The 228800-nt window shown below is 71.7% G+C and carries 209 protein-coding genes and 2 tRNA genes (1 of these 211 only partly in view); 87 read left to right on the forward strand and 124 right to left on the reverse strand.

Annotation, left to right across the window (positions count from 1 at the left end; genetic code table 11):
* Positions 1 to 15: 15 nt before the first annotated feature.
* Positions 16 to 1365, reverse strand: coding sequence for a carotenoid oxygenase family protein (locus tag ABD331_RS12035; RefSeq protein WP_344473720.1), 1350 nt, complete (start codon positions 1363 to 1365; stop codon positions 16 to 18).
* A complete protein-coding gene (locus ABD331_RS12040) occupies positions 1362 to 1991 on the reverse strand; it encodes a TetR/AcrR family transcriptional regulator (RefSeq protein WP_344473722.1) in 630 nt (209 codons plus the stop codon). The genes ABD331_RS12035 and ABD331_RS12040 overlap by 4 nt, the downstream gene beginning before the upstream one ends.
* A 117-nt stretch (positions 1992 to 2108) precedes the next feature.
* Between ABD331_RS12040 and ABD331_RS12045 the strand changes: the two genes are divergently transcribed.
* From ABD331_RS12045 to ABD331_RS12055, 3 genes are read left to right on the forward strand one after another with little or no spacing between them, the layout of a single operon-like run.
* Positions 2109 to 2957, forward strand: coding sequence for a glycosyltransferase family 2 protein (locus ABD331_RS12045; protein WP_344473723.1), 849 nt, complete (start codon positions 2109 to 2111; stop codon positions 2955 to 2957).
* Positions 2950 to 3846, forward strand: coding sequence for a glycosyltransferase family 2 protein (locus ABD331_RS12050; protein WP_344473724.1), 897 nt, complete (start codon positions 2950 to 2952; stop codon positions 3844 to 3846). The genes ABD331_RS12045 and ABD331_RS12050 overlap by 8 nt, the downstream gene beginning before the upstream one ends.
* A 20-nt stretch (positions 3847 to 3866) precedes the next feature.
* Positions 3867 to 4061, forward strand: coding sequence for a DUF2795 domain-containing protein (locus tag ABD331_RS12055; RefSeq protein ID WP_344473727.1), 195 nt, complete (start codon positions 3867 to 3869; stop codon positions 4059 to 4061).
* A 56-nt stretch (positions 4062 to 4117) separates the two neighbouring features.
* Here the strand turns inward: ABD331_RS12055 and ABD331_RS12060 are convergent, their stop codons facing one another.
* From ABD331_RS12060 to pyrG, 10 genes are all read right to left on the reverse strand, one after another.
* Positions 4118 to 5275, reverse strand: a complete 1158-nt coding sequence (locus ABD331_RS12060) for an NAD(P)/FAD-dependent oxidoreductase (protein ID WP_344473730.1) — start codon at positions 5273 to 5275, stop codon at positions 4118 to 4120.
* Between the two features lie 75 nt (positions 5276 to 5350).
* A complete protein-coding gene (locus ABD331_RS12065; RefSeq protein WP_344473733.1) occupies positions 5351 to 6481 on the reverse strand; it encodes a prephenate dehydrogenase in 1131 nt (376 codons plus the stop codon).
* An 88-nt stretch (positions 6482 to 6569) separates the two neighbouring features.
* Entirely contained in the window at positions 6570 to 6929 is a 360-nt protein-coding gene (aroH, locus tag ABD331_RS12070; RefSeq protein WP_344473736.1) for a chorismate mutase, read from the reverse strand.
* 71 nt (positions 6930 to 7000) lie between these two features.
* Positions 7001 to 9004 (reverse strand): pseudouridine synthase, encoded by a 2004-nt coding sequence (locus ABD331_RS12075; protein WP_344473738.1) that lies wholly within the window; start codon positions 9002 to 9004, stop codon positions 7001 to 7003.
* Positions 9001 to 9600 carry an SMC-Scp complex subunit ScpB gene (scpB, locus tag ABD331_RS12080; protein WP_425565993.1) on the reverse strand — a complete coding sequence of 200 codons (600 nt, stop codon included), beginning with the start codon at positions 9598 to 9600 and terminating at the stop codon, positions 9001 to 9003. The genes ABD331_RS12075 and scpB overlap by 4 nt, the downstream gene beginning before the upstream one ends.
* 460 nt (positions 9601 to 10060) lie before the next feature.
* Positions 10061 to 10882, reverse strand: a complete 822-nt coding sequence (locus tag ABD331_RS12085; RefSeq protein WP_344473740.1) for a segregation and condensation protein A — start codon at positions 10880 to 10882, stop codon at positions 10061 to 10063.
* The gene (locus ABD331_RS12090) at positions 10879 to 11814 is read right to left on the reverse strand and encodes a ParA family protein (RefSeq protein ID WP_425565994.1); all 936 of its coding nucleotides are present in this window, start codon (positions 11812 to 11814) and stop codon (positions 10879 to 10881) included. The genes ABD331_RS12085 and ABD331_RS12090 overlap by 4 nt, the downstream gene beginning before the upstream one ends.
* A gap of 124 nt (positions 11815 to 11938) precedes the next feature.
* A complete protein-coding gene (locus ABD331_RS12095) occupies positions 11939 to 12844 on the reverse strand; it encodes a site-specific tyrosine recombinase XerD (RefSeq protein WP_344473744.1) in 906 nt (301 codons plus the stop codon).
* A gap of 15 nt (positions 12845 to 12859) precedes the next feature.
* The gene (locus ABD331_RS12100) at positions 12860 to 13471 is read right to left on the reverse strand and encodes an NUDIX domain-containing protein (protein ID WP_344473746.1); all 612 of its coding nucleotides are present in this window, start codon (positions 13469 to 13471) and stop codon (positions 12860 to 12862) included.
* Positions 13468 to 15132: a CTP synthase gene (gene pyrG, locus ABD331_RS12105; RefSeq protein ID WP_344473748.1), complete on the reverse strand. Its 1665-nt coding sequence runs from the start codon at positions 15130 to 15132 to the stop codon at positions 13468 to 13470. The genes ABD331_RS12100 and pyrG overlap by 4 nt, the downstream gene beginning before the upstream one ends.
* A 110-nt stretch (positions 15133 to 15242) precedes the next feature.
* Here pyrG and ABD331_RS12110 point away from each other — a divergent pair, with 110 nt between their 5' ends.
* Genes ABD331_RS12110 through ABD331_RS12120 form a run of 3 tightly spaced genes read left to right on the forward strand, consistent with a single transcriptional unit; the run spans position 15243 to position 17877 of the window.
* The gene (locus tag ABD331_RS12110) at positions 15243 to 15887 is read left to right on the forward strand and encodes an acyltransferase (protein ID WP_344473750.1); all 645 of its coding nucleotides are present in this window, start codon (positions 15243 to 15245) and stop codon (positions 15885 to 15887) included.
* Positions 15888 to 15933: 46 nt separating this feature from the next.
* The gene (locus tag ABD331_RS12115) at positions 15934 to 17061 is read left to right on the forward strand and encodes an NAD(P)H-dependent flavin oxidoreductase (RefSeq protein WP_344473752.1); all 1128 of its coding nucleotides are present in this window, start codon (positions 15934 to 15936) and stop codon (positions 17059 to 17061) included.
* Between the two features lie 45 nt (positions 17062 to 17106).
* Positions 17107 to 17877, forward strand: coding sequence for a GntR family transcriptional regulator (locus ABD331_RS12120; protein WP_344473754.1), 771 nt, complete (start codon positions 17107 to 17109; stop codon positions 17875 to 17877).
* Here the strand turns inward: ABD331_RS12120 and ABD331_RS12125 are convergent.
* On the reverse strand, positions 17855 to 20215 hold the full coding sequence (locus tag ABD331_RS12125) for a GcvT family protein (protein ID WP_344473756.1): 2361 nt from the start codon (positions 20213 to 20215) through the stop codon (positions 17855 to 17857). The two genes, ABD331_RS12120 and ABD331_RS12125, sit on opposite strands and share 23 nt — an antisense overlap.
* 68 nt (positions 20216 to 20283) lie before the next feature.
* Here ABD331_RS12125 and ABD331_RS12130 point away from each other — a divergent pair, with 68 nt between their 5' ends.
* A complete protein-coding gene (locus tag ABD331_RS12130) occupies positions 20284 to 21192 on the forward strand; it encodes a choline kinase family protein (protein ID WP_344473758.1) in 909 nt (302 codons plus the stop codon).
* Between the two features lie 4 nt (positions 21193 to 21196).
* The gene (locus ABD331_RS12135) at positions 21197 to 21805 is read left to right on the forward strand and encodes a DUF4126 domain-containing protein (protein WP_344473760.1); all 609 of its coding nucleotides are present in this window, start codon (positions 21197 to 21199) and stop codon (positions 21803 to 21805) included.
* Positions 21806 to 22001: 196 nt separating this feature from the next.
* Here ABD331_RS12135 and ABD331_RS12140 read toward each other — a convergent pair whose 3' ends face one another.
* Positions 22002 to 22796: an alpha/beta fold hydrolase gene (locus ABD331_RS12140; RefSeq protein ID WP_344473762.1), complete on the reverse strand. Its 795-nt coding sequence runs from the start codon at positions 22794 to 22796 to the stop codon at positions 22002 to 22004.
* On the reverse strand, positions 22797 to 23624 hold the full coding sequence (locus ABD331_RS12145) for a glucose 1-dehydrogenase (protein WP_344473764.1): 828 nt from the start codon (positions 23622 to 23624) through the stop codon (positions 22797 to 22799).
* A gap of 104 nt (positions 23625 to 23728) precedes the next feature.
* Between ABD331_RS12145 and ABD331_RS12150 the strand changes: the two genes are divergently transcribed.
* The 3 genes from ABD331_RS12150 to ABD331_RS12160 all read left to right on the forward strand — a co-directional run bounded on the left by ABD331_RS12150 (position 23729) and on the right by ABD331_RS12160 (position 25996).
* Positions 23729 to 24334 (forward strand): hypothetical protein, encoded by a 606-nt coding sequence (locus tag ABD331_RS12150; RefSeq protein ID WP_344473766.1) that lies wholly within the window; start codon positions 23729 to 23731, stop codon positions 24332 to 24334.
* Positions 24335 to 24410: 76 nt separating this feature from the next.
* Entirely contained in the window at positions 24411 to 24923 is a 513-nt protein-coding gene (locus ABD331_RS12155) for a Uma2 family endonuclease (protein ID WP_344473768.1), read from the forward strand.
* Between the two features lie 197 nt (positions 24924 to 25120).
* Positions 25121 to 25996, forward strand: a complete 876-nt coding sequence (locus ABD331_RS12160; protein ID WP_344473769.1) for a serine protein kinase RIO — start codon at positions 25121 to 25123, stop codon at positions 25994 to 25996.
* A 198-nt stretch (positions 25997 to 26194) separates the two neighbouring features.
* Here the strand turns inward: ABD331_RS12160 and ABD331_RS12165 are convergent, their stop codons facing one another.
* Positions 26195 to 26728, reverse strand: coding sequence for a PadR family transcriptional regulator (locus ABD331_RS12165; protein WP_344473771.1), 534 nt, complete (start codon positions 26726 to 26728; stop codon positions 26195 to 26197).
* Between the two features lie 59 nt (positions 26729 to 26787).
* On the opposite strand from ABD331_RS12165, the gene ABD331_RS12170 reads away from it, so the two are divergent.
* Complete coding sequence (locus tag ABD331_RS12170; protein ID WP_344473774.1) at positions 26788 to 27549, forward strand: alpha/beta fold hydrolase; 762 nt, start codon at positions 26788 to 26790, stop codon at positions 27547 to 27549.
* Positions 27550 to 27824: 275 nt separating this feature from the next.
* Here the strand turns inward: ABD331_RS12170 and ABD331_RS12175 are convergent, their stop codons facing one another.
* From ABD331_RS12175 to ABD331_RS12195, 5 genes are read right to left on the reverse strand one after another with little or no spacing between them, the layout of a single operon-like run.
* Positions 27825 to 28406 (reverse strand): PepSY domain-containing protein, encoded by a 582-nt coding sequence (locus ABD331_RS12175; protein WP_344473776.1) that lies wholly within the window; start codon positions 28404 to 28406, stop codon positions 27825 to 27827.
* A gap of 58 nt (positions 28407 to 28464) precedes the next feature.
* Positions 28465 to 30573: an excinuclease ABC subunit UvrB gene (gene uvrB / locus ABD331_RS12180; protein WP_148441576.1), complete on the reverse strand. Its 2109-nt coding sequence runs from the start codon at positions 30571 to 30573 to the stop codon at positions 28465 to 28467.
* A gap of 35 nt (positions 30574 to 30608) precedes the next feature.
* On the reverse strand, positions 30609 to 30842 hold the full coding sequence (locus tag ABD331_RS12185) for a helix-turn-helix transcriptional regulator (protein ID WP_148441575.1): 234 nt from the start codon (positions 30840 to 30842) through the stop codon (positions 30609 to 30611).
* Between the two features lie 13 nt (positions 30843 to 30855).
* Positions 30856 to 31710, reverse strand: a complete 855-nt coding sequence (locus ABD331_RS12190) for an ABC transporter permease (protein ID WP_344473779.1) — start codon at positions 31708 to 31710, stop codon at positions 30856 to 30858.
* Positions 31707 to 32621 (reverse strand): ABC transporter ATP-binding protein, encoded by a 915-nt coding sequence (locus ABD331_RS12195; protein ID WP_344473781.1) that lies wholly within the window; start codon positions 32619 to 32621, stop codon positions 31707 to 31709. Before ABD331_RS12195 ends, ABD331_RS12190 begins: the two co-directional genes overlap by 4 nt.
* A gap of 140 nt (positions 32622 to 32761) precedes the next feature.
* On the opposite strand from ABD331_RS12195, the gene ABD331_RS12200 reads away from it, so the two are divergent.
* From ABD331_RS12200 to ABD331_RS12230, 7 genes are all read left to right on the forward strand, one after another.
* Positions 32762 to 34378 carry an SPFH domain-containing protein gene (locus tag ABD331_RS12200; protein WP_344473783.1) on the forward strand — a complete coding sequence of 539 codons (1617 nt, stop codon included), beginning with the start codon at positions 32762 to 32764 and terminating at the stop codon, positions 34376 to 34378.
* 1 nt (position 34379) lies between these two features.
* Positions 34380 to 35615 carry an SPFH domain-containing protein gene (locus tag ABD331_RS12205; RefSeq protein WP_344473785.1) on the forward strand — a complete coding sequence of 412 codons (1236 nt, stop codon included), beginning with the start codon at positions 34380 to 34382 and terminating at the stop codon, positions 35613 to 35615.
* Between the two features lie 9 nt (positions 35616 to 35624).
* Positions 35625 to 36398 (forward strand): sporulation protein, encoded by a 774-nt coding sequence (locus ABD331_RS12210; protein WP_344473786.1) that lies wholly within the window; start codon positions 35625 to 35627, stop codon positions 36396 to 36398.
* Positions 36399 to 36585: 187 nt separating this feature from the next.
* Positions 36586 to 37611, forward strand: a complete 1026-nt coding sequence (locus tag ABD331_RS12215) for a hypothetical protein (protein WP_344473788.1) — start codon at positions 36586 to 36588, stop codon at positions 37609 to 37611.
* The gene (locus ABD331_RS12220) at positions 37608 to 38225 is read left to right on the forward strand and encodes a hypothetical protein (protein WP_344473789.1); all 618 of its coding nucleotides are present in this window, start codon (positions 37608 to 37610) and stop codon (positions 38223 to 38225) included. The genes ABD331_RS12215 and ABD331_RS12220 overlap by 4 nt, the downstream gene beginning before the upstream one ends.
* 10 nt (positions 38226 to 38235) lie before the next feature.
* Positions 38236 to 39036, forward strand: coding sequence for an inositol monophosphatase family protein (locus tag ABD331_RS12225; protein WP_344473791.1), 801 nt, complete (start codon positions 38236 to 38238; stop codon positions 39034 to 39036).
* Positions 39037 to 39142: 106 nt separating this feature from the next.
* On the forward strand, positions 39143 to 39385 hold the full coding sequence (locus ABD331_RS12230) for a hypothetical protein (RefSeq protein WP_344473793.1): 243 nt from the start codon (positions 39143 to 39145) through the stop codon (positions 39383 to 39385).
* A gap of 4 nt (positions 39386 to 39389) precedes the next feature.
* On the opposite strand, the gene ABD331_RS12235 is transcribed toward ABD331_RS12230, so the two are convergent.
* The gene (locus ABD331_RS12235) at positions 39390 to 40562 is read right to left on the reverse strand and encodes an ArsB/NhaD family transporter (protein ID WP_344473795.1); all 1173 of its coding nucleotides are present in this window, start codon (positions 40560 to 40562) and stop codon (positions 39390 to 39392) included.
* A 46-nt stretch (positions 40563 to 40608) separates the two neighbouring features.
* Between ABD331_RS12235 and ABD331_RS12240 the strand changes: the two genes are divergently transcribed.
* Together ABD331_RS12240 and ABD331_RS12245 are read left to right on the forward strand one after the other, a co-directional pair.
* Positions 40609 to 46164 (forward strand): WD40 domain-containing protein, encoded by a 5556-nt coding sequence (locus tag ABD331_RS12240; protein WP_344473797.1) that lies wholly within the window; start codon positions 40609 to 40611, stop codon positions 46162 to 46164.
* A gap of 74 nt (positions 46165 to 46238) precedes the next feature.
* Complete coding sequence (locus tag ABD331_RS12245; protein WP_344473799.1) at positions 46239 to 47645, forward strand: hypothetical protein; 1407 nt, start codon at positions 46239 to 46241, stop codon at positions 47643 to 47645.
* Here ABD331_RS12245 and ABD331_RS12250 read toward each other — a convergent pair.
* The 8 genes from ABD331_RS12250 to polA all read right to left on the reverse strand — a co-directional run bounded on the left by ABD331_RS12250 (position 47642) and on the right by polA (position 60024).
* Positions 47642 to 49033 (reverse strand): glycoside hydrolase family 43 protein, encoded by a 1392-nt coding sequence (locus tag ABD331_RS12250; RefSeq protein WP_344473801.1) that lies wholly within the window; start codon positions 49031 to 49033, stop codon positions 47642 to 47644. The genes ABD331_RS12245 and ABD331_RS12250 overlap by 4 nt on opposite strands.
* A gap of 263 nt (positions 49034 to 49296) precedes the next feature.
* Positions 49297 to 49899, reverse strand: a complete 603-nt coding sequence (gene coaE, locus ABD331_RS12255) for a dephospho-CoA kinase (RefSeq protein WP_344473803.1) — start codon at positions 49897 to 49899, stop codon at positions 49297 to 49299.
* Between the two features lie 611 nt (positions 49900 to 50510).
* Complete coding sequence (locus tag ABD331_RS12265) at positions 50511 to 50981, reverse strand: GNAT family N-acetyltransferase (protein WP_344474247.1); 471 nt, start codon at positions 50979 to 50981, stop codon at positions 50511 to 50513.
* A 13-nt stretch (positions 50982 to 50994) separates the two neighbouring features.
* Entirely contained in the window at positions 50995 to 53013 is a 2019-nt protein-coding gene (locus ABD331_RS12270; RefSeq protein WP_344473804.1) for an alpha/beta hydrolase, read from the reverse strand.
* A 75-nt stretch (positions 53014 to 53088) separates the two neighbouring features.
* A complete protein-coding gene (locus tag ABD331_RS12275; protein WP_344473805.1) occupies positions 53089 to 54264 on the reverse strand; it encodes an epoxide hydrolase family protein in 1176 nt (391 codons plus the stop codon).
* Between the two features lie 188 nt (positions 54265 to 54452).
* A complete protein-coding gene (gene rpsA, locus ABD331_RS12280) occupies positions 54453 to 55937 on the reverse strand; it encodes a 30S ribosomal protein S1 (RefSeq protein WP_148441558.1) in 1485 nt (494 codons plus the stop codon).
* Between the two features lie 192 nt (positions 55938 to 56129).
* Entirely contained in the window at positions 56130 to 57257 is a 1128-nt protein-coding gene (locus ABD331_RS12285) for a polysaccharide deacetylase family protein (protein ID WP_344473808.1), read from the reverse strand.
* 76 nt (positions 57258 to 57333) lie between these two features.
* A complete protein-coding gene (polA, locus tag ABD331_RS12290; RefSeq protein ID WP_344473810.1) occupies positions 57334 to 60024 on the reverse strand; it encodes a DNA polymerase I in 2691 nt (896 codons plus the stop codon).
* Positions 60025 to 60086: 62 nt separating this feature from the next.
* Between polA and ABD331_RS12295 the strand changes: the two genes are divergently transcribed.
* The 6 genes from ABD331_RS12295 (at position 60087) to ABD331_RS12320 (ending at position 65531) form a co-directional block, all read left to right on the forward strand.
* Positions 60087 to 60500, forward strand: coding sequence for a PaaI family thioesterase (locus ABD331_RS12295; protein WP_425565989.1), 414 nt, complete (start codon positions 60087 to 60089; stop codon positions 60498 to 60500).
* 593 nt (positions 60501 to 61093) lie between these two features.
* The gene (locus tag ABD331_RS12300) at positions 61094 to 62233 is read left to right on the forward strand and encodes a branched-chain amino acid ABC transporter permease (protein WP_344473812.1); all 1140 of its coding nucleotides are present in this window, start codon (positions 61094 to 61096) and stop codon (positions 62231 to 62233) included.
* 16 nt (positions 62234 to 62249) lie between these two features.
* A complete protein-coding gene (locus tag ABD331_RS12305; protein WP_344473814.1) occupies positions 62250 to 63251 on the forward strand; it encodes a branched-chain amino acid ABC transporter permease in 1002 nt (333 codons plus the stop codon).
* Complete coding sequence (locus ABD331_RS12310) at positions 63238 to 64251, forward strand: ABC transporter ATP-binding protein (protein WP_344473817.1); 1014 nt, start codon at positions 63238 to 63240, stop codon at positions 64249 to 64251. Before ABD331_RS12305 ends, ABD331_RS12310 begins: the two co-directional genes overlap by 14 nt.
* The gene (locus ABD331_RS12315; RefSeq protein WP_425565990.1) at positions 64248 to 65069 is read left to right on the forward strand and encodes an ABC transporter ATP-binding protein; all 822 of its coding nucleotides are present in this window, start codon (positions 64248 to 64250) and stop codon (positions 65067 to 65069) included. The genes ABD331_RS12310 and ABD331_RS12315 overlap by 4 nt, the downstream gene beginning before the upstream one ends.
* A 69-nt stretch (positions 65070 to 65138) precedes the next feature.
* A complete protein-coding gene (locus ABD331_RS12320; protein ID WP_344473819.1) occupies positions 65139 to 65531 on the forward strand; it encodes a hypothetical protein in 393 nt (130 codons plus the stop codon).
* 75 nt (positions 65532 to 65606) lie between these two features.
* Here ABD331_RS12320 and ABD331_RS12325 read toward each other — a convergent pair whose 3' ends face one another.
* On the reverse strand, positions 65607 to 66902 hold the full coding sequence (locus ABD331_RS12325) for an ABC transporter substrate-binding protein (protein ID WP_344473821.1): 1296 nt from the start codon (positions 66900 to 66902) through the stop codon (positions 65607 to 65609).
* A 341-nt stretch (positions 66903 to 67243) separates the two neighbouring features.
* Between ABD331_RS12325 and ABD331_RS12330 the strand changes: the two genes are divergently transcribed.
* Positions 67244 to 67945 (forward strand): hypothetical protein, encoded by a 702-nt coding sequence (locus tag ABD331_RS12330; RefSeq protein ID WP_344473823.1) that lies wholly within the window; start codon positions 67244 to 67246, stop codon positions 67943 to 67945.
* A 54-nt stretch (positions 67946 to 67999) separates the two neighbouring features.
* Here ABD331_RS12330 and ABD331_RS12335 read toward each other — a convergent pair whose 3' ends face one another.
* The 3 genes from ABD331_RS12335 to ABD331_RS12345 form a co-directional block, all read right to left on the reverse strand.
* Positions 68000 to 69313 (reverse strand): ABC transporter substrate-binding protein, encoded by a 1314-nt coding sequence (locus ABD331_RS12335; protein WP_344473825.1) that lies wholly within the window; start codon positions 69311 to 69313, stop codon positions 68000 to 68002.
* 222 nt (positions 69314 to 69535) lie between these two features.
* Entirely contained in the window at positions 69536 to 70822 is a 1287-nt protein-coding gene (locus ABD331_RS12340) for an ABC transporter substrate-binding protein (protein WP_344473827.1), read from the reverse strand.
* Between the two features lie 152 nt (positions 70823 to 70974).
* Complete coding sequence (locus ABD331_RS12345) at positions 70975 to 71559, reverse strand: ANTAR domain-containing response regulator (RefSeq protein WP_344473829.1); 585 nt, start codon at positions 71557 to 71559, stop codon at positions 70975 to 70977.
* Between the two features lie 90 nt (positions 71560 to 71649).
* Here ABD331_RS12345 and ABD331_RS12350 point away from each other — a divergent pair.
* A tRNA-Leu gene (locus ABD331_RS12350) sits at positions 71650 to 71726 on the forward strand.
* 114 nt (positions 71727 to 71840) lie between these two features.
* Here ABD331_RS12350 and ABD331_RS12355 read toward each other — a convergent pair.
* Positions 71841 to 72785: an SDR family NAD(P)-dependent oxidoreductase gene (locus ABD331_RS12355; RefSeq protein WP_344473831.1), complete on the reverse strand. Its 945-nt coding sequence runs from the start codon at positions 72783 to 72785 to the stop codon at positions 71841 to 71843.
* A gap of 71 nt (positions 72786 to 72856) precedes the next feature.
* Here ABD331_RS12355 and ABD331_RS12360 point away from each other — a divergent pair, with 71 nt between their 5' ends.
* From ABD331_RS12360 to dapD, 3 genes are all read left to right on the forward strand, one after another.
* On the forward strand, positions 72857 to 73969 hold the full coding sequence (locus ABD331_RS12360) for a LysR family transcriptional regulator (RefSeq protein WP_344473833.1): 1113 nt from the start codon (positions 72857 to 72859) through the stop codon (positions 73967 to 73969).
* 36 nt (positions 73970 to 74005) lie between these two features.
* The gene (locus ABD331_RS12365; protein ID WP_344473835.1) at positions 74006 to 74428 is read left to right on the forward strand and encodes a pyridoxamine 5'-phosphate oxidase family protein; all 423 of its coding nucleotides are present in this window, start codon (positions 74006 to 74008) and stop codon (positions 74426 to 74428) included.
* A gap of 271 nt (positions 74429 to 74699) precedes the next feature.
* On the forward strand, positions 74700 to 75665 hold the full coding sequence (gene dapD, locus ABD331_RS12370) for a 2,3,4,5-tetrahydropyridine-2,6-dicarboxylate N-succinyltransferase (RefSeq protein WP_344473837.1): 966 nt from the start codon (positions 74700 to 74702) through the stop codon (positions 75663 to 75665).
* Positions 75666 to 76023: 358 nt separating this feature from the next.
* Here dapD and pyk read toward each other — a convergent pair whose 3' ends face one another.
* The 4 genes from pyk to ABD331_RS12390 form a co-directional block, all read right to left on the reverse strand.
* Positions 76024 to 77454, reverse strand: coding sequence for a pyruvate kinase (gene pyk, locus ABD331_RS12375; protein WP_344473840.1), 1431 nt, complete (start codon positions 77452 to 77454; stop codon positions 76024 to 76026).
* 35 nt (positions 77455 to 77489) lie between these two features.
* Positions 77490 to 77840, reverse strand: coding sequence for a DUF2784 domain-containing protein (locus tag ABD331_RS12380; protein WP_344473842.1), 351 nt, complete (start codon positions 77838 to 77840; stop codon positions 77490 to 77492).
* Positions 77837 to 79483, reverse strand: a complete 1647-nt coding sequence (locus ABD331_RS12385; RefSeq protein WP_344473844.1) for a S8 family peptidase — start codon at positions 79481 to 79483, stop codon at positions 77837 to 77839. The genes ABD331_RS12380 and ABD331_RS12385 overlap by 4 nt, the downstream gene beginning before the upstream one ends.
* 159 nt (positions 79484 to 79642) lie before the next feature.
* Positions 79643 to 80704, reverse strand: a complete 1062-nt coding sequence (locus ABD331_RS12390) for an aldo/keto reductase (protein WP_344473846.1) — start codon at positions 80702 to 80704, stop codon at positions 79643 to 79645.
* Between the two features lie 86 nt (positions 80705 to 80790).
* On the opposite strand from ABD331_RS12390, the gene ABD331_RS12395 reads away from it, so the two are divergent.
* The gene (locus tag ABD331_RS12395; RefSeq protein WP_344473848.1) at positions 80791 to 81636 is read left to right on the forward strand and encodes a helix-turn-helix domain-containing protein; all 846 of its coding nucleotides are present in this window, start codon (positions 80791 to 80793) and stop codon (positions 81634 to 81636) included.
* Positions 81637 to 81808: 172 nt separating this feature from the next.
* On the opposite strand, the gene ABD331_RS12400 is transcribed toward ABD331_RS12395, so the two are convergent.
* Both ABD331_RS12400 and gltB read right to left on the reverse strand, forming a co-directional pair.
* Positions 81809 to 83287: a glutamate synthase subunit beta gene (locus tag ABD331_RS12400; protein WP_344473850.1), complete on the reverse strand. Its 1479-nt coding sequence runs from the start codon at positions 83285 to 83287 to the stop codon at positions 81809 to 81811.
* Between the two features lie 14 nt (positions 83288 to 83301).
* Positions 83302 to 87807: a glutamate synthase large subunit gene (gene gltB / locus ABD331_RS12405; RefSeq protein ID WP_344473852.1), complete on the reverse strand. Its 4506-nt coding sequence runs from the start codon at positions 87805 to 87807 to the stop codon at positions 83302 to 83304.
* 258 nt (positions 87808 to 88065) lie between these two features.
* Here gltB and ABD331_RS12410 point away from each other — a divergent pair, with 258 nt between their 5' ends.
* A complete protein-coding gene (locus tag ABD331_RS12410) occupies positions 88066 to 89850 on the forward strand; it encodes a bis-aminopropyl spermidine synthase family protein (RefSeq protein WP_344473854.1) in 1785 nt (594 codons plus the stop codon).
* Positions 89851 to 89876: 26 nt separating this feature from the next.
* On the opposite strand, the gene ABD331_RS12415 is transcribed toward ABD331_RS12410, so the two are convergent.
* The 3 genes from ABD331_RS12415 to ABD331_RS12425 form a co-directional block, all read right to left on the reverse strand.
* Positions 89877 to 90446, reverse strand: coding sequence for a hypothetical protein (locus tag ABD331_RS12415; RefSeq protein ID WP_344473856.1), 570 nt, complete (start codon positions 90444 to 90446; stop codon positions 89877 to 89879).
* Positions 90447 to 90716: 270 nt separating this feature from the next.
* A complete protein-coding gene (locus tag ABD331_RS12420) occupies positions 90717 to 91427 on the reverse strand; it encodes a hypothetical protein (RefSeq protein WP_344473859.1) in 711 nt (236 codons plus the stop codon).
* Entirely contained in the window at positions 91427 to 91789 is a 363-nt protein-coding gene (locus ABD331_RS12425) for a hypothetical protein (RefSeq protein WP_344473860.1), read from the reverse strand. The genes ABD331_RS12420 and ABD331_RS12425 overlap by 1 nt, the downstream gene beginning before the upstream one ends.
* Before the next feature lie 511 nt (positions 91790 to 92300).
* Here ABD331_RS12425 and ABD331_RS12430 point away from each other — a divergent pair.
* Complete coding sequence (locus ABD331_RS12430; RefSeq protein ID WP_344473861.1) at positions 92301 to 93023, forward strand: hypothetical protein; 723 nt, start codon at positions 92301 to 92303, stop codon at positions 93021 to 93023.
* A gap of 53 nt (positions 93024 to 93076) precedes the next feature.
* On the opposite strand, the gene ABD331_RS12435 is transcribed toward ABD331_RS12430, so the two are convergent.
* The 14 genes from ABD331_RS12435 to ABD331_RS12500 form a co-directional block, all read right to left on the reverse strand.
* A complete protein-coding gene (locus ABD331_RS12435; protein WP_344473862.1) occupies positions 93077 to 93220 on the reverse strand; it encodes a hypothetical protein in 144 nt (47 codons plus the stop codon).
* Positions 93217 to 94323 (reverse strand): prolipoprotein diacylglyceryl transferase, encoded by a 1107-nt coding sequence (lgt, locus tag ABD331_RS12440; RefSeq protein WP_344473864.1) that lies wholly within the window; start codon positions 94321 to 94323, stop codon positions 93217 to 93219. Before lgt ends, ABD331_RS12435 begins: the two co-directional genes overlap by 4 nt.
* Before the next feature lie 26 nt (positions 94324 to 94349).
* Positions 94350 to 95114, reverse strand: coding sequence for a DsbA family protein (locus ABD331_RS12445; RefSeq protein ID WP_344473866.1), 765 nt, complete (start codon positions 95112 to 95114; stop codon positions 94350 to 94352).
* Positions 95114 to 95590: a MauE/DoxX family redox-associated membrane protein gene (locus tag ABD331_RS12450; RefSeq protein WP_344473868.1), complete on the reverse strand. Its 477-nt coding sequence runs from the start codon at positions 95588 to 95590 to the stop codon at positions 95114 to 95116. Before ABD331_RS12450 ends, ABD331_RS12445 begins: the two co-directional genes overlap by 1 nt.
* Before the next feature lie 274 nt (positions 95591 to 95864).
* Positions 95865 to 99716: an endo-alpha-N-acetylgalactosaminidase family protein gene (locus tag ABD331_RS12455; RefSeq protein WP_344473870.1), complete on the reverse strand. Its 3852-nt coding sequence runs from the start codon at positions 99714 to 99716 to the stop codon at positions 95865 to 95867.
* Between the two features lie 87 nt (positions 99717 to 99803).
* Positions 99804 to 100598, reverse strand: a complete 795-nt coding sequence (gene trpA / locus ABD331_RS12460; protein WP_344473872.1) for a tryptophan synthase subunit alpha — start codon at positions 100596 to 100598, stop codon at positions 99804 to 99806.
* Between the two features lie 107 nt (positions 100599 to 100705).
* A complete protein-coding gene (gene trpB, locus ABD331_RS12465) occupies positions 100706 to 101926 on the reverse strand; it encodes a tryptophan synthase subunit beta (protein ID WP_425565995.1) in 1221 nt (406 codons plus the stop codon).
* A gap of 23 nt (positions 101927 to 101949) precedes the next feature.
* Entirely contained in the window at positions 101950 to 102789 is an 840-nt protein-coding gene (trpC, locus tag ABD331_RS12470) for an indole-3-glycerol phosphate synthase TrpC (protein ID WP_148434894.1), read from the reverse strand.
* Between the two features lie 130 nt (positions 102790 to 102919).
* A complete protein-coding gene (locus tag ABD331_RS12475) occupies positions 102920 to 103351 on the reverse strand; it encodes a DUF2752 domain-containing protein (RefSeq protein WP_344473876.1) in 432 nt (143 codons plus the stop codon).
* A gap of 44 nt (positions 103352 to 103395) precedes the next feature.
* Positions 103396 to 103953 carry a CD225/dispanin family protein gene (locus tag ABD331_RS12480; protein ID WP_344473878.1) on the reverse strand — a complete coding sequence of 186 codons (558 nt, stop codon included), beginning with the start codon at positions 103951 to 103953 and terminating at the stop codon, positions 103396 to 103398.
* 163 nt (positions 103954 to 104116) lie between these two features.
* Positions 104117 to 104722 (reverse strand): DUF4190 domain-containing protein, encoded by a 606-nt coding sequence (locus tag ABD331_RS12485; RefSeq protein ID WP_344473880.1) that lies wholly within the window; start codon positions 104720 to 104722, stop codon positions 104117 to 104119.
* Between the two features lie 108 nt (positions 104723 to 104830).
* Positions 104831 to 105409 carry a Trp biosynthesis-associated membrane protein gene (locus ABD331_RS12490; RefSeq protein ID WP_344473882.1) on the reverse strand — a complete coding sequence of 193 codons (579 nt, stop codon included), beginning with the start codon at positions 105407 to 105409 and terminating at the stop codon, positions 104831 to 104833.
* A gap of 7 nt (positions 105410 to 105416) precedes the next feature.
* On the reverse strand, positions 105417 to 105764 hold the full coding sequence (hisI, locus tag ABD331_RS12495; protein WP_344473884.1) for a phosphoribosyl-AMP cyclohydrolase: 348 nt from the start codon (positions 105762 to 105764) through the stop codon (positions 105417 to 105419).
* Between the two features lie 68 nt (positions 105765 to 105832).
* Positions 105833 to 106168: an STAS domain-containing protein gene (locus ABD331_RS12500; protein WP_344473886.1), complete on the reverse strand. Its 336-nt coding sequence runs from the start codon at positions 106166 to 106168 to the stop codon at positions 105833 to 105835.
* 153 nt (positions 106169 to 106321) lie between these two features.
* Here ABD331_RS12500 and ABD331_RS12505 point away from each other — a divergent pair, with 153 nt between their 5' ends.
* Positions 106322 to 107158, forward strand: a complete 837-nt coding sequence (locus tag ABD331_RS12505; protein ID WP_344473888.1) for an MEDS domain-containing protein — start codon at positions 106322 to 106324, stop codon at positions 107156 to 107158.
* Between the two features lie 4 nt (positions 107159 to 107162).
* Positions 107163 to 107543: an ATP-binding protein gene (locus ABD331_RS12510; protein WP_344473890.1), complete on the forward strand. Its 381-nt coding sequence runs from the start codon at positions 107163 to 107165 to the stop codon at positions 107541 to 107543.
* 3 nt (positions 107544 to 107546) lie between these two features.
* On the opposite strand, the gene ABD331_RS12515 is transcribed toward ABD331_RS12510, so the two are convergent.
* Together ABD331_RS12515 and ABD331_RS12520 are read right to left on the reverse strand one after the other, a co-directional pair.
* A complete protein-coding gene (locus tag ABD331_RS12515; RefSeq protein WP_344473891.1) occupies positions 107547 to 109328 on the reverse strand; it encodes an ABC transporter ATP-binding protein in 1782 nt (593 codons plus the stop codon).
* Entirely contained in the window at positions 109325 to 111133 is a 1809-nt protein-coding gene (locus tag ABD331_RS12520) for an ABC transporter ATP-binding protein (protein ID WP_344474254.1), read from the reverse strand. The genes ABD331_RS12515 and ABD331_RS12520 overlap by 4 nt, the downstream gene beginning before the upstream one ends.
* 126 nt (positions 111134 to 111259) lie before the next feature.
* Here ABD331_RS12520 and ABD331_RS12525 point away from each other — a divergent pair, with 126 nt between their 5' ends.
* The 3 genes from ABD331_RS12525 to ABD331_RS12535 all read left to right on the forward strand — a co-directional run bounded on the left by ABD331_RS12525 (position 111260) and on the right by ABD331_RS12535 (position 113664).
* Positions 111260 to 111889, forward strand: coding sequence for a TIGR03085 family metal-binding protein (locus tag ABD331_RS12525; RefSeq protein WP_344473893.1), 630 nt, complete (start codon positions 111260 to 111262; stop codon positions 111887 to 111889).
* 217 nt (positions 111890 to 112106) lie between these two features.
* Positions 112107 to 112241 carry a hypothetical protein gene (locus ABD331_RS12530; RefSeq protein WP_344473895.1) on the forward strand — a complete coding sequence of 45 codons (135 nt, stop codon included), beginning with the start codon at positions 112107 to 112109 and terminating at the stop codon, positions 112239 to 112241.
* A 61-nt stretch (positions 112242 to 112302) separates the two neighbouring features.
* Positions 112303 to 113664: a glutamine synthetase family protein gene (locus tag ABD331_RS12535; RefSeq protein WP_344473897.1), complete on the forward strand. Its 1362-nt coding sequence runs from the start codon at positions 112303 to 112305 to the stop codon at positions 113662 to 113664.
* Positions 113665 to 113703: 39 nt separating this feature from the next.
* Here ABD331_RS12535 and hisF read toward each other — a convergent pair whose 3' ends face one another.
* The 9 genes from hisF to hisD are packed head-to-tail and all read right to left on the reverse strand — an operon-like array spanning position 113704 to position 119737.
* Entirely contained in the window at positions 113704 to 114465 is a 762-nt protein-coding gene (hisF, locus tag ABD331_RS12540; protein WP_344473899.1) for an imidazole glycerol phosphate synthase subunit HisF, read from the reverse strand.
* Entirely contained in the window at positions 114462 to 114872 is a 411-nt protein-coding gene (locus ABD331_RS12545) for a Rid family hydrolase (protein ID WP_344473901.1), read from the reverse strand. Before ABD331_RS12545 ends, hisF begins: the two co-directional genes overlap by 4 nt.
* A gap of 21 nt (positions 114873 to 114893) precedes the next feature.
* On the reverse strand, positions 114894 to 115616 hold the full coding sequence (priA, locus tag ABD331_RS12550; RefSeq protein ID WP_344473904.1) for a bifunctional 1-(5-phosphoribosyl)-5-((5-phosphoribosylamino)methylideneamino)imidazole-4-carboxamide isomerase/phosphoribosylanthranilate isomerase PriA: 723 nt from the start codon (positions 115614 to 115616) through the stop codon (positions 114894 to 114896).
* Positions 115617 to 115946 (reverse strand): hypothetical protein, encoded by a 330-nt coding sequence (locus tag ABD331_RS12555; protein WP_148434878.1) that lies wholly within the window; start codon positions 115944 to 115946, stop codon positions 115617 to 115619.
* A 42-nt stretch (positions 115947 to 115988) separates the two neighbouring features.
* Entirely contained in the window at positions 115989 to 116627 is a 639-nt protein-coding gene (gene hisH, locus ABD331_RS12560) for an imidazole glycerol phosphate synthase subunit HisH (RefSeq protein ID WP_344473907.1), read from the reverse strand.
* Positions 116621 to 116776 (reverse strand): hypothetical protein, encoded by a 156-nt coding sequence (locus tag ABD331_RS12565; protein ID WP_187414363.1) that lies wholly within the window; start codon positions 116774 to 116776, stop codon positions 116621 to 116623. The genes hisH and ABD331_RS12565 overlap by 7 nt, the downstream gene beginning before the upstream one ends.
* Positions 116773 to 117366 (reverse strand): imidazoleglycerol-phosphate dehydratase HisB, encoded by a 594-nt coding sequence (gene hisB, locus ABD331_RS12570; RefSeq protein ID WP_185106673.1) that lies wholly within the window; start codon positions 117364 to 117366, stop codon positions 116773 to 116775. The genes ABD331_RS12565 and hisB overlap by 4 nt, the downstream gene beginning before the upstream one ends.
* Positions 117363 to 118433: a histidinol-phosphate transaminase gene (locus ABD331_RS12575; protein ID WP_344473912.1), complete on the reverse strand. Its 1071-nt coding sequence runs from the start codon at positions 118431 to 118433 to the stop codon at positions 117363 to 117365. Before ABD331_RS12575 ends, hisB begins: the two co-directional genes overlap by 4 nt.
* Positions 118430 to 119737, reverse strand: coding sequence for a histidinol dehydrogenase (gene hisD / locus ABD331_RS12580; RefSeq protein ID WP_344473914.1), 1308 nt, complete (start codon positions 119735 to 119737; stop codon positions 118430 to 118432). Before hisD ends, ABD331_RS12575 begins: the two co-directional genes overlap by 4 nt.
* A 327-nt stretch (positions 119738 to 120064) precedes the next feature.
* On the opposite strand from hisD, the gene ABD331_RS12585 reads away from it, so the two are divergent.
* The 4 genes from ABD331_RS12585 (at position 120065) to ABD331_RS12600 (ending at position 124240) form a co-directional block, all read left to right on the forward strand.
* Positions 120065 to 120988 carry a hypothetical protein gene (locus ABD331_RS12585; protein ID WP_344473916.1) on the forward strand — a complete coding sequence of 308 codons (924 nt, stop codon included), beginning with the start codon at positions 120065 to 120067 and terminating at the stop codon, positions 120986 to 120988.
* 51 nt (positions 120989 to 121039) lie between these two features.
* Entirely contained in the window at positions 121040 to 121234 is a 195-nt protein-coding gene (locus ABD331_RS12590; protein ID WP_344473918.1) for a hypothetical protein, read from the forward strand.
* A 48-nt stretch (positions 121235 to 121282) separates the two neighbouring features.
* Entirely contained in the window at positions 121283 to 122287 is a 1005-nt protein-coding gene (gene ligD / locus ABD331_RS12595) for a non-homologous end-joining DNA ligase (protein ID WP_344473920.1), read from the forward strand.
* A 90-nt stretch (positions 122288 to 122377) separates the two neighbouring features.
* A complete protein-coding gene (locus ABD331_RS12600; protein WP_344473921.1) occupies positions 122378 to 124240 on the forward strand; it encodes a hypothetical protein in 1863 nt (620 codons plus the stop codon).
* 70 nt (positions 124241 to 124310) lie between these two features.
* On the opposite strand, the gene ABD331_RS12605 is transcribed toward ABD331_RS12600, so the two are convergent.
* Positions 124311 to 125432 carry an MFS transporter gene (locus ABD331_RS12605; RefSeq protein ID WP_344473923.1) on the reverse strand — a complete coding sequence of 374 codons (1122 nt, stop codon included), beginning with the start codon at positions 125430 to 125432 and terminating at the stop codon, positions 124311 to 124313.
* A 54-nt stretch (positions 125433 to 125486) separates the two neighbouring features.
* Between ABD331_RS12605 and ABD331_RS12610 the strand changes: the two genes are divergently transcribed.
* Both ABD331_RS12610 and ybaK read left to right on the forward strand, forming a co-directional pair.
* Positions 125487 to 126278: an AraC family transcriptional regulator gene (locus ABD331_RS12610; protein ID WP_344473925.1), complete on the forward strand. Its 792-nt coding sequence runs from the start codon at positions 125487 to 125489 to the stop codon at positions 126276 to 126278.
* A gap of 297 nt (positions 126279 to 126575) precedes the next feature.
* Positions 126576 to 127031 carry a Cys-tRNA(Pro) deacylase gene (ybaK, locus tag ABD331_RS12615; protein WP_344474256.1) on the forward strand — a complete coding sequence of 152 codons (456 nt, stop codon included), beginning with the start codon at positions 126576 to 126578 and terminating at the stop codon, positions 127029 to 127031.
* 85 nt (positions 127032 to 127116) lie between these two features.
* On the opposite strand, the gene ABD331_RS12620 is transcribed toward ybaK, so the two are convergent.
* Positions 127117 to 129459, reverse strand: a complete 2343-nt coding sequence (locus tag ABD331_RS12620) for a transglycosylase domain-containing protein (RefSeq protein WP_344473926.1) — start codon at positions 129457 to 129459, stop codon at positions 127117 to 127119.
* Between the two features lie 53 nt (positions 129460 to 129512).
* Positions 129513 to 130823: a UDP-N-acetylglucosamine 1-carboxyvinyltransferase gene (gene murA, locus ABD331_RS12625; RefSeq protein WP_344473928.1), complete on the reverse strand. Its 1311-nt coding sequence runs from the start codon at positions 130821 to 130823 to the stop codon at positions 129513 to 129515.
* A 185-nt stretch (positions 130824 to 131008) separates the two neighbouring features.
* Between murA and ABD331_RS12630 the strand changes: the two genes are divergently transcribed.
* Entirely contained in the window at positions 131009 to 131530 is a 522-nt protein-coding gene (locus ABD331_RS12630; RefSeq protein WP_344473930.1) for a hypothetical protein, read from the forward strand.
* Positions 131531 to 131583: 53 nt separating this feature from the next.
* Here ABD331_RS12630 and ABD331_RS12635 read toward each other — a convergent pair whose 3' ends face one another.
* The 3 genes from ABD331_RS12635 to dnaE all read right to left on the reverse strand — a co-directional run bounded on the left by ABD331_RS12635 (position 131584) and on the right by dnaE (position 139370).
* Positions 131584 to 134064, reverse strand: a complete 2481-nt coding sequence (locus ABD331_RS12635) for an alpha/beta-hydrolase family protein (RefSeq protein WP_344473932.1) — start codon at positions 134062 to 134064, stop codon at positions 131584 to 131586.
* A gap of 254 nt (positions 134065 to 134318) precedes the next feature.
* Positions 134319 to 135701, reverse strand: a complete 1383-nt coding sequence (locus ABD331_RS12640; protein WP_344473935.1) for an amidase — start codon at positions 135699 to 135701, stop codon at positions 134319 to 134321.
* Between the two features lie 141 nt (positions 135702 to 135842).
* Complete coding sequence (dnaE, locus tag ABD331_RS12645; protein WP_344473937.1) at positions 135843 to 139370, reverse strand: DNA polymerase III subunit alpha; 3528 nt, start codon at positions 139368 to 139370, stop codon at positions 135843 to 135845.
* A 166-nt stretch (positions 139371 to 139536) separates the two neighbouring features.
* On the opposite strand from dnaE, the gene ABD331_RS12650 reads away from it, so the two are divergent.
* Complete coding sequence (locus tag ABD331_RS12650) at positions 139537 to 140874, forward strand: amino acid permease (protein ID WP_344473939.1); 1338 nt, start codon at positions 139537 to 139539, stop codon at positions 140872 to 140874.
* Positions 140875 to 140930: 56 nt separating this feature from the next.
* Entirely contained in the window at positions 140931 to 142373 is a 1443-nt protein-coding gene (locus ABD331_RS12655) for an SGNH/GDSL hydrolase family protein (protein ID WP_344473941.1), read from the forward strand.
* On the opposite strand, the gene ABD331_RS12660 is transcribed toward ABD331_RS12655, so the two are convergent.
* On the reverse strand, positions 142327 to 143454 hold the full coding sequence (locus ABD331_RS12660) for a chorismate mutase (RefSeq protein ID WP_344473943.1): 1128 nt from the start codon (positions 143452 to 143454) through the stop codon (positions 142327 to 142329). The genes ABD331_RS12655 and ABD331_RS12660 overlap by 47 nt on opposite strands.
* A 285-nt stretch (positions 143455 to 143739) precedes the next feature.
* Here ABD331_RS12660 and ABD331_RS12665 point away from each other — a divergent pair, with 285 nt between their 5' ends.
* The 6 genes from ABD331_RS12665 to ABD331_RS12690 are packed head-to-tail and all read left to right on the forward strand — an operon-like array spanning position 143740 to position 150530.
* Positions 143740 to 145641 carry a serine/threonine-protein kinase gene (locus tag ABD331_RS12665; protein ID WP_344473945.1) on the forward strand — a complete coding sequence of 634 codons (1902 nt, stop codon included), beginning with the start codon at positions 143740 to 143742 and terminating at the stop codon, positions 145639 to 145641.
* 14 nt (positions 145642 to 145655) lie between these two features.
* Positions 145656 to 147371 (forward strand): protein kinase domain-containing protein, encoded by a 1716-nt coding sequence (locus ABD331_RS12670; protein WP_344473946.1) that lies wholly within the window; start codon positions 145656 to 145658, stop codon positions 147369 to 147371.
* Positions 147368 to 148210 (forward strand): AraC family transcriptional regulator, encoded by an 843-nt coding sequence (locus ABD331_RS12675; protein WP_344473948.1) that lies wholly within the window; start codon positions 147368 to 147370, stop codon positions 148208 to 148210. The genes ABD331_RS12670 and ABD331_RS12675 overlap by 4 nt, the downstream gene beginning before the upstream one ends.
* An 11-nt stretch (positions 148211 to 148221) precedes the next feature.
* Complete coding sequence (locus tag ABD331_RS12680; RefSeq protein ID WP_344473950.1) at positions 148222 to 148884, forward strand: AzlC family ABC transporter permease; 663 nt, start codon at positions 148222 to 148224, stop codon at positions 148882 to 148884.
* The gene (locus tag ABD331_RS12685; RefSeq protein WP_148434860.1) at positions 148881 to 149192 is read left to right on the forward strand and encodes an AzlD domain-containing protein; all 312 of its coding nucleotides are present in this window, start codon (positions 148881 to 148883) and stop codon (positions 149190 to 149192) included. The genes ABD331_RS12680 and ABD331_RS12685 overlap by 4 nt, the downstream gene beginning before the upstream one ends.
* Before the next feature lie 9 nt (positions 149193 to 149201).
* The gene (locus ABD331_RS12690; RefSeq protein ID WP_344473952.1) at positions 149202 to 150530 is read left to right on the forward strand and encodes a serine/threonine-protein kinase; all 1329 of its coding nucleotides are present in this window, start codon (positions 149202 to 149204) and stop codon (positions 150528 to 150530) included.
* A gap of 6 nt (positions 150531 to 150536) precedes the next feature.
* Here the strand turns inward: ABD331_RS12690 and ABD331_RS12695 are convergent, their stop codons facing one another.
* The 3 genes from ABD331_RS12695 to ABD331_RS12705 all read right to left on the reverse strand — a co-directional run bounded on the left by ABD331_RS12695 (position 150537) and on the right by ABD331_RS12705 (position 152426).
* Complete coding sequence (locus ABD331_RS12695) at positions 150537 to 151466, reverse strand: RluA family pseudouridine synthase (RefSeq protein WP_344473954.1); 930 nt, start codon at positions 151464 to 151466, stop codon at positions 150537 to 150539.
* The gene (lspA, locus tag ABD331_RS12700) at positions 151459 to 151971 is read right to left on the reverse strand and encodes a signal peptidase II (protein ID WP_344473956.1); all 513 of its coding nucleotides are present in this window, start codon (positions 151969 to 151971) and stop codon (positions 151459 to 151461) included. Before lspA ends, ABD331_RS12695 begins: the two co-directional genes overlap by 8 nt.
* A gap of 65 nt (positions 151972 to 152036) precedes the next feature.
* The gene (locus ABD331_RS12705; protein ID WP_344473958.1) at positions 152037 to 152426 is read right to left on the reverse strand and encodes a TraR/DksA family transcriptional regulator; all 390 of its coding nucleotides are present in this window, start codon (positions 152424 to 152426) and stop codon (positions 152037 to 152039) included.
* 455 nt (positions 152427 to 152881) lie between these two features.
* Here ABD331_RS12705 and ileS point away from each other — a divergent pair, with 455 nt between their 5' ends.
* Positions 152882 to 156028, forward strand: coding sequence for an isoleucine--tRNA ligase (gene ileS, locus ABD331_RS12710; protein ID WP_344473960.1), 3147 nt, complete (start codon positions 152882 to 152884; stop codon positions 156026 to 156028).
* A gap of 35 nt (positions 156029 to 156063) precedes the next feature.
* On the opposite strand, the gene ABD331_RS12715 is transcribed toward ileS, so the two are convergent.
* Both ABD331_RS12715 and ABD331_RS12720 read right to left on the reverse strand, forming a co-directional pair.
* Positions 156064 to 157287, reverse strand: a complete 1224-nt coding sequence (locus ABD331_RS12715) for an MFS transporter (protein ID WP_344473962.1) — start codon at positions 157285 to 157287, stop codon at positions 156064 to 156066.
* Between the two features lie 202 nt (positions 157288 to 157489).
* Positions 157490 to 158236: an alpha/beta fold hydrolase gene (locus ABD331_RS12720; RefSeq protein ID WP_344473964.1), complete on the reverse strand. Its 747-nt coding sequence runs from the start codon at positions 158234 to 158236 to the stop codon at positions 157490 to 157492.
* A 337-nt stretch (positions 158237 to 158573) separates the two neighbouring features.
* Between ABD331_RS12720 and ABD331_RS12725 the strand changes: the two genes are divergently transcribed.
* From ABD331_RS12725 to ABD331_RS12740, 4 genes are all read left to right on the forward strand, one after another.
* Positions 158574 to 159431 carry an alpha/beta fold hydrolase gene (locus tag ABD331_RS12725; protein WP_344473966.1) on the forward strand — a complete coding sequence of 286 codons (858 nt, stop codon included), beginning with the start codon at positions 158574 to 158576 and terminating at the stop codon, positions 159429 to 159431.
* 11 nt (positions 159432 to 159442) lie between these two features.
* A complete protein-coding gene (locus tag ABD331_RS12730; protein WP_344473968.1) occupies positions 159443 to 160237 on the forward strand; it encodes an alpha/beta hydrolase in 795 nt (264 codons plus the stop codon).
* Positions 160238 to 160596: 359 nt separating this feature from the next.
* A complete protein-coding gene (locus ABD331_RS12735; protein ID WP_344473970.1) occupies positions 160597 to 160848 on the forward strand; it encodes a hexameric tyrosine-coordinated heme protein in 252 nt (83 codons plus the stop codon).
* Between the two features lie 4 nt (positions 160849 to 160852).
* Positions 160853 to 161644 (forward strand): MBL fold metallo-hydrolase, encoded by a 792-nt coding sequence (locus ABD331_RS12740; protein ID WP_344473971.1) that lies wholly within the window; start codon positions 160853 to 160855, stop codon positions 161642 to 161644.
* Between the two features lie 220 nt (positions 161645 to 161864).
* Here ABD331_RS12740 and ABD331_RS12745 read toward each other — a convergent pair whose 3' ends face one another.
* From ABD331_RS12745 to mraZ, 18 genes are all read right to left on the reverse strand, one after another.
* The gene (locus ABD331_RS12745; protein WP_344473972.1) at positions 161865 to 163862 is read right to left on the reverse strand and encodes a hypothetical protein; all 1998 of its coding nucleotides are present in this window, start codon (positions 163860 to 163862) and stop codon (positions 161865 to 161867) included.
* 77 nt (positions 163863 to 163939) lie between these two features.
* A complete protein-coding gene (locus tag ABD331_RS12750) occupies positions 163940 to 164818 on the reverse strand; it encodes a DivIVA domain-containing protein (protein ID WP_148434854.1) in 879 nt (292 codons plus the stop codon).
* Between the two features lie 104 nt (positions 164819 to 164922).
* Positions 164923 to 165216, reverse strand: coding sequence for a YggT family protein (locus ABD331_RS12755; protein WP_148434853.1), 294 nt, complete (start codon positions 165214 to 165216; stop codon positions 164923 to 164925).
* Positions 165217 to 165296: 80 nt separating this feature from the next.
* Positions 165297 to 165797: a cell division protein SepF gene (locus ABD331_RS12760; protein WP_344473976.1), complete on the reverse strand. Its 501-nt coding sequence runs from the start codon at positions 165795 to 165797 to the stop codon at positions 165297 to 165299.
* A 138-nt stretch (positions 165798 to 165935) separates the two neighbouring features.
* Positions 165936 to 166628 (reverse strand): YggS family pyridoxal phosphate-dependent enzyme, encoded by a 693-nt coding sequence (locus tag ABD331_RS12765; RefSeq protein ID WP_344473977.1) that lies wholly within the window; start codon positions 166626 to 166628, stop codon positions 165936 to 165938.
* A gap of 143 nt (positions 166629 to 166771) precedes the next feature.
* Positions 166772 to 168223: a cell division protein FtsZ gene (ftsZ, locus tag ABD331_RS12770; RefSeq protein WP_344473979.1), complete on the reverse strand. Its 1452-nt coding sequence runs from the start codon at positions 168221 to 168223 to the stop codon at positions 166772 to 166774.
* Positions 168224 to 168559: 336 nt separating this feature from the next.
* Positions 168560 to 169228: a cell division protein FtsQ/DivIB gene (locus ABD331_RS12775; RefSeq protein ID WP_344473980.1), complete on the reverse strand. Its 669-nt coding sequence runs from the start codon at positions 169226 to 169228 to the stop codon at positions 168560 to 168562.
* Positions 169229 to 169602: 374 nt separating this feature from the next.
* Positions 169603 to 171000 carry a UDP-N-acetylmuramate--L-alanine ligase gene (gene murC / locus ABD331_RS12780; RefSeq protein ID WP_344473981.1) on the reverse strand — a complete coding sequence of 466 codons (1398 nt, stop codon included), beginning with the start codon at positions 170998 to 171000 and terminating at the stop codon, positions 169603 to 169605.
* The gene (gene murG / locus ABD331_RS12785; protein WP_344473982.1) at positions 170997 to 172073 is read right to left on the reverse strand and encodes an undecaprenyldiphospho-muramoylpentapeptide beta-N-acetylglucosaminyltransferase; all 1077 of its coding nucleotides are present in this window, start codon (positions 172071 to 172073) and stop codon (positions 170997 to 170999) included. The genes murC and murG overlap by 4 nt, the downstream gene beginning before the upstream one ends.
* 12 nt (positions 172074 to 172085) lie before the next feature.
* On the reverse strand, positions 172086 to 173375 hold the full coding sequence (ftsW, locus tag ABD331_RS12790) for a putative lipid II flippase FtsW (protein WP_344473983.1): 1290 nt from the start codon (positions 173373 to 173375) through the stop codon (positions 172086 to 172088).
* On the reverse strand, positions 173359 to 174735 hold the full coding sequence (gene murD / locus ABD331_RS12795) for a UDP-N-acetylmuramoyl-L-alanine--D-glutamate ligase (protein WP_344473986.1): 1377 nt from the start codon (positions 174733 to 174735) through the stop codon (positions 173359 to 173361). Before murD ends, ftsW begins: the two co-directional genes overlap by 17 nt.
* Entirely contained in the window at positions 174735 to 175790 is a 1056-nt protein-coding gene (gene mraY, locus ABD331_RS12800; protein WP_148434844.1) for a phospho-N-acetylmuramoyl-pentapeptide-transferase, read from the reverse strand. The genes murD and mraY overlap by 1 nt, the downstream gene beginning before the upstream one ends.
* The gene (gene murF / locus ABD331_RS12805) at positions 175787 to 177583 is read right to left on the reverse strand and encodes a UDP-N-acetylmuramoyl-tripeptide--D-alanyl-D-alanine ligase (protein WP_344473988.1); all 1797 of its coding nucleotides are present in this window, start codon (positions 177581 to 177583) and stop codon (positions 175787 to 175789) included. Before murF ends, mraY begins: the two co-directional genes overlap by 4 nt.
* Positions 177583 to 179112 carry a UDP-N-acetylmuramoyl-L-alanyl-D-glutamate--2,6-diaminopimelate ligase gene (locus ABD331_RS12810; protein ID WP_344473990.1) on the reverse strand — a complete coding sequence of 510 codons (1530 nt, stop codon included), beginning with the start codon at positions 179110 to 179112 and terminating at the stop codon, positions 177583 to 177585. Before ABD331_RS12810 ends, murF begins: the two co-directional genes overlap by 1 nt.
* A 40-nt stretch (positions 179113 to 179152) precedes the next feature.
* On the reverse strand, positions 179153 to 180883 hold the full coding sequence (locus ABD331_RS12815) for a peptidoglycan D,D-transpeptidase FtsI family protein (RefSeq protein WP_486348506.1): 1731 nt from the start codon (positions 180881 to 180883) through the stop codon (positions 179153 to 179155).
* Between the two features lie 890 nt (positions 180884 to 181773).
* Positions 181774 to 182247, reverse strand: coding sequence for a hypothetical protein (locus ABD331_RS12820; protein ID WP_344473994.1), 474 nt, complete (start codon positions 182245 to 182247; stop codon positions 181774 to 181776).
* Positions 182248 to 182836: 589 nt separating this feature from the next.
* Positions 182837 to 183802, reverse strand: a complete 966-nt coding sequence (gene rsmH / locus ABD331_RS12825; protein WP_344473996.1) for a 16S rRNA (cytosine(1402)-N(4))-methyltransferase RsmH — start codon at positions 183800 to 183802, stop codon at positions 182837 to 182839.
* Positions 183803 to 184024: 222 nt separating this feature from the next.
* The gene (gene mraZ, locus ABD331_RS12830; protein WP_344473998.1) at positions 184025 to 184456 is read right to left on the reverse strand and encodes a division/cell wall cluster transcriptional repressor MraZ; all 432 of its coding nucleotides are present in this window, start codon (positions 184454 to 184456) and stop codon (positions 184025 to 184027) included.
* 416 nt (positions 184457 to 184872) lie between these two features.
* Here mraZ and ABD331_RS12835 point away from each other — a divergent pair, with 416 nt between their 5' ends.
* The 3 genes from ABD331_RS12835 to ABD331_RS12845 are packed head-to-tail and all read left to right on the forward strand — an operon-like array spanning position 184873 to position 189595.
* Complete coding sequence (locus tag ABD331_RS12835) at positions 184873 to 185904, forward strand: AAA family ATPase (RefSeq protein WP_411268357.1); 1032 nt, start codon at positions 184873 to 184875, stop codon at positions 185902 to 185904.
* Entirely contained in the window at positions 185901 to 187163 is a 1263-nt protein-coding gene (locus ABD331_RS12840) for a DUF58 domain-containing protein (protein ID WP_344473999.1), read from the forward strand. Before ABD331_RS12835 ends, ABD331_RS12840 begins: the two co-directional genes overlap by 4 nt.
* Positions 187160 to 189595, forward strand: a complete 2436-nt coding sequence (locus ABD331_RS12845) for a transglutaminase TgpA family protein (protein ID WP_344474001.1) — start codon at positions 187160 to 187162, stop codon at positions 189593 to 189595. Before ABD331_RS12840 ends, ABD331_RS12845 begins: the two co-directional genes overlap by 4 nt.
* A gap of 278 nt (positions 189596 to 189873) precedes the next feature.
* Here ABD331_RS12845 and ABD331_RS12850 read toward each other — a convergent pair whose 3' ends face one another.
* The 7 genes from ABD331_RS12850 to ABD331_RS12880 form a co-directional block, all read right to left on the reverse strand.
* Positions 189874 to 190272 carry a DUF3040 domain-containing protein gene (locus ABD331_RS12850; protein ID WP_148434836.1) on the reverse strand — a complete coding sequence of 133 codons (399 nt, stop codon included), beginning with the start codon at positions 190270 to 190272 and terminating at the stop codon, positions 189874 to 189876.
* Positions 190273 to 190502: 230 nt separating this feature from the next.
* Positions 190503 to 191744, reverse strand: coding sequence for a DNA polymerase IV (locus tag ABD331_RS12855; protein WP_344474003.1), 1242 nt, complete (start codon positions 191742 to 191744; stop codon positions 190503 to 190505).
* Positions 191745 to 191804: 60 nt separating this feature from the next.
* Entirely contained in the window at positions 191805 to 192524 is a 720-nt protein-coding gene (locus ABD331_RS12860; protein WP_344474005.1) for a methyltransferase domain-containing protein, read from the reverse strand.
* A 433-nt stretch (positions 192525 to 192957) separates the two neighbouring features.
* The gene (nusB, locus tag ABD331_RS12865) at positions 192958 to 193368 is read right to left on the reverse strand and encodes a transcription antitermination factor NusB (RefSeq protein WP_344474007.1); all 411 of its coding nucleotides are present in this window, start codon (positions 193366 to 193368) and stop codon (positions 192958 to 192960) included.
* A gap of 1 nt (position 193369) precedes the next feature.
* Complete coding sequence (gene efp, locus ABD331_RS12870; RefSeq protein WP_344474008.1) at positions 193370 to 193930, reverse strand: elongation factor P; 561 nt, start codon at positions 193928 to 193930, stop codon at positions 193370 to 193372.
* A gap of 26 nt (positions 193931 to 193956) precedes the next feature.
* A complete protein-coding gene (locus ABD331_RS12875; protein ID WP_344474010.1) occupies positions 193957 to 194994 on the reverse strand; it encodes a M24 family metallopeptidase in 1038 nt (345 codons plus the stop codon).
* 59 nt (positions 194995 to 195053) lie between these two features.
* Positions 195054 to 196721, reverse strand: a complete 1668-nt coding sequence (locus ABD331_RS12880; protein ID WP_344474012.1) for a serine/threonine-protein kinase — start codon at positions 196719 to 196721, stop codon at positions 195054 to 195056.
* Positions 196722 to 196877: 156 nt separating this feature from the next.
* On the opposite strand from ABD331_RS12880, the gene ABD331_RS12885 reads away from it, so the two are divergent.
* Entirely contained in the window at positions 196878 to 197450 is a 573-nt protein-coding gene (locus ABD331_RS12885; RefSeq protein ID WP_344474014.1) for a DUF2975 domain-containing protein, read from the forward strand.
* Positions 197450 to 197659, forward strand: a complete 210-nt coding sequence (locus ABD331_RS12890) for a helix-turn-helix domain-containing protein (protein WP_080041076.1) — start codon at positions 197450 to 197452, stop codon at positions 197657 to 197659. Before ABD331_RS12885 ends, ABD331_RS12890 begins: the two co-directional genes overlap by 1 nt.
* Before the next feature lie 41 nt (positions 197660 to 197700).
* Here ABD331_RS12890 and ABD331_RS12895 read toward each other — a convergent pair whose 3' ends face one another.
* The gene (locus ABD331_RS12895) at positions 197701 to 198981 is read right to left on the reverse strand and encodes a dicarboxylate/amino acid:cation symporter (RefSeq protein WP_344474018.1); all 1281 of its coding nucleotides are present in this window, start codon (positions 198979 to 198981) and stop codon (positions 197701 to 197703) included.
* 221 nt (positions 198982 to 199202) lie between these two features.
* Positions 199203 to 200243 carry an LLM class F420-dependent oxidoreductase gene (locus tag ABD331_RS12900; RefSeq protein WP_344474020.1) on the reverse strand — a complete coding sequence of 347 codons (1041 nt, stop codon included), beginning with the start codon at positions 200241 to 200243 and terminating at the stop codon, positions 199203 to 199205.
* Positions 200244 to 200336: 93 nt separating this feature from the next.
* Here ABD331_RS12900 and ABD331_RS12905 point away from each other — a divergent pair, with 93 nt between their 5' ends.
* Positions 200337 to 201224 (forward strand): endonuclease/exonuclease/phosphatase family protein, encoded by an 888-nt coding sequence (locus ABD331_RS12905; protein ID WP_344474023.1) that lies wholly within the window; start codon positions 200337 to 200339, stop codon positions 201222 to 201224.
* 36 nt (positions 201225 to 201260) lie between these two features.
* On the opposite strand, the gene ABD331_RS12910 is transcribed toward ABD331_RS12905, so the two are convergent.
* Genes ABD331_RS12910 through ABD331_RS12925 form a run of 4 tightly spaced genes read right to left on the reverse strand, consistent with a single transcriptional unit; the run spans position 201261 to position 204891 of the window.
* Complete coding sequence (locus tag ABD331_RS12910) at positions 201261 to 201860, reverse strand: nucleotidyltransferase family protein (protein WP_344474025.1); 600 nt, start codon at positions 201858 to 201860, stop codon at positions 201261 to 201263.
* A complete protein-coding gene (locus tag ABD331_RS12915; RefSeq protein ID WP_344474027.1) occupies positions 201857 to 202960 on the reverse strand; it encodes an XdhC family protein in 1104 nt (367 codons plus the stop codon). The genes ABD331_RS12910 and ABD331_RS12915 overlap by 4 nt, the downstream gene beginning before the upstream one ends.
* The gene (locus ABD331_RS12920; protein WP_344474029.1) at positions 202953 to 204032 is read right to left on the reverse strand and encodes a vWA domain-containing protein; all 1080 of its coding nucleotides are present in this window, start codon (positions 204030 to 204032) and stop codon (positions 202953 to 202955) included. Before ABD331_RS12920 ends, ABD331_RS12915 begins: the two co-directional genes overlap by 8 nt.
* Positions 204025 to 204891, reverse strand: a complete 867-nt coding sequence (locus tag ABD331_RS12925) for an AAA family ATPase (protein WP_344474031.1) — start codon at positions 204889 to 204891, stop codon at positions 204025 to 204027. The genes ABD331_RS12920 and ABD331_RS12925 overlap by 8 nt, the downstream gene beginning before the upstream one ends.
* 122 nt (positions 204892 to 205013) lie before the next feature.
* Here ABD331_RS12925 and ABD331_RS12930 point away from each other — a divergent pair, with 122 nt between their 5' ends.
* The 9 genes from ABD331_RS12930 (at position 205014) to ABD331_RS12970 (ending at position 209384) form a co-directional block, all read left to right on the forward strand.
* The gene (locus ABD331_RS12930) at positions 205014 to 205262 is read left to right on the forward strand and encodes a hypothetical protein (protein WP_148434822.1); all 249 of its coding nucleotides are present in this window, start codon (positions 205014 to 205016) and stop codon (positions 205260 to 205262) included.
* A gap of 71 nt (positions 205263 to 205333) precedes the next feature.
* Entirely contained in the window at positions 205334 to 205519 is a 186-nt protein-coding gene (locus ABD331_RS12935; protein WP_344474033.1) for a hypothetical protein, read from the forward strand.
* 290 nt (positions 205520 to 205809) lie between these two features.
* On the forward strand, positions 205810 to 206589 hold the full coding sequence (locus tag ABD331_RS12940) for a hypothetical protein (protein WP_344474035.1): 780 nt from the start codon (positions 205810 to 205812) through the stop codon (positions 206587 to 206589).
* Positions 206590 to 206593: 4 nt separating this feature from the next.
* On the forward strand, positions 206594 to 207100 hold the full coding sequence (locus ABD331_RS12945; protein WP_344474037.1) for a hypothetical protein: 507 nt from the start codon (positions 206594 to 206596) through the stop codon (positions 207098 to 207100).
* Positions 207097 to 207591 (forward strand): hypothetical protein, encoded by a 495-nt coding sequence (locus ABD331_RS12950; protein WP_344474039.1) that lies wholly within the window; start codon positions 207097 to 207099, stop codon positions 207589 to 207591. The genes ABD331_RS12945 and ABD331_RS12950 overlap by 4 nt, the downstream gene beginning before the upstream one ends.
* Before the next feature lie 6 nt (positions 207592 to 207597).
* Positions 207598 to 207756 carry a hypothetical protein gene (locus ABD331_RS12955; RefSeq protein WP_344474041.1) on the forward strand — a complete coding sequence of 53 codons (159 nt, stop codon included), beginning with the start codon at positions 207598 to 207600 and terminating at the stop codon, positions 207754 to 207756.
* 54 nt (positions 207757 to 207810) lie between these two features.
* On the forward strand, positions 207811 to 208311 hold the full coding sequence (locus tag ABD331_RS12960; RefSeq protein WP_344474043.1) for a hypothetical protein: 501 nt from the start codon (positions 207811 to 207813) through the stop codon (positions 208309 to 208311).
* 6 nt (positions 208312 to 208317) lie between these two features.
* Positions 208318 to 208845, forward strand: a complete 528-nt coding sequence (locus ABD331_RS12965; RefSeq protein ID WP_344474044.1) for a MauE/DoxX family redox-associated membrane protein — start codon at positions 208318 to 208320, stop codon at positions 208843 to 208845.
* 32 nt (positions 208846 to 208877) lie between these two features.
* Positions 208878 to 209384, forward strand: a complete 507-nt coding sequence (locus tag ABD331_RS12970) for a hypothetical protein (protein ID WP_344474046.1) — start codon at positions 208878 to 208880, stop codon at positions 209382 to 209384.
* Here the strand turns inward: ABD331_RS12970 and ABD331_RS12975 are convergent.
* The 6 genes from ABD331_RS12975 to ABD331_RS13000 form a co-directional block, all read right to left on the reverse strand.
* Positions 209381 to 209902 carry a hypothetical protein gene (locus ABD331_RS12975; protein WP_344474048.1) on the reverse strand — a complete coding sequence of 174 codons (522 nt, stop codon included), beginning with the start codon at positions 209900 to 209902 and terminating at the stop codon, positions 209381 to 209383. The genes ABD331_RS12970 and ABD331_RS12975 overlap by 4 nt on opposite strands.
* The gene (locus tag ABD331_RS12980; protein WP_344474050.1) at positions 209899 to 210468 is read right to left on the reverse strand and encodes a hypothetical protein; all 570 of its coding nucleotides are present in this window, start codon (positions 210466 to 210468) and stop codon (positions 209899 to 209901) included. Before ABD331_RS12980 ends, ABD331_RS12975 begins: the two co-directional genes overlap by 4 nt.
* A gap of 77 nt (positions 210469 to 210545) precedes the next feature.
* Entirely contained in the window at positions 210546 to 210950 is a 405-nt protein-coding gene (locus tag ABD331_RS12985; RefSeq protein ID WP_225273214.1) for a hypothetical protein, read from the reverse strand.
* The gene (locus ABD331_RS12990; protein ID WP_344474058.1) at positions 210934 to 211512 is read right to left on the reverse strand and encodes a TlpA family protein disulfide reductase; all 579 of its coding nucleotides are present in this window, start codon (positions 211510 to 211512) and stop codon (positions 210934 to 210936) included. The genes ABD331_RS12985 and ABD331_RS12990 overlap by 17 nt, the downstream gene beginning before the upstream one ends.
* Positions 211513 to 211528: 16 nt before the next feature.
* Positions 211529 to 212116, reverse strand: coding sequence for a hypothetical protein (locus ABD331_RS12995; RefSeq protein ID WP_344474060.1), 588 nt, complete (start codon positions 212114 to 212116; stop codon positions 211529 to 211531).
* A gap of 2 nt (positions 212117 to 212118) precedes the next feature.
* Positions 212119 to 212598: a hypothetical protein gene (locus ABD331_RS13000; RefSeq protein ID WP_344474062.1), complete on the reverse strand. Its 480-nt coding sequence runs from the start codon at positions 212596 to 212598 to the stop codon at positions 212119 to 212121.
* Positions 212599 to 212899: 301 nt separating this feature from the next.
* Here ABD331_RS13000 and ABD331_RS13005 point away from each other — a divergent pair, with 301 nt between their 5' ends.
* The 3 genes from ABD331_RS13005 to ABD331_RS13015 are packed head-to-tail and all read left to right on the forward strand — an operon-like array spanning position 212900 to position 214627.
* Positions 212900 to 213607, forward strand: a complete 708-nt coding sequence (locus ABD331_RS13005) for a hypothetical protein (protein WP_344474063.1) — start codon at positions 212900 to 212902, stop codon at positions 213605 to 213607.
* Positions 213604 to 214089, forward strand: coding sequence for a hypothetical protein (locus tag ABD331_RS13010; protein WP_344474064.1), 486 nt, complete (start codon positions 213604 to 213606; stop codon positions 214087 to 214089). The genes ABD331_RS13005 and ABD331_RS13010 overlap by 4 nt, the downstream gene beginning before the upstream one ends.
* Before the next feature lie 19 nt (positions 214090 to 214108).
* A complete protein-coding gene (locus ABD331_RS13015) occupies positions 214109 to 214627 on the forward strand; it encodes a hypothetical protein (protein WP_344474066.1) in 519 nt (172 codons plus the stop codon).
* Position 214628: 1 nt separating this feature from the next.
* Here ABD331_RS13015 and ABD331_RS13020 read toward each other — a convergent pair whose 3' ends face one another.
* The gene (locus ABD331_RS13020) at positions 214629 to 215420 is read right to left on the reverse strand and encodes a hypothetical protein (RefSeq protein ID WP_344474068.1); all 792 of its coding nucleotides are present in this window, start codon (positions 215418 to 215420) and stop codon (positions 214629 to 214631) included.
* Positions 215413 to 215925: a SigE family RNA polymerase sigma factor gene (locus ABD331_RS13025; RefSeq protein WP_344474070.1), complete on the reverse strand. Its 513-nt coding sequence runs from the start codon at positions 215923 to 215925 to the stop codon at positions 215413 to 215415. The genes ABD331_RS13020 and ABD331_RS13025 overlap by 8 nt, the downstream gene beginning before the upstream one ends.
* A 109-nt stretch (positions 215926 to 216034) precedes the next feature.
* On the opposite strand from ABD331_RS13025, the gene ABD331_RS13030 reads away from it, so the two are divergent.
* The 3 genes from ABD331_RS13030 (at position 216035) to ABD331_RS13040 (ending at position 218550) form a co-directional block, all read left to right on the forward strand.
* On the forward strand, positions 216035 to 216223 hold the full coding sequence (locus ABD331_RS13030; protein ID WP_344474072.1) for a hypothetical protein: 189 nt from the start codon (positions 216035 to 216037) through the stop codon (positions 216221 to 216223).
* A gap of 126 nt (positions 216224 to 216349) precedes the next feature.
* Positions 216350 to 216796 carry a hypothetical protein gene (locus tag ABD331_RS13035; protein WP_344474074.1) on the forward strand — a complete coding sequence of 149 codons (447 nt, stop codon included), beginning with the start codon at positions 216350 to 216352 and terminating at the stop codon, positions 216794 to 216796.
* Between the two features lie 11 nt (positions 216797 to 216807).
* Positions 216808 to 218550, forward strand: a complete 1743-nt coding sequence (locus ABD331_RS13040) for an AfsR/SARP family transcriptional regulator (RefSeq protein WP_344474076.1) — start codon at positions 216808 to 216810, stop codon at positions 218548 to 218550.
* A gap of 70 nt (positions 218551 to 218620) precedes the next feature.
* Here ABD331_RS13040 and ABD331_RS13045 read toward each other — a convergent pair whose 3' ends face one another.
* From ABD331_RS13045 to selD, 4 genes are all read right to left on the reverse strand, one after another.
* Positions 218621 to 219064 carry a rhodanese-like domain-containing protein gene (locus tag ABD331_RS13045; protein ID WP_344474078.1) on the reverse strand — a complete coding sequence of 148 codons (444 nt, stop codon included), beginning with the start codon at positions 219062 to 219064 and terminating at the stop codon, positions 218621 to 218623.
* Positions 219027 to 220880 (reverse strand): selenocysteine-specific translation elongation factor, encoded by a 1854-nt coding sequence (gene selB, locus ABD331_RS13050; RefSeq protein ID WP_344474080.1) that lies wholly within the window; start codon positions 220878 to 220880, stop codon positions 219027 to 219029. The genes ABD331_RS13045 and selB overlap by 38 nt, the downstream gene beginning before the upstream one ends.
* A gap of 32 nt (positions 220881 to 220912) precedes the next feature.
* Positions 220913 to 221006 (reverse strand) — tRNA-Sec (locus ABD331_RS13055).
* Between the two features lie 36 nt (positions 221007 to 221042).
* Positions 221043 to 222035, reverse strand: coding sequence for a selenide, water dikinase SelD (gene selD, locus ABD331_RS13060; RefSeq protein WP_344474082.1), 993 nt, complete (start codon positions 222033 to 222035; stop codon positions 221043 to 221045).
* Positions 222036 to 222064: 29 nt separating this feature from the next.
* Between selD and ABD331_RS13065 the strand changes: the two genes are divergently transcribed.
* The 6 genes from ABD331_RS13065 to ABD331_RS13090 all read left to right on the forward strand — a co-directional run.
* Complete coding sequence (locus ABD331_RS13065) at positions 222065 to 223255, forward strand: cysteine desulfurase family protein (RefSeq protein WP_344474084.1); 1191 nt, start codon at positions 222065 to 222067, stop codon at positions 223253 to 223255.
* A 1-nt stretch (position 223256) separates the two neighbouring features.
* The gene (gene selA, locus ABD331_RS13070) at positions 223257 to 224567 is read left to right on the forward strand and encodes an L-seryl-tRNA(Sec) selenium transferase (RefSeq protein ID WP_344474085.1); all 1311 of its coding nucleotides are present in this window, start codon (positions 223257 to 223259) and stop codon (positions 224565 to 224567) included.
* A 275-nt stretch (positions 224568 to 224842) separates the two neighbouring features.
* On the forward strand, positions 224843 to 225850 hold the full coding sequence (locus tag ABD331_RS13075) for a PQQ-dependent sugar dehydrogenase (protein WP_344474086.1): 1008 nt from the start codon (positions 224843 to 224845) through the stop codon (positions 225848 to 225850).
* A complete protein-coding gene (locus ABD331_RS13080) occupies positions 225847 to 226965 on the forward strand; it encodes an acyl-CoA dehydrogenase family protein (RefSeq protein ID WP_344474088.1) in 1119 nt (372 codons plus the stop codon). Before ABD331_RS13075 ends, ABD331_RS13080 begins: the two co-directional genes overlap by 4 nt.
* Positions 226962 to 227801 (forward strand): phosphate/phosphite/phosphonate ABC transporter substrate-binding protein, encoded by an 840-nt coding sequence (locus tag ABD331_RS13085; protein WP_344474090.1) that lies wholly within the window; start codon positions 226962 to 226964, stop codon positions 227799 to 227801. Before ABD331_RS13080 ends, ABD331_RS13085 begins: the two co-directional genes overlap by 4 nt.
* Positions 227798 to 228800, forward strand: partial view of a ferritin-like domain-containing protein gene (locus ABD331_RS13090; RefSeq protein WP_344474092.1) — the 5' portion only. Its footprint extends 197 nt past the window's final position; only the first 1003 of its 1200 coding nucleotides appear in the window; its start codon is at positions 227798 to 227800; the stop codon falls past the right edge of the window. The genes ABD331_RS13085 and ABD331_RS13090 overlap by 4 nt, the downstream gene beginning before the upstream one ends.

Consider the following 228800-nt stretch of genomic DNA (forward strand, 5'->3'; position numbering starts at 1 on the left):
TGGTCGCGGGTGCCGTCAGTCGGCGAGCCAGCTCCCGTGGAAGCCGAGCGGCACCCGCGCGGGCAGGTGCACGGTGGCGACCGGCTCGCCGGTGAAGTCCTGCGCGGACAGGATGACCAGGTCGGCGGCTCCCCTGGCCGGGTTGTTGACGAACGTCATCACGTAACCGTCGTCCTCGGCCTCGCCCGCGCCGACGAAGACGGGCTCGCCCACGTACGCGCCGCGCCCGAGCTGCCGCGCCTCCTGGGTGCCGCGCCGCAGGTCGTGCTTGATGAGCGTGTTGTCGAACGCGCCGTCCGGCAGGTCCTCCAGCTCGCCGCCCACCACGTCGATCAGCTCGCGGGTGGCGGAGGTGTAGCCGTAGCGGTAGGGACGGCCGGTGCGCCGCTCGTCCATGCGCGGGAACTCCTGGGCGCGGTCGTCCAGCCGCGCCTGCCCGACCCGGCCGGTGGCGAGGTTGATCCGCCACCGGTCCAGCGCGGGCCGGCCGCCCAGGTCGAGCCGCGCGTCCACGAACCCCTTGGGATAGGTGACCACGTCCACGACCACCTCGTCGCCGTCGTCGTAGGCGTTGAGCGTGTGGAAGACCCAGCACGGCGGCGCGTCCACCCACCGCAGGTCGCCGGTCTCGCGCGACATGAGCCCGATGCGCGCGGGGTGGTCGTCGTTCCACGCGTACGGCAGGCGGTCGCCCCGCTCGGCGTGGGCCATGCTGAACGTGACCGGCAGGTCGTAGATCACCACGAACCGTTCGGTGATCGCGAAGTCGTGCACCATCGGCTTGTCGGCGACCGGGATGTCCGTGACGCGCTGGACGACGCCCTTGGGGTCGAGCACGAGGTGCTGGTGGTGGTCCCAGCCGAAGAAGTACGCCAGCGCGTGCAGCTCGCCGGTGACCGGGTCGAGGTGGGTGTGTGCGGCGAACCCGCCCGGCAGGCCGCCGTCGAAGTCGCACGCGCCGATGGTGTCGAGCTCGTACCCCAGCTCGTACGGCAGCGCCCCCGCCTCCACGGTGGCGAACGTGCGCCCGCCCAGCCCGATGACGTGGGTGTTGGCCGCGAAGTCGAGCCCGGCGTGCACGGGCCCCGGCCTGGCCTCCTCGCCGAGCCGCTCGGCGAGGCGGGCGTTGCGCACCCACCGGTTGCGGTACCACTCGGCGCGGCCGTCGCGCAGCCGCACGCCGTGCACCATGCCCTCGCCGAAGAACAGGTGGCCCGCGCTGGGGTCGTCGAGACTGAGCGGGTTGGGGCCGTTGCGCAGGTAGCGGCCGTTGAGCTCGGCCGGGATGCGGCCGGTGACGTCGAGGTCGAAGGCGGTGATCTCCTCGTTGACCGGGGCGAAACCATCCTTGAACGGAGTCGTCATGACATGTCCCTTCCCTCGTCGCGGTCCAGGAACGGCGTGAGCACCGAGGTGCACAGGAGCCGGTAACGCTGCTCGGCCGTGTCCCGATCGAAAAACCCCGAAATTTCCAGACTCACGGCACCGTGGACGGCCATCCACAACACGTCGGCGATCTCCCGCGCCTCGGCCCCGCGCAGCAGCCCGGCGTCCAGGCAGTCCGCCACCCCGTGCACCAGCAGCCCGAACGTGCGCTTGGCCGCCTCCATCGCCTCGGGACGCGGGCACAACCCCGGCAGCGCGCCCTGGAACATGACCCGGTAGTAGTCGGGCTCGCTCAGCGCGTACTCCCGGTAGGCCATGAGCCCCCTGTGCAGCCGCTCGAACGGATCGTCGTGCGGCGGCACCGCCAGCATCCACCGCTCGAACCGCGCGAACCCCTCCAGCCAGAGCGCCTCGCCCAGCCCGTCCTTCCCGCCGAAGAGCGTGTAGATGACCTTGGTCGAGCAGCCCACCTCGCCCGAGATCCGCCGCACGGTGAGCGCCGCCGGCCCCTCGGTGACGAGCAGCCGCTTGGCCGCGTCCAGGATGGCCGCCCTGACGACGCTCTGCCCCTCACGCTGGGCCTGCCGGTACACGGAAACCGTCATGCTCGGTAACGCCGTTTCTTGTCGGTAACACTGTTACCCCCTTCATACGCCCCGCCCCCGCGCCCGTCAACGGATCCGCGGAGGAGTAAGGCCGTCCGCTCCGGTTAGTGACACCGTGTGAAGCATGGAGCCCGCGTCACGGTCGTCGTGGCGAGCAAGGACCGGCTGCGGTCACTGACCCGCACGCTTCCCCTGCATCCGCGCCCGGTGATCCTCGTCGACAACGGCTCCACCGACGGCACCGTCACCTTCGTCCGCCGCCACTTCCCCGACGTCCACGTGGTCGAGGCCGGCCGGAACCTGGGCGCCCCCGCCCGCAACATCGGCGTCCAGATGGCCGAGACCGCCTACGTGGCCTTCGCCGACGACGACTCCTGGTGGGCGCCCGGCGCGCTGGAACGGGCCGCCGACATCCTGGACGCCCACCCGCGCCTAGCCGTCGTGGGCGCGCGCGTGCTGGTGGGGCCCGAAGAGCGGCTGGACACCGTGTCGGAGCAGATGCGCGACTCCCCGCTCGGCGTCGAGCCCGACCTGCCGGGGCCGAGCGTGCTGGGGTTCCTGGCGTGCGGGGTGGTGGTGCGCAAGGAGGCCTTTCTCGACGCGGGAGGGTTCGACGACGTGATCTTCTTCTTCGGCGAGGAGGAGCGGCTGGCCGTGGACCTGGCCGCCAAGGGGTGGGGGCTGGCGTACGTGGACGACGTGGTCGCCCACCACCACCCCTCACCCGCCCGCGACCCGCGCGGCCGGCAGGTGCTGGCCGCCCGCAACGCCGTGCTCACCGCCGTCCTGCGCCGCCCGTGGCGCGTGGTGGCCCGCCGCACGCTCCAGGCACTGCGCGGCGGCTCGGCGGGGCGCGAGGGGCTGCGCACGGCGGTACGCAGGCTGCCCCGGGCGCTGGCCGAACGGCGCGAACTGCCGACCTCGGTGGAACGGGCCCGGCGCACGCTGGAGCGGGCCGATGGCTGATCCGCGTGTGGGCGCTGTGGTGATCACCTGGAACCGGCGCGAGGAGGCGCTCACCGCGCTGGGCCGCCTGCTCGCCCTCCCGGAACGCCCCCAGGTGGTCCTGGTGGACAACGGCTCCACCGACGGCACCGCCGAGGCCGTGACGCGTGCTTATCCCGAGGTGGACGTGGTAGCCCTCGGCAAGAACCTCGGCGCCGTGGGCCGCAACGTGGGCGTGGAACGCCTGCGCACCCCGTACGTGGCCTTCGCCGACGACGACACCTGGTGGGCCCCCGGCTCGCTGGCCAGGGCCGCCGACGCGCTGGACGCCCATCCCCGCCTGGCCGTGGTGACGGCCCGCATCCTGGCCGAGCCGGGCGGGCGCGACGACCCGATCGTGGCCGAGCTGCGCGACTCCCCCGTACCGGGACCTGACTGGCTGCCCGGCCCGGCGCTGGGCAGCTTCCTGGCGGGCGCGTCGGTGCTGCGGCGGGAGGCGTTCCTGGAGTGCGGCGGCTTCTCGCGGCGGCTGTGGCTGGGCGGCGAGGAGGAGCTGCTGGCCGTGGACCTGGCCACGGCGGGCTGGGAGCTGTGCTACCTGGAGGAGCTGACCGTCCACCACCAGGCCTCCACGCAGCGGGACTCGCACGCCAGGCGGCGGGTGGGGCTGCGCAACACGCTCTGGTTCACGTGGCTGCGGCGGCCCGTGCGGGCGGCGCTGCGCCGTACCGCGCATCTGGCCAGGACGGTGCCGCGCGACCGCATCTCGGCGCTGGCGGCCCTGGACGCCCTGCGCGGGCTGCCGTGGGTGCTGGCCGAGCGGCGGCGCGTGCCGCCACGCGTGGAGGCCAGGCTGGCGAGCCTGGAGGCCTCCCAGGAGAACTCGCGAGCCCGCCGTTACGTCTCGTGAACGGGGGGCAGCAGGCGGGTATGAGCACCGCACCGAACCCGATCGACCTGCAGAAACACCTGAAGGGCGTGGACTATCCCGCCTCCAAGGAGGATCTGGTCCAGGCCGCCCGCGACCATGACGCGGGCGACGACATCGTCCAGGCCCTGCAGAACATGCCGGACCGCCAGTACGACGGCCCGAACGCCGTCAGCGAGGCGGTGACCAGGCGCTGAGCCGTGGGGGTGCGGAGGGCGGGGCCGATCACGGCCCCGCCCTCCGCGCGTCCCGCTCATGAGAGCCCGGCGGTGAGCGCGAAGGCCCTGACCGGCACAAGGTCGTGCTTGAGCAGCTTGAACAGGGTGATCGGGCTGCTGCTGACCGTCTCCTTGTAGGCGATGGCCGCCCGGCCCTTCAGGTACCAGCGGCGGGGGGTGTCGTCGGGGCGGGTGAACTGGATGACGGCGTCCTTCCTGCCGAGGCTCACGGGCTGATGCATGTAGCCGAACCTGAACGGCGCGGGGGTTCTGCCGCGCAGCGTGGCCGCCAGCGAATCCGCCCCGGCCAGGGCCATGGGGATGCCGCCCTGGCAGGTGCCGTGCAGGACGCCGAACTTCTGGCTGACCGCCGCTGCGTCGCCGATCGCGTACACGTCGGGGTGGGAGACCGAGCGCAGCGCCTGGTCCACCACGATCCGGCCGCGCGCGTCCACCGTCAGCCCCGCCTGGGCGGCCAAGGGCAGGCCCGTGGTGCCGGTCGTCCAGAGGGTCGCGTCGGAGTAGATCAGCTCGCCGTCGCCCAGCTCGACGCCGCCGGGCAGCACCTTGGTGATGTCCGCGCCCGCGCGCACCTCGACGCCGAGCCGCTCCAGCGCCCTGTCCAGGTACGCGCGGGCGGCCGTGCCCATCATCGACCCAGGCCGTCCCCTGGTCAGCAGGACGACGTGCAGGTGCGGGCGGGCCTCGGCCAGCTCGGTGGCCGCCTCGACGCCCGTGAGGCCGCCGCCTGCGACGACGATCGTGCCGTGGGTGAGGGTGTCCAGGTGACGCGCCAGCCGGACGCCGGAGGTGTGGTCGTCGAAGACGTGCGCGTGCTCGGCCACGCCGGGGACAGTCGCGTCGGTGACGGTGCCGAGGGCGTAGACCAGCTTGTCGTAGCCCAGCAGGTCATGACCGGGAGCACCGTCGAGGCGCACCTGCCGCCGTTCGGGGTCGATCGCGGTCACCCGTCCCAGCACCAGCTCCACCCCGCTGCCCGCCAGCACGTCCGTGAGCGCGTGGTCCTTCAGCCGCTCGCCCGCCGCCGTCTGGTGCAGGCGCAGCCGCTCGGTGAACCGCGGGGAGGCGTTCACCAGCGTGACGCGCCCGCCCGTCTTCCGGGTCAGGCGCGCGGCCCTGATGGCCGCGGTGACGCCGGTGTAGCCTCCGCCGAGTACCAGGATGTCCGTCATGTTCGTCGCCTCCTCGATTCGTGCTTGCAGACGAATCCAGGAGGCGCGGATGTGACATCGGGCGCGGAAAAACCTCTAGGGAACCTGCCAGCCGCGCTCGTGCAGGGCCTCAGTGAGCGCGCCGGCCGCGTCGGGCTCCACCGACAGCTCGGCGATGCCCAGCGGCAGGCCGGGGGCGTGCTCCAGGCGCACGTCCTCGACGTTGACGCCGACCTCGTCGCACGCCTGGAACAGCCGGGCGAGCTGCCCGGGACGGTCGCCGATCACGACCTGGACGACGGCATAGGACGAGGCGGGGCCGCCGTGCTTGCCGGGGATGCGGTCGTGGCCGACCACGCCGCGCTTGAGCAACTGGGTGATCTCGTTGGTGGCGGTGCCGTCGCCCTCGGCCAGGGCCCGCAGCGCGCTGGCCGCGTCGGCCAGGTCGTTGGCCACGGCCTCCAGCACCTCGGCGACCGGGGACGCGTTGCCCGACAGGATGCCCAGCCACAGCCCGGGGTCGCTGCCCGCGATCCGGGTGACGTCGCGCACGCCCTGCCCGGCCAGCCCGAGCGCGACGTCCGTGGCGTCGGCCAGGCGGGCGGCCACGGCGGAGGCGGCCACGTGCGGCGCGTGCGAGACCACGGCGACGGCGCGGTCGTGGTCGACGGCGCTCACCTCGACGGCGTTGGCGCCGCACAGCTCGATCAGCCGCAGCACCGCCGCCTTCGCCTCGGGGTCGGCCTCATCCGTCGGGCACAGCGCCCAGGGCCGGCCGAGGAACAGGTCGTCCCTGGCCGCTCCCGGGCCCGACTTCTCGCGGCCGGCCAGCGGGTGGGAGGCGACGTAGGTGCCCAGGTCGCAGCCGAGCTGCGCGGCCCGGTGGATGGGCTCGGCCTTGACGCTGGCGACGTCGGTGTAGAAGCGGGCGGCGTCGATGCGCTGCAGCTCCAGCAGCTCGGTCGCCACGTGGGCCGGGGGCACCGCGATGATCGCCAGGTCCACCCGCTCGGACGGCTGCACCGTCGCCTGCCCTGCGGCCTCTCCCGCAGCGGGCGTGGCCTTCATCGGGTGCCACTCCTCGCCCGCGCCGAGCTCGCGTGCCAGCCGTACGGCTCCCGGTTCGCGGTCGGCGAGCAGCACCCGGACGCCGCGCTTGCGCAGCGCCAGCGCCGCTGAGGTGCCGATGAGACCGGTGCCGACGACGAGCACGGTACGAAGTTCCATCTCGATGTCCTGATTTATCGGGCCGTACGGGCTAGTAGTGTCGCGCGGCGGGCTTGCCATCCGCTTGACGGAAAGAGCACGGTGCCGGCTACTGGGCGATGTCCTGTCTCAATGCCACCGCGCCGCGCAGATAGACGTGCTGGATCTCCGAACGCGGCCGGTCGGACTCCACATGGGCCATCAGACGTACGACGCGGGGCAGCGCGCCTGGCACGTCGATCTCGGTGCAGCAGATCAGCGGCACCTCGTGAAAGCCCAGCTTACGCGCGGCGAGCGCGGGGAACTCGGCCGTCAGGTCGGGCGTGGCCGTGAACAACACGCTGATCACGTCGTCCGGGGACAGCCGGTTGCGCTCCATGATCGCGCTGACCAGCTCGGCCGTGCCGGAGATGACCGAGTCGCGGTCGTTGGCGTCCACCTGGATCGCCCCACGGATCGCCCGCACCATGTGGTTCGTCCCCTTCCATAACCGGAGAGCCCGTGCGGAGGTTTTCGCACGGGCTCCTTCGTCCGGCCAGATTACAGCTTCACGGCCGCGTACAGCTCGCCGACTTCCTTCAAGGTCAACGCCCTGACGGTGCCAGGCTTGGTCCTGCCCAGCTTGACCGGCCCGAACTCGATCCTGGCCAGGTCGATCACACGGTGACCGGCCTCCTCCAGCATCCGCCGCACGACGTGCTTGCGGCCCTCGTGCAGCACCACCTCGACCAGCGCCTGCTGGCCGTGCTCCTGCACGATCGAGAACGCGTCCGCCCTGGCGAGGCCGTCCTCCAGCTCGATGCCCTGCTTGAGCCTGCGGCCCAGGTCGCGCGGGATCGGCCCCGGCACCTTGGCCCAGTACTTCTTCTGCACCCCGTAGCTGGGGTGCGTCAGCCGGTTGGCCAGCTCGCCGTCGTTCGTGAGCAGCAGCAGGCCCTCCGTCTCGGTGTCGAGCCGGCCCACGTGGAACAGCCGCGGCGCCAGCTCCTCGACATAGTCGGCCAGGCACGGACGGCCCTGCGGGTCGTCCATCGTGGACACGACGCCGATGGGCTTGTTGATCGCGTAGTAGACGAGGTCGGGCGCGGTCGGGATGCGCTTGCCGTCCACGTGGATAATCTGGGTGGCGGGATCGACCTTGGCGCCGAACCTCCGCACCACCTGGCCGTTCACCGTCACCCGGCCGTCGCCGATCATCTCCTCGCACGCCCTGCGGCTGGCCACGCCCGCCTGGGCGAGCACCTTCTGCAGGCGGACGCCGCCCGGCACCTCGGTGGTGTCGCGCTCGTCGGTGTAGCCCTCGGGGAAGAGGTCGCGGTCGCGCAGCGGCTGGCGGGCGGCCTTCACCCGGTTGTGCTGCGGGCTGTTGTAGGACGGGCGCCTGGCGCCGCCCCCGATGGTCTGGACGTCGTCGCGGCGCGGCGCGCGGCGGTCGGCACCCCTTCCGGGCTGCCGGTCGTCGGCGTCGTCGCGCCTGCCGTAACGGGAGCGGGACGAGCTCGTCGGCCTGGGGGCGACGTCCTCGCGGCGGCCGCTCCGTCCGGCCCGGAAACCACCGGTCCTGACGTCGCCACGGTCACCCCGCCGGTCGTCACGCCGGTCGTCACGGCGGGCGTCGGGACGCCCGTCGTGGCGGTCATCCGGGCGACCGTCGCGGACGGCGTCACGGCCCGCGTCGCGGCCGTAGCTACGGCGGTCGTCACGGCCCGCGTCACGGCCGTAGCTACGGCGGTCGTCACGGCCCGCGTCGCGGCGGTCGTCGCGGACGGCGTCACGGCCGTAGTCACGGCGGTCGTCACGACCTGCCTCGCGGCGGAAGTCACGGCGGTCGTCGCGGCCCGTGTCACGGCGGAAGTCACGGCCTGCGTCGGGGCGGCGGTCACCGGCCTCTGTGCGGTAGGCGCCGCGGTCCCCACCACGGGCGGGGCGCTCGTCACGCCCGTAACGGCTGTCACGGTCGCCGAAGCGGTCACTCCGGCCCCCGAACCGGTCGTCACGACCTGAACGCCCATCGCGGCCGGAGCTGCCCGCGCCGCCGGAGCGCTCGTAGCGGCCAGCGCCGCCCGAGCGGTCGTCACGGCCGGAACGCTCGTCACGGCCGAAGCGGCCGGCGCCACCCGGGCGCTCGTCGCGGCCGGTGCGGTCGCCGCGACCGCCGAAGTCGCGGGCCGGACGGCCCTCGTTCTCGCCGTCCCGCCTGCCTCCGTACCGGGCGCGGACGCCGCCCCGGTCGGCGCGGAGGGAGTCGCGCGAGGGCCGGTCACGGAAGCCGTCACGACGGGAGTCGTCGCGGAAGCCACCATCACGGCGGGAGTCGTCGCGGGAACCACCGTCGCGGCGGGAGTCGTCGCGGAAGCCGCCGTCGCGGCGCGGGCCGCCGGTGCTTCGGAAGTCGTCGTCGCGGCGGAACCCGCCGCGGCCACCGCCGCGGGAGTCGCCACGGGTGTCGTCGGAGCGGAAGGCGGGACGCCCGCCACGGCCCGAGCCGCCGGTACGTCCACGACCGCGTCCATCACCGGACGGGGTGCTACGCCTGTTGATCACTTTGTCGTCTCCTCGAGATTCTCCAGGTCGTCGGGGAGGAAGGGCGCGAGCTCGGGAAGCTCGCTCAGGTCCCTCAGCCCCAGACGTTCAAGGAAGTATGAGCTTGTCCGGTAGAGCACTGCCTGGCTCTCCGGGTCGGTGCCGGCCTCCTCGACCAGCCCCCTGGCGACGAGCGTCCGCATGACGCCGTCGCTGTTGACGCCGCGCACCGCGGCGACGCGGGCACGGCTCACCGGCTGCCGGTAGGCCACGACCGCGAGTGTCTCCAGCGCGGCCTGGGTCAGCCGCGTCTGCTGGCCGTCGCGGACGAACCGCTCGACCAGTTGCGCGCAGTCGGCTCGCGTGTAGAAACGCCAGCCACCCGCGACTTCTCTCAAGTCAAAACCCCGACCGGCCGCGGTGTATTCCGCTGCCAGCGAGCGCAGGGCGGCGCTCACCTCGTGGGTGGGCCGTTCCAGCACCTGGGCGAGGGTCACCTCGGCGACGGGCTCGTCCACCACCAGCAGGATAGCCTCCAGCGCCGCCTCCAGGGTCGGCCCTGCGCCGGTTGCCGGTGCCTCGTCGAGCCCGGGTGACGCGTCGGGCCCACCGGCCAAGGTCACATCAACCTCAACGGCCTCCACCGCCACACCGCCATCCGCCGGTCCGGCGTCCCACACCGGCACGTCAGCCCGGTCAGCGGCGGCTTCCTGAAGCTCCACCGGCTCGGCGTCAGGCTCCCCGAGGTCGGCCGCAGCCTCGGCGGGCTCGGCCCGAATTGGGTCGGCGTCGCGCTTGCTCGGCTCGGCAGGACCCGGGTCGATGTTAGGCGCGCTCAGCTCGGCCGAAACCGGGTCGGCGTCAGACGCGTCCCGCTCGACCGAAACCGGGTCGGCGTCGGGCGCGCTCAGCTCGTCCGGAACCGGGTCGGTGTCAGGCTCGCTCAGCTCGGCCGAAACCGGGTCGTCCTCCACCTCAGGCGCCCCCGCCTGCGCCATCGACCCCGGCAGCGTCATCCAGGCGGGCAGCGGCGGCCCGGAGTCGGGCGAGCGGCGCGGGTTGGGCAGCGGGTTGTCGTCATTCATCGGCAGGTCTCTCCGCGGATTCCTCGTAGTCGTCCCCCACCGACACGTCGCCCTCGTCGGTGCCCGTCCACGTCACGTGCAGATCGCCCAGCGGCTCGACCTGCTCGAACGTCACCGCCGACTCCCGGAAGAGCTCCAGCACGGCCAGGAACCGGGCGATGACCTCGAAGGTGCCGTCGCAGTCGGCCACGAGCGCGCGGAAGGTGGCCCGCCGGAGCCGCCGCAGGTGCATGACGAGGATGGCCGCCTGCTCCTTGACGCTGGCGAGCGGCTGGTAGACGTGCCCCAGGTTGACGGTGGGCGGCAGCTTGGGGGTGAAGGCCTTGGCGGCGATGCGGGCGAGTTGTTCGGGGCCGATGCCGAGGATGAGCTCGGGCAGCAGGTTGGCGAACTGCTCCTCCAGCGGCGCGGTACGGGGGAAGCGCAGCGCCTCCTCCGCCATCCGCCCGGCGAAGACCTTGGCCACCTCTTTGTAGGCCTTGTACTGCAGCAGCCGCGCGAACAGCAGGTCTCTGGCCTCCAGGAGAGCCAGGTCCTCTTCGTCCTCGACCTCGCCGCTGGGCAGCAGCCGGGCCGCCTTGAGGTCGAGCAGGGTGGCCGCGACCAGCAGGAAGTGGCTGGTCTGGTCGAGGTCCCATTCGGGGCCGCGGGAGCGGATGTAGGCGATGAACTCGTCGGTGACCTTGGACAGCGAGACTTCGGTGATGTCGAGCTTGTGTTTGGCGATGAGGCCGAGGAGCAGGTCGAACGGACCCTCGAAGACGTCCAGGTGGACCTGGAAGCCCTGCGGGGGCGACGGCTGCTCGGTGGTCACCTGGCCATTGTCGCAGGCGCCGGCCAGCGCGAGAGCACCTCGCGGGCCAGCTCACGGTAGGCGTTGGCGCCGAGGGACGACGGGTCGAAGGTGGTGATCGGCTCACCGGCCACCGTCGCGTCGGGGAAGCGCACCGTGCGGTTGATGACGGTGTGGAACACCTTGTCGCCGAACGCCTCGACGACGCGGGCCAGCACCTCGCGGCCGTGCAGGGTGCGCGCGTCGTACATGGTGGCGAGCAGGCCTTCGATCTCGAGGTCCTCGTTGAGCCGCTCCTGGACCTTGGAGATGGTGTCCATGAGCAGGGCGACGCCGCGCAGCGCGAAGAACTCGCACTCCAGCGGCACCATGACGCCGTGGGCGCAGGTGAGGGCGTTGATGGTGAGCAGGCCGAGTGACGGCTGGCAGTCGATGAGGCACACGTCGTAGTGCGGCAGCAGCGGCTTGATGACGCGGCCGAGCACCTGCTCGCGGGCGACCTCGGTGACGAGCTGCACTTCCGCCGCGGACAGGTCGATGTTGCTGGGCAGCAGGTCGAGGCCTTCGACGCCGGTCTCCAGGAGCACTTCCTCGGCGGTGACGCCGCGCTCCATGAGCAGGTTGTAGACGGTCAGGTCGAGCTGGAGCGGGTTGATGCCCAGGCCGACGGAGAGCGCCCCCTGCGGGTCGAAGTCGACGAGCAGCACCTTGAGGCCGCACTCGACGAGCGCGGCGCCCAGGTTGATGGTGGTGGTGGTCTTGCCTACGCCACCCTTCTGGTTGACCATCGCGACCACGCGCGCCGGGCCGTGCACCGCGGGCGGCACCGGTTCAGGGAACACCGGGCGGGGCCGCTGCGTCGGGCCGAGATTGACGCCGTTGGAAGGCGCGTTGGTCTTCGTGTCGCCCCAGGGGTTGTCGGGGGTCCCCGGGGTCGAACCCTTGGTCGTCACAGTCACCAGCTCGAACCTCCCTGACGATCCCGAACCGGACCGTCCGGACGGACACTATGGCGTCACCACTTAACGCGGCAAGGCGGCACGCCGTGGGCCGGCGCACGTCCCAAAAGACTATAGATCACTGCCGGGCGCGTGGATGCGCTGCGGCGTAGACCTCGCGGAGCTTGTCGACGGTGACCAGGGTGTAGACCTGAGTGGTCGTCACAGAGGCGTGGCCGAGCAACTCCTGTACCACCCTAACGTCCGCGCCACCGTCGATCAGGTGAGTTGCGAAGGAATGCCGGAGTACGTGCGGGCTTATCCCGTCGAGTCCGGCTCGTTCGGCGGCGGCTTGGAGCACTTCCCAGGCTCCCTGCCTGGTCAGGCGGCCTCCGCGGGCGTTGAGGAAGACGGCGGGGGTGCCGCGCCCGTGGGCGAGCAGCCCGGGCCGGGCGCGTACGAGGTAGGCGTCGAGCGCCGAGCGGGCGTAGCGGCCGAGGGGCACGACGCGGGTGCGGTTGCCCTTGCCGTGCAGGCGCACCTGGTCGTCCTCCAGGTCGTCCACGGCCAGCCCGACGGCCTCGGAGATGCGGGCGCCGGTGCTGTACAGGACCTCCAGGAGGGCGCGGTTGCGCAGCGTGAGGGGCGCGCCGTCGGGGCCTGAGGCGGCGATGAGGCGTTCGACCTCGGCCACGCCGATGGCCTTGGGCAGCCGGCGGAGCTGGCGCGGCGGGCGTACCTCGTGGGCGGGGTCGTGGGCCGTGACGCCTTCGCGCAGGGCGAAGCGGTGCAGCCCGCGCACGGCGGAGACGGCGCGGGCGGCGGAGCTGGCGACCAGGGCGGGGTGCTCGCCGTCGCCCTCGCGCAGCGCGGCGAGGAAGGCCAGCACGTCGGCCTCCCCCACCTCGCCGAGCTCCAGGCGCCCGCGCGCCTGGAGATGCTCGAAGTATCGGCGCAGGTCACGACGGTAGGACGCGAGCGTGTTGGCGGCCAGGCCGCGCTCCACGGCCAGATGGGCGAGGTAGCTGGAGAGCACCGCCTCCACGAACTGGTCCTTCCGTCACGCCTCCGGTGCGTCGGCCGGGCGCAGCAGGTGGTGCCCCTCGACCGAAGCCGCATATGCGGCGAGGATACCGGCCACGGTCGAGGAATTGTGGATCATTCCCATGAGCGCCTTCTCGACCGCGTCGGCCAGAGGGACCCATTCGACCGGCATGTCGATTTCCTCGTGCCGGTGTTCGAAGCCGTTCTCCTCGTCGGGGATCCTGCTCAGGCCCCTGGCCAGGAACACCCGTACGCGCTCGTCGGTCATGCCCGGCGAGGAGCGCAGGTCTACCAGGGTGTACCAGGTGTCGGCGCGGTAGCCGGCCTCCTCGGCGAGCTCGCGGGCGGCGGTGGTGACGAGCGGTTCGCCTGCCACGTCGCGGATCCCGGCGGGCAGCTCCCACATGAGGTGCCGCGTGGGGTGGCGGTACTGCCTGATCATCAGGACCCGGTCGTGCTCGTCGAGCGCGAGCACGGCGACGGCTCCTGGGTGGACGACGTAGTCGCGGTCGGCGACCTCGTCGCGGGGCATCTTGACGGTGTCGGTGACGACCTCGATCACGTGGCCCTTGAACCGGTGCCTGGATTCGACGACGTCCCACGCCTCGGGCGTGTCTTCCACGTTCATGGGCCCACCTTCGCACCGACGCGGGCGTCGGCGTACACGAGGGCGGCGTTGATCAGGCCCTTGAACATCGGGTTGGCCCTGGTGGGCCGGGAGCGGAACTCGGGGTGCGCCTGGGTGCCGATGAAGAAGGGGTGCACGTCGGTCGGCAGCTCGGTGTACTCGACCAGGCGGCCGTCGGGCGACAGGCCGGAGAAGACGAGGCCGACCTGTTCGAGCTGCTCGCGGTAGGCGTTGTTGACCTCGTAGCGGTGCCGGTGGCGCTCGTCGGCCTTGGCCTTGCCGCCGTAGAGCTGCCTGGCCAGGGTGCCCTCGCCGAGCTTGGCGGTGTAGCTGCCCAGGCGCATGGTGCCGCCCATGTCGCGCTCGCCGGCGACGACGTCCTCCTGGTCGGCCATGGTGGAGATGACGGGGTGCTTGGTGTCGGGGTCGAACTCGGCGGAGTTGGCGTCCTCGATGCCGGCCATGTTCCTGGCGGCCTCGATGACCATGCCCTGCATGCCGAGGCAGATGCCGAGCAGCGGGATCTTGTTCTCGCGGGCGTGGCGGATGGCGCCGATCTTGCCCTCGATGCCGCGTACGCCGAAGCCGCCGGGGATGAGCACGCCGTCCACGCCGTCGAGCTCGCGCCCCGCGCCCTCGGGGGTCTCGCAGTCGTCGCTCTTGACCCAGCGGATGTTGACCCTGGCGTCGTTGGCGAACCCGCCGGCGCGCAGCGCCTCGGTGACCGACAGGTAGGCGTCGGGCAGGTCGATGTACTTGCCGACGAGCGCGATCGTGACCTCCTTGGCCGGCCGGTGCACGCGGCGCAGGAGCTGCTCCCACTCCTTCCAGTCGACGTCGCGGAAGGGCAGGCCGAGGCGGCGTACGACGTAGGCGTCGAGGCCCTCGGAGTGCAGCACCTTGGGGATGTCGTAGATGGAGGCCGCGTCCACGGCGGAGACGACGGCGTCCTCGTCGACGTCGCACATCAGGCTGATCTTGCGCTTGATCGCCGTCTGCACGGGGCGGTCGGAGCGCAGCACGATGGCGTCGGGCTGGATGCCGATGCTGCGCAGCGCGGACACGCTGTGCTGGGTCGGCTTGGTCTTCAGCTCGCCTGAGGGGCCGATGTACGGCAGCAGCGAGACGTGCAGGAAGAACACGTTGTCGCGGCCGACCTCGTGCCTGATCTGGCGCACGGCCTCCAGGAACGGCAGCGACTCGATGTCGCCGACGGTGCCGCCGACCTCGGTGATGACGACGTCCACGTCAGGGCCGGCCATCCCCCGGATCCGGTCCTTGATCTCGTTGGTGATGTGCGGGATGACCTGGACGGTGTCGCCGAGGTACTCGCCCCGCCGCTCCTTGGCGATGACGTTGGAGTACACCTGCCCGGTGGTCACGTTGGCCGAGCCGTGCAGGTGGGTGTCGAGGAACCGTTCGTAGTGGCCGACGTCGAGGTCGGTCTCGGCGCCGTCGTCGGTGACGAACACCTCACCGTGCTGGAAAGGGTTCATGGTGCCGGGGTCGACATTGAGGTAAGGGTCGAGCTTCTGCATGGTGACCCTGAGACCGCGCCCTTTGAGCAGGCGACCGAGGCTGGATGCCGTGAGCCCCTTGCCGAGACTGGAGGCGACACCGCCGGTGACGAACAGATGCTTGGTTTGCGATGCGCTGCGCAAAGGGGCTCCCGTGGCTCGAGGTGTGGTCGAAGTGTCCACGGGCTCTCAGGATATCAAACAACGCCCCTCACATGCCTGAACGGCATGACCTAGCGGTAACTTTGGTCCCTATGTCACTAGTTCGGCGGGCTCTGGGCGCGTTGATTCACCGTGCCTACGGGGCGATCCGCGCCGCCGGTGAGATTTCTCCAGGCAGTCCGGCCGGCTACCGATTCCGCTCGCTCGGCCCCGGGGTCAGCATCGCGTTCCCGCCCGGCGCGATCTTCGGCGAGCAGTGGATCGAGATCGGCGACCACACGCTCATCGGCGAGCGGGTGTCGATGTCGTGCGGCATGGTCCCCGGCCCGGACCTGGGCCCCGACTCGATCCTGCGGATCGGCGCGAGCTGCTCGATCGGCCGGGGCTCGCACATCGTCGCGCACCAGTCGGTCGACATCGGCGACGACGTCTTCACGGGCCCGTACGTGTACATCACGGACCAGAACCACGTCTACGACGACCCGGACATGCCGATCGGGCGGCAGTGGCCGCGCAACAGCCCGGTCTCCATCGGCTCGGGGTCGTGGCTGGGCACGGGCGCGATCATCCTGCCGGGCACCACGCTGGGCCGCCAGTGCGTGGTGGCGGGCGGCGCGGTGGTGCGCGGCGAGTTCCCCGACCACAGCGTGGTGGCGGGGGTGCCCGCCAGGCGGGTGCGCGGCTACACGCCCGAGCAGGGCTGGCACACGCCCGTCACGCTGGACAGCATCCCCTGAGGTCACCCTCTGGACCGAACAAGGTTCTGACAGTTAGCGTCGTTCCATGCGGACCGCCATCTGTGAGCGTTTGGGCATCGAGTTCCCGCTGTTCGCCTTCAGCCACTGCCGCGACGTGGTGGCCGCCGTCACGAACGCGGGCGGTTTCGGGGTGCTGGGCGCGATCGCGTACTCACCCGAGCAGCTCGACACGGAGCTGACCTGGCTGGACGAACGGGTGGGCGGCCGCCCGTACGGCGTGGACGTGCTCGTCCCCGGCAAGATCGACCCCTCGGCGCTCGACCGCCGCACGCAGCTCTCGGAGGCCGTCCCCGACCGCCACCGCGACTTCGTCATCCACCTGCTGAACAAGTACGGCGTCAGCTCGCCCGGCCAGCCGATGACGGCGGTGGCCGACGAGTTCGGCAGGCGCGTGACGGCGGCCGGGGCGACGGGGCTGATCGACGTGGCGCTCAAGCACCGGATCGGGCTGATCGCCAGCGCCCTGGGGCCGCCGCCGCCCGAGATGGTCTCCAGGGCCAGGGAGGCGGGCGTGCCGGTGGCCGCGCTGGTGGGCACGGTCGAGCACGCCCGCAGGCAGGTGGCGGCGGGCGCCGACCTCATCGTGGCGCAGGGCACCGAGGCGGGCGGGCACACCGGCGAGGTCTCCACGATGGTGCTGGTCCCCCAGGTCGTGGACGCGGTCGCGCCGGTCCCCGTGCTGGCGGCGGGCGGGATCGCGTCGGGGCGGCAGATGGCGGCGGCCATGGCGCTCGGCGCGCAGGGCGTGTGGTGCGGCTCGGTGTGGCTGACGACCGAGGAGGCGGAGACGGCTCCGGCGGTCAAGGCCAAGTTCCTGGCGGCCTCGTCGCTGGACACGGTCCGGTCCCGGTCCCGTACGGGCAAGCCGGCCCGTCAGCTCAGGTCCGCCTGGACCGAGGAGTGGGACTCCGGCCAGGAGAGCCCCGGCGCGCTGGGGATGCCGCTGCAGATGCTGCTGGCCGAGGGCGCGATGGCGCGCATCGGGGCGGCGGCGGAGAAGGGCGAGCCCGGCGCGGTGGAGCTGGTCAACTACTTCGTGGGGCAGGTCGTGGGCCAGCTCGACCAGGTGCGGCCGGCCAGGGACGTGGTGTACGACATGGTCAGCGAGTTCGGCGAGGCGATCGAACGGCTGCGCCGCCTGTCGGAGGAGTGAGCCCCGGGCGTTTTCCGAGTCTTGTCCAGAAGGTAACCTGCGCCTGTGGTCGGGACCCCGCCTGAGCTGGAACGCGGCACCGGCGTCCCCGCGCACGTGCAGATCGAACGCTGGCTGCTCGCCTCGATCGCCGGCGGCGAGCTGACGCCGGGCGACCGCCTGCCCGGCGAGCGGGAGCTGGCCGGGCGGCTCGGCGTGAGCAGGATGACGCTGCGGCAGGCGCTGGCCTCGCTGGAGCGCGACGGCGTGCTGCTGCGCGTGCCGGGCCGGTCGGGCGGCGCGTTCGTGGCCGAGCCGCGCCCCGCGCCGCGCATCGACTGCGACCTGACCGGGCTGGCCGGGTTCACGGAGCAGATGCGCCGCGCCCACCTGCGGGCCGAGGCGCGGATCCTGCGGGCCGCGACGGTGCCCGCGCCCGCCGCCGCCGCGCGGGCCCTGGGGGTCGCGCCGGGCGAGCCGGTGCACGAGGTGGCGCGGGTGCGCTCGGCCGGGCCGTCGCCGGTGGCGCTGGAACGCTCGTACTTCCCCGGCCTGCCCGGCCTGCTCGACGAGGACCTCACCGGCTCCCTGTACGCGCTCCTGGCCGCCCGCTACGACCTGGAGCCGCGCACCGCGACCGAGCACCTCGACCCGGTCATCGCCCAGCCCGCCGAGGCCGCCGAGCTGGGCATCGAGCCAGGCGCGCCGCTGATGCTGATCGAGCGCACCGCCTACGCGGCGGACGGCACCCCGGTCGAGTACGCCCGCGACCTGTTCCGCCCCGACCGGGTCCGCATCACGGTGCGCAGCGGCGTCACGGCACCAGAGGGCTCTTGACCACCGTCCCCGGCACCCACCGGCCCTCCACCTCGACCTCGACCGGCGTGCCGGGCTCCGCCTCCAGGTAGGCGTAGGCGATCGACTCGCGCGCGGTGTACCCGTACCCGCCGGACGTCACCCGGGCCCGCACCCGCCCATCGACCCGCACCGGCTCGTTGCCGAGCGCGATCGCGCGCGGGTCGCTCAGCGTCAGGCAGCGCAGCCGCCGCGCGGGCGCGGGGTCGAGGGCGTCCCTGCCGAGGAAGTCCTTGTCGTTCTTGACGCAGAAGCCCAGCCCTGCCTCGTACGGCGTCGTCTCGGGCCCGAGGTCGGCCCCCCACACCCGGTAGCCCTTCTCCAGCCGCAGGCTGTCGATGGCCCGGTACCCCCCGGCGACCAGCCCGTACGGCTCCCCGGCCCGCCACAGCGTCTGCCAGAGCCCCAGCCCGTACTCGCTGGAGCAGTACAGCTCCCACCCGTGCTCCCCCACGAACGTCACCCGCAGCGCCAGCACCGGCACGTCCCCCACGGTCAGCTCGCGCGCGGACATGAACGGGAAGTCCAGCGGATCGGGTGTCAGGCCGCCCAGCACGTCGCGGGCGCGCGGCCCCCACAGCGCGAAGCACGCGTACTGCCCGGTCACGTCCGCGATCCTGGCCTTGGAGCCGGTGCTCGCCGCCTGCTTGCGCAGCCATCCCAGGTCGTGCGCGCCGAACGCGGTGCCGGTGACGACCAGGAACTCCTCCTCGCCGCGCCGGGTGACGGTGAAGTCGCACTCGATGCCGCCGCGCCGGTTGAGCGCCTGCGTGTACGTGACCGCGCCGACGTCCCTGGCGACCCGGTTGTCGCACACCCATTCCAGCAGCGCGGCGGCGTCGGGCCCGGTGACCTCGATCTTGGCGAACGAGCTCTCGTCGAACAGCCCGGCGGCCGTGCGCGTGGCCCGGTGCTCGGCCCCGATCGCGGACGACCACAGCCGCCCGGCCCACCCGCCGGGCCGCTCCTCCTCGCCCGGATGTTCGTTCGCGGCGTAGTAGTTGACCCGCTCCCAGCCGGACTTCTCGCCGAAGACGGCCCCGTTGGCGGCGTGCCAGCCGTAGGCGGGCGAGACCCGCAGCGGCCGGCCCGCCGACCGCTCGTGGCCCGGGTAGCGGATGTCGTAGTACGTCTCGTAGTTCTCGACCGCCCTCTTGATCGTGTACGCCGGCGAGCGGTAGTGGCGGCCGAAGCGGCGCACGTCCATGTGCCACAGGTCCATGCTGGGCTCGCCCTCGACGATCCACTCGGCCATCACCTTACCGATGCCGCCCGCGCCCGCGATGCCGTGCGCGCAGAAGCCGGCGGCCACGAAGAACCCGGCGACCTCGGTCTCGCCCAGGCAGAACTCGTTGTCGGGGGTGAACGCCTCAGGCCCGTTGATCAGCTTGCGGATGCCGACGTCGGCCATGGCGGGCACGCGGATGCGGGAGTTGTCCGAGATCTCCTCGAACCTGGGCCAGTCCTCCGGCAGCAGGCGGCCGTTGAAGTCGGCGGGCACCGCGTCGTAGGAGTCGTGGCCTGCCGTCCAGGGCGCGCAGTTACGCTCGTAGCCGCCCATGACCAGGCCCTGGACCTCCTGGCGGTAGTAGACGAGCAGGTCGGGGTCGCGCAGGGTGGGCAGGCCGGTGTGGTCGTGAAAGGCGTCGCTGACCACGTACTGGTGCGACATCGGCACGATCGGGACCCGCACGCCGGCCATGCGGCCGATCTCGGCGGCGAACATGCCGCCGCAGTTGACCACGATCTCGCAGGCGATGTCGCCCTGGTCGGTGCGCACGCCCGTGACGCGGCCCCGCTCGACGGTGACGCCGAGCACGCGGGTGCGGGTGCGCACGGTGACGCCGCCCTCGCGGGCGCGGCTCGCCAGCGCGTAGCAGAGCTGGGACGGGTCGATCTGCCCGTCCGTCGGCAGGTACGCCGCCCCGACCACGCCCTCCGGGTCCATCAGCGGGAACAGCTCCACGGCCTCGGCCACGGAGATCTCCTCCAGCGGCAGGTCGAAGGTGCGCGCCCAGCCGATCTGGCGGCGGATCTCGGCCATCCGCTCGGGCGTGGAGGCGAGCTTGATGCCGCCGCACTCGGTCCATCCGGCGTCGAGGGTGCGGTACAGCTCGACGGAGTACTGGTTCATCCGGGTGAGCGTGGGGTCGGCGCGCAACTGACCGACGAGCCCGGCGGAGTGGAAGGTGGAGCCGCTGGTGAGCTCGTCCCGTTCCAGCAGGACGACGTCGCGTTCGCCGAGTTGGGTGAGGTGGTAGGCGACGGACGCGCCGCCCACCCCGCCGCCGATGATCACGATCCGGGCCGAGTCGCTCATGGTCGCGAGGTTAACCGGCGCGCCCCTAAAGGTCTAGACCGTTTAGTGCGGCGGGGCTAGCATCGAGCATGGCCGCGCCCGAGGTCCTCGATCGCATCCCGTTGCTGTCCGGCGTGCCGCGCTCCGTGGAGGAGCTGCCCGGCGGGCTCACCAACCACAACTACAAGGTCACCACGCCGTCCGGCGTGTACGTGGTGCGCCTGTGGGCCAGCGACGGCGAGCTGCTGGCCATCGACAGGGACGCCGAGCACGCCAACTCGATCGCGGCGGCGAAGGCCGGGGTCGGCGCGCCGGTCCACGACTACCTGCCGGAGCTCGGGGTGCTCGTGGTCGGCTTCCTGCCGGGGTGCCGGACGTACACGGAGGCGGATCTGCTCGACCCGGCGAACCTGCCGCGCGTGGCGCGGGCGTGCCGGCGACTGCACGCGGGGCCGCGGTTCGTGCGCGACTTCGACATGTTCGAGGTGCAGCGGCGCTACCTGGAGATCGTGCGGGATCGCGGCTTCCGGCTGCCGCCCCGCTACCTCGACTTCATGCCCGCCGTCGCCCAGATCCGGAAATGTCTGGCCATCAGGGCCGAGGGGACGGTTCCGTGTAACAACGACCTGCTGCCCGGCAACATCCTGGACGACGGCGAGCGGCTCTGGCTGATCGACTACGAGTACGCGGGCAACAACGATCCCTGCTTCGAGCTGGGCAACATCTGGAGCGAGTCCGACCTGCCGCCCGGCCACCTGGACGAGCTGGTCACCGCGTACTACGGCCGACGCCTGCGCCACAAGATCGCCCGGGCGCGCCTGCTCGGCCTCATGTCCAAGTACGGCTGGACGTTGTGGGCCTCCATCCAGGACGGCGCCAACGACACCATCGACTTCGACTTCTGGTCGTGGGGCATGGAGAAGTACGAGCGGGCGATGACCGAGTTCACCGATCCCGCGCTGACACGCCTCATGGACGAGGCCGCCCGGGCAGACTAGGGGCATGCTGGCCGCTTTGACCGGTCTGGGGCTGTCCACGGCCGCCGGGCTGAACGCATACATCCCGCTCCTGGTCGTGGGGGTGCTGGCGAACGTCACCGACGCCGTGCGGCTGCCTGACGGCTACGCGTGGCTGTCCAACTGGGGCGTGCTCGCCATTCTCGCGGTGCTGCTGCTGGCCGAGATGGTCCTGGACAAGGTGCCCGCCGTCGACAGCGTCAACGACGCCATCCAGACCGTGGTGCGCCCCGCCTCCGGCGGCGTGGTCTTCTCCGCCACCAGCGCCGCCGCCGAGCTGGAGAACTCCTCCTGGATGACGCAGAACCCGTGGGCGGGGTGGCTGCTGGGCATCGTGATGGCGCTGGCCGTGCACGCGCTCAAGTCCGCCGCCCGCCCGGTGATCAACGCGGGCACGGCCGGGGTCGGCGCGCCGGTCGTCAGCACGGTCGAGGACGCCGGGTCGTTCGGGATGAGCCTGATCGCGCTGTTCCTGCCCGTCCTGGTGATCGTCGTGCTGCTGCTGTTCGCGGTGCTCGCGTGGTGGGTGCTGCGCCGGGCCCGCCGCTTCCGCGCCCGCAGGAGGGCCGCACGGGGGCATCACCCGCCAGGGTGACCCGCGATCCGCCCACGGGGTGACGCGCCGGTGGCCGGCGGACGCCTACCGTGGGTCCAGAGGTAGCGAACAAAGGGATCGAAAGCGTGTGGGCGGCAATCCGTGGCCCCCAACCCTGGCACGCTCACACGTCGTTGGCGCCCGGCGGGACATCCCGTGCCGCCGGGCCCATCACATCGCGTGCTTTTTTGGGCCGTCACAGGCGGCGTAACCAGCCTTTCACGGCGCTGACGAAGTCGTCCGGGCGCTCCTCGTGCAGCCGGTGGCTCGCGCCCTCCCACGACAGCACCACCGACGCCGGGTCCTTCAGCAGCCCCGCCTCCCAGCTCGCCCGCCCGGCGTCCGCCCAGATCGACAGCACCGGGCACCGCCTGCGGGCCAGGTAGTCGTCGCTCGCCGGACGCACCCCGATCGCGCCTGGCGCGGTGAACATCGCCTCGAACGCCTCCACCAGAACGTGCGGCGGCATCCCGTACAGCCTGCGCTTGTGCCAGCGCCTGATCACGGCGGGGGTGCCGGCGTTCGTGCACCACTCGTCGATCCGCTCGGCCGCCCGGTGCGGACGCTCGCCCCGCAGGCCCGCGATCATGCGGGGGAAGCCTGCGGCGATCTCCGCCGACATGCCGTAGCCGGGGTCGAGGGTGACCAGCGCCCGCACCCGCTCGGGATGCTCGACGGCCAGGATGGAGACCACCTGGCCGCCCATCGAGTGCCCGACGGCGACCACCTGGGGGATGCCCAGGCGGTCGAGCAGGACGTCCAGGTCGCCGGCCATCGCATGCGGCGTGTTGCCGGTCTCCGGGACCGAGGAGTAGCCGTGGCCGCGCAGGTCCACGGCGAGCACGCGGTGCGCGGAGGCCAGCGCGTCGATGTGCCACGACCACTGGTGCGAGTCGGTCCCCCAGCCGTGCACGAGCAGCAACGGCGGATCGCCCGTGCCGTCGTCGGTGTAGAAGAGCCGCACGCCCTCGCCGACCTCCGCGTACGGCATCTAGGCCTCCTGATTTTTCGGCGGAACCTTGGGTGGAGGCAGCAGCGAGCCCTCCCCCGCTGTCCAGCCGCCGTCGATCGCCAGCTCGGCGCCGGTCACGTACGAGGCGGCGTCCGACAGCAGGAACGTGATCGCCTCCGCCACCTCCTCCGGCTCCCCCCAGCGCCCGGCCGGGGCCAGCCCGAACGTGCCCTCCCCCGAAACGGCCCCGAGTCCCTGCGTCATCGGGGTGACGATCATCCCGGGATGGACGGAGTTGACGCGGATCCTGTCCCGCCCGAACTCCAGCGCCGCGATCTTCGTCAGCCCGCGCACCCCCCACTTGGAGGCACCGTACCCGCCGGTCAGGGGCAGGGCGAACAGGCCCGCGACCGACGACAGGTTCACGATGGCGCCGCCGCCCTGCTCCCGCATCGGCCCGACCACGGCCTTCAGCCCCAGGAAGGTGCCGACCAGGTTCACCTGGAGGACGTTCTGGAACTCCTCCAGCGGCTGCTGCTCGATCGTCAGCATGGTGGCGATGCCGGCGTTGTTCACCAGGCCGTCCACCCGTCCGTACGCCTCCAGGGTCTCGGCGACGACGGCCGCCCAGGCGTCCTGGCTGGTCACGTCATGCTGAATGAAACGGGCGTCCAGCTCCTTCGCGGTCGCCGTACCCTCCTCCACCAGCACGTCGGTGAGCACGACCCGAGCCCCGGCCGCGACGCAGCGCCGCGCGGTGGCCGCCCCCATGCCGCGAGCGCCACCCGTGATGATCACAACCTTGCCGTCAAGCACCCTGTATGCCCTCTCTAGGGGTGGGTTGGGAAGACATGTGCACTGAAACACACCGGTCAGATCTGATCAAGAGCTTGCTTGCCCACGACCTCGGCCACGAGCGCGCCCCAACCGCCCGAGCCGACTATCCTTCAAGTCACCAACACCAACAGGAGGTGGCGAAGATCGGCGAGTTCCTTGTCATCGTGCTGGTGATCCTGGCGTTCCTCCTGTTGCTGGGCGGCGTCGGCATCTACGTCCTGGTGAAGCTGGGCAAGAAGGCCGCCGTCAAGGCCAGGCAGGCCACCGCCCGCATCAGCACGCACGTCAACGCGATGGGCACGGGCGACGCCGCCGAGGTCGAACGGCTCCGCCTCGACCTGCGCCGCGAGGTCACCCTCACCCGTCAGGCCGTCGAGCACGCGCAGAGCCTCGGCTGGGGCCTGGGCGACCTGCCCCGCCTCCTCGCCGACCTGACCGCGCAGGCCGACGTGCACGACGGGCAGCTCGGCATGTACGCCCAGCAGCGCCGCCTGTCCCCGTACGTCGACCACGCCACCCTCGACCGGCTCAGGGAACACCAGGCCAAGCTGACCGCCATGTGCGCCCGCATCCGCGCCGACCTCCTCGGCGACCAGGTCCAGCACACCTCCACCGGCATCGCCGACCTCACCTCCCGCACCGACCTGGAGATCGAGGCCCGCCGACGCGCGCCCGACCCGCTGGACGAGATCGACGAGCTGTACCGGCGGTCGATGGAAGAGCGCAGGGACCGGCCCTGACGGTCATGTTGAGCGGTGTCGCATGATCTTGTCGAGGTGGTTCCGCCCCGGGCCTTCCGGCGGGTGGACCGCTGACATGCTCGATCACCTTCCCCCTGGCGCGTCCCGGCACGTCGAGCTGATCGACGGCTCACTCGTCACGAGGCCGCCGCAGACCGGCTTCCACATGCTCGCGCTCCGCCTGCTGGAGCGGTCACTCCGCCCGCCGTGTGAGCTCATGACGGTCCGGGAGATGACGGTGACGCTGGGCCCGCACCAGCGGCCGGAGCCGGACGTCCTCCTCGTCAAGAGCGCTGCCTTCACCGCGAAGGTGACCTCGTTCAAGCCCGAGGATGTCCACCTGGTCGTCGAGGTCGTCTCGGACGAGTCCAGCGAGCGCGACCGCACCACGAAGCCGATCAAGTACTCGGCCGCGGGAATCAAGCATTTCTGGCGGGTGGAGCAGGAAGACGGCGTGCCCGTCGTTCACACGTTCGAGCTTGAGCCCGCCGTCAGTGCATACGTCCCCACCGGCATCCACCGCGGGCGGCTGCGCACCGACATCGGCTTCGACGTGGACATCGACCTCGACCTGAGGCCACCGCGCTGAGCGGTAAATGAGTTGCGGCGGCACCAGCCGCATCGCCATACTCATGGCGCGTATCGATCACCGCTGCACGAAGGGAGGCTGAGACCGTGACAACGACTGTCCGCGTGCCGTTTTCCGCGTCCTCATCCCCTCCCACCGAGCGTCAGCCGACCTGATCGCAACCCGCCGGTGGGCCTCAGACCTGGAGTCACCCCACCGTGCCGAAGCACTCGCAACACCGCCGCCGTGGCAGGAACGCCCTCGACGCCGACGACCTCGAATGGCTCGACAACGCCCCCGAGACGCTCGACGGCCCGCCTGAGGGCGACCGCTGGTCCACCTGGGACCAGAGCACCCCGACCGAGAAGGGGCCGCGGCCCCACCCCGGCTGGCTCGTCACCGAGCTGGCCGCCGTCGACACCGAGCACGGCATACTCAAGACCGGCAAGGAAGCCGACGTCCACCTGATCTCGCGCGGCGTGCCCGGCACCGACCGGGTGTGCCTGCTGGCCGCCAAGCGGTACCGCTCGTCCGAGCACCGCCTGTTCCACCGCGACTCCGGCTACCTGGAGGGCCGCAGGACGCGCGACGACCGCATGAACCGGGCCATGGCCAGCCGCACCGCCTTCGGCAAGCAGGCCATCGCCGCGCAGTGGGCGGTGGCCGAGTTCTCGGCGCTGTGCCGGCTGTGGGAGCTGGGGGTGCCGGTGCCGTACCCGGTGCAGATCGTCGGGACGGAGATCCTTCAGGAGTTCGTCGGGACGGCCGACGGATATGCGGCGCCGCGGCTGGCGCAGGTGGCCGAGGGGCTCGACGGGCTGTGGGAGCAGCTTGTGGCGGCCATGGTGACGCTGGCCCGGGAGGGGCTCGCGCACGGTGACCTGTCCCCGTACAACCTGCTGGTGCATGACGGCAGGCTGGTGGTGATCGACCTGCCGCAGATCGTGGACGTGATCGCGCATCCGGCCGGGCCGTCGTTCCTCGATCGCGACGCCCGGAACGTGGCGACGTGGTTCGCCGCCAAGGGCGTGGCCGCCGCCGACCCCGACGACCTGCCCACCCTGCTCCGCAAGGAGGCCGGGCTCGGCTTGTGACGGATACGAGCCCAGCCGCCCCGCCCCGTAAGGACGCCCATGCTCAACCTTGGGCCGATCCCCGCCCGGCCGACCCGCGCTCGCAAGAGCGCCAAGCTCAACTTGGGGCCGATCCGACCGGTGGCCGCTTCGGAAGGACGCCAGGCTGTACCTGGGCCGATCCCCGCCCGGCCGACCCGCCTCGCGAGGGCGCCGGGCTCAGCCGGTGACCGATTCGAGGGTGGCGATGGTGTGGTGCAGCCAGGCCAGCTCGGCCTGGCTGGTGGCGTGGGCGATGGTGAGCAGGCCCTGACGGAACGGGTCGGCGAACTCCTCGGCGCCCATCGGCCTGTCCCCGTCGTAGAAGAAGCTCGTCGGCTCCTCCAGGAACGTCAGCCGCCTGCGCAGCACCGCCGCCTGCTCCTTGGGCTCGTCCAGGTGGCGGAGGAAGGCGAGCAGCATGAACCAGCGGTTCTCGTCGCTGATATCGAGCTCGTCCGGGTCGCGCAGCCGGCGTTCCATCTCGGCGCGGCCCTCGGGCGTCAGGTAGAGGGTGCGCCGGGGCGCGGCGGCGACCCCCGGCTCGTCCTTCCTGACGAGCCAGCCGGCCGCGGCCATCCGCTTGATCGCCGGGTAGAGCGTGCCGTCGGCCACCGGGCGCACGTGCCCCATCAGCGCCGCCACTCTGCGGCGCAGGTCGTAACCGTGTAGGGGCCGATCTCTGAGGAATCCGAGTATGGCCAGCTCCAGCATGACTGTCATCATACCTCGGATCCGATATATATTGGTGCCGATATACGAGGAGATCCGTCATGCACGATGCCATCGTCCATCACAGCGGCGCTCGCATGCGCTGGGTGGAGTTGCCAGGCGAGGAGCCGGCGCGTGTCTACGTCCACGGACTCGGCGCCACCTCGGCCCCCTACTACGCGGAGGTCGCGGCCCATCCCCTGCTGCCCCGCCACCGGTCCCTGCTGATCGACCTGCTCGGGTTCGGGATCAGCGACCGGCCGCGGGAGTTCTCGTACACGCTGGAGGAGCACGCCGAAACCCTCGCGGAGGGGCTGCGCAAGGCCGGGGTGGCGGGGGCTTCGGCGATCGCGCACAGCATGGGCGGGGCGGTGGCCACGGTCCTGGCCGTGCGCCATCCGGAGCTGGTCGCCCGGCTGGTGCTGGTCGACGCCAACCTCGACCCCTACCCGCCTACGCCGGTCCCGCCCGGGAGCAGCGGCATCGCGGCGTTCGGGGAGGAGGAGTTCCTGGCGGGAGGGTGGAGGCAGGTGCGCGACCGGGTGGGGCCGCACTGGTGGTCCACGATGCGCCTCGCCGACCTGCGCGCACTGCACCGCACCGCGGTCAGCCTGGCCAGGGGGACGGAGCCAACCGTGCGCGAGTTGCTGGCCGGGCTGCCGATCCCGCGCGCCTTCCTGTACCCGGAGGGGGACGAGCCCGCCGGGGCCGCGGAGTTGCGGGAGGCCGGGGTGCGGGTGCTGGAGGTGCCGGAATCTGGGCACAACATCATGCTCGACAACCCCGAGGCCTTCGCCCGCACCCTCACAGCCCTGCTCCCCTGACCTCAGGCGGCCCCCGACCCAAGGCGTCCCCCTCCCCAAGGCGTCCCCTGACCTCAGGCGTCCCCTGGCCTGGGGGCTCCACCGCACCCTCGGCTGCACACAGCGGCCCCGTGCCCGCGTGCGATGGCCCGCCCCCACACGGTGGCCCTGGCCGCATGTGATCACCCTGGCGCGTGCGGCGGCCCTGGCGCGTGCGGTAGCGCTGGCGCATGCGGGGCCCTACCGCGCGGCGGCGCTGGCCGCGTGCCGTGGCGCTGGCCGCGGGCCGGGGTTTGTCAGGACGTGGCGGCGTTGTTCCTGGTGACCGCGCCCGTAGCCGCGTCCACCGCCACTTCGTGTTTGACCCCGTCCGCCCCCACCACATCCGCCTCCCACACGGTCTTGCCCTGCTCCGTGTCCAGGTTCAGCTCCGTGACCCGCCCCTCAGGCACCGCGGCGACGATCTTGTCGGCCGCCTGGGCGTAGTCGAGCTTGGCCGCCGAAACACGGGCCCGGTGCTTGGCCTTGTCGTCGGCGTCCTCCTGCTCGGTGGTGGGCCCCGCGACGACCTTGCCGGACTCCACGTCGAGCTGGTGCTCGGTGCCGTCCTTGCCGACGACCTGCACCTCCCACAGGCGGCCGTTCTCCTCGGTCTCGATGGAGACGAGGGTGGAGCCGGGCACCGCGCCGAGCGCCGCCTGGGCGGCCTGCTTGAGGTCGCCCGCCCCCGGCGAGCCGGCCGGTGAGGACGCGAACGTGGGGGTGCCGATGGTCGGCGAGGTGCGGACGGCCAGCCGCTCGACCTCGCGGACGACGGCGCCGCAGCCCCCCGCCAGCACCGACGCACCGACCAGGGCCCCAATGATCGTCTTGTTCATACCCTGGACGCTGCCCACCCACGGGTGAAGCATTCGCCCAGGTCAGAAGGCATACGACCTATTGAACCCCCGCCTCGCGCATGTCGCGCAGCTCGCGCTTGAGCTCCTTGATCTCGTCGCGCAGCCGGGCCGCCACCTCGAACTGCAGGTCGGCCGCCGACTGGTGCATCTGCTCGGTCAGCGACTCGATCAGGGACTCCATCTGGGCGCGCGGCATCTCGCCGGCGATGGCCTTGGCGTGCTGGCCGGCCTGCCGGGCGGCGAAGCCGGGCACGGGGGCCTTGCCGCGCGACTGCTGCCGGCCGCCGCCCATGAGCTGCTGGGTGTCGGCGTCCTCGCGGGACAGTGAGTCGAGGATGTCGGCGATCTTCTTGCGCAGCGGCTGCGGGTCGATGCCGTTGGCCTCGTTGTAGGCGATCTGCTTGGCCCGGCGCCGGTTGGTCTCGTCGATGGCCCGCTCCATGGACGGGGTGACCTTGTCGGCGTACATGTGGACCTGGCCGGAGACGTTTCTGGCCGCGCGGCCGATGGTCTGGATCAGCGACGTCTCGGAGCGCAGGAAGCCCTCCTTGTCGGCGTCGAGGATGGACACCAGCGACACCTCGGGCAGGTCGAGGCCCTCGCGCAGCAGGTTGATGCCGACGAGCACGTCGAACTCGCCGACGCGCAGCTCGCGCAGCAGCTCGATGCGGCGCAGCGTGTCGACCTCGCTGTGCAGGTAGCGGACCCGGATGCCGAGCTCCAGGAGGTAGTCGGTGAGGTCTTCGGACATCTTCTTGGTGAGCGTGGTGACCAGGACGCGCTCGTCGCGCTCGGCCCGCTCGCGGATCTCGTGCACCAGGTCGTCGATCTGGCCCTTGGTGGGCTTGACGACGATCTCGGGGTCGACCAGGCCGGTTGGGCGGATGACCTGCTCGACCACGTCGCCCTTGACCCGCCCCAGCTCGTACGGGCCCGGCGTGGCCGACAGGTAGACCGTCTGCCCGATGCGCTCCAGGAACTCCTCCCACTTCAGCGGCCGGTTGTCGAGCGCCGACGGCAGCCGGAACCCGTGCTCGACCAGCGTGCGCTTGCGGGAGGCGTCGCCTTCGTACATGGCGCCGATCTGCGGCACGGTCTGGTGGGACTCGTCGAGGACGAGCAGGAAGTCTTCGGGGAAGTAGTCGAGCAGCGTGTTGGGCGCGCTGCCGGCCTCGCGGCCGTCCATGTGCCGCGAGTAGTTCTCGATGCCGGAGCAGGTGCCGACCTGGCGCATCATCTCGATGTCGTACGTCGTGCGCATCCGCAGCCGCTGCGCCTCCAGCAGCTTGCCCTGCCGCTCCAGCTCGGCCAGCCGGTCGGCCAGCTCGGCCTCGATGCCGGCCACGGCGGCGGCCATGCGCTGCTCGCCTGCGACGTAGTGGGAGGCGGGGAAGATGTAGAGCTCTTCGTCCTCGGTGATGACCTCGCCGGTCAGCGGGTGCATGGTGGAGAGCTTCTCGATCTCGTCGCCGAACATCTCGATGCGCACGGCGAGCTCTTCGTACTTGGGGATGATCTCGATCGTGTCGCCGCGCACGCGGAAGGTGCCCCTGGTGAAGGCCAGGTCGTTGCGGGTGTACTGCATGTCGACGAGGCGGCGCAGGAGCTGGTCGCGGTCGGTCTCCATGCCGACGCGCAGCCGGGCCATGCGGTCGACGTACTCCTGCGGGGTGCCCAGGCCGTAGATGCAGGACACCGAGGCGACCACGATGGTGTCGCGGCGGGTGAGCAGCGAGTTGGTGGCCGAGTGGCGCAGCCGCTCGACCTCGTCGTTGATCGAGGAGTCCTTCTCGATGTAGGTGTCGCTCTGCGGGACGTACGCCTCGGGCTGGTAGTAGTCGTAGTACGAGACGAAGTACTCGACCGCGTTGTTGGGCAGCATCTCGCGCAGCTCGTTGGCGAACTGCGCGGCGAGCGTCTTGTTGGGCTGCATGACCAGGGCGGGCCGCTGCAGCCGCTCGATCAGCCAGGCGATCGAGGCCGTCTTGCCGGTGCCGGTGGCGCCCAGCAGGACGCTGTCCTTCTCCCCGGCCTTGACGCGGCGCTCCAGCTCGGCGATGGCCGTCGGCTGGTCGCCGGATGGAGTCATCTCGGTGACGACCTCGAAGGGCGCCACCTTCCGCTGCAAATCAGTGACCGGTCGCATGCTGCCACTGTAGGCGGCCCGACCGACAGAAACCGTCAGGCCGTGCGCTCGCCTATCCGGGGGAAGGGCGTGGTGGAGAAGACGACCTCGACGGGCACCTCGAAGTACTCGGCGATGCGCAGCGCCAGGTAGAGGCTGGGGCTGTACTCGCCGCGTTCGAGATAGCCGATGGTCTGGTAGTGGACCCCCAGGGCGTCGGAGAGTTGCCGGCGGGTCACGTTCCGCTCTGCGCGCAGCAGCGCGATGCGGTTGTAGACGTTCTCGCTCATCACGCGTAGTTTCTCAGGTCACCCGCTGCATCGCCCGGTGACGCCGCTCTTCCATCGCCGAGCCCGACTCGCGCCCGGCCATCCTGCGCAGGATCGGAGGCGCCGCCAGCAGCCCGGCGACCGCCCAGACGAGCAGCACCAGAGTGGTCTCCACCGGCCGCCACGAGCCGCCGATCTCCGCGGCGGCGGCCGCGTCGGGCAGCAGCGCGGAGCGCATGCCCAGGCCGAGCCAGTAGAGCGGGAAGGCCTGGGCGAGCACCTGCAGCCAGCCGGCCAGCGCCGAGATCGGGTAGAAGATGCCCGAGATCGCGGTGAGCCCGCTGACGGTGAGCATGGACAGCCCTGCCGCGCCCTGCGGGCTGCGGGCCAGTGAGCCGATGATCGCGCCGATGGTGAGCGACGACAGCAGCCCGAGCAGGCCGACCCAGGCGATGGTGAGCCAGTCGCCCGGGCCGATCCCGAGCACTCCCGGCACGAGGAGCAGCCCGGCGGCGAGCATCAGCACCGCGGCGCCGAGGGTGCTGATCGACAGGCTGACGATCCGGCCGGCGAGGTAGCCGATCATGCCCTGGGGCATGGCCTTGGCCCGCAGCAGGGTGCCGTCCTCGCGCTCGACGGACAACGCGCCCACCGCGCCCATGAGCGCGTTCACCGGCAGCATCAGGGCCACCGTGCCGGGCAGCGTGGCGGCCGCCAGGGAGAGTTCGGTGCCGGGCAGCTTGGCGTCCCGCTGGAAGTAGAGGACGACGATGAGGGCCACGGTGCTCACCACGGTGAAGCCCATGTCCTGCGCGCTGGTGAGCTGCTGCTTGAACTCGATCCAGCCGCGGGAGCCCCCGAGGCGGATCGCGTGCAGCACGGGGTTCACGTTTCCTCCCTCTTGACGATGGTCATGTAGGTGTCCTCCAGCGAGGCCCTGCGCACCTCCAGGTCGCCGATCGCGGCGCCGTGCTGCTCGAACAGCTCGCGTACGAAACCCGTGGCGTCGTGGGTGGCGTGCACGAAGTGCTCGCCGTCGCGGCTCCAGCGCACCTGGGCGTCGCGGGAGTACTCACGGGTGAGGCTGTCGGGGCTGCCGTCGGCGACGATCCGGCCGCCGGACAGGATGAGGATGCGGTCGGCGAGCTTCTCGGCCTCGTCGAGGTCGTGCGTGGTGAGCAGGATCGTGGTGTCGTCCAGGTCGGACAGGCGGTGCACCAGGTCGTGGAAGTCGCGTCTGGCCTGCGGGTCGAAGCCGGCGGTCGGCTCGTCGAGGAAGAGCACCTCGGGCCTGCCGACGATGCCGATGGCGACGTCGAGCCTGCGCCGCTGGCCGCCGGAGAGCTGCTTGATCCGCTGCCCGGCCTGCTCGGCGAGCCCGACCGCCTCGATCAGCTCGCCGGTGTCGAACGGCGGCCGGTGCGGGTCGGCGTACGGCTCGTAGTAGCGGGCGAGGTGGTGCAGGAGCTGGTGCACCCGCCAGCGGCCGTGGTCGCGCCACGACTGCAGCACGACGCCGAGCCTGGCGCGCCACCGCTCGTCGCCGCGGGCGGGCTCCACGCCCAGCACCCGTACGTGACCGGCGGAGGGCTTCCTGAACCCCTCCAGGATCTCGATCGTCGTGGTCTTGCCCGCGCCGTTGGGCCCGAGCAACGCGATCACCTCGCCTGGGCTGATCGTGAAGGCGACGTCCCGCAGGACCTCCTTGTCGCCGTATGCCATCCGCAGCCCGGCGACCTCGACGGCGGCGGCGTCCTTCCCGAGGTCGAGGCCGCCTGCGAGCTCTTTTACCGCTCCCATCAACCCTCCAAGTAGTAGGACTACTACATACATAGCACATCTACTACAGGTGGCAATACATATATGACACCACATTGCAAGCGAACAGTAAGTCGCACCCGATACGGTCGGAATCGCCTGTAGCGGAAAAGGAAGGTTCGATGTCACGACCCAGAGAGGCACTGATCCAGGCAGGACGGGGCATGGCCCAAGCGGTGGCCCAAGGGGGTGACGTGAGGCAGGCCATGGGGCAGGCCGCCGGGCAGGTCATCGACCAGGCGGGGCAACTGGCCGGCCAGGCGCCTGGCTTCAGGCTCAACCCGCACGACTTCGCGGCGGCCCGTGACGGCGGTGTCTCCGTCGGCACCGTCATCGAGGCCAAGTCCGCGTCGCTGAACGAGGCCGGCGAGATCGTCAACCGCAGCTTCGCCGAGAACGGCATGCACGTCATCTCACCCGTGGTGATCCCCAAGGGCAGCACCGCCAAGGTGATCGTGCCGCTGGGCATCCTCGTGGTGCTCGGCCTCATCGGCGCGCTCGGCAACATCGTGCCGAACGCCGAGGTGATCTTCGGCCCGCACTACTGGGTCGTTCTCGTGCTGGCCGCCGGGTTCCTGTGGTGGCGGCGCAGCGTGGTGATGGTGCCCGAGGGCTGCAAGGCGCTCATCACCCAGTTCGGCAAGCTGGTGCACATCGCGGACCCGGGCCGGGTGACGCTGTTCAACCCGTGGAAGCGGGTCAGCTACATCGTCAACACCACCCGCGAGTACCCGTTCAACGCGCCGATCAGCGAAGCCCCCACCCAGCAGGGCGTCAAGGCCAGCGTCGACCTGTTCCTGCAGTTCAGGATCGAGAACCCGGCGGAGTTCATCTTCGTGCTCGGCTCGGTCAGCGGCTTCCAGTCCAAGCTGCAGAACGCCATCAGCGAGGTCACCCGCTCGCTGATCTACGCGCAGCGGGCCGAGGACATCTACGACCTGGTGGGCGAGAGCACGCTCGGCATGCTGGAGAGCCTCAACCAGCAGTTCCTGCCCGCCGTACGGCTCACCGACGTGAACATCACCCACGCCGAGCCGTCCAGCCAGGAATACCGCATGGACCTGGCCGCCCCCGAGATGGTCAGGGTCGCCAAGGAGGCCTACACCTACGAGTACGAGCTGCAGCTCCGCAAGGAGCAGAACGAGGGCGACCTGGTCAAGGAGCTGGCCGGCCTCCAGGAGACGCTGAGCGCCATCCAGGCCGAGATCGCCGGCTACCAAGCCCGCATGGACACCGCGCTCGAACGCGCCAGCCACCAGGCCACCGCGCAGGCCAGGCAGCGCCTGGTCGAGGCCGAGTCCACGGCCAACGCCAACTCCGCGCTCCTGGAGGCGCAGGCGCTGGACATCAGGGCGCTGTCCGCCGCCGAGGCGCCCGAGATCCTCGACTACCGCTTCCAGCAGGACCTCCTGGCCAAGCTGGAGTCCGTCGCCACCAGGCTGCCGCAGGTGGTGCAGGTGGGCGAGCAGACCGACATCGACTTCCTGGCCCTGGCCCAGCAACTCGTGGGCGGCAAGGACGCGGTGCTGTTCTCCGCCGAGGACATGGCCGCCATCCGCGGCAGGCTCGACGAGATCGCCACCCGCGTGCGCGGGCGCGAGAGCGAGATCGCCGCGCTGCTGCAGAAGGCCGCCGCCGACGTGGAGGAGCCGCCGCAGGTTCCGTCCGCGGCGCCCGAGCCGGACAACCTGCTGGAACGCACCGTTGAGCGCCTGCTGCCCGGGAAGGGGGAGATCTGAGATGAGCCGCGAGTTCTCGAAGATCAAGGAGTCACTGGCCTCCTGGGGAGAGATCCGCCAGCTCCTGCGCGGCGGCGAGCAGGGCCAGCTCGTGCCCGTCGTCATCCCCAAGGACCGGCGCGGCTTCGCCTGGATGACCCTGGTGTTCCTGGCGCTGTACTTCGCCGGCATGGCCGCGCTGACCGGCTTCCGGCTCGTCGGGACGTTCGGGGCGCTGCTGTTCGTCCTGCTGGCGCTGCTGACGATCTGGCGCAAGGCCATCATCGAGATCGAGGAGGGCACCACCGGCGTGCGCAGCCGCTGGGGCGCCATCACGGGCACCCTGCCGCCGGGCCGCCACTACCTCTGGCTGCCGTGGGACCGGGTGGACGCGGTCGTCGACACCTCCACCGAGATCCCGTACTCGGCCCCGATCGTGGCCTGCCCCACCGCCGAGAACGTGCCGCTGAAGTCGATCGAGTTCTTCCTCAAGTTCCGGATCGTGGACCCCGTCGCGTTCGTCCGCACGATCGGCGCGGGCAACTTCGACCTCGTGCTGTCCAGCGCGGTGCAGGACGCGATCAGGCAGCGCAGCCGCAGGGTCAACACCGAGCGGGCCTACGACCTGCGCGGCTCCGACGTCGGCGACATGCAGGACGCGCTCAACCGCCAGCTCGGCCGCTACGGCGTGCGCATCACCGGCGCCAACATCCCCGACGTGCAGCTCCCCGACCAGTACCAGCAGCACCTGGCCACCCGCGAGAAGGTGGCCAAGGAGCTGTCGGCCTACGAGCGCGAGTGGGAGCTGACCCGCAAGCGCCGCATCGACACGCTGCTGATGGAGATCGAACGCTCCAAGAAGACCCGCGACGCCCGCGTCGTGGAGGTCAAGGCCGCCCACAACACGGCGCGCAAGGACGTGGCGCGCATGCTGGAGGAGCAGGAGACCGAGGCGCAGCGGGTGACCTGGGAGATCGAGGCGCGCGGCAGGGCCGAGCTGACCGCCGCCGAGAACGAGGCCAAGGCGCTGCGCCGGCTGGCCGAGTCCTACCGGGACAACCGGGCCGTGCTGCAGTACGAGCTGGCCCGCAGGCGCCTGGACGTGGGCGCCAAACTGGCGGAGAACGCACCCCAGCCGCTGGTCGTCCGCACCCAGCAGGGACAGTCGGACTCCGCGCTCTCCACCCTTCTCCTGGCCCAGCTGCTCCCCCGCATCTCGGGTTCAGGCCAACTGAACGGTCACACACCTTCCGCTTAGGAGAACCCCATGGTGTTCCGCAAGTTGATGGCCGCCTTCGGCGCGGGCGTCGAGGTTGACACGGTGCTGACCAACACGGGCGTGCGCCCGGGCGAGCCGCTGCGCGGCGTCGTGCACTTCCGTGGCGGCAACTCCGACTACAAGGTCGAGGGCATCTACATCGACCTCACCGCCGTGGTCGAGGTCGAGTCCGGTGACAACGAGTACAAGACGTCCTACAGCTTCCTGCGCCAGCAGGTGGCCGGGACCTTCCAGCTCGCGGCGGGCGCGCAGCACCAGCAGCAGTTCGAGATCCCGATCCCGTGGGAGACGCCGATCAGCGCGATCGCCGGGCACCCGCTGCACGGCATGAAGCTGGGCGTCCAGACGGAGCTGGCGCTGGCGGGGGCGCTCGACAAGGGCGACCTCGACCCCCTGTTCGTCAGCCCGCTGCCCGCCCAGGAGCACGTGATAGGCGCGCTCGACCGGCTGGGCTTCCAGTTCAAGAAGGCCGACCTGGAGCGGGGCACGCTGTACGGCTCGACCATGCCGTTCTTCCAGGAGATCGAGTACTACGCGGGCGGCCAGTGGCGGCGCTACTTCAACGAGCTGGAGCTGACGTTCATCGCCGGGCCGCGGCAGATGGACGTCATCCTGGAGGCCGACAAGCGGGGCGGCTTCCTCAGCTCCAGCCACGACGCCTACAACCGCTTCACGGTCCGCTACGACCAGCCGCCGCACGAGGCGGACGCGGCGCTGCAGCGCGGGCTGGAGCAGATGGCCCGCCACCGCGGCTGGTTCTGACGCCGGGATGGCGGGCGGTCCCGCGCCCGCCATCACCTGCCGCCGGGGCTCGATAGGTCTAGGCAATAGTGCGGGGCATCTTTCGCCAGTAGATCGTGTGCTGACAGTAGCGTGGCGCTCTCGTTACCATGACCTCGAAAGACCGGGAACTGATCGTCGAACGGCGGGGCGAACGATGGCACGGTTCATGGCGGCGTTGAAGAGGTCCGCCCCATGGGCGGCGCGCAACGCGGACGGCGCCATCGCACTCGGCCTGGCGATCGTCGTGGGCGTGCTCGGCATCATGCCCGACGAGATCTTCGGCACGCAGGGCGACGAGATCCAGCGCCAGCTCGTCACCGCCGCGACCCTGGTCATCCTCGCGCTGGTGGCCACGGCGCTGCTGCGCGACCGCGCCCGCCAGGCGCCCGTCGAGAAGACGATCACCTCAGGGGCGCTGGCCGAGCTGCCGGTGCGGCTGGCCCGCCTGGAGGAGATCGAGACGCTGGCCCACAGCACCCGCAGGGCCCTCGACTCCCTGCAGCTCGTCAGGGTGCTGGGCAGCAGGCAGGAGATCGCCCAGTCGCACGCCGAGGCCCGCAGGGACACCACCCGGTGGAGCTTCAAGGGCGGTACCGGCACCTACCTGCGCGCCGTCACGCTGCCCGAGTGCGTGGCCGCCGCGCGCAAGGACAAGCGGCACCTCAGGGTCAGCGTCGAGATCATCGACCCGGCCAACGCGGAGGTGTGCGAGACCTACGCCCACTACCGCCGCTCGCTGTCCGACGCCCCCGACGGCACCGGCGAGACATGGACGACCGACCGGGCCAGGAAGGAGTCGTACGCGACCATCCTGGCGGCCTTCTGGCACCGCCAGCGCTACGGCCTGCTCGACATCGAGGTGGGCCTGTCCTCGACGATGACCACGTTCCGCTGGGACCTGTCCTCGACCCGCCTGATCATGACGGTCGAGGACCCGAACATGGCGATGACCGCGCTGGCCGACACGTTCTACTACGAGAACTGCGACACCGAGCTGCGGCTCAGCATGGAGCAGGCGCGGCGGGTGCCGCTGGAGATGTACAAGAAGGTGCCGCTCGGCGACGAGCCCACCATCGAGGAGGTGCAGGAGCTGTTCGAGCGGATCGGGGTGCCGCTGCCCAGGTCCTACAACGGCCGCGACGTCGTCGACATCGCCCGTAAGGCCCTGCGCGCGCTGGATCCGTACGCATGAGCCTGAGCAGCGTGCGCGAGGTCCTGCGAGCCGGTGAGGCGCGGGCGTGGGCCCTGGCGGAGCTGTCACGGCCGGGCCTGACGGCCGTACGCCATCCGCTCGGGTTCGTCTGCCTGCCGCTGGAGCGCCAGGGCGGCGAAGGGGTATGCCTCCACCTGTGGACCGACTCGCTCGCGCACGCGCGCAGCACCACCTCGCAGATCCACTGCCACAGTTGGGACCTGGTCAGCCACGTGCTCTACGGCCAGGTGCGCAACGTGCACGCGGTGGTCTGCGACGCGCTCGCCGAGGCCACGCACCGGGTGTACGAGGTGGTCAGCGCCGCCGACGGCGACCGCATCTCGCCCACCGCCCGCACCGTGCGGCACGCCACCGGCCTGGTGGAGATCTTCGGCCCCGGCGACACCTACACGCTGGCCGCCGACCGCTTCCACAGCAGCGTGGTGCCCGAGGGCGGCGAGGCGGCCACGATCGCGCTCGGCCGGGGCCGTCCCGGCAGCCACGACCTGTCGCTCGGCCCGCTGGCCGGCGGCCCGCACCACGTGTCCAGGCAGCCGCTGGACTCGGCGGAGACGGCCCTGGCCATCCGCATGATCACCGCGCACCTGACCTGAGAGGCACCCGATGGACCTGGATCACGCTCGTACGGTCGCCGTCGAAGCCGCCGAGGCCGCGGGCGCGCTGCTCCTGGAGGGCACCAGGGGCGCGCTCGGCACCAGGGCCAAGGGCGAGGCCGGCGACGTGGTGACGGACCTGGACCTGGCCTCGGAGAAGCTGCTGCTGGAGCGGATCCTGACGGCGTACCCGTCGCACACGGTGATCGCCGAGGAGTCGGGGCTGGTCGGGGCGGCGGGCGGCGAGTGGACGTGGCTGGTCGACCCGCTCGACGGCACCAACAACGTGGCCATCGGGCTGCCGACGTACGTGGTGGGCGTGGCGCTGTGCCGGGGCGGGCGGCCGCTGCTGGGCGTGGTGCACGACCCCGTCTCCCGTCAGACGTGGTCGGCGGTGCGCGGCAGGGGCGCGGTCACCTCCTCGGGGCTGCGCCTGGCGCCGCCGTACGCGCCGAGCCCGCACGGGCCGCTGCTGGCCTGGACCCAGGGGTACGGCATCGCCAGGGACGACGCGACCGTGCGGCGGCTGAAGACGGCGCTCGACCTCGGCGCCCGCCGGGTGCTGCAGCTCTGGGCGCCGCTGCTGGCCTGGGCGATGCTGGCGCGTGGCGACATCGACGGCATCGTGGGCTATCGGGCCGGGGTGGTGGACCTCCCGGCGGGGGCGCTGCTGGCGCAGGAGGCGGGCATCGAGATCCGGCGGCTGGACGGCGGGCCCTACGAGGAGTGCGTGGACGGCCCCGGCGACGAGCGCAGCTTCGTGGCCGCCCATCCGCGGGCCCTGCCGGGGCTGCTCTCGCTCCTGAAATGAGGAAAAGTCCACAGATGGTCTGTGTCCTTTGTCGATGAGTTCCGCCGCCGTTCGACGTCTATTTAGAGGGTGCCGGACAACGGCACCACGGTGGAGGGAGCCCGACATGATGACCACGACCGAGCTGGCGCAGGTGCTCTTCGTCACCGCGCTGCAGCCGTCCGAGGAGCTGTCCCCGTTCCAGATCCGCGAGGCCGTGGACGAGCGGCTGTGCGCGTGCGGCGGCGACCCGTCCTGGTGCGCGGCGCTCGTGGCGCAGGAGGCCGGCGACCACCCCGAGACGTACGTGCGGCGGATGCGCTGGGCCCTGGACGCGGTCGCCGGCGCCTACGCCCTGGCCGCCGCCTGACGGCTCACCCGAAGGTCACCAGGGCCCAGACCGTCGCGGGAACCCCCACGACGGCCAGCCCGGCCCCGGTGAGCAGGAAGCGGCGCATCGGCACCCGGACGTCGTGGCGGCGGCACGACTCGAACCACAGCAGCGTGGCCAGCGACGCCCACGGGGTGATGACGGGCCCGACGTTGGTGCCCACCAGCAGGGCCAGCAGGAGGTCCTGGTCGGTGGCCGGGATGACGGTCTCGACGGCCTTGTAGGCGGGCAGGTTGTTGATCACGTTGGACAGCCCCGCGCCGACGGCGGCGGTGCGGTAGGGGTCTCCCTCGGTGCCGATCATCCAGGTCATCACGGTGGACAGGCCGTGCAGGCTGAGCGTGGGCACGACCAGGAACAGGCCGGTCACGAAGATGACGAGCTGCCAGGGGATCAGGCTCCACGTCAGGCGCTCGCGGGAGCGCAGCGCGAAGGCGGCAGCCACGACGACGGCCGCGGCGGTGGCGGCGATCGCCACGTGCGTCTCCACCAGCAGCAGCGCGATGAACAGCACGCACGCGGCCGACGCGGCGGAGAACAGCGCCCGGTCGGCGACCGGTTCGAGCACCGGCGGAGTGTAGCGCAGGTCGCGCCGCTCGCCGCGCCGCCAGTAGAACACCCACAGGAACACCATCGTCACCGCGATGGCGGCGAGCTGGGGCGCCCACATGCGGGCGGCGAACTCCTGGGCGTCCAGGCCGATCTTCCGCATGCCGAGCAGGTTCGTCAGGTTGGAGACCGGCAGCAGCAGGCTCGCGGTGTTGGCCAGCCAGATGGTGGTCATGGCGAGGGGAAGGGCGGCGATGCGGGCGCGGGGGGCGAGGGCGAGCATGACGGGGGTGAGCAGCACCGCCGTCGTATCCAAATTCAGAAATATCGTGACAAATGACGCAAAAATGACACAAAGAAAAAAGAGGGCCGCGTAGTTGCCACGGCCGAGCACCGCCATCCTGGCCGCGATGGCGTCGAAGACCTGCGCCTCCTTGGTCAGCTCGGCCAGCACGATGACCGCCACCAGGAAGATCAGCAGCGGGCCGATCTCACGCAGGCTGGTGACCGCGTCGTCCCACGGCAGCAGGCCGGTCGCCACGAAGACCAGCCCCAGGACCAGCAGCCCGACCCTGATCCAGTCGAGTACGCCAAGACGCTGCCACACCCGAAGATGATCGCACACCGTCGGCGGGGCAAGGGATACTGGGCGAATGGCACGTGACGGCAGGCCGACCGACATCTTCGTCAGCTACTCCCCGGCCGACACAGCCTGGGCGACCTGGATCGCCTGGGAGCTGGAGGCGGCGGGATACCGCACCATGATCCAGGCGTGGGACTTCGTGCCCGGCACGAACTTCATCGACTTCATGGACCGCGGCGTCAGCGAGGCCCAGCTCGTCGTGGCCGTGCTCTCGCGCAACTACCTGGGCTCCCGCTACGGCCGGATGGAGTGGCAGGCCGCGCTGCGCGCCGACCCCGACAACCCGTCCAACAAGCTCGTCACGATCAGGCTGGAGGACGTGCCCCTGGAGGGGCTGCTGTCCACCATCACCTGGGTCGACCTGCTGGGCGTCACCGACCCCGGCCAGGCCAGGGCGCTGCTGCTGGGCAGGGTCAGGGAGGCGCTGGCGGGCCGGGCCAAGCCGGAGGCCGCGCCCGCCTTCCCCGACGGCACCCTGGTGCCGCCGCCCGCGCCGACCCTGCCGCCGCCCGCCGAACGCGCCAGTGCCCGGCGCGCGCCCGTCACGCCGCCCACGTTCCCGCCGGTGGCCGGCCCGGGCAGGCCCCGCGACTCGATCAGCGTGCTGCACATCGGCGGCCCCCGCTTCGGCCGGGCGCTGCCCGACCCCGGCGACCCGTTCACGCCCGAGGACATGCAGGCCCGCATCTGGGCCGACCTGACCGCCCTCTACGACCGCGGCATGCCCCGACCCGACCTGATGGTCGTCAGCGGCGACCTGACCGAGTCCGGCAGCCTGGGGCAGTACGCGCAGGCGACGCGGTTCGTCACCGACCTGCGGCTGCTGCTCGGCCTGGAGCCGCACCGGCTGGTGCTGCTGCCCGGCCCGCGCGACGTCACCAAGGCCGCCGCCAGCGCGTACTTCCTGACCTGCGAGGCCGACGACGTCAGCCCGCAGCCGCCCTACTGGCCCAAGTGGCGGCACTTCGCGACCCTGTTCGGCGAGCTGTACCAGGGGCTGGACGACCGGGTGTTCGACGGCGGGCAGCCGTGGACGCTGTTCGAGGTGCCCGACCTGAAGGTGGTGGTGGCCGGGCTGAACTCGACGATGGCGATGAGCCACCTGGAGCGCGACGCGTTCGCGATGCTCGGCGAGGCGCAGGCGGCCTGGTTCGCCGAGCGGCTGCGGCCCTACGAGGAGCGCGAGTGGCTGCGCCTGGGCGCGATGGGGCATCCGCCGGAGGAGCTGAGGGACGCGCCCGCCTACGAGCGGCTGCTGGGCCACCGCGTCAACCTGCTCTTCCACGGCGGCTCCGGCCAGGCGGCGGAGGGGCGCGTCGCCGCGCCGCGCTCCGGGCGGCACCAGGTCGTGGAGATCGGCCCCGGCTGGCTGCGCACGTGGGTGCCCGACGGGGAGCGTCCCGAGCCGGTACGCGCCCGCTGGCGGGCCGCGCGAGCCACGTTCACCGGCGAGAGCCCGCCCGTCCAGCCGCCCGCCGCCAAGCCGGAGGAGCGCGAGCCGAGCCCGGTGGAGCTGCTGCTCGACCGGATCACCGAGGTGTGCGAGGCCAGGCACGAGCACACCAAGATCCGCAGGTTCGGCACGCACCTGGTGGTCACCCAGGCCGAGGACGGCTTCGTCCGCCAGACGATGATCGGCGCGCACGTGGGCGCGCTGGACGAGGAGGCCGCGGCCGGGTTCGTCCGGCAGGCGCACGCCGGCGGCCTGGCCGCCGAGCTGGTCTACCAGGGCCCGCCCGCGCCGCGCGCGCTGCGCGACGACCTGATGCGCATGGGCGTGCGGCTGCGCAGCTTCACCGAGTTCCAGGGGCTGCTCGACCTGAGCGGCTACGTGGCCGAGCAGACCGCCAGGCTGACCTCCGACCGGCGCTACCCGCCCGGCCTGTACGTCCCGCAGCGCTACCGCGAGCTGGATCGTCCCGGCGGCCGGACCCGCCAGGGCCTGACCGACGAGCTGATGCGGCTGCTGGCCGCCGACCACGGCCGGTTCCTGCTGCTGCTGGGCGACTTCGGCCACGGCAAGACGTTCGCGCTGCGCGAGCTGGCCCGCCGCATCCCCGCCGAGCTGCCGCACCTGACGCCGATCCTCATCGAGCTGCGCGCCCTGGACAAGGCGCACTCGGTGGACGCGCTGGTCGCCGCGCACCTGGCGGGCCACGGCGAGGAGGTCATCGACCTCAAGGCGTTCCGCTACCTGCTGCGCCAGGGGCGGATCGTGCTGCTGTTCGACGGGTTCGACGAGCTGGTCACCCGGCTGACCTACGACCGGGCGGCCGACCACCTGGCCACGCTGCTGGCGGCGGCCGAGGACAAGGCGAAGATCGTGGTGGCCAGCCGCACCCAGCACTTCAAGTCGACCAGCCAGGTGCTCACCTCGCTGGGCGAGATGGTCGGGGTGCTGCCGCAGCGGCGGGTGCTCAGCGTCGAGGACTTCACGCCCGACCAGATCCGCGCCTACCTGGCCAACCGGTTCGGCGCCGGCGAGGAGGCCGGCGCCCGCATGTCGCTGATGGGGGAGATCGAGGACCTGCTGGCGCTGGCCCAGAACCCGCGCATGCTCAGCTTCATCGCCGACCTCGACGCCGACCGCCTGCGCACGGTCGCCGACGCCAGGCGCGCGGTCAGCCCTGCCCTGCTGTACGAGGAGATCCTCACCTCCTGGCTGGTCTTCGAGGAGCGGCGGGCCAGGATCCCCGGCTCCCCCTCCGGGCTGACCGTCGACGACCTGTGGCGGGTGGTGACGGCGCTGGCGGTGCGGCTGTGGGAGTCCGGCGAGGCGCTGCTGGCGCTCGACGAGCTGACCGAGATCGGCGAGACGCTGACCGACCTGGCCGACGGGCAGCTCACGGCCGCGCACGCCGCCTTCCGGATGGGCTCGGGCAGCCTGCTGGTGCGCACCGATGAGGGGATGTTCGGGTTCATCCACGCCTCGGTGATGGAGTGGCTGGTCGCCCGGCGCATCGCGATGACGCTGGACCACCCTGTCCTGCTGTCGCGCAGGCCGCTGTCGGCGCTGACCGTGGAGTTCCTGTGCGACCTGGCCGACGTACGGGCGCTGCGGGCCTGGGTGAACGACCCGCCGCCCGACGACGTCCCCAGGGCGAACGCGGTCAAGATCTCCGCCAGGCTGCGCACGCCCGCCCACGCCGACCTGCGCGGCGCCAACCTGAAGGGCGAGGACTTGTCGGCCAGGGACCTGCGCGAGGTGGACCTCACCGGCGCCGACCTGTCGGAGGCCACGCTGGCCGGCACGAACCTGTCCAGGGCCGTCCTGCGCGGCGCCCGGCTCGCCGGCGCGCGGCTCGACGGCGCCCAGCTCACCGGCGCCGACCTGCGCGACGCCGACCTGTCAGGGGCGCGGCTGGCGCAGGTGGACCTGAGCGACGCCGCCCTGGAGGGCGCCCGCTGGCACCGCGCCTCCCTCATCGACGTGACCGGCACGCTGCCGCACCTGCCCGGCGCCGCCGTGGTGCCGGGGCAGCCGGTCGAGGTGCAGTTCGCGCCGGCGGGCATCGGCGTCCCGTACGGCTACCACTTCCAGACCAGCCGCCTGCCCGAGCCGATCGCCTACAGCCCCGACGGGGCCACGATCGCGGTCGGCAACGAGGACGGCGGCGTGCTGCTGTGCGTCGGCGGCGCGCCGGTGCGCACGCTGCAGGGCCACCGCGGCCGCGTGTACGCGGTCACGTTCGCCGGCGGCCTGCTGGCCACAGGCGCGAGCGACGGCTTCGTGCTGCTGTGGGACGCCCTGAGCGGCGAGCTGCTGCGCAGGCTGGAGTGCCACCCCGGCGGCGTCTGGCCGGTGCGGCTCGACCCCTCAGGCGCGCTGCTGGCGGCGGGCGGCGCCGACGGCGTGGTGCGCGTCTGGGAGACGGCCACCGGGCGGCTCGTGCACGAGCTGGCCGGGCACCGGGAGCCCGTCTACACCGCCTCCTTCGGCGCCTCGGCCCTGGTGACCGGCGACTCCGCGGGCGTGGTGCGCGTCTGGGACCTCGGCTCGGGGCAGGTCAAGGAGACGCTCGGCGAACACCGCGGCAGCGTCTACCGCGCCGTGCACAGCCCCGACGGGCGGCTGCTGGCCACCGGCGACGAGGCGGGCACGGTCCGGCTGTGGGACACCCGCACCTGGCGGCTCGCCCACGAGCTGACGGGGCACCTGGGCAGCGTCTACTGCGTGGCGTTCGCGCCCGACGGCTCGCTGCTGGCCACCGGCGACACGGCGGGCAGCGTCCGCGTGTGGGAGACCTCGGGCGAGGCGCGCGGCGTGCACACCACGCACGCCGCCGCCGTCTACCAGGTGGCGTTCGGCCCCGACAGCTCTCTGCTGGCCACCGGCGACGCCAACGGCATGGTCCGGCTGCAGCGCCTCGGCTCCGGCCAGCGGGTCGAGCTGACGGGGCACCGCAGCTCGGTGTGGCCGTTCGCGTTCAGCCCCGACGGGCAGCAGCTCGCCACCAGCAGCAACGACGGCACCGTGCGGCTGTGGGACCCCGACAGCGGCCAGTGCCAGCGGGTGCTGCGCGGCCACGGCCGGCGCATCTCCTCCGTCCGCTTCAGCGCCGACGGCACCATGCTGGCGACCAGCGGCAACGACGGCGTCGTACGGGTGTGGGAGGCGCGCACCGGGCGGCGGCTGCGCGAGTTCACCGGCACCGCCGACCGGCTCGTCTCCGCCTCCTTCTCCCCCGCCGGGCCGCTGCTGGCCACCGCCAGCAACGACGGCGGCGTGCACTTCTGGAACGCCGCCACCGGCGACTACGAGCGCGAGCTGAACGCCGAGACCGACCACGTGTGGGCCGAGGCGTTCAGCCCCGACGGCACCCTGCTGGCCACCGCCAACGACGACGACAGCGTGCGCATCTGGTACCGCCCGACGGGCCGGCTGGCCGGCGAGCTGATCGGCCACCGCGGCCGGGTGCGCTCCATCGCCTTCAGCCCCGACGGCGCGTACGTGGCCACCGGCTGCGACGACCACGGCGTGCGCGTGTGGGACGTCAGCACCGGCCTGCGGACCGCCAGGCTGGAGGGGCACCACGACCGCGTCTACTCCGTCGCCTTCTCCCCCGACGGCCGCTACCTGGCCAGCGCGGGCAACGACGGCCTCGCCCTGGTGTGGGAGCGGCGCGCCGGCCGCCTGGTGCACACGCTCGACCTGCACCAGGGACGGCTGTGGAGCCTCGCCTTCGACGCCTCAGGCGAACGCCTGGCCACCGGCGGCGACGACACGCTCGTCCGCGTCTGGGACACCGCGAGCGGGCGGCTGCTGCACACCCTGGCCGGGCACGCCCGCAGGGTCTGGTCGGTCGCCTTCAGCCCCGCCGAGGACCTCCTGGCCAGCGCGGGCGACGACGGCACGGTGATCCTCTGGGCGGGCGGCGAGCGCCGGGCCACCCTGCTCGGGCTGCCCGAGGGGTGGGCGGCGCTGGCGCCCGACGGGCGGTACAAGGTGCAGGGGGATCCCGGCGGGCAGTTCTGGCACGTGGTGGGGATGTCGCGGTTCGAGCTGGGGGAGCTGGATCCGTACCTTCCGGGGGTGCGGCAGGTGCCGCTCGACTCGCCGTTCTGAGCGGCATACCGGCGATATACCGGGGCTCAATACGCTGACGGGCCTGTATCCGATCATGCTCTGAAGGAACTCCCGTGATCCGCCTCGCGCTCGTGACCGCCTTGGCCATGTCCCTGTCGATGATCCCCGGCGTGTCCCGCGCCGAAGCTCCAGGCGCCCTGGGCACCGCGGGCAACCTCATGCGTGAGGAGCAGCCGCGCGCCGACGGGATCAGGCACGTGGACACCAAGGCGATCATCGCGGGGCTGAAGGCGCTCAACGCGAACACCTACGTCTATCCGATGGCCGGCGACGACGTGCACTGGACCGACCTGCGGGACGAGTTCCTGCCCGCCGCGTCCACCGCCGGGATCGACGTCTGGGTGCTGGTGTACTCGCCCAGCCAGCAGGGCTGCTGCGTGTCCCGGCCGTACAGGCACGACTACGTCGCCTGGTCCCGCGAGATCGCCACCCTCGCCAAGGCCCACCCGAACCTGGCCGGCTGGACCGTGGACGACTACGCCTACGACCTCAAGACGTTCACCCCCGCCTACGTCGGCCAGATGCGGTCGGCGGCCAAGGCGATCGCCCCCGCGCTCAAGTTCGTCCCGACCGTCTACTACGCCCAGGTCACCGACGCGTTCGTCGCCGAGCAGATCCCGCTGATGGACGGCGTGATCTTCCCTTTCCGCGACGAGCCCTACCGGGACACCTCGTGGCCGTGGAGCCTGTCGTACCAGGTGCGGCAGCTCGCCGAGCGGCTGCCCGGCACCGGGATCTACCTCATGCCGTACGCGTACCCGCTGAGCCACGCCGCCCAGAAGCCGACGGTGTCCTACGTCGAGGCGGTCACCAAGAAGGCGGTCGAGCACGTCCGCAGCGGTGAGCTGGCCGGGGTCCTGCAGTACAAGCTCCCGTTCGTCCCCCGCGACCAGGCGTGGACGCGCCCCGCGGCCGACAACCTGGCCCGCACCGGTGACGGGCGGCTCAGCTTCGTCGTCCAGCAGCAGACCGCCACCAAGGCGGGCATGTCGTGCGGCGCGGCGCGCAACACCGTGCTGACCTCCGGGGCGGCCAGGCGAGTGGTGAGCTTCTGGCACCGCGACGCCCGCGGGCCGTCGCATCCGGCCGGATACCACGTCAAGCAGCTCCTGCTCAACGGCAAGGTGGTCTGGGAGCGGGACGTCACCGCCGACGCGGCGAACACCTGGGTGCGGGCGACGGTCGACCTCACGGCCAAGCTGAGCGGGGCGACCGGCGCGACGCTGCAGTGGCGCCTGTACGAGCGCAAGGGCGTGAGCGACTACTTCATCGACGTCAGCGTGGACGACATCGCACTCACCGGACTGGCGATGAGCGACCCCGGCGTCGAGAACGCCGCCGTCTGGACGCCCGCCCTGGCCCGCACGGGCGGCGCCGTCTACTGCTCCGCCCAGGTCTACCACCAGAACTACGGCGCCGACCTCGGCGCGCGCATCGCCAGGCTCTACGCTGCCGGCTAGAACACCTCGATCCGGTCCATGCTGATCACCGTGCTGCCCGACGCCGGGTTGCGCTCGCCCGTCACCCGCACCCGCAACGTGTGCTGCCCGCGCGGCAGCACCGGGCTCAGGTAGTTGAGCTGCTCCCCCACCCGGATGCCGCTGTAGTAGTCGACCCGCTGCTCGGCCCCGCCGTCGATCGAGACGGCGGCGATGCCGTTGCCCCGGTCGCGCACGCTGAGCAGGGCCACCCGGCTGCCGTTGAAGGTGACGGTCGCGGTCGCGCCTGCCTGGCCGCTCCAGTGGTCGTTGCTCCAGAAGCACTGGTTGCCGCAGCCCGAGCCGGACTGCCAGGCGCCCGCGTACGCGACCTGCGCGTCGAAGTCGTTGATCACGGACGTGGCCGCGCCCGGATCGCCCGACGGGAGTTGCTGGGTGGCGCCCGCGGCGAGAGGGCGGCCGAAGTTCGGGGTGCCGTCGGCGTTCCAGGTGAACCTCTGCACCCGCGTGGTGCGGAAGTCGTAGGTGTAGGCGCTGGTGTTCTTGCCGTGGTAGGCGATCCAGTCCTCGGTGCCGTCAGGCGAGCGGAAGAACGAGTGGTGCCCCGGGCCCCACACTCCGGTCGCGTCGTTGCGCGAGAACACCGGGCCCGCGTGCTGCGTCCAGTTCGCGGCCACCATCGGGTCGGCGCCGTTCGCGATGCTCTTCATCCAGAGCTGGTAGTCGGGCTTGCCGGTGTCGCAGGAGGAGTACGTCAGGAACGTCCTGCCGTTGCGGTAGAGCGGCGTCGGGCCCTCCCGCACCTCGGTGCAGCCGCCGGAGGCCGGGATCGCGACCCGGCCGCCGGTGACCGTCCACGGGTTGCTCATCCTGGCGATGTAGAGCTGGGCGGGGCCGCCGAGGCCGCGCCCCGGGCCGCTCCAGACGAAATAGGACTGGCCGTTGTGGGTGATCGGCTCGCCGTCGATGGCGTACTCGCCGAAGTCGGCGATCTTGGCCTTGAACGTGTACGGGCCCATCGGGTCGTCGCCCGCCGACTCCAGGACGTACATGCGGTGGTTGGCGTCCACGCCGTCGGAGGCCGTGTAGTACAGGTACCAGCGGGAGCCGACGTGGCGGAAGGCGGGCGCCCACATCTGCTGGTTGCGGCTGCTGTCGCTGTCGCGCCAGACCACCTGCTCGGGGGCCGCCAGGAGGGTGGCGAGGCTGGGCGAGCGCCAGACGCCGATGCGGTCGCCGCGCGTGGTGGCCACGTAGTAGGCGCCGTCGTGGTGGATGAGGCTGGGGTCGGCGGACGGGTTCACCGGGTTGCGGAACGACTGCGTCGCCGCGCTCGCCTCTCCGGCGGGGGCCAGGGTGGTCAGGGCGACGATCAGTGCGGCCAGGGTGGCACGCCAGGGGCGCGGCATCGGCGGTCCTTCCGGGGTGATCCTGTCGGGCGATCTTTCCGATCGTCACGGATACTGGTCAGGCCGTCAACCGCTCGTCTCGGACGGGACGTGACCGGGTCCCGAGGTCAGCCCACGGGCGGCGCCACCGAGCCTGGGGTCGGCCTCGGGCGACATGGCCGAGCCTGGGGTCAGCCGCGGGCGGCGCGACCGAGCCTGGGGTCAGCCGCAGGCGGCGCGGGCGAGTTCGGGGTCAGCCGCAGGCGGCGCGGGCGAGTTCGGGGTCAGCCGCGGGCGGCGCGGGCGAGGAGTTCTCGCCAGACCTCGTCCACCCGCCCGTCCAGCTCCTCCAGCGGGCCGTCGTTCGGGATCACGATGTCGGCCGCCGCCAGCCGCTCCTCCCGGGTCGCCTGCGCCGCGATGCGCGCCTTGGCGTCGGCCTCGGGCATGCCGCGGTGCTCCGACAGCCGCCTGATGCGCAGGTCGTCCGGTGCGTCCACGACGATGACGACGTCGTACATGGGAGCCAGGTTGTTCTCCACCAGCAGCGGCACGTCGTACACCAGGATCGTGTCGTCGGCGGCGGCCCGCTGCAGCTCCGCGACCCGCTCCCCCACCAGGGGGTGCACGATCGCGTTCAGCGCCGCCAGCTTCTCGGAGTCGGCGAACACGAACGAGCCCAGCTTCTCCCTGTTGAGCGAGCCGTCCGCCCGCAGCACCTCCTCCCCGAACGTGGCCACCACCCTGGCCAGGCCGGGGGTGCCGGGCTCCACCACCTCACGCGCGATCCTGTCGGCGTCGATCACCATGGCGCCCTTGGCCGAGAGCCGCCTGGCCACCTCGCTCTTGCCGGAGCCGATGCCGCCGGTCAGTCCGATCTTCAGCACCCCAGCAGCCTATCCAAGGTGCATCATCGGAGGCATGGTGAGCTGGATCGTACGGGCCGCCCACGAGCAGGCGGCGGCCGCCGGCGACGACTGGGTGGGGCCGTGGCACGTGGTGCTCGCCCTGCTGAGCGGCGACTGCCTCGCCGCGCGGGTGCTGAACGAGGCGGGGCTCGACCATGAGCGCGCCCTGGAGCTCCTGCCCCGCCATGGGCGGCCGGGGCACCACCGGGGCGGCGGCTTCGCCGGCCCGGCCTTCCACAAGCTGGACGGCATCGCGACCGGCCTGGCCCTGGCCGAGGGCGAGCGGGCGCCGTCGCCGGAGCACTGGCTGATCGCGCTGGCCCACGACGCCGAGGCGGAGCGGGGCGCGACACCGCTGCAACCGTTCGGGCTGCGGCCGGAGGACGTGCTGGCGGGGCTGCGCCGCCACGGCGTGCGGGTGCCGCCGCTGGACGCGCCCGAGCACGTGCCGTGGCGGGGCCGCCATCAGCTCGTGGTGCCCGCCGCCGAGCTGCAGGCCGTGCTCGACCGGCTGAACGCCGAGCATCCGGCCGGGTCCGAGTGGCGGTGGGGCTGGAACTGGGTGGACGACGACCTGGGCCGCGCCATGATCATCGCGGAGGAGGGGATCGATCTGGCGTCCTGCGCAGGTACACAACTGTCAGGTGATCGTCCATCCGCTCCCGGCTCGTCTCCCGGTAGCCCAGCCGGCGGTAGAGCCGCAGGTTCCCCTCCGACAGGTGGCCCGTGAACAGGTCGAACGCCTCCGCCTGCGGCACCGCCTCGTGCAGGGCGCGCAGCAGCGCCGTGCCCAGGCCCTGCCCCTGCCGGTCGGGCGCGACGACCAGGCGGCCCACCAGGCAGGCGGTGCCGGACAGCCGGCCGCGCACGGCGCCGACGATCCGCGTGCCGTCGAGCGCCTTGAGCACCAGCGCGCTTTCGATGACCTTGCGGACCTGCTCCAGCGACTCGACGAGAGGCGGGATGTACGGGTCGCCGTAGAGCTGGGCCTCGGTGAGGTAAGCCGCGCGTTGCAGGGTGAGGATCTCGCCCGCGTCGGCGGGCTCCGCTCGTTCGATCACCACCCTCGGCAGCCTATCTCAGCGAGACCGTCAGCTCCCCTGGGCAGCGGGTGCGCGCCCGGGGCGGGGTGCCGTTGACGAGGAAGTCGTGCACGCGGGAGCGCAGGCAGGTCGCCCTGAGCTTCGCGGCGCCCTGCTGCAGGTACGCGCCGTGACCGTCGCCGTGCCACAGCACCGCGGCGCCGGGGATCCGGGCGGCCACGCGCGCGGCCCCGGTGGCGGGGCTTTCCGTGTCCAGCCGCCCGATCCCCACCAGCACCGCAGGCCCCTTCCCGACCCGCGACGCGGAACGACAACCGGCGTCGGCTCCACCGCGTGCCACCTCAGACGAAGCCGCTCCACCGCGCGCCACCTCAGACGAAGCTGCACCACCGCGCGCCACCTCAGACGAAGCTGCACCACCGCGCGCCACCTCAGACGAAGCTGCACCACCGCGCACCGCCTCAGGCGAAGCCTCGCCACCGCGCGTTGCCGTGGACGAGCCTCCGCCCGCCGCCTCGGACGAAGCCTCACCGCCGCGCGCCACCGCAGCCCCGCCGCGCGCCGCCTGGGAAGGACCCTCGCCACCGTGCGCCACCGCAGAAGCGCCTTCGCAGCGTCGAGCCGCGGTGGAAGGTCCGTCGCCGCGCCGCGACGCAGCGGAAGACCCCTCGCCGCCACGCCCCGCCGCGCGAAGGTCGTCTCCGCCGAGCTCCCCCGTCCGGGGCGGCCAGCTCGGACGCCCGCCGATGCCCAAACAGCGCCCGACCTCGTACCGTCCGGTCAACCACCCCACGCGGGGCGCGATCGTCCGCAACCTCGACTCCATCGCCAGAAACCGCCGATACCCAGGCACGACAGGCATGAAGTCATGACAGTGCAACGCCCGTGTCACCATCGCCGGCGCCACAGGCTGCCCCGGAGCCGCCATGGCCGCCAGCCCGCTCGCATCACCCGCCTCGGCCGCCGCGAGGGCCCTGGCCAGCTCGGGCCAGCGCTGCGGGACGAGCCCGGCGAGCACGGCCACCACGACCTCCCGCCCGTCCACCCGGCGGCCGGGACCGGCGGCCAGGGGCGCCCGTTCGAGCAGCCCGTCGAGCACCTTCACGGCGTCGTCACCGCCGAGCGGGCAGCCCATCCGCCCCGCGCACCAGGCCCGGAAGGCGGCGAGCTGCCGCTCGGCCGCCCTGGCGTGCGCGATGAGCCGCCGCCCGACGCTGGTCTGGCCGTGGTCGGGCACCCCTTCCAGGTACATCCGCTCCACCCGTCGCGGGAACAGCTCCAGGTAGGCCTGCCCGTACACGGCCCCGTAGGCGTTGCCGAAGTACCGCAGCCGCGACTGCCCGAGGGCGGCGCGGACGGCGTCGAGGTCGTGGGCCACCTGCCAGGACGTCAGGCCCGCGTAGGCGGGTCCGGCGGCGATCCGGCAGCTCCGGTCGTAGGCGGCGTTGTCGCGGGCGTAGGCGCGCCAGGTGGCCGCTCCAGGGGTGAGCTGGAGGCGGCGGGGGTCGGGCTGGGGCACCGAGCAGCGTACGGTGGCGGCGCTCCCGTGATCGCCGATGCCGCGCGTCTCGACGAACACCACGTCGAACCAGCGCGCCAGCTCGCTCACGGCGTCGGGCCGCGCGCGCACGCCCTGGATCACGGGGCCTGAGCCGGTGCTGACGACGAGGGGGCCGAGGCTGCCGTGCGAGTCCCGCGCGGGCATTCTGGCCAGGTCGATCTCGGTACGCCGTCCGCGCGGCCTGGCCCAGTCGACGGGCACGGACAACTTCGCGCACTCCAGCCCATGCCCGCACCCCTGCCACACCGGAGCTGCCGCCGCCGGGACCGGAGCGGTGTGCCTCGCCGAAACCGCCGAGACCGAAGTGGTGAGCCCCGCCCAAAACGCGGGGGGCCGAGCGGCGGGTCCCGCCGGAACGGCCGTTCTCGGTGCGGCGAGCCCCGCCGGGGTGGACGGGACGAAGACGGCGAGCGCCGCCGGGGTGGAGGGGACGGAGGCGGCGAGCGCCGCCGCCAGCACGGCCGCCGCCTGGATCACCCGTTGAACCATGCCCACTGCGTCACCCCTGAAAAAGAGTCGCGACCACCAGCCGCCGCTCAGTCTCCCAGCGCCCAACCCAGCAGGTCAGAGCCTTGGCAAAGCCCCTTGGGTAAAATCTTTGCCCCCTCGGCGAAGCATCCCGAAAAATTCGCGTATGCCGGTCACCAGCGTGTCGGGCGCCGCCATCCCCACCATGTGACTGGGGCTCTGCGCCTGCCCCCAGTACACGAGATCGTTCCCCCGCTCGGCGACCCGCCGCATCACCTCGGGCCCGCCGTGCGTCACCCCGGTGGGCACGGCGCGCTGGGAGATCGGCAGCCCGGCCGCGCCTTCGTAGTACGTCCAGGAGGAGGAGCCGCCGGTCGCCGTGAACCAGTACAGGCTGGCGTTGGTGAGCACCAGGTCCCGCCCGATGGGCTCCTCCTCCGACCCCCACCCGTCGAACTCCTTGAACCTCTCCACCAGGTACGCGAGCTGCGCCACCGGCGAGTCGGCGAAGCCGTGGGCGAGCGTCTGGGGCCTGGCCGCCAGGTAGGGGCCGTATCCGCTGCCGCCGGTCATCCAGTCGGACATCTCCTCCAGCTCGGCGAGCTCCTTCTCCCCGAGCCCGTCCAGCTCGCCGGGCTGCCCCGTGGGGATGCCGAGCCCGGCGGTGATCAGCGAGCCCACCACGTGCGGGCTGTCCAGGGCGGCCAGTTGCGGGGTGACGAGCGCTCCTGCGTCGTTGCCGTGCGCGCCGTAGCGCTCGTACCCGAGCCTGCGCATCAGCTCGGCCCAGGTGCGCGCCACCCGTTCGACGCTCCACGGCCGCTCGTCTGCGGGCTCGGGGAACGGTGAGAACGCGAAGCCGGGCAGCGAGGGCGCCACGACGTGGAAGGCGAGGCGGGGGTCGAGCCCGTGGCTGCGCGGGTCGGTGAGGGGGCCGATCATCTCCAGGTACTCGGCCACGGAGCTGGGCCAGCTGTGCGTCATGATCAGCGGCAGCGCGTCCGGCTCGGGCGAGCGCACGTGCAGGAAGTGGATCTGCTGGCCGTCGATGACGGTGGTGAACTGGGGGAAGGCGTTGAGCCTGGCCTCCTGGGCGCGCCAGTCGAAGTCGCCGGCCCAGTGTTCGGCGAGTTCGCGCACGTACCGGACCGGCACGCCCCTGGTCCAGCCGCCGGGCAGTTGCGCCGCCCACCTGGTGCGCCGCAGCCGGGCTCGGAGGTCGTCGAGGTCGGCCTGCGGAATGTCGATGCGGAAGGGCTTGATGTCGTCCATGAGCTCGAAGGTAGACCGCAATGCGGCAAGGATCGTTCCGCATTGACCGGGTCTTGAAGGCGGGAGGCCCTCGTACGGCGAGATTGAGCAGGCGGGAACGCGGAAGGCCCCGCACGGCGAACCGTGCGGGGCCTTCCGGACTATCTGTGCCTCAGGCGGCCGAAGTCCTCAGCGAAGCGAGGAGGACTTCAGCTCTGGCCGCCCGCGAGCTTCTCGCGCAGAGCCGCGAGCGCCTCGTCAGAGGCGAGCGCGCCGCTGGCCGGAGCCGACGAGGAGGAGCTGCCGGACTGGGCCGGCGTCTCGCCCTGGTAGGACGAGGGAGCGGCCTCGCCGGCCTCCGCCTCGGCCTTGCGGGCCTCCTCGATCTGCTTCCTGTGCGCCTCGAAGCGGGTCTGAGCCTCGGCGTACTGCCGCTCCCACTCCTCACGCTGCTTGTCGAAGCCCTCGAGCCACTCACCCGTCTCGGAGTCGAAGCCCTCGGGGTAGATGTAGTTGCCCTGGTCGTCGTACGTGGCCGCCATGCCGTAGAGGGTCGGGTCGAACTCGACCTCGGTGCCGACACCCTCGTTGGCCTGCTTCAGCGACAGGCTGATGCGGCGACGGTCGAGGTCGATGTCGATGATCTTCACGAAGATCTCGTCGCCGACCTGGACGACCTGCTCCGGGATCTCCACGTGGCGCTCGGCCAGCTCGGAGATGTGGACCAGGCCCTCGATGCCCTCCTCGACCCGGACGAACGCGCCGAACGGCACCAGCTTGGTGACGCGGCCCGGCACGACCTGGCCGATCTGGTGGGTGCGGGCGAACTGCTGCCACGGGTCTTCCTGAGTGGCCTTGAGCGACAGGGAGACGCGCTCGCGCTCCATGTCGACGTCGAGGACCTCGACCGTGACCTCCTGGCCGACCTCGACCACCTCGGACGGGTGGTCGATGTGCTTCCAGGACAGCTCGGACACGTGGACCAGACCGTCGACGCCGCCGAGGTCCACGAACGCACCGAAGTTGACGATCGAGGAGACGACGCCCTTGCGGACCTGACCCTTCTGGAGGGTGTTGAGGAACGTCTGGCGAACCTCGGACTGCGTCTGCTCGAGCCAGGCGCGGCGCGACAGAACCACGTTGTTGCGGTTCTTGTCGAGCTCGATGATCTTCGCCTCGAGCTCACGGCCGACGTACGGCTGCAGATCGCGGACACGGCGCATCTCGACCAGGGACGCCGGGAGGAAGCCACGAAGGCCGATGTCGAGGATGAGACCACCCTTGACGACCTCGATGACGGTGCCGGTGACGATGCCGTCCTCGTCCTTGATCTTCTCGATCGTGCCCCAGGCGCGCTCGTACTGAGCCCGCTTCTTGGACAGGATCAGGCGCCCTTCCTTGTCCTCCTTCTGGAGAACCAGGGCTTCGACGTGCTCCCCGACCTCCACGACGTCAGCGGGATCGACATCGTGCTTGATCGAAAGCTCACGCGAGGGGATGACACCCTCGGTCTTGTAGCCGATATCGAGAAGAACCTCGTCTCGATCGACCTTGACGACGGTGCCCTCGACGATGTCGCCGTCGTTGAAGTACTTGATGGTCTCGTCGATCGCCGCGAGGAAGGCTTCCTCGGACCCGATGTCGTTGACCGCTACCTGCGGGGTGCTCGAGGTGGCCTCAGTGCTGGACGTCATGTGTGGAATTGCTCCGAACGCGGACAGGATGTCGATGTGGCGGATGCGCGGCAGGCCCTCTTCCGCATCAAGCCGAGGAATTACGACATCGACGTGACCGAGCGCGAGCCCGCTCCGTCTGAGGCGCGCGCGAGCCCACAGCGCAGCGATCAGCATATGAGACCTTCGCCACTGGGTCAATCCGGGGAGACATCAGTAGGCGATGACCTGGAGCCCTCGCTTGGTCACGATATTACCTCGGAGCTTCTCCGGTATGGAGATCCGCTCCGGGTCGCCATCGCTGACGTAGCGCTCGCCAGGGTGTTTGTCCAGCCACTCCAGCCAGTACTGCGAGCACCACTTGCGGCACTCGCCCTTCTTGCCGTTGCTCTGGATGCGCTGGATCGCCCCGCGGTCGAACTTTTTCGCGTAGGGCGAAAGCGAAGGCTCGGCCCCAGCGAGGAACACGCCCGCGAAATCATACCGCGTTCCGTCCCAAGATCCGCTCCGCGCGGCGCCCTTGTTCCTGGGCATCGATCCGTACGGCAAAGCCATGGTCTGTGACGGCGGCGCGCCGAGCTTCTTGATCAGGCGTTCGATCCTGACGATCTGCTCGCTGACCTTCTTGCGCTTGAGCGTCCGCAGGTTCGGATGGGCCCAGGTGTGGTTGGCGACCTCGTACCCGTGATCGACCAGCCACCGCACGGCGGCCTCCTGCGCAGCCCTGTCGCGCAGCCCGAACGGCTCCCTGTTGATCCAGAACGTGGCCGTGGGCCGGAAGCCGGGGTGCCGGCTCGCCACCTCCTGGATCACGGCCACGGCGGTGCCGGGCAGCGGGGCGCCGTTCGCGTCGAGCCCGAAGTGGCTGGGGTGCCCGTCGTCGAAGGTGAGGACGACGGGATACTTCCCGGCCGGGACCCGGATGTCGCCGGTGGCGAACTCCCTGGCGGTGATCGGCACGTAGCCCCGCTCGGCGAGCTTCTCCAGCTCCTTCCTGAGCTGGTCGGGCGTGCGGTCGAGCGAGGCGTGCCGTTCGGCCAGGATGCGGTGGTACATCAGGACCGGCACCAGCCCCGCCTCGTTGGCCCGCACCTGCCTGGCGAAGTCGGGCGTGGCCACGACCCCGGGCGGCTGCCCCACCGGGCTGGTGGCCGGCTCCGCGGCGCCGGACGGCCCCGGGGAGCCGGGCTGCGCGGTGCTCCCCTGGACCTTGGCGACGCCCTTGGGCCCGGCCTGCGGCGGCGGCTCGCCCGGTAAGAGGCTCAGACCGACGACGGCCACCGTGATCACCACGACGTTGGTGACGCCGATGAGTCGCGGTAGTGCCCCTGGTGCCCGCACGAAACCCCCGAGCCGCTCGGTGAAGCCGGTTTTCCCAGGCTAATGGAGAACCAGGACACAAGCCGCCCGGGACGGCTCAGTGGCCCGCGTCCTCCCAGGTGCGGCCCACGCCCACGGAGACCTCCAGCGGCACCCGCAGGTGGTAGGCGGCGTTCATCTGGTCGCACACGAGCTGCCTGAGCTGCTCCAGCTCGCCCGGCGCCACCTCGAACACCAGCTCGTCGTGGACCTGCAGCAGCATCCGCGAGCCCAGCCCCTCCTCGCGCAGCGCCTGGTGGGTGTTGAGCATGGCGACCTTGATGATGTCGGCGGCCGAGCCCTGGATGGGGGCGTTGAGCGCCATCCGCTCGGCCATCTCGCGGCGCTGGCGGTTGTCGCTGGTGAGGTCGGGCAGGTAGCGGCGGCGGCCCATGATCGTCTCGGTGTAGCCGTCGGTGCGGGCCTGGGAGACGATGGCGTTGAGGAAGTCGCGCACGCCGCCGAACTCCTGGAAGTACTCCTCCTTCAGCGCCCGCGCCTCCGAGACCGCGATGTTGAGCTGAGTGGAGAGCCCGAAGTCGGACAGGCCGTAGGCCAGGCCGTAGTTCATCGCTTTGATGCGGGCCCGCAGCTCGCCGTCGATCTGCTCGGGCGGCAGGTCGAAGACCCTGGCCGCGGTGGCCTGGTGGAAGTCGTGCCCCGACTCGAACGCCTCGATCAGCGACTCGTCGCCCGACAGGTGCGCCATGATGCGCAGCTCGATCTGGCTGTAGTCGGCGGTCAGCAGCGTCTCGTAGCCCTCGCCGACCGTGAAGCCCTGCCGGATGCGGCGGCCCTCGGCGGTGCGGATCGGGATGTTCTGCAGGTTGGGCTTCTCCGACGACAGCCGGCCGGTGGCGGCGATGATCTGGTTGAACGTGGTGTGGATGCGCCCGTCGTCGGAGATCTCCTTGATCAGGCCCTCCACCGTGGTGCGCAGCTTCTGCTGGTCGCGGTGGCGCAGCATGATCGTGGGCAGCTCGTGCTCGGTCTGGGTGGCGAGCCAGGCGAGCTGGTCGGCGTCGGTGCTGTAACCGGTCTTGATCTTCTTGGTCTTGGGCAGGTTGAGCTTGGTGAACAGGATCTCCTGGAGCTGCTTGGGCGAGCCCAGGTTGAACTGCTCGCCGACCGCGCGGTGGGCCTCCTCGACGGCGTGCTTGACCGCGGCGCCGAACTCGGCCTCCAGAGCGGCGAAGTACTCGCTGTCGACGGCGATGCCGGCGCGCTCCATCCCGGCCAGCACCGACAGCAGCGGCAGCTCCACGTCGGCCAGGAGCTGGGTGCCGCCGCGCCCGGCCAGGAACGCCTCCAGGGCCTCGGCCAGCTCGCGCACGGCGTGGGCGCGCAGCGCGAGGTCCTTGGCGGGGGCGTCCTCGTCGTCGCCGAACAGCGCGGCCTGCCCGCTCGGCTCCTCCTCGGCCCGTAGGTCGCGGTGCAGGTAGCGCCTGGCCAGGTCTTCCAGGGCGAACGTGCGCTGACCCGGCATGGCGAGGTAGGCGGCCAGCGCGGTGTCGCAGCTCAGGCCGCGCAGCTCCATGCCCTGCGCCCAGAGGGCCAGGATGGGCCCCTTGGCGTCGTGCACGGCCTTGGGCTTGGTGTCGTCGCCCAGCCAGGCCCGTAGGGCCGCCTCGTCGCTCTCGGTGAGCTTGACGGGGTCGATGTGCGCGGCGGTGCCGTCGGGCGAGGCCACGGCGATGGCGTCGATGCGGCCGGTGCCGCTGCCGTAGGCGCCCTTGAAGGCCAGCCCCGCGCGGCCCTCGGGCAGCGCCGACAGCCAGCCGGCCACCCGGTCGGGGCCGAGCAGCACGGTCTCGACCTCGAAGCCCTGCTCGGGCTCCTGCTCGCCGGTGCCGAGCACCTTGAACACCCGCTCGCGCAGCTCGCCGCGGATCTGCAGGGTGTCGAACAGCTTGTTGATCTCCTCGCGCTCCCAGGTGCCCTGCTGGAGCTCGCCGATCTCGACCTCCAGGGGGACGTCGCGCAGCAGCTCGGTGAGCCGGCGGTTCATCAGCACCTGGGCGACGTGCTCGCGCAGCTTGTCGCCGACCTTGCCCTTGACCTCGTCGACCCGGTCGACCAGCGCGGTCAGCGAGCCGAACTCGCGCACCCACTTGGCGGCGGTCTTCTCCCCCACGCTGGGGATGCTCAGCAGGTTGTCGCTGGGGTCGCCGCGCAGGGCGGCGAAGTCCGGGTACTGGGCGGGGGTCAGGCCGTACTTCTCCTCGACCGCCTCGGGGGTGAACCTGGTCATGTCGCTGATGCCGCGCCGCGTCATCAGGACGGTGACGTTCTCGTTGACCAGTTGCAGCGCGTCGCGGTCGCCGGTGACGATCAGGACGCTCATGCCGTCGGCGGCGGCGCGGGTGGCCAGGGTGGCAATGAGGTCGTCGGCCTCGAAGCCCGCCTTGGACAGCCGCGGGATGCGCATCGTGTCGAGCAGCTCGAAGATGAGCTGCATCTGACCGCGGAAGTCTTCCGGGGTCTCGCTCCTGTTGGCCTTGTACTCCGCGTACTCCTCGTGCCGGAACGTCGGCTCGGAGCGGTCGAAGGCCACGGCGACGTGCGTGGGCTGCTCGTCGCGCAGGATGTTGGTCAGCATCGAGGTGAACCCGTAGACCGCCTCGGTGTGCTGACCGTCGGTGGTCATCAGGTTGGCGTCCTTGAGCGCGTAGAACGCGCGATAAGCCAGGGAATGCCCGTCAAGCAGCAGCAGGCACGGGCGGCTGGGGGTCACTTCACTCTTCGGCACGTACGCAGCCTAGTCTGCGTCTCCGACAGAAAACCCGAGCTCGGAAGAGTGGAGGCGTCACTTTGACGCAGACCGACCCCATAGACGTCTCGATCTTCGGCGACCTGCACAAAGGCACGCTCGCCGACAGGATGGGCATCGAGTTCCTGGAGGCCTCGCCCGAGCGGGTGGTGGGTCGGATGCCGGTCGAGGGGAACACGCAGCCGTACGGGCTGCTGCACGGCGGGGCCTCGGCGGTGCTCGCCGAGACGCTGGGCTCCGTGGGGGCGGCCGTGCACGCGGGGCCCGACCGCATCGCCGTGGGCATCGAGCTGAACGCCACGCATCACCGCTCGGCGACCGCCGGTTACGTCACGGGGGTCGCGACCCGGTTGCACGGCGGCCGCACTCTGGCGACGTACGACATAGCGATCACCGACGAGCAGGGCCGCCGCGTCTGCACCGCGCGGCTCACCTGCATGCTGCGCGACCGCTGAACGCCCCTTCGGTCACGTCCGTCACTTTCGCCGACCCTTTGCGCATGGCCCCCGGGGGTCGCTACCGTGGTCGCAACAGAGCCCGCGGGGAGGCCCAGTAGAAAACGTGTTCGGCCCCAACGACTGCGAGGGTGCTCTCGCATTCGCCGAGGGGTCCTTACATGGCCCCAAAGGTCGCCCCCGCGGGCTCGTCCACGTTTCGCCCTCATCGTTATTGATTCGTTCCCTCAAGCGTCAGGCGTCTCCCCTCATTTAGCCCCTGACCAGGCTTGTTGATTCCTCACATGAGCGACACGCAGTTGTCACTAATTGGTGACGAACGATACTGAACCGGGCGCGGCCGGAATAAGCTCCCGCCATTGCATCCCAGTTGTGCCTGCGATGCGCGCGTGTCGAGATGGAGGGGCACAACCCCGCCTTGACCTACTTTTGAGGGAGCACCATTGCGCAGAGCCGTGATCGCGTTCACGGCCTTCCTGGGTGGACTCATCTTCCTGCTGGCCGGGCCCGCCCACGCGGGTCCCGCCGACTGCCAGGGATTGAGGGGAACACTCAAACTCCAAGGCCAGCCAGTGAACGGCGCCAAAATCGCTGTGACCACAGAGGGCGGACAACCCGTCGAGACGGTCACGACAAACGCGGAAGGCACGTGGGACGTCCAGGTCGACGAGCCGGGTAAGTACAAGGTCACGCTGGACGCCAGCAGCCTTCCGCAGAACGCGGAGGTGCGCGGTGGCAACAACGTGCGCACGCCCACCGTCTACGAGGGCAACTGCTCCACGGTCCTGTACGCCCTGCAGCCCAAGGGGGCCGCGAACCAGCAGCAGGACGGAGACGGTGGCACCAGCTCGTTCTGGGCGCAGGCGGCGCAGCTCACGTTCGAGGGCCTGAACCTCGGCCTGATCATCGCGCTCGCCGCGCTCGGCCTGTCGCTCATCTACGGCACCACCGGCCTGACCAACTTCGCCCACGGCGAGCTGGTCACGCTCGGCGCGATCCTCGCCTACGCGTTCAACATCGGGTTCGGGCTGCATCTCATCCCGGCGGCCGTGATCGCCGTCATCGTCGCCGGAATACTCGGCTACCTCCAGGACCGCCTGTTCTGGGGGCAACTGCGCAAGCGCGGCACCGGCACGATCGCCATGATGATCATCTCGATCGGTGTGGCGCTCTTCCTCCGGTACGTGTTCCTGATCTTCTTCGGCGGCCAGACCGAGGCGTTCGCGCAGTACACCGCCCAGCCCGGCGTGCAGATCGGCCCGATCTCGGCCGCGCCCAAGAACTTCGTCGCCATGGGCATCGAGCTGGCGGTCCTGATCATCGTCGGCATCGCGCTGCTGCGCACCCGCACCGGCAAGGCGGCCCGCGCCGTGGCCGACAACCCGGCGCTGGCGGCCTCGTCCGGCATCAACGTCGACCGGGTCATCAGGATCATCTGGACGGTGGGCGGCGCCATCGCCGCGCTGGCCGGCATCATGCTCGGCCTGTCGCAGAACCTGAAGTTCACGATGGGCCAGGACATCCTGCTGCTCATCTTCGCCGGCGTCACGCTCGGCGGGCTCGGCACCGCGTTCGGCGCCCTGGTGGGCTCCCTCGTGGTCGGCCTGTTCATCCAGGTCTCGACCCTGTGGGTGCCGCCGGAGCTCAAGAGCGTCGGCGCGCTGGCGGTGCTCATCCTCGTGCTCCTCGTCCGGCCGCAGGGCATTCTCGGCCGCCGCGAGCGGATCGGCTGATCGGGGGAGGATCAGAATGGACTGGATCACGATCTTCAGTACCACCATCAAGGCCGCCATCGGCGTCGAGACGGTGCTGTACGCCATCGGCGCCATCGGCCTGAACGTGCACTTCGGCTACACCGGCCTGCTCAACTTCGGCCAGGCCGCGTTCATGGGCGTGGCCGGCTACGGGCTCGCCGTCACGGTCACCGTCATGGGCCTGCCGTTCTGGGTCGGCATCTTCGTCGGCCTGATCGCCGCCGTGATTCTGGCGATCCTGCTCGGCATACCGACGCTGAAGCTGCGGGCCGACTATCTGGCCATCGTCACCATCGCGGCGGCCGAGATCGTCCGCCTCATCTTCCGCTCCGTGCAGTTCAAGAGCGTCTTCGGCGGCTCCGACGGCCAGCGCGGCTTCTCCGACGGCTTCTACGCGCTCAACCCGTACCCCGACGGGGAGTACGGCTTCAACCTCGGGCCCGTCCCGCTGCTGTTCGGCCACCGCACGATGTGGGTGCTGACCGTCGGCTGGATACTGATCGCCGTCTTCAGCTTCATCGTCTACCTGCTGATGAAGAGCCCATGGGGCCGCGTGCTCAAGGCCATCCGCGAGGACGAGGACGCGGTGCGCAGCCTCGGCAAGAGCGTGTTCTCGTACAAGATGCAGGCGCTCGTCCTGGGCGGCGTCATCGGCTGCTTCGGCGGCTTCATCTACGGCCTCGGCTACGCCTCCGTGCAGCCCGACGTGTTCGGCACCGAGACCACGTTCTACATGTACACGATGCTCATCCTGGGCGGCGCAGCGCGCGTGCTCGGCCCCGTGCTCGGCTCGATGATCTTCTGGGTGCTGCTGGTCCTGTTCTACAACGTGATGACCGAGGCGGTCGCCGCCGGGTACATCGCGTTCCTGGACACCAACCAGGTGGGCGCCATGCGCTGGATCCTGGTCGGCCTCGGTCTGATCCTGTTGCTCATCTATCGGCCACAGGGCATTTTGGGGGACAAGAGGGAGATAGCGATCGATGCACGACGCTGAGACGACTGTGACCGGCGGCCAGGCCCGCGGGGCCGACGAGCGCAAGGCGGCCGCGCTGGCCGCGTTCAAGGACCTGGCCCGCGACCCCGGCGTGCCCAAGCCCGACCCGATCCTCGTGGTGGACAACGTGGTGCGCCGCTTCGGCGGCCTGACCGCCGTCGAGGTCAACCACGTCGAGGTCCAGCGCGGCTCGATCACGGCGCTGATCGGCCCCAACGGGGCGGGCAAGACCACCTTCTTCAACCAGCTCACCGGCTTCGACACGGCCGACTCCGGCGCCTGGACGTTCAACGGGCGGGCCATGAACGGCGTGCCCGCGCACAAGGTGGCGCGGGCCGGCATGGTGCGCACGTTCCAGCTCACCAAGGCGCTGTCGCGGCTGACGGTGATGGAGAACATGCGCCTGGGCGCCCAGCAGCAGAAGGGCGAGAACTTCTGGCGGGCCCTGTTCCCCGGCATCTGGCGCGGCCAGGAGCAGGAGATCACCGAGCGGGCCGAGGACCTGCTGGTGCGCTTCAAGCTCGACGCCAAGCGCGACGACTTCGCCGGCTCGCTCTCGGGCGGCCAGCGCAAGCTGCTGGAGATGGCCCGCGCGCTCATGGTCAACCCCGAGCTGGTCATGCTCGACGAGCCGATGGCCGGCGTCAACCCGGCCCTGACGCAGTCGCTGCTCGGCCACGTGAAGGACCTGCGCGAGCAGGGCATGACCGTGCTGTTCGTGGAGCACGACATGGACATGGTCCGCGACATCAGCGACTGGGTGATCGTCATGGCCCAGGGCGCGGTGATCGCCGAGGGCCCGCCCTCGACGATCATGTCGGACGAGCGCGTGATCGACGCCTACCTGGGCGCCCACCACGACGCGCCGCTGTCGGAGGACGAGCTGGAGGCCCAGCTCCACGAGGCCGAAGCGGCCCTGGAGGCGGAGATCCACGACACCGGCGACAGCGCCGGCGTCACCGCCCCCGAACCCGAGACCGCAGAGGAGAGGCAGAAGTGAGCGCCGACGAAGCGCCCGTCCAGCCCGTCCAGTCCGTTCAGTCCGTTCAGTCCAGGGCCGCCGTCACCGACCGCAGCGCCCACCTGGCGGGCGCCGAGGACGCGGTGCTGCGCTGCGACGAGCTGATCGCGGGCTACCTCCCGGGCGTCAACATCCTCAACGGCTCCGACCTGTACGTGAAGGACGGCGAGCTGATCGGCATCATCGGCCCCAACGGCGCCGGGAAGTCGACCCTGCTCAAGGCCATGTTCGGCCTGGTCAACATCCGCAGCGGCACGGTCGTGCTCAAGGGTGAGAACATCACGAACATGAAGGCGCACTCGCTGGTCTCCCGCGGCGTCGGCTACGTGCCGCAGACCAACAACGTCTTCCCCAGCCTCACCATCGAGGAGAACCTCGAGATGGGCGCCTTCCAGGTGCCGGGGAAGTTCAAGGAGCGCTTCGAGTTCGTGGCCGAGCTGTTCCCCGCGCTCAAGGAGCGGCGCAAGCAGCGCGCCGGCTCCCTGTCGGGCGGTGAGCGGCAGATGGTGGCGATGGCCAGGGCCCTGATGACCGAGCCGTCCGTGCTGCTGCTCGACGAGCCCTCGGCGGGCCTGTCGCCCAAGCTGCAGGACCTGGTCTTCATCCAGGCCCAGCAGATCAACAAGGCCGGCGTGACCGTGATCATGGTGGAGCAGAACGCGCGGCGCTGCCTGCAGATCTGCCACCGCGGCTACGTGCTCGACCAGGGCCGCAACGCCTACACCGGCACCGGCAAGCAGCTCGCCAACGACCCCAAGGTCATCGAGCTGTACCTCGGGACGCTGGCCAAGGCGTAGACACCGGAAAACGGAGAAGGGGCTCCCCTGGGGCCCCTTCTCCGTTTTTTAATGAGCGATGTGAAACGTTTGGCGACAATCGCGCTCATCCTGCCCGCGCTGCTCGTCGGCTGCCAGGAGGGCGCGTCCTCCTCGCAGAAGTTCAGCACCGGCGGCGACCCCACCGACAGCCCCTGCGACCGGGTGGTGTCCGCCATCGGCTACGCGGGCCTGATGCTGGAGCCCAAGGGCCAGGAGGAGCGGCAGAACTTCGAGGACGCCCTCATCGGCCGCCTGGCGGAGGTGCACGGCATCACCCTGCAGTTCGGCCCCGCGCTGCCAGGATCGCTCCAGGAGGACGTGAGGACGGTCAAGGAGACGACGGCGGGGCTGTCCAGCAACGGGGTGCCGAAGGAGCGGCAGGTGGCGCTCCTGAAGCAGTACAGGGTCGCGGCGGATCGGATCGAGGCCGGATGCGCGTAGCGGTGCCCGGACAAAGGCACAGGGCCCGGTCGGTGTGACCGGGCCCTGTCTGTTCAGAACGTCGCTGAGCGATCGTCAGCCGGCGATGTTGCCGGTGCGGTACTCCAGCGCCTTGGTGGCGTACTTGTTGTCGTCGCCGTACTGGTAGATGCCGATGGTGGCGACGGCCGGGTCACCGGCCTCGTTGAACTCGACCGGACCGCTGACGCCGTCGTAGTCGATGTCCGTGCCGGCCTTCAGCAGGTCGACGCACTCCTTGAAGCTCTTGCACTTCGTGCCGCCCTTGCTGACCTCCGCCAGCTTGGCCGCGATGTCCACGCCCGCGTCGCTCTTGGCCGCCTCGGCCGCCAGCGCGATGAGGTTGGCCGCGTCGTAGGACTCGGGGGCGTAGCTGAAGTCCTCCAGGTCGGGGTCGACCCCGGTGAGCTTCTTCTGGAACTCCTCCGGAGCCGCCGCGCCGGGGATGGTGCCCTTGACGCCGTTCAGCGTGCCCTTGGGCATCTTGACGTAGTTGGTGTTCGAGGTGTTGCCGTCGACCATGTACCACTTGTGCTTGTCGGCCGGCAGGCCCTGCTTGACCAGCTCCTGGACGACCTTGGCGGTCTCCTCGAAGCCGATCAGCACGATGCCCTTGGGGTTCTTGGCCTTCAGCTTGGCGACGTCGGCGGAGAAGTCGGCGGCCTTGGGGTCGTAGTCGACGCGCTCGACGACCTCGGCGCCGCCGTCGGTCACCGTCTTCTGGACCTGGTCGGCCAGGCCGGTGCCGTAGGAGTCCTGCATGGCCATGATGCCGACGGTGTCGTTGCCGTCGGCGATGATCAGGTCACCCAGCACGCGGCCCTGCAGCTTGTCCGGAGGGGACGTGCGGAAGTAGAGGCCCTTGTCCTCGATCGTGGTGAACTTGTCGGAGGTGTTGGCCGGGGAGAAGTGCACCACGCCGGCGCCCGTGATCTTGTCGATCACCGACTCCGACACCGACGAGGACGCCGCGCCGATGATGGCGTCGGCCTTCTGCGCCAGCAGCTTGTCCACCGACTGCGAGGCGATGTTGGTGGTGGTGTCGCCCGAGTCGGTGTCGAACTTCTGCACCGGCTTGCCGAGGACGCCGCCGGCCTCGTTGATCTCCTTCAGCGCGAGGTCGACGCCCGCGAACTCGGGCGGGCCGAGGAACGCCAGCGAACCGGTCTGGGGCAGCAGCGTGCCGAGCGTCAGGGTGCCGTCACCCTTCGCCGCGGGGGCGGACGACGCCGGCGCGGCACTCTGGGAAGCCTGTGTGGCGGTGTCACCGCCGCCACCACCGCAGGCTGTCAGGGCGAGGCTGGTGGCAGCCACGACAGCCAGCGCCCGTCCCACGGGAGCAATGCGGATCATGAAGTGTCTCCTCCGATTCCAGGCCGGGATCCTCAGCACCGCCGAGCGTTCCCGATCGAATGACGGAAACGTACAAAATCGCTGCACACTCGAACCAGGTCCCCTGAAGAACTGTCGGCACTTGGATGCGGAGTCGTAATCACTCCTCAACTTACGAGAGCTGCGCGGGGACGCTTAATGTGCGACGGGTGAAGCGCAAAACGCCTCTCCTGCTCCTGGTCGCGTTCGCCGCAGGCTGCGGTTCCCCTCCGCCACCCGCTCCCCCGCCTGCGGGCCCGCCGCCCGGTGTGTCCGTTTCACTGGCTCAATATCGTTCGGACGAGGCGGTGCACGCGCTTCAAGTGGCTGTCCGAAATACTAGTGAAACACCTGTTTATTTTGCGGATGTCCAGCTCGTCACGCCGTCCTTCGCGACGCTTCCGGCGCGGCGGACCGACGCCGTCATCAAGAAGACCGAACGGACGGACCTGCCCGTCCCGTACGGCGCCGCCAACTGCCTGCCCCAGGGCCTGCCCGAGGTGCGGCCCGCCACCGTCGTGGCCCACGTGAGCACCGGCTCCGAGCAGCCCCGCAAGGTGGTGTTCCAGGTGCCCCACCCGGATCCGCTGCTGACCAGGCTGCTGCGGGACGAGTGCTCGGCGTTCCTCGTCAAGCAGGCCGCGAACATCGAGTTCGGCCCCACGTGGACGGAGACGGGGCCCAAGTCGGAGCTGGTGATGCGCGGCAGCCTGGTGCTCACGCGGCGGGGCCAGGGCGCGGTGACCGTCAACGACGTCGGCGGCACCACCCACTACATCGTCACCTCCGACAGCAAGCCGCTGGGCACGCTGGCCGCGGGGGCGCAACGCCTGGAGCTGCCGATCCGGCTCACCCCCGGCGCCTGCTCGGGGCACGCCTTCGCCGAGGCCAAGAAGGCCTTCCTGTTCCCGGTGCGGGCGTCGCTGGACGGGGGCGAGGAACGCGTGGTGATCGTCACCCCGCCCAAGCCGCTCCAGGACCGCCTCATCGGGTACGCCAAGCGCGCCTGCGGCCTGCCCTCCTGACAACGCGGCCGCCCCTCCCCCTCCGCGTCGTACGGGGGGAAGGGGCGGCGGCGGTCAGCCCTCGATCTTGCCGGTCCTGTACTCCAGCGCCTTGCCGGCGTACTTGTTGTCGTCGCCGTACTGGTAGACCCCGATGGTCGCCACGGAGGGGTCGCCGTTGGCGTCGAACTCGACGGGGCCGCTGATCCCGTCGTAGTCGATGTCCTTACCGGCCTTGAGCAGGTCGACGCACTCCTTGAAGCTCTTGCACTTCTCGCCGCCCCCGCTCACCTCGGCCAGCTTGCCCGCGATGGACGCGCCGCTGTCGTCCTTGGCGGCCTCCGCGGCCAGCGCGATGAGGTTCGCCGCGTCGTACGACTCGGCGGCGTAGGTGAAGTCGTCGAGCTTGGGGTCGAGCTTGCGCAGCTTGTCCCTGAACTCCTCGGGAGCCTCGGCGCCCGGGATGGTGCCCTTGACCCCGGTGAGCGTGCCCTTGGGCATCTTCAGGTAGTTGGTGTTCGACATGTTGCCGTCCACCATGTACCACTTCACCTTGTCGGCGGTCAGGCCCTGCTTGACCAGCTCGGCCACCACCTTGGCGCCCTCCTCGAACCCGATCAGCACCACGGCCTTCGGGTTCTTGGCCTTGATCTTGGCCACGTCGGCGGAGAACTCGGCCGCCTTCGGGTCGTAGTCGACCCGCTCCACGACGCTCGCGCCGGCCGCCTCGGCCGTCTTGGTGATCTGGTCGGCCAGGCCGGAGCCGTAGGAGTCCTGCATGGCCAGGATGCCGACGGTGTCGTTGCCGTCCGCGGCGATCAGGTCGCCCAGCACGCGGCCCTGCAGCTTGTCCGGCGGCGCCGTACGGAAGTAGAGCCCGTTGTCCTCGATCGTGGTGAACTTGTCGGAGGTGTTGGCCGGCGAGAACTGCACGACCCCCGCCCCGGTGATCTTGTCGATGATCGACTCCGACACCGACGAGGACGCGGCGCCGATGATGGCGTCGGCCTTCTGCCCGAGCAGCTTGTCCACCGACTGCGAGGCGATGTTCGTGGTGGTGTCGCCGGAGTCGGTGTGCACCTTGGCGACCGGCTTGCCGAGGACGCCGCCCGCCTCGTTGATCTCCTTGACGGCCTGGTCCACACCGGCGAACTCGGGCGGGCCGAGGAACGCCAGCGAACCGGTCTGCGGCAGCACCGTGCCCAGGGTCAGCGTGCCGTCGCCCTTCGCCGCCGGCGCCGAGGAGGCCGCCGTGGACGTCGCGGCGGACGGCGCGGTGGACGCCGCGGTCTCCCCGGCCGTGTCGCCACCGCCGCCACAGGCCGTCAGTGCCAGGCTCGCCGCGGCCGCCACGGCCAGCAGGCGCCCCATCGGAGCAATGCGGTTCATATAAGAGACTCCCCCTATCTCGGCGAAGAGACGATCACCTTCGCCGGGTTTTCCGAGCTCAGCATGCCTGCCGGGCTCGGAGATGGGGAGTTCTTACACGACTTTTATATTGGATCGTAATGTCTTAAATACGCTGAGTAATGGTCTGTTTCATCAGAGTTACGGACACATCCCAAAAGAGGGGTGCCCTGGCCCTAAATAGCGGGGCCAGGGCGGGAATGGTCAGCCGTCGATGGTCCCCCGGCGATATTCGGTCGCCTTGGCGGCGTTGAACTTGTTGTCCGGCCCGTACTGGTAGACCCCGATCGTCGCGACCGACGGGTCACCCACGTCGTTGAAGTCCACCGGGCCGCTGACGCCGTCGTAGTCGATGTCCGAGCCGGCCTTCAGCAGGTCGGCGCACTCCTTGAAGCCCGTGCACTTCGTGCCGCCCTTGCTGACCTCCACCAGCTTGCCCGCGATCGCCGCGCCCGTGTCCGCCTTGGCGGCCTCCGCCGCCAGCGCCACGAGCGTCACGGCGTCGTACGACTCCGCCGCGTAGGTGTACTCGGTCAGCTTCGGGTTGACCTGCAGCAACCGCTTCTGGAACGCCTCGGGCGCCTCGGCCCCCGGCACCGTGCCCTTGACCCCGTCCATCGTGCCCTTGGGGGTCTTGACGAAGTTGGTGTTCGACATGTTGCCGTCGACCATGTACCACTTGTGCTTGTCGCTGGTCAGCCCCTGCTTGACCAGCTCCTGCACGACCTTGGCGGTCTCCTCGAAGCCGATGAGCACGATGCCCTTCGGGTTCTTGGCCTTGATCTTGGCCACGTCGGCGGAGAAGTCGGCGGCCTTGGGGTCGTAGTCCACCCGCTCCACGACCTCCGCGCCGCCGTCGGTCACCGTCTTCTGCACCTGGTCGGCCAGGCCGGAGCCGTAGGAGTCCTGCATGGCCAGGATGCCGACGGCGTCGTTGCCGTCGGAGACCACCAGGTCACCCAGCACGCGGCCCTGCAGCTTGTCCGGCGGAGCCGTACGGAAGTACAGCCCCTTGTCCTCGATCGTGGTGAACTTGTCGGAGGTGTTGGCCGGCGAGAACTGCACGACGCCCGCGCGCGTGATCTTGTCGATCACCGACTCCGACACCGACGAGGACGCCGCGCCGATGATCGCGTCGGCCTTCTGCGCCAGCAGCTTGTCCACCGACTGCGAGGCGATGTTGGTAGTCGAGTCGCCGGAGTCCGTATCGGACTTCTGCACCGGCTTGCCGAGCACCCCGCCGGCCTCGTTGATCTCCTTGAGCGCCAGATCGACGCCCCCGAACATGGGCGGCCCGAGATAGGCGAGCGACCCGGTCTGCGGCAGCACCGTGCCGATGCGCAGCGTGCCGTCCCCCTGCGGAGCCGTCGCGGACGGCGGCTGCGCGGAGCCCGAGGCGGCGGTGCCGGCGGTCGTGCCGCCCGACGAGCACGCCGCCAGCGCCAGAGCCGCCGCGGTGACGGCGAGCGGCGCGCGAAGAATGCGGATCATGGAGTGCGTCTCCGATCGAGAGGAGCGGACCTTCCGTCCGCCCATCAGTTACGCGCCGGGACGCCCTCCGGGTAAGCGGCCGAAGCCGGTTGGATGCTCACTCGTGACCGCACCACAACCCGCCGCCGCAAATCACCTGATAAAGGGATTTTTCAGGATCGCTCCGCGGCGTCGTCGATAACGATCTGGGCAACCTCGCGCATGCTCAGCCGCCGGTCCATCGACGCCTTCTGGATCCACCGGAACGCCTGGGGCTCCGTCCAGCCGTGCTGCGTCATCAGCCGGCCCTTGGCCCGCTCGACCAGTTTCCTGGTCTCCAGCCGCTCCGACAGGCTCGACACCTCGGCCGCGAGCGCCACCATTTCCTCGTGCCTGCTCACCGCCATCTCGATCGCCGGCACCAGGTCGGCCTTCGTGAACGGCTTGACCAGGTAGGCCATCGCCCCCGCGTCCCTGGCCCGCTCGACCAGGTCGCGCTGGGAGAACGCGGTCAGGATGAGGCACGGGGCGATCCGCTCGGACACGATCCGCTCGGCCGCCGAGATGCCGTCGAGCACCGGCATCTTCACGTCGAGGATGACGAGGTCGGGCTTCAACTCGGCGGCCAGCCTGATCGCCTGCTCGCCGTCACCGGCCTCGCCCACGACGACGTAGCCGTCCTCCTGGAGCATCTCCTTGAGGTCGAGGCGGATCAGGGCCTCGTCTTCCGCGATCACTACTCGCCGCTGCGTACTCACGAGCAGAAGAGTACAGACGTCCGGTAGATTAGATCCACGCCGGTGCGGCTCGGGGCGCTACGCTCCGAGATCACAGACCGGACAAATGCCGCCCCGGTAGACCAATCGGCAGAGTCGATGGCCTCAAAATCCATTCAGTGTGGGTTCGAATCCCACCCGGGGCACCACCCGACCGCCGGGCACCATGCCCGGCGGTTTTGTCGTACCGGGGTGCGACACTCTCCGCATGCACGATATCGCACTTCGTGACCTCCGACCGAAAATGCTGACCGAAATTATGGTCACCACGGCACCGGACCACCGTCGTCGAAGAACCCACCCGTCGGCCCGTCTGGGCCCAGCGTGGCCAGCTGGATGATGACGCCCGCCCCCTCCTCGGCCGTGCGCGTAATCGGGAACGGCAGCCCCTTGGTGAAATCCGTGGCGCAGGCACCCGGGGCGGCGGCGTTCACCAGGATGCCGTCCTCACGCAGCTCCTTGGCGTACTGCACGGTCAACGCGTTCAGCGCGGCCTTGGACGGCGGGTAGGCGGCGGAGGCCGGGAGGGCCGACATGTAGTGGGCGGGGTCGGTGTGGTGGTGCAGGGAGCCGACGCCGCTGGAGACGTTCACTATGCGGGGGGCGGGTGCCTTTCTCAGGAGGGGGAGCATGGCGTTGGTGACCATGAGAACGCCGATGACGTTCGTCTCGAAGACGTCGCGGATGGTGGTCGCGGGGGTCCGGCTGGGGGTCAGGTCGATGGGGCCGGAGATGCCGGCGTTGTTGACCAGCACGTCCAGCCGGTCCAGCGAGGCTGCCGCGGCCTCGATGGTGGCGGGGTCGGTGACATCCAGGACGACCACCCGCACCTCCGGCTCAACGCCAGCCGCGTAGGCGACACCCGGCCCTGTGGGAAGGTTGACGGCACCCGGCCGTGTGCCCAGGCTCGCATCCGGCCCCGTGCCCAGGCTCGCGACATCCGGCCCCGTGCCCAGGCGCGCAGCATCCGGCTCGGCGCGCAGGTGTGCAGCATCCGGCTCGGCGGGCATGGAGGTGATGCTCGGCCCAACGCCCATACGCGCGGCGCTCAGTTCGGCGCGGAGGCGGGCGGCGGCCTGTTCACCGCGGTCACGGTCGCGGCAGCCGAGCACCACGGTCATGCCCCGAGCCGCGAGCCCGGCGGCGACCGCGTATCCGATGCCCTTGTTCGCCCCGGTCACCAGGGCGACGGCGGTGGTGTCTGTCATGTCACGAAGCACACCACCGATCCCGGCAACGGAGCCAACACCCGATGGGTCCCGGCCAATACCCTGAGGGTATGGAGACGCGCGAGCTGGCCTACTTCGCGGCCGTCGCGGAGGAGTTGCACTTCGGACGGGCGGCCGCGCGCCTCGGCATGGCGCAGCCCCCGCTGTCCAGGGCGATCCAGAAGCTGGAACGACGCCTCGGCGTCCTGCTGTTCGAGCGGACCAGCCGCGGGGTGACGCTCACCCCGGCCGGCGAGGTCCTCGCCAGGGAGGCCGCCAAGGTCCTCGACGCGGTGTCGGCGGCGACGGCCCGCACGCGCCGGGCAGGGCTGACCGAGCCGCGCCTGGTGGTCGCGCTGAAGCCGGGAGGCGACGGCGGGCTGCTGCCCGGCGTGCTGGCCGCCTACCGCGCGCGGCCCGGCGCGGTGGCGGTGGAGCTGGCGCTGTGCGGGGTGGCGGAACGGGCGCGGCTGGTCCGCGACGGCACGGCCGACGTGGCGTTCCTGCACAGCCCGTACGAGGACCTGACGGGGTTCGACAGCGAGCCTCTGCTGGTGGAGGGCAGCGTGGCCGTCATGACGGCCACCCATCCGCTGGCGGGCCGCGACCACGTGTGCCTGGCCGACCTCGACGCCGACCCAACACCACGCTGGCCGAGGACACACCCGGACGCGACCAGCCTGACCCCGCACCGACCCACGACGCACCCGAACGCAACCGACCCAACGCCACAACCACCCGCAACGCACCCGAACGCAACCCACCCGACGCCACACCAACCCACGACGCACCCGAACGCAACCGACCCGACGCCGCAACCACCCGCGACGCACCCGGACGCGCCCGACCCGACGTCGCACCAGCCCGCGACGCACTTGGACTTGACCGACCCGACGCCGCACCGGCCCGGGAGGCAGCCGGAGGTGAGCGATCTGGCGATGTTGATGCAGCTCGTCGCGCTCGGGCGGCTTGTCGTGGTGGCGCCGGAGTCGGTGCGGGACCAGGTGCGGCGGGACCTGGTGTGCGTGCCGGTGGTCGACGCGCCGCCCACGACCGTGGTGCTCGCCTGGCCCGAGGGGGCGCGGTCGCGGGTGCTGGCGGAGTTCGTACGAACGACGGCGGAGGTCGCGGCCGGTTTTCCGGGTGCGGTGGCGACTTTTCGGGATCGCTCCCACCGGGAATAGCCGTCATCAAGATCGATGACTACGGGGGTGGGCGGGATGCCGTTGAGCGTGGGGGCGCGGGAGGCGTTCCTGGCGGAGTCGCACATCGCCAGCCTGGCGGTGGAGGCGGGCAACGGCCGGGCACCGCTGGTCGTGCCGGTCTGGTACGACTACAGCCCGGGAGGCGAGATCCGGTTCCTGACGGACGGCGACTCGCACAAGGCCAGGCTGATTACCAAGGCGGGCCGGTTCTCTGTGCTGGTGCAGCGGGACAGCCCGACTTATCGGTATGTGTCGGTGGAGGGGCCGGTAGTGCGGTCGGGGCCGACGACGTTGGACGATCTGACCCGCATCTCTGCTCGGTATCTGCCGCCGGACGCGGTGTCGGGGTATGTGCAGGGCTCCGATCTGAAGGTGCTGGTGACCTTCAGAATGCGGCCGGATCACTGGCTCTCGGCCGATTTGGGGGCTCTGGGCTGACACTCCGGCCGGCAGCGCGCAGACGGGCGTGCGAGCAGCCGAGCACCCGGCCGGACGGGCGAGCGGGCAGGGAGGCGCGTAAGCGGGGCGGGCACGCAGGCAGGTATCGGCCCCAGGCGGGTGAGCACGCAGGCGGGCAAACGCGCGGGCGGGCGAGGGCGCGGGCGGGCAGGGGGCTTCGGGTGGTGGCCGTGCCGGGGGTGGTCGATTTGGTGTGGGGGGGCGGGGTTGGGGGCCGTGGGGTGAGCTGAGGACCGGTATTTTTGGGGCCGTGACTGCTATCGATCCCACCTCGACCGGCGCGTTCGGCGTCGGCCTCGCCACCATCGCCGCCGACGGCACCGTACTCGACACCTGGTTCCCCGCCCCCGAGCTGGGCGACGCGCCCCATTCGGGCACTCAGCGGCTCTCCGCCGAAGAGGCCGGGGAGCTGGCCGAGCAGACCGGCCCCGACGCGGCGCGGGGCGTGGAGGTGGTGGCCGTGCGCACCGGCATCGCCAAGCTCTCCGAGGCGCCCGTGGACGCGCACGACGTCTACCTGCGGCTCCACCTGCTCTCGTCCCGCCTGGTCCAGCCGCACGGCGTCAACCTGGACGGCATTTTCGGCCATCTGGCCAACGTGGTGTGGACGAACCACGGCCCCTGCCCCGTGCCGGACTTCGAGCGCACGCGGCTGCGGTTGCGGGCCAGGGGCGCGGTGGCGGTGTACGGGGTGGACAAGTTCCCGCGGATGGTGGACTACGTCCTGCCCTCGGGGGTGCGGATCGCCGACGCCGACCGGGTGCGGCTCGGCGCGCACCTGGCCAGCGGCACGACGGTCATGCACGAGGGCTTCGTGAACTTCAACGCCGGCACGCTCGGCAGCTCGATGGTCGAGGGCCGGATCTCGGCCGGCGTGGTCGTCGGTGACGGCTCCGACGTGGGCGGCGGCGCCTCGATCATGGGGACGCTGTCGGGCGGCGGCAAGCAGGTCATCTCGATCGGCGAGCGCTGCCTGCTGGGCGCCAACTCGGGCGTGGGCATCTCGCTGGGCGACGACTGCGTGGTGGAGGCGGGCCTGTACGTCACGGCGGGCACCCGGGTCACGCTGCCGGACGGCACGGTCGTCAAGGCGGCCGAGCTGTCGGGGTCGGACGGCATTCTGCTGCGGCGCAACTCGCAGTCGGGGGCTGTGGAGGCGTTGCCGCGCAAGGGTGGCGGCATCGAGCTCAACGCGGCCCTGCACGCCAACGACTGACCGCCCCCGTCAAGGGCGAAACGGGCGGCGATGGGGCAGCGTACGGAACGCTGCCCCATCGGTGTTTCTGGCGGTGAGGTGAGGGGTGGACCCCGAAGCTACGGCCGCGCGCGAGAGGCGGTGAGGGGCGGGACCGAGGGGATGTCCGGCGTTCGACCACGCTGACGGCCCACTTGGGCTCGCGTAACGGCGGCCGGCCGGTGAAGGGTCAGAGGCCGTGACATGGAGGGCCACCCGCCGAAGTGCGGCGGGTGGCAGGCCACGGCAGCGCGTAACGAAAAAACGGCAGCGGCGCGCAACGAAAAAATCAGTGCGCAACGAAAACGGTGCGCGGCGAAAACGGTGCGCGGCGAAAAGGTCAGTGCGCGTGGGAGACGGCGGATCCGATGGTGTGGACGCGGAGGGCGTTGGTGGAGCCCGGGGTGCCGGGAGGGGAGCCGGCCACGATGACCACCTTGTCACCCTTCTCCAGCCGCCCCAAGGACAGCAGGGACGCCTCCACCTGCCGCACCATGTCATCGGTGTGGTGCACGAACGGCACGTGGAACGTCTCCACCCCCCACGTCAGGGAGAGCTGACCCCGCACGTGCGGCGCGGAGGTGAAGGCGAGCAGCGGGATCGGGGAGCGGTAGCGGGCCAGCCGCCGCGCCGTCTCTCCCGACATGGTGAAGGCCACCAGAGCCTTGGCACCCACGATGGCGCCCACTTCGGCGGCGGCGCGGGCGATGGCGCCGCCGGTGGTCTCCGGCATGCGCTCCAGGGTGTGGGTGGCGTGCAGGGAGGACTTCTCGGCGGCGCAGGCGATGCGGTCCATCGTGGAGACGGATTCGATCGGGTAGTTGCCGACCGAGGTCTCGCCGGAGAGCATGACCGCGTCGGCGCCGTCCATGACCGCGTAGGCCACGTCGGAGGCTTCGGCGCGGGTGGGGCGCGGGGCGTTCATCATGGAGTCGAGCATCTGGGTGGCGACGATGACCGGGCGGGCCTTCTCGCGGCACAGCTCGATGATGCGCCGCTGCACGATCGGGACCTGCTCCAGGGGCAGCTCGACGCCGAGGTCGCCGCGGGCGACCATGATGCCGTCGAAGGCCTCGACGATGTCGGGCAGGCGGTCGACGGCCTGCGGCTTCTCGATCTTGGCGAGCAGCGGGAGGCGGACGGCCTCCTGCTCCATGATGTTGCGCACCACGTCGGCGTCGGACGGGCGGCGGACGAAGGACAGGGCGATCATGTCGAAGCCGGTGCGCAGCGCCCAGCGCAGGTCGGCCTCGTCCTTGTCGGTGAGCGCGGGGGCGCTGACGTTGACGCCCGGCAGGTTGAGGCCCTTGTTGTCGGAGATCATGCCGCCGATGACGACCCGGGTGGTGATCCGCTCGCCGTCGACGCGGGTGGCCTCCAGGACGAGGCGGCCGTCGTCGACGAGGATCGTGTCACCGGGACGGACGTCCTTCGGCAGACCCTTGTAGGTGGTGGAGACCTGCTCGCGGTCGCCCGGCACGTCTTCGGTGGTGATGGTGAAGACGTCGCCGAAGCCCAGCCTGACGGGGCCTTCCTCGAACGTGCCGACACGGATCTTGGGGCCCTGCAGGTCGGCGAGCACGCCTACACCGCGGCCGAGGTCGGCCGCCACCTCCTTGACCCGGTCGTAAACCTCTCTGTGCAGGTCATGATTGCCATGGCTGAGGTTGAACCGTGCCACGTCCATGCCCGCGGCGATCAGCTCGCGGAGTCGTTCCTTGGAAGAAGTGGCGGGGCCTAGAGTGCAGACGATTTTCGCGCGACGAGTCACGAGTCCTACCTTAATTGGTACAGACCACTTGGCAGTCACTGACGACGGAGAACGTACCCGACGTAGGAGAACAGAACGAGAACGGCGACCCCGAGTCGCGCCAAGTTCGTGTACTCCTCCGGGTAGATCACGCCTTCGATGTAGTGGTCGATGAAGCCGCTTGCGGGTAGCCCCTCCTGGCCCGCGTGGTGGCGCGCCCAGTCCTCGGCGAGGGTGAGGGGGCATTCGACGCCGGTCGCGACCGAGAGCAGGCCCCAGGCGGCGACGGCGAGGTGCGCCCAGATCGTACGCCTCCAGCGCCACGCGAGGAACCCGCCCACGGCCATGTAGAGCAGAAAGACGAAGTGGACCACCATCGCCGCGTCGGCGAGGAGGCGGTACGTCATGGTTCGACGGTAGCCGCCTTCCAGGCGTCCACGATCCCGTGGCCGTAGAATCCGTTGTCCGATGTGCCGCCTTCGCAGTCGTGCGTCTCGGTCTGCCCGAAGACCTTGTACACGTACTGGCGCGGCGTGGGGCACGCCTTCTGCGTGGCCGTCTTGTACAGGAGCTGCTCCGTCGTGGCCGGGGCGAGTTCGAGCCCGCCCTTGCCGGGCTTGCCGAAGCGGCTGACGAGGATCGCGGCGACGCCGGCGGCGTGCGGCGAGGCCATCGAGGTGCCTTCGAGGTACTGGTAGTAGGCGCAGGTGCCGCCGGTGCAGTCCTTGACGACGTCAGCGCCCTTGGGCTCGCCCTTGGCGTCGATGCGTCCTGAGGCGCGCAGCACGTGCTCGGGCGCGGCGGCCAGGATCGACCGGGTGGCCTGGGTGCCCTGCCCGTCGAGGACGTCGCCGCCGGGCGCGGACACGTCGGTCTGCTCGTCGCCGTAGTCGCTGTAGACGGCCTTGCGCCCGGACGGGCCGAGCGCGGAGACGGAGATGACGCCGTTGGACTCGGCGGGCACGTTGAGGCAGGAGTTGTCGACCTGGCGTTCCTTCTCGTCGCCCTTCGGGTATCCGGGGCTCTGCTTGTCCACCTTGGGGTCGCCGAGGTCGGTGGAGCCGTTGCCGAGCGCGGAGATCAGCGTGACGCCGCGCTGGCGGGCGTAGTCGATGGCGCGCTGCATGCCGGTGATGATGGCCCGCTGTTCGAGCTGCTGCTTGTTGGTGTCGGATTTGTTGTTCGCGCAGTTGAACAGCCAGGGGTCGACGAAGTAGCTCATGTTGACCACGTCCACGCCGATGTCGCCGGCGTAGGTGAGGGCGTCGAGGCTGGGCTTGAGGAAGAAGAAGCCGGAGTCCTGGCCGGCCCTGAGGTTCACGATCTGCACGCCGGGCGCGACGCCTGCGATGCCCAGGCCGTTCACCGGGGAGGCGATGGTGCTGGCCACGTGGGTGCCGTGGCCGTCGTCGTCCACGTCCACGGCGTCCTTGCAGCCGGACGCCTCGCAGGGGCCGTCGAGCGTCTCGCCGTACTCGTCCTTGGGCTTGTCGGTGACGAAGTTACGGCTGAGCTCGCGGTTGAAGTTGGGGGCGAGGTCGGGGTGCTTGCCGTCCACGCCGGTGTCGATGACGCCGACGAGGACCTGCTTGGTGCCGGGGGCCTTGGCGTTGGCGCGGTCGGCGCCGATCATGCGCATGTCCCACTGGCGGCCCGCCAGCGGCTCGCCTCTGGTCTTGGTGAAGGACTTCTCGTCGGGGAACCCGGCCGCGCGGGCTGAGGTGTTCTGTCCGGTACGGGCGGGGCGGGAGGTGGCGTAGCCGATGCGGCGGTCCGGGGAGACGCCCACGACGGACGGGTCCGCGCCCACGGCCTCCTCGAACCCGCTGCCCTGCCCGGCGGCCATGAGGTAGCCGAGCTTGGTGTCGGCGGAGACCGCGGTGCCGCCGGCGCGCTCCACGGCGGCCTCGGCCTGCCGCTGCTTGCCGAGGTCGTAGAAGACCAGGAACTCGGCCCGTGGCGTGGCGGGCTCGCGGGACGCGGACGGCGTGCAGGCGCCGAGCGCGACCACGGCGGCCAGCGCCGTCAAGCTCGAGGCGACCCGCCGCATTGTTCCCCCATCCGCCGACTTGCCGCAGAACCTGAATCTTCCCGACAGGAATCCCCTGATGCAACTTAGTGGTGAAATTTCGGTCGATTGGCGACGAAGTGGACCCCCAGGCGAAGCGGGCCCACCTCAAGAAAGGCCCGCTTCGTCCCTCGCCGGTGATCAGCGGGTGTGTTCGAGCGTGACCTCGCCCATGATCACGCTGCGCGGCATCGGCCGCCGCAGGAACTCGTGCGGGAACCCCAGCTCCACCCGGCTGACCTCGTCGAGCGTGGCGCGCTGCTCGCCGGTGAGCCGCACGTCCAGCGCCCCCAGGTTGTCCTGGAGCTGCGCCAGCGTCCGCGCCCCCACGATGGGCGCCGTCACGCCCGGCTCCAGCAGCGCCCAGGCCAGCGCCACCTGCGACGGCGTCGCGCCCACCTCCCCCGCGACCCGCTTGACCGCGTCGGCGACGCCGAGCGTGCGCTCGGTCAGCGAGCCGTTGGCCACCGCCACGTTCTTGCGCGAGCCCGACGGGTCTGCGGAGATCTCGTGCGCCAGGTCGGCACGGGTGTACTTGCCGGTGAGCACGCCGCTGCCCAGCGGCGACCACGGGATGACGCCGAGGCCCATCTCGCGCGCCATGGGGATCAGGTCGCGCTCCCCCGTCCGCTCGATCAGGCTGTACTCGATCTGCAGGGCGATCAGCGGCGACCAGCCCCGCAGGTCGGCGATGGCCTGCATGCGGGAGACCTGCCAGGCGGGCGTGTCGGAGATGCCCACGTAGAGCACCTTGCCTGCCCTGACGAGGTCGTCCAGGCCGCGCAGGATCTCCTCCACGGGGGTGGTGAAGTCCCAGGCGTGCAAGTAGAGCAGGTCGAGGCGGTCGGTGCGCAGGCGGCGCAGGCTGGCCTCCACCGACTGCACCATGCTCTTGCGGTGGTTGCCGCCCGCGTTCGGGTCGCGGGGGCGCCTGGTCGCGCTGTACTTGGTGGCCAGCACGAGCTGCTCGCGCCGCCCCGCCGCGAACTCGCCGACCAGCGCCTCGGACGTGCCGTCGGTGTACTGGTTGGCGGTGTCGACGAAGTTGCCGCCGCGCTCGACGTACGCCTCGAAGACGCGGCGCGACTCGTCCCGGTCGGAGCCCCAGCCCCAGTCGGTCCCGAACGTCATCGTGCCCAGCGCCAGCGGCGAGACCCGCAGCCCGGAACGGCCCAGCAAGCGGTAGGTGTCAAGAGTCGTCATGCTCCCCAGCCTGCTCGGGCCGCGAGCGATGGGTAAGGGAAGGCCCTTCCTGGGACCGGCCTTCCCAGGATCGTAAAATCGAGGCGATGAGCACCGTCGACCCGACCCGCGAGCTCGCCGCCTTCCTGCGGACGCGCCGCGAGCGCCTGCGTCCCGGTGACGTCGAGCTGCCGCCCCGCCGCGCCCACCGCCGCACGCCGGGGCTGCGCAGGGAAGAGGTCGCCGAGCTGGCCGGAGTCAGCGTCGACTACGTGATCCGGCTGGAGCAGGGGCGCGGCCTGCGCCCCTCCCCCGAGGTGCTGGAGGCGCTGGCCGGGGCGCTGCGGCTGAGCGAGGACGAGCGGCTCTACCTGTTCGACCTGGCCCGGCAGCGGCCGGTCAGCAGGCCCGAGCGCGAAGGGCCCGCCGGCGACGAGGCCGGGCCGCTGTCCCGGCTGGTCCTGGATTTGTCGCCGCTGCCCGCCATGGTGGTCAACCACCGCTTCGACATCATCGCCTGGAACCCGGAGATGGCCGGGCTGATGCTCGACTTCGGCACGCTGCCGCCCAGGCAGCGCAACAGCCTGTGGCTGTGCATGCTCCACCCCGGCCTCGACGGCTTCTTCCGCGACAGGGAGCGCACGATGCGCGAGGGCATCGCCGACCTGCGCGCCTCCTGGGCCGCTCATCCCGGCGACAAGGGCCTCGCGGACCTGGTCGAGGAGCTGACCTCCGGGAGCGAGGAGTTCGCCCGGCTGTGGGCCATGCGGGACGTGCGGGTCAACGCCAGGGGGCGCAAGCGGCTGCGGCACGCCGCGGAGGGGCCGCTGACGGTGGAGTACGAGGTGCTGGCGCCGTTGCAGGCCCCGGGCCAGCGCTTGATCATCTACCGGGCCGCCGACGCCGACTCGCAACGGGTGCTGGACGCCATCGCGCGAACCTGTGCGGCCTGACCACGCGGACGGTCAACCATGCGCGCGTAGCGGCGGCCCGCCACGTGCGGGCTCAGCGGGCGTCTTCCTGGAGGCCCTCAGCCCCGTGCGGCGGGTGGCGGTGACGTCGGCTTGCCGTAACGAATGAAAAAGCGAAACGGCCCGGTCACAAAGGACCGGGCCGTTCAGCGCATCAGACGAGCGGACGAGCAGTGGGAAGAATCGGATACGGCAGCGCCGTCTCCCCGGTCAGGAAGCGGTCCACGCCGCTGGCGGCGGCGCGGCCCTCGGCGATCGCCCACACGATGAGCGACTGCCCGCGCCCCATGTCGCCCGCCACGAACACGCCGTCCACCTTGGACATGTACGTCTTGTCGCGCGCCACGTTCCCCCTGGCGTCGTAGAAGCCGTCGCCGGCCGCCTCCGCCAGGTCCTGCAGCAGCGAGCCCTTCTCCGGCCCGACGAAGCCCATGGACAGCGTGACCAGGTCGGCCGGGATCTCCCGCTCGGTGCCCGGGATCGGCTTGAACCCGTTCTGCGGCCCCTCGACCTCGACCAGCCGCAGCGCCCGCACGTTGCCGTCGGCGTCGCCGACGAACTCGGTGGTGGACACCGCGTACACGCGCTGGCCGCCGCCGTCCGCCAGCTCCTCGTGGGCGCTCTCCATCTTGAACAGGATGGGGAACGTCGGCCACGGCTGGCTGCCGGGCCTGGCCCTGGGCGGCTGCGGCATGATCTCGAGCTGGGTGACGGAAGCGGCGCCCTGCCGGATCGCAGTGCCGATGCAGTCGGCGCCGGTGTCGCCGCCGCCGATCACGACCACGTGCTTGCCCTCGGCCGAGATGGGCGAGACCGCGTAGTCGCCCTCCTGGACCTTGTTGGACAGCGGCAGGTACTCCATCGCCTGGTAGACGCCCTTGAGCTCGCGCCCGGTCACCGGCAGGTCGCGCCACTGGGTGGCGCCGCCGGACAGCACCACCGCGTCGAACTGCTCGCGCAGCTCGGCGGCCGTGATGTCGACGCCGACGTTCACGCCGGTGCGGAACTCGGTGCCCTCGGCCCGCATCTGCTCCAGGCGGCGCTCGATGTGCCGCTTCTCCATCTTGAACTCGGGGATGCCGTAGCGCAGCAGCCCGCCGACGCGGTCGGCCCGCTCGAACACGACCACGTCGTGCCCGGCGCGGGTGAGCTGCTGGGCGGCGGCGAGCCCCGCGGGGCCCGAGCCGACGACCGCGACCCTCTTGCCGGTCTTGACGGCCGGGGGCTGCGGGGTGACCCAGCCCTCGGCGAACGCCCGGTCGATGATCTCGACCTCGACCCGCTTGATCGCCACCGGGTCGGAGTTGATGCCGAGCACGCACGCCGCCTCACACGGAGCCGGGCAGAGCCTGCCGGTGAACTCCGGGAAGTTGTTGGTGGCGTGCAGCCGCTCGATCGCCTCGCGCCAGTCGGTGCGGAAGACCAGGTCGTTCCACTCCGGGATGAGGTTGCCCAGCGGGCAGCCGTTGTGGCAGAACGGGATGCCGCAGTCCATGCACCGGGCCGCCTGCTTGGTCAGCTTCTCCTGGGAGAAGTCCTGGTAGACCTCGCGCCAGTCGCTGATGCGGACGTCCACGGGGCGGCGCGCCGGCAGCTCCCGGTCGTGCGTGAGAAAACCCTTCGGGTCAGCCATTCGGTACGCCTCCCTTAGCCCTTGACCGCGGCCGCCATGACGGCCTCGTCGATGTCCCTGCCTTCGATGCGGGCGGCCTCGGCGGCCTCCAGCACCCTCTTGTAGTCGGTCGGCATGATCTTGCCGAACCGGCCGAGCGCCGCGTCCCAGTCGGCGAGCAGCGCCTTGGCGACCGGCGAGCCGGTCTCCGCGAAGTGCTTCTCGACGGTCTCCTTGAGGAACTCGGCGTCCTGCTCGGTGAGCGCCTCGATGGCGACCATCTCGCGGTTGACCCGCTCGGGCTTGAGGTCCAGCAGGTACGCGATGCCGCCCGACATGCCGGCCGCGAAGTTGCGCCCGGTCTGGCCGAGCACCACGACCTTGCCACCGGTCATGTACTCGCAGCCGTGGTCGCCCACGCCCTCGACGACCGCGGTGGCGCCGGAGTTGCGCACGCAGAACCGCTCGCCCACGACGCCCCTGACGAACACCTCGCCGGACGTGGCGCCGTACAGGGCGACGTTGCCGGCGATGATGTGGCCGTCGAGCGGGGCCTCGTCGTGCGGCCGGACGGTGACCCACCCGCCGGACAGGCCCTTGCCGAGGTAGTCGTTGGCGTCGCCGGTCAGCCGCAGCGTGATCCCGCGCGGCACGAACGCGCCGAACGAGTTGCCCGCCGAGCCGGTGAACGAGATGTCGATCGTGTTGTCGGGCAGGCCCTTGCCGCCGTACCGCTTGGTGACCTGGTAGCCGAGCATGGTGCCGACCGTGCGGTTCACGTTGCGGATGGGCAGCTCCAGCGTGACCGGGGTGCCGCCGTTGATGGCGCCCTCGGCGAGCTGGATGAGCGTGTTGTCCAGCGCGTGCTGCAGCCCGTGGTCCTGCTCGACCGTGCGGCGCAGCGGGGTGCCCGCGGGCAGCTCCGGCTGGTGCAGGATCGGCGACAGGTCGAGGCCGCTGGCCTTCCAGTGGTTCTCGGCCGCCGTCATGTCGAGCATCTCGACGTGCCCGATGGCCTCGTCGAGCGAGCGGAAGCCCAGCTCGGCGAGGTACTCGCGGATCTCCTCGGCGATGAACTCGAAGAAGTTGACCACGAACTCGGGCTTGCCGGTGAAGCGCTTGCGCAGCTCGGGGTTCTGCGTGGCGACGCCCACCGGGCAGGTGTCGAGGTGGCAGACGCGCATCATCACGCAGCCGGAGACGACCAGCGGAGCGGTGGCGAAGCCGTACTCCTCGGCGCCCAGCAGCGCGGCGATGACGACGTCGCGGCCGGTCTTGAGCTGGCCGTCCACCTGGACGACGATGCGGTCGCGCAGGTCGTTCAGCAGCAGCGTCTGCTGGGTCTCGGCCAGGCCGAGCTCCCAGGGGGCGCCCGCGTGCTTGAGCGACGTCAGCGGCGAGGCGCCGGTGCCGCCGTCGTGCCCGGAGATGAGCACCACGTCGGCGTGCGCCTTGGACACGCCTGCCGCGACCGTGCCGACACCGACCTCGGCGACCAGCTTCACGTGGACCCTGGACTCCGGGTTGGAGTTCTTCAGGTCGTGGATGAGCTGGGCCAGGTCCTCGATCGAGTAGATGTCGTGGTGCGGCGGCGGCGAGATGAGGCCGACGCCGGGCGTGGAGTGCCGGGTCTTGGCGACCCACGGGTAGACCTTGTGGCCGGGGAGCTGGCCGCCCTCGCCGGGCTTGGCGCCCTGGGCCATCTTGATCTGCAGGTCGTCGGCGTTGACCAGGTACTCGGAGGTGACGCCGAACCGGCCGGAGGCCACCTGCTTGATCGCCGACCGGCGGGCCGGGTCGTACAGGCGCTCGGGGTCCTCGCCGCCCTCGCCGGTGTTGGACTTGCCGCCGAGCCGGTTCATCGCGATGGCGAGCGTCTCGTGCGCCTCCATCGAGATGGAGCCGTACGACATCGCGCCGGTGGAGAACCGCTTGACGATGCTCTCGACGGGCTCGACCTCGTCGATCGGGATCGGCTCGCCCTTGCGCAGCTTGAACAGGCCGCGCAGGGTCATCAGCCGCTCCGACTGGGAGTCCACGAGGTTCGTGTACTCCTTGAAGATCTCGTAGCGGCGGGTCCTGGTGGCGTGCTGCAGCTTGAAGACGGTCTCGGGGTTGAACAGGTGCGGCTCGCCCTCGCGCCGCCACTGGTACTCGCCGCCGACCTGGAGCCTGCGGTGGGGGTTCTCCGCGCGCGGGTAGGCGTGGCGGTGCCGCTGCGCGACCTCCTCGGCCAGCACGTCGAAGCCGACGCCGCCGAGGCGGGAGGTGGTGCCGATGAAGCAGGAGTCGATGACCTCCTGGCTCAGGCCCAGCGCCTCGAAGATCTGCGAGCCGGTGTAGGAGGCCACCGTGGACACGCCCATCTTGGACATGACCTTGATGACGCCCTTGCCGTACGCCTTGATCAGGTTGCGCACGGCCTTGCGCTTGTCGAGCTGGAGGACGCCGGTGTCGACCAGGTCCTCGATCGTCTCGATCGCCAGGTACGGGTTGATCGCCCCCGCGCCGTAGCCGATCAGCAGCGCCATGTGGTGGCACTCGCGGGCCTCGGCCGTCTCGATGACCAGGCCGATCTTGGTGCGGGTCTTCTCCTGGATCAGGTGGTGGTGCACCGCGCCGGTGAGCAGCAGCGCCGGGATCGGCGCGAGCGCGTCGGAGGAGCCGCGGTCGGACAGCACGATGATGCGCGCGCCGTCGGCGATCGCCTTGGACGCCTCGGTCCTGATCTCCTCCAGGCGGCGCAGCAGCGCCTCGCCGCCGCCGGCGACCTCGAACAGGCCGCTGATGACGTACGGGTGGAAGCCCGGCAGGTCGTGCTCGTCGTTGATGTGGATGATCTTGGCGAGCTCGTCGTTGTCGATCACCGGGTAGGGCAGCACGAGCTGGCGGCAGGAGCTGGGCCCCGGGTCCAGCAGGTTGCCCTCCGGCCCGATGGTGCTGGCCAGAGAGGTGACCAGCTCCTCGCGGATGGCGTCCAGCGGCGGGTTGGTGACCTGCGCGAACAGTTGCGTGAAGTAGTCGAACAGCAGGCGCGGCTTCTCGCTCAGCACCGCGACGGGCGTGTCGGTGCCCATCGAGCCGATCGGCTCCTGGCCGGTCTTGGCCATCGGCGACAGGATGATGCGCAGCTCTTCCTCGGTGTAGCCGAAGGTCTGCTGCCGCTTGACGAGCGCCTCGTGGGTGGGGATCTCCCGCCGGCGGGTCGGCAGCTCCTCGAAGCGGACGAGGCCGGCGTGCAGCCAGTCGTTGTACGGCAGCTCGGCGGCGAGCTCGGCCTTGATCTCGTCGTCCTCGATGATCTTGCCGCGGGCGGTGTCGATGAGGAACATGCGGCCCGGCTGCAGGCGGCCCTTGCGGACCACGTCCTCGGGCTTGATGTCCAGCACGCCGGCCTCGGAGGCGAGCACGACCAGGCCGTCGGCGGTCACCCAGAAGCGCCCGGGGCGCAGGCCGTTGCGGTCGAGCACGGCGCCGGCCAGGGTGCCGTCGGTGAAGGTGATCGAGGCGGGGCCGTCCCAGGCCTCCATCATCGTGGAGTGGAACTCGTAGAAGGCCCGGCGCGCCGGGTCCATCTCGGTGTGGTTCTCCCACGCCTCGGGGATCATCATGAGGACGGCGTGCGGCAGGCTCCGGCCGCCGATGTGCAGCAGCTCCAGGGCCTCGTCGAAGCTGGCGGTGTCGCTGCCGTCCGGGTCACAGATGGGGAAAAGTCGCGAAATATCGCCCGGGATGTGGGCGGAGGCCAGCATCGCCTCGCGGGCCCGCATCCAGTTGCGGTTGCCCTTGACCGTGTTGATCTCGCCGTTGTGGGCGATGTAACGGTACGGGTGAGCCAGCGGCCAGCTCGGGAACGTGTTGGTGGAGAAGCGCGAGTGCACCAGCGCGATCGCGGTCTCGTAACGCTCGTCGCTCAGGTCGGGGAAGAACGGCTCGACCTGGTCGGGCGTGAGCATGCCCTTGTAGACGATCGTCCTGGACGACAGCGAGGGGAAGTACACGTCGGCCTCGTGCTCGGCCCGCTTGCGCAGGCAGAACGCGAGCCGGTCCAGCTCCAGCCCCGTGCGGCCCTCCGGGTCGGACACGAAGAGCTGGGCGAAGTGCGGCATGACCGCCCGGGCGCTCGGCCCCGGCAGCTCCCGGTCGACCGGCGTCTCGCGCCAGCCGAGCACGGTCAGGCCCTCCTCGGCCGCGATCTCCTCGATCAGGCGCGTCGCGACGCTCCTGGCCTCGGCGTCGAACGGCAGGAAGGCGATGCCGGCGGCGTACGCACCGGCCTCGGGCAGCGTGAACGGCACGACAGCCCGGTAGAACCCATCGGGGATCTGCGTCAGGATCCCGGCTCCGTCGCCGGTGTCCGGCTCGCTACCCTTGGCCCCCCGGTGATCAAGATTGCACAGCGCCGTCAGCGCCTTGACCACGATGCCGTGACCACGGCGCCCGGCGACGTCGGCAACCATGGCGACACCGCAGGCATCGTGCTCGTTGGCGGGGTGGTACAGGCCCTGGGGCTCGGGGAACCCGAGGTGGGCAGCAGGCATTGAATCCCTCCCGTCGTCTTCGTCTGTCTAGAACTGCTCTACAGGCGGGGACGACGTTGGCCCTGCTGCATATCGTGGGTAGAGATTACCTCACCCTGCCGGAATGGTGCCCGCCGCGTCCGCATTACGAACTTTTGCGCCCATCTCGACATCCGAACTCCCTATCCCAAACCCTGGGCGTGGCCACCGAAATTCCCGATCCACGCTGCGATTTCCGCCAGAGGGAGCGAGTCCCCGCGAGCCGATAGGGTTTGGGCCATGGAGCGTGACGGGGTCGAGCGCCTGCTCACCGAGGCGGGGGCCGACAGCAGGCGGCTGAGGCACGCCCTGAGCCTGCTGTGCGACGGCCAATGGTGGACGTTGCCGGAACTGGTCAGGGATACGGCCACGTCCCGGCGCACCATCGAGGCCCTGCTGCGCGAGCTGCCGCTGGAACGCGACGGCGACCGCTTCCGCGTCCCCCTCACCAGCACCCCCGCCTACCAGGACCTCATCGCCGTCGCCCCACCCCCTGAAAACCCGGTCGCCCACCTCCTGCCCCACTACGGCCCCGCCCTCGACCGCCTCACCACGCTCATCGCCAAGGCGCCGCGCGCCCGCCACGTCCTCGACCACGTCTCTGCCACGCCCGAGACCGTGCTGCGCAGAGCGCTGCTGCTGGGAGCCCGCTTCTGGCTGCCCGGCTCGCGCCTGCTGTGCGTGGGCGACCACGACCTGACGTCGCTGGCGGTCAAACTCGTCCACCCCGCGACCGACGTGACCGTCGTCGACGTGGACGAGCGCATCCTGGCCTACCTCGACGAGCAGCGGCTCGGCGTCCGCACCCGCTGGGCCGACCTGCGCCTCGGCCTGCCCGCCTCGGCCCGCGACCACGACCTCGCCCTCACCGACCCGCCCTACACGCCTGAGGGCACGGGGCTGTTCGTGGCGCGCGCCCTTGAGGGGCTGAAGGAGGGGGGGCGGGTGCTGCTGGCGTACGGGGCCAGTGAGCGTACGCCGTTGCTGGCGTTCAAGGTGCAGCAGGAGTTGTCCGAGCTCAACCTTGCCTACGAAGCGATTTATCCGGACTTCAATCGGTACTTCGGGGCTGAGGCCATCGGGTCTGCCGCCGATCTCTACATCCTGCGGCCAACCAGCAAGACCCGGCCGGCCGTGCAGTCGCGGCTGAGCCGCCAGGCCACGGCCATCTACACCCAGGGGCCGCAGGCGGTGGAAAGCGCGCTCGGCGCGACCCCTGCGACGGGGCCTGCGGCGAACTCTGCGCCGGGCCCTGCGACGGGCGCCAAGACGGCGGCCACGCAAGCGGGCAGCGCGGCGGGCACCGAGACGACGGGCCCCCGGGCGGCAGGCACACCGGCGAGCACCCAGACGGCGGGCGATCGGACGGCGGGCACACCGGCGGACAGCGCGACGGGCACCGAAACGGCGGGCACGCAAGCGGGCGCGGGAGCGGGCGCCGGGGTGGCGGGTCCTGTGGTGGAGGTGCTAGCCGGATTTGAGGCTGAGCTACTCGTGGGCGACTGGCCCAAATCCTTCACCCAGCCCAGGGTCAAGCTCTCGACCTGGCTCGCCAAGCCCTACGCCGCCGCCCCGTCCCGGGTGGCGGTGGCCGTCCCGGCAGGCCTGGAGGCCGCACTCCCCCGCCTCCTGCTCGCCTCCCGCGCCACCCAACTCCGCGTCACAGGCCCGGGGCTCCCGTCGCGCCTGCCCGCCGCCCTGTCGGCCGTCTACGCGGTGGCGGAGGCGCGCGAGGGCGTGCTGGACGTCGTACGCCTGCCGCAACCCGAGGGCGACGTGGACGTGGTGCTGCGCAGGATCCTGGACAACGGGCACGGCAAGCTGGCCAACACGTGGCGGGAGGGCCTCATCGCGCTCGCCAGGGCGCAGGGAACGACGCTGACCAAGAACGAGGCCCGCACCCTGATCCGGGAGGCGGCCGACTGGTCGGACGACCTGACGCCGCTGGACGCGCCCCTGCACCGCCTGACCGGCCTCCGGGACGCGGTCGCCACCACGGTCAAGTCCCTGACCGCCACCATCTGAGCCAGGGCCTGACCAGCGGGAGCGGGTCAGATGGCGGCGATGATGCGGCCCTGGACCACTTTGCCCAGCCCGTCGAGGGCCACCAGCGCCGTGACCAGATCCTCGGCGGGCGCGGCATCCTCGGCGGGCGCGGCGCCGCCCACCCAGCTCACCGTCACGTAATGCCCCATGGCCCGCGCCTGCGCCCGGCTGCCCGCGGCGTCGAACGCGATGTCCTGCCGCACGAACCCATCCGTGCGCAGCGCCGCCACCAGCGCGTCGGCCGCCCGACCGTCCCCGAGGTTGAAGATGACGAACTGACCCGCCACTCCCCCGCCCTGGTACGTGGCCTGCAGCGCCTGCGTGCACCCCGACGCCGTGGCGCCCGAGAGCACCTCGTCGCAGTCGGTGAACTCGCGGGTCGCCGCCAGGTTCATGGTGCCCAGCGTCCGGGTGGCCTGGGTGAAGACCTCCTGGAGGGTCAGCGGGGCGGCGTCGTCGCGGCGGTCGTCGATGGCGGAGTAGAAGGCGGACGTGGGCTCGGCGTGGAAGGTGGCGGGGCGGGGCTGCTCGCGTCCCAGCCACCACCATCCGCCCGCCCCGACGGCCGCCAGCACGAGGACGACGGCGGCGGCGATGGCGAGGAGGCGGAACTTCGGGCGTCCGTCCCGCTCCTCGTCCCAGGCGTCGCCGGCCAGGGTGCCGGAGGCGGCGTCGTCGGAGGCGGGGCGGTCAGAGCCGGGACGGTCAGAGCCAGGACGGTCAGAGCCAGGACGGTCAGAGCCAGGACGGTCAGAGCCAGGACGGTCAGAGCCGGTATGGCCGGAGCCGGGGTGGTCGGAGGCGGGGGTCGTCGGGGGGCGTCGCCTCGGTGCGGGCGCGTGGCATCAGGAGGCCGATCCCGTGATCGCGACGACGCGCCGGTAGACGGCCTTCTCCGCTCCGCGCAGCGCCAGCGTGAGCGAGACGAAGTCGTCCTTGGTGGTGGGTTCCGTGCCGTCCACCTTGCCGAGCCACACCATGCCGACGTAGTGGCCCAGCGCGTAGCCGCCCGCCTCCGAGTAGCCGCCGCCGGGGAAGGAGGCCTTGGTGGAGGTGAGGGGGTTCGCCCAGCCGCCACGGTAAAGGGTCTTCAATGACTCGACCAGCTCGGCCGCCGACTTGCCGTCCTTGAGGTTGAGTAGCGTGTACTGGCCGACGTACCGGCCGTCGGAGCTGGCGTACAGGCCCCGGGCGGCCTGGGTGCAGCCCGCGGCCGAGACCCGTTCGAGGAGGGTGCCGCCCCACAGCGCGGCCGAGCAGTCGGCGTCGAGCTGCTTGGCGACGAGCTTCAGCTTGAGCTTCTTGGTGACGGCGAGCTCGCTCTGGCTGAAGACCTCCTTCTCGGTCAGGGCCTTCGCGTCCTTCGTGCGCTCCGCGAGGGGGTCGAACAGCTTGGGCGAGCCCCACCCATGAAACACCTGCGGCACCGCCGCGTCGGGGCCCAGCACGGCGGCGCCCGCCTGGCGTTCCGGTGCGTACGTGCCCAGGTTGACGATGGCCGCCACCAGGCCCGTCCCGCCTGCCAGCACGGCCACGACCGTGACGATGATGACCATCAGCCGTTGCTGCTCCGGGCGGAAACCCCAGTCGGTGAGCAGGGGGAGCTGCCAGTCGGAGCGTGGGGTCCGGCGCCGCTTCCTGGACGCTGACGCCGTCTGATCGGCGCCGTCGCCCCTTCCCGCACCGTCGTCCCGTGCCGCACCGTCGTCCCGCCCGCCACCATCGCGCCGCGCAACGCCGTCTCGCCGCCCGCCGCCATCGTGCCGCGCAACACCATCGTGCTGCCCAGCGCCGTCGTGCCGCCCAGCGCCGTCGTGCCGCCCGCCGCCATCGCGCCGTGCAGCGCCATCGAGCCACTCGCCGCCATCGTGCGCAGCGCCGTTGTCCCTTCCCGCGCCGTTGTCTCTCCCCGCGCCATCGCGCCTGCCCGCGCCGTTGTCGCGGGCGGCGGCGTCGGCTCTGCGGGATCCACGGCCTCTGCCGGACGTGTCGCCCTGCGAGGGTTCGCCGGGCCATCCGGATGCGTCGGCCCGGCTGGTTCCGTCGGCCCAGCCGGTCGCGTCGGCCCGGGCGGTCGCGTCGGTGCCGCGGGGAGTGTCGGTGCTGAAGCCGTCCCTGTGTGACGATCGGCCGCCGCTGGGCTGGGCCTTTCTGGCCGACCGTACGTGGGGAAGGTCCTTCGGCGGCCAGGTGCCATCGTCGGCGTCTCCCGCCAGCCAGCCCCCCTCGGCGTCCGCCTCCAGCCAGCCCGCCTCGGCGCCACGCGCTCCCGCCCGGCCGCTGCTGTCGGTGCCCGCCGCCTGCCAGTCGACGCTGACCGGCTCCGCGGAGTGCCCGCCACGTGAGCGGGCCGCCCTCCGGCTGCTACGGCTCCCGGACGACCTCCTGCCGCCCTCGCCCTCGGCCCCGGACCGGCCACCGCCGGACGCATGCCAGCCACCGCCGTCCGTGCCTCCCGCAGGCTGGCCACCACCAGCGCCACCACCAGCGCCACCACCACCATGCACGCCGGCCGCAGACTCGTGCGCACCGGCCACAAACTGACCGCCATGCGCACCGGCCGCAGGCTGCCCACCGTGCACACTGGCCGCAGAGTGACCGCCCTGGGGACCGGCCACAGGAGGCCCACCATGCGCACCAGCCACACCGCCATGCGCACCAGCAGCAGGCCAGCCACCGCCGTCCGTGCCACCGCCAGCGTGCCCACCGCTAACGTGACCACCACCGGCAGCGTAACCACCAGGGCCGGCATGCCCACCGGCAGCGTGACCACCACCGCCGGCATGCCCACCGTCAGCGTGACCGCCGCCAGCAGTGTGACCACCGGCAGCATGGCCGCCACCGGCCACGGGCCAGCCGTTGATGTCGGTGCCGCCCACCCCGTGATCGCTCCCGGCACGCGCCACAGGCCACCCGCTGATGTCCGTGCCGCCCACGGACTGGCCACCGGCCGCGGGCCAGCCGCCCGCGTCGGTGCCGGAAGCCCGCCGACCACCCGAAGAATCGGTGGCCGACCAGCCGTCATGCCCCTGAGCCTGGAACCCACGCCCGTCCGTGCCGGGCGTGTGGAAGCCGTCGGCGGCGGGAAAGCCCTGGCCGTCGGTGGCGTGGGACCCCGGAGCGCCCGGCTGGGCCCCCCGGGAACGCCCTGAACGGTCGCCGTTCGACCGCCCGCCCGAACCGGACGGGCCTCTGCGCCGAGCCATCACAGCCCCGCCGCACCGGACGCGGCACCCGCGATGAGCGCGAAGCTCGACACCAGGCCGTCCATCGCGCCGGACACCGGGGGCCGTGACCGGCCTCCGGTGACGTCACGACGTAGGTGGTGGATCTCCGCGCGACCGTTCATCGCGAGTTCTTCTCCTTCGACACGGGTTCGGCATCGGAAAGGTCAGCTTGGTCGCCGACCTGGGGATCCTCGGCGGGATCGGCGGCATCGGCGTGATCGGTGGGATCAGCAGAATCGGCGGGAGCCTCGGCCTTGGGCGCGTCCGGATCCGGGGCAGATTTTCCTGATGCCTCGCCCTCGGGCGTGTCGCCGCCGGAGGACCCGGAGGACTCGCCGGACTCGCCGGAGTCGGCCGGGTCGGCGGATTCCGCGCCGGGCTCGTAGTGGGCCGACGGCGGGACGACGATCTCCACGCCCGTCTTGTTCCTGGTCGCCCAGAAGTACACCACCGCGCCGATGAACAGCACGATCGACGTCCACTGGTTGAGCCGCAGCCCGAGGAACTCGACCGCGTGGTCCACGCCGCCGACCGGGTCGATGCGCAGGCCCTCGATCCAGAAGCGGCCGAGCGTGTAGCCGGCGACGTAGAGCGCGAACAGCCGCCCGTGGTGCAGCGCGAGGCGGCGGCCCAGGTAGATGAGCGCGAAGCCGAGCCCGACGTCCCACAGCGACTCGTACAGGAACGTCGGGTGGTAGAGGACGCCGGGCTCGCCGCCGTGGTCGACGTCGATCTCCAGGCCCCACGGCAGCGTGGTCGGCGAGCCGTACAGCTCCTGGTTGAACCAGTTGCCCCAGCGGCCGATGGCCTGCGCGAAGGCGATGCCCGGCGCGATCGTGTCGGCGAGCGCGGTCATGGACAGGCCGCGCCTGCGCGCGGCCCACCAGACGCCGACGCCGCCGAGCGCGATCGCGCCCCAGATGCCGAGGCCGCCCTCCCAGATGTACAGGGCCTGGATGGGCTCCTTGATCGCACGGCTGCCGAAGTAGGTCTGCCAGTCGGTGATGACGTGGTAGAGCCGGCCGCCGATCAGGCCGAAGATGACCGCGGGGACCGCGATGTCGATGATGGTCCCCGGCTGGCCACCGCGGGCGCGCCAGCGGCGCTCGCTCAGCCAGACGGCGACGACGACGCCGAGCACGATGCATAGCGCATAAGCCCGGATCGGGATGATTCCGAGATACCAGACCCCTTGGGAAGGGCTGGGAATCGAGGCAAGGGGCATGTCAGGTGAGGGTAGCGGAAGCGAGGCTACTTGGCGGCCCCGGAAATCTCATCGCGCAGTTGCGACGGGCTGAACAGTACCTGATTGTCTATTTCTGTGCCGTTCAATTTCACTGTCGGCGTGTGGTCGAGCTTCTGCTCGGTGCTGATCTTCTTGCTGTACGCGAGGTGCGCGTCGGCGTTCTTGCCCGAGGTCACGCACTGGTCGAAGTCGGGCGAGGTGACCCCGGCCTCCTTGCCCCACTGCTTGAGCTGGTCGACCTTGAAGCCCTCCTCGGTCTCGGAGGGCTGGTTGGCGAAGAGCAGGTCGTGGAAGGCGAGCCACTGCTTGCCGTCGGCGACGCACCGGGCGGCGTTGGCGGCGCGCACGGAGTTGGACTTGGTCGGCTCCTGGGAGAAGATCGTGATCGGGTGGAAGACGACCTTGGCCTTGCCCTCGGCGGCGAGGTTCTTGAAGGTCTGGCCGCTGACGCGCTCGAGCTCCTTGCAGGCCGGGCACTGGAAGTCCTCGTAGATGTCGACCACCGGCCCGGTGACGCCGCTCTGGGCCATCACGGCGGTGCCGTCGGCCTGCACGGTGACGGGGGCGAGGGCGCCGGAGGCCTCCTCGGAGCGGGAGATGCTGGCGGCGTACCACCAGCCGAGCCCGACCGCGGCCACCGCGACCGCGCCGGCGGTGATGTAGGTCACCGTCTTGCGGCGCTTCTCCCGCGCTCGCTGCTCGGCCTGCTGGGCCTTGATCTTGTCGCGTGCCGACTGCGACTTCGTCTTCGTACGCTCGCCCTTGCTCATCAGTCGTCCCCCTCGTCCTCTTCCTGAGTGTCGCCCCCGAGCCCGAGGGCCCCGTCGAGCGCGAAGCGGCCCGGCGGGAAACGCGCGACCCACGCGCCGAGCAGCACGAGGCCGAAGTCGCGCACGATGTCGAGCAGGTAGGTCGGCTCCTGCCCTGCCCCGAGCTGGCCGCCGCCGCCGAAGCAGCCGCAGTCGATCCGCAGGCCCTTCGCCCACGCCCAGCCGATGCCGAACACGAACGCGAACATGAGCAGCGCGGCGATCACCGCGGCCACCCTGGTCAGCAGACCGACGACCAGCAGCACGCCGACCACGATCTCCAGGATCGGCAGGGCGTAGCCCACCGCGACGGCGATCGATTCAGGCAGCAACTGGTAGGCCTTGACCGCCACGACGGAGTCGGCCGGGTTACCGATCTTGAGCGCACCCGCCGCGATCAGCACCCCGCCCAGCACCACCCGGGCGACGGTCGTCACCCAGGGTATCGCCGATCTCGCCCAAGGTGACGGTAGTGACGCGGCCACAAGCGTTCTCCTCTTTCTCTGCGCCGGAATGCGCACAGTACCGGGCTTCCATCGGATCACGGGCCGGATAAGCGTCAGCTAAGCGAGTTTTCCGCACGCGAGCTGGGAGGATTGCCGCACAAGGCCACTCACGCGCAGGGGGTCGCGCACGCACAAGGCCACTCCCGCGCAGGAGGTCGCGCACCCACAAGGCCACTCCCGCGCAGGCGGTCGCGCACAAGGCCACTCAGGCGCAGCGGAACAGGGCCGCTCCCCAGTCGGCGTGGTCGTTGCCGATGCCGTCCCCGCCGTCGCCGGCGACGAGGTCCACATGGCGGGCTCCGTTCAGGTCGGCGCTCAGCTCGTACGCCGCGTCGGCCGCCCGCAGCACCGGGCTGCGCGCCTTCTCCACCCCGTCGGCCACCACGCGGAACTCCACGGACCCGCGCGTCGCCTGCACGTCGTCAACACCCACGAAGGCCGTGAACGCCGTACACCGCCCTCCGAGGTGGAAACGCACCGTGGCGGGCGCGTGCGTGCCCAGCCCCTTGGCGTACGCCTGCCCGCCGATGACGATCGGCCCGCCGTCCGACGGCCCGGTGTCGCCGTTGGACCGGTCACGCTCCACCGGGCCCCAGCCGTTGTCCGCGCTGACCCACTCCAGGTCACTGGCGTAGGCGTCGGCAGCGGGCGGCGGCGGCAGCGTGCGCACGGAGGCGGCGGCGGTCAGTGTCCTGGCCGCGCCGCCCGCCGTGTAGGTGACGGTGGCGGCCAGCTCGTACGTGCCGTACGCCGCATCGGCGGGCGGCGTGACCCGCCACGTCGTGGCCAGTCGCCCGCCGGGCTGCACGGGCCCGCCGCCGTCGCCCTCCGCCGTCCAGCCCTCGGGCACGCCGAGCCGCACCGCCACGTCCTCGGCCGTCACGTCTTCGAGGTTCGTGAACGTGACGGTGACCTCGTTAACGGCTCCTTGCTCGAACGCCGGCGAGGCGGGCGTCACCTCCAGTGTCCCGCACGCCTGCGCGTCAGGCGCGGGCCCGAGGTCGGTGACGGCGAAGTCGTCCAGGACGAAGTCGGCCCCGGCAAGCTCCGGCCGGAGCGAGCGCAGCCCCACCCACACGTCGCCGCACCCGGCCACGACCCGCTCGCTGAACCGGGCGGTCCCGCGCTGCTCGGGGATGGGCGTGCGGCGCGTCTCCACGCTCGCGCCGCCCTGGTCGTAGCCGGTGACCCACTGGTAGGTGCCCGCCAGCGCGTTCTGATAGGCGAACGACACCTCGTAGGCGTGCCCCGGCTCGAACAGCGCGGTCTGCGGCACCGTCCGGTAGATCAGGCCCTGCCGCTCCTCGTGCGCCTTCAGCGACCAGTCGCCGTTCAGCACGTCGTCCACCGTCTTGCCGTTCCACCCGGCCTGCGTGTACGGCTCGTGCCGCTCGGCCAGGTGGGTGCGCGCGTCGAACGACCCGCCCGCGTCCCCCTTCACGAACGGTCCCCAGCCCGGCTCCACCGACTCGAACGTCTCCACGTCAGTGGCCGGCTCGCGCTCGAAGACGCGCACGTCGTCCACCCGCACCTCCCCCTCCGCCGCCGCGGCCGTGACCCGCAGCAGGGTGGACGGGGACGCCGCGGTGAACGTCACCTTGACCCGCTGGAAGAAGGTGTCGTGCTTCTCGTCGGAGGCGATGTGGTTCCTGGCGGTGGAGCGCCGCACGGTCACGGCCTGCCCGCCCGCCTCCAGCGTGGTCGCGCGCGTCGCGCCCGGCTGGACCTCGACGAACGCGGACGCCGTGTAGGTGCGGCCGGGTCGCAGGCCCCGCAGCGGCTGCTCAAGCCGCGCCTGCGCGCCCGCCCCGAGCAGCGCCACCCGCCGCCCCAGGGCGTCGCGCTCCACGCTCACAGGCCCGCTGACGCTCCAGCCGCCGAGCCGGTCGTCGTTGAAGCCGGGATCGCGCACGCCACTCCCCTGCCCCCAGCCGGGGTCGGCCTGCCGGGGCGCCCTGCCGGGGTACAGGACGTAAGGGACGCCCGCCTTGGCCGTCAGCGTGATCTTCCCGCCCGACGGGGTGACGGTGCCCGCGGGGACGCGGCCCTGGTCGGTGAGCTCGTACACGCTCATCGCCCGGTCGGCCGCCCACGTGGTCTCGCCGCCCGCCGGGTTGTAGTGGTAGAGGCGGCCCTTCCAGGGCAGCAGGTACGTGCCGCCGTCGAGCACCTTGCGCCCGCCGGCGAACAGCTCTCGCCTGCCGTCCCGGTACGTGCCGCGCACGCCGCCGGTGAACACGATCTCGTCGGCGTTCCAGTCGAGGATCCGCTGCTGCTGGAGGAACTTGGCGGGCAGGTTGTGCTCCCAGATGTTGCGGGAGAACGCGGTGAAGTCGTTCTCCGCCGTCCAGCCCTCGAACTCGACGATGCGGGCGTTGCCCAGGATCGGGTGGGCGTTCCAGACGTCCTTCTCGTGGTTGCGGATGAAGCGGATGAGCTGCGAGTTGAGCCCCTTGTTGGTGACGCCGCCGTAGTTGAGGTCGTTGGCCCAGTGTGACCACAGCGACGAGCGTTCCAGCTTGTCCGACCACTCCGTGGTCACCTGCCAGCCCTGCGCGCGCAGCTCGGCCAGGGTGCGGTCGGCGACCCAGCCGAAGGGCCTGAACACGTCCACGTACAGCACCGCGAGGTTCCTGTCCGTCTCGGCGCGCAGCCGCGCGAACCGATCGGCCAGCGTGCCTCTGGTCAGGTCGCCGCGCTGGTCGATGAGGTAGGCCTGGTCGAGCCAGTTCCAGCCCTTGGCGTCCTTGTTGACGAGCCGCTCGTCGAAGCTCCTGGCCTCCGGGTAGGCCTCGGTGGCGTTGACGTGCACGCCGAACGCGGCGTTCCACGCCCTGCCGGTCCTGAGCAGCGTGTTCAGGTCCTCGAGGCCGCCGGCGCGGCGGTTGTGGTTGCCGCCGTAGTCGGGGTGCGCGGAGTCGTGCCCCTCCGACTGGTAGCCCTTGAGCAGGGCGAGCTGGCCGAGCCCGTCGGTGGACAGCGCGATGCGCTTGACGTCGTCCAGCGTGCGCAGGAACGGGTGCGTGGCCTGGCTGGAGAAGTTGAACGGGATGTGCGTGACCACCCGGTCCCTGGTCTCGTCCGCGCCCAGCGCCTTGGTCGCGATGCTTCTGAACGCGATCGCGCCGTCCTGCCAGTCGAGCGTGCCGTCGCCGTTCGCCTCGGGCGTGACCACGACCTTCGCCCACGGGCGCGCGTCGGTGAACGGCGAGCCGCTGGCGCGGTGGGTCCACTGGCCGCTCCAGACGCCCACCCGCATCGTGCCGTCCTGGTCCTTCCTGGCCTGGTGCCAGAGCCTGGCGGCGTCCCTGTCGGTCGCGCCGGAGGGCTGGTCGTAGGTGGAGTTCGTCTCGACGGCGGCGGCCAGGCGGTCGGTGTGCACGATCGCGTACGTCGCCCCGACCGGCGTCTCCTCCGCCGCCGTCTCCTGGGTGACCCGGGCGAAGACGTCGGCGGTGCGGGTGGAGTTCGGGTCCAGGCGGGTGAACGCGGTGGCCGCGCCCGGCTGCGCGCCCGACACGGACACCAGGTCGTGGCCGGGCAGGTCGATGGTGGTGACCCTGAACGCGTCGGTGTCGCGCACCTCGTCGATCGAGAAGGTCGTCACCCTGCCCTCGACCCCGATGCTCGCCGACAGGGTCACGCCGTCGCCGACGTCCAGCCGGTAGCGGGCCTTCGCGCCGTCGTTGCCGGTCAGCCGCGCCTCGGCGGGCCTCGGCCGGCCGTTCAGCACGACGGCGGGCACGCCGGTGCTGCCGCCGAGCGTGGCGCCGCTCGGCAGGTCGGTGTAGCCGAGGACGCGCGGGAAGGCCGGGTCCAGCTCCACGCGCAGGGCCGCCGACGCGATCACGACCGGCTCCGCCACCCGCGCGGGCGTGGGCGGCAGGTTCTGGGCGGTGGGGGCAGGCGGCGGCGCGCCGGTGGGCCGGGGCTCCGGCGACGGCAGCTCGTAGGTGGGGGCAGGCGCGGGAGTGGGCGGATCCTGCCCGGCCGCCTGCTCAGGGGGTGTGTAGGTGGCCGCGAGGGTGAGGGCTGCCACGAGCAAGAGGGGACGCATGACCCGTCCTTTCGGGACCGTCTGACATAGACGGTAAAGCGCGGCCCCCCGTTGGGGAACCGCGCTTTCAGGTCGGACTCGCCGGGCTCAGCGGCGCACGCCCCTGGCCATGTCGCGGGCCAGCGTGCCGATGGACTCGCGGCCGGCCGCCTCGTCGGGCGCGTCGAGGATGCGGCGGATGAACGCCGACCCGACGATCACACCGTCGGCGTAGGTCGCCACCTCGGCGGCCTGCGCGCCGGTGCCGACGCCCAGGCCCACGCACACCGGCAGGTCGGTGTGCGCCTTGGTGCGCTTGACCAGGCCCTCGGCGGCGACGTTGACGGTCTCCCTGGCGCCGGTGACGCCCATGAGCGAGGCCGCGTACACGAAACCGGTGCAGCAGTCGACGACGGCCTTGATGCGCGCCTCGGTGGAGCTGGGCGCGACCAGGAACACCGTGTCGATGCCCGCCGACTCGGACGCCGCACGCCACGGCTCGGACTCCTCGGGCGTCAGGTCGGGCGTGATGGTGCCGACGCCGCCCGCGTTGGCCAGGTCGCGGGCGAAACGGTCGGCGCCGTACTTGTCGATCGGGTTCCAGTACGTCATGACGAGCGTGGCGGCTCCGGTGGCGGCGACGCCCTCGACCGTGCGCATCACGTCGGCGATGCGGGTGCCGTTGGTCAGCGACCTGTGCACCGCGTCCTGGATGGTCGGGCCGTCCATCAGCGGGTCGGAGTAGGGCAGGCCGATCTCGATGACGTCGCAGCCGGCCTCCACCAGGGCCGCGGCGGCGGCGACGTCACCGCCCTTGGTCGGGAAGCCGGCGGGCAGGTAGCCGACGAGCGCGGCCCGGTTGTCCGCCTTCGCCTTGGCGAAAACCGTCTGAAGAGTCGTCATGTCTGTCCGTTTCGAAGGTCCGAGTCTTCCCATGATGCCCTGCCGCGTACCCGCTCAGAATCCCCCGCGCCGGTGAGGCGAAGGCAGCGCCCGATCCATGGGGTGTTTCAGAGGTTGAAGTACTTCATCGCCGTGCCCATGTCCTTGTCGCCGCGGCCGGACAGGTTGACCAGGATCGTCGCCTCGGGGCCGAGCTCGCGGCCCAGCTCCAGCGCGCCCGCCAGGGCGTGGGAGGACTCGATGGCCGGGATGATGCCCTCGGTCCTGGCCAGCAGCGAGAACGCGGCCATCGCCTGGTCGTCGGTGACGCCGTGGTAGACGGCGCGGCCGGAGTCCTTCAGCCAGGCGTGCTCGGGGCCGACACCCGGGTAGTCGAGCCCGGCGGAGATCGAGTGCGACTCGATCGTCTGGCCCTCGTCGTCCTGCAGGACGTAGGTGCGCGAGCCGTGCAGCACGCCCACCGAGCCGGCGGTGAGCGTGAGCGCGTGCTCGCCGCTCTCCAGGCCGTGGCCGGCGGCCTCGTAGCCGTGGAGCTGGACGTCCTGGTCGCCGATGAAGGCGTGGAAGATGCCGATGGCGTTGCTGCCGCCGCCGACCGCCGCGCACACCGCGTCGGGCAGCTCGCCGGTCAGCTCCAGCATCTGGCGGCGCGCCTCGACGCCGATGATGCGCGCGAAGTCGCGCACGATCTCGGGGAACGGGTGCGGGCCCGCCACGGTGCCGAACAGGTAGTGGGTGGTGTCGACGTTGGTCACCCAGTCGCGGAAGGCCTCGTTGATGGCGTCCTTCAGCGTCTGGGAGCCGTTGGTGACGGGCACCACGGTGGCGCCGAGCAGCTTCATCCTGGCGACGTTGAGCGCCTGGCGCTCGCAGTCGACGGCGCCCATGTAGATGACGCACTCCAGGCCGAGCAGGGCCGCGGCGGTGGCGGTGGCCACGCCGTGCTGGCCCGCGCCGGTCTCGGCGATGACCCGCTTCTTGCCCAGCCGCTTGGTCAGCAGCGCCTGGCCCAGCACGTTGTTGATCTTGTGGGCGCCAGTGTGGGTGAGGTCCTCGCGCTTGAGGACGATCCGCGCGCCGCCGGCCTGCTCGCTGAAGCGCGGCACGTCCGTCAGCGTGGTGGGCCGGCCCGCGTACGTGCGCAGCAGGTGGTCGAACTCGCGCAGGAACTCCGCGTCGTTCTTGGCCTTCTCGTAGGTGGCCGCGACCTCGTCGAGCGCCGGGATGAGCGCCTCAGGGACGTACCGGCCGCCGAAGATGCCGAACTTGCCGTGCACGTCGGGGTCGCCCGCGTACGCCGCGCCGCCGGCCAGGTCGGCGGCGGTCAGGATGCTGCCTTCGTTTGCCACTGCTATCCCTCTGCTGAGTGGTCGGGGCGCGTCGACGGATGAGCGCCGGCGGTCACCAACGCCTCCACTGCCTTGCGCGGGTCGTTGCCGGTGACCAGGCTCTCGCCCACCAGGACGGCGTCGGCGCCGCCCCGCGCGTAGGCGAGCAGGTCGTGCGGGCCGCGCACGCCCGACTCGGCAATCTTGATCACATTATCGGGGATCTTCGGCGCGATCTTCGCGAAGACATCGCGGTCGACCTCGAGTGTCTTCAGATTGCGCGCGTTGACCCCGATGACCCGGGCGCCGGCGGCCATCGCCCGCTCCAGCTCCTCCTCGGTGTGCACCTCGACCAGCGGGGTGAGCCCGATCGACTCGGCCCGCTCGATGAGCGACACCAGTGCCTCCTGCTCCAGGCAGACGACCATGAGCAGGGCCAGGTCGGCGCCGTAGGCGCGGGCCTCCCAGAGCTGGTAGGAGGTGAGGATGAAGTCCTTGCGCAGGATCGGGATGTCGACCCTGGCGCGGACCGCGGCCAGGTCGTCGAGGCTGCCCCCGAACTTGCGCCGCTCGGTGAGCACGCTGATGACGTGCGCGCCGCCCGCCTCGTAGTCGGCCGCCAGTGCCGCCGGGTCGGCGATCGCGGCGAGCGCGCCCTTGGACGGGCTGGAGCGCTTGACCTCGGCGATCACCGAGATCCGGTCGCCGCCCAGCGCCGCCATCGCGTCCCTGGGCGGCTGGGCCCGCTCGGCTCGCTGCTTCAGCTCGTCGATCGACACGGCCTGCTGACGTGCGGCGAGGTCGGCGCGCACCCCGTCGAGGATGTCGTCGAGGACACTCGGCCCTTCCGTCCGCTCACTCACGCGCTGAGGTCCCTCCGGTCGGCTTCTGGGGGTGGCGGAGAGTTCGCGTCGCGTCCGCTCTCTGCCTTGTCCTGCGATGGTATCGGCCCCTGTGGGGTCACCTCACCACCGGTCCCCATGTGGACGCCGCCTAAGGGGCTAGGAACGCCCCGAAAGGCAGATTCCGGACGACCCAGTAGACCAGGACGATCGCCAGGAAGGCCCACAGCCACGCGGGGTGCGCCAGCGTGGTGCGCCTGGGCCTGCCCTGCCACGCCCGCACCACCCATCGGCCCCACCAGAACACCAGGAACGGAATCATGGCGACGGCGAGGGGGTTGAGGCCGAGGGCGGCCACCGGGTCGAGGTGTGCCAGCGCGTGCATGGTGCGCAGCGTGCCGCAACCCGGGCAGTACAGGCCGGTGATCGCCAGGAACGGGCAGGTCGGGTAGTGGCCCGGCTCGTTCGGGTCGATCACGCCGACGATCGCGAACGCCGCCCCGGTGGCGGCCGCGACACCGAGTGGCGCGAGCAGCTCCTTCAGGCGCCGTGTCCCGTGCCGCTCGGTTGTCGCGAGGCTCATGCTCCCAGTATCCGCCTTCCGGTGCGTGCCGTTCGTGCCGCGGCCTAGTACGAGGACGTGGACACGCTGGCGGCCAGCAGCACGAAGAACAGCACGTAGGCGATGATGATCAGGCCGATGCCGATGGCGCCGATGATCAGGCTGCGCTTCCACCACGTCTTGGCCTCGTCGGCCGCCTGCTGCGCGCCGGCGAAGTCGCCGACCTGCCACTTCTGGTTCACCTGCGACGACTTCACGATCGCCACGATGCCCAGCGGGAGGCAGCAGAACAGGGTGGTGAGGATGGCCGGGACGAGCTGGTTGTCCGGCGGGTTGCCCCCGCCGCCGTAACCGCCGCCGTAGCCACCGCCGGACGGGGGCTGCTGCCCGTAACCGCCACCGGACGGAGGCTGCTGACCGTAACCACCGCCGTAGCCGCCACCGCTCGGGGGCTGCTGACCGTAGCCGCCACCGGACGGGGGCTGCTGGCCATAACCGCCACCGGACGGAGGCTGCTGACCGTAACCACCACCGTAGCCACCGCCGCTCGGAGGCTGCTGACCGTAGCCGCCACCGGGCGGCTGGGCGCCGTAACCGCCGTCGCCCTGGTTACCGTAACTCATGCGTATGACCCCTCATGTCGTCATTTCTGAGTCGAGTTGCGCGCGGCAGCCTAGCGATAATGCATCCTCTACGTGGACGAACGTCCATTTTGCGGACAATTCGTAATCGGACCGCAAGCGGGTCGTCACGGTCCGGCTACGCGATCGGCAGGTTACCGGCGAGTCAGAAGTCGGAGGTGGACGAGGCCGCGGCCCCCAGGCCCAGCATCCACAGGAAGAACCCGCCGAAGAGGACCCAGCACAACACCCAGATCACGACCGTGATGTACGAGGTGACCAGGCCGCCCACCGCCATGCCCGAGCCCTCCTCGCCCGTCTTCTTGATCCGGTTGAGCGCGATGTGGCCGAGGATCACGCCGGGGATGCTCGTGAGACCGCAGAAGACCAGGCCGATGATGCCCAGCACGAGCGAGGCCACGGCCATGCCGTTGGTGGAGCGCGGCGGCTGCGGCGGGTAGTAGCCGGGCGGGGGCTGCTGGCCGTAGCCGTAGCCGTAGCCGCCGCTCGGGGGAAGCTGGCCGTAGCCGAGGTTCTGCTGGCTGTTCGGCTGGTCGCCGTAGCCGCCGCCGTAGCTCGGCTGCTGCTGGCCATAACCGGGCTGCTGCCCGTAACCGCCGCCGCTCTGCGGCTGTTGCCCGTAACCGCCGCCCCCGCTCTGCGGCTGCTGCCCGTACCCACCGCCATAACTGGGAGGCTGTTGCCCGTAGCCTCCCCCGCTCGGCGGCTGCTGCCCGTAGCCGCCGTTGGCGCCCTGATCCCCGTAGGTCATGGCCTGGCTCCTCAATGTTCGTGGCGAGTTGCAACGGCAGCTTATTGAGGAAACGTTTGCCAAGCAGACAATGGTTCAGAACAGTGGAGGATTCGACAGCGCCTTGTTTCAGCGGGGATCCGTCGGGTCGTCTCCCCTGTCGAGGGCGTCCCACAGCGCCCTGTCCTCGTTGACCTGCGCCTTCGCCTCCCTGTCGGCGCCGCGCTCGTACCGGGCGGACATGCCCGCCCACCTGCCGCCGCGCACGATCGCCACCACGCCGCCCGCCACCATCAGCGCCGCGCCCGCCGCCGCGACGACCGGCCACAGGGGCGCGGCCTGCCAGGGCAGGTCGGCGGCGCCCCGCATGACGTTCTGCTCGCGCAGCCAGGCGGTCACGTTGGCGTCGCCCAGCGCCGTCCACGTCGCCACGGCCGCGCCGGCGCCGCACAGCGCCAGCAGCGCGCCGACCAGGCGGCGGCCCACGCCCTTGGTGGCCAGCACCGCGACCACTCCGGCCAGGCCGGCCAGCGCGACGGGGGTCAGCGCGGGGCTGAGGTCGCCTCCGGCGGGAGGCCGCACGTCCGTGCCCCCCGGCACCGTCGCCCAGGCCTGCCCGGCGGCGACCAGCACGGCCAGGCAGCCGAGCGCGGTCGCCACGACCCACACCCACAGCTCCCGGCGGCCGGCGCCCGGCCTCTCGCTCACGACGCCCTCAGCCGAGCGCCGGCTCGAGCCGGTCGGCGTCGAAGCAGGTGCGGTCGCCCGTGTGGCAGGCGGCGCCCTCCTGGTCGACCTTCACCAGAACGGTGTCGCCGTCGCAGTCGAGCGCCACGGACTTGACGTGCTGGACGTGGCCGGAGGTGTCGCCCTTGACCCAGAGCTCCTGACGGCTGCGGGACCAGTAGGTGGCCCTGCCGGTGGTCAGGGTGCGGTGCAGCGCCTCGTCGTTCATCCAGGCGAGCATGAGGACCTCGCCGGTGTCGTACTGCTGGGCGATCGCGGGGATCAGGCCGTCGGGGTTGCGCTTGAGGCGGGCGGCGACCTTGGGGTCAAGGGACATGCCGACCATTCAACCAGCCCCGTTCCCCGGGCCGCCCACCGCGCCCGAAGCCGGCGCGGGGCGGCTCGTCAGGCGAGTGCCTGCGGCAACGTGTCGTAGATCGGGAACAACGGCGCCAGGTTGGTGCGCCGCAGCCGCCGCAGCACCTGCCCGTCCGGGGCCACCAGGGCCATGGTCCCGTTGCGGTCACGCAGCGACGCCAGCATGCGCACCAGCACGCCCAGCCCCGTCGTGTCGATGAAGGTCAGCGCGCTCAGGTCGACGATCAGCCGCGGATCGGGCGTGGCGGCCGCCTCCGACAGGCATTTGCGCACCGCCGAGACGTTGTCCACGTCCAGCTCCCCCGCCAGGCTGACCACCACCAGCTCCCCGTGCCGACGTCGCGACATCTCCAGCACATCCACGCCCATGCTCCTCACGACCCCTCCCGCGGGCGGCCCCGCCCAGAAACGTACACCTGTCTGCATCGCGTCACAGTGGGTTTTGCCGAGAATGCGTTACGTGATGGCGGGGATCGGGGTAATTTCGTCCCGACGCGTGCTTGGGGAGGACCGAAAGTGGTGCACGTCGCGGGCTCCGTCCTCGATCCCGACCTCGGTGATCATGTGTGCCTGCCGTTCGACGGCGAGCGCGAGCGGATGACGGCTACCCGGCTGTTCACGATGAACGGCCTGCGCCGCCGTACCAAGGTGGTGATCATCACGCATGCCGACAGTCCCGAGCGGACGCGCGGGTGGCTGGCGCCGCTCGTGCCCGGGTTCGCGGAAGCCGAGTCGGCCGGGCGGATCGAGATACTCGGCTCGTCCGACACCCACTTCACCGACGGCAGGCTCGACCCCGACCGGATGTGCGCGGGGCTGGCCGACGCGCACGCGCGGGCCGGCGAGCACGGCCAGCACGGCGTGTACGCGCTGGTCGACGCCTCCTGGGGGGCGTGCGACACCCGGGAGCAGGCGGCGTTCGAGGCGGCGACGAACGAGCTGTTCGGTGAGCGGTGGCTGGCGGCGGTGTGCCAGTACGACCGGAGGCTGTTCGCCCGCGAGGCCATCGACCGGGCCACGTCCGTGCACCCGATCTCGCCGGAGCAGGCGCTGCTGCGCTTCGCCAACACCCACCGGCCCGAGGGGCTGCGGGTGTGGGGTGACGTCGACCTGACCAACCGGCCGGCGTTCGCCTCGCTGCTGACGCGGCTGGAGAAGGAGCCGGGCGAGGTCGTGGTGGACGCGTCCGGGCTGGACTTCATCGACGCGGGCTCGGCGCAGCTCCTCACCGTCACGGCGATGTCCAGGCCGTACGGCACCACGTCGGTGGTGTGCCGCGACCCCGTCGCGCGGGTGCTGCGGCTCATCGGGGCGGACGAGTTCCTCACCGTGCGCCGGGCCGGCGATGTGTAGACAGGTGCTCTGCACGGCCTTCGCCCGGGGGCGCATCACGTTCCTGCGCAGGGCCGTCGCCGAGCACGCCCGCTACGAGGGGCTCACGGGCAGGCGGCTTGAGGACTTCGTGCTGGCGGTCAACGAGATCACCACGAACGCGGTGCTGCACGGCGGCGGGCACGGGCGGCTGCGGCTGTGGTCGGACGGCGACTGGCTGTGGTGCGAGGTCAGCGACGAGGGGCCGGGGCTGCCGCCGGGGTGGATGGGGGACATGAAGCCGCCCGCGGGGTCCGACTTCCGCGGGCGGGGGTTGTGGCTGACGAGCATGGTGTGCGATCACATCACGATCGTGTCGGGGCCTGCGGGCACGACCGTGACGTTCGCGGCCGTACGCGAACAGTGACCTTCACGAGCGGGCGGCTGAGATCCACGAGGCGTGCAGGTCGGCGTACACGCCCGGCTCCTCCACCAGCTCGGCGTGCGGCCCGCGCTGCACCAGCCGGCCGCCGTCGAAGACGAGCACCTCGTCGGCGTTCTCCGCCGTGGACAGGCGGTGCGCAATGGAGATGGCGGTGCGCCCCCGGGTGACGCCTTCCAGGGCGCGGGCGAGCCGCACCTCCGTGGCCGGGTCCACCGCCGAGGTGGCCTCGTCCAGCAGGAGCAGGTCGGGGTCGGCGAGGTAGGCGCGGGCCAGGGCGACGAGCTGGCGCTCACCGGCCGACAGCGACTCGCCGCGCTGCCCGACCGGCGTGCCGAGGCCGGCGGGCAGGCCGTCCAGCCAGTCGGCCAGGCCCAGCTCGGTCATCGCCAGCTCGATCTCCTCGTCGGTGGCGGAGGGCTTGCCGTAGCGGATGTTGTCGGCGAGGGTCCCGTCGAACAGGAAGCCGTCCTGCGGGACCATCACGATCCGCTCGCGCAGCGAGGAGAAGCGCACGTGGCGCAGGTCGTGGCCGTCCACGGTGACGCGTCCTGCGCCGGGGTCCATCAGCCTGGTCAGCAGCTTGGCGAAGGTGGTCTTGCCCGAGCCGGTCTCCCCGACGACGGCGACGCGGGAGCGGGGCGGGATGTCCACGGTGACCTCGCGCAGCACGGGCGCGCCGCCGGGGTAGGAGAAGTGCACGCCCTCGAAGGCGACCTCGATGGGGCCGCGCGGCAGCTCGACGCCCGCCTCGCCGGGGTCGGCCACGTCGGGCGGGGTGTCGAGGACGCCGAGGATGCGGCGCCAGCCGGCGACGGCGTTCTGCGCCTCGTTGAGCACCTCGGTGGCGGTCTGCAGCGGCGAGACGAACAGCGTGACGAGGAAGAGGAACGCCACCAGGCGCCCCTGCGTGATGTCGCCCGACAGGCCGAGCCGCACGCCGAGCAGCACGATGCCGGCGATGGCGACGGCGGCCACGATCTCGGTCAGCGGGAAGACGAAGCCGACGATGGTCTGCGCCCTGGTCTGGGCCTTCCTGTTGGCGTCCACGGCGGTGTCGATGCGCTCGGCGGTGCGCTGCTCGGAGGCGTACGCCCTGATGACGGTGGCGCCGACGACGGACTCGCTGACGGCGGCGAGCATGTCGCCGGTGCGCTCGCGCACGATGGTGTAGGCGCGTGACAGCAGCCGCTGGAAGCGCGGCAGGGCGATCATCAACGGGATGAAGCAGACCCAGACCAGCAGGGTGAGCTGCCAGGAGTAGACGAACATCAGGACGGTGGCCACCAGGAGCTGGCCCAGCGCCACGATGATCATCAGCCCGCCCCATTGCATGAAGTTGCTGATCTGGTCGATGTCGTTGGTGACGCGGGAGACCAGGGCGCCGCGGCGCTCGGTGTTCTGGGTGAGCACCGACAGGTCGTGCACGTGGCGGAAGCCGCGCACGCGCAGGGTGGCGAGCGAGGACTCGGTGGCCTTGTAGAGGCGGACGTTCATGACGTAGCCCGCCAGGGCGGTCAGGACGACCGCCGCCGCGCAGACCAGAACAGCGGTGGTGATGTACGAGATGTCGGGCGTGCCGCCCTTGAGCCCGGTGTCGATCGTCTGCTGCACCGCGATCGGCACGATGATCTTGCCGATGGTGGCGATGACGGCCAGCGCCAGCGTGCCTGCCAGGCCCTTGCGGAACTCGGGGGTGAGCGAGAGGCCGTGGCGGACGGTCGCCAGCGCCGAACGCTCCGAGTCCTGCCGGATGCTCTGCGCTGTCATGCCTGCACCTCTTCCACTTCTTCCGCTATTCCCGCTTCTTCCGCTTCCTCCGCCTCGATGGCCGCGCGCTCGGCCTCTTCACGCTCGTACGCGGTGACCAGGTTGCGGTAGCCGGCGCAGCGCCCGATCAGCTCCTCGTGCGGCCCCCGGTCCACGACCCGGCCCTTGTCCAGGTAGACGACCTCGTCGGCGAGCGCGATGGTGGCCATCCGGTAGGCGACGACCACGACGGTGGAGGCCTCGGCGGCGTCGCGCAGGCCGTACAGGATCTTGGCCTCGACCTGGGGGTCCACGCTGGAGGTGGCGTCGTCGAGGACGAGCAGGCGGGGGCGGCGCACGACGGCGCGGGCCAGGGCCAGGCGCTGGCGCTGCCCGCCCGACAGGGAGGCGCCGCGCTCGCCGACGCGGGTGCCGAGGCCGTCGGGCAGGCGTCCGACGAAGCCGTCGGCCTGGGCCAGGCGCAGGGCCGACCACACGTCCTCTTCCGGCACGTCGCCGCCGAGCGCGACGTTGCCGCGCACGGTGTCGTCGAACAGGAACGTCTGCTGCGGCACCAGGGCGACCGAGGCCGCCACGCCGCCGTAGGGCAGCTCGCGCAGGTCCACATCGTCGAGCAGCACCCGCCCCGAGGCCGGGTCGACCAGGCGGGCCAGGAGCTGGACGAGCGTGGACTTGCCCGAGCCGGTGGGCCCGACGAGGGCCACGGTGCGGCCGGCGGGCACCTCGAAGGTGACGTCGTGCAGCACCTCGGCCTCGCCGTAGGCGTAGGAGACGCCCTCGATGGCCAGTTTCGCCGGGGCGGTGGAGGTGGCGGGGGTGGAGCCGTACTCCATGGAGCCCGTCGCGTCCAGCACGGCCTGCACCCGCTGCCAGCCGACGACGCTGCGCGGCAGCTCGGCCAGCACCCAGCCCAGCGCCCTGATGGGGAAGGCGAGCAGCGTGAACAGGTAGGCCACCTGCACCAGCCCGCCGGCGTCGATCGCGCCCGCCGACAGCCGGGCCGCGCCCACGGCCAGCACCGCGAGCACGCCGAGCGTGGGCAGCGCCTCCAGCATCGGGTCGAACAGCCCGCGCACCCGCCCGACGGCGATGTTGGCGTCACGCAGCTCGTGGGCGCGCCGCTGGAACCGCTCGGTCTCCAGCTCCTCCCTGCCGAGCGTCTTGACGACGAGCGCGCCGTCGAAGCTCTCGTGCGCGATCTCGCTGACCTCGGCGCGCAGTTGCTGCGCGCGGGTGGCCAGCGGGCTGAGCCTGCGCTGGTAGAGGAGGTTGAGCCCGGCGATGGCCGGGAAGATCAGGAAGCCCACCAGGGCGAGCACGAGGTCGGTGAACAACATCGCGACGGCCGCGGTGAACAGCATGACGATCACGCCCACGGCCATCGGCAGCGGCGCGAGCGGGGCCCAGGCGGCCTCGGCGTCGGCGCTTGCGTTCGACAGGAGCTGGCCGGTGGGGTGCCGGTGGTGCCACGACAGCGGCAGGCGCAGGTACTGCTTGGTCACGTCGCGGCGCGAGCGGGCCTGCATGCGGTACTGCATGACGCCGGCCAGGATCCGCCGCCCGGCGACGCCGAGCGCCTTCAGCAGCGCCGTGCCGAGGATCAGTAACGTGCCCGTCCACAGCACGCCCGCGGTGACGTCACCGTCGGCGAACGACGTCAGCACCACGTTCTGGGTCGCCCAGCCGAGCGCCCAGGCCGAGGCGACGGTCATGCCGCCGTAAACGGCGCTGGCCAGGACCGCCAGCGTGAAAACCGCTCTCTCCGTACGAATGGCCACCCCAAGGACGCGGAGCCCTTGACGCATCACGGCCGAGGTGACCTTGCTCGCCACTCGGGGGGTTTCCTCTCAAATTTGCTGTCAAACTGATGTTTCTCCGTATGTCTTTATCACTCCCGATCATGCTGTTATTCCCAGCGGTAGGGTGGGCTCGTGACACATGCCCGTGGCGAACGCTCCGCGCTCTGCGACCTGCTCGACCGGCTCGGCCCGGACGCGCCGACCCTCTGCACGGGCTGGACCACCTACGACCTGGCGGCCCACCTCGCCATCCGCGAACGCCGGCCCGACGCCATGGGCGGCATCGCCATCAAGGCCCTGGCCGGCTACACGGCCTCCGTCCAGGACGGTTTCAAGGCCCGCCACCCCTTCCCCGAGCTGGTCGGCATCGTCCGAAAGCCCGGCGGCGTCTACGGCCTGCTGCCCGCGCTCGACGAGGCCGTCAACGCGCTGGAGCTGTTCGTGCACCACGAGGACGTGCGCCGCGCCCAGCCCGCGTGGCAGCCGCGCGAGCTGCCGGCCGACCTGGAGGCGGTCATCTGGAAGCGGGTCTCCACCGGTGCCCGGCTGATGCTGCGCAAGTCACCCGTGGGGGTGGTGCTGCACCGCCTCGGCGGCGGGGTGGTGCTCGGCGGCCCGCGCGGCGGCTCCCGGGTGGAGGTCACCGGCAAGGCCGCGGAGCTGCTGATGTTCTGCTTCGGGCGGCAGTCTCACGCCCGCGTGGAGCTGACCGGCGACCCCGGATCCGTCGCCCGGCTGCGCGAGGCCACTCTGGGCGTCTGAGGCCTCTCCCAGCGTGCCGTGCTACCGCGGAAATCCCTATGTGGAAGGCGCTCGCGGGTAATCTCCTGCCCGTACCATGGCATGAGTAAGAAGCCCCCCGGTTAGGATCATGTACATCTTCACAGAAGATGCCTAGGGATCGCCCAGATCCGGGTATATACGGCTGGGAATGGACTGCAGGAGGCCCCCCATGCAGGTCAAGAAGGTGATCACCTAGGTGGCTGTCGCGTTCGTGGTCTTCTACCTGTTCACCCGGCCGGCCCAAGCCGCCGCCGCGGTCAACGGTGTGTTCGACGGAATCATTCAAGGAGCTAATCAGTTGGCCGTGTTCTTCTCAAGTGTTCTGACCTGACCGAAGGTTCTGTCTGCGTCAGGTGCTTCCCCGCGCTGCCAGATCGTGTTACGCAGGCAGGATGAGAGATCGCCCCAGCGGCACCAAACCCCATCAGCTCGACCCCCACGCGCGGCGCATCCTCGAGCGAACGGAGCTCGAGGGTATCGAGCTGATCCGTTTTCTGTACGCCGACCACGGTGGCGTGATCCGTGGCAAGGCGGCATCCCGGTCGCGGTTGGCCGAACGGCTCAGCACGGGCATCGGGCACACGGTGGCCATGATGGCGATGAACATGCTCGACCAGCTCCAGGAGGTCGAGCACCTGGGACCGGTGGGCGAGGTACGCATCGTCCCCGACCCGGCCACGTACGTCCCGTTGCCGCACGCTCCTGGCGCGGCGGCCATGCTGTCGGACCTGTGTCTGCCGGATGGCAGCCCGTGGGGGGCGTGCGCACGGACGTTCCTGAAGGAGGCGATCGCCGAGCTCAGGACCGAGGGGTACGCGCTGGTGGCGGCGTTCGAGCCCGAGTTCACTCTCGGGCGCCGGCTGCCCGACCCGTCGGGCGGCCACGACCGCCTGGTGCCGCTCGACGACTCGCTCTGCTATGCCACCACGGGCTTCGACTCGGCCCACGACTACACGATCAAGCTGATCCGCGCCCTGGAGACGCAGGGGCTGCGCGTCGAGCACTATCACCCGGAGCTCGGCCCCGGGCAGCAGGAGCTGTCGATCCGTCACGCGCCCGCACTGCGTGCCGCCGACAACCACGTCATCTACCGCGAGACGGTGCGCGGGGTGGCCACGCGGATGCAGATGTGGGCCTCGATGGCGCCCAAACCGCTGGCCGACCAGGCGGGCAACGGCTGCCACCTGCACCTGTCGCTGTGGAACGACACGCAGAACGTCTTCGCCGAGGAGAGCGAGGTACGCGACGGCTTCATCGGCGGCCTGCTCGCGCACCTGCCCGCGCTCACGGCGCTGACCTGCGGCAGCGTCAACAGTTTCCGGCGCCTGGCGCCCCGCATGTGGGCCGGCGCGTACGCCGTGTACGGGCCCGACAACCGGGAGGCCGCGGTCCGGGTCTGCTCGCCCCTGGGCGAGAGCGGCGAGCCGAACCTGGAGCTGAAACCCTCCGACTCCTCGGCCAACCCCTACCTGTCGCTGGGCGCCGTCATCCACGCGGGGCTCGACGGCATCCGCCGCAAGCTGGATCCCGGTGAGGCGGTGGACGTCGATCCCGACACCCGGCCCGGTCAGTATCCGCGGCTGCCGCAGTCGCTGGCGGAGGCGCTGGACGCGCTGGAGGCCGACGAGGTGCTCATGGAGGCGCTCGGGCCGTTGCGGCGCAGCGCGTACCTGGCCGTCAAGCGGTCCGAGGCCGCCGCGTTCGCGGCCAAGGACGTCTCCTACGAGCTCTTCCACCACCTGCGGGTGTTCTGATGCTCAAGGCCCCGGGCGGCGCGGCCCGGGGCGAGCCGGTCAGCGGACGGGGTGCCCCGCCATCCGGAGCGTGTCCTTGACCTCGGAGATCTTCAGCGTGCCGAAGTGGAAGACGCTGGCCGCCAGCACGGCGTCAGCACCCGCCGCCACCGCCGGAGGGAAGTCCTCCAGCCGGCCGGCACCACCACTGGCGATCACCGGCACCCGCACGGCCGCCCTGACCGCGCGCAGCATCTCCAGGTCGTAGCCGTCGAGCGTGCCGTCTCCGTCCATCGAGTTGAGCAGGATCTCGCCGACGCCCAGCTCCTCGCCGCGGGCGGACCACTCCACCGCGTCGATGCCGGTGCCGCGCCGCCCGCCGTGCGTGGTCACCTCGAAGCCGCTGGCCGTGCCCGGCGCCCGCCGCGCGTCCACCGACAGAACGATGCACTGCGCGCCGAACCGCCTGGACGCCTCGGTGAGCAGTTCGGGCCTGGCGATGGCGGCCGTGTTGAGCGACACCTTGTCGGCGCCGGCCCGCAGCAGCCGGTCCACGTCCTCGACCGCGCGCACTCCCCCGCCGACGGTGAGCGGGATGAACACCTGCTCGGCGGTCCTGCGCACCACGTCCAGCATGGTCTCGCGCTCGCCCGACGACGCCGTGATGTCGAGGAAGGTCAGCTCGTCGGCGCCCTCCTCGTCGTAGCGCCTGGCCAGCTCGACGGGGTCGCCCGCGTCGCGCAGGTTCTCGAAGTTGACGCCCTTGACCACGCGGCCGGCGTCCACGTCGAGACAGGGGATGACTCTTACCGCTACGGTCATGTTCGCAGTGCCTCTATTTCGATCTCGACCAGCATTCTCGGGTCGACCAGCCCGGCCACCCGCACCCCTGTGCAGGCGGGGCGTACCTTGCAGAAGACCTCGTGGATGGCCCGCCCCACGGGGTCGAAGTGGCGCTGCTCCACCACGTAGTAGCGGACCATGACGACGTCCTCCCTCGTCAGGCCGCCCATCAGGACGGCTTCCAGAGCGATGTCGATCGCGGTCAGGGCCTGCTCGTACGGGTCTCCGACGTGGCGTACCTCTCCGTCGACCGTGGCCGTGCAACCGGACACGATCACCCGCTCGCCCGCCACCACCGCACGGGCGTAGCCGTACCTTTCCTCCCAGATGCCGCCCGAGAACACCCTGTAACCGGTGCTCTCCATGCCGATGCTGCTGACGCTCATCTCGCCCCCTCCCGGCAAGAATTACACGCGCACCGCGGAAAGCGCGTCTTCCAGCGTGAACGCGTGAGCGTAGAGCGCCCTGCCCACAATGGCGCCCTCCACTCCGTCCGGGACGAGAGAAGCGAGTGCTACCAGGTCATCGAGGCTGGAAACGCCGCCGCTGGCGATGACCGGCCTGTCGGTACGGGCGCAGATCTGCCGGTAGAGGTCGAGGTTGGGGCCCTGGAGCATGCCGTCCTTGGTGACGTCGGTGACGACGTAGCGGGGGCAGCCGTCGGACTCCAGCCGCTCCAGCACCTCCCACAGGTCGCCGGCGTCCTCGGTCCAGCCGCGGGCGGCCAGCGTGGTGCCGCGCACGTCGAGCCCGACCGCGATCCTGTCGCCGTGCTCGGCGATGATCTTCCGGCACCACTCGGGGTTCTCCAGGGCGGCGGTGCCGATGTTGACGCGGCGGCAGCCGGTGGCCAGCGCGGCGGCGAGCGACTCGTCGTCGCGGATGCCGCCGGACAGCTCCACGTTGACGTCGAGCTTGCCGATCACCTCGGCGATCAGCTCGCGGTTGCCGCCCCGGCCGAACGCGGCGTCGAGGTCGACCATGTGGATCCACTCGGCGCCCGCCTCCTGCCAGGCCAGCGCGGCGGCCAGCGGCGCGCCGTGGACGGTCTCCGTGCCGGCCTCGCCCTGCGTCAGGCGTACGGCCTGGCCGTCCACGATGTCCACGGCGGGCAGCAAAACGAGCGACATTCAGATCCTCCGGTCGAAGGCGAGGGTCACGACAACGGGTGCGAGCAGCAGAGAGAGGACGAAGACGCCGAAGCTGAGCGGGAACGAGCCCCAGATCAGCCAGACGATCACCTGTAACAGCAGGAAGCCGAGCGCCACCACCGCGTTCTGGGCGCGGTGGCGGCGGGCCAGCAGGCCGCCCTGCCGGTAGAACCGCACCGGGCGCGGGGTCAGCCGGGCCAGCAGGGCGCGGCGGCGGGCCTTGCGGGCCTGCCGCTCCTCGTTGGCCCGGATCGCGCGCGCCCGCTCGGCCTCCCGTTCGGCCCTGCGGCGCGCGCGTTCCTTGCTCACGACGGGCTCACGACGGGGCTCATGATGGGGCTCATGATGGGCTCACAGCGTCCGCAGCCAGTTTCTGAGCAGCGCCGCTCCGGCGTCGCCGGACTTCTCGGGGTGGAATTGGGTGGCCATGAGCGGGCCGTTCTCCACGGCCGCCACGAACGGCACGCCGTGCTCCGCCCACGTGACGACGGGCTCGGCGAAGCCGTCGCCGGTGCGCAGCTCCCACTCGCGCACGCCGTAGGAGTGCACGAAGTAGAAGCGGGTGGCCGCGTCGAGCCCGTCGAACAGCACGCTGCCCTCGGGCGTCTTGACGGTGTTCCACCCCATGTGGGGCAGCACCGGCGCCTCCAGCCGCTCGACCGTGCCCGGCCACTCGCCGCAGCCCTCGGTCTCGACGCCGTGCTCGACGCCCCTGGCGAACAGGATCTGCATGCCGACGCAGATGCCCAGCACCGGGCGCCCGCCGGACAGGCGGCGGCCGACGATCTGCTCGCCGCGCACCGCCTTGAGGCCCTTCATGCACGCCTCGAACGCGCCCACGCCGGGCACGACGAGCCCGTCGCACTCCATCGCCGCCTCGAAGTCGGGCGTGACGGTCACCTCGGCGCCCGCCCTGGCCAGGGCGCGCTCCGCCGAGCGCAGATTGCCCGAGCCGTAGTCGAGCACCACCACGTTCTTCTTGCTCACCACCACAGCACCCCCGCCGTGATCGCCATCGCCGCGCCCAGCGCGCAGACGACCGCACCGATCTTCAGCCCCTGCCTGCCCAGGGAGAACACGCCACCGATCAGGAACAGCCCGAGAAAGACCATCACGATCGCGAGGACGTTGTCAGTCATAGGACGCCCTTGGTGCTCGGCACCCCGGTCGCCCGCGGGTCGAGCTCCGACGCCTCCCGCAGTGCCCTGGCCAGCGCCTTGAACTGGGCCTCCACGATGTGGTGGGCGTTGCGGCCGTACGGGACGTGCACGTGCAGGCAGATCGCGGCCTGCGCGACGAACGACTCCAGGATGTGGCGGGTCATCGTCGTGTCGTACTCGGGGCCGATCATCGGCGCCATGCCCTCGGGCTCGTGGTGCACGAGGTAAGGGCGGCCGGACAGATCGACGGTGACCTGGGCGAGCGACTCGTCCAGCGGGCACGACGCGCTACCGAACCGCCTGATGCCCGACTTGTCGCCCAGCGCCTCGCGGAACGCGGCGCCCAGCGCGAGCGCGGTGTCCTCGATCGTGTGGTGCGAGTCGATGTGCAGGTCGCCCTCGGTCTTGACGGTCAGGTCGAACAGCCCGTGCTTGCCGAGCTGGGCCAGCATGTGGTCGTAGAACCCGACCCCGGTGGCCACCTCGACCTGGCCGGTGCCGTCGAGGTTCACCTCGACCAGGACCGAGGTCTCCTTGGTGACACGCTCGATGCGACCTACGCGGCTCAAAGCACTCCTTCCAGGGCGGCGCGGAAGGCCGCCATCTCCTCGCCGGTGCCGATCGACACCCGCAGCCACTCGGGCGGGCCCACCTCGCGGATGAGCACGCCGCGCTCCAGCACCCCCTGCCACACCGCGCGCCGGTCGGGGAAACGCCCGAACAGCACGAAGTTGGCGTCGGAGTCGGCCACGACCAGGCCCTTGGAGCGCAGCCACGCCACCGTGTCGTCGCGCTCGCGGCGCAGCGCGTCGACGGTGCCCAGCAGCTCCTCCTGATGCCGCAGCGCCACCCGCGCCGCCGTCTGCGTGAGCGTCGAGAGGTGGTACGGCAGCCGCACCAGCAGCAGCGCCTGCACCACGGCCGGGTGCGCGGCCAGGTAGCCCAGCCGGGTGCCCGCCATGGCGAACGCCTTGGACATCGTCCTGGTGACGATCATCCGCGGGTGCGCGGGCAGCAGCGTCAACGCCGACGGCGTGCCCTCGCGGGCGAACTCGGCGTAGGCCTCGTCGACCACCACGATGCCGGGCGCCGCCGCGGCGATCGCCGCGATCGTGTCGAGCGGCTGCGCGGTGCCGGTCGGGTTGTTGGGCGAGGTGATGAAGACGATGTCGGGGCGGTGCTCCTCGATCGCGGCCACGGCCTTGCCGGGGTCGAGCGAGAAGTCCTCCTCGCGGCTGGCGTCGATCCACTCGGTGCTGGTGCCGCTGGTGATGATCGGGTGCATCGAGTACGACGGCTCGAACCCCATGGCGGTGCGGCCGTGGCCGCCGAACGCCTGGAGGATCTGCTGGAGCACCTCGTTGGAGCCGTTGGCGGCCCACACCTGCTCGGTGGCCAGCCCGTGGCCGAGGTAGGCGGCCAGGCCGGCGCGCAGCTCGACGGCGTCCCTGTCGGGGTAGCGGTTGAGCTCTCCCGCGTGCTCGCCGATCGCCCTGGCCAGGTCGGCGACCAGCCCGGGCGAGGGCGGGTAGGGGTTCTCGTTGGTGTTGAGCCGGACCGGGACGTCGAGCTGGGGTGCGCCGTACGGCGTCTTGCCCCTCAGGTCGTCGCGGATGGGCAGGTCGTCGAGGTTCACTCGGGCACTCGCCAGTCGAATCGGGCGCGGATCGCCGCGCCGTGTGCGGGCAGGTCTTCGGCGTCGGCCAGGACCGACACGTGGGCCGCCGCGGCGGCGAGCGCCTCGCGGCTGTAGTCGACGACGTGGATGCCGCGCAGGAACGACTGCACGGACAGGCCGCTGGAGTGGCAGGCGCAGCCGCCCGTGGGCAGCACGTGGTTGGAGCCGGCCAGGTAGTCGCCGAGGGAGACCGGCGCGTACGTGCCGACGAAGATCGCCCCGGCGTTGCGCACCCGGGCCGCGACGGCCGCCGCGTCGGCGGTGTGGATCTCCAGGTGCTCGGCCGCGTAGGCGTCGACGACCGCGAGGCCGTCGTCGATCGAGCTGACCAGCACGATGCCCGACTGCTTGCCGCTCAGCGCCTCGGTGATGCGCTCGGAGTGCCTGGTGGCCGAGACCTGGCCGGGCAGCTCCTTCTCGACGGCGTCGGCCAGCTCGGGGCTGGTCGTGACGAGCACGGCGGCGGCGATCGTGTCGTGCTCGGCCTGGCTGATCAGGTCGGCGGCGACGTGCACCGGGTCGGCCGTCTCGTCGGCCAGGATGGCGATCTCGGTGGGGCCCGCCTCGGAGTCGATGCCGATCAGGCCCTTGAGCAGCCGCTTGGCCGCCGCCACGTAGATGTTGCCAGGGCCGGTCACCAGGGTGACGGGCGCGCACTCCTCGGTGCCGTACGCGAACATGGCCACGGCCTGCGCCCCGCCCACGGAGTAGACCTCCTCGACGCCGAGCAGCGCGCACGCGGCCAGTATCGTGGGGTGCGGCAGCCCGCCGAACTCCTTCTGCGCCGGGCTGGCCACGGCCAGCGAGGCGACGCCTGCCTCCTGCGCGGGCACGACGTTCATCACCACGCTGGACGGGTAGACCGCCCGGCCGCCGGGGACGTAGAGGCCCACGCGATCGACGGGCACCCATCGCTCGGTCACCGTGCCGCCCGGCACGACCTGGGTGGTGACGTCGGTGCGCCGCTGGTCGCGGTGGACCAGCCTGGTGCGCCTGATCGACTCCTCCAGCGCGGCCCTGACCCTGGGGTCGAGCTCGGCGAGGGCTCTGTCGATGGCCTCGGCGGGCACGCGCGCGGAGGCGATCTCGACACCGTCGAACCTGGCGGTCAGCTCCCGTACGGCTGCCGCCCCGCGATGGCGCACGTCGTCGCAGATGGGCCGCACCTTCTCCAGGGCGGCCTCGACGTCGAGCTCGGCGCGGGGCAGCACGTCGCGCAGGTCCTCGGGCAGAGAACCGCGCATGTCAATACGGGAAATCACCCTGACAGTCTACGGAGTCCGGGCCCTGAATCAGGTTCTGTCCACGATCCGGACATGTCGCCGTACCGGAGTGCCGTACGAAGTGAAGGCCGCGGGGCGGCGCTCGCCGACGCACGCCCCGCGGCCACCATCACCCCGGACCGGGCCTGCCGGGGCGGAAGCCGTGGCCGTCACGGGGGAACAGCCACGGCAGGGAAAAGCTCAAGGGGTCACATCTGCCCTGGACGAGCGGCTCCTAACGTCTGAAGCCAAGAAAAACTCAGAGTAATCAAAAACTAACGTTACGTCGCCTTTACGGACGGGCACGTGTCGTAGAGGGGCCGTCTCATGCACCACAACAGCACCGGCACGGACACACATCACCAGGGCCTGGCGGTCTGCTCGTCCGCGCGGCACGCCGCGGCGTCGCACCAGGTCGAGGCGGCCGAGTCCGGCGCGGTGGCCGGCATCCCGCTCGTCCCGCCGGGCGCCGACCCCGGTTACACGATCCCCGAGCACGTGGCCGCCGCCGGCGTGCCGCGCGGCGCGCGGTGGAAGACGGTCTCCGGGGTCGAGCCGTGCGAGGAGCGGTGGGCCGAGGTGAAGAAGGTCTGCCCGAGCTGCTTCAACGACGGCGAGCGGGCGCGCGGCACCACGATCGTCGACCACCGCACCGGGCATCCCACCGCCAGGCTGGTGCTCGACCACTTCGAGGAGCTGATCTCGCGGTACGCCGGTCACCTGGCGTTCGGCGGCTGCCTGGGCGTCCGCTACCCGTGGCGGGCCGCCACCGCCACCGCCGAGGGCGGCACCAGGCTGCCGTACTCCGTCGGCAGCGAGATCCGCGAGGCCGGCGCCGCGGCCGACGGGTGGGCGGCCGGCGGCACGGTGGACGTCGTCATCCCCGGGCACGCCCAGTTCACCGGCAGCTACACCCAGGGCGCGGGCAACGCCAGTTCCTGGCCCAGTTCCGACATCGTCCACTCGCACCTGATCGTCGAGGCGGGCGAGCGCGGCCGGATCGACGTCCACGGCATCGGCGGCGTCTACTCCGGCCACCTGTATTTCGCCATGACCGGATTCCCCCAGCACGACGCGCACGGCGCGCGCTGCTTCGACCTCGGCGGCCACCACGTCTGGACGACCCGCGGCTACCTGTGCTTCCCGCTCAGGGACGCGTTCGTGAAGTCGCCGGACGCCCCGGCGGCGGTGCTGCGGCTGCGGCGCACGTGGCCCGCCGGCGCCCCCGAGCCGGGCCCCGCCTTCCCCTGAGGACAGCGTTTATTACCTGTCCATTATGTACGGGCATTTACTCTTACCGGCATGGGACAGTGGCGCGGGCCCGGCGGCATCCTCGTAGAGGCGATCATCCTGGACGATCGCCCGCTGCTGCGTGTCTCCCACCAGGTCAACGGCCGCACCTACCTGCGCGGGTACTGCGCGACCGTCTCCGAGCTGGGCCGGCACGGCGTGGACCTGGCCGAACTGGTCGAAGACAGCTCGCTTGACCATCTGTAGACCCCTCTTCACCACTGTCGATCAAGCAGTCGGGGTACGGCATGCACCATGGTGCGGCTGCCGGCCTACGCGCCGATGCTGGCCCAGCTCGGGACGCTGACCTCCGTCCAGGGCGACGACTGGGCCGTCGAGATGAAATGGGACGGTGTACGCGCGCTCGCCTACGTCGAGGACGGCGCCGTCCGCCTGATGTCGCGCAACGGCAAGGACATCACCCCCGCCTACCCCGAGCTGCAGCTCATGGCCGGCTCCACCGGCGGGCGCGCGGCCGTCATCGACGGGGAGGTGGTGGCCTTCGACGAGGCCGGGCGGCCCAGCTTCGAGGCGCTGCAGCCCCGGATGCACCAGCGCAACCCGGCCGCCGTGGCCGAGCTGACCAGGGCGGTGCCGGTGACGTTCATGGCCTTCGACATCCTGCACCTGGGCGAGACCGGGGTGGTGTCGCGGCCGTACGTCGAGCGGCGCGAGCTGCTGGAGGGCACGCTGCGGCCCGGGTACCGGTGGCAGGTGCCCGTCTGGTTCGCCGACCACGCCTCGCGGGCCTTCGACTCCTCGCGGCAGCTCGGGCTCGAAGGGGTCGTGTGCAAGCGGCTGACCTCCCCGTACCGGCCGGGCCGGCGCAGCGGCGAATGGACCAAGATCAAGAACGTCAGCGCCGTCGAGGTCGTCATCGGCGGGTGGAAGCCCGGCAGCGGGCGGCGGTCGGGCATGATCGGGTCGCTGCTGCTCGGCGCGTACGACCCGCGCGGCCGGCTGCGGTACGTCGGCCACGTCGGCACAGGCTTCACCGAGGCCATGCTGCGCGACCTGCGCGAACGGCTGGCGCCCCTGGAGCGGGACGATCCGCCGTTCGACGAGGTGGTGCCGCGCGAGCACGCCCGCGACGCCCACTGGGTCTCGCCCCAGGTGGTCGGCGAGGTGCAGTACGCCGAGGTCACCGGCGACGGGCGGCTGCGGCACCCCTCCTGGCGAGGGCTGCGGCCCGACCGCGATCCACGCGAGGCCACCACCGCCGAACTGCTGCCCGGACAGGGGGACGCCGCCGCGGGCTGATTTACCCGACACACACTCCCGGACAACATTTCGTCACCATTTGGTGACTTAAAGTGATCGAAAGGTCATCGAGCTGTTCGGGGGACAACTGTGCAGAAGACCTTGGTCACCACCCTGACCGCGCTGGCCGGCGTCACGCTCGCGCTGCCCGCGGCGGCCGACCCGCCGCCGGCCGCACCCACCGGACGGACCTCACCCGTCACCGGCACCGCCTCCATCGCGCAGCAGGACTCCTGGGGGGCCGCGGCCTCCCCGGTGATGCGGCCGGGGCGGGCGGTGCGGTACTGGACGGCGGGCAAGCAGGCCAAGGCCAAGGCGGCGGAGCTGCCGTCGAGCATGCCCAGCACGGGCACGGGCCCTGGCACGAGCACGAGCATCGGCACGGCGGCCGTCACGGACGCGGCGGGCGGAGCAGGCGCGGCGGGCGGAGCAGGCGCGGCGGGCGGAGCGAGCACGGGCACGGTGGCGGGCGCGGGCTCCGCTGCGGGGGCGGGCTCCGCTGCGGGGGCGGGCACGGCGACCAACGCGGACCCCGCGGCAGGGACAGGTCCCGCGGCAGGGGCAGGCTCTGTGGCAGGGGCAGGTCCCGTGGCAGGGGCGGGCAGGGGCGAGAGTGGGGGCACCGTCGCGGGGGCGGGGGCGGGCACGGACGCCGGGGAGAGCGCGGGCTCGGGTGCTGAGGCGAGCGGCGACCGCGACGCGAGTGGCGAGGAGTCCGACGACAGCGGGGGCGCCGCCCAGCGGCAGCGCAGTGTGCCCGCCTCCAGACGCATCACCCCGGGCGGCGACGCCAACGGATACGCCCGGGTGCGCCGCCCGTACACCTCCACACCCGCGAGCCGGATCAGCGGCCGCCTGTTCTTCGTCAACGCGGCCGGCAACGGCGACTCGTGCAGCGCCTCGGTGGTCCGCTCGGCCTCCAGGCTGCTGGTCGTCACCGCCGCCCACTGCGTGTACGGCGTGCCGGCGGGCGCGGCGGCCGGCCGCTGGCACACGAACTTCGCGTTCGTGCCCGCCTACGACGGCCGGGGCGCCACCGTACGGCAGCGCGAGCCGTACGGCCGGTGGGGCGGCAGGCGCGCGTGGAAGCCCGACGGCTACACCGGCATGCCGGGCGGCGACTGGAACTCGATCTACGACGTCGCCCTCGTCGAGGTCGGCAGGCGCGACGGCACTCTCCAAGACGCCGTGGGCGCCTTCACCCCGCTGCTCAACCAGGGCGGCAGGCACACGATCGCGACCATTGGCTATCCGGGGCTGCTCGGCAGGAAGCCGTACGACGGCAGGGACCAGCTCTGGTGCCTGGCCAGGACCAGGCAGGCGCTCGGGATCGCCCACGCGGACACCATGCTCGCCGCCCGCAGCGCGGCCCCGGCGGCGAAGGCGGGGCGGCTGGAGACGTTCAACTGCCACCTGTACAAGGGGCACAGCGGCGCGGCGTGGGTGGTGAAGGGCACCGGCGACCTGGTGGGCGTGCTGTCGGCGGGCAAGGAGGACGGCGAGTCGGACGGCAACTCGGTCGCCAACGCGATCAACATCGACGGTTACGGCGCCATCGTGAAGCGGGCGGACCCGCGCGGCGTGTACGACGCGCTGTCCGTCAGCCTGTCGGGCCCCGATCGGCCGGTCCGGCGCGGCGGCACCGCCTCGGTCACGGCCACCGTCACCATGCGCGGGCTGATGGCCGCCGCCCAGGTGCCGGTCTCGTTCACCCTGCCGCCCGGCGCGGCCCTGGCCTCGGTCAGCGGCGCCACCTGCAAGAGCGGGCATCGCGAGGCGTCCTGCACGATCGGCACCGTCCATCCCGGCAGGCCGGTGCGGCTGCACGCCCGCCTCCGCGTCGCCTCGGACGCGCCGCGCAGGCTGCCCGTCACGGCCCGCGTCACCTCCACCCGCCTGGACCCGACGCAACGCGACAACACCAGCGTCCTGCGCCTCGCGACCACCGGCTGAGCGCCCGTCGGCCAGGTGACGCATCGCTCAGGCGCCACCGACCGGGCGGCCTTCTGTTGGACGGCACCGGCTAGGAGGCCACCGGGTCGGGCTCCTTGATGGTGCGGGCCATCAGCAGCGCCAGCACGGGGAACGCGATCAGGCAGGCCAGCGCCGTACGCAGCGAGGTCGCCTCGGCCACCGCGCCCACCAGCGGGCTGGCCAGGCCGCCGACGCTGACCGCCAGCCCCAGGGTGACGCCGCCGGCCGTGCCCACCCTGGTCGGCAGGAAGTCCTGGCCGAGCGTCACGTGCAGGGAGAACGGCGCGTACAGGGCGATGGAGGACGCGGCGACGAACGCGTACGCGGCGGGGCCCGGCACCAGCACCACACCGGCCACGGCGGGCACGGCCAGCGCGTACGACAGCCGCATCGTGCGCACCCGGCCCAGGCGGGCCGCCGTCCTGCCGCCCACGACGGTGCCCACCGCGCCGCCCGCGAACAGCACGAACAGCGCCACCGCCCCGGCCGCGCCACCGCCCATGTAGAGGGCCACGAACGCGCTCAGCCCGACGTACACGACAGACCGGAAGACGATCACCAGGGTGAGGCGGGCGAACGACGGCCAGTCGTCCCTGCCGGAGACGGGCCCGGCAGCGCGCGCCGCCCGCGCGCCGCCGGTCAGCGCCCTGACGGCGGGCAACGTCAGGACCGCGCCGAGCACGGCGGGCAGCACGAGGAACGGCGAGGCGCCCAGCCCCCATCCGGCCAGCAGCGGCGTGACCAGCACGGGCGCCGAGGCGAAGCCGAGCGTCCCGCCCGTGGAGAACCAGCTCATCCGCACGTGGCTGCCCTCGCTGGCGATCCTGGCCAGGCGCGCGGCCTCCGGATGGTAGGCGGCCACGCCGAGCCCGGACAGGGCGGCGGCCAGCCAGGTCAGCACGTAGGAGTCGGAGACGCCGCAGATCGCCACGCCCGTCCCGGCCAGGATCATGCTCACCGGGATCAGCCACGGCATCCGCCACCTGTCCGTGAGCAGGCCGAACAGCGGCTGCACGATGGACGACAGCAGCGTGGCGGCCAGCACGATGCCGGAGACGGCGACGTACCCGTAGCCCCGCCCGGCCACGAGGAAGGGCACGAGGGCGGGGACGACGCCCTGGTAGAAGTCCACGGTGGCGTGTCCGGCGGAGAGGGCGGGGATCCTGTTCACCACTCGATCCTCAGCCTGGGAGCTGATGGCTCGCTTCCGATAAAATGCCAATTCATGCCGGAAATCCGCCATCTGTCCGAAGCGCCGACCGGGCGGCGGCCGCTGGCGCCCGGCGCGGGCATCGACGCGCACCGCCACGACACCCATCAGATCGCGTACGCCTGCCGCGGCGTCATCTCCGTCACCACCGGCGCCGGCACCTGGGTGGCCCCCGCGAACCGGGCCCTGTGGGTGCCCGCGGGAACCGTCCACGAGCACCGCGCCCACGGGGACACGGACCTGCGCCTGGTCGGCCTCACGGAGAACCCGCTCGGGCTGGCCAGGCCCGCCGTGCTCGCGGTCGGACCTCTGCTGCGCGAGCTGATCATCGCCTACACCGCCGACGCCTCCGGGAACGGCGGGGCTGGCGGGACCGGCGAGCGCGCGGCCGACGAGGAGCGGACAGGCGGGGAGCGGAAGCGGCTGCTGGCGGTGTTGCTCGACCAGCTCAGGCACGCTCCCGAACAGCCGCTCCACCTGCCCACCGCCAGGGACCCCCGCCTGGCCGCCGTCTGCGCCGCCCTGCACCGCGACCCGGCCGATCCGAGCACCCTGGCCCGGTTCGCCGCCCGGGCCGGCACCAGCGACCGCACCCTGGCCCGCCTCTGCCGGGCCGAGCTGGGCATGACGTTCCCGCAGTGGCGCACCCAGCTCCGCCTCCACCACGCCCTCCTCCTGCTGGCCGACGGCCTCCCGGTGACCACGGTGGCGCACCGGTGCGGGTGGGCGTCGGCGAGCGCGTTCATCGACGTGTTCAGGAGGGCGTTCGGGTACACGCCGGGCCGTGTGCGGCCGGCGAGCGAATGATCGGTGAACTCTGGGAACGTGCGACCGGAATGCGGCACAGGAGCACTGATGATCACGAGGGAAGAGCTGGACCGGGAGCGGCGGCGCTCGCTCGCCAGGCTCGACCGGGTGCGGCGCGAGTGGGAGCGGCGGCACGGCGTGGACGGCGCGGACCGGCCCGCCACGGCCGAGCAGGAGGAGGAGTTCCACCGTGAGGCCGACGAGGCCATGGCGCCGTTCCGCCGGCTGGCCGAGGAGTACGCCCTACAATCGCGTGCCGTGAGTAAATCGAAAGGCAAGGGCGGCACCCCCGCCACCATGGCGCTGGCCAACGCCAAGGCCGACTTCACGCTCCACCCGTACGACCACGACCCGGCCGCTCAGGCCTACGGCGAGGAGGCCGCCGACGCGCTGGGCGTGCCGTACGAGCGGATCTTCAAGACGCTCGTCGCGGAGGTCGAGAGCGGGCTGGCGGTGGCGGTGGTGCCGGTGGCGGGCAAGCTCGACCTGAAGGCCCTGGCCGGTGCGCTCAACAGCAAGCGGGCCGCGATGGCCGACGCCGCCAAGGTGGAGCGGGTGACGGGGTACGTCGTGGGCGGGATCAGCCCGCTGGGGCAGCGCAAGCAGCTTCCCACCGTGGTGGACTCGTCGGCGCTGGACTTCGAGACGATCTACTTCTCGGCGGGGAAGCGGGGGCTGCAGATCGAGACCGCCCCCGACAACCTCATCACGCTCACCCGCGCCGTCACGGCCCCCATCGGAAAGACCGGCTGAGGCGTCCGTCAGGAAGGCGGGCCGGGGCTCGCGTCAGGAAGGCCCGTCGAGAGCGCCCGTCGGGACAGGCCCGCTGAGGCGTCCCTCACTGCCCGCGTCCGTGACGCCGCCCCTCGGGTCCCTGGCGCGGGTACGGCCGGAGGGCGCGGTCGCGACGGGGCCGGTCCAGCCGGGGCCGGTCCGGGCGCGGACGTTCCACCAGCACGTCGGGACGTCCGCCGTCCCGCTGCGGCGGCCACTCCACCGACGCCGACCCCGGGCTCTGCCCCAGCAGCCGCTCGAACAGCCGCCGCATCCGCCGCCCGAACGGGTTGTTCCCGCGCTTCTTGCGCTCCTCCTCCGCCAGCGCCTTCTCCAGCCCCGGCGTGTGCCCGCCGCCGAAGCGTGACATGTCGGGCCCGGTGAACCCGCGCGGCTCCGTACGCCGTAGCGCCGAGCTCATCGACTCCACCCAGATCGGCCCGGGCAGCGACGCCCCCTGCACCGACCCGAAGTACCGCTCCCCGATCTCCACCCCTTGGAGCGGGAACCGGTAGGACCCCCGGATATCCCCGACGCTGACCGCCGCCGCCAGGTGGGGCGTGTAGCCGGCGAACCAGGCGGAGGTGTAGCCGTTGTTGGTGCCGGTCTTGCCCGCGGCGGGCCGGCCGACGCTCTGCCCCTTCATGGTGCCCTTGTCGAAGACGCCTTCCAGCACGTGGTTGACGGCGTCCGCGATGGGCCGTTCGAGGACCTGCTCGCAGGAGGGCGGCACGTGGGTGCGCCGCCCGTCCCTGCCGGTGATCTCGACGATGGCGAGCGGCCGGCAGTACAGCCCGCGAGCGGCGAACGCCGCGAACGAGGCCGCGACCGTCACGGGGTCCATCTCGTTGACGCCGAGCGTGAACGTGGGCACCTCCTTGAGCGGCTCCCCGTCGGCCCTGGTGACGCCGAGCGTCCTGGCCATGCGGACGACGTTGCACAGGCCGACCTTGCGCTCCAGCATCATGTAGAAGATGTTCACCGACTTCCAGGTGCCGGTCTCGATGCTGTGCGGGCCGCCCTCGCCCTCGCCGCTGGCGTTGAGCACGCGGGTGTCCGGGTCGTTGACGGGGCGTCCCGTGCAGTCGCGGTAGCCCTGCCCTGGCACCAGCGAGCCGGGCGTCTGGAAGCCGTCGCCGAAGCGCCAGCCCTGCTGGAAGGCGGTGGCCAGGGTGAACACCTTGAACGTGGAGCCCGCCTGGAAGCCCTGCCCGCCGCCGTGCGCGACGTCGGCGGGCAGGTTGAAGGTGGTCTTGGGGCCGTTCTTGCGGTCGCCGGGGTTGCGGCCGAAGCGCTTGCTGGCCGCCATCGCCTTGATCCGGCCGGTACGCGGCTCCACCATGGCCTCGGCGGCCACCTCGGTGTCCTCCGCCGAGACGTGCTCGCGGATGGCCCGTTCGGCGGCGCGCTGCGCGATGGGGTCGAGGCTGGTCCTGATCGTCAGGCCGCCTCTGGCCATCCGCGCCTGCCGCTCGCGCGCGGTGTTGCCGAAGGCGGGATTCGACAGGAGCTCGCGCTGCACGTACAGGCAGTAGAACGGGTACTGGCTCTGCGCGCAGCCGCCGGGCTCGGGCCGCAGCCTGATGCCGAGCGGCGTGGCCTTGGCCTGCGCGGCCTCCTGCTGGGTGATCTGCTTGAGCCCCGCCATGCGGTCGAGCACGAGGTCGCGGCGCATCTTCAGGCGCTCCCTGTGCGCGTCGCCGAGTGAGGGGTCGGTCGAGTACGGCATGCGCACCGCGCCCGCCAGCGTGGCCGCCTGGGTGAGGGTCAGCCGGGAGGCGGAGGTGGAGAAGAACCTCCTGGCCGCCGCCTCGACGCCGTGCGCTCCCGCCCCGAAGTAGGCGATGTTCAGGTACCGCTCCAGGATCTCGTCCTTGCGGTACTTCTTCTCCAGCGCGAGCGCGTACCGCAGCTCGGTGATCTTGCGGGCCAGGTTGGGCGCGCGGGCCCTGTCGCGCTCGGCGTCGCTGCGCGCGCTCTCCACCAGGATGTTCTTGACGAGCTGCTGGGTCAGCGACGAGCCGCCCTGCCGGATGCCGCCCGCCTGGGTGTTGGTGAGCAGCGCCCGGACGGTGCCCCTGACGTCGAGGCCGCCGTGCTCGTAGAAGCGGGCGTCCTCGATCGCCACGATGGCCTTGCGCATGACGGCCGAGACCGCGCCGAGCCTGACGGCCGTCCTGTTGGCCTCGTAGAACTGGGCGAAGGGCCGGCCGTCCTTGTCGAGGAGCCTGGTCACCTGGGCGAGCGGCTCCTCGCGCGGGGCGGGCGGCAGGTCCACGAAGGTGTTGGTGACGCTCATCGCCGCGAGGCCGCCCCCGCCCACCAGCGGCGCGGCCAGCCCAGCCGCCAGCACCCCGCCGAGCGCCCCCGCCAGGCCGAGCGTCCCGACGGATCTGAGTACGGTCACGTCAGATGATCTGCGACGTCCGGATGGGCGGCAAACGCCCGCTTCCTGCCTCTTTACCGTTGGCGTGTGATGTTCAGACCGAGCGACGCGAACTGCTCGAACGGCCGGTGGTAGCCGCGCTCGATGTGGTGCACGCCGCGCAGCGTGGACGGCCCGTCGGCCACCGCCGCCGCCAGCACCGCCGAGAACCCGGCCCTGATGTCCGGCAGCGTCACGTCGGCGCCCTTGAGCTTGGACACGCCGCGCACGACGGCCGAGTGGCGGGCGTTGGTGTCGTGGTAGCGGCAGGCGGGCCCGCCCAGGCACTGGTCGAACACCTCGATCTCGCAGCCCATCTTCTGCAGCGCGGGCACGTACACCAGGCGGTTCTCGAAGACCGTCTCGTGCAGCACCGACATGCCCTGGCTCTGCGTGAACAGCACCATGAGCGGCGTCTGCCAGTCGGTCATGAAGCCGGGGTGGGTGTCGGTCTGGACGGCCGCCGAGCGCAGGCCCTCGGGGGGCGCGGTGGCGCACAGGTACTCGTCGTTGATGTCGAACTGGGCGCCCATCCTGGCCAGCGTGGTGATCGCGGTGACCAGCCGGTCCTGGGGGCAGCCGTGCACGCGCACCTCGCCCTGGGTGATCAGGCCCGCCGCCAGGTACGAGAACGCCTCGATGCGGTCGCCGGTCAGCCAGGTCTGGGCGCCGCGCAGCCGTTCGACGCCCTCGATGACGATCCTGCGGTCGGGCGACAGCTCGATCCTGGCGCCCATCCGCTGCAGGAACAGCGCCAGCTCCACCACCTCGGGCTCGGTGGCCGCGTTCTTCAGCACCGTCTTGCCGTCGGCCAGCACCGCCGACATCAGCACCGTCTCGGTGGCGCCCACGCTCGGGTACGGCAGCTCGATCCTGGTGCCGTTGAGCCGCTTGGCCTTGGCGTAGATGCCGGTGTCGCCCACCTGCACCTCGGCGCCCATCGCGCGCAGCGCGTCCACGTGGAAGTTCACCGGCCGCCGCCCGATCGGGTCGCCGCCGACCAGCGGCACGAACGCCTCCCCCGCCAGGTGCAGCAGGGGGCCGAGCATGAGGATCGGGATGCGGTTCAGGCCGGTGAACGCGTCGGGGACCCGGGGCTCGATCTCCGCGCCCTTCTCGATCCTGATCTCGGTACGGGAGATCTCGACGTGGATGCCGAGTGCCCGCAGCATGTCCGCGGTGATGCCCACCTCGCCCACCTCGGGGGCGTTGTGGATGCTGCTCTCGCCGTTGCCCATCATGGCCGCGACCATGTGCTTGGACACGCCGTTCTTCGAACCGCGTACTTCGACGTCTCCCCGCAGGGGTCCGGAAGGTTCAATTAGCCAGGACTCGTCTGCAATCACGAAGTTCTGCCCTTTTCAATCGAGGTCGTGCGCAACCGCACACGATGCACGATCGTACGTCGAGGTTCCCAAGAGTCCGCATTCGTGTGCTCCTGGGGTCAGCCTTCACAGGCCGCGGGAGGGTTGCGGGCCGGGCTGAGGGATACCATCGAGCTGATTCGGCCGTACATGTGAGGGGGAGTGGCGTGACGAGGGAAGTACGCGCTTTTGCGGTAACTGTCCTCACACTCGCCGCTCTCGGGGTCACCGCCGGGCTGCTCTGGTCAGGGCTGACGCCGCGGGCGCCGTACCAGGTCACCGACCAGGGCACGGTCCTGGCCGACCCGACCACGCAGGCGCTGATCGCGGCCGACGGCTGGTTCGCGGCGATCACCGGCGGGCTCGGGCTGCTGTGCGGCGGGGTCGCCTGGTTCTCGGCGCGGCGGTGGATGCTGCCCGTGCTGCTCGGGCTGTGCGCCGGCGGGGTGGCGGCCGCGTTCCTGACGTTGTGGACAGGGTCCACTTTCACGCTCGGGGCCGTCACGGTGGAGGCGGCGCCCAGCGTGATGCCGGACGTGAAGATCGTCCCAGGCGCGCTGAAGCTGACCGCCACCGGCGTGCTGGTGTCCTGGCCGCTGCTGGCCGTGGGGTTCTTCGGGCTGCTGGAGGGCATGCACGGCTACCGCGAGTCGCCGCTGCGGCAGCCGTACGGCGAGATCGTGCCCTAGCGGTCACGCGAGCAGGGCGGCGGCCGGTGGTCACCCGGGCAGGACGGGGTGCCCTATTTCTTGTCGCCGGCCACCCTCCGGTTGGCCCAGTCCAGCTCACGATCCCGCAGCGCCCGCTCGACGGCCGCCATGGTCGCCTCGTCGGCCGGCAGATCGAAGGCGAGCCGGACGAAACGCGCCAGATCACCCCGGTAGTCGTGGCCGAGCGACACGAACTGCCCCGGCACGACGTGGATGGCGTTCAGCATGTCCACGAACGTGATGAGCGCGGTGACGAACGGCCGCCACCGGGCGGCGGCCGGGATGCCGGGCCCGCGCACCGGCCCCAGCCAGCCGGGGCTCTGGATCAGCAGCGGCAGCCCCAGCTTCGGCACCGGGTCCTCGTGGTGGGTCAGCAAAACCACCCGCACCCGTTCCCGCCGTTCCTCGGGCAGCGCCAGCCACTCCTCGTACGACGCCACCTCCACGACGCGCCCGTCACCGTCGCACCCCTCCGGGTCGTCCAGCCAGGCCTGCCGCCAGGCCGACGCGAACGGCGTGCCGACGAACAGCGCCCGGTCGATGCCGAGCAGGTCCAGGCCGCGCGCGCCCTGGTGCAGGAAGACGTTCTGCGCCGCCTGGCTGCCCAGGCTCTCCCCGAACAGCACCAGCCGGGGGCGGCGGGCCGGGTCGATGGAGCGCAGCCGCCAGCTCAGCGCCGTCAGGAACGCCAGGTTCTCCTCCCACGCGGCCCGCACCCGGTCCAGCGACAGGAAGGACGGCCGGACGGAGTAGGCGATGGCGATCGAGGCCACGTCGCCCTTGGTCAGGTACTCCAGGGTCTCGGCGGCCACGTAGTTGACGTATCCGCTGCCCGTGGGCGAGAAGTAGGCCAGGACGCTGCGCTCGAACGCCCCCGACCGCTCCAGCTCCCGCATGGCCAGGTCGGCCCGCTCGCCGGGGGTCAGGGCCGAGGCCAGGCCGACGAACACGCGGATCGGGTCGCGGGCGTCCTGCGCGCCGGTGACGTGCGCGATCTCCTGAGCGGTCAGCGTCATGCCGACGTACCTGCGGCCTTCGCGGCCGAAGTCCGCCCACCGGACCAGGCTCGCGGGGCCGCCGCTGACCAGCGGGGACGTGGGCTGCTCCTGGTGCGCGGGCTCCACCACCACGCCCGCCGAGTCGATGCGGCGGTAGGCGAGCACGGCCGCGCGGCGGGCCGCGTAGGTGATCAAGGCCAGGGTGATCGCGTGGCCTGCGACTCGCTCTGCGGGCGCGAGCGACGGCACGGCCAGCGCGACGGCCCGGCCGAGCGCCGCCGCGGCGGCGGCCTCAGCGCGCGCCGCCGCCAGGATCGAGGCGGAGACGACCGTGCCCACACCGACCGCCTGCAACACCTGCACCCCAGTGCCCACACCAACCGCCTGCACCCCGGCTGCTACGCCCGCCGCCCGCACCGCCCGCGCCCCTGCGGGCACCGCCGCCCGCGTCGCCTCCGGCCCGGCAGGCACGCCCGCCGACCGCACCACCTCCGGCCCGCCAGGCACGTCCACCGACCGCACCGCTCGCGCCCCGCCGGGCTCGTCCGACGTTCCCACCGGCTGCGTCCCGCCGGGCGCGTCCGCCGGCCGCACCACCTCCGGCCCACCAGGCACGTCCACCGACCGCACCGCTCGCGCCCCGCCGGGCTCGTCCGACGTTCCCACCGGCTGCGTCCCGCCGGGCGCGTCCGCTGGCCGCATCACGTGTCCTCCTGCGGGTATGTCCGCCGCCCGGCGTTGGCGGGCGTAGAGGACGGCGCTGACGCCTGCGCCTGCCAGAAGCGTGGCGGCGACGTTGATCCGCGCCCCCGTGGGCGCGCCGGTCAGCCGATCGGCCACCGCGTCGGCCGCCGTGGCCAGCGCCCCCGCGACGCCTCCCGCCGTCAGCCGCCACCCGAACACCCGCACCGCCGCCCGGCCCAGCCCCTCCTCCGGGCGCTGCGCCGCCAGCCGCTGCAGGGCGATCCCCGCTCCGCAGGCGCACACCTGGGTGACGAGCGCGGTCGTCCGGGGGTCGGCGACGATCCCGCGCAGGCCGCCTCGCCCTCGTGCGGCATCCCGGCGCGACAGCGGGCGGCCCCGTGCGGCGTCCAGGCGCAGCAGGCGGCCTCTTGCGACGTCCCGGCGCGGCATGCGGCCCCCTGCAGCGTCCCAGCGCGGCATGCGGTCTCGCGCAGCGTCCCAGCGCGGCATGCGGTCTCGCGCAGCGTCCCAGCGCGGCATGCGATCTCGCGCAGCGCCCCAGCGCGGCATGCGGCCCCGTGCGGCGTTCAGGCGTTGGCCGAGGCGGCGTGCCACCGCTTCGGCCAGCGCCTGCGTCGTGGCGGCGAACGCGTAGTTGGCGCTGGCCACCACGCCGGTGATCAGGGCCTGGTCGCGGGTGGTGCGCGGGAGCAGCCCCGGCTGGAAGGACGGGCCCACGCTGCCGGCCGCGGCGAGCAGCCCCGCCGCTTCGACCGTCCCCGTGTCGGCCGACACGATCCGCCGCAACGCCTGGGCCCCGGCCCGTCTCACGAGCCGGAGGCGACGCCCCGTCACCTCTCACCCCACCGCGACCAGTTAACCCTGTGAGCTGCGAACATCCCTGGCACCTCCGCCCCGCCGTGCGACCCGATCAGGAGAACGTGTCACGCACGCCGTACGAGCGACATCACCCGCGGCGGATGACCCGGACGCTCAGAGCAGCGGGCGGCATCACCCGCGGCGGATGACCCCGAACGCCCGGAGCGGCGGGCGGACGAGCGACTGCGGCGGGCGGCCCCGAACGGTCAGAGCGGCGGGCGGCGCAGGCCGTGTCCCGTGGCCTGCTCGAAGGCCCGCGCCACCCGCAAAACCCTGGCGTCCTCGAAGGGCCTGCCGACGATCTGCACCCCCACCGGCAGCCCGTCCTCGGTGAACCCGGCCGGAACGGAAGCGGCGGGCGAGTGCAGCACGCTGATCCAGTAGGCCGACCGCATCCAGGCCAGGTAGTCGGGCAGCTTCTCGCCGTTGATCTCGCTGACGTGCGGATGCTCGACGGGAAACGGCGGCACCTGGCTGACCGGCGCGATCAGCACGTCGTAGGTGTCGAAGAAGGCGGCCATGCGCTGGTAGAGGCGGCTGCGCGCCCGCTCGGCCCTGGCCAGGTCGGCTCCGGTGACCTTGCGGCCCTGCTCGACGTTCCACGCCGAGTTGGGGCCCAAGCCGCTCTTGTCGCCGTGGACGAGCAGGTAGTTCCACGCCCGGTAGGTGCGGAAGGCGTCCTCGGCGTCGCTCAGGTCGAGCTCGACCTGCTCCACCTGGGCGCCGAGCCGTTCGAACACCGCGGGCGCGGTGGCGGTGACGGCCGCCGTGCGCGGATCGACCGGCAGCCCGCCCAAGTCGGGGCTCCACGCCACGCGCAGCCCGGCCACTCCCTGCTCGGGCTCGGGCGCGAACACCTCTTTGATCGAGAACGGGGAGCGCCGGTCGAACCCGGCGATGGCGCCGAGCATCAGCGTGACGTCCTCGACCGTCCTGGCCATGGGCCCGGAGACGCTGAGCGTGTACCAGGCGTTGACGTCGGAGACGTCGGGCACCCGGCCGGGCGTCGGCCGCAGGCCGACGACGTTGCAGAACGAGGCGGGGTTGCGCAGGGAGCCGCCCATGTCGGAGCCGTCGGCCAGCGGCACCATCCCGGTCGCCAGCGCGACGGCCGCTCCCCCGCTACTGCCGCCGGCGGACCTGGACAGGTCGTAGGGGTTCCTGGTGGCGCCGAACACCTCGTTGACGGTGTGGGAGCCGGTGCCGAACTCCGGGGTGTTGGTCTTGCCCACGGTGACGGCCCCGGCCGCGCGCAGCCGCTGGACGATCAGGTCGTCCTGCTCGGGCACGTGGTCGGCGAACAGCGGCGAGCCGTAGGTGGTCCTGATCCCGGCGGTGTCGACGAGGTCCTTGTGCGCGACGGGCACGCCGTGCAGCGGCCCGGCGGCCTCCTGGGCCGACAGGGCCGCGTCGGCGTCCTCGGCCGCTTTCATGGCCCGCTCGGCGACGAGGGTGACGATGGCGTTGACGTGCGGGTTGACTTCTTCGATCCGGTCGAGGTGGGCCTGGAGAACCTCCACGGCGCTCACCTGCCGGGTGCGGATCAGCCGGGCCAGCTCTGTCGCGGTCAGGAAATGCAGTTCGCTCACGTCTGCGATCCTGCCCCACGGGCTCCGGCGGGGCGACGGCGAGGTTTGCCGATAACCGCCGCCCCGCCGGACGCCCGCTGCCGGAGCGGGGTAGTCACGCGCCCAGGCAGGCCGGGCGCGTCCGCTGCCGGACCGCCCGAGTCACGCGCCTAGGCAGGCCGGCCCGAGTAGCTGCTTCAGGTCGCCCATCAGCGCCGGCGAGGGTGTCACCCGCAGCCGGTCGTCCACCCGCATCACCGTCGTCTTGGGCCCGTTGTGCACCTGGAGGTGCACCTCGGACGTGCCCGGATGGGTGGTGAGGATCTCCTTCAGCCGCCCCACCACGGGCGGCGTGCAGCGGGTCAGCGGCAGGCTGACCAGCAGCGGCCCGCCGGCCTCCTGGGTGAGGTCGGGGGCAGTGACCTCGGTGGCGATGATCTTGGCGACGTCCTCGCGCTTGTCGATGCGGCCCTTGACGAACACGATCGCGTCCTCCGCCAGCAGCGTCGAGCAGAGCTGGTACGCCGACGGGAAGATCATCACCTCGATGGAGCCCGCGAGGTCTTCGAGCTGGGTCAGCACCCAGGTGTCGCCCTTCTTGGTGACCTTGCGCTGCACCCCGCTCAGGATGCCGCCCACCGTCACCACGTGCCCGTCGGACCGGCTCTCGTCCTGCACGGCCGCGATCGAGCAGTCGGCCCCCGCGGCCAGGATGTGCTCCACGCCGAACAGCGGGTGGTCCGACACGTACAGGCCGAGCATCTCCCGCTCGAACTGCAGCAGCGTGTTCTTGTCCCACTCCCCGACCGGGATCTGCACGTCGAAGGTCTGGTCCTCGCCGCCGTCGATCGCGCCGAACAGGGAGTCCTGGCCGATGGCCTCGTTCTTCTTGATGTCGATGATCGCGTCCACGGCCTGCTCGTGCACCATGACCAGGCCCTTGCGCACGTGCCCCAGCGAGTCGAACGCGCCCGCCTTGATCAGCGACTCGATGACCCGCTTGTTGCAGACGATGGCCGGCACCTTGCGCAGGAAGTCCTTGAAGTCGCCGAAGCGGCCTTTCTCCTTGCGGGCGGAGATGATGCCGTCGACGACGTTGCCGCCGACGTTGCGGACCGCCGACAGGCCGAAGCGGATGTCGGTGCCGCGCGGGGTGAAGTCGAAGTCGGAGTCGTTGACGTCCGGCGGGAAGACCTTGATGCCCATGCGGCGGCACTCGTTGAGGTACAGGGCCGACTTGTCCTTGTCGTCCTTGACCGACGAGAGCAGCGCCGCCATGTACGCGGCCGGGTAGTTGGCCTTGAGGTAGGCGGTCCAGTAAGCGATGAGGCCGTAGGCGGCGGTGTGCGCCTTGTTGAAGGCGTAGTCGGAGAACGGCAGCAGGATGTCCCACAGCGCCTTGATGGCCTCGGCGGGGAAGCCCCGCTCCAGCATGCCCGCCTCGAAGCCGGCGTACTGCTTGTCCAGCTCCGACTTCTTCTTCTTGCCCATCGCGCGGCGCAGCAGGTCGGCGGCGCCGAGCGAGAAGCCGGCCACCTTCTGCGCGATGGCCATGACCTGCTCCTGATAGATGATCAGGCCGTAGGTCGTGTCGAGGATGTCCTTGAGCGGCTCCTCCAGCGCCGGGTGGATCGGCGTGATGTCCTGCTGGCCGTTCTTGCGCAGCGCGTAGTTGGTGTGCGAGTTGGCGCCCATCGGGCCGGGGCGGTAGAGCGCGAGGGCGGCGGAGATGTCCTCGAAGTTGTCGGGGCGCATCAGGCGCAGCAGCGAGCGCATGCCGCCGCCGTCGAGCTGGAACACGCCCAGCGTGTCGCCCCTGCCCAGCAGCTCGTACGACTTGCGGTCGTCGAGCGGCAACGCCAGCAGGTCGATCTTCTCACCCGTGGTCGACTCGATCATCTTGAGACAGTCGTCCATGATGGTGAGGTTGCGCAGGCCCAGGAAGTCCATCTTCAGCAGGCCGAGCGTCTCGCAGGTCGGGTAGTCGAACTGCGTGATGATCGCGCCGTCGGAGTCGCGGCGCATGATCGGGACGTGGTCGGTCAGCACCTCGGCGGACATGATCACGCCGGCGGCGTGCACGCCGGTCTGCCGGATCAGGCCCTCCAGGCCCTTGCCGAGGTCCATCGTCGCCTTGACGTCGACGTCTTCCTCGTAGAGGCGGCGCAGCTCGCCCGCCTCGGCGTAACGCGGGTGGTCCTTGTCGAAGATGCCCGACAGCGGGATGTCCTTGCCCATGACGGCGGGCGGGAACGCCTTGGAGACGCGGTCGCCCAGCGCGTACGGGTAGCCCAGGACGCGGCCCGCGTCCTTGATGGCGGCCTTCGCCTTGATGGTGCCGAACGTGGCGATCATGGCGACCTTGTCGGCGCCCCACTTCTCGGTCACGTAGCGGATCACGTCGCCGCGCCTGCGCTCGTCGAAGTCGATGTCGACGTCGGGCATGGAGACGCGCTCGGGGTTGAGGAACCGCTCGAAGATCAGGCCGTGCGGGAGCGGGTCGAGGTCGGTGATGCCCATCGCGTACGCGACCAGCGAACCGGCGGCCGAGCCACGGCCGGGGCCGACCGGGATGCCGTTCTGCTTGGCCCACATGATGAAGTCGGCGACCACGAGGAAGTAGCTCGGGAAGCCCATCTGCTCGATGATGCCGATCTCGTACTCGGCCTGCCGGCGGTGCTCCTCGTCGTAGCCCTCGGGCCAGCGACGGTCCATGCCCTCCCACACGGTCTGGCGGAAGAACGCGCTCTCCGTCATGCCCTCGGGGATGGGGAAGGTCGGCATCAGGTTCTTGAACTCGAAGAACCCGGCCGGATCGACCTTCTCGGCCACCAGCAGCGTGTTGCGGCAGCCCTCGGCCCACAGGTCGGAGGAGTCGACCGCGCGCATCTCGTCGGCGCTCTTGATGTAGTAGCCGGAGCCGTCGAAGCGGAAGCGGTCGGGGTCGGAGAGCTGCTTGCCGGTCTGGATGCACAGGAGGGCGTCGTGGGAGGCGGCGTCGGCCTCGTAGGTGTAGTGCGAGTCGTTGGTCACCAGCGGCGGGATGTTCAGCTCTTTGCTGATCCTGGTCAGGCCGTCGCGGACGCGGCGCTCGATGTCGAGGCCGTGGTCCATGATCTCCAGGAAGAAGTTGTCCTTGCCGAAGATGTCCTGATATTTCGCGGCAGCCTTGACCGCCTCGTCGTACTGGCCGAGCCGCAGCCTCGTCTGCACCTCGCCCGACGGGCAGCCGGTCGTCGCGATCAGGCCGTCGGCATGCTCGGCGAGGATGTCGGCGTCCATCCGCGCCCACTTGCGCACGAAGCCCTCGGTGTAGGCGCGCGAGGACAGCCGCATGAGGTTGTGCAGGCCCGTCTTGTTGCGCGCCCAGATCGTCATGTGGGTGTAGTAACCACCCGCCGAGACGTCGTCGCGCTTCTGGTGCGGCTCACCCCACAGCACCGGCTTCTTGTTGTGCCGCGACTCCGGCGCGACGTAGGCCTCGATGCCGATGATCGGTTTGATCTCGGCGCCCGTGGCCTGCTTGTAGAAGTCGTAGGCGCCGTGCATGTTGCCGTGGTCGGTGATCGCGATCGCGGGCATCCCCAGGTCGCCGACCTGCTTGAACATCTGCTTGAGGCGGGCGGCCCCGTCCAGCATGGAGTATTCCGTATGAACATGCAGGTGCACGAACGAGTCGCTGGACGACATGGAGCGGCGCCTCCCGGTCTCGATGGGTTGTGGCATCTGACTCTAGTGGCCCCGGCCGACAACCCGGGGCCCCTCCGGCGGGCCCGCGGACCGGCGCGCCGCGGGCCGCCGCGATCAGCAGCCCCGATATCCTCGAAGTCACGCCGGGTGATCGAGGAGTCGCGGAGTGCGCACGCAGACCGAAGAGGGATACACGCCCGCGCTGGGCAACCGCCAAGTCCAGATGATCGCCATCGGCGGGGCCATCGGCGTCGGCCTCTTCCTGGGCTCCGGCGGCCGGCTCGCCGCCGCTGGGCCCGCCCTGGTGCTCTCCTACGCCGCCGCCGGGATCGCCGCGTTCTTCGTCATGCGGGCGCTCGGCGAGCTGGTCCTCTACCGGCCCGTCTCCGGCTCGTTCGTCGAGTACGCCGGTGAGTTCATCGGCCCGTGGGCGGCCTTCGCCAGCGGCTGGATGTACTGGATCAACTGGGCCGCCACCGGCGTCGCCGAGCTGACCGCGATCGCCGCCTACATCCACTACTGGGCCCCGGCCTTCCCGCAGTGGCTCACGGCGCTGATCGCGCTGGCCTTCGTCATGACGGTCAACCTGCTGTCGGTGCGCCTGTTCGGCGAGCTGGAGTTCTGGTTCGCCATGCTCAAGGTCGTGGCCATCACGGTGTTCCTGGTAGTCGGCCTGGTGCTGGTGGTGTTCGCCGTCGGCCAGGCGGGGCCGCACAACCTGGTCAGCCACGGCGGGTTCTTCCCGACCGGGTTCCCGCTGGTGCTGATGAGCCTGCAGTCGGTGGTCTTCGCGTACGCCTCGATCGAGCTGGTCGGCATCACGGCGGGCGAGACGGCCAGGCCGCACGAGGTCATGCCGAAGGCCATCAACGGCGTCGTCTGGCGCATCGCGATCTTCTACGTCGGCTCGGTGGCGCTGCTGGCCATGGTCCTGCCGTGGACCGCCTACAGCGCGGGCACCTCCCCGTTCGTGACGGTCTTCGCCGGGCTGGGCGTCCCGTGGGCGGCCGACGCCATGAACCTCGTCGTGATCACCGCCGCGCTGTCGTCCTGCAACTCCGGCCTGTACGCCACGGGCCGCATCCTGCGCTCGATGGCGATGAAGCAGGAGGCCCCCCGCTTCGCCGGCACGCTCAGCGGCCGGCACGTGCCCGTCGGCGGCATCGTGTTCACCGCGGCCATGTTCCTGGCGGGAGTGGCCCTGTTCTACTTCCTGCCGGAACGCGCCTTCAACATCGCCACCGCCGTCGCCTCCCTGGGCGTGATCACGACCTGGGGGGTGCTGGTGCACTGCCAGGCCAGGCTGCGCCGCACCGGCCACCGCTCGGCCTTCCCGATGCCGGGCACGCCCTGGACCAACTGGCTCACGCTGGCGTTCCTGGCTCTGGTGGTGCTGCTCATGCCGTTCGCCGACCGGGACCAGCGGGTGGCGTTCTTCCTCATCCCGCTGCTCGTGGCCGGCATCGCGTTCGGCTGGTACGCCGTCCGCCGCCGCCGCGCCTGAACCGTCTCCGCACGCCCGCGACAGCTCCCCGCGGACGTCCTCGCTGGGTAGTCTCGATGGCGCAGTCAGAGGAGTCGCCGCTCGGGGAGGTCGCACTGGACGAGGTCACGCTGGACGAGACCACACAGGACGAAACCGCCCAGCACCAGGCCGCGCAGGATGAGGCCGCCCAGCACGAGGCCACGCAGGATGGGGCGGCGCAGGATGGGGCGGCGCAGGATGGGGCGGCGCAGGAACGGGCCTCCCGGGACGAGGCGGCGCAGGTTGGGGCCAAGCGGGACGAGACCGGGCAGGGTCAGACCGCCCGGGGCGAGGCCGCACGGGGCGAGGCCGCACGGGGCGAGGCCGCACGGGGCGAGGCCGCACGGGGCGAGGCCGCACGGGGCGAGGCCGCACGGGGCGAGGCCGCACGGGGCGAGGCCGCACGGGGTGCCGCGAGGCGGCGGGTCGTCCGGGCGGCGGTCGCGGCCGCGATCGGCGTCGCGCTGGCCGTGGCGTGCCTGCCGCTGGACCTCTACCCCAAGCTGGCCTGCGCCGTGCTGGACGCGGGCTGCCCCACCACCGCCGCACCCCGGGGCGAGTTACCGCGGGTGACCAGGCTGACGGCCGTCCAGGTGGCCCAGAGCGGCACGTACGTGGCGCTCGGCGACTCCTACTCCTCCGGCGAGGGCGTCTGGGAGCTGAACCAGCCGCCGGTCAACGACGGGGCCGACCGCTGCCACCGCTCGGACGGCTCGTACGTGCCGCTCGTCGCCCAGGCCTACCGGTTCGGCGGCGGCACCGCGTTCTACGCCTGCAGCGGAGCCACCACCCGCCAGCTCCTGTCGGGCCAGTACGGCCAGCAGCCGCAGATCACCCGCGTGAGCGCGGCGACGAGCCTGGTGACGCTGAGCATCGGCGGCAACGACGCCGGCTTCACCAGGGTGCTGACGGGCTGCATCGTGAAGATCCCGTGGTCGTCCGCCTGCGTCGACCAGGACGCGGCGGTCAACCGGCGCATCGAGGAGCTGCGCGCGAGCATGCTGAGGGTGCTCAAGGAGGTGCGGGTGCGCGCGCCGGGAGCGCGCGTCATCGTGCTCGGCTACCCGCGCCCGTTCCCGGCGGAGCCGGTGGGCGGCGTCGACAACCTGACCGTGGCGGACCAGCGCTGGCTGAACACCGTGACACGGCGGCTCAACGACACGGTGGGCGCCGTGGTCGCGGACTTCGACCAGGCCATCGCGGCCTTCGGGGCGCCGGGGAGCGCCGAGTACGTGGACGCCTACGAGGCCTTCACCGGACACGAGGTGGGCCGCCCGAGCCCGTTCCTGAACGGGCTGGCCCTGGACATGGACGCGCTGCGGGTCAACGCGCGCAGCTACCATCCGACGGGTGACGGGTACCGCCGCTTCGCCGAGCTGATCACCAAGCAGATCGCCGCGGGGCCCGGCAGGCCGATGAACAACGTCCTGGTCACCGACCCGAACGCTCCTCGGCAAGGTGCAGCCCCGCCTCGATGACGGCGTTCATGATGGCCGACAGCCGCGACTCGCCCAGCGCGGGCGCCCGCACGGCCATCCTGGCCACCACGTCGCGCTCCCTGCCCAGGTCGCGCCCGGCGAACCCGCCGACGGGCTTGAGCCGCTGCACGAGGCCGGCCAGCTCGGCGCGCCGCTCCAGCAGCGTGGCCAGGGCGGCGTCGACCCGGTCGATCGCCTGCCTGCACTCGGGCAGCGTGCCGGGCGTCTCGTCGCGCAGCAGCGCGCCGACGACGGTCACGGCCTCCTCGGCGACCCGCCGTTCCGCGCCGGACGACGTCCCAGTGCCAGACGACATCCCCGCGCCGGACGACGTCCGCGTGCCGGACGACGCCCCCACGCCGGACGACATCCCAGTGCCGAACGACGCCCCCGTGCCGAACGACGTCCGCGTGCCGATGATCAGGCCGTCTGCGCCCGCGGCGACGGCGGCGGCCGACAAGCCGATGTCGGCCGAGACGTCCACCAGCGCGGGACGTCCTGACGCGGCCCGCGCGGCCCGCACCAGCGCCAGGTCGGGGCGGCTGCCTCCCTCGCAGAGGATCACCCGCCCGTCGCCCTCGCCCGCGCAGTAGGCGGCCAGCCCCAGCCACTCCTCCATGGAGGCCCCGGCCCGCCGCTCCACGACGACGGGCAGCCCGAGCCCGGCGGCGGCGCGCACGAGGGGGATGTCGCGCGTCCACGCCGCGCCCACCACCACGGCCGCCGCGTGCTCGGCGATGGCGGGCAGGTCGGCCGCCGTGGCAGGCTCCGCGAGCGTGACCCCCGCCCGCAACGCCGCATACGGGTCCACGAGCGTGGCACCCCCCGCGCGCACGCCCTCCCGCGCATCCGCCAGCCTGGCGCCCGCCCGCGGGTCCCCCGGTGTCGCGCCCACCCGCGACCCCTGCCTCGGGTCCGCCGGCGAGGCACCCACCTGCGACCCCGCCGGTGGGACTCCCGGCCGCGACCCGGCGTGCGGGTCCGTGCGCAGGCTCACGCGATCGCCGATCACCACGGCGGGCCCCGCGCCCACGAGGAGGCCGCCCACGGCGACCGCGTGCCGTTCCAAGGTCGATGACATCCCGACTCCTCAATCGGCCGGCCTCCGGAGCCGGCGGAAAACGAAAAGGCAGAGACGGTTGTCTCTGCCTCGTGCCGACTCCAGGTGGTCGCTGGCTACACGACCGGCTCTCCCGGAGCCGGCTCGGTAAACGCGTAGCGACGACAAGTCATATCTAGACCCTACACCCCCGCCTCCACCTGCTGGGCGGCGCTTCTCACATGACGGACTCCCCTTCCGGCAAGTCGCCGTTGATCCCTGCCCGTGAGAGTATTTCTTGGCCTAGAGGAGGGTTTGAGGCCGTTGATGTCGGATCGCAAGCAGGACGGACGCCGCATCGCCGGCCGCTACCAGCTGCAGGAACCCATCGGCAGGGGCGGGATGGGCATCGTCTGGCGCGCCTACGACGAGCTCCTGGACCGCACGGTCGCGGTCAAGGAGGTCAGGTACGCCGCCGCCCTGGGCGAAGAGGTGCAGCTGCTGAACCGGCGCACGATGCGCGAGGCGAGGGCGGCGGCGAGGTTCGAGCATCCCAACGTGATCGTCGTGCACGACGTGATCGAGGAGGACGATCGCCCCTGGATCGTCATGCAGCTCGTCCCTTCGCGGTCGCTGGGCGCCGTGATCAAGCAGGACGGGCCGCTGCCGCCCAAGCGGGTGGCCGAGATCGGCCTGGCCGTCCTGGACGCGCTGCACCGCGCCCACGAGGCGGGCGTGCTGCACCGCGACGTCAAGCCCGAGAACGTGCTCCTGGCCGACGACGGCCGCGTCGTGCTCACCGACTTCGGCATCGCCACGCTGGAGACCGAGACGCAGCTCACCGTGACGGGCCTGGCGGGCACGCCGGCGTTCATCGCGCCCGAGCGGCTCAAGGGGCTGCCCGCGCGGCGCGAGTCCGACCTGTGGTCGCTGGGCGCCACGCTCTACACGGCGGTGGAGGGCCGCTCCCCGCACGAGCGCGGGATGGCGCTGGCCACCATGCACGCCGTCCTCACCGACGAGCCCGACCCGGCCACGCACGCGGGCCCGCTCACCGACGTGATCAGCGGCCTGCTGGTCAAGGAGCCGGTGCAGCGCCTGTCGTACGAGGAGACCAAGCGCATGCTGCGCCGGGCCCTGCGCGACATGATCGCCGCCGAGCCCGACACCGGCGCGACAGGGCCGTCGGTCGCGCCGCCCACCAAGCAGTTCCCCGCCGCGCAGGAGCTGCACGTCCCGGCCCAGGCCGAGCCGAAGCGCCCCGCCGCACCGCCGGCCGCGCCGCCCGCCAGGCCGAAGCGTCCCGTCAAGGCCAGGCGCCCGTACGAGCCCGTCGAGGACGACACCCCGACCGACCCGAACCTCCTCGCCGCCTCCGCCCAGGAGTCCATGCCGGAGACCGGCACGCGCATCCCGCAGACGCCGGCGGTGACGCCGCCGACGCCGCCCGCCGTGTCCACGCTGGACGCGGCCAAGAAGCCGGAGCACCAGAACAGGCCCACCATCGTCATCGCGGCGGCCGTGGCCGTCCTGCTGGTGGCGGTCGTGGGCGGCTACCTCGGCCTGAACTCGGCCCCCGACGACGAGACCACGCAGCGCACCGGCGCGCGGGCGGCGGGCGTCACGGCGAGCCCGTCCCAGTCGCCGCCGGGCGCGTCCGTCTCCCCGGCGACGACGCCACCGAGCGCGTCGCCCACCTCGGAGCCCACCTCGGAGCCCTCCGCCGAGACCGAGCCCTCCTCCGAACCCACCGCGAAGCCGGAGGAGACCAAGAAGGACCCGCTGCCGTCCGGCTGGAAGTACTACACGGACGACAAGCTCGGCTTCAAGATCGGCCTGCCCAAGGGCTGGGACGAGTGGACGCGCAGCAGCCGCGGCGTCGAGTTCAAGGGCCCGGGCGGCGCTCCCAACGCGCACGTCCGCGTCGAGGAGATGTCCAAGCTCGGCAAGGACCCGCTGAAGGGCTGGAAGAAGCTGGAGCCCAGCCTCAAGGACAAGTACGGCGGCTACAAGAAGATCGACATCAAGAAGGCCGACTACCGCGAGGCCGCCGCCGACTGGGACTTCTACTGGCCCACCAACACCGGTAAGAGCCGCATCCGCTACCGGGGCTTCGTCGCCGAGAACGGCAAGACGTACGCCATCTACTGGCACACGCTCAGCAGCCACTGGAAGAAGGACTACGACTTCTTCGAGGGCTTCTGCGCCACGTTCACGCCGCCGAAGTAGGTAGGCTGCGCCGCGTGCACGTCAGCAACCGCTATCGCCTCATCGAGCCGCTCGGGGAGGGCGGGATGGGCGTCGTCTGGCGTGCCTACGACGAGCTGCTCGACCGCACGGTGGCGATCAAGGAGGTCCGCTACACGGGCGTCGGCGACGCCAAGCGGGCCGAGCTCAACCGCAGGACCATCAGGGAGGCCAGGGCGGCAGGCCGCCTCGACCACCCGTCGGTCGTCGTCATCCACGACGTCGTGGAGGAGGACGGCCGGCCGTGGATCGTGATGCAGCTCGTCCGCTCGCGGTCGCTGGCGCAGGTGATCGGCGAGAGCGGGCCGCTGCGGCCCGGCCAGGCCGCGGTGATCGGCGGCCGGGTGCTCGACGCGCTGCGCGCCGCGCACGCCACCGGTGTGCTGCACCGTGACGTCAAGCCCGAGAACGTGCTGCTCGCCGACGACGGCCGCGTCGTGCTGACCGACTTCGGCATCGCCTCGATGGAGACCGAGGCGGGGCTGACGGCGACGGGCGGCCTCGTCGGGACGCCCGCGTACATGCCGCCAGAACGCCTGAACGGCGACCCGGCCAGGCCCGAGTCCGACCTGTGGTCGCTGGGTGCCACCCTGTACGCGGCGGTCGAGGGCCGGCCGCCGTTCAAGCGCGACTCGTGGGCCGCGACGGTGGCGGCGGTGCTGCGCGACGAGCCCGAGCCGCCGGTGCGGGCCGGCGTGCTGGAGCCGGTCATCATGGGGCTGCTGCGCCGCGACCCGGGCGCGCGCCTGCCCGCCGCCGAGGCCGCCCGGCTCCTGTACGACGCCGCCTCCGCCCCACCGACCGGCCTGCCCCCGGCCCCCAGCCCCCACACCTCCACGCCCCATGCCTCCGCGCCTCCCGTCTCCGCGCCCCACACCTCCGCGCCCCATACCTCCGCGCCCCATACTTCCGCGCCCGGCACGCCGCCACCGCCCTGGCAGCAGGACCCCGCCACCGACCGGCGCGGAAGCGGCGCAGGCTCCTGGCAGACGGCCGGCGGAACGCACCCCGGCGGCGGCGCACCCCACACGACCATGCCCGAGCGCCAGACCAAGCCCGAGCGCGGACGCCGCAAGACGGTGTGGATCAGCAGTGCCGTCGCGCTGGCCGCCGTGGCGGCGCTGGGCACGGGCGGCGTACTGCTGTCCGACCGCTGGACGGCCGCCACCCCGACGCCGACCCCCACCAGCGAGCCCACCACAGAGCCCGCACAGCCCGTCAAGACCGCCACACCACGCCCCACCCGCACCACCGCGATCCCGGCAGGCTGGCGCTCCTACCGCAGCACGACCGGCCGCTTCCAGATCGCCGTGCCCGCCCGCTGGCAACCGGAGAAGAACCCGGACAGGGACAGCATCACCTTCAAGGGCCCCGGCACCACCGGCACGCTGATCGTCGAGTGGACCATCCCCGACATCCCCTGGGACGACCCGGAGCGGCACTGGCTCGGCCTGGAGAAGGAGATCCAGGCCAAGGGCGAGTTCCAGCGCTACAAGCGGATCGGCATCACCCCCACCGCCTACCTGGGCGTCAAGGCGGCCGACTGGGAGTTCACCCGGCTCCGCGACGGCCGGACGATCCACGTGATCAACCGCGGCTTCCACACCGAGGACGGCCGCCCGTACGCGCTGTACTGGGAGACCCCGCAGTCGAGCTGGGCCGGCGACCGCCACTACTTCACCACGTTCCTGAAGACGTTCAAGCCGCTGTGAAGGAGCAGGCCCGGTTCTGGCGGCACCCGGCGGTGCCGGAGACGGACCTGCTCAAGGCCCGCTACGTCACCCACCGCTTCTCCAGGCACGTGCACGACGGCTACGCGATCGGCCTGATCGTCTCGGGTGTGGAGGAGTTCGACTACCGGGGCACGCTGCACCGGGCGGGGGCGGGCGAGCTGGTGCTGGTGAACCCCGACGCGGTGCACACGGGCCAGGCGGGCGTGCCGGGCGGGTGGGCGTACCGGATGCTCTATCCGTCGATCGAGGCGGTGCGCGGGATCGCGGCGGAGCTGGGAGCGCCGTACGGGACGCCGTTCTTCCCCCGGCAGGTGGTGCGCGACGACCAGGTGGCGGCGCTGCTGGCGGGGGCGCACGAGGCGGCGGAGCGGGGTGACGCGCTGGCGGCCTCGACGCTGAGCCGCACGCTGTTCGCCCGGCTGGTGACGCGGCACGCCGCGCCGCGGCCGGCCACGGTGCTGCCGGCGGAGGGCAGGCGGGCGGTGCGCGCGGCGCTGGACCTGCTGCACGAGAGCCTGGTGGATCCGCCGACGCTGGAGGACCTGGCCGGGGCGGTGGGGGCGCGGCCGTTCGCGCTGCTGCGGGCGTTCAAGGCGGCGACGGGGCTGCCACCGCACGCGTACCTGACCTCGCTGCGGGTGCGGCAGGCGCGGCGCCTGCTGCAGTCCGGGGTGCGGCCGGCGCGGGTGGCCGCCGAGGTGGGGTTCACCGATCAGGCCCATCTGAATCGCCACTTCAAGCGCATCGTGGGCGTTCCGCCCGCCGCGTATCAACGCGCTGCAGGAACGTACAAGACGGACGATTCGCCCAGCGCCTAACCTCGGGCGGCATGGAAGAGACGACCTCCCGTCCCGCCCCCGTGCGGGACGGTCTCGGCGTGGGGCTGGCCGTCGGGCTGTCCGGGATCGCCTTCGGCGCCGCGGCGGTCACCGCGGGCCTGTCCGTGCCGCAGGCGTGCGTGCTGAGCCTGCTGGCGTTCACGGGCGCCTCCCAGTTCGCGCTGGCGGGCGCCGTCGGCGCCGGCGGCGACCTGCTGGCCGCCACGCTCGGCGCGCTGCTGCTGGGCGGCCGCAACACGCTCTACGGCCTGCGCATGGCCGACCTGCTGCGGGTACGCGGCCCGCGCCGGCTGCTGGCCGCCCACGGCGTCATCGACGAGACCACCGCCGTCACCATGGCCCAGCCGACCCCACGGGCGGCCCGCACGGGCTTCGTGACCACGTTCGCCAGCCTCTACGTCGCTTGGAACCTGACCACGCTGGCCGGCGCGTACGGCACCTCGTTCCTGGGCGACCCCGGCGTGCTGGGGCTGGACGTGGTCGGCCCCGTCGCGTTCCTGGCCATCCTGTGGCCGCGCCTGGCGAGCAGCGCGGAGCTGCGCCGGCTGGCGGCCGGGGCGGCGGCGATCGCGCTGTGCGCCACCCCGTTCCTGCCCGCAGGGGTGCCGGTGCTGCTGTCGGCCGTGGCGGTCCTGGTGGTGATGGTGCGATGACGTTGTGGTGGGCGATCGCGGCCGTCTGCGCGGGCTGCTACGCGCTGAAGCTGGCGGGGCTGGCCGCGCCCCGGCGGGTGCTGGACCATCCGGGGGTGCGCAGGTTCGCGGAGCTGGTGCCGGTGGCTCTGCTGGCGGCGCTGATCGCGGTGCAGACGTTCACGGCGCAGGGCGGGCTGAGCTTCGACCCGGCCAGGACGGCCGGGCTCGGGGCGGCGGTGGTCGCGCTGCTGCTCCGTGCGCCGTTCCTCGTCGTGCTGGCGTCGGCCGCCGTGGTCACCGCGCTTGCCCGGATGCTTCTTGGGTAGTCGCCGTGCATGTCCGATTCAGCTGGGTTGATGGTCGGTGGGCGGTATCGGCTGCTCAGAACGATCGGCAAGGGCGGCATGGGCATGGTCTGGCACGCCCATGACGAGGTGCTCGGCCGGGACGTGGCCGTCAAGGAGGTGCTGCCGCCGCCCAACCTGACGGAGCTGGAGCGCGACGAGTTCGCCGTGCGCACCTTCCGCGAGGCCAGGGCGGCGGGCCGGGTGGCGCACCCCGGCGTGGCCACGGTCTACGACGTGCTGGAGGAGCGCGGCCATCCGTGGATCGTCATGCAGCTCGTGCACTCGCGCACGCTGGGCGCGCTGATCCGCGAGGACGGCCCGATGCCGCCCGCGCGGGCCGCCGCCATCGGGTTACAGCTCCTGGAGGCGCTGCGCGCGGCGCACGCGGCGGGCGTGCTGCACCGCGACGTCAAGCCCGACAACGTACTGCTCACCGAGGACGGCCGCGCGGTGCTCACCGACTTCGGCATCGCCACCACGGAGGACGAGGCGCCCGTCACGAGGACGGGCATCCTGGTCGGCACCCCCGCCTTCATGGCGCCGGAACGCGCGGCAGGCGGCCGGGCCAGCCCCGCCTCCGACATGTGGTCGCTGGGCGTGACGCTGTACCTGGCCGTCGAGGGTCACTCCCCCTTCCAGCGGGACAGCGCCCTGGCCACGCTGGGCGCCGTCATGCACGCGGAGCCGCGCCCGCTGGCCCGCGCGGGCGTGCTCGCCCCCGTCCTGCTCGGGCTGCTGCGCAAGGACCCCGCGGAGCGCATGTCGCTGGACGAGGCCGAGCGGCGCCTGGCCACGATCATGACGGGCGGCGCGCCCGAGCGGACCGGCCCCGTCACCGTGCCTGCGGCGACGCCGCCCTGGCGGACCCGGCGGCGCCTGCTGCCGCTGGCCGCGATCGCCGGCGGCGCGCTCGCCGTCGGGCTGGTCACCGGGGGCGCGGCCTGGTGGTCGCAGCGCCCTCAGGACACGGTCACCCCCACCCAGCTGCCCGCCGTCGTGACCACCAAGGCCACGACCGTGTACGAGTCCCCCACCCCTGAGCTGAAGACCACCCAGCCGGAGGAGAGCGCCGCCACACCCCAGCAGGTCTCCCCCCGCAGCACCGCTCCGCCGCCGCGCAGCACCCCGCCGCCGACCCGCGAGCAGCCGCGCAGCCCGTCGCCCTCGGGCAAGCAGAAGAGCCCCACCGGGGAGCCTGAGCCGACCAAGACGAAGAAGGAGAGCACCGCCCGCACCCCCGGCCAGGTCGAGGGGGCGGGCAACGGCCGGGCGGCCGGCAAGGACAAGAAGCCCAAGAAGGGGAAGAAGTCGGCCTGAGCGGGCTCAGGACTCCGCGCGCACGATGTCGAGCGCCTTCTGCAGGTCCTGCGGGTAGTCGGTGCTGAACGACATCCACTCGCCGGACGAGGGGTGCTCGAACCCGAGCGCCACCGCGTGCAGCCACTGCCGGGTGACCCCGAGCCGGGCCGCGAGCGTCGGGTCGGCGCCGTACAGCAGGTCGCCGACGCAGGGGTGGCGCAGCGCCGACATGTGCACCCTGATCTGGTGGGTGCGCCCGGTCTCCAGCTTGATGTCCAGCAGCGACGCGGCCCTGAACGCCTCGACCGTGTCGTAGTGCGTGACCGACGGCTTGCCGCCCGCCACCACCGCGAACCGGCCGTCGCCGGACGGGTGCCGGTCGATGGGCGCGTCGACCGTGCCCCTGAACGGGTCGGGATGGCCCTGCACCAGCGCGTGGTAGCGCTTGTCGACCGTGCGCTCCTTGAAGGCGCGCTTGAGGTGGGAGTAGGCGTGCTCGCTCTTGGCCACCACCATCGCGCCGGTGGTGTTGGCGTCGAGCCGGTGCACGATGCCCTGGCGCTCGGCGGCGCCGCTGGTCGCGATCGTGTGCCCGGCACCGAGCAGCCCGCCGATCACGGTGGGGCCCGTCCAGCCGACGGTGGGGTGCGCCGCCACCCCGATGGGCTTGTTGACCACGATGATGTCGTCGTCCTCGTACACGATGGACATGCCGGGCACCGGCTCGGCCACCGGCATGGGGGTGGTGACCGGCGGCGGCAGGGTGACGTCCAGCCACGCGCCCGCGTGCACGCGGTCGGACTTGGCCGGCTGGCGGCCGTCGACCAGCACCTCGCCGGCCGTGATCAGCTCGGCGGCGCGGGTGCGGGAGAAGCCGAACAGGCGCGAGAGGGCGGCGTCGAGCCGCTCGCCCTCCAGCCCGTCGGGCACCGGGAGGCTGCGCTGCTCAGTCATCCTTGGCCACCTCCCTGCAACCGTCGATCTGCACGTTGCGCCAGGCCAGGAAGACCGCCAGGATGCCGCCGCAGACGATCGCCGAGTCGGCGATGTTGAAGACGGGGAAGTAGTCGATGACCGGGAAGTTGCCCGGCAGCACCTCGATGAAGTCGACCACGTGTCCCTGGAGCTGCGAGGAGCGCCCGAACCCCGAGGGGTAGCGCAGCAGCCTGTCGGTGAGGTTGCCGGTCGCGCCGCCCAGCAGGAGGCCGAGCGTGACGGCCCAGGACCTGCTGCCGAGCTTGCGCGCCGTGCGCACGATCGCCACGACCACGCCGGCCGCGATGAAGGTGAAGACGAACGTCATGCCCGTGCCGATGCTGAACGCCGCGCCCGAGTTGAAGATCACCCGGAACTGCAGGACGCCGGGGATGACGACGTGCGGCGGCTCACCCTCCAGCGTGCGCAGCACCAGCGTCTTGGTGGCGAGGTCGGCGGCGTAGATCACGGCCGCCAGCGCCACGAGGACGGCGAAGAGGCGCCGGCGGGGCCCGCCCGCTGCGCCTCCTGTGCCTTCGGGGTGGCCGGTTACCGGCGCTCCTCCTTCTGCTTGCAGGCCACGCACAGCGTCGCCCTCGGGAACGCTTGGAGGCGTTCCTTGCCGATCGGCTTGTGGCACGATTCGCACACTCCGTAGGTCCCTGCGTCGATCCTGGCGATCGCACGTTCGTTCTGCGCGACCAGATCGCGCGCATTAAGGGTAAGGGCGATCTCGCGTTCGCGCTCGTACGTCTTGGCGCCGGCGTCCGCCTGGTCGTCGCCCGCGCCCTGGGTCACGTCTCCAGAGGCTATCTCCGACTCGTGACGGAGGATGTCCGCCTCGAGCTCGTCGATCTCCTTCTGGAGGCTGCCGCGTACCTCGGCCAGCTCCTCGTCCGACCACATCGACGGTGTAGCGGTCTGCGTGACTGCCGCCATGGCTGCCTCCATTGCTGATCAAGGCCGTGAATGGTGCGGGCAGCTTAGGATCCTCATAACGGAACGGCAAACGACCCGCCGGATGGTTTACCTCCCCCGTACTATCCCGCCTCGCGCATTCAACTCCTCCCCGGGGGTGTCCATTCCCACAACTTTGCGCCGTTTACGACTTGCGTACCGGCGCGGGATGCAGCCACCAGGAAAACGAGGAAGCCTCCGCCCCCACTCTGCGTTATGGTTTGAGACTGCAAGGCGTTGATGGGGCCCGACTGTGAGGGATATCACCCCGGAGCCGCCGGAAGAACGGCTCTCCCGAGCTCATTAGAACCGGCAGCAGACTGAATGAAGAGGGCCCCGCCCGCGGGGTCAAGAAGGGTGGTACCGCGGAGCCGCCAGGCTTCGTCCCTTCACGCGTCCAGCCAACCGGCCGATCAAGCGTGGAGGTCCCGCCCGAGATGTCTTCCCCATCATTCCGCTCTCTTCCCGCGCAGGTCGACCTGCCCGCGCTCGAGCGCGAGGTCCTCGACCGCTGGCGGGACGGGAAGATCTTCGAGCGCTCCGTGGAGCAGAACGCGGGCAACCCCGCCTGGGTCTTCTACGAGGGGCCGCCCACCGCCAACGGGCTGCCCGGCGTGCACCACGTCGAAGCGCGCGTCTTCAAGGACCTGTTCCCCCGCTACAAGTCGATGCGCGGCTTCAGCGTGCCACGCAAGGCGGGCTGGGACTGCCACGGCCTGCCCGTCGAGGTGGGCGTCGAGCGCGAGCTGGGCCTGTCGGGCAAGCGCGACATCGAGACGTACGGCATCGCCGAGTTCAACGCCAAGTGCCGCGAGTCGGTGCTGCGGCACGTCGACGCGTTCGAGCAGATGACCGAGCGGATGGGCTACTGGATCGACCTGTCCCAGGCCTACCGCACCATGGACCCGTCCTACGTCGAGTCCGTGTGGTGGTCGCTGAAGGTCATCTTCGACAAGGGGCTGCTGTTCCGCGACTTCCGGATCACGCCCTACTGCCCGCGCTGCGGCACCGGGCTGTCCGACCACGAGCTGGGCCAGCCCGGCGCGTACGAGACGGTCTCCAGCCCGTCGGTCTACGTCCGCATGCCCGTCACCTCCGGCCCGCTGGCCGAGCTGGGCGCCGCGCTGCTCATCTGGACCACCACGCCGTGGACGCTGGTCTCCAACACGGCCGTCGCCGTGCACCCCGACGTCACCTACGTCGCGGCCCGCACCGCTGACGGCGAGGTGCTGGTCGTGGCCGAGCCGCTGCTGCCGGTGCTCGGCGAGGGCGCCACCGAGGTGGCCCGCTTCACCGGCCGCGAGCTGGAGCACACCGCCTACACCCGCCCGTTCGAGCTGGTCGACATCCCCGGCGCGCACTACGTCGTGCTCGGCGACTACGTCACGGTCGAGGACGGCACCGGCCTGGTCCACCAGGCGCCCGCCTTCGGCGCCGACGACATGGCCGTGATCAAGCAGTACGAGATGCCGGTCGTCAACCCGATCGGCCCCGACGGCCGCTTCCTCGACGACGTGCCCATGGTCGGCGGGAAGTTCTTCAAGGACGCCGACGAGGAGCTGACCGAAGACCTGCGGGCCCGCGGCCTGCTCTACCGGGGCGGCCACTTCGAGCACAGCTACCCGCACTGCTGGCGCTGCCACACGGCGCTGCTCTACTACGCCCTGCCCTCCTGGTACATCCGCACCACCGCGGTCAAGGACCAGATGCTGGCGGAGAACTCCAAGACCAACTGGTACCCCGACACGATCAAGTGGGGCCGGTTCGGCGAGTGGCTGCGCGGCAACGTCGACTGGTCGCTGTCGCGCTCGCGCTACTGGGGCACGCCGCTGCCGCTGTGGGTGTGCTCCGAGGACGAGTCGCATGTGACGTGCGTCGGCTCGATGGAGGAGCTGAGCGCGCTCGCCGGCCAGGACGTCTCGGCGCTCGACCCGCACCGCCCGTACGTCGACGACGTCTCCTTCGACTGCCCGTCGTGCGGCGCGCTCGCCACGCGCGTGCCCGACGTCATCGACGCCTGGTACGACTCCGGCTCCATGCCGTTCGCCCAGTGGGGCGAGCGCGGCAAGCCCGAGGGCGTCTACCCGGCGCAGTTCATCTGCGAGGCCACCGACCAGACGCGCGGCTGGTTCTACTCGCTGATGGCCGTCGGCACGCTCGTCTTCGGCCAGTCCTCCTACGAGAACGTGCTCTGCCTCGGCCTCATCCTGGCCGAGGACGGCCGCAAGATGAGCAAGCACCTGGGCAACATCCTGGAGCCGATCCCGCTGATGGACCAGCACGGGGCCGACGCGCTGCGCTGGTTCATGGCCTGCTCAGGCTCGCCGTGGGCGGCCCGCCGGGTGGGTCACGGCACGCTGGAGGAGATCGTCCGCAAGGTCCTGCTGACACTCTGGAACACCTCGTCGTTCTTCACCCTCTACGCCAACGCCGAGTCCTGGTCGCCGGCCATGCTCGCCGAGGCCACCCCGGCCGCGCAGCGCCCGCTGCTCGACCGCTGGGCGCTGGCCGAGCTGCACCGGACGGTGGCCGAGGTCACGGCGGCGTTCGACGAGTACGACACCCAGCGCGCCGGCCGCCGCCTGGCCGACTTCCTCGACGACCTGTCCAACTGGTACGTCCGCCGCTCGCGCCGCCGCTTCTGGCAGGGCTCGCAGGACGCGTTCGCGACCCTGTACGAGTGCCTGGAGACGGTGCTGCGGCTGATGGCGCCCATCACGCCGTTCGTCACCGACCACCTGTGGGACGTGCTGCGCCCGGCCGACGCGCCCACCTCCGTGCACCTGGCCTCCTGGCCTGAGGTGCGCGAAGACCTGCTGGACCCGGCGCTGTCGGACCAGATGGCTCTGGTGCGGCGCCTGGTGGAGCTGGGCCGCTCGGCCCGCGCCTCCTCGGGTGTGAAGACCCGCCAGCCGCTGCGGCGGGCCCTGGTGGGCGCGCACGGCTGGCCGTCGATGGCCGACGAGCTGCGCGGCCTGGTCGCCGACGAGCTGAACGTCCAGGCCCTGGAGGACATGTCCGGCTTCGACGCCGACCTCGTGTCCTACACGGTCAAGCCCAACTTCCGGTCCCTGGGCAAGCGCTTCGGCTCGCAGACCAAGCTCGTGGCCGCCGCCGTGGCCGCCGCCGACGCGACCCGCGTCGCCAGGGTCCTGCGCTCGGGCGCCACGGTCATGGTGGAGGCGGACGAGCTGGGCGAGGTCATGCTCGGCCCCGACGACGTGATCGTCAACGAGCAGCCCCGCTCCGGCTGGGCGGTCGAGACGGGCGCCATCGGCACAGGCACCGGCGAGACCGTGGCGCTCGACCTGGAGCTGACCGACGAGCTGCGCCGCGCCGGCCTGCTGCGCGAGGTCATCCGCCTGGTGCAGGAGGCCCGCAAGTCGACCGGCCTGTCGATCACCGACCGCATCGAGCTGTGGTGGACGGCCACGTCCGACGACCTGGCCGCTGCGCTGCGCGCCGAGGGTCACGTGGTGGGCGAGGAGGTGCTGGCGACCGCCATCACGGAGGGCGCAGAAGCCGGGCTGCCGTCCCACACGGACGCCGACCTCGGGCTGACCTTCCAGCTCCGCCGCGCCTGACCGCCGAGGGGCGCACCCATGGGTGCGCCCCTCGTTCACGCGTCCGTCACGTCCCGCGTCCCGCGCAGGGCCGCGTACACAGGCAGCGGCGACACGACGATGACGACGCCGGCCGCCCACAGCGCCTGCCGCGGGCCTGCCGCCTCGCCGATCACCCCTCCCAGCAGGGCGCCCAGAGGGAACAGGCCCATCATGAGGAAGCGCATGGTGGCGTTGACCCGGCCGAGCAGGCGCTCGGGGCACAGGTGCTGGCGCAGGCTCACGTTCGTGATCGCGTACACGATCTGGCCCAGCTCGCCCGCCGCCGTGCCGATCACGAACAGCGCCACCGCCCAGCCGGGCTGCGCCAGCGGGCACAGCAACCCGAGGGGGCCCGTCACCGCGAGGGACAGCCAGATGATCCTGGCCGAGCCCGCGCGGCGGGCCAGCAGCGGGGTGAGCGCCGCGCCGGCCATGGCGGCCAGCGAGCCGGCGCCGAGCACGAGGCCGAGCCCGGCGGGCGTGAGGCCGAGCGTATGGATCATGAAGGGGAAGCTCGCCGCGGAGGCGATCGCGAAGGCGAAGTTCCCGGCGGCGCTGGTGATCGCCGTCGCGCGCAGCACCCTCGTCCTGACGACGAACGCCAGCCCCTCCCCGATCTCCCTGACCAGGTGGGCGGCCTGTGGCGCCGGTGGCGGCTCGGGCGCCCTGACGGCCAGCAGCGACACGGCCGAGACGGCGAACGTGACGGCCTGGACGAGGACGACGTTCGCGGCGCCCAGCACGGACACGGCCCAGCCGCCGATGCCAGGCCCCGCCACCTGACCGCAGGCGCGCACGCTCTCCATCGCCGAGTTGCCCGCGAGCAGGCCGCCCCGTCCGACGACGGACGGGAGGTAGCTCTGGTAGCCGACGTCGAAGAACACCCTGGCGACGCCCGCCAGCAACGAGACGACGACGAGCTGCGCGATGGTGAGCGTCCCGAGCAGCGCGGCCAGCGGGACCGTGGCCAGGAGCAGCGCCCGTGCCAGATCCGCCGCCACCAGCACGGGACGTCTGCGCCACCGGTCGATCCACGCGCCCGCGGGCAGGCCGATCAGCGCGAACGCGATCGTCCCCGCGGCCGTGACGAGGCCGAGTTGCAGAGGGGTGGCGTCGAGGGTGACGACGGCCAGCAGCGGGATGGCCACGCCGCTGACCTGCGTGCCGAGCTGGGTGGTGGTCTGCCCGAGCAGGAGCAGCCGGAAGTCGCGCCGCCGGGACGGCGAACCGGATGACATCTGAGGAGCCTCCGTGGAGCCGGTGGGTGTCAGCCCCACCCGCGGCTCCGGAAGCGTCGCCAGGGGTGGGGGACGTTACCGACCGCCGCCCCGGGCGTCAACCCGCCCCGGGCGTCAACCCGCACTGCCCGCGACGCACTCGGGCCGGCCGCGTACGTCGCCTGACGGATGCCTCAGCCGTCCGGCGCGGGATATCGTCGCCTCAGGTCAGGAAGTCGAGCACGATCCGGCTCCACTGCTCGTGGTGGGTGAGCGGCGCCGCGTGCGGCGCGTCAGGGAGGGTGATGAGGATGCTGTCGGCGACGGCGCGGGCGACACGCAGCCCGCTGTACTCCAGCGGCACGAACGCGTCCTGCTCGCCCTGGACGACCAGGGTGGGCAGGCTCAGCCGGGCCAGGTCGCGGCCGGGGCCGGCGCTCTCCCAGGCGGCCAGGCAGTCGGCGGTGGCCTTGGGCGAGGCGTCCGCGGCCAGCCTCAGCAGGTACAGGCGCGTCTGCTCGTCCAGGGCGCTGTGCCCGTGCACCGCGACGAACCTCAGCAGGACGTCGTCGAGCAGGTGGATGCGATGCCCCCGCACGGCCGCCCGGAACTCCGCCGCGAGGGGGTCCGGATACACCACCGGGCTGCCCAGCACCAGCCGCGACACCCGGTCCGACGCCGCCGCGTAGCTGATCGCCTCGGCGCACCCGGTGGCGAAGGCCACCAGCGCCGCCCCCTTCAGCCCGAGCCCGGCCACGAGGGCGGCCAGGTCGCGGGTGAAGGTGGCGTGGTCGTAGCCGGTCCAGGGCTTGTCCGAACGTCCGAAGCCGCGCCGGTCGTAGGCCACCACCCGGCGGCCCGCCTCGACGAACGCGCCGACCTGCGCCTCCCAGAACCGGTGCGACAGCGGCCAGCCGTGCACCAGGACGACGGGCGGCCCGTCGCCGACGTCCTCGTAGAAGAGGCTCACGTCACTTTCCACCTGTAGTCGCGGCACCCGCCCAGCATGCCGCCGGCGGCAGGCGCAGCAATCGGTCACATGACTGCATCGAGGAGACGAACCGGATGGACGTCCCCGGCCAGGCACACCATCACCACCTCCGGGCGGAGCATCGGCGAGTGACGTTCCTGTCGTCGCGAACCGTCGGCGCCCACCTCCATCGGGCCCTCCCCAAGCTCGGCCCCACCCTCCGCGCCGCCTTACGCGAGTGTCGCCACAGGTGCAGTCAACTGACCGATTCGTCCCCCCGGGTCCACGCCGGAAGCTCGTGCTGCAACGACGACACGACAGCCAAGGAGAGATCCGCATGTCCTTCCGCCCCCAGCTTCCCGCCCGCTCCCGGACCCGCCGCGGGCTGACGCTCGCCGTCGCCACCCTGACCCTCGCGCTCGGCGCGACCACCACCGTCGTGCCCGCCTCGGCCGCCCAGACGGTCACGGCGACCGCCGCCGCGAAGCCCACGGTGGTCCTCGTGCACGGCGCGTTCGCGGACGCCTCCGGCTTCAACGACCTGATCGCCCGGCTGGAGAGACTCGGGTTCCCGGTGATCGCCCCCGCCAACCCGCTCCGGGACGTGGCCGGCGACGCCGCCTACGTCTCCAGCGTCCTGGACACCATCACCGGCCCGATCATCCTCGTCGGCCACTCCTACGGCGGGATCGTGATCACCAACGCGGCTCTCGGCCACGACAACGTCAAGGCCCTGGTCTACCTGGGCGCCTTCGCCCCCGACAAGGGCGAGAGCGCGCTGAACCTGGCCGGTCAGTTCCCCGGCAGCGAGCTGGGCCACGCGCTGCTGGCCCGCGACTACAAGCTGCCCGACGGCACCAAGGGCGGGACCGACGGCTACATCGTGGCCGAGAAGTTCCGCGAGGTCTTCGCCGCCGACCTGCCCGCGAGCAAGACCCGGCTCATGGCGGCCACCCAGCGGCCGGGCAGCGTGACGGGGCTGTCCGGCGGCAGCGGCGAGCCCGCCTGGAAGACGATCCCGTCCTGGTACCTGATCCCCACCCAGGACAAGGTCATCCCGCCGGACGCCCAGCGCTTCATGGCCAAGCGCGCCGGCAGCACCGTCAAGGAGATCCGTTCCTCGCACGTCGTCATGATGTCCCACCCGGACGCGGCCGCCTCGGTCGTCCTGTCCGCCTACTCCGCCACCCGATGAGGAGCCCCGGCATGAAACCCGACACGATCGTCCTGATCCACGGCTTCTGGGTCACCCCGCGAAGCTGGGAACACTGGATCGCCCGCTACCAGGCGCAGGGCTACCGCGTCCTGGCCCCGGCCTACCCCGGCTTCGAGGCCGAGGTCGAGGCGCTCAACGCCGACCCCACCCCGATCGAGCGGGTCACCGTCCCGCAGATCATCTCCTCCCTGGAGACGCTCATCGGCGGCCTGGACAAGCCGCCGATCATCATGGGCCACTCCGCCGGGGGCGTCTTCACCCAGATCCTGCTCGACCACGGCTACGGCGCCGCGGGGGTGGCCATCAACTCCGCTCCCACCGAGGGAGTGAAGATCATCCCGCTGTCGCAGCTCAAGGCCACCTTCCCCGTACTCAAGAACCCCGCCAACCGCCACCGCGCGGTCGGCCTGGACTACGAGCACTGGCGCTACGCCTTCACCAACACCTTCCCCGAGGATCAGGCCCGCGCCACCTACGAGCGCTACCACATCCCCGCCTCGGGGAACATCTTCTGGGGCAGCGCCCTGGCCAACATCCATCCGGGCAGGGACGACAACTGGGTCGACTACCACAACGACGCCCGCAGGCCGCTGCTGTTCGTCGCCGGCGAGAACGACAACCTCATGCCGCCCAAGATTCAGCGCTCCAACGCGGCGCACTACAAGTCGCCGAAGACGATCACCGAGGTGGTCGAGTACGCCGGCCGCTCCCACCTGATGCCGGCGCAGGACGGCTGGGAAGAGATCGCCGACCACGCCCTCGCCTGGGCTCTGGACCACTCCTGACGTCGGGGGCCGGCTTCCGGGCGCGACGCTTCCGGAAGCCGGCCCCGGAGGGCCGTCTCATGACCGAGGTGAACCTGCGCCGGGCGGACGGGGCCGCCGCGTGCGGGGCGGCGCCACTCCCCAGGAACGCCCGCCGCCTCCGGGCCGCCGAAGCACCCATCCCCGCTGAGAACCGAAAGTTCCCCTGGGAGAGCCGACGGACCGGAAGCTCCCCCTCATGAGAGCCGACGGACATGGGTGCTCTCCCTCGAAGGGACCGACAGACCGAAGGTCTCCCCTCAAAGAGCCGACAGACCGAAGGTCTCCCCTGAAAGAGCCGACAGACCGACAAGCTCCCCGATCGAAAGGCCGACCCCCACATGACCCGCGTTCCCGACGAAGGCATGGTCCTGATCCCCGGCGGCACCCTCATCACCGCCACCCCGGACGAGGGACGCGCCCTCGCCATCACCCTCGCCCGCCACACCGTGCACAACATCCAGCCCGACCTGGAAACCCTGCACGCCGGACGGGCCCGATACGCCGGCGACCCCACGGGCCTGATCGCCGCCGCCCAGGTGGTGGCGCTGGAGTTCGCCACCATCGCCGCCGCCAACGGCTACTGGCGCTGACCCCATGACGAAAGTCAGCCTCACCCACATCGGCGGCCCCACGGTCCTCATCGAGTTCGGCGGCTGGCGGCTGCTCACCGACCCGACCTTCGATCCCCCCGGCCGTACCTACTCCTTCGGCTGGGGCACCTCCTCCCGCAAACTGACCGCCCCCGCCCTGGACGCCACCGCCCTGCCCGCCATCGACGCCGTCCTCCTCACCCACGTCCACCACGGCGACAACCTCGACGACGCCGGCCGCGCCCTGCTGCCCACCGCCGGCACGATCGTGACCACCCTCTCCGGCGCCCGCACCCTGCCCCACCCGGCTCGCGGCCTGCGACCAGGCCACTCCACCCGCCTGGAGGCCCCCGGCCGCCCGCCCATCGACATCACCGCCACCCCCTGCCGACACGGCCCCCCGCTCAGCAGACCCATCGTCGGCGAGGTCACCGGCTTCTCCCTCACCTGGCCCGGCCAGGAACACGGCCCCCTCTGGATCACCGGGGACACCGTCTATCACCGCGCGCTCCGCCGCGCCGCCGCCGCGCTCCGTCCGGGCACGGTCCTGCTCCACCTGGGCGGCGTCGGCTTCCCGATCACCGGCCCACTGCGCTACACGATGACCGCCCGCCAGGCAGTCCGCCTGCACGAGGCGATCAAGCCACGCACCGTCCTGCCCGTCCACTACGAGGGCTGGCAGCACTTCCGGGAAAACCGGGACGGTGTTGAACGCGAACTCGCCGGCCGCTCATCCACTCTCCGCGAGAGCCTCCGCTGGCTCCCCAGGGGCGTCGCGTCCGACGTCTCCGTATGACGGGGCTCAAGGCGCCGAACAGCGAGGCCCGCACTCCGCCCACACCGAAGCACACCCGCGCGACGCCGTCACCAACGCTCAACCGACCGTCCCGCAGGCCAGTCGCCGACGCCAGCCGCAGCGGCCTCGCCGGCCATTCCGCGGCGGCGCTCAGCCACGACCACCTCGCGAGCCAACCGGCGACGACGCCGACCATCTCGGGGGCCGATTCAGGCGGTGTTCAGCCCACCGTCTCGCGGTCGTGCTGGCACACCGAGCAGCTCGTCAGCCCTGCCGCCTCAGCCGCAGCAAGCGTCATCGTCTCCACCCCGGTCTCGCCGGCGCCCCGAATCAGCGGGCAGGCGGTGCTGTGGTAGCGGCGGGTGCCGACGATGACCTTCACCGTCCCCTGCCGCTCGCCCTTCTTGCCCGGCTCCTCACCAGACTTATCAGCGCTCTCCTTGCCCTTGGGCGGCTCGCCCTTGGCCACCCCGCCCGTGGGCGCGGGCGGACGCTCGGACGTGCTCTTCGCCGGCGCGGCACCGGGCTTGGCGGCCGACGGCTTGGCCGGAGCGCCCGGAGGCAGCGGCCCCTTGGGCTTGGCCGTCGACTCGGCCGAGGACGCGGGCCGCTCGTGCAGCACCACGGTCTCCCCGGACGGCGGCTCCTCGGAAGGACGCTTGCCGCCCGTACCGCCCGACGGCTCGACCGGCATCCCGGCCGCGTTCACCCGAGGCTGCGGCGCCGTGTCGGGATCCGACACGTCGTCATCCCCGCCCCGCCTCCCGGCCGCACCCGCAACCGGCCCAGGCCGACCACCAGAGGTCTGAGACTTACCACCCGGGCCCTGAGGCTTGCCACCCGGGGTCGGCGACTCACCGCTCGTGGCCTGAGGCTTGCCACCCGACCCCGGGGCCTTCTCACCGGGCGTCTGCGGCTTTCCACCAGGAGCCGGTGCCTTGTCACCAGGCGTCTGCGGCTTTCCACCAGCAACCGACGGCTTGGCGTCGGGTGTCGGCGGCCTGCCACCCGTCTGCGGCGGCTTGGCCCCGCTCTGCCCCGGCTCACCACCGGCCTGCTCAGGCGAGGCAGCCGTCTGACCAGGCGGCCTACCACCCGACTGACCCGGCCTATCACCCGACTGACCGGGCCTACCGCCCGACTGACCGGGCCTCGCGCCCGCCGGACCGGGCTTGCCACCCGCCGGACCCGCACCGCCGTCCGGCCGCCCGGCCCGCTCGGACGTACCGTTGGCCTGCCCCGGACTGACGGCCTCAGGCCGCGAGGTCTTGCCCGGGGGCCTGCCGTTGCCCGGCGAAGTCTCCGTCTCTTCGGACTCGCCGGAGGAGGGCCCGGCCTTGCGCGCGAACGGCGGCGGCCGGAAGAAGGAAGTCTGTGTCTCGTCCGCCTGCTCATCGCCCGAGCCGGGCTCGGGGGCGGCGGAGGAGGGGGCCTTGCCCTGGCCTGGAGCGGCGGCAGGGGGGCGGCCGAACCACCCGGTGGCGCCTTCCTCCTCGTGGGAGGCGGCAGGCTCCGGGCTGGGGGTGGAAGCCTTCGTGTCGGGCTTCGGCGGGGCGACCGGCGGGCGTACGTCGCGGGTCTCCGCGGAGCTCTCGGCCCGGCTCGCCGCGGGAACGTCAGCGGCGGGAGCGGTGCCCGAGGTGGTGCCCGAGGTGGTGGTGCCCGAGGTGACGGCGCCTGGGGTGACGGCGGGCTCGGGGTCGGCGGCAGGCGGCAGTTGCCGTCCGCCGAGCGCTGCGTCCGGCAGGCACGTGGTGCAGGGCGTGAAGCCCTCCTCGCGCGCCTCCTCGTAGGTGAGCTCCTCGTGATCCCGGCCGATCAGCTGCCTGCAGCCGGGCACGTGGTACCGCTTGCGCCCGGGGATCACCAGCACGATCGCATCCGGCGAGATGCCGGTCGGCGCGGGCCGGCGCGGCACGGGGGCCGGTGCGGTCGCCGCCGTCCGCTGGGGCGCGTGGGGAGGCGCCTGGGGTTGCGGCCGCGGCGGCGTGTGCTGCTGGTGAACCATCGGACCGGTCTGGTTGTACGGCGGCGCGGACGGCATGAGCCCCTTCGGGGGGGTGGCCGGCGCAGCGGCCTGCCCACCTCCGGGAAAAAGCTCGTTCCGCCGCAGGAAAGCCCCGATCACCAGGAACAGCGCGGACAGCACGCTGACCACGATGGACCACATGATCAGGAACGGCTTCGCCAGTACGAAGCCCGCGATCAGCAGAACCACTGCCGCGAGCACCAAACCAGCACTGATAAGGATCACAGGGGGCTCTTTCGAGTGACAGGTCCTAGTGACCCCTTACTCTACCGGCGGTCGTTGTGCGGACCGTCACCGCCGGGGAAGGCGCCCTGCGGAGCCTCGCCGCCGAACGGGCTCGGACCACCGGGGAGAGGCTGCTGGCCACCCTGAGGCACGGCGTGCGACATGGCGGGAGCCTGACCCTGCGGGCCGCCGGACATGACGGGGAACCCGCCGCTGCCCTCGGCGGAGACGTTCAGCTCGGCGAGCTGGTTCTCCAGGTAGAGCTTGAGCCTGCTGCGGTACTCGCGCTCGAAGCTGCGCAGCTCCTCGACCTTGCGCTCGAGCTCGTCGCGGGTCTGCACCAGCGAGCCCATGGCCTGGCGGTGCCGCTCCTGGGCGTCACGCTCGAGCGTCTCGGCGCGGGCGCGGGCGTCGCCGATGACCTGCTCGGCCTGGCGGCGGGCCTTGGTGAGGATCTCGTCGGCCTCGCGCCGGGCGCGGGTCACCGTCTCGTCCGCCTCCCGGCGGGCGTCGGAGATCGCCTGGTCGGCGGTCTGCTGGGCGAGGGCGAGCACGCGGGCCGCGGTGTCCATGTTGTCCTCGGCGGGAGGCATGCTCATCGCCACGGGGACCGGCGGCTGCTGCTGCATCGGCGGCGGCTCGGGGGCCCGCATGGGCTCCGGCTGCGGCGGCGCCATCATCTCGGGCTTGGGCTGCTCCTGGACCGGGGCGGAGGCCATGGGCATGTTCATGCCGCCCGGCACCTTCCCACGCAGGCACTCGGCCAGCTTGGCGCGGAGCTCCTCGTTCTCTTGGATCAGGCGGTCGAGCTCAGCTTCCACCTCGTCGAGGAAGGCGTCGACCTCTTCCTCGTCGTAGCCCGGCCGGAGCCGGGTGGTACTGAACTGCTTGTTCCGCACATCAGCGGGCGTCAGCGGCATTTTTTGGTCTCCTTGGCGCGCTTGGAGTCTGTCCGGAGGACGGTTACCCGAATCACCTCAGCGCGGACACGAGTTGGATCACGACCGGAGCCTCACCGGCTCGTTCATCGCCCGCCGAGGGAACCGGCGATCTGAATCAAGATCAGAACCACGATGAACAGGACAGTGAAGCTTAGGTCAAAGGCCACCGTACCCAACCGGAGCGGAGGAATGAAACGGCGGAGGAACTTGAGGGGTGGGTCAGTTGCGGTGTATGTGGCCTCCGCCAGCACCAGGACGACGCCGGAAGGCCGCCACTGACGGGCGAACGCCTGCACCGTCTCAAAGATCATCCTGCCGATGAGCAGCACCAAATACAGAGACAGGACAACGACCAAGATCCCACCGATGATCTCCACGGCCCGGCCGCGCCTCCACTTCCGATGTGCCCTCCCGGCCTCGGTGAGACCGGGTTGGGTCCGATAGGCATACAGAGACTCTAACTCTGGTTGAAGAACCCGCGTTCCGCGATTCGAGCCTTGTCCTCGGCAGTCACCTCGACATTGGCAGGGGACAACAGGAACACCTTGTTGGTAACACGTTCAATGCTGCCATGTAGGCCAAAGACCAGACCTGCCGCGAAATCAACGAGCCGCTTCGCGTCACTGTCAACCATCTCGGTCAGGTTCATGATGACCGGGGTGCCGTCGCGGAAGTGCTCTCCGATGGTTCGGGCCTCGTTGTACGTGCGGGGGTGCAGGGTCGTGATGCGGGCCAGATCGGTCGTGCGGCGTTCCAGGATCGTCGTGGTGGGCCGCGGTGCGGGAGCCCCGGAGTCGGGCTCGTCCTCGCGCTCCTGGACCGCCACGGCACGCTCCTCGCCGGGCCGCTGCACCTCGTCGTCGTAGGTGTAGTCGTCGGTGTAGGCCTCGTACCTCTCGTAGCGGTCGTCCTCCACGAGACCGAGGTAGACCGCCATCTTGCGCATCGCGCCGGCCATCGCTACGTCGTCCTCCTGCTCATGGTCGCACTCGCTCGGGCCCGTCGCCGTGTCCGAGGCGGTAGCCGTACCCCCTTGGAGCTCACCGCTGATCGACCTCTACTTGGTCATGGGCCTGAAGACCCACTTGAGGGGACATTACCTGACGAAGGGCTTGCGACGACCGAGCAACGCCGTACCGATCCGCACGTGTGTCGCGCCGTACGCGACGGCCTCGGCGAGGTCCTCGCTCATCCCCGCCGAGACCATCGTGGCGCGGGGATGCTGTTCCTGAAGGCGTACGGCCACGTCACGCAGCCGGGCGAACGCCTTGGCCGGCTCCTCCCCCAGCGGCGCGACCGCCATGACGCCGCCCAGCCACACGCCCTCGGCCAGAGCCACCTCGTCGGCGAGCTCCAGCAGGCCGGCGGGGCGCACGCCGCCCCTGGCGGGGTCGTCGTCCAGCGCGATCTGTACCAGGCAGCCGACCCTGCGGCCCTGGCGCACGGCCTCCTTGCTGATCGCCTCCACCAGCCTGACGCGGTCGACGGAGTGGATCACGTCGGCGTACCCGACCACGGAGCGGACCTTGTTGGTCTGCAACTGGCCGACGAAGTGCCAGGTCAGCGGAAGGTCGGCGAGCTCCTGCGCCTTGGGGGCGGCCTCCTGGTCGCGGTTCTCGCCGACGTCGCGCACGCCCAGCCCTGCCAGGATGCGCACGTCCTCGGCGGGCCGCGTCTTGGTGACGGCGATCAGCGTGACCTCGCCCCGGTCGCGCCCCACAGCGTGGCACGCGTCGGTGATGCGCGCGTCGACCTCGGCGAGACCGGCCGCGATCTCGTCCCTTCTCACGTGCCTCTCCCCCTCACTCCGGCTGCCCGCGCTCACCACGACTGTCCGCGCCCGCACCTCGTCCGCGCCTCACGTCCGTACGCACGACGGCGCCGCTCCCGTTGTCCCTGTGGGGAGCGGCGTCAGGCGCGGCTACTTGACGGCTATTTGAGGAAGTCGGGAACGTCGAGTTCCTCTTCCTGCTCCTCGAAGATCACGCGAGGACGTTTGGGCGGCTCCGACATGCGGGAGGTGATGGGCGTGGGCGGGTTGGCTGGCTCGGGCGCGGGCCGTGGGATCGAGACGGGGCCGGACGGCTCGTCGGCCTGGTCGTCCCCTGAGTCGCGCAGCGCGTCGCGCATCGGCTCCCTGACCGGCTCCCTCGGCACCTCCCGCACCGGCTCGACCGGGCGCACCGGCTCGGGGCGTGGCGGCTCGGGCCTGAACTCCGCACGCGGCTCAGGACGAGGCTCGGGCCGCGGCTCGGCCCTGAACTCCGCACGCGGCTCGGGACGGGGCTCAGGGCGTACCTCAGGGCGTGGCGCGGGCGCCTCCGACTTGATGCTCGGGGCGGCGGCGCTCGGCCGCGGAGGCGACACAGGAGCCGCCGGCGCGGGCTGCGCGGGCGCGCGGCCCACCGGACGCGGCGCCTGCTTCTCCGCCGGTCCAGGTACGTCGTCGAACCCGGCCGCGATCACGGTCACCCGCACCTCGTCGCCGAGGGCGTCGTCGATGACCGTGCCGAAGATGATGTTCGCGTCGGGCGCGGCGGCCATGGAGACGAGCTGGGCCGCCTCGTTGATCTCGAACAGGCCGAGGTCGGAGCCGCCGGCGATCGACAGCAGCACGCCGTGCGCGCCGTCGATGCTGGCCTCCAGCAGCGGGCTGGAGACCGCCATCTCCGCCGCCGCCACCGACCGGTCGTCGCCGCGCGCGTGGCCGATGCCCATGAGGGCCGACCCGGCGCCCGACATGACCGACTTCACGTCCGCGAAGTCGAGGTTGATCAGACCGGGGGTGGTGATGAGGTCGGTGATGCCCTGGACACCCGACAGCAGCACCTGGTCGGCGGCCTTGAACGCGTCGAGGACGCTCACCTGCCGGTCCGAGATCGACAGCAGCCGGTCGTTGGGGATCACGATGAGGGTGTCGACCTCGTCGCGCAGCGTCTCGATGCCGGCTTCGGCCTGCGAGGCCCTGCGCCGTCCCTCAAAGCTGAACGGCCGGGTCACGACACCGATGGTGAGCGCGCCGAGCGATCTGGCGATGTTCGCCACGACGGGGGCGCCGCCCGTGCCCGTGCCGCCACCCTCGCCCGCCGTGACGAAGACCATGTCGGCCCCCTTGAGGACCTCCTCGATCTCCTCACGGTGGTCCTCGGCCGCCTTCCGGCCGACATCGGGGTTGGCGCCCGCGCCCAGTCCGCGCGTGAGCTCGCGGCCCACGTCGAGTTTCACATCGGCGTCACTCATCAGCAGCGCCTGGGCGTCGGTGTTTATCGCGATGAACTCGACGCCCTTGAGTCCCTCTTCGATCATCCGGTTGACGGCGTTGACTCCGCCGCCGCCGATGCCGACGACCTTGATGACCGCGAGGTAGTTCTGCGGTGCTGCCACGACGAGGGGCCTTTCCGCTCGTTGACTTGCCATTTCGGTGCGGATTGTCTCCGCTTTTTGTCAGTTCGGGTAACTCTCAACCTCAGGTTGAGATTTAGATTTATGTCAACCTGAGGATTGATACGGACAGTAGGAGTTACGCTCCAGGCGGGTCAACTAACCGCGCCGCAAGCACGTCCGGCGTGTCGCGGGCTGTCCGTTTCGCTCCGCAGTCACGCCTGGTGGCGGCCCTCCTTCGCCGAAAGTCCGGTCTACAGGCTCTCACGCCGCGGCCCCCGCCTCGCACAGGCTCGGCGATGCCCTTGCCGCTGAGTTGCCAGACCCTGACGATCACGATCACTTCAGCGTCACCACGTCGGGCGAACTGACGTCGTAGAGGGTGACCGACCTTTCGTTCCTGAGCAGCGAGCTCAGGATGCGGCCCTTCTCCTCGGGACGGTCGGGGCCGCCCCAGATGACCGTACGGCCGTCCGACAACACCAGCGTCACACCCTCGGCCGTGCCCGCCCGCACCTGCCGCACCTTGGCCGCCACCTCGTCCGGCACCGCCTGAATGACCTTGAGCGCCGCCATCATGGTGGGGTCGCCCTGCTGCGGGCGGTCCACCTTCAGCAGCGGCAGCATCGGCGGGGCCGCCGCCTTCACCTCGATCACCACGCCCTGCCCGTCGACAATCGCCACCTTGTCGCCCGCCGGCACGGCGGCGACCGGCTGGCGCTCGACCACCTCGATCTTGAGTGTGCCCGGCCAGATCCTGTCGACCTTGGCCGAGGCGAGCTGTCTGATGGCCAGGACGCGCGTCTCCACGTCGGCGAGGTTCACGGTGGCGAGAGGATGCAGGTCCGCCACGCCGGCCTGTTGCTCGATGCGATCGCTGGGGACTGTGAGATTTCCCACGATCTCTATCGAACGCACTCCCAGCACGGGCGAGAAGAACACCAGCCACGCGGCCGAGCCCACCACCCCTGCGGTCAGCAGCACCAGGAACGCCGTGCGCGCCTTCATCGCCCTCCCACCAACACGCGGCTCATGTCGGCACCGAACCTACGCCGACGCGCGGTCCGACACCCGCGCGCCACGCCCAAACGCCCACCCCTGCCGCACCACCGCGCGACACGTTGCCCGGCACCGCACGGCCCCCCAGCGATCGCAGCGCAGCGCGGCACGGCCCGGCACAGAACGCAGCCCGACACGCCACCCCTGCAAGGCGCGGCGCAGCACGGCGCACGGCAAGCGCGCCCTAGAGCCGACGCCGCGCGAAGCACGCGGAGCGCGGGCGCGGGGCGTGGCGCGGCGGCGCGACCCAGGCGCCGCGTCGGCGGGTCGGGGCACGAAGGAGCCCGGCGCCCATCAACGACGCCCAAGCCACCAAAGAGGGGTCAGGACAACCGAGCCACGATCTGCGGCCCCAGCTCCGTGACGTCCCCAGCCCCCATGGTCAACACGATGTCCCCCGGCCGGGCCCGCTCAGCCACCATCCCCGGCACAGCCGACCGATCAGGCGCGTAAGCCACCCGCTCCGGCGGCAACGGCACCCGCCCCGCCACCATCGCCCCCGACACCCCCGGCTCGGGATCCTCCCTGGCCCCGTAGACGTCGAGCACGATCGCCTCGTCGGCCAGCCCCAGAGCGGTCCCGAACTCGTCGGCGAAGAACCGGGTCCGCGAGTACAGGTGCGGCTGGAAGATGGCGATGACCCGCCCGTTGCCGGAGTAGGACGCCACGACGTCCCTGGCGGCCCGCAGGTCGGCGGTCAGCTCGGTGGGGTGGTGGGCGTAGCTGTCGAACACGGCGATGCCCCCGGCCTCGCCCTTGGCCTCGAAGCGCCGCTTGGCCCCGGTGAAGGCCCCCAGGCCCTCCCTGATCTCCTCGAACGGCAGCCCCAGCTCGTCGGCCACGGCGATCACCGCGGTGGCGTTGAGCGCGTTGTGAGCCCCGGGGACGGCCAGCCGCACCTCGCCGCGCCCCTCGATGCTGAAGACGGTGCCGAACCCGTCGGGCCTGACGCCGGACACGCGGTAGTCGTCGCCCTGGGCGCCGTAGGTCTTGACCCGCAGCCCGCGTTCCCTGGCCCGCTGGGCCAGGTCGGCGGCGCCGGGGTCGTCGGCGCAGACGATGAGCAGCGCGCCGACGCGGTCGGCGAAGCGGGTGAAGCTGTCGTGCACGGCCCTCGGGTCGCCGTAGTTGTCGAGGTGGTCGGCCTCGACGTTGGTCACGACGGCGATGTCGGGGGCGAGCATGAGGAACGAGCCGTCGCTCTCGTCGGCCTCGGCCACGAAGACGTCGCCCTGGCCGTCGTCGGCGCCGAGCCCGGTGGTGACGAGCTGGCCGCCCACGCAGTAGGACGGGTCGGCGCCGCACTTCTGCAGCGCCACGGTGAGCATCGAGGTGGTGGTGGTCTTGCCGTGGGTGCCGGCGATGGCGACGGCGGTGCGCCCGGCCATGACGGAGGCCAACGCGGCGGCGCGCGGGATGATCCGCAGGCCCTGCTTGAGCGCCTCGCCCAGCTCGGGGTTGGAGTCGCGGATGGCGGTGGAGACGACGACGGTGTCGACGTCCCTGATGTGGGAGGCGGCGTGGCCGATGTGGACGGTGGCGCCCAGCTCGCGCAGCTCGGTGATCAGCTCGGAGCTGCGCGCGTCGCTGCCGGTCACCCGCACCCCGCGCTTGAGCAGGATCCGGGCGATGCCCGACATTCCCGCTCCGCCGACGCCGATGAAGTGCACCCGGCCCAGCTCTTCGACGGACACGGGATCGACCAGCTTCACGAGACTCATCGGGCTATCTCCAACACTTTCCTGGCAAGCATGATATCGGCGTCCTTCCTCCCCAGTCTGGAGGCGGCCTCCGACATGACGGCGACCCGCTCCGGGTCCTGGAGGATGGGCAGCACGTTGTGGATGATCCATTCGGGTGACAGGTCGGCGTCGTCGACCAGCAGGCCGCCGCCGCCCGCGGCGATGCGCTCGGCGTTGACGCGCTGCTCGCCGTTGCCGTACGGGAGCGGCACGTACGCGGCGGGCAGCCCGACCGCGGTCAGCTCCGCGCAGGTCAGCGCGCCACTGCGGCACAGGGCCACGTCGGCGGCGGCGTAGGCGAGGTCCATCCGGTCGACGTAGGGCAGCAGGACGTACTGCGGGTCGCCGGGCGGCGGCTCGTGCTCGACGGTGTTCTTCGGCCCGAGCACGTGCAGCACCTGCACGCCGGCCCTGCGCAGCACGGGGGCGGCGGCGAGCGCGGCGTCGTTGATCGACCTGGCGCCCTGCGAGCCGCCGAAGACCAGCAGCGTCGGCCGGTCGTTCTCCAGGCCGAACCAGGAGCGCGCCTTGTCGCCCGTGGACAGCCGGTCGAGCGTGACGATCTCGCGCCGCAGCGGCGTGCCGATGTACTCGGCCTTGGGCAGCGCGCCGTCGGGGAACCCGCTGTACACGTGGTCGGTCAGCCGCGCGCCCAGCCGGTTGGCCAGGCCGGGTCTCGGGTTGGCCTCGTGCACGACGATGGGCACGCCGCGCCGCTTGGCCGCCAGGTAGGCGGGGGTCGCCACGTACCCGCCGAAGCCGACCAGGACGTCGGCCTTGACGCGGTCGAGTATGCCCACGGTCGCGTTGATCGCCCCGGCCAGCCTGCCGGGCACGGTGAGCAGGCTCGGAGTGATCGCCCTGGGCAGCGGCACGGCCGGCACCAGCTCCAGCTCGTAGCCCCTGGCAGGCACGAGCCGCGTCTCCAAGCCGCGCTCCGTGCCCACGCAGGTGATGCCGACGCTCCGGTCAAGATGACGCAGCGCGTCCGCAAGGGCGAGCGCGGGCTCGATGTGCCCGGCCGTCCCCCCACCGGCGAGGACCACCCTCATCTCGGTCACTCCCTAACGTGTCACTCGGCCTCTGGACGTACCCCCCAGGCCAAGCCAGCTTAGGGCCCGTGCGGCCGGTCCGGGGCCACGAGCCGCCAGAGCCTCACGCGCGCCTGGCTCGCGCTTGGCGAACGACAGCAGCATGCCGAGCGCGGCGAGGGTGGGCAGCAGCGCTGAGCCGCCGTACGAGACCAGAGGGAGGGGGATGCCGGTGATCGGCAGCACGCTGAGCACGGCCCCCATGTTGACGGTCGCCTGCCCCACGATCCAGGCGACCATGGCGGCGGCGGCGAGCCTGATGAAAGCGTCGTTGACGCGGACGGCCACGCGCAGCCCCGCGTAGCCGAGCAGCCCGAACAGCATGACCACCATGAGGGTGCCCATCAGCCCGAGCTCCTCGCCGACGATGGCGAAGATGAAGTCGCTCTCGCCGTGGGGCAGCCAGCTCCACTTCTGCCGGCTGCTGCCGAGCCCGAGCCCGAACCAGCTTCCCGAGCCCATCGCGATCTGCCCCTGCACGGCCTGGTAGCCGGCGCCCTGCGCGTCGGCCCACGGGTCGAGGAAGGAGCCGATGCGGGCCATCCGGTACGGCTCCACCCTGATCATGATGACCGCGGCCAGCACCGCCAGCGCCATGATGCCGCCGAACAGCTTGACCGGCGCCCCCACCACCCACAGCAGCGCCAGGAAGATCATGAACAGCACCAGGGTGGTGCCCAGGTCGCGGCCGAGCATGACCATGACGGCCAGGATCGCGGTGCCGGGCATGAGCGGGATCAGCAGTTGCCGCCACTCGATGCGGCCCTGCCGCGCCCGCCTGGCCAGCAGGTCGGCCCCCCACAGCACGAGCCCCAGCTTGGCGGGCTCGGACGGCTGGATGGTCAGCGGGCCGATGTAGATCCACCGCTGCGCGCCCAGCTCGGACGAGCCGATGAACAGCACCATGACCAGCGCGATGATCGACAGCGCCATCAGCGGGTAGCCGGCCCATCGGAAGAACTTGTCGGGCAGCCGCGAGCACACGTACATGACGGGCACGCCGATCGCGGCCGACATCGACTGCTTGATGAACCACGAGAACGGGCTGCCGGTCTTCTGCAGCGCCTCGATGCTGGAGGCGGACAGGACCATCATCAGCCCGAGCGCGAGCAGCAGCGCGCTGCACATGATGATCAGGTAGTAGGTGGTCAGCGGCCGGTCGAGCAGCTCCTTCAGCGCGCCGAGCTGCTCGCGCGCCCACCCCTGCGGGTTCTGCTGCGCGGGGGCGGGCGGCCTGACCCGTTCCTCAGCGCTCGCGCTCATGTCGCTGCTTCAGCTCACGTACGGCACGCGCGAAGGCCTCCCCCCGCGCCGGGTAGTTGGCGAACATGTCGAGGGAAGCCCCCGCCGGGGAGAGCAGCACGGTGTCTCCTGGAGAGGCCAGCCGCGCGGCTTCGGTGACGACTTTTTCCATCGCACCAGTGTCCCGATCCGGGATGTCCACGAGGGGGACATTCGGCGCGTGTCGCGCGATGGCTTCGGCGATCCTGGCGCGATCGGCGCCCAGCAGCACCGCGCCGCGCAGTCTGGGGGCGGCCTGGCGTACCAGGTCGTCGACGTCGGCGCCCTTCAGCTGCCCGCCCGCCACCCACACCACCGACGGGTAGGACGCCAGCGCCGCCGCGGCGGCGTGCGGGTTGGTGGCCTTGGAGTCGTCGATGTAGTCGACCTCGCCGACCCGGTCCACGTGGGCGAGCCGGTGCGGGTCCGGCACGAAGTCACGCAGTCCCTGCCGTACGGCCTCGGACGGCACGCCGAGCGAGCGGGCCAGGGCGGCGGCGGCCAGCGCGTTGGCCACGTTGTGCGGCGCGAAGGGACGGATGTCCTCCAGCGTCGCCAGCTCCTCGGCCGCCTCCACCGGGTCGCTCACGAACGCCCGGTCCACCAGCAGGTCCTCCACCACGCCGATCTCGCCCCGCTTGGGCACCCGCAGCGTGAACCCGACGGCGCCCGGATACGGCGCGGCCAGCCGGGCGGTCTCCGGATCGTCCGCGTTGAAGATCACGGTCCCGGCGCGCTCGTACACGCGGCCCTTGGCGGCGGTGTACTCCTCCATGGACCCGTGCCAGTCGAGGTGGTCGGGGGCCACGTTCAGAATCGCCGCGGCGTGCGGGGCCAGCGTGCCGGACCAGTGGAGCTGGAAGCTGGACAGCTCGACCGCCAGCACGTCGTACGGCTCCGCCACGGCCTGTACCACGGGCACGCCCACGTTCCCTACGGCCAGGGCCTTGCGGCCGTCGGCCTGGAGTATCGAGGTGAGCATGCGCACGGCGGTGGTCTTGCCGTTGGTGCCGGTGAGCGCCAGCCAGGGGGCGGCCTGCTTCGGCCGCAGCCGCCAGGCCAGCTCCACCTCCCCGACGACCTCGACCCCGGCGCTCAGCGCGGCGGCGATCAGCGGATGGTGCGGCGCCCACCCGGTGGTGACCACACGGGTCACCCCCTCCGGCAGCGTCATCGCGCCGAAGCGGGTCTCGACGCCGTGCACGGCCAGCTCGGCCGCCGCGGCGAGCTGCCGCTCGCCCTCCACGCCCTCCACGACCACGACCCGCTCGCCACGCCCCGCCAGCACCCTGGCCACGGCGGTGCCGGACACTCCCAGCCCGGCCACACAGGTGTAACTCATTACTTGGGCATCCACTCCACGTAGAACAGCCCGAGCCCGAGCGCCGCGCACAGGATCGCGATCAGCCAGAAGCGGACCACGATCGTGGTCTCCGCCCAGCCCTTGAGCTCGAAGTGATGCTGCAGGGGGGCCATCCTGAACACGCGTTTCCCGGTCATCTTGAACGACCCGACCTGGATGATGACCGACAGCGTGATGACCACGCACAGGCCGGCCAGGATGATCAGCAGGAGCTGGGTGCGGGTGGCGATGGCCAGCCCGGCCAGCACGCCGCCCAGGGCCAGCGAGCCGGTGTCACCCATGAAGATCTTGGCGGGCGGGGCGTTCCACCACAGGAACCCGATCAGCGCCCCCAGCACGGCGGCGGCCACCACGGCCAGGTCCAGCGGGTCGCGCACCCAGTAGCAGTTGGGGCCGAGCTGGTCGATGCAGTTGTTGCGGAGCTGCCAGTTGCCGATCAGCACGTACGCCGCCAGCACGGCGCCCGTCGCGCCACTGGCCAGGCCGTCGAGACCGTCGGTCAGGTTCACCGCGTTGGAGAACCCGACGATCATGATCAGCACCCAGATCGTGAACCCGACGATGCCGATCGACGGGCCGATGTCCCGCAGGAACGACACGCGGGTCTCGGCGGGGGTGATGCCGTACACGTTCGGCTGGCGCGTCACCAGGAACGCGAACACCGCGCCGACGACGAGCTGGCCCAGCGCCTTGGCGCCGCTGCGCAGCCCCAGGCTGCGCTGCTTGTAGATCTTGATGAAGTCGTCGAGGAACCCGACCGCGCCCAGCCCCGTCATCAGGAACAGCACCAGCATCCCCGACACCGTCGGGGGCTCCAGCATGGCCAGGTGGGAGGCTCCGTAGGCGAGCAGCGCGGCCAGCACGAACACGATGCCGCCCATCGTGGGCGTGCCCTTCTTGCCCAGGTGAGCCTGCACGCCGTCCTCGCGGACGTTCTGGCCGACGCCGCGCCGCGAGAACAGCCTGATCGCCAGCGGGGTGCCCAGCATCGAGAGGATCAGGCCCACCGCACCGGCGATGATGATGTTGGTCACTGGGTGGCACCCCCGAGCACGAGCTCGGCCGTCCGCTCCAGGCCCATGGCCCTCGGGCCCTTGATCAGCACCGCGTCACCGGGGCGCAGCCACCCGGCCAGCTCGGCCGCGGCGGCCTCGGCGTCGGGCACGTGCACGATCCGCGTCGGCTGCCCGTAACCGGGCTGGGGCTGCGGGTGTCCGGGCTGGGGCTGCGCGGGGTACGCGGGCGCTCCCGGAGGCGGCCCTCCCACATGCGGCCCTCCCACATGCGGCCCTCCTGCATGCGGCGCACCTGCCTGAGGCCCGCCTGCATGCGGCACCCCCGGCTGAGGCCCGCCCGCCTGAGGCCCGCCCGCGTGGGGCCCGCCCGCGTGGGGCGCGCCCGCGTGGGGCCCGCCGCCCTGCGGCGCCTGCCACGCCGGCGTGCCGTCGGGGCCATGCCACCCTGGCCCACCGGACGGCACCTGACCGTGCGGCACGGGCCCGTGAGCACCGGCCTCCGGAGCCGGGTGCGCCGGGCCGCCGGGCGCCTGAGGCCCGGGCAAGGGCGCGCCAGGGCCGGCCTGGGCTGTGCGTTCCTGGACGGCCGCGTGGGCGCCGGCCAGCACCGGCTCGGCGTCGGGCCCGGCGACGATGAGCCCCGCCAGCCCCGCCCCACCGGCGAGCCGCCCCAGCTCGGCGTTGAGCGCGGGCCCGTCCTCGCCCAGCTCCCGCAGCGCCGCGATGACCGCGAAGCGCCGCCGCCCCTTCCCGAGCACCTCGAACGCGGAGAAGGCCGCCTTCATGGAGTCGGGGTTGGCGTTGTAGGCGTCGTTCACCACGGTCACCCCGTCGGCCCGGTCGGTGACCTCCATCCGCCACCGGCTGCGCGGGGTGGCCTCCGACAGCTCCTCGGCGATCGTGGCGACGGGAAGGCCCAGCTCGTATCCGGCCGCGGCCGCGGCGAGCGCGTTCTCGACGGCGTGCTCCCCGTACAGCTGCAGTGAGACGTGCGCGGCCCCGGAGGGGGTGCGCAGGGTGAACGAGGCGCGCCCGCGCGCGTCGACGACGACCCCTTCTGCCCTGATCGACGCCTGCTCGCCGCGCCCGTAGTAGGTGACGCGCGCCTCGGTGCGCGAGGCCATGCCGCGCACCAGCGGGTCGTCGGCGTTGAGCACGGCCACGCCGGAGCGCGGCAGCGCCTCGACCAGCTCGCCCTTGGCCTTGGCGATGGCCTCCTTGCCGCCGAACACGCCGAGGTGCGCGGTGCCGACGTTGAGCACGACGCCGATCTGCGGCGGCGCGATGCGCGTCAGGTCCTTGATGTGGCCGATGTTGCGGGCGGCCAGCTCCAGCACCATGTAGCGGGTGTCGAGGTCGGCGCGCAGCACGGTCAGGGGGTGGCCGAGCTCGTTGTTGAAGCTGCCCTTGGGCGCGATGGTGGCGCCGATCCTGGCGGTGAGCCTGGCGAGCAGGTCCTTGGTGCTGGTCTTGCCGGCCGAGCCGGTCACGCCGATGACGGTAACGTTCGACAGCATGCGGACCTGCGCGGCGGCCAGCTCGGCCAGCGCGGCGGCGGTGTCGGGCACGATCACCGCGGGCGCCTCGACCGGCCTGGAGGCCAGCACGGCGACGGCTCCGGCCCTGATGGCCTGCGCGGCGTAGTCGTGACCGTCGACCCGCGCGCCCTTGATGGCGACGAACAGGGATCCCGGTTCTACGGCCCGCGAGTCGATCACGACGGGCCCGCGCACCACGGCGCGGGGATCGGCCATGCCCGACAGGGCTCCCGAGGTCATCTCGGCGATCCTGGCCAGAGGCAACGGGATCATTAGTGCTTCCTGCTTTCCTTGCGTGCGTCGATCGCTTCGGCGACCACTTCGCGGTCGTCGAAGGGGATCACCTCGCCTGAAACGTACTGGCCCTGCTCGTGACCCTTGCCTGCTACGACGATCACGTCGCCGCGCCCGGCCCGGGCGATCGCCAGGCCGATGGCGGCCGCGCGGTCGGGCTCAATGATCACATGAGCGCGGTCGTGCTGCGGAACGCGGAGCGCTCCCTCCATCATCGTCGCGAGGATGGCCAGCGGATCCTCCGAGCGGGGATTGTCGCTGGTGAAAATGGCCACATCCGCCAGCTCGGCGGAGATTTCCCCCATGATGGGTCGTTTGCCCTTGTCGCGGTCGCCGCCGCAGCCGAGCACGATCGTCAGCGTGCCGTTCGTGACCGTACGCAGCGAGCGCAGCACCGACTCGACGGCGCCCGGCTTGTGGGAGTAGTCCACGACGGCCTGGAAGTCGTCCTGCGCGCCCGTGACGCGCTGCATGCGCCCCGGCACCCCGGTCAGCCCGCCGACGCCGTGCACGGCCGTGTGCAGCGGCACCCCGGCCTCGACGAGCGTGACGATCGCGCCGAGCGCGTTGGCCACGTTGAACGGGCCCGGCAGCGCCACGCTCGCGTCGGCCTCGACGCCGCCCGGCCCGACCACCCGGAAGACGCTGCCGTCGGAGCCGAGCCTGGCGTCCACCGCCCGCCACTCGGCCTCCTGGTCGCCCAGCGCCGAGAACGTGGTCATCGGCACCTTCGCCAGGTCCAGCAGCTCCCGCCCGTAGCGGTCGTCGAAGTTCGTCACCCCGGCGCGGCTCAGCTCGGGCTGGAACAGCTTCGCCTTGGTCGCGAAGTAGTCCTCGAAGTCCTTGTGGAAGTCGAGGTGGTCCTGCGACAGGTTCGTGAACAGGGCGACGTCGTAGTACAGGCCGTCGACCCTGCCGAGCGCGAGCGCGTGACTGGAGACCTCCATGGCGGCCGCGGTGACGCCCTCCTCGCGCATCAGCGCGAACAGGCCGTGCAGGTCGCTGGCCTCCGGGGTGGTCAGCGTGGGCTGGAAGCGCAGGTCTCCCGCGTGGATCTCGACGCCGCCCACCAGCCCCGCCCGGTGCCCGGCGGCCCGCAGGCCCGCCTCCAGCATGAACGTGGTGGTGGACTTGCCGCTGGTGCCCGTGACGCCGAGCACCTGGATGTCGTGGGCCGGCTGCCCGTACACCCAGGAGGAGATCTGCCCGAGCAGCGCGCGCGGGTCGGGCACGATGAGCACGGGCAGCCCGGTGGCCACGGCGGCGTCGCGGCCGGCGCGGTCGGTGAGCACGGCCACCGCCCCGCCCGCCATCGCGTCGGCGGCGAAGGTGGCGCCGTGCACCCGGTTACCGGGCAGCGCGACGTACAGGTCGCCGCGTCTGACGTTGCGGCTGTCGATGGTGACGCCTGTCAGCGCGGCATGCGGCGATCGCGAGGTGCCCGAATCGGCGTCGAGCATGGTCGCGAGCCCGGTCAGCGGGCGAGGCGGGCTGGTCGTGGGACGCATAGACGACGGGGGACGCACGGCGAGAGCGTACCTTCCCTGGTCACTGTCCGGCGCGCGTACGCACCGTCGGCGCGGCGGAGCCTGTGGGAGGAATCTTCTTGCTCTTGATGGCGAACGTCATCACATCCTTGAAGACAGGGGCCGCCAACTCGCCCCCGAAATGGCCATTCTTCGGGTTCTGCACCACTGAGAGCACCACCAGCCTGGGGTCGTCCGCCGGGGCGAAGCCGACGAAGGAGGCGGTGTAGCCTTCGTAGCGGCCGAGTTCGGCATCGTAGCGGTTGGCCGTGCCGGTCTTGCCCGCGACCCGGTAACCGTCGATGGCGGCGAGCTGGCCCGTGCCCTCCTCGCCCACCGCGCTCTCCAGCATCGTCGCGATCTCCTTGGCCGTCGTCTCGCTCACCACTCTGGTCTGCTTACCTGCGGGAGCCGGGACGAACCTGCCCGAGGCGTCCGTCGTGCCCGCCACGATCTGCGGCTCGATCCGCACGCCGCCGTTGGCGATCGTCTGGTAGACGCTGGCCATCTGCAACGCCGTCACCGAGACGCCCTGCCCGTAGGCGACCGTACAGCTCTGGCTGCCCGACCACTTGCGGTAGTCGGGCAGCAGGCCCGCCTCCGCGCTCGGCACGCCGCCGCCCGGCGTGCTGCCGAACCCGAACGCCTTCAGCATCTCGTACAGCTTCTGGCTGCCCACCTTGCGCGCCGCCATGACCGTGGCCACGTTGCTGGACTGCGCCATCGCCTGGCGGAACGTCAGCGCCTCCACCTTGTGCGCGTGCGCGTCACGCAGCACCTGGTCGGCGCACCTGATCCGGTCGGGCACCTGGTACACCGTGTCGGGCGTCACCGCCTTGGCCTCCAGCGCGGCGGCGGCGGTGATCACCTTGTTGGTGCTGCCCGGCTCGAACACGTCGGCGGCGGCCTTGTTCGAGTAACGGGACTCGGGGGCCTTGCGCCAGTTGTTCAGGTCGAGCTCGGGGGCGTTGGCCATGGCGACGATCTGCGACGTCCGCACGTCCATGACGATCACGGTGCCGCTGTCGGCCTCGGACTTGCGCACCTGCTCGCCGATCGACTTCTGCGCGGCCCACTGGATGTCGCGGTCGATCGTCAGCCGCACGTCCTGCCCGTCCACGGGCGCGGTGCGCTGGCTGCTGGTCATCGGGATGCGCTGGCCGTCGCGGCCGGTCTCCACGCGCTGCTCGCCGTCGCGCCCGGCCAGCAGCGAGTTCCTGGCCTGCTCCATGCCGCCGAGCCCGTTGCCCTCGTCGCCGACGAACCCGATCAGGCTGCCCGCCAGCTCACCCGCCGGATACAGCCGCTTGTACGTCTTCTTCGCCGACAGCGCCGGCACCGGCCCCTGCAGCAGGCGCGTGGCCACGACCGGATCGACGTCCCTGGCCAGGAGCTGATAGTGGGTCCCCGTCTTGGCGAGCTTCGCGGCGATCTCCTGCTCGTTCTTGCCGAGCTGCTGGGCCAGGATCGCGGCGGCCTTCGCGCGCACGTCGGCCGGCACCTTGGTCGGGTCGATCGACACCTCGCGGGCCTCGACGGTGACGGCCAGGTCGTGGCCGTTGACGTCGGTGATCGAGCCGCGCTTGGCGGGGATCGTCTCGGTGTGCTGGCGCTGGTCGGCGGCTGCGGCCTCGTACACCTTCGAGTCGAGGCCCTGCATCTGGATCAGCCTGCCCGCGAAGATCGACAGGATGAACGTCATGCCGATCAGGCCGAAGTTGATCCGCCTGCGCGGGCTGCCCAGCCGCAGCACCATCGGGGGGCGCGGCGGCCTGGGCGGTGGCCTGCGCGGCCCTCTGGGCGGCGGCACGTCCCCGCCGCGGCGGGCCGTCCGCTCGCGCGCCAGGCGCTCGTGCGGCTCCGGTCGCGGGCTTCCTGACGGGGTACGGCGCTGCGGCCCCGGCTCACGCCGCGCTCCCGGCCCACGAGCCCCGTCGCCGGGCCGTTCACCCGCACGACCACGCGTACCGTCGCCGGGCCGTTCACCGGCGCGACCGCGCGCACGGTCGTCGGCTCGCTCGCCCGCTCGACCACGCCCGCGGTCGTCCGGCCGGTCGCCGGCGCGACCGCGCGTGCGGTCGTCGGACCGGTCGCCCGCCCGGCCGCGCCCACGGTCGTCGCGCCCCTGCACGCGTCCTCTGAGCCGCTCGTCGTCTTCACGCCCCCTGGGGCGCTCACCGTCGTCCTGGGGCCGCCTGCGGGTGCCGTCACCGGCGTCCCCCCGCGACCGGCCCCCGGACCGTTCGTCGCGGGAACGCGACCGCCCACGCGCGTCGTCCGCCGGCTCCTGACGCGACCGCCCGCGCGCGTCGTCCGCCGGATCCTGGCGGGACCGCCCGCGCCCCTCGTCCCCGGCGTCACGCCCCGGCCGGTCACGTTCGTCGTCGCGCCCGAACGTGTCACGCCCGAACGGCAGGTCGAGGGGGTCGCGGGGCCGCCGCGGCGGGTTCTCGGGCGACGCGGGACGGCCGGTGCCATCGGAACGCCCGCCGTCGGAGCGCCCGCCGTCAGAGCGTGAAGCGCCGCCTTGGCGCCCCGTCCGCCCGGGACCTCCCGGCGTACGACGAGCGGCGCCTGGCCCTCCTTGAGAGCCGGCGCCGCCAGCGCCGCGGCCGGGACCCTGCCCCTTGCCGCCTGATTCCCTCACCGCTCCGTGTCCACCCGGCTCGCCTGGTCACCGGCGCTGCTCAGCCTGTTGACCTCGTCCCAGTCGCGGTCGTAGCCCTGCTTCTCGGCCAGGTCGGCGATGTTCTCGGGCTGCGTCTTGAGCTGGTACTTCTGGTCGATCTGCTCGTTCTGCAGGCGCGCCTCGGCGATCTCCTGGCGCAGGGTGGCGTCGGTGATGGCGTCCTGGGCGAGCATGGTGTTGAGCAGGAGTAGGCTCACCAGGCCGCCGCAGAGCAGCCCGACGACGAGCAGCACGAACGGCGCCCGCTGCCGGCGCGCGGGACGGGGCCGCGCCGCGGGACGTCCCGCCCCGGCCTCGGCACGCGAGCGCCCGCCGGCCGGCCGCTTGCCCGCGGCCTGGCCACGCACCCGCTCGACGATCGGCGTCCTGCGGCTCGTGGCCCGCGACCGCTCGGCGGCCGGCGTCTCCCGGCCTGCGGCGTCACGCACAGCCTCATCAGTCTGGCGACCGGCAGCCTCACGCACCCGCTCGCCCGTCTCCCGAACGGCCGCACCCCGCACCCGCGAACCCGCCTCACGACCGGTGGCCTCACGCGCACGCGAACCCGCGTCACGACCGGCAGTCTCACGCGCACGCGAACCCGCCTCACGACCAGCGGCCTCACGTACCCGCGAACTCGCCTCACGACCAGCGGCCTCACGCGCACGCGAACCCGCCTCGCGACCAGCGGCCTCACGCGCACGCGAACCCGCCTCGCGACCAGCGGCCTCACGCGCACGCGTACTCGCGTCACGACCGGCGGCGCCACGCGCACGCTCGGCGGCATCGCGGGCGGCGGCCACCCGCACGCGTCCGGCGGCGGGCGCCGTGCCGTCCGCGTCGGCACGCGCGCGCTCGTCCGCCGGCCGCCTCCCGGCGGCCTCGGCGCCCGCCTGCTCGGCGGCCGAGCGCTTGGCCTCGGTTTCGCGCCGCGCGTCGGGACGGGGACGCGGCTTGGGCTGGTGCGTGGTCGCCGAGCGGCGGGTGCCCGTCTTGGGCACGGCGCGGCGGCCGGGCGCACCCTTGCCGGTCTCCTGCTCAGTCGTCAACACGGATCCTCTCTGCCGCCCGTAGCCGGGCCGAGGCCGCCCGCGGGTTGCGGGCGAGCTCTTCGTCGCTTGGGAGCTCCGCTCCCCTCGTCAGCAGGCGGAACCTCGGCTGGTGAGCCGGTAGTGGGACGGGCAGCCCAGGTGGGCTGGTGTCCCTGGTTCGCGCCGTGAGGGCCTGCTTGGTGAGCCGGTCCTCCAGTGAGTGGTAGGAGAGCACGACGACTCGCCCACCGAGCACCAGCGCGTCGAGTGCCGCGGGGAGCGCCGCCTCCAGGGCGGACAGTTCCGCGTTCACCTCGATGCGCAAGGCCTGAAAAGTCCGTTTGGCCGGGTTTCCCCCGGTGCGCCGGGTCGCGGCGGGGATCGCATCGCGGACGATGTCCGCCAGCCGCTTCGTAGACGTTATTGCCTCTTTGGCCCGTTCCTTGATGATGAGGCCCGCGACACGCTGAGCGAATCTCTCCTCGCCGTAGTCACGCAGGATGCGCGCCAGCTCGGCGGCGCCGTAGGTGTTGACCACCAGCTCGGCCGTCAGCTCCTGCGAGGTGTCCATGCGCATGTCGAGCGGCGCGTCATAGGAATAAGCGAAGCCGCGCTCCGCCTCGTCGAGCTGCGGCGAGGAGACGCCCAGGTCGAACAGCGCCCCGTCGATGGCGGTGCGCCCCGTGCTGGCGAGCACGTCGGCCAGGTCGGCGGAGGACGCGTGGACGAGGGTGGTCCTGTCGGCGTAGGGGGCGAGCCTGCGCGTGGAGAAGTCGATGGCGAAGGGGTCGCGGTCGATCCCGATCAGATGCAGCCGGGGGTAGGCGGCGAGCAGGGCCTCCGAGTGGCCGCCGAGGCCGAGGTTGGCGTCGACGACGACGGGAGCGGGCCCGGAGAGCGCCGGGCCGAGCAGCTCCAGAACGCGCTCGAGCATCACCGGAACGTGACCGCCGGTGCCGACGTCGTCACTCATCTCCAACCCCCCTCTCGCGTCCTTGCTCGCGGTTGACGCGTTCACCGATCGTCTCGCCGGTCGTTGCTGGGTCCCCACCCGGAGCCGCCCGGCCAGGTCCCCATCCGCACCCTCTTCGTGGACGCCCGCCATCTGACACCGGGGAAGGTGCATCAGTTGGCGGACAGTGGTTGCGGGTGGAGACCTCGCCGAACGACATCGCCGACGGATCGACCGTGGTCACTACAAGATCCCTGGCAGCACCTCCTCCGACAGCTCGGAAAACGCCTGCTCCTGCTCACTGAGATAGGTGTCCCAGGCCTGTGCGTCCCAGATCTCCAGCCGGGTGTTGGCCCCGATGACGACGCAGTCACGCTCCAGCCCCGCGTACTGGCGGAGACTCTGCGGGATCGTGATGCGCCCTTGCTTGTCTGGTGTCTCGTCGGACGCGCTGGCGAAGAAGACGCGGCTGTAGTCACGCACCGCCTTGGCGGTGACCGGGGCGGTGCTGAGAGCCTCGGTAATGCGCTGGAACTCCTCCACGGGAAACACGTAGAGGCATCGCTCCTGGCCTTTGGTGATCACAAGACCCTCCGCCAGCTCCTCACGGTACTTAGCCGGCAGGAACAGCCGTCCCTTGTCGTCCAGACGCGGTTGATGGGTGCCGAGGAACATCGGCCCCACCTCCCGTGCCTCGTGAAGCGCTCAGCGCTGGTGCACCGGGCTCTCCACTGCGCACCACCATACTCCACTTCTCCCCACCGTCAACTGATTCGAACCGTCTTCATCATCGGTTTCCGTTGCGTTACCGCAGGTCAGAGCGATGGGGCGGGGTGGGGGGCGGGTGGCCGGGGGTCAACCCTCATGGGCGTGTCGAGGGTTCGAAACGCCGTGGACATAGGGGCTGCGGGGGCGAGGGGGGGCTCCGGGTGGAGGAAAGTGGGGCGCCCCGCGGGGTGCGGTGTGTCACTGGATTCGCACTGCTATGCCACAAGAACAGGAACTTTGCCGGTGTTCGCTGGAATATCCGCAAATGTCGCTCAAGAACCCGCAGCGTCGTAGGGTCGTACAGACAATGGAAAAGGAATGGCATGGCTCCCGCAAAGGCACCGTACCGGGACAGCCGTCGCACTTCTCATGGAGGCCTGGTGGCAGTAACCCATGACGTCCCTCCCCAGCTCGACGAGCTGGTCTCCACAGCCCACCGGATTCGGCAGGCCATCGAATCGGTGATCGAGGGCAAGAGCGACGCCGTGCGCCTCACGCTGACCGTCTTGCTCGCAGAGGGCCACCTACTGATAGAGGACGTGCCGGGTGTCGGCAAGACGATGCTGGCCAAGGCGCTCGCTCGCTCCATCGACTGCCCGGTGCGCCGCGTGCAGTTCACCCCCGACCTGTTGCCCAGCGACATCACCGGAGTGAGCGCTTACAACCAGCAGACCAGAGAGTTCGAATTCAAGCCGGGGCCCGTCTTCGCCAACATCGTGGTGGGTGACGAGATCAACCGTGCCTCCCCCAAGACGCAGTCCGCGTTGCTGGAATGCATGGAGGAGCACCAGGTGACGGTGGACGGGCACACCTACCAGCTCGACGCGCCGTTCATGGTGATCGCCACCCAGAACCCGATCGAGATGGAGGGCACCTATCCCCTGCCCGAGGCGCAGCGCGACCGCTTCACCGCGCGCGTCGCGATGGGCTACCCGGAGCCGACCGCCGAGCTGGAGATGCTCGACGTGCACGGCGGCACCTCGCCGCTCGACAAGCTGGAGCCGGTGGCGACGACGGCGGAGGTGCGCGCGCTCATCGAGGCCGTCCGCGGCGTCTACGTCTCCCAGGCGGTCAAGAAGTACGCCATCGACCTCGTCGTGGCCACCCGCCACTCCCCCGACCTGCGGCTGGGCGCCTCTCCCCGGTCCACGCTGCAGCTCGTGCGCGCCGCGCGGGCGCACGCGGCGCTGGCCGGGCGCGACTACGTCATCCCGGACGACCTTCAGGACCTGGCCATCCCCGTGCTGGCACACCGCCTCCTGCCCAGCGTCGAGGCACAGGGGCAGCGCCGCCTGCCCGAGCAGGTGGTGACGGACCTGATCAGGCGCGTGCCTGTGCCGGAGACCCGCGCGTGAGAGCGGGACTGCGGGCGCTGACCTCCAGGGGGCGGTCGTTCCTGGCGTCCGGGATCGCCGCCCTGCTGATGGCGTTCCTCCTGGGCGAGAACGACCTGTTCAGGATCGGCGTCCTGGTGACGGCGCTGCCGCTGCTGGCCGCGATGGTGGTGGCGCGGACCAGGTACCGGCTGAGCTGCGCCAGGCGGCTGGACCCGCCGAGGGCCGAGGTGGGCGGAGAGGCCACCGTGACCCTGCGGCTGGAGAACGTCACCAGACTGCCCACCGGCCTGCTGCTCATCGAGGACACGGTGCCGTACGCGCTGGGCGTGCGGCCCCGCTTCGTGCTGGACCGGGTCGAGCCGCGCGGCGTGCGCGAGATCGACTACCGGGTCAGGTCCGACCTGCGCGGCCGGTACACGATCGGGCCGCTGTCCATCCGCATCGCCGACCCGTTCGGGCTGGTGGAGCTGACCCGCTCGTTCACGATCAGCGACACGCTGGTGGTGACGCCGCACGTCGCGGCGCTGCCACACGTCCGGCTGTCGGGTGAGTGGACGGGCGGCGGCGACAGCAGGACCAGGAGCGTGGCGGCGGCGGGCGACGACGACGTGGCGCCGCGCGAGTACCGGCAGGGAGACGACCTGCGCCGGGTGCACTGGCGCTCGACGGCCCGCTACGGCGAGCTGATGGTGCGCCGCGAGGAGCAGCAGTGGCAGAGCCGCGGCGCGCTCCTGCTGGACACGCGCCGGCACGCCCACCGCGGCGAGGGCCCGCGCTCGTCGTTCGAGGTGGCGGTCTCGGCCGCGGCCTCCATCGGCGTGCACCTCGCCCACGAGGGCCTCGGCCTGCGGCTGGTCACCGACCAGGGCGCCGAGCACCTGACCGACTCGGGCCTGAGCTACTCGCTGCTCGACACCCTGGCCGTGGTACGGCACAGCCCGGCCCGCTCCCTGGAGATGGGCATCTCGGCGCTGCGCTCCGGCGGCGGCGACGGGCTGATCGTGGCGGTGCTGGGCGCGATGGACGCCGACGAGGCCAGGGAGCTGGCCAGGCTGCGGCACAGCGGCATCACCGGCGTGGCCGTCCTGCTCGACGTGAGCACGTGGGAGGGCCGCGACCGGGCCGCCGAGGAGAACCACCAGGCCGTGCAGACCGTGCTGGCCGGGTACGGCTGGCGCATCGTCCGGCTGCCCGCGGGCACCTCGATCGCCTCGGTGTGGCAGGACGCCGCCAACCGCGGCAGGTACGCGCTCGGCCCCGCGGGAGGAGCGGCATGAGACTGACGATCGCCTCGGGAGTGTCCGCGTTCACCGCGGCCCTCCTGCTCTCCCCGCTCTTCCAGGGCGGCGGCTGGTTCTGGACGTCGCTCGGCGCGGTGCTGGCCGTGGTGGCGGCGGGCCTGCTGAGCAGCCGCCTGTCCCTGCCCGCCTGGGCCGCGCCGCTGGTCGGCCTGGCCGCCACGTGGATGTACATGACCGCGGTCTTCGCCTCGGAGGAGGCGTGGGCGCTGGTCGTCCCCACCAAGGGTTCGGTGCTGGAGCTGGCCAGGCTGCTGGGCGTCGGCTGGGCCGACATCCAGCGCTTCGCGGCGCCCGTCCCGGAGACCGAGGGGATCACGCTGCTGACCGCCGGCGGCGTCGCGATCATCGCGATCACCGTGGATCTGCTCGCCGCGCGGGTGCGGCGAGCAGCTCTGTCGGGGCTGCCGCTGCTGGCGCTGGCCACGGTGCCGGCCACGATCCTCACCGAGCCGATCAGCTGGTGGGCGTTCATCGTGGCGGCGCTCGGCTTCGTCAGCCTGCTGATCGCCGACGGGCGCGAGCGGGTGGGCCACTGGGGCAGGGCGGTGCTGGTGCGCCGCACCCGCCAGGCCGCCCCGGCCGCCTCTGCCACCTCCGGGAGCGGCGGTTCGGCCGACACCACCGCCATGCGGCTGTCGGGCAAGCGCATCGGGTTCGCCGCGATCCTGCTGGCGGTGCTGCTGCCGGCGGCGCTGCCGGCGATGGAACCGGTGTCCTTCTTCACGTTCGGCGTGGGCGGGCGCGGCTCGGGCCCCGGCAACTCGATCAGCATCGCGAACCCGATCGCCAGCCTCAAGGGCCAGCTCGACCTGCCGGAGCGGCGGGTGGTCCTGACCTACTCCAACGACGACCAGAAACCGCACTACCTGCGCATCTACGCGCTGGACACGTTCGACGGCCAGCAGTTCGGCATGACGCAGCCCAAGGGCGCGCCGCAGAACAGGACGGAGAACGGCCCGCTGCCCGAGCCGCCGGGGCTCGGCCCCGAGGTGAAGGTCAACAACGTCGTCAGCAACATCCAGATCAGCGACGAGATCGAGCAGCTGCAGTTCCTGCCGCTGCCGTACCCGCCGCGGGAGATCAGGGTGGACGGCGACTGGCGGGCCGACGTGGACACGCTGATGGTCTTCTCCACCCGCGAGGAGGCCGCCGGCATCCAGTACGACGTCTCGACCAGCGAGCCCGAGCCGACGGCCGACCTGCTCGACTCCCTCGACGGCATCAGGCCCGAGGTGGACCGGCGCTTCCTCGCCCTGCCCGGCGACCTGCCACCGGAGGTCGGAGACCTGGCCACCAAGATCACGGCGGACGCCAAGACCACCTACGACGCGGCGTTGAAGCTGCAGGAGTTCTTCACCAAGCCGGGCAACTTCCAGTACGACCTGCGCACGCAGGGGCACAGCGGCTCGGCGCTGCGGGACTTCCTGATCCGTGACCGGGTCGGCTACTGCGAGCAGTTCGCCTCGGCGATGGCGGTGCTGGCCAGGATGGTGGGCATCCCGTCGCGGGTGGCGATCGGCTACACCGGCGGCGTGCAGACCGGCGACCGGTGGGAGGTCGGCACCAACGACTCCCACTCGTGGCCGGAGCTGTACTTCGAGGGCGTGGGCTGGCTGCCGTTCGAGCCGACCCCGTCGGGCGCGGCCGGTCAGGGCAGCGCGCGGGTGCCCGCCTACGCGCAGCCGCGGCCGACGGCGACGCCCGGGACGAGCAGCACGCCGACGCCGGGGGCGAGCAGCTCCTCCGCCGACGAGCCGCAGAACCCGGCGACCCGGCGCAACCCCCGCGAGGTGGACCGCGAGGGCACGGTCGCGACCGGCATCCTGCCTCCCGACGACTCGATGCCGCTGATCGGCAAGATCGGCATCGGCGCGGCGGCTCTGCTGCTCGTCCTGCTGATCCCGGCCGGCCTGCGGCTGATCACCAGGAACCGGCGGGTGCGCAGCCTCGGCTGGAAGGTGTCGCAACCCGCCGACGAGCTGACGGCCCGGATGGTGTCGGGCCGCGACCAGCTCACGGTCGCCGCCGCGTGGGCCGAGCTGGACGACGTGCTCTACGACTACGGCATGGCCCGGGAGCCCAGCGAGACGCCGCGGGCGCTGGCCCGGCGGTTGATCCAGCAGTACGAGTTCGACGCCGGCTCGGCCGCGGCCGTCACGGCCATCGCCTCGGCGGTCGAGCGGGTGCTGTTCGCCCGGGACCCGGGACGGATCGAGCCCATGAGCAAGGACCTGCGCAAGGTGCGGCAGGCCCTGGCGATCACGGTGTCACGGGGCAGGAGGGTGCGGGCGGTGCTGCTGCCGCCTTCCACGCTGCGCCGGCTGCGGATGCTGGGCGAGCGCCTGCTGGACGGGTTCGACCTGCTGGAGACGATCAGGTTGCGGCGGACGGCGGCTCAGAAGGGCTGAAAGGTTCAGGCCTCGTGTGCGGGTGAGGGATCATCCGCACACGAGGAGGGATCACGGCGGCCCGCGATCTGCGGGCGGACGCCTGAGTACGAGTGAGGCCCGACGGCCTCGGGGCGGCCTTGTACGCGAGGGCGGGCCGACGGCCTCAGGTGTGGCTGCCGGGGCCCCGTATTCCCCCGGCGGTCATCACCTGGCGGCGCCGTCGAGCACCGCGTTCACACCGACCGCACGTGCGGCCGTCCCCGGCAGGGGGCGGCCGCACACCGTCGGTCTATCGGTCAGCGCTCGTCGTGACGACGGCGCCAGCGCTCTTCCATGCGCTCCATGAAACTGCCCCGGTTTCCCCTGCGGGCCTGCTTGCCCGGAGGAGGCGCCGTGCCTGAGGCGGGGGCGGTGTCACCGAACCCATTCATTTTTTTCCAACTGGACAGGCCCCACAGACACGCGGCGAGCATGACCACGAAACCGCCGACGCCGAGCGGGATCAGACTCATCACCACGCCGACCATCATGATGACGACGCCCAGGGCAAAGCCGATGGAGGCTTTGATGAGGCGACGCTTGTAATGGCTGCGCGGGTCACTGATCCTTACGGTGTTGGCCCACTTCGGGTCCTCGGCGTAGAGGGCCTGCTCGATCTGGTCGAGCAAGCGCTGCTCGTGCTCAGAGAGCGGCACGGCGCCTCCCAAGGACGGCCCCAGGACGGGGAAGACGGCAACGGACGACACGGGGTGTCCGAACCTCGCGGTCGGTTATCCCCAGAATACGAGGCTGTAGACGTAGGCGAAAGCAAACGTCCAACGCAGACCAAACCGGAGGTGACGTCATGGCTCTATTGTGGCCCATCTCGCCCCCCTTACCCCAAAATCCTGACACGGGCGCCCCCAGCATGTCCGGACATCGAACGTCATGTCTCTATTTCATCAAGCTTGCCACGTACGAGCGACGCCGGGAGCACCGCATCGGGCCCGAATCTTCGGATCGCCTTGTCCATGGCCTGCTCCGCCTCGCGCCATCCCGTCTCCTTCTCCCCCAGAGTGAGCTGGCGGGTGGCCTCATCGGCCGGCCGAAGGTTCTCCATCCGGACCCCCACCAGGCGCAACCGCACCCGGTCGAGCCCGGCCGCCTCGAACAGCTCGCAGGCGGTGGCGTAAATCACCTGGGCCACGTCGGTCGGCTCGCGCAGCGTGCGCGAGCGGCTGATCGTGGTGAAATCGGCTCGGCGTAGCTTCACACTTACAGTTCTTCCCACGTGACCGGCCTTACGCATGCGGGCCGCCACCCGCTCCGACAGGCGCAGCAGTTCCCGCTTGATCACGTCGGGGTCGTCGACGTCCGCCGCGAACGTCTCCTCGTTGCCGATGCTCTTGTCGGGCACGTGCGCGGTGACGGGCCGTTCGTCACGCCCCCAGGCCAGTGCCGCCAGGTGGCCTCCCGCGGCCTGCCCCAGCTCCCGCTGGAGCGTGCTGGGCGGCACTCTGGCCAGATCTCCGACCGTGCGGATGCCCAGGCGGACGAGGGACTGCTCGGTGCGCTCGCCGACCCCCCACAGGGCGGACACGGGGAGCGGATGGAGGAAGTCGACCACCTGGTCGGCGGGCACCACCAGCAGCCCGTCGGGCTTGCACTGCTTGGAGGCCAGCTTTGCCACGAATTTGCTGCTCGCCACGCCCACCGAGCACGTGATCCCGTAGCGGTCGAGGACCTGCTCCCTGATCATCGCGGCCACGGTGGCGGGCGCGCCGAGCCGCCGCCGCGCCCCGCCGACGTCGAGGAACGCCTCGTCGGACGCGATCGGCTCCACCAGCGGGGTGATCGCGTGGAAGATCTCCATGACGCCCTTGGAGACCTCGGAGTACTTGCCGTGGCTGGGCGGGATGATCGTGGCCTGCGGGCACAGCCTGCGCGCCCTGCTCATCGGCATCGCCGAGTGCACGCCGAAGGCCCTGGCCTCGTAGGTGGCGCTGAGCACGACGCCGCGCCCCGCGGGCGAGCCCACGATCACCGGGCGGCCGCGCAGCTCGGGACGGTCGAGCAGCTCGACGCTGGCGAAGAACGCGTCCATGTCGACGTGGAGGATCGGGCAGCCGCTGTCATCGACCCCGGTTCGCGGAGCGGGGCCGATGCCGGTGATCTGCTTGCGAGACACGCCGTCCAGTCTATCCGAACAGGCGTTCTACACCGAGGGGTGCGGGCATGCGGGCTTCTTTCAGTTGCGGTGGCCGAGCACGTGGAGCTGCGTCGCGATGTCACGCAGCACGGGATGGGTGGCGGCGGCCTGCTCCAGCTCCACCAGCGCCTGCGCGGCGCCGGGCTCGCCGTCCACCAGCCTGCTGGGCACCAGGTCGGCGAAGACACGCACGCCGTGAATCGGGCCGACCGTGAACCCGGTCGCGCTCAGCAGCTCCACGAGCGTGTCGGCGGCGAAGCGCCGGGGCGTCGGGTCGCGATCGCCCCAGGTGCCGCTCGGGTCGTCGAGCACGGCCTTGGCCTCGTCGAACTGCCCCGACAGCGCCCGGTGGATGGCGCTGGCGACGGGGTTGGCGGCCAGCACGCTGACGGCGCCGCCCCTGCGCAGCAGGCCCGCGACCGCGGTCAGCGCGCTGATCGGGTCTTCCACGTACTCCAGCACGCTGTGGCACAGGACCAGGTCGGCGGCGTCGCGGTGGAGCAGCTCGCCCAGGTCGGCGGCGTCGCCCTGGAGGCCGCGCACGCTGACGCCCTTCTCCTTGGCGCGGCGCTCCAGCGCGGCCAGCGAGTCGGGGCTCGGATCGACGACGGTGACCGCGTGGCCGAGCGCGGCCAGCGGGACGGCGAACCCGCCGGTGCCGCCGCCGGCGTCGACGATGTCGAGCGACTCCCGGCCGGTGGCCGCCGTGCGCTCGGCCAGCATGGACCGCAACGCGTCCCAGACGACGGCGGTCCGCACCGCCGGGGTCCTCGTGGTGACGCCTTCAGCACGCAACGTCGGCTCGCCTCTCTCCCGCAAAACTACGCACGCCGCGAAGGGGCACGTCGCGAACGGCTTTCTTCGTGGTCGGGCCCCAGCCTACGCCGTACGCGGGAGCTCCCGCTCCCTGCCGCCGATACCCGTTCCGCCCGGTCGCCGGACGGCCGCCGCGACGCCGCGGAAAAGCGGCCGGACATGGAAAAGGGCGCGTCGCGGCTGGTGACGCGCCACTTTCCCGTACGGTCTCGCCACGGCCACACGGTCAGGCCTCCGCCCCGGGCTGACGGAAGCGACGCCTGACCGCGCGACAATGCACGCCCCTCGCCTCGCGGGCCGTGGTGCAGGCCGGCGTGGTTGGAACGTACCCCGAACGCGCGACCCCGGCCCGCGAAGTCGCGAGCAAAGGGGGTGTCTAAAGGGTGAGGCTTGGCTTGAGCTGCTTGAAGCGGGCCAGCAGCCCGTTGACGAACTGCGGGGACTCGTCGGTCGACAGCTCCCCCGCCAGGTGCACCCACTCGCTGATGACCACGCCCTCGGGCACGCCGGGCATCCAGAGCAGCTCGTACGTGCCGCCACGCAGCAGGTTGCGGTCGACCGCGGGCATCCGGTCGAGTGTCCAGCCCTCGGCGTAGGTGGTGATCAGCTCGTCGATGCGCGCGTGGTGCCTGGCGACGCCCTCGACGATGGCCGAGGTGTACTCGTTGACCGGCGGCTCCTGCCGCTCCACGCGCTCGGCGAGGATCTTCAGCGGATCCTCGTCGCGCGCCTCGGCCTCGAACAGGATGTCGAGCGCCCGCCTGCGTGCCTTGCCCCGTGCCGACACCTCAGGCCCGGCCGAGGTATTCGCCGCTGCGGGTGTCGACCTTGACCTTCTCGCCGGTGGTGATGAACAGCGGCACCTTGATCTCGGCGCCGGTCTCCAGCTTGGCGGGCTTGGTGCCGCCGGTGGAGCGGTCGCCCTGGAGGCCGGGCTCGGTCTCGGCGATGGTCAGCTCGGCGGCGGCGGGCAGGTCGACGTAGAGCGCGGAGCCCTCGTTGAAGGCCACCGTGGCCAGGGTGTTCTCCAGCATGTAGTTGGCGGCGGTGCCGACCGTGACGCTGGGCACGGTGACCATGTCGTAGGTCTCGGTGTCCATGAAGACGAAGTCCTCGCCGTCCTTGTACGAGTACTGCATCTCGCGCTTGTCGACGTTGGCCACCTCGACCTTCACCCCGGCGTTGAAGGTCTTGTCGACGACCTTGCCGGAGAGGACGTTCTTGAGCTTGGTGCGCACGAACGCGCCGCCCTTGCCCGGCTTGACGTGCTGGAACTCCACAACGGCCCAGAGCTCACCGCCGTCGAGCTTCAGCACCATGCCGTTCTTGAGGTCGTTGGTCGTCGCCACTCGTTCTTCTCCCGCGTGTGGCCGCTCTAAAGGACGAGCAGCTCCTTGGTCGTCTTCGTGAACAGTTCCGGCCCGCCCGCACGTGCCACGAGGGTGTCCTCGATCCGGACGCCGCCCCGGCCCGGTAGGTACACCCCAGGCTCGACGGTGATCGGAACTCGATCCTCTAGTCTACCGGTCCTGGAAGGGCCCAGGAACGGCTCCTCGTGGATCTCCAGCCCGACGCCGTGGCCGAGACCGTGCCTGAAGTGCCCGCCGTGGCCGGCGTCCTCGATGACGGAGCGGGCGGCCTCGTCCACCTCACCGGCCCGCGCGCCCGGCGCGAGCGCCTGCCTGCCGGCCCGCTGGGCGGCGGCGACCAGCTCGTACAGCTCCCGCTGCCAGCCGGCGGGCGGCCCGACGCTGACCGTCCTGGTCATGTCGGCGTGGTAGCCCTGGTAGCGGGCGCCGAAGTCCATGGTGACCAGGTCGCCGGCGCGCAGCTCCCGCGAGGTGGGGGCGTGGTGCGGGATCGCGCCGTGCTCGCCCGCCGCCACGATCGTGTCGAACGCGGGCTTGTCGGCGCCCAGCTCGGCCATGCGGCGTTCGAGCAGCCCGGCCAGCTCGCGCTCGGTCATCCCCGGGGCGATGCGCGGGCAGACGTCGGCGAAGGCCTCGTCGGTGATGGCGCAGGCGGTGCGGATCAGCTCCAGCTCGCCCTCGTCCTTGACCGATCGCAGCAGCTCGACCGTCGGCCCCAGCGGCACGAGCCCGTCCCCGAGGCGGCGGTAGGCCGCCACGCTCATGCTCGCGGCCTCGATGCCGACGCCGGGCGCAGCCAGCCTGCCCGCCACGTCCGAGACCTCGACCGACGGCACGTCCAGGGTGCGCGCCGCCTCGATGTAGCGGTTGTCGGTGGCCAGCATCGCGGTGCCGTCCATCCTGACCAGGACGGCGGCGTTGGAGCTGGTCAGCCCGGTGAGGTAGCGGACGTTGACGGGGGAGGTGACGAGCAGGGCGTGGACCTCGTGGGCGGGCAGCAGCTCCGCGAGCCGCGCCCGGCGCGCCGCGTAGTCGAAGGTCATCCGCCCAATGTACGTGTCACGCCCCTCTTGTCACTATTGCCCGCCAAGTCCCAAATCGCCTATTCGCTGGGGACCTGCCAGTCCCGCATGAAGTCCGCGGCCGGGCCCGACCCGTCCATGTCGCCCTTGGCCTGAGCCCTGGCCAGGTCGCGGTAGACATCGGCGATCTGGTCGAGCGTGGCGTCGATCTGGCCCTGCTCGAACTTCCTGGCCGCCTTGCGGATCTTGTCGCTAGCCTTCTTCGCGACCTTCGGGTCGATGCCGCCCATGCTCTGCTGGGACATCAGCGCGCTGTCGAACTGCCGCAGCCACGTGGTGTACCCGCCGGGCGGGATCGCCTCGCCCAGCGTGGCCTTCGGCTCCGCGGTCTCGCGCAGGAAGTCGGGCTCCTCCTCGGTGTCCTCACCCGGCCCGGCGGTGACCTCGAAACTCGGGGACGGGTCGGGCGTGGGCGGCAGGCTGCTGGGGGTCTGCGTGGCCGGTTCGGGGGTGTTCACCGCGACGGTCGGCTCCTGGCGCGCGCCCGCCCACATCACCATGCCGATGGTCACGGCCGCGATGACGACGACGGCTATGCCGAGCTGGAGGATCAGCTTGCGGTTCGGGGACGAGGGCCGCTCGGGCTCCAGGTCGCCCGCCTGGAAGACCGCCGTGTCCCCAGCCCTGGGCGGCGGCCCGCCGCGGCCCGCGGCCTGGAAGATCTCCGTCGCCCCCGGCTCCGCACCCCTGCCACCCGCGCCGGCCGCGCCCGCTCCAGCACCGGGAGCACCAGCACCCGCCGCGCCCACTCCAGCGCCGGGAGCACCCGCCGCGCCCGCGCCGGCGCCGGCCGCGCCGATGGCACCCGCACCCGCGCCGGCCGCGCCTGCGACTCCGGGATGCAGGCCGGGGTCGCGCAGGGAGACCCCGGTCACCGGCGGCCCGGCCGGTCCCGGCTTGGGCCGCGCGATGGCCGCCAGCGCCCGCCGGATGGCCTCACCGCTGGCGGGCCGCTGCGCGGGGTCCTCGGCGAGCATGGCCAGCACCAGCCGGTCCAGCTCGGCCGGCACCTCACGCCTGATCGCGCTGGGCGGCACGGGCCGCCCATCAGCGACCGTCTCCTGGGTCTCGGACGTGTCCCCGAAGGCCGGTCGCCCGCACAGCAGCTCGTAACACACGCACCCGAGCGCGAACACGTCCCCCGGAGCCTGCGCAGCCTCCCCCGCGGCCCGCTCAGGCGCCACGTACCGGCTCCCGGCAGCGGCGGGCGCCCGCTCGTCCATCCCGAACCCGACGACCTTGAGCACCCCGCTGCCGGCCTGGCGGAAGCTGTCGGGCCCCACCCGCCCGTGCACGACCCCGGCCCGGTGCGCGGCGTCCAGCCCGGCCGCCGCCTGCCCGATCAGGTCGCACACCTCGACGATCTTCATCGGCCCGCGCGCCGCCAGCTCCTCGCCCAGGCTGAGCCCGGTGAGGAACTCCATGACCAGGAACGGCGCCCCCTCGTGCTCGCCGACGTCCAGGACCATGGCCACGTTCGGATGGATCACCCGGGCCACGGCCTGGGCGTGCTGCCTGAGCACCTCCCGGGTGGCGGCCCCTGCCGCCCTGGCGCCGAGCACCTTCACGGCCACGACCCAGTCGGCCCGCGTGTCGTAGCCCCGCCAAACCTCGCCCATCGGCCCGCCGCCGATGCGCTCGTCAAGCCGGTACCGGTCGGCGACCAATGACGGCACACGCTCGGACATATCCCCGCCAAATCTCGAACATCACGATTTCCGACCCACCATAGGGCCCACCCGCCCCCACCCGCCCCACCTTCGCCTCCGGCCGCCTCGACATAACGACTTTCGTTATTTACGATTATCGTTATGCCAACTCGCTGGATCATCAGACTGGAAACCTTGCTGAGCATCGCCCTGGCGCTGGGCGTCCTCGGCGCACTGGCCGCGCTGGCCGGGACGGTCGCGATCGCGTTCTTCGGCGTTCCGCACGGCATCGGCATCCCTCTGCACGTCTTCGACGTCCCGGCCGGGGGGATGACCGTGGGCGGCGCCACGGTCGAGAGCGTCACCGCCGAGGTGACGGTCCGCCCGCGCGGGGCCTCGCCGGTGGGCGGCCTGCTCTACCTGCTGATGTGGGCGCCGGGCACGGTGACGGCCCTGCTGGCGCTGTTCACGGTGGTCCGCGCGCTGCGCAGGGCCCGGTCGGGCGATCGCGCGCTGTTCTCCGCCGTTACGGCCCGGCACCTGCGCACGCTGGGCTGGATCCTGATCGCGGGGGCGCTCGTGTCGGGCGTGCTCGGGTCCGCGGCACAGGCCATACTCTCTCCCATGCTGCTGGCCGAGACCTACCCCTTCTACGCGCCTCCGGGTGAGGTGATCGGCGGCGTCGTGGCGGGGATGGCCGCGCTCGGCGTCTCGGAGATCGTCCGCCGGGGCCTGGCCCTGCTCGAAGAGGTCGAGGCCACGATCTGATGGCCGAGCCGGTCATCAGGGTGCGGCTGGACGAGCTGCTCAAGGAGCGCGGCATGACGCTCACCGAGCTGTCGCACCGCGTGGAGATCACCGTGGTCAACCTGTCGATACTGAAGAACGGCCACGCCAAGGCCGTGCGCTTCTCGACGCTGGCGCGCCTGTGCGAGGCGCTGGGGTGCCAGCCGGGAGACCTCCTGACGTACGAATGAGGGGGCGGCCATGGGCCACCCCCTTCATCTCGCGGATCCGGTCAGGCCGCGGCGGGCTCCGGCACGCGCGTCTCGGGCGCGCGGTCGAGCGACTGCGGCGGCGCGTTGAAGACCGCCGTGTCCAGGCGTCCCTCGGAGCGGGCCACCAGCACCGGCACGACGAGCTGCCCCGCCACGTTGGTCGCGGTGCGGATCATGTCGAGGATCGGGTCGATCGCCAGCAGCAGGCCGACGCCCTCCAGCGGCAGGCCCAGGGTGCTGAGCGTGAGGGTCAGCATGACGGTGGCGCCGGTCAGGCCCGCCGTGGCGGCCGAGCCGACCACCGAGACGAACGCGATCAGCAGGTAGTCGCCGACCCCGAGCTGCACCCCGAACACCTGGGCCACGAAGATCGCGGCCAGCGCCGGGTACACCGAGGCGCAGCCGTCCATCTTGGTGGTGGCGCCGAACGGCACCGCGAAGGAGGCGTAGTCGCGGTCCACGCCGTTGCGCTCGACCGTGACCCGCTGCGTCAGCGGCAGCGTCCCGACCGAGGAGCGGGAGACGAAGGCCAGCTCCAGGGCGGGCCAGGCGTTGCGGAAGAACGTGATGGGGCTGACCTTGCCCCAGACGGCCAGCAGCGTCGGGTAGACGGCCAGCAGCACCACGAAGCAGCCGATGTAGACGCCGGCGCTGAACTTGGCCAGCGGCGCCAGCAGCTCCCACCCGTAGGTGGACACGGCCTTGCCGATCAGGCCCGCGGTGCCGATGGGCGCCAGCCGCAGCACCCACCACAGCGCCTTCTGCACCAGCTCCAGCACGGAGCGGGCGAGGTTCAGGAACGGCTCGGCCTTCTCGCCGACGGCCATCGCCGCCGCACCGAGCACCACTCCCAGAAACACGATCTGGAGGACGTTCACCTCGGTGAAGGCGGTCACGACGTTGGTCGGCAGGATGCCGGTGACGAAGTCGAGCCAGGTGCCCTGGGTGTCGGCGGGCTTTGCGGCGGAGGTGTCGAGGGTGACGCCCTGGCCGGGGTTGATGAGCAGGCCGAGCCCGATCGCCAGCGAGACCGACACGAACGCGGTGATCAGGAACCACAGCAGCGTCTTGGAGGCGAGCCTGGCCGCGCCGTTGACGTTGCGCAGGTTGGCCACGCTGACCAGCACGGCGGTGAACACCAGCGGCGGCACGGCCAGCTTCAGCAACTGGACGAAGATGGAGCCGACCTGCTTCAGCGTCTCACTGAGCCAGGCCACGTCCCAGATCTTCGCGGCGAAGCCGAGCGCGACGCCGACGGCCAGGCCCAGCAGGAGCTGCAGGGAGAAGGAGAATCTCTTCACGGATGAGGAAGCCTTCGCGAGAAGGGCATGCCGCGGCGGCACGCCTGGTGAGGGGTGTGGACGGACGAGGACAGCCGTCAGCGACAGAGCGACCCGTGCAACCGGCACAGGTCGATGTGCAGCCGCTCTACGAGCCACACGAACACCAGGGAAAACCTCACGAGCCTGCACAACACCCGTGAAAAGCGGAGCATTCCCCCCAAACGGGGTGATCTACCTCACTAGGCGGCCCACTCCTTGATCGTCTCGATCAGCCGCACCCGCTCCTCGTGCGTCCCGGCGAGCGGCGTCACGTTCAGGGTCGTCACGCCCGACTCCTTCATCGCCTGCAGCCGCTCGCGCACGAAGCCCTCGCTGCCGACCAGCGACATCTTCTCCAGCAGCTCGGCCGGCACCCGGGCCGCCGCCTCCTCCTTCCTGCCCTCCAGGTAGAGGTCCTGGATCTGCTCGGCCTCCTTCTCGTAGCCGTAGCGCCTGGCGAGGTCGTTGTAGAAGTTCCTGCCCTTGGCGCCCATGCCGCCGATGTAGAGGGCCGCCATCGGCCGCCCGAACTCCAGCAGCCCCGCCACGTCGTCGCCGATCGCCAGGCTGGCCTGGGCGATCACGTCGAGCTCGCCCAGCTCGGGATCGCGCTTGGCCTTCCCGGCGGCCACCGACGGCCCCCACACCTCGCCGGCCTTCTCCGGGACGTAGAAGATCGGCTCCCAGCCCTCGGCCAGCTCGGCGGTCAGCTCGACGTTCTTCGGCCCGATGGCCGCCACCACGATGGGGATGCGGGAGCGTACCGGGTGGTTGATGATCTTCAGGGGCTTGCCCAGGCCGGTGCCCTGGTCGGTGGGCAGCGGCACGGTGTAGTGCCTGCCCTCGTACTGGACGCGCTCACGCCGCCAGACCTGGCGGCAGATCTCGATGACCTCGCGCGTACGCCCCAGCGGCGCGGTGTACGGCACCCCGTGGAAGCCCTCGATCACCTGCGGCCCCGAGGCGCCGATGCCGAGCGTGAACCGCCCGTCGGAGACGTAGTCGAGGCCCGCGGCCGTCATGGCCATCAGCGTCGGGGTGCGCGAGTAGATGGGCAGGATGCCGGAGGCGATCTCCACCCGCTCGGTCCTGGCCGCGATGTAGCCCATCTGGCTGACCGCGTCGAAGGAGTAGGCCTCGGCCACGAACACGATGTCGAGGCCCGCCTTCTCGTAGTCGGCCAGCTCGGCGACCGATTCCTTGAAACCACCCGAGTACTTGAGTGCCATACCGATGCGCATGCCGGGCTCCCGCTGGACCGAATGATGTTCTGTTACGACTCGGACATGTTATCGCGCCGGTGTTGCGGGGTGGGAGCCGCTAGCCTGGTTCAGGTGCTGAGTCGGGTCGTCATCATCGGGTCCGTCCTCGTGGCCGCGGCCCTGGTGGGGCACGGGCTGATCCCGGCTCTCGGCGGGTTCACGCCCGTCCTGGAGAGCCTGCTGCCCTGGATGGGGCTGGCCGTTCCCGTGCTGCTCGCCGCCGCCGCGATGGCACGCTCCACCTCCGCCGCCGCCGTGGCGCTCGTCCCCGGCGTGGTGTGGACGGTCATGTTCGGCTCGACGCTCCTGCGCACGCCGCCCGGCGGGCCCAGCGACCTGGCCGTCGGCACCGTCAACGTGGGCGTGCGCAACAGCGCGTCGGGCGAGGCCGTCCGGGTGATCGCCAAGGACCTCGACGTGCTGGCCGCCCAGGAGCTGACCAAGGGCGGCCCCGCGGCCAAGCAGCTCAACAAGATGTTCAAGTACCACTACCCGGTCAGCACGGTCGGCCTGTGGAGCCGCTACCCGATCAGCGAGACCCAGCCGCTCGACGTCGGCCTCGGCTGGCCGCGCGCCCTGCGCGCGGTCATCACCACCCCCAAGGGCAAGGTCACCGTGTACGTCATGCACCTCGCCTCCGCCAGGCCCGGCCACACCACCTCCCGCGACGCCTCCCTGGCGCACGCGCGCAGGCTCATCGACGCCGACCGCAGCAAGCGCATCCTGCTGCTCGGCGACCTCAACACCGCCACCACCGACCGCGGCATGCGCGGCCTGACGCCGCCGCTGACCGACGCGCAGAGCGTGGCGGGCGACGGGTTCGGGTTCACCTGGCCGGCCGAGTTCCCCGTCACCCGGCCGGACCACATCCTGTTCAAGGGGATGACGGCGACCGCGGCGGGGGTGGCCCCGGCCACCGGCAGCGACCACCGGGCCGCCATCGCGTCACTGCGGTTCTGAGCGCGCCCGTCATCACCGCGGTTCTGATTGCGCCCGCTATCCCTGCGGTTCTGAGCGCGCGCCCGTGAGCCGGGCCTCCAGGCGGGCCAGGTCCTCCGGCGTGTCGATGTCGGCCGGGTCGCCGTGCTCGTCGCACGGCACCTCGGTCACCAGCCCGGGATGCGCCTTCATGAACGGCCGCGCCCCCACGTCGCCCACGGCCATCCCGGCCACCCCGGCCCAGTGCTCGCGGGCGATCAGCACGGGGTTCCTGCGCCGCCCCCCGTAGGTGGCGACCGCCAGCCCGCCTGCGCCCGAGGCGATCAGCGCGCGCACCGCGCCGGGCTCGATCAGCGGCTGGTCGATCAGCGCGACCACCACCGACTCCGCCTCTGCGGGCAGCGCCGCCAGCCCGACCCGCAGCGACGACCCCATGCCGGACGCCCAGTCCGGATTGCGCACCGTGACGGCCCCGCGCACCTGCACGGTGGCCGCGCCGAGCACGACCACCACCGGATGGCAGCCGCCCTCCTCCAGCAGCCGCACACCCCGGTCCACCAGCCGCTCGCCGCCGAGCTCGACCATCGCCTTGGGCCGGCCCAGCCTGGTGCCCTCACCGGCCGCGAGCAGCAGCCCGGCCGTCCTGGACGACCTCATGGCGCCTCATGGTGAATGTCATGGTGAATGCGCCCCTGAGTGGCGGACAGCGGCCGTCCCGAGCCGCCCCACCGGAGCTGGATCAGCTCGGCGGCGATCGACACGGCGGTCTCCTCAGGCGTCCGCGCCCCCAGGTCGAGCCCGATCGGCGATCTCAGCCTGTCCAACTCCTCCTCGGTGAGCCCGGCCTCGCGCAGCCGGGCGAGGCGGTCGTCGTGGGTGCGGCGTGAGCCCATGGCGCCGACGTACCCGGCGCCGGTGCGCAACGCCACCTCCAGCAGCGGCACGTCGAACTTCGGGTCGTGGGTCAGCACGCAGATCACCGTGCGCTCGTCCACCTGCACGGACGACAGGTAGTCGTGCGGCCACTTGACCACCACCTCGTCGGCGTCGGGGAAACGCTTGGCGGTGGCGAAGATCGGCCGCGCGTCGCACACCGTGACGTGGTAGCCGAGGAACTTGCCCACCCTGGCCACCGCGGCGGCGAAGTCGATCGCGCCGAACACCAGCATCCGGGGCGGCGGCGCGAACGAGTGCACGAACACCGCCAGGTCGTCCAGCCGCCGCTCCCCCTGCCCGCCGTAGTGCCGCAGGCCGGTCAGGCCCTGGGCGAGCATGCCGCGGGCGTCGTCGTCCACGGCGTCGTCGAGGCGTTCCAGGCCGAGCGAGCCGCTCGCGCGGTCCGGCCAGATGACGCGGCGGGCGCCGACCTTGCCGGGGCCTGAGACGACGGTGGCCACGGCGACCGGCTCGTGCGCGTCCACCGACCTCGCGATCTCGCCCAGCTCGGGGAAGGTCTCGATCGAGACGGGCTCCACCAGGATGTCGATGATGCCGCCGCAGGTGAGCCCGACGGCGAAGGCGTCGTCGTCGCTCACGCCGTACCTCTGCAGGACGGGCGTCTCGACCTCGGCGGCCAGCTCGAACACGGCGCCCTCGACGCAGCCGCCCGAGACGCTGCCGACCACCTCGTCGCCGCGCACCGCCATCGCCGCGCCCGGCGGCCTGGGCGCGCTGCTCCACGTGCCGACCACCGTGGCCAGGCCGAACCTGAGCCCCGACCGCCACCACTTCATGATCTCCGGGAGCACGTCACGCATGGGCGAGCCTTTCGCTGAGTTGCTCGAAGGCGGCCAGGCTGTGCCCGGCCACCAGATCGTCGAGATAGGGCAGGGCGGCCCGCATGCCGCCCGTGAGCGGCTGGTAGTCCTCATACCCCTTGTGCGGGTTGACCCAGATCACCCGGTACGCCTGCCTGGCCAGCCTGGCCATCTGAGTGCCCAGCAGCCCGGGGTCGCCGCGTTCCCACCCGTCCGAGGCGATCAACGCTATCGCGCCCCGCGCGCTGAACCGGGCGAGGTACTCCTTCAGCTCCTCGCCCAGCCGGGTGCCGCCGCTCCAGTCGGGCACGACCCTGGACACCTCGTTCAGCGCGGTGCCGGGGTCGCGGTGGCGCAGTTCGGCGGTGATCGGGGTCAGCCGGGTGCCGACCGAGTAGACCCTGGTGGCCCTCGGCTCGCTCCTGACCAGGGCGTGGGCGAAGCGCAGCAGGGTCTCGGCGTAGGGGGCCATGGAGCCGCTGACGTCCACGAACATCACCACCGTGCGCGGCCTGGTGGTGTGCCTGCGGTGGCGGAGCCTGGCCACCTCGCCCTTCCTGAGCGCGTCGCGGATGGTGCGGCGCTGGTCCAGGCCGCCCCGGTGGGCGCTCTCGAAGCGCCGCGAGCGCCGGCGCGCCCGGCCGCCCTTCAGCAGCGCCAGCATGCGGTGCACCTCCGCCCGCTCGGCCTCGGTGAGCCTGGCGACGTCCCGGTGCCGCAGCACCTCGATCCGGCTGGCGGTGGCGGGGGCCGTCGTGCCGTCGTCGTCGCCGCCCTCGTCGTCGTCGCCCTGCCGCTCTGCCAGGTGCCTGGTGACGCTCGTGGTCACCGTCCGCGACAGCACCGCCTTCCTGCCGCCGAAGTACGCGGCGAAGCAGCGGTCGTAGCGGGGCAGGTCGTCGGGGGTGGCGCACAACGTCAGCCGCCCGGCCCAGTACACCTCGCGCTGGTCGGTCACGTCGAGGTGGTCGAGCGCCCTGAGCAGGTTCTGCGTACGCTCGTGGTCGGCCGCGACGCCCGCCGCGCGCAGCGTCCTGGCGAACCCCGTCATGGTCGCGGCGAGCTCATCCATGCGACAGCAGCCCGTTGCCGATCACCGCCGCCACGTCCTCCCGGTACTTCAGCGCCGCGCCCAGCGTGGCGGCGGCCCTGCCGGGGTCGAGCTCCTTGGCGCCCAGCGTCAGCAGCGCCTCCGTCCAGTCGATGGTCTCGGCCACGCCGGGCGGCTTGACCAGGTCGGCCTGCCGCAGCCGCTCGGCCGCCCGCGCCACCTGCACGGCCAGCGTCTCGGTGCAGCCGGGCAGCCGCCGCAGCAGGATGGCCACCTCGCGGTCGAAGTCGGGGTGCTCCAGCCAGTGGTAGAGGCAGCGCCGCTTGAGCGCGTCGTGCACCTCGCGCGTCCTGTTCGAGGTCACCACGACGACCGGCGGCGTCCTGGCCTTGACCGTGCCCAGCTCGGGGATCGAGATGGTGAAGTCCGACAGCACCTCCAGCAGGAACGCCTCGAACTCGTCGTCGGCCCGGTCGATCTCGTCCACCAGGAGCACGCTCGGCTGCGTCTCGATCGCCTTCAGCAGCGGCCTGGCGATGAGGAACCTGCGGTCGTAGATCTCCCCCTCCAGCCTGCTCACGTCCGTGATCCCGGCCGCCTCGGCGGCCTTGAGATGCAGGAGCTGGCGGGCGAAGTCCCAGTCGTACAGCGCCTGGGCGGCGTCCAGGCCCTCATAGCACTGCAGCCTGATGAGGGGCGCCTTCAGGAGCGCGGCGAGCGTCTTGGCCAGCTCCGTCTTGCCGACCCCCGCCTCCCCTTCGAGGAAGAGCGGCCGCCCCATCCGCAGCGCGAGGAAGGCGGCCGTGGCCAGGCCCTCGTCGGCCAGGTAGGCGTGCCGGTCGAGGAGCTCGATGAGCTTCTCCGGCGACTCGATGTCCATTGCCCTGATTGTCCGCCGCAGCACGCTCCCAGGCTACGTCGACACCCGCTTCGGCGATATTCGCCCGATGCCACCATCACACCAGGTAAGATCCTGATCACCGAGCGAGAGGACGACAAGGCGTGCCCGTACCCCCAGGCATGCCGGAGTCGTGGGACGACCACCACGTATCCCCGGCAACGAGAGAGCAGCGCAAGATCACCGCAGCCCGCAGAGCGATCGACGTCGCCCTGCAGACGCGGTTCCTGTGGATCAGCCAGGAGAAGTGGGAGGCCATCGCCGCCTGCGAGGATCTCGAGCTGCTCCAGCAGTGGCTGATCCGCATCCTCACCGTCGACACGGTCGAGGAGCTGTTCGCCGAGCCGGGCTAGCTCCAATGCTCGCTTGGTCAATGTGGTGGCGGCTGTGTCAAGCCAGTGATGGCGCACACCGGCAGGACGCAGTGCGGGATCTACCCGCGCGGGTGGTGGTGTATCTGCTGCTGGCCGGGTGCTTGTTCCCCGAGCCGGAGTGGCGGCGACTGACGGCCGGGCTGGCCGGTCCGAAGCTCGCCCAGTTCCACCACCGCCCTGCACACCGCCCGCGACCTGCCACCATCAGCATGGACATCCTGATCACAGACCAGTGACCGACAGCCCAAGCCCTTGACTAAGCGGCATTGGGGCTAGATCGCACCGCTGGCCACCCGCTCGGTGCCGCAGCCGCACCGGCTCGTGAACCTGGCCAACGGCATGTTTCCTGGCGATTCCGCACGGCGAGATGACGCTCGGCAAGTACGCCATCCAATGGCCTATAAGACGGCTGGCCGTTTGATTGAGGGCGTCCAATATTGGGCTCTTTCCTGCTTCTTTCCCTTTCGGACCGGCTTGAGAAAGATCTTGACCGTCTGTCGATCAACGTGAGATATTCCGATCGATCTTGAAGGTGCCCGACAAGGTGTCCGGCACGTACACACCCCCCTCTCAGGCACAAGCCCATTTCGGCGTGCCCGTTTTTCCCCTCGCGGAAGGCAACGACATGCAAGTGCGTGCTCCGAACGGACAGAGTCTCACGGTCGAAGGCAATTCCCAGCCCTTCATCGGCGGCTGGGCCTACGTCATCTGGGCGCACGGCCCCGCCGGAGGCACGCGCTTCCAGGTCACACCGGCTGGATCCACCGAAGTGGTGTCCAAGCAACTCGGCGACTGGCCCCGCTTCACCGTGCGTGAGGCCCAGTGGAACGGCGGCCGGATCCTGTCGCTCGAAGACCCGGAGCAGGGCACGACCAACATGGTGTGGGTGGGACCGCACAATGAGGTCGCCACCTTCTTCAACGGCGTGGGCGTCCCGTTCGAGGCCTTCATGGACATCCTGGTCAAGTTCGACGTGCGGGACACGCCGGAGGGGCTGACCATGCTGCCGCGGGCGGGATCGGGCCTGACGCTCGGCAACCTGCTGGCGGTCAACACCATCGACCAGGTCTGCGCCGTCCAGGTCAAGCCTGCCGCGGACGCCGCGGACGCGGTGCCCCCGACCAAGGGCAAGCGCGTGCGCGGCGGCGCCATGTGGCGCGTTGACGAGAAGGACGAGTCCGGCGCCGTGCAGACCCGCTCGGCCTTCATGGTCAACGACAGCACCGCGACGACCGTCGTTGCCGCCCGTCCGGACGACGTGCGCTTCATCGACGTCGTCGAGACCATCTCGTGCCGGCTGAGCTAGGACGATGAGAGCCTTCCTCGACTCACTGGCGGTGCTGTCCTTCCTCGGGACGGTGCTGCTGCTCTTCGCCTTCGCGACGCTCCTGAACATGGTTCGCGAGCTGCAGGGCAAGCTGCTCCAGGCGCAGGCGGCCGCTCCGGCGGTCCCCGCCGTCCGGTCCGTGGCCAGGTTCGGCTCCGACGACGGCCTGCCCACGTTCGTCCTGGTCGTGTCCGAGAACTGTCCCCTGTGCGTCGAGCGTGCCCGGCACCTCGCCGCGGTGGCCGGGCCGGACCTGGCCGGGCACGCCGTGCTGCTGGCCGCCGCCGGCCGCTGCGCCGAGTGGGTGGCGGGCAGTGAGGTCCTGCCGGTCATCGACGCCGCCCTGCTCGGCCAGGTCGCCGTCGGCGCGACCCCGACGCTGGTCAAGTACTCCGCCGACGGGACGGAGGAATGGCGCAGGGTCGCCGGTTCCGACGACGACCTCGACACCTTCCTCGCCGTCAGCTCCTCAGAGAGGTCAATCGCATGACAGTCGACGCCGACCGTTACTGGGCCGACGTGCCCTCCGTGACAGACGAGCCCGATCCCGGCGAGCGCCGCCGACCGGCCTTCTCCGCCCCCTCCCGCCGGACCGTCTTCAAGAGCATCGGCGTCCTGGGCGGCGCCCTGGCGCTGAACGTGCTGTCCGCCCTGCCGGGCAAGAACAACGGCGCCTACGCGGTGGTGGGCAACGAGTACACCGACTGCGCCGGCTACGGGAGCGCCTCCGGTTACAACAACAACACCAAGGTCTGCGTCGGAGCCCCGTACTCCAGGAGCTACTGCGGCGGGGACGGCTGGTTCCTGCGCTCGTCCGGCACCTGCTACAACAGCTACGCGGTCAAGTTGTGCGGCGCGGGCAGCCTGACCGACAGGAACGCCTGGCGGTGGACGCACAGCGGCACGAAGTACCGCTGTGCCGACGGGTACGTCGCCACCTGCGGCGGGACCACCTTCTACATCTGCTCCTACGCCCTGTAAGACGCGATGAGCAACACCTTCGCCGCCACCCGGGTCGCGCTCGGCATCGCGCTGTGCACGGCCCTGGTGGCGGCCGCCCACCAGGCCTGGACCCCGTCGTTCACCCCGCTCGCCTGGGCGCTGCTGGGGGTGACCGCCGGGTTCTCGCTGTCCGGCAGCGTTTGAAGCCTCAACTCAGCGGACCTGCTGACCTCGTCGGTCTGGCGAGGCAAGTTGCCGGTGTTCAGCACCGGACTCATGCTCGGCGCGCTGCTGTCCGGGCTCATCACCGGCGCCCTCGGCGGGCTGGCCTCGATCATCCCGGAGGCGGTCCGGCTGTGGACGCTCGCGCCTTTCGTCGCCGTCATCCTGCTCTTCGAACTGGCCGGGCGGCCGCTGTCGCTGCCGCAGAACCGCCGGCTCGTGCCGCAGGACGTCATCCCGCGCTCCTCCTTCTCCGGGCCGCTGCAGTTCGGCTTCGAGATGGGCACCGGCGTGCGCACCTTCACCCCGACGGCGCTGCCCCAACTGCTCGTCCTGGTCATCGTGCTGGCCGGCGGACTGGGACCGGGCCTGCTGGCCGGGCTGGGCTTCGGCGTGGGCCGGGTGCTCATGCCGCTCTCCCGCGCGCTCAGCGGCGACCCGCGCGGCTGGGACACCAAGCTGCTCGGCTCGACGGCCTGGGTGGGCCGCCTGTGCGGCGCCGGGTTCCTGCTGTCGCTCCTGCTCCTGTGGATCTAGGTGCCCATGGATGACACGCTCCCGGCCTGCTTCGCCCTCGCCGGCGCGGTGCTGCTGGTCGCCGCCGCGGCGCGCCGCCCCGGCGGCGTCACCGCGGCGGTCACGGCGCACGACCTGCTGCCGAGGTTCCTGGTACGGCTCGCGCCGCTGATCGGCCCCGCCGAGGGGCTGGCCGGCGCGGCCGTGCTGGCCTGCTGGATGACCGGCGCGGCCGGGCCGCTCCGGCTCGCCGCGGCGGCCGTGGCGCTCTGGTACCTGGCGCTCGCCGTCTACCTGGCCGTCCTGCTGCGCCGCAGGGGCAGGGTGCCGTGCGGCTGCCTGGACGACACCGGCCTGGCGTCGCCCGCGAAGGTCGGCCGCGCCGTCCTGCTGGCCCTGGCGACGGCGCCGCTCGTCGCGGGATGGCCGCCGATCCCGGACGAGCCGGGCGCGCGGCTGCTCGCCTGCGGGCTGGCCGCCTTCACGGCGGGAATCGTGATCGTCGCCGGCAAGGTGGCCGACCTCGCGGGAACCTCCGCGGCCCCCGGACGGTAATCACTTCGACGAGACCCCTGGGAGGACCGCACATGAACCGCACGATCGCGATCGTCATCGCGCTGCTCTGCACCGCCTGCGGCACGGCCACGGCGCAGAAGTCCGAGCCGCCCGCCCTCCTGCTGGAGCCGGGCCAGCTCAAGGACGGCCGCGCGTGGACGGTCACGGCCACCTCGCAGGGGACGTGGCGCGACCTGGACGAGGACCTCGTGCCCTGCGGCAAACGCGTCATCGCGCCCGCGGAGGCCGTCACCCGCTGGCGAACCTTCAAGGCGTCCGACGGGGCCATGGTGACGCAGGTCGTGGTGAGCGGGGTGGAGGCCATGGACTCGTTCAAGTTCTTCTACGCCGAGTGCGGCGAGGTCGGCGACATCGAATCGACGGTCGGCCCCAAGAACGTCGCCCGTCACGACGGCGAGGTGGAGGTGGCCACGGTGTCGAAGGACCGGTTCGTCGTGCTCGGCGGCACCGTCCCCGACGCGCAGCTCACCCTGTTCGCGGAGACCGCCCGCACCCACCTGGACACCGTCCCGTCCTAGACGGCAGGCCCGACGGCCTTGAACACCAGGACGGTGGAGCCGTCCTGGGTGTCGATCTGGAAGGCGTAACAGCCGGGCCTCTTCAGCCGGACGTAGCCGGGACGGTCGCGCCAGTCCGCGGCCAGCGGATCCGGCGGGATGGTGATCTCGTCGCGCAGCGGCTCGCCCTGCGTGCCGTCGAACGCGACAGGACTGTCGCCGTCCAGCCGCCGCCCCTTGATGACGACGGGGTCGCGCAGGCCGGGCGCCACGAACCAGAGCACCTTCGCCCCGCCCCAGCCGCTGCCGGCGAACAGCGTGCCGGGCCCGGCTCCGGTGTACTCCAGCACGGGCCCCATGACCGGCCGTGCCGGGCCGTTCCCGAGCGTGTCGCCGCCGCGCGCGGTCGGCCTGGTCACCGTGCGGGTGACCGGGCAGTCGCCCCCCGGCGTCACGGAGGGGGCGGCCACCCGGTCAGGGGCGCAACCGCACAGGACCAGGGCGAGCACCAGGGCCGTCGCCCGCGCCGCGCGGCTCACGGCACCAGCGCCCAGACGAACGCCGCCGTCACCGTGGCGAGCGACAGCACCCGCGCCGCCTGGAAGACCACGCTGCGCCCCTTGAACGCGACGTCGCCGATCTCCAAGGCGTTGCGGCCGATAGGCGCCACCAGATACGGGATCGCCCGCGCGCCCGCGAACGCCACGACCGCCGCGAGGGCCAGGAACACGTCCCCGAGCACCACGGGCACGGCCAGCGCGACATGGAACACACCGTAAGGCGCGTCGGTCAGGAACCCGAAACCGAGCGCCCTGCCCCAGCGCGTCACCGCGTCGGCATTGTTCATGTTGACGAACTCGGTCGGCACCAGCCACCGGAAGGACAATTTCCGGTGCCAGCCGCCCACCCATTCGCTGAATGCGAACGCGCCGAGGAGCACGGCGACCGCGACGTTTCGCGGGCCCTGATCCAGCGGCAGCAACCAGGAAAGGGCGGACAGCGAAACGACCACGATGGCGAGCATTCCGGCGCCGAGCGCCAATCCGCCGACGAATCGGGGAATGGTGTTACGTGGCGACGCGTACAGCGTGCCGGCCGCGTTCATTCCTCAAGCGGTGGCGAATGAGAGCACTCCGGCGACGCCGGCCAGGACAATCGTGAAATGCGTCATGGGCGCCTTTGTCAGTAGTGGGTCGTCGATTTGCAGCCGCAGACGTAAGTGCCGTTGCAGGCGATCGGGCCGATGATGCTGGAGATGCAGTCACGGCAGCGGTGCCGGTTGGGGCTCGTGCCGGTGTACCACCAGCCGGTGCTGTAGGGGCAGACGTTGCAGCCGCGGTTGTAGCTCGGCGTGCAGGTGGCCCGGCCGCTCGGGCAGGCGGAGCTCGCCGCGCACCCCGAGCAGTACCTGCCGTAGGGCGGGTAGCAGGTGCCGTGGGCGAAGGCAGGGCGGGCGTTGACGCCCATGACGACGCTGGCCACGGCGGCCGCGACGGCGCCCGACTTGCCGAGGAACTTGCGCCGCCCGATCCGTCTGGTGGCCTTCGCGGCCCCTAGCTGGAATTTCTCGTCACGCGACGTTTTCACGTACCGCCTCCTTGTCGAACTCGACCCGCTGAACCGGGGCGAGCATGTCGATGAGCCGTCCGCGGCTGTTGAGCAGCCCCTTCGAGACGATGAGCCCGCGCTCGTCGACGACGAACGCGAAGGGGCTGACATCGACGTCGTACGCCGAGGCGAGGCCCTCCGTGGCCACGACGACGGGGCCCTTGACCCCGCGCGCGCCGGCGTAGGAGACGACGTCCGCGAGGTCCGAGCCGAACAGGAAGTTGACGACCCGCAGGTCGTAGTGGTCTTCGAGGTAGCGGATGTCCGGGTAGATCTCCGCGCACTCATGGCAGGTGGTGGACCCGAAGAAGACGAGCTGGGGCCGCCGCAGGCCGTGGACGTCCACGTCGGCGCCGGTGCGCGCGTCGATCAGGTCGAGCGCCGGCAGCTTCCTGCCGATGGAGATGCCGCTGTCGTCGGCGCCTCTGGCGCTGCCCATGACCATCAGCCCGAGCTGCCGGAACAGCACCGCGGTGAGGATCAGGTTGACGGTGGTCACGATCAGGCAGACCGCGACGATCACTATGCCCAGGGTCGACATGGCTGGCTGGTTCCTTTCACGCGTCGCGCTCGGCGGGCCGCAGGTCGGGGAAGCCCTGGAACCAGGGCCGGTAGCGGTCGGCCCGCAGCCGGTACTCCCGCAGGACGGGCCGGTAGACGGGCATGATCACCATCGCGTGGAAGAGCACGACCGCCATCGCGCCGAACACCAGGACCCGCGCCGCCAGGCCGGGAGGGGTTTGCGCGAGGTAAGCCAAGCCGGGGGCGGCTTCGGCGAGGTAGGCCACGGCGCCGGCGAACGCGGCGAGGGCCAGATTCACGAAACCCAGCGGGTATCCGAGCCGGCCCGACCTGGACCGGCCCCAGCACCCGCAGTCGGCCCGGCCGCGCCGGGCCCGCAGCCACAGGACGGCGAGGCCCATCACCGCGTACAGGCCGGAGACCGCGAGCAGGGCCGCGGGCGCGCCCGACAGGACGAGCGCCAGGCAGGCGAGCGCCTGCACGACGGTCAGGGCGTGGTCGACCGGTGTGGACAGGATGCCGCGCGGGCGTTCGCCCCAGGCCCAGTCCCAGCCCTTGGCGAGGGCCGAGGCGACCAGGGGTGCGCACGCGAGCACGGCGAGCAGGTAGAAGGTCATCGGCACGGTCAGAGGACGACGAGGGTCGTGGTGACCTGCGTGGTGAGCAGTTCGTCGGCCGCCGGCTGCTTGGCGACGACCTCGGCGACCCTGCGCAGCGTGGCGAGGTCGTCCACGTGGCCGACGACGGGCGCCTCGGGCTGGATGCTGGCGACGTCGGTGAGGAAGACGGCGAGCTGCGGCGTGGCCGGCAGCTTCCCGTCGGCGTCGGTGCACAGGACCACGTCGCCGGCCCGGTAGGACGCCCCGGGGCTGGCGTAGCGGTCGACCTCGGGAGGCGCCGCCGCGTCCTGCGCGGGAATGGCGCTCTTCTTCTGCTGCGGCGTCTCGGCGTGCCATTGTTTGAGCACGCCCGCCAGGGCCGGCTCGCCGACCTGTATCTGCAGCAGGAATTCGGGGGCGTACCTGGTGACGACGGTGACCACCGGCTCGGCGGTTTCCGCGTCCATCCGGGTGGATAAGTCCGTGAGCTTCTGCGCACGGCGCATGCGAAGCGTTCCGATGGGTTGACTTTGCTGACCTGTGTTCATGCGACTCCGCTCGGCTTTCGCTATGGGATATGCCGTGGTACACGCACATGAATAGGCGGAAGGATGAAGTCGAGGAGCCCCGTCGATGCCCCCGGCCGATCTGCCGATTCACCCCGTGAGATCGGTGGCCGGAGGTGCTGATCGACAGTTAAACATAGGAATCGCCGCCGTACAACAGAAGAAGTAAGGCCGCGGAAATCGTCAGGAAAGCCCGGCTTGTGGATCATCGGTGACAGCCGTTACGAGAGGATCCACCCACATGCCCGCTCCGAAACACACCCAGACCGCGCTGGCGCCGGACGGCCGCCGGGTGACGCTCTCCTGCCGCAGCGAGAACGTCCAGGGTGATTGGCAATGGCAGATGCGGCTCACCAGCAAGACGATCGCGGTCGGCCTCGGCGTGGCCGGGCCCGGCTACGCCGACGGCGCCATGGCGGCGCTGAAGATGAGCGCCAGACAGCAGATCGTCTACCGGGCCCAGCCTCTGGTCGTCATGGTCGACGCCGCCGAGGAGAGCTGGATGGCAGCCTGGAAGGGGCCGCACCACACACTGCACCTGGGCGGGGCCGCGCCCGCGCCCGACCTCGGCACCATCACCGGGCTGCTCGACCAGCTCTCCATCACCGACACCCCCGACGGCCTGCTCGTCACGCCGCAGCCGGGCAGCGACGTCGTCATGTGGGGTCTCTACGGGACCAAGTACACGCAGGCCGGCAAGATCTCCTTCTACCCCGCCGAAGACGCCCAGGGCCTCCTCCCCGAAGGTCAGGAGGGCCTCGCGGTCGATCACGGCCGCGTCTGGGTCAAGAGCATGGAGGTCGACGGCAAGGACCGGGGACGCAAGTACCTGCACGCCAGCGCCAACTCCGTCGCGCTGATCAACGACAGCCTCGACCGGCTCCCGTGGGTCACCAAAGCCGGCCAGGAGGAGCTGCTGCAGTCGCTCGAGATCAGGTGGGGCCGTTGATCGCGATCCTGTCCGCCGCGCTGGTGCTGGCGTGGGTCGCGATCGCGCTGCTCGCCTTCGGCTACGCCGGCCTGCTCGGCAAGGTGCGGGAGCTGCAGGAGGGACGCGGGCCGGGCACGAGCCAGGTCAACCCGGAGCTGGCCGCCCGCGGCCCGGGGAGCCGCAGCCTGGCGCTGGCGCTGACGTCCACCTGCTCCACCTGCGAGAAGGTCTTCGCCGAGTGGGGCGCGCTGGCGGCCAGGCTGAACGCCGCGGGCGACCGCACGACGGTGGTCAGCATGGACGACTCCGCCAAATGGCAGGAGCGCGGCGCGACCGACGTGGTCCTCGCGAGCGAGCTGTCCTCGCCCTTCCTCATCGCCTACCAGCCGGCGTTGCTCGTCTTCGACGAGCGGGGCGCGCTGCTGTCCGCAGAACCGATCGGCTCCGTCGAAGGGCTGCACGCGCTGTGCGAGCCGTTCCTGGAGCCGGTGACCATCTGACGACGAAAGCGAAATCAGCATGAGCATGCTCGACCAGATTCCCGTCATCTCCGAGGCCCCGAGGGCGGGCCGCGAGACGCGCCGGCCGGCCGCCGGCGCTCAGGCGGCCGCGCTGCCCGCGTCCGCGCCCGGCCGGCGCACCTTCCTGCGCACGGTGGTCGTCGGCGGCACCGCGCTGGCGATGACCTCGCTCGGGTGGATCACCGACCGCATGGCCGCCTACGCCGTCACCAGGACGACCAGGCACGCCTCGCACTGCATGGGCGTGAACGTGTCCGGCGACACCCCGTGCTGGGGGCGCACGTCGATCTCATCGACCCACTGCGCCGGCGACCACTACCACCGCACCGACTCCGGCAGCTCGGGCAGCTCCTACTGGTACGACTACAACTGGGTGGCCGCCTGCGGCGGCGCCGCGGGATGGTACTGGTCCAGCAGCGCCGGCAAGTGGAACTGCTGGGACGGCGACTTCGACCAGTGGGTCTCCGGCTCCAGCGCGAGCGGCTACACCACGATCTGCAAGTACAAGTACGCCTGAGTCACCCTTCGACGACGCCTCCCGGCGGCAGCGGCAGCACGTAGCTCGTCCCGTCCGCCGTGGAGACCCTGATCTCGATCTCCCACGGCCGCGCCGTGCGCGTCTCGGCGATGCCAGCGGCGGGCACGGCCGTGCTCGTCCCCTCCGGGGTGGTCACGGTCGCGCTCCGGCCCGGGGCGATCGCGACGATCACGAACACCCGGCCGTGCGCCACGCGCAGGGCCGCGAACCCCAGCCCGGACGGGCGGATGCGCTCGCACACCTCGTCGCCGCGCTCGCACGCGAGGTCATAGGACAGGTAGTCGCTGACCTGGCGGAACGGCGCGCCTTCTGTGGCCGCCCACAGCTCGGCCGCCTTGCCGTCCTTCTCGTTGGCCCGCCTGGGCAGGACGACCAGGGTCTCGGCGCCGGCCTGGCCGTACACGAGGGCGTCTACCGGCCGCCCGAGCTGGGCGCTCAACCGCTCCACCGGGCCCGTCTCGGGTCGCGCGGAGACCGTCCCCTCGGGTCGCGCGGAGATCGACGCCGAGACCGTCCCCTCGGGTCGCGCGGAGATCGACGCCGAGACCGACACCGAGGTCGTCCCCGCCGGTGAGGACGAGGCCGCGGGGCCAAGCACGAGGGGAAGGGCCAGCCCCGCGCCGCCCGCGACGACCGCCGCGCCGGCCGCCGTCACCCGCAAGCGCCGCCGCCTGGCGCGGGCGCCCGCGATCGCCCGCTCGCCCATCCCCGCAGGGAGCACGGCGTCCTCGACCGCCCGGTCCAGCGTCTCCCGCAGCTCCATCTCACGCATCAGCGACTCCCGTCGACGTCTTCAGATCCGCCCGCAGCCTCCGCAGGCCGCGTGATGCCTGGCTCTTCACCGAGCCCACCGAGCCGCCGAGCTGCGCGGCCGTCTCGCTCTCCGTGTAACCCAGCCAGAACCGCAGGACGATCACCGCCCGCATGCGCGGCGGCAGCCGCCGCAGCGCCGCCAGCACCAGCTCCCGGTCGTCGGCCCTGCCGAAGTCGTCGGCGCCCTGCGAGGGCTCCACGTCCTCGCCGGAGCGGCGGCTGTGCCAGGGCGAGCGCCACCGGCTCGTCGCCCGGTTCACGATCGTGCGCCGCGCGTACGCCTCCGGCTCCTGCTCGCGCAGCCGGGACCAGCGCAGCCACACCCGTTCCAGGCCGTCCTGCAGCAGGTCCTCGGCGTCGCCGCGGTCGCCGCACACGAGCACGGCGAGCTTGAGCAGGCGCGGCCCGCTCGCCGCCACGAACGCCCTGAACTCGTCTTCCGCATCACCCCGGGGACTCTCCACGTAGACATAACGCCACAGCGCACCTCAAGGTTGAACGCCTTACCCGACAAGTGACCGCAGGAAAGGTGGCGGAAAGAGGTCGGAAAGCACCGCTGGCCATGATGATCGCATGACGCTCACATCGGGGGTTCGGCACGACTGGCGCGGCTCACCCGTGACGGTCGGCCTGGCGGTCGCCGCGGCCGCCATGGGGGCGAGCGTGCTCGCCCACCTTCTGCTCGTGGGACCGGCCGTCGCGCTCGTCGGCATCGGCGCCGCCGCCGTGGTCGCCGGGTACTCCACGTCCGGCTCCGTTTGAAGCCACAACTCAGCGGGTCTGCTGACCTCGCCGGTCTGGCGGGGAACGAGAAATGTCGTCTACTTCAACCGCGGACTGCTGCTCGGCGGCACCGCGACCGGCCTGCTCCTGCTGCTTCCCGCGGCGGTGACGCACACCCTGATCCCCGCCTCCTGGGCGACGCCGCTCCTGCTCGGGCTCGTGCTGCTCGCGCTCGGCTGCGACGTCGGGCTGCTGCCCTTCCGGCTGCCGCAGAACGCCAGGCAGGTGCCCAGCAGCATCGTCGCCCGCTCGGACGGGAGCGGGGCGCTGCAGTTCGGCTTCGAGATGGGGACGGGCCTGCGCACCTTCATGCCGACCCACCTGCCGTACGTGCTGGTCAGCCTGATCCTGCTGGCGGCCCCCTGGTGGAGCGCGCCGTTCGCGGGCTTCTGCTTCGGGGCGGGCCGTGCGATCATGGTCCTGTCTGCTGTCCGGCGCGGTAACGCGGCCGACTGGGACCGTGATTTCGCGGCTCGCAAGAAGGCCATACTCACCGGGTGCTGGTTCAGCATGGTCTGCGCGCTCGCCGTCATCGTCATCTCGGTAACGTGATGGGGGAGTGGATGCGGATGACTGTGGGCTCCATCGGCGTACTCGGCACCGTGGGGCTGTTGTCTGCCGAGGGGGTCGTCAGTCCCAGGCCGCCGGTCGTCAGGGCGCTCCTCGGTGCGCTGGCCGCGCACGCCTCGGAGCCCGTCCCCTCGGCCCATCTCATGAACACGATCTGGGAGCAGGACCTGCCCGCCAACCCCAAGGGCGCCCTGCACCTGACCGTCCACCGGCTGCGCCGGTGGCTGGAGGAGCAGGCGGGCGGCTCCATCGCCCTGGTCACGGGGGTGAGCGGCTACCGGCTGGACCTGCACGAGGGCACCACCGACCTGATCGAGTTCCGCGCTCTGACCTCGGCCCCAGGCGGCGCCGAGGACGATCTGCACCGGGCGCTCGCCCTCTGGCGCGGGCGGCCCTTCGAGAACGTCCCCGAGGACCGGGTCGACTCCGAGCTGGTCGAGACGCTGCTGGCCGAGCGCCAGGCGGTGGTGCGCAGGTACGCCAGGTCCGCGATGGACGGCGGCCGGCTGGAGGCGGCCGAGTCGCTGCTCTGGACGGCGTGCCGGGCCGACCCGATGGACGAGGAGGCCCACGCGCTGCTGATCGAGGTCCTGTCCGGCATGGGGCAACTGGCCTCGGCCCTGTCGGTCTACGACCGCATCAGGCGGCGGCTCTCGGCGGAACTGGGCATCAGCCCGGGCAGCCGGCTCACGCTGGCCCACCAGCGGGTGCTGAAGGAGCCCGCTCTCACCGCCGACCCTGATCGCGGCCCCCGGCCGAGCGCGCTGACCGGCCGCGGGCAGGCCCTGCGGTCGCTGGCCGACGACCTGTGCCACGCCCGCGTCGTCACGCTGACAGGCCCCCCTGGGGTCGGCAAGTCGGCGCTCGCGCTGGCGGCCGCGACCACGGCCGCCGTCCGGCTGGAGTGCGACGTCACCACCGTCGATCTGGAGACCCAGGCGCTCACCGGCGTCGATCTGGAGGCCAGGCAGCTTGCCGGCGTCGATCTGGAGGCCGGGCAGCTCGCCGGCGTGCTCCCGGCGGGGCGGGGCCGGCACATCCTCGTCATCGACGGGTACGGCGGGCGGGTCGCGGAGGTCAAGGCGGCCATCCAGCCGCTGATCGCCTGCTCGCCCGAGCTCGTCGTGCTCGGCACCGGCTCCCGCGTCCTCGGCATGCCGGGGGAGACCACGCGGACGCTGGGCCCGCTGAGCGCGGCCGAAGCCGAGAACCTTCTGATCAGCCGCGCCGCCGCGTTTCTGCCCAGCGTGTTCCACGCCCCGGAGAACCGTCACTGGCTGAGCAGCCTGCTCGCCCACACCGGCGGCCTGCCGAGCGCCATCGAGATCGCGGCCTCGCTGCTGCGGACGCTGACGCCGGACAACCTGGCCGCGGCCCTGGCCAGGGACGCCCGGATGCTGCTCGACGGCGGCGACGCCACCGGCGTCACGCTCGCCGAGCGGATCCGGCACGCGCACAGCGCGCTCGAAGAGCGGGAGGCGCTGCTGCTGACCCGCCTCGCGGGGCTGCCGGAGGAGTTCGGCCTGGCCGAGGCCGAGACCCTGTGCGCGTGCGCGACGTTGACCGAGAGTCAGGTCGTCCGCGGGCTCATCGGGCTCGTCGACCAGTCCTTGGTGCAGCCCGTCGACCACTCCTACGGCCGTCGTTACCGCATCCTCCCGCCCATCCGCCGGTTCGTGGCGGACCTCTGCGAAGACGCGCGCGAGAGGGAGAGCGTGGGCCTCCGCGTCTGGTGATCTTTTTCCTCCTGGACCGGCCAGACCTTCGCGACGCTCAGCGGCTGGGAGCACTGCACCTGATCGACCTTCACTCCCCCGGCCCGCGCGGCGTCGTGGGCCGGGCGGGCCGGACGGTCGGCAGGCCGGCCTCCGCCCACGCGTCGAAGCCGCCGATGACGTCGGTGGCGTTGGACAGCCCGAGCTCCCGCAGCGCCGCCGCGGCCAGCGAGGACGAGTACCCCTCGGCGCAGATCACGATCCACTGGATGTGACGGGAGTCCGCCTCGGGAATGCGGGCCTCGCACGTGGGGTCGAGCCGCCACTCCAGGTGGTTGCGCTCGACCACCACGGCCCCCGGGATCTCCCCGGCCGCCCTGCGCTGGTGCTCGGGCCGGGTGTCGACGAGCTTCGCGCCCCGGCCCGCGGCGGCCCACGCCTCGGCGGGCGCGAGGCGCCGCAGCCCCGCGCGGGCCCGCGCCAGCAGCCGGTCGACCTCAGTCGCGCCGGCGCAGGGCTCGCCTGTCGTTGTCAACGCGGTGGGTGATTCCCCGGGCATCGAGACACTCCAGCAGGGGCAGGGCGACGCGGCGGCTGGTGGCCAGGGCCACGCGCGCGTCGCTGACGGTGAAGGGGGAGGAAAGTTCGGCGAGCCGGTCCGCGGCCCTCTCCAGCGCGTCGGGCATGAGCACGACGTTCTTTCCGATCGACATGACCGCGCCGGAACGGAGCGCGGCCGCGAGCGCCTTGCCCGTGAGGCCGAGCTCGTCCAGGCGTTCGGCGGTGGGCGCGTCGAAGGGGCGTTCGGCGAGGTCGGCGGTCAGCTCCGCGACCGCCCTGGCGATCGCGGGCGGCAGCGACCGATCGGCGGTCACGATTCGGCCGCCCTCGGACACCAGCGGCGGCACGACGAGCGCCTCGGCGAGCCGCCGGTCGGGCAGGCCGAGCACCTGGGCCACGGCGTCCACGGTGACCCCGGGATCGTGCGCGGGCCGCCGCGAGACGTGCTCGACGAGCCGGCGGGTCAGGGACGACCAGTGCTCCGGGTCGGCGTACCAGTCGCCGGTCACCGGTGTTCCGGCGGGAGGGCAGCCCATCGCCCGCAGTTCGCGTCCGGTCAGCAGGCCGTGCCAGCGCAGCAGGGCCGCGGCGTCGGGCAGCGACACCTCGGCGAGCGCGGCCGCCCTGGCCGCCGCCGCGCCCCGGCGGCGCAGCGGGGCCGGCCGGACGTCCAGCACGACGAGCCCGGCGACGATCTCCCGCCGGCCGGGGTCGCGGAGCAGGCCCCGGTCACCCGTCCTGAGCGGCAGGGGACGGCCGAGGGTGAGCCGCGCGGTGTCGCCGCCGAGAAGCCGGACCCTGACGGGCACGGCGGCCGACCCGACGTGCAGCACCGCCGCCTCCCTGCGCCGGGCCGTTCCAGAGTGCGGCACCGCCGCCTCCCTGCGCTGGGCCGATCCGGGGTGCGGCACCGCCGCCTCCCTGCGCTGGGCCGTTCCAGGGTGCGGCACCGCCGCCTCCGCGTGCCGGTCCGGCGCGGCAGTCAGCCGGACGTCGATCACCTGAGCCGGCGACCACGCCTCCGGCGTCATCAGGGCCATGCCGCGCGACAGGTCGTCACGGTCGACGCCCCGCAGGTTGACGGCCACGCGGGCGGTCGCGGACACCCGCTCCGCCTTCTCCCCCAGGGTCTGCAGCCCCCGGATCCTGACCCGGCCGCCGCCCGTCTCCAGCTCGTCGCCGACGCGGAGCGTGCCCCTGGTCAGGGTGCCGGTGACGACGGTCCCCGCCCCCTTGATGGTGAACACCCGGTCGATCCACAGCCGGACGGCGTCCCCGGTGTCCGGCTCGGGAAGCGCGGCGGCGAGCCGGCCGAGCGCGGCCCGCAGCTCATCGAGCCCCTGCCCGGTCCGGCCGCTGACGGCGACGCTGCCGATCCCCGCGAGGCCGGTCCCGGCGAGCCGCTCGCGCACCTGCCTGCGCACGGGCTCGGGATCCGCCAGGTCGGCCCGGGTGACGACGGCGAGGCCGTGCCGCACGCCGAGGGCGTCCAGCGCCGCCAGGTGCTCGGCCGACTGCGCCTGCCAGCCCTGGTCGGCGGCCACGACCAGCATCACCGCGGGGCAAGGCCCCACCCCGGCCAGCATGTTGGTGACGAACCGCTCGTGCCCGGGGACGTCCACGAACGCGAGCCGCTCGCCCGATGCGAGCGTCGTCCAGGCGAACCCGAGGTCGATGGTCATGCCGCGGCGGCGTTCCTCGGCCCAGCGGTCGGGCTCCATGCCGGTCAGTGCCCGGACGAGCGTCGACTTGCCGTGGTCCACGTGCCCGGCCGTCGCGATCACGTGCATGTCGCAGACCAATCCCCGTTTTTCCCCGTTCAGCGGAGGCGGACGGGAATCGAACCCGCCGCGCCGAGATGCTCGGCGCCACTGGTTTTGAAGACCAGGAGGGTCACCAGACTCCTAAACGCCTCCGGAAGAGATCATAGACGAATTGCCAGGCATGCCCGATTAATGTCGAACAATAATTGTATGTCCGGTATTTTCCACCAATTCACCAATTACTGGGGCGCCCGGGATCTCCCCGGCGACGAGCAGGCCCCCCGAGGTCTGCGCGTCGGCGAGGAGCAGCAGAGTTTCCTCCGGGACGTCGCCGTGATCCAGGTGAGGAGCCACCCAGTCGAGGTTGCGCCGCGACCCGCCGGGGACGAACCCCTCCCGCACGGCCCGCTCTGCGCCCTCCAGCACCGGAACGGCCGAGGCGTCGATCACGGCGGTGACCCCGGAGGCGCGGGCGAGCTTGTGCAGGTGCCCCAGCAGGCCGAAACCGGTGACGTCGGTCGCGCACCGGATCCCGGCGGCCAGGGCGTCGCGGGAGGCCTCCGCGTTGAGCCGGATCATGGTCTCCACCGCCTGCGGGAACACCTCGCCGGTGCTCTTGTGCCGGTTGTTGAGCACGCCGAGACCGAGCGGCTTGCTCAGGGACAGCGGCAGCCCGGCGCGGCCGGTGCTGTTCTGGAGCAGCCGGCCGGGGTCGGCGACGCCGGTGACGGCCAGGCCGTACTTGGGCTCGACGTCGGTGACGCTGTGCCCGCCGGCCAGATGGCAGCCGGCCCGCGCGGTCACCTCCGCGCCGCCCCGCAGCACCTCGGCGGCCAGGTCGTAGGGCAGGTGGTCGACGGGCCAGCACAGCAGGTTGAGCGCGACCACCGGACGCCCGCCCATGGCGTAGACGTCGGACAGCGCGTTGGCCGCGGCGATGCGGCCCCAGTCGTAGGGGTCGTCGACCACCGGGGTGAAGAAGTCGGCCGTGCTGATGATCACGGTTCCGTCCTGTACGCGGACCACGGCGGCGTCGTCGCCGGTGTCCAGCCCCACCAGGAGCTCCGCCTCGGCGTCTCGCGGGAGCGGCATCCCCGAACCGCTCAGCAACCGTTCCAGATCCCCCGCGGGGATCTTGCAGGCGCAGCCACCGCCCTGGGCGTACTGTGTGAGCCTCTTCATGATCACACTTTAGGGTGATAATGGTCGGCATGCTCGTCGATGAGCCGGTCTATCTGGATCACAATGCCACCACCCCCATCGATCCGCGCGTAGCCGAGGCGATGACGCCGTACCTGACGACCTGGTTCGGCAACCCCTCCAGCGGTCACCGCCACGGCGAGCGGCCGCGCCAGGCCATGGCCGTCGCACGCGAGCAGGTCGCCGCGCTGATCGGGGCCCGCGCGCCCGAGGTGGTCTTCACCGGGTCGGGCTCCGAGGCGAACCTGCTGGCCCTGCGCGGCGCGGTGCTGGCCGCCGGCCGCACCCGGCCGCACGTGATCACGCAGGCCACCGAGCATCCGGCGGTGCTGGAGACCTGCCGCGCCCTGGCGCGCCTGCACGGCGCGCGGGTGACGACGCTGCCGGTGGACGGTGACGGCCTCGTGGCCGCCGCCGCGCTGGAGGCCGCGCTCACCACGGACACGGTGCTGGTGTCGGTGATGGCCGCCAACAACGAGACCGGCGTCCTGCAGCCGGTCGCCGAACTCGCCGCCCTCGCCCGGGCGCGCGGCGCGCTGTTCCACTGCGACGCCGCCCAGGCCGCGGGCAAGATCCCGATCGACGTCCTGGCCTGGGGCGTGGACCTGCTGACCGTCGTCGGGCACAAGATGTACGCGCCCAAGGGCGTCGCCGCGCTGTACGTGCGCGACGGCGTGGCGCTGGAGCCGGTCGTCTACGGCGGCGGGCAGGAGCGCGGCCTGCGCGCCGGCACCGAGAACGTCGCCCTGGCCGTCGCCATCGGCGCCGCCGCCGACCTGGCCGCCCGCGACTTCGCGACCGGTGCGCCCGCCCGCCTCCGGGAGTTGCGCGACGACCTGCACCGCCGCCTGTCCACGGCCCTGCCGGGCCGCGTCCGTCTCAACGGCGCGGCCGGGCGGCGCCTGCCGAACACGCTGAACGTCAGCATCGACGGCGTGCTCGGCTCCGACCTGCTCGCCGCCGCGCCCTCGGTGGCCGCCTCCACCGGCTCGGCCTGCCACAGCGGCGCGCGCACCCCCTCGCCCGTGCTGTCGGCCATGGGCCTGGATGCCGGCCGGGCGCTGGGCGCGGTGCGGCTGTCGCTGGGCCGCGGCAGCACCACAGGCGACGTCGAGACGGCCGCCGCCGCGCTGACCGACGCCGCCCGGCTCCTCCTCCCACAAGAACGCCCCCGCAAGAACACGCCGATCGGACGTCCCTGACGTGACAGACCCTCGCCGATCCATCCCCAGGACGGACGCCCTGCTCGCCCACCCCCGGCTGGCCGAGGCCCGCAGGCGGTTCGGCCACGCCCAGGTCAAGGCCCTGATCGTGGCCGCGCAGGAGCACGCGAGGAAGGGCGACCTGCCGCCGTCGGACGTCCTGGCCGCCGTGCTGGAGTCACTGCCGGGCTCCGCCGCCGGCCTGCGTCCGGTGATCAACGCCACTGGCGTGCTGCTGCACACCAACCTGGGCCGCGCCCCGCTGTCGGCTGCCGCCCGCCAGGCGGTGGAGCTGGCCGCCGGCGTCACGGACGTCGAGCTCGATCTCGGCACGGGCGGCCGGGGCCGGCGGGGACGCACCGCGCTGGCCGCGCTCGCCGCCGCGGTTCCCGCGGCCGAGGCGGCGCACGTGGTGAACAACAACGCCGCCGCGCTCGCGCTGGCGGCCACCGCGCTCGCGGCGGGCGGCGAGATCGTGATCAGCCGGGGCGAGCTGATCGAGATCGGCGACGGTTTCCGCCTGCCCGACCTGCTCGTCTCCACGGGGGCGCGGCTGCGCGAGGTCGGCATGACCAACCGCACCTCGCTCGCCGACTACGCCGGGGCGATCGGGCCGCGGACGGGGATGGTGCTGAAGGTGCACCCGTCCAACTACCGGATCGAGGGTTTCACGGCCGACGTCCCGGTGGCGCGGCTGGCGGAGCTGTGCCGTGAGCGGGGCGTCCCGCTCGTCGGCGACGCCGGCTCGGGCCTGCTGACCCCCGAGCCGCTGCTGCCCCGCGAGCCCGACGTCACGACCTGGCTCAACGAGGGCGCCGACCTGGTCACCACCAGCGGCGACAAGCTGCTCGGCGGCCCCCAGTGCGGCCTGCTGTTCGGCCGCGCCGAGCTCGTGGAGCGGCTGCGCCGCCATCCTCTGGCCCGCGCGCTCCGGGTGGACAAGATCACGCTGGCGGCGCTGGAGGCCACGGTCGCCGGCCCGCCGACCCCGACCTGGGAGAGCCTGCACGCCGGCCAGGCCGCGCTGCGCGCCCGCGCCGAGAGCCTGGCGGCCCGGCTGCGTGACAAGGGGATCGACGCCGAGGCCGTCGGCAGCCAGAGCGTGGTCGGCGGCGGCGGGGCGCCCGGGGTGGTGCTGCCGAGCGCCGCCGTCGCGCTGGACGGGGCCATAGCCGCCGTGCTGCGCCGGGCGGAGCCGCCCGTCCTCGCGCGCGTGGAGGGCGGCCGATGCCTGCTCGACCTGCGCGCGGTGCCGGCCGAGGACGACGACGCACTGCTGGACGCCGTGCTCGGCGTGCCGCCGGAGGAGTGAGCGCGGGCACCGCTTTTTTGTGCCGCCATTGAATAGGCATTCCGGCCAAAGGGGATAAGCGGCCGTTTGACGGGTCTATTGACCAGACCAAAACCACCCGTTACATTCCTTTCCGGACGTCTCCGTGATCATGGAAACGGGCGTCCCAGCGTTCCCGCTCGACCCGGCCCTGGTGTCTTTCGTGAAGGGATAGCGAATTGCCGTTTCCATCGTTCGTGTCAGAGGCCAGGCGAGGACGGAGAAGGCGCGCAGGAGCGCTGCTCTTAGGTCTGACGGTGGCCCTTCTCGGCGCGCAGCCCGTGTACGCCGACGAGCCGAACGGTCCCGTCGTCACCGGCACCGTGGCCACCAACCTCCAGATCCCCTGGGGCGTGGCGTTCCTGCCCAACGGAGAGACCCTCGTCAGCGAGCGCAACACCGCGAGGATCGTGTCGATCGTCCCCGGCAAGCCCGTCCGCGAGGTCGGCGTCGTCCCCGACGTCAACGCGACCGGCCAGGGCGGCCTGATGGGCCTGGCCGTCTCCCCGCACTTCTGGAAGGACCGCTACGTCTACGCCTACCACACGGGCGTGACCGACCAGCGGATCGTACGCATGCGTTACACGCACGGCGCGCTCGGCGCCCCCGAGCCGGTGCTGACCGGCATCCCGACCGGCACCTCCCACCTCGGCGGGCGGATCACGTTCGGCCCCGACGGCTTCCTCTACGTCGGAACCGGCGACGCCGGCGTCCCCGCCAACTCCCAGGACCCGGCCGGCCTCGGCGGCAAGATCCTGCGCATCACCGCCACCGGCGCGCCCGCCCCCGGCAACCCGTTCCCCGGCTCGCCCGTCTACACTCTCGGCCACCGCAACGTGCAGGGCTTCGACTGGGACCACCAGGGACGCCTGTGGGCCTCGGAGTTCGGCCAGGCCACCTGGGACGAGCTCAACCTGATCACGCCGGGCGCCAACTACGGCTGGCCGGTCGTCGAGGGCCAGACGGGCACGCCCGGCTACGTCGACCCGCTCCTGCAGTGGACGCCCGCCGAAGCGTCCCCCAGCGGGCTCGCCATCAGCGGCAATGTCATCTACATCGCCGGCCTGCGCGGCCAGCGGCTGTGGGCCATCCCGCTCCAGGGCGCCGGCGTCGGCACGCCCGTCGCGCACTTCACCGGCCAGTACGGCCGGCTGCGGACGGTCATCAAGTCCCCCTACGGCGGCCTCTGGCTCACCACCAGCAACCGCGACCAGCTCGGCGTCCCCGGCCCCGACGACGACAAGATCCTCAAGGTGAAGCCTTGACCGAAGCTCTGGCGGCCGTGATCGACGCGATCGTGACACCACAGGCCGAGGAGGTCGATGGCGGCGGCGTCTTCCCGCGCGCCGCCAAGTACGCCCTCGGCAAGGCCGGCCTGCTCGGCCTGACCAGCGCCGCCGAGGCCGGCGGCGCCGGTCAGGGGCTCGCCGCCGCCGCCGGGGTGGTCCGCCACCTGGCGGCGGCGTGCGGCTCCACCGCGATGGTCGTCCTCATGCACTACGCGGCGACCGCCGTGATCGAGGCGCACGGCCCGGACGAGGTCCGCCGGGACATCGCGCGCGGCGAGCACCTCACCACGCTCGCCTTCTCCGAGGTGGGCTCGCGCAGCCACTTCTGGGCGCCGCTGGGCACGGCCGCCGGGAGCGAGGGCGGCATCCGGCTCGACGCCCGCAAGAGCTTCGTCACCGCCGCGGGCGAGGCCGACGGGTACGTGTGGTCCAGCCTGCCGCTGGCCGCCCCAGGCCCGATGACGCTCTGGCTGGTGCCCGGCGACGCGCCGGGGCTCTCGGTCGGCGGCCCGTTCGACGCCATCGGGCTGCGCGGCAACGCCTCCAGCCCGATGACCGCCGGCGGCGTGCGTCCCCGGAGCATGCTCGGCGCGGACGGCGCCGGCCTGGACATCGCGCTGGCCACCGCGCTGCCGACCTTCCTCGTCCTGAACGCGGCCTTCTCCCTGGGCGTCATCGACGCCCTCGTCACCGCGGCCTCCGCGCACGTCGCCGGCACCCGCCTGGAGCACCTCGGGCAGAGACTGGCCGACCAGCCCTCCGCCCGCGCGGCCTTCGCCCGCGCCGCCATCCGGCGCGACCAGGTACAGGCCTTCCTGCACGACGTGCTCACCGCGCTGGAGACCGGCCGCGACGACGCGACGCTGCGGGTGCTGCAGGTCAAGGCCGTCGCGGCCGAGGCCGCCATCGAGGTCGCCGACGAGGTCATGCGGTTGTGCGGCGGCTCGGCGCTGCGCCGCGACCTCGGCATCGAGCGGCGCTTCCGCGACGCGCTCGCCGCCCGGGTCATGGCGCCCACCACGGAGGCGCTGCACGACTTCGTCGGCCGCCTCTCCTTCGGCCTGCCGCTGCTCGACGGAGGACCTTCGTGACTCTGCTGATGGGGGCCGTGGCGTACGACCCGAAGGTGGTGACGATCTGGGCGGGGTTCCGCGCCTGGCTGGCGCGGCAGGGCCTGCCGTTCGACTTCGTGCTGTACTCGCACTACGAACGCCAGGTCGAGGACCTCGTCGCCGGACGGATCCACGCCGCGTGGAACTCCCCGCTCGCCTGGGTCAGGGCCCAGCGCCTGACCGCGGGCCGGGACGACCCGGTGTACCCGCTGGTGATGCGCGACACCGACCGCGACCTGCGATCGGTCGTGGTGGTCCGGGCCGATTCGGGCATCGACCAGGTCTCCGGGCTCAAGGGCCGGCTCGTCGGCGTGGGCGCCGCCGACTCGCCGCAGGCCACCCTGCTGCCCCTGCACGACCTGCGCCGACAGGGGGCCGAGTTCGACGTCCGGCTCTTCCAGGTCGGCGTGGGCCTGCACGGCGACCACGTCGGCGGCGAGCGCGACGCCGCGCGGGCGCTGCTCGCCGGCGAGGTCGCCGCGGCCTGCATGCTGGACGCCAACCACCTGCTCTTCGGCCAGGAGGGCACCCTGCCCGCCGGATCCACCCGGATCCTGCACCTGACCGACCCCTACGACCACTGCAACATGACCATCGCGGGAACGGCCCCACGCGAGCCGGTCCAGGAGTTCGGCAGGCTCCTGACCGGCATGTCCTACGCCGACCCCGAGGTGCGCCCGCTCCTCGACCTCGAAGGGCTCACCGCGTGGCTGCCCGGCCGCACCACGGGTTACGCGGCCCTGGAGAGCGCGGTGGACGCGGCCTCCTTCTACGACCCGGCCGGCCGGATCACGGCCGCGGACTACCGGCCTTGACCGACCGGATCGCCCGCCTCGCGGGCATCGGGTTCGACCAGGGCGCCCGGACGATCATCCGCGGGGAACTGGCGGCCCTCCCGCCCGGCGGCCGGCTCGGCGTCGCCGGCGACCACGACGCCCTCCTCGTCCACCTGTCCGCCTGGTGCCGCAAGGAGGGCCACCGGCTGGAGATCCCGCCCGCGGGAACTTCGAGCGTGCGCGCCTGGATCACGCCCGGCCCCACGGCTCACGTCCGCTGGGCGCGGGCCGAGCGCGCCGGCGGCGCGGGCGTCTCCGGCGTCGTGTCCCACCCGCCCGCGCACTGGGGGCTCGCCGCCCGCGGCGCCCTCGTCGAGCCCGGCGGCCCGCCGGCGCCGTTCGACCTCGACCGCAAGGAGGTCGTCTGGGCCGACCTGGCCCCCGCCCTGTACGCGCAGGCCGCCGCCAGGCAGTGGGATCCGGCGACGGCCATCGACTGGGAGGCCGGCGGCGGCCTGCCCGCCGAGGTGGAGGCGGCCGTCGTCCAGGTGATGACCTACCTGGTGGAGAACGAGCAGGCCGCGCTGGTCGTCCCGGCCAGGCTGCTGGCCAGGGTGCACCCGCACTTCCGCGAGGTGATGCAGCTCCTCGCCGTCCAGGCGGCCGACGAGGCCCGGCACATCGAGGTGTTCTCCCGGCGGGCCACGCTGCACGGCGCGGAGCTGGGCACCTCCTCGGTCGGCGGGCGCGCCTCGCTCACGTCGCTGCTGGCCGAGCCGGACTTCTCCCTGGCCTCGTTCCTGCTCTCCGTGCTCGGCGAGGGCAGCTTCCTCAACCTGCTGTCCTTCCTGCACCGGCACGCCCCCGACCCCGTCACCCGGCGCATCGCCGAGCTGGCGCACCAGGACGAGGCCCGCCACGTCGCGTTCGGCGTCGCCCACCTGGCCGAGCAGTCCCGGCGCGACCCCGCCTTCCGCGGCCGGCTCCGGGGAGCGATCGAACGCCGCCACGACCTGCTGGCCGACACCGCCGGGCTCA

The organism is Nonomuraea monospora (assembly GCF_039531895.1).
GTDB classification, from domain to species: domain Bacteria; phylum Actinomycetota; class Actinomycetes; order Streptosporangiales; family Streptosporangiaceae; genus Nonomuraea; species Nonomuraea monospora.

What these genes read in the sequence shown, in the direction of transcription:
- ABD331_RS13005 (WP_344474063.1), top strand. Translation starts at nt 212,900, where the DNA reads ATGCCCGCTCCGAAACACACCCAGACCGCGCTGGCGCCGGACGGCCGC.
- ABD331_RS12155 (WP_344473768.1), top strand. Translation starts at nt 24,411, where the DNA reads ATGCTCGATCACCTTCCCCCTGGCGCGTCCCGGCACGTCGAGCTGATC.
- ABD331_RS12880 (WP_344474012.1), bottom strand. Translation starts at nt 196,721, where the DNA reads ATGTCCGAGCGTGTGCCGTCATTGGTCGCCGACCGGTACCGGCTTGAC.
- ABD331_RS12305 (WP_344473814.1), top strand. Translation starts at nt 62,250, where the DNA reads ATGGACTGGATCACGATCTTCAGTACCACCATCAAGGCCGCCATCGGC.
- ABD331_RS12140 (WP_344473762.1), bottom strand. Translation starts at nt 22,796, where the DNA reads ATGCCGTACGCGGAGGTCGGCGAGGGCGTGCGGCTCTTCTACACCGAC.
- ABD331_RS12945 (WP_344474037.1), top strand. Translation starts at nt 206,594, where the DNA reads ATGAGAGCCTTCCTCGACTCACTGGCGGTGCTGTCCTTCCTCGGGACG.
- ABD331_RS12480 (WP_344473878.1), bottom strand. Translation starts at nt 103,953, where the DNA reads ATGAGTTACGGTAACCAGGGCGACGGCGGTTACGGCGCCCAGCCGCCC.
- ABD331_RS12565 (WP_187414363.1), bottom strand. Translation starts at nt 116,776, where the DNA reads ATGACTGACAACGTCCTCGCGATCGTGATGGTCTTTCTCGGGCTGTTC.
- ABD331_RS12360 (WP_344473833.1), top strand. Translation starts at nt 72,857, where the DNA reads ATGGAGACGCGCGAGCTGGCCTACTTCGCGGCCGTCGCGGAGGAGTTG.
- murG (WP_344473982.1), bottom strand. Translation starts at nt 172,073, where the DNA reads ATGAGGGTGGTCCTCGCCGGTGGGGGGACGGCCGGGCACATCGAGCCC.
- ABD331_RS12035 (WP_344473720.1), bottom strand. Translation starts at nt 1,365, where the DNA reads ATGACGACTCCGTTCAAGGATGGTTTCGCCCCGGTCAACGAGGAGATC.
- ABD331_RS12970 (WP_344474046.1), top strand. Translation starts at nt 208,878, where the DNA reads ATGAACCGCACGATCGCGATCGTCATCGCGCTGCTCTGCACCGCCTGC.
- ABD331_RS12230 (WP_344473793.1), top strand. Translation starts at nt 39,143, where the DNA reads ATGATGACCACGACCGAGCTGGCGCAGGTGCTCTTCGTCACCGCGCTG.
- murC (WP_344473981.1), bottom strand. Translation starts at nt 171,000, where the DNA reads ATGAGTCTCGTGAAGCTGGTCGATCCCGTGTCCGTCGAAGAGCTGGGC.
- ABD331_RS12055 (WP_344473727.1), top strand. Translation starts at nt 3,867, where the DNA reads ATGAGCACCGCACCGAACCCGATCGACCTGCAGAAACACCTGAAGGGC.
- hisF (WP_344473899.1), bottom strand. Translation starts at nt 114,465, where the DNA reads ATGACCGTAGCGGTAAGAGTCATCCCCTGTCTCGACGTGGACGCCGGC.
- gltB (WP_344473852.1), bottom strand. Translation starts at nt 87,807, where the DNA reads ATGCCTGCTGCCCACCTCGGGTTCCCCGAGCCCCAGGGCCTGTACCAC.
- ybaK (WP_344474256.1), top strand. Translation starts at nt 126,576, where the DNA reads ATGGCGCTGGCCAACGCCAAGGCCGACTTCACGCTCCACCCGTACGAC.
- rsmH (WP_344473996.1), bottom strand. Translation starts at nt 183,802, where the DNA reads ATGAGTGACGACGTCGGCACCGGCGGTCACGTTCCGGTGATGCTCGAG.
- ABD331_RS12270 (WP_344473804.1), bottom strand. Translation starts at nt 53,013, where the DNA reads ATGGTTCAACGGGTGATCCAGGCGGCGGCCGTGCTGGCGGCGGCGCTC.
- ABD331_RS12050 (WP_344473724.1), top strand. Translation starts at nt 2,950, where the DNA reads ATGGCTGATCCGCGTGTGGGCGCTGTGGTGATCACCTGGAACCGGCGC.
- ABD331_RS13000 (WP_344474062.1), bottom strand. Translation starts at nt 212,598, where the DNA reads ATGCGCCGTGCGCAGAAGCTCACGGACTTATCCACCCGGATGGACGCG.
- ABD331_RS12185 (WP_148441575.1), bottom strand. Translation starts at nt 30,842, where the DNA reads ATGAGCGAGAACGTCTACAACCGCATCGCGCTGCTGCGCGCAGAGCGG.
- ABD331_RS12385 (WP_344473844.1), bottom strand. Translation starts at nt 79,483, where the DNA reads ATGCGGCGGGTCGCCTCGAGCTTGACGGCGCTGGCCGCCGTGGTCGCG.
- ABD331_RS12835 (WP_411268357.1), top strand. Translation starts at nt 184,873, where the DNA reads ATGGCTCCCGCAAAGGCACCGTACCGGGACAGCCGTCGCACTTCTCAT.
- ABD331_RS12445 (WP_344473866.1), bottom strand. Translation starts at nt 95,114, where the DNA reads ATGAGCAAGGGCGAGCGTACGAAGACGAAGTCGCAGTCGGCACGCGAC.
- ABD331_RS12950 (WP_344474039.1), top strand. Translation starts at nt 207,097, where the DNA reads ATGACAGTCGACGCCGACCGTTACTGGGCCGACGTGCCCTCCGTGACA.
- ABD331_RS12925 (WP_344474031.1), bottom strand. Translation starts at nt 204,891, where the DNA reads ATGGACATCGAGTCGCCGGAGAAGCTCATCGAGCTCCTCGACCGGCAC.
- ABD331_RS12980 (WP_344474050.1), bottom strand. Translation starts at nt 210,468, where the DNA reads ATGAACGCGGCCGGCACGCTGTACGCGTCGCCACGTAACACCATTCCC.
- murD (WP_344473986.1), bottom strand. Translation starts at nt 174,735, where the DNA reads ATGAGTTACACCTGTGTGGCCGGGCTGGGAGTGTCCGGCACCGCCGTG.
- mraZ (WP_344473998.1), bottom strand. Translation starts at nt 184,456, where the DNA reads ATGTTCCTCGGCACCCATCAACCGCGTCTGGACGACAAGGGACGGCTG.
- ABD331_RS12225 (WP_344473791.1), top strand. Translation starts at nt 38,236, where the DNA reads ATGGACCTGGATCACGCTCGTACGGTCGCCGTCGAAGCCGCCGAGGCC.
- ABD331_RS12215 (WP_344473788.1), top strand. Translation starts at nt 36,586, where the DNA reads ATGGCGGCGTTGAAGAGGTCCGCCCCATGGGCGGCGCGCAACGCGGAC.
- ABD331_RS12730 (WP_344473968.1), top strand. Translation starts at nt 159,443, where the DNA reads ATGAAACCCGACACGATCGTCCTGATCCACGGCTTCTGGGTCACCCCG.
- ABD331_RS12200 (WP_344473783.1), top strand. Translation starts at nt 32,762, where the DNA reads ATGTCACGACCCAGAGAGGCACTGATCCAGGCAGGACGGGGCATGGCC.
- ABD331_RS12845 (WP_344474001.1), top strand. Translation starts at nt 187,160, where the DNA reads ATGAGACTGACGATCGCCTCGGGAGTGTCCGCGTTCACCGCGGCCCTC.
- ileS (WP_344473960.1), top strand. Translation starts at nt 152,882, where the DNA reads ATGTCTTCCCCATCATTCCGCTCTCTTCCCGCGCAGGTCGACCTGCCC.
- ABD331_RS12590 (WP_344473918.1), top strand. Translation starts at nt 121,040, where the DNA reads ATGGGACAGTGGCGCGGGCCCGGCGGCATCCTCGTAGAGGCGATCATC.
- rpsA (WP_148441558.1), bottom strand. Translation starts at nt 55,937, where the DNA reads ATGACGTCCAGCACTGAGGCCACCTCGAGCACCCCGCAGGTAGCGGTC.
- priA (WP_344473904.1), bottom strand. Translation starts at nt 115,616, where the DNA reads ATGTCGCTCGTTTTGCTGCCCGCCGTGGACATCGTGGACGGCCAGGCC.
- ABD331_RS12690 (WP_344473952.1), top strand. Translation starts at nt 149,202, where the DNA reads ATGTCCGATTCAGCTGGGTTGATGGTCGGTGGGCGGTATCGGCTGCTC.
- ABD331_RS12400 (WP_344473850.1), bottom strand. Translation starts at nt 83,287, where the DNA reads ATGGCTGACCCGAAGGGTTTTCTCACGCACGACCGGGAGCTGCCGGCG.
- ABD331_RS12685 (WP_148434860.1), top strand. Translation starts at nt 148,881, where the DNA reads ATGACGTTGTGGTGGGCGATCGCGGCCGTCTGCGCGGGCTGCTACGCG.
- ABD331_RS12220 (WP_344473789.1), top strand. Translation starts at nt 37,608, where the DNA reads ATGAGCCTGAGCAGCGTGCGCGAGGTCCTGCGAGCCGGTGAGGCGCGG.
- ABD331_RS12110 (WP_344473750.1), top strand. Translation starts at nt 15,243, where the DNA reads ATGTCACTAGTTCGGCGGGCTCTGGGCGCGTTGATTCACCGTGCCTAC.
- selB (WP_344474080.1), bottom strand. Translation starts at nt 220,880, where the DNA reads ATGCACGTGATCGCGACGGCCGGGCACGTGGACCACGGCAAGTCGACG.
- ABD331_RS12760 (WP_344473976.1), bottom strand. Translation starts at nt 165,797, where the DNA reads ATGGCCGGCGCGATGCGCAAGATGGCGGTCTACCTCGGTCTCGTGGAG.
- ABD331_RS12420 (WP_344473859.1), bottom strand. Translation starts at nt 91,427, where the DNA reads ATGGTCATCATCGTCACGGTCGTGGCCGTGCTGGCAGGCGGGACGGGC.
- ABD331_RS12900 (WP_344474020.1), bottom strand. Translation starts at nt 200,243, where the DNA reads ATGCGCATCGGTATGGCACTCAAGTACTCGGGTGGTTTCAAGGAATCG.
- ABD331_RS12665 (WP_344473945.1), top strand. Translation starts at nt 143,740, where the DNA reads ATGTCGGATCGCAAGCAGGACGGACGCCGCATCGCCGGCCGCTACCAG.
- ABD331_RS12610 (WP_344473925.1), top strand. Translation starts at nt 125,487, where the DNA reads ATGCCGGAAATCCGCCATCTGTCCGAAGCGCCGACCGGGCGGCGGCCG.
- ABD331_RS12380 (WP_344473842.1), bottom strand. Translation starts at nt 77,840, where the DNA reads ATGACGTACCGCCTCCTCGCCGACGCGGCGATGGTGGTCCACTTCGTC.
- hisI (WP_344473884.1), bottom strand. Translation starts at nt 105,764, where the DNA reads ATGTCCCTTGACCCCAAGGTCGCCGCCCGCCTCAAGCGCAACCCCGAC.
- ABD331_RS12705 (WP_344473958.1), bottom strand. Translation starts at nt 152,426, where the DNA reads ATGGCGGCAGTCACGCAGACCGCTACACCGTCGATGTGGTCGGACGAG.
- ABD331_RS12040 (WP_344473722.1), bottom strand. Translation starts at nt 1,991, where the DNA reads ATGACGGTTTCCGTGTACCGGCAGGCCCAGCGTGAGGGGCAGAGCGTC.
- ABD331_RS12250 (WP_344473801.1), bottom strand. Translation starts at nt 49,033, where the DNA reads ATGCCGCGCCCCTGGCGTGCCACCCTGGCCGCACTGATCGTCGCCCTG.
- ABD331_RS12325 (WP_344473821.1), bottom strand. Translation starts at nt 66,902, where the DNA reads ATGATCCGCATTGCTCCCGTGGGACGGGCGCTGGCTGTCGTGGCTGCC.
- ABD331_RS12125 (WP_344473756.1), bottom strand. Translation starts at nt 20,215, where the DNA reads ATGAGCGACTCGGCCCGGATCGTGATCATCGGCGGCGGGGTGGGCGGC.
- ABD331_RS13040 (WP_344474076.1), top strand. Translation starts at nt 216,808, where the DNA reads ATGCGGATGACTGTGGGCTCCATCGGCGTACTCGGCACCGTGGGGCTG.
- ABD331_RS12515 (WP_344473891.1), bottom strand. Translation starts at nt 109,328, where the DNA reads ATGACAGCGCAGAGCATCCGGCAGGACTCGGAGCGTTCGGCGCTGGCG.
- ABD331_RS12195 (WP_344473781.1), bottom strand. Translation starts at nt 32,621, where the DNA reads ATGGGAGCGGTAAAAGAGCTCGCAGGCGGCCTCGACCTCGGGAAGGAC.
- ABD331_RS12175 (WP_344473776.1), bottom strand. Translation starts at nt 28,406, where the DNA reads ATGAACAAGACGATCATTGGGGCCCTGGTCGGTGCGTCGGTGCTGGCG.
- ABD331_RS12890 (WP_080041076.1), top strand. Translation starts at nt 197,450, where the DNA reads ATGGCCGAGCCGGTCATCAGGGTGCGGCTGGACGAGCTGCTCAAGGAG.
- ABD331_RS12435 (WP_344473862.1), bottom strand. Translation starts at nt 93,220, where the DNA reads ATGAACGGTCGCGCGGAGATCCACCACCTACGTCGTGACGTCACCGGA.
- murF (WP_344473988.1), bottom strand. Translation starts at nt 177,583, where the DNA reads ATGATCCCGTTGCCTCTGGCCAGGATCGCCGAGATGACCTCGGGAGCC.
- ABD331_RS12520 (WP_344474254.1), bottom strand. Translation starts at nt 111,133, where the DNA reads ATGCGTCAAGGGCTCCGCGTCCTTGGGGTGGCCATTCGTACGGAGAGA.
- ABD331_RS12165 (WP_344473771.1), bottom strand. Translation starts at nt 26,728, where the DNA reads ATGCTGGAGCTGGCCATACTCGGATTCCTCAGAGATCGGCCCCTACAC.
- ABD331_RS13015 (WP_344474066.1), top strand. Translation starts at nt 214,109, where the DNA reads ATGAGCATGCTCGACCAGATTCCCGTCATCTCCGAGGCCCCGAGGGCG.
- ABD331_RS12965 (WP_344474044.1), top strand. Translation starts at nt 208,318, where the DNA reads ATGGATGACACGCTCCCGGCCTGCTTCGCCCTCGCCGGCGCGGTGCTG.
- ABD331_RS12355 (WP_344473831.1), bottom strand. Translation starts at nt 72,785, where the DNA reads ATGACAGACACCACCGCCGTCGCCCTGGTGACCGGGGCGAACAAGGGC.
- ABD331_RS12535 (WP_344473897.1), top strand. Translation starts at nt 112,303, where the DNA reads ATGAGAGATCGCCCCAGCGGCACCAAACCCCATCAGCTCGACCCCCAC.
- ABD331_RS12170 (WP_344473774.1), top strand. Translation starts at nt 26,788, where the DNA reads ATGCACGATGCCATCGTCCATCACAGCGGCGCTCGCATGCGCTGGGTG.
- ABD331_RS12205 (WP_344473785.1), top strand. Translation starts at nt 34,380, where the DNA reads ATGAGCCGCGAGTTCTCGAAGATCAAGGAGTCACTGGCCTCCTGGGGA.
- ABD331_RS12365 (WP_344473835.1), top strand. Translation starts at nt 74,006, where the DNA reads ATGCCGTTGAGCGTGGGGGCGCGGGAGGCGTTCCTGGCGGAGTCGCAC.
- ABD331_RS12340 (WP_344473827.1), bottom strand. Translation starts at nt 70,822, where the DNA reads ATGATCCGCATTCTTCGCGCGCCGCTCGCCGTCACCGCGGCGGCTCTG.
- ABD331_RS12425 (WP_344473860.1), bottom strand. Translation starts at nt 91,789, where the DNA reads ATGGCGCGGGGAGAGACAACGGCGCGGGAAGGGACAACGGCGCTGCGC.
- ABD331_RS12920 (WP_344474029.1), bottom strand. Translation starts at nt 204,032, where the DNA reads ATGGATGAGCTCGCCGCGACCATGACGGGGTTCGCCAGGACGCTGCGC.
- ligD (WP_344473920.1), top strand. Translation starts at nt 121,283, where the DNA reads ATGGTGCGGCTGCCGGCCTACGCGCCGATGCTGGCCCAGCTCGGGACG.
- dnaE (WP_344473937.1), bottom strand. Translation starts at nt 139,370, where the DNA reads ATGTCGTCCAGCGACTCGTTCGTGCACCTGCATGTTCATACGGAATAC.
- ABD331_RS12060 (WP_344473730.1), bottom strand. Translation starts at nt 5,275, where the DNA reads ATGACGGACATCCTGGTACTCGGCGGAGGCTACACCGGCGTCACCGCG.
- ABD331_RS13020 (WP_344474068.1), bottom strand. Translation starts at nt 215,420, where the DNA reads ATGCGTGAGATGGAGCTGCGGGAGACGCTGGACCGGGCGGTCGAGGAC.
- ABD331_RS13030 (WP_344474072.1), top strand. Translation starts at nt 216,035, where the DNA reads ATGACGCTCACATCGGGGGTTCGGCACGACTGGCGCGGCTCACCCGTG.
- ABD331_RS12545 (WP_344473901.1), bottom strand. Translation starts at nt 114,872, where the DNA reads ATGAGCGTCAGCAGCATCGGCATGGAGAGCACCGGTTACAGGGTGTTC.
- ABD331_RS12725 (WP_344473966.1), top strand. Translation starts at nt 158,574, where the DNA reads ATGTCCTTCCGCCCCCAGCTTCCCGCCCGCTCCCGGACCCGCCGCGGG.
- lgt (WP_344473864.1), bottom strand. Translation starts at nt 94,323, where the DNA reads ATGCCCCTTGCCTCGATTCCCAGCCCTTCCCAAGGGGTCTGGTATCTC.
- ABD331_RS12475 (WP_344473876.1), bottom strand. Translation starts at nt 103,351, where the DNA reads ATGAGCCTCGCGACAACCGAGCGGCACGGGACACGGCGCCTGAAGGAG.
- ABD331_RS12115 (WP_344473752.1), top strand. Translation starts at nt 15,934, where the DNA reads ATGCGGACCGCCATCTGTGAGCGTTTGGGCATCGAGTTCCCGCTGTTC.
- ABD331_RS12915 (WP_344474027.1), bottom strand. Translation starts at nt 202,960, where the DNA reads ATGCGTGACGTGCTCCCGGAGATCATGAAGTGGTGGCGGTCGGGGCTC.
- ABD331_RS12240 (WP_344473797.1), top strand. Translation starts at nt 40,609, where the DNA reads ATGGCACGTGACGGCAGGCCGACCGACATCTTCGTCAGCTACTCCCCG.
- ABD331_RS12275 (WP_344473805.1), bottom strand. Translation starts at nt 54,264, where the DNA reads ATGGACGACATCAAGCCCTTCCGCATCGACATTCCGCAGGCCGACCTC.
- uvrB (WP_148441576.1), bottom strand. Translation starts at nt 30,573, where the DNA reads ATGCGACCGGTCACTGATTTGCAGCGGAAGGTGGCGCCCTTCGAGGTC.
- ABD331_RS12910 (WP_344474025.1), bottom strand. Translation starts at nt 201,860, where the DNA reads ATGAGGTCGTCCAGGACGGCCGGGCTGCTGCTCGCGGCCGGTGAGGGC.
- ABD331_RS13065 (WP_344474084.1), top strand. Translation starts at nt 222,065, where the DNA reads ATGCTCGTCGATGAGCCGGTCTATCTGGATCACAATGCCACCACCCCC.
- ABD331_RS12875 (WP_344474010.1), bottom strand. Translation starts at nt 194,994, where the DNA reads ATGACCTTCGACTACGCGGCGCGCCGGGCGCGGCTCGCGGAGCTGCTG.
- selD (WP_344474082.1), bottom strand. Translation starts at nt 222,035, where the DNA reads ATGAAGAGGCTCACACAGTACGCCCAGGGCGGTGGCTGCGCCTGCAAG.
- ABD331_RS12100 (WP_344473746.1), bottom strand. Translation starts at nt 13,471, where the DNA reads ATGAACGTGGAAGACACGCCCGAGGCGTGGGACGTCGTCGAATCCAGG.
- trpA (WP_344473872.1), bottom strand. Translation starts at nt 100,598, where the DNA reads ATGACGACTCTTCAGACGGTTTTCGCCAAGGCGAAGGCGGACAACCGG.
- ABD331_RS12740 (WP_344473971.1), top strand. Translation starts at nt 160,853, where the DNA reads ATGACGAAAGTCAGCCTCACCCACATCGGCGGCCCCACGGTCCTCATC.
- ABD331_RS12810 (WP_344473990.1), bottom strand. Translation starts at nt 179,112, where the DNA reads ATGCGTCCCACGACCAGCCCGCCTCGCCCGCTGACCGGGCTCGCGACC.
- ABD331_RS12660 (WP_344473943.1), bottom strand. Translation starts at nt 143,454, where the DNA reads ATGTCATCGACCTTGGAACGGCACGCGGTCGCCGTGGGCGGCCTCCTC.
- ABD331_RS12680 (WP_344473950.1), top strand. Translation starts at nt 148,222, where the DNA reads ATGGAAGAGACGACCTCCCGTCCCGCCCCCGTGCGGGACGGTCTCGGC.
- ABD331_RS12410 (WP_344473854.1), top strand. Translation starts at nt 88,066, where the DNA reads ATGGAGCGTGACGGGGTCGAGCGCCTGCTCACCGAGGCGGGGGCCGAC.
- ABD331_RS12390 (WP_344473846.1), bottom strand. Translation starts at nt 80,704, where the DNA reads ATGACGACTCTTGACACCTACCGCTTGCTGGGCCGTTCCGGGCTGCGG.
- ABD331_RS12310 (WP_344473817.1), top strand. Translation starts at nt 63,238, where the DNA reads ATGCACGACGCTGAGACGACTGTGACCGGCGGCCAGGCCCGCGGGGCC.
- ABD331_RS12335 (WP_344473825.1), bottom strand. Translation starts at nt 69,313, where the DNA reads ATGAACCGCATTGCTCCGATGGGGCGCCTGCTGGCCGTGGCGGCCGCG.
- ABD331_RS12955 (WP_344474041.1), top strand. Translation starts at nt 207,598, where the DNA reads ATGAGCAACACCTTCGCCGCCACCCGGGTCGCGCTCGGCATCGCGCTG.
- ABD331_RS12210 (WP_344473786.1), top strand. Translation starts at nt 35,625, where the DNA reads ATGGTGTTCCGCAAGTTGATGGCCGCCTTCGGCGCGGGCGTCGAGGTT.
- ABD331_RS12455 (WP_344473870.1), bottom strand. Translation starts at nt 99,716, where the DNA reads ATGCGTCCCCTCTTGCTCGTGGCAGCCCTCACCCTCGCGGCCACCTAC.
- ABD331_RS12065 (WP_344473733.1), bottom strand. Translation starts at nt 6,481, where the DNA reads ATGGAACTTCGTACCGTGCTCGTCGTCGGCACCGGTCTCATCGGCACC.
- ABD331_RS12775 (WP_344473980.1), bottom strand. Translation starts at nt 169,228, where the DNA reads ATGAAGGCGCGCACGGCGTTCCTGGTGCTGCTGACCGCAGGGGTGGTG.
- ABD331_RS12715 (WP_344473962.1), bottom strand. Translation starts at nt 157,287, where the DNA reads ATGTCATCCGGTTCGCCGTCCCGGCGGCGCGACTTCCGGCTGCTCCTG.
- aroH (WP_344473736.1), bottom strand. Translation starts at nt 6,929, where the DNA reads ATGGTGCGGGCGATCCGTGGGGCGATCCAGGTGGACGCCAACGACCGC.
- ABD331_RS12485 (WP_344473880.1), bottom strand. Translation starts at nt 104,722, where the DNA reads ATGACCTACGGGGATCAGGGCGCCAACGGCGGCTACGGGCAGCAGCCG.
- ABD331_RS12990 (WP_344474058.1), bottom strand. Translation starts at nt 211,512, where the DNA reads ATGTCGACCCTGGGCATAGTGATCGTCGCGGTCTGCCTGATCGTGACC.
- ABD331_RS12695 (WP_344473954.1), bottom strand. Translation starts at nt 151,466, where the DNA reads ATGACTGAGCAGCGCAGCCTCCCGGTGCCCGACGGGCTGGAGGGCGAG.
- ABD331_RS12130 (WP_344473758.1), top strand. Translation starts at nt 20,284, where the DNA reads ATGGCCGCGCCCGAGGTCCTCGATCGCATCCCGTTGCTGTCCGGCGTG.
- ABD331_RS12395 (WP_344473848.1), top strand. Translation starts at nt 80,791, where the DNA reads ATGAGCACCGTCGACCCGACCCGCGAGCTCGCCGCCTTCCTGCGGACG.
- ftsW (WP_344473983.1), bottom strand. Translation starts at nt 173,375, where the DNA reads ATGAGCGCGAGCGCTGAGGAACGGGTCAGGCCGCCCGCCCCCGCGCAG.
- ABD331_RS12750 (WP_148434854.1), bottom strand. Translation starts at nt 164,818, where the DNA reads ATGCCGCTGACGCCCGCTGATGTGCGGAACAAGCAGTTCAGTACCACC.
- ABD331_RS12735 (WP_344473970.1), top strand. Translation starts at nt 160,597, where the DNA reads ATGACCCGCGTTCCCGACGAAGGCATGGTCCTGATCCCCGGCGGCACC.
- ABD331_RS12585 (WP_344473916.1), top strand. Translation starts at nt 120,065, where the DNA reads ATGCACCACAACAGCACCGGCACGGACACACATCACCAGGGCCTGGCG.
- ABD331_RS12135 (WP_344473760.1), top strand. Translation starts at nt 21,197, where the DNA reads ATGCTGGCCGCTTTGACCGGTCTGGGGCTGTCCACGGCCGCCGGGCTG.
- ABD331_RS12655 (WP_344473941.1), top strand. Translation starts at nt 140,931, where the DNA reads ATGGCGCAGTCAGAGGAGTCGCCGCTCGGGGAGGTCGCACTGGACGAG.
- ABD331_RS12430 (WP_344473861.1), top strand. Translation starts at nt 92,301, where the DNA reads ATGCCAGCCACCGCCGTCCGTGCCTCCCGCAGGCTGGCCACCACCAGC.